Raw genomic sequence first — 230,686 nt, forward strand, 5'->3', positions numbered from 1 at the left:
TGTACCCCTTGGTGTAGTCGAACTTCTCGACCGCACGGATCAGACCGAGGTTGCCCTCCTGGATCAGGTCCAGGAAGAGCATGCCGCGGCCCGTATACCGCTTGGCGAGGGAGACGACCAGTCGGAGGTTGGCCTCCAGCAGGTGGTTCTTCGCCCGGCGGCCGTCCTCGGCGATGATCTCCAGCTCGCGCTTGAGCTTCGGCGCGAGCTTGTCGGAGTTCGCCAGCTTGTCCTCGGCGAACAGACCCGCCTCGATGCGCTTGGCGAGCTCCACCTCCTGCTCGGCGTTGAGGAGCGGCACCTTGCCGATCTGCTTCAGATAGTCCTTGACCGGGTCGGCGGTGGCGCCGGCCGCGGCGACCTGCTGCGCGGGGGCGTCGTCCTCGTCGTCGTCGGACAGGACGAAGCCGGCGTTCTCCGCGCCCTCGGCGGGTTCGGCAGCCTCGACCTTGCCGGGGGGTGCCGGGGTCTCCTCGGTCGTCACCTCGTCGTCGAGCAGCTCGTCGACGTCCTTCTTGGAGGCGGTCTTCTTCGCGGTCGCCTTCTTGGCGGTGGCCTTCTTCGCCACCGTCTTCTTGGCTGCGGTCTTCTTGGCCGCGGCCTTCTTGGCAGGCGCGGGCTCGGGCTCACCGGCCGGGTCCGCCACAGGGGCGGCGGCCGCGGCGGTGGCCTTCTCCACCGTGGCGGTCTTGGCCGCGACGGTCTTGGTGGCGGTGCGCTTTGCCGGACTCTTCGCTGCGACGCTCTTGCGGGTGCGCTTGGGCGCCTCTGCGGCACTGACCATCAGCGTCACACCCTCCTCGTCGAGGATCTGGTTGAGGCTGCGCAGAACATTCTTCCACTGGGTTGGCGGAATCTGGTCAGCCTCGAAGGCCCGACGCACGTCATCGCCGGCGATCTGCCCATCAGCCTTTCCCCGCTCGATGAGCGCCATCACAGACTCGGACTCGGCGATCTCCGGCGGGAGCGTACGGGATGTGCTGGCCGACACGAACAACCTCTCGGAACGATGGAAACGGCTTCCGACCCCGTCCACTCTGGATCGGAGCCGACGACCGCCGGTGGGGATGGACCGACGGCGCGGGGGTCAGCCGGGGAGTTGCACAGCGTCACGCACGCCGTCCGTATCCCCTCCTCGGCTATCACCTCTTAAGTCATCGCGCTTCCCCGAAGAGCGTTACGCCCAATCCGCGTGGCCCGAGTCACACCACATATCGACCTATTCCCAGTCATATGCCATGCAACCCTCCCACGGTCCGGCGCCGGATCCGGGCGACGCCCCGGATCCGGCGATCTTGTGCGCCTTCGACGCGTACGGTGCGCCCCGTCCGGGGAGGAGCGCGGGACACTCGGCCGCTCGATGCCTACGCTCCGTACGCGTCCGGGTACGGGCCCTCAGTGTTCGCGGGGCGCGGGGACCACATGGTCCGCGGGCGTCCCCGAGCCCGGTCCACCGCCCTCCATATGGGCGGCGAGGAGCTGGCGCATCGCGGATTCGGCCGCGGTGGCGTCACCGGAACCGATGGCGTCGACGATCCGCATGTGCTGGCCCACGGAGGTCTCGACCGGGCGCTCGCAGCCGCCGGACGGGCCGCCGGAAACGTGCAGGGCGGCGGTGACGATGCCCGAGAGATGCTCAAGCATCCGGTTGCCGGCGAGCTGCAGCAGCAGGGTGTGGAACTCGGCGTCGGCGCGGGCGAAGGTCAGGGTGTCGCCCTGGGCGGCGGAGTGTCCCATGATCTCGACCATGTCGGCGAGCCGCTGCTGGACGTCCTCGCGGCCGTGGCCCGCGGCGAGCCGGGCGGCGAGCGGCTCGATCGTCCAGCGCAGCTCACACAGCTCACGGCGCTGGTCGTCGCGCTGCGGTCCGTACGCCCGCCACTCGATGATGTCGGGGTCGAGGAGATTCCAGTCGCTGACCGGGCGCACCCGGGTGCCCACATTGGGGCGGGCGCTGACCAGGCCCTTGGCCTCAAGGACGCGCAGCGACTCACGGACGACGGTGCGGGAGACCTCGAAGCGCTGGCCGATCTCCTCGGGGACGAGCGGGCGGTCGGCGCCGAGATCGCCAGAGACGATCATCTGGCCCAGCTGTTGGACGAGTTGGCCGTGCAGGCCGCGGCCGCGGCTGCCCGCCGCCCGGCGGCCGGCCCGGCCCATATCGGCTTCGGAGGCTTCCCATGCCGGTGCGACGCGCTCGGCGCGTTCGGCGCCGGCCGTACTGGCGGCGTTCGCCGCGTTGGCATAGGGGTAGCGGTCAAGCTCGCCCGGACCTGCGAGGCCGGTGTCGCCGGGGCGAGCCGCGGTCATCATGGTGTGCGCAAGGGTACTCACGCATCCTTTGTCGGCGACACCCTGAACACCCTTGAGGTCTTTGGTGAAAAGCACACGAAAGGGTGATCTGCCGCCATCTCGCAATTGACGCTTTATCGGAAAGAAATGTGCCTTCGACGGCGAGTTGCAGACACGGGGCGCAACAACGGTGCCGTAAAACGCGCGCCGTCCGCCGTCAATGTGTCCGCCTGCGGCGCACGGTGAGGGCATAGGCGCAGACCAGGGCGGTCAGCGACAACGTCATTGCGCTGCCTACGGGTTGAGTCGCCAGTCGCATCACGACTGATACACCATGGTCGATTCCGGAAGGCCATCCCACGGGAGTCAGCGACCTCAGTCGCCCCGGGAGGCCGCTCAGGGAACGAGCAGCGGATTCAGCCACCACGCGTTGCACGAAAGGCACCACCACGACCGGGACGGCGAGTACCGCCGCCAATCCCATTGCGGTGGACCGGAATACGCCGGCGGCCAGTACGCCCGCCCATGCGCAGCCGACCAGCAGCCCCGCCCAACCAGCGGTGAGAACAGGCAACTCGGCGATGCCGGTGACCGATTCCGGACCGAACAGGAAGCGGGCAGCCGCGCCGTTCGCGGCGAGTACGCAGGCACCGAGAGCCAGCGCGCACGCGCCGCTGACCAGAAGTTTGGCGACGAGCAGGCCGAGACGACGGGGGACGGTGCCGCGTTCGGGAGCAAGCGCCGGGTAACTGAACTCCTGACCAAAAGCGAGCGCTCCGAGCAGGCCGGCGCCGAGTGCCGCCGGAGGGAAGGGCAGTTGACGGGGCCAGCCGGTCAGCACACGTGACATCGGGGCGTCGCCATGGCGGGCCAGCAGCAGCGCAAGGGCCAGCGAGAAGAGGATGGACGTAACGGTCACGAACAGACCGGTGCGGTCACTGACCGTACGGCGCAGCTCGTAGCGGAGCGGCCATGCCGGGCCGGGGGCGGGCAGACGGGGAATCGTGAGGTGTTCGGCGGACGGTGGCCGCGTGGATCGCGCCGGGCGGGGCGTGGGGGTCGCGGGTTGGACGACCGGGAGGGTGACGGTGTCGGACGTCTCGTCGACGCCGGGGGTGGTGATGTCGTGGTCGGCGGGGGCGGCGACGTCGGTGGAAGGGGTGGCTTCGTTCTCCGGGGACTGTGTTGTGGGGGCGGGATCGAGCGGGATGTCGGCGGCGGGGCGCGGGGACCGGCCGTCGGCACGGTGGAGCGGGGTGACGGGGCCGGTGTCACCGGCCTCGTCCGCGAGCCGGTGCACGAGGATGCCGTGCCGGAAGGCGGTCTCTCCGACAGCGGCGCAGGTGCTCCCGTAGACGGCGATGCGGTTGCCGCTCTCCTGTACGACCTCGATGGCGCGGCCGATGGCGGGGTCCGCGGCGCGCTGGGCGCGCTGGGACTCGTCGATGAGGAGGGAAGCGAGGCGGTCGGCCTGCGGGGAGCGGACGACCACCCGGGGACGCAGCCGGGTGCGGGCGAAGTCGGCTGCGTCCTGGTCGGCGACGAGCCGGCCGTCGTCGACGGTGACCACGCGGTCGGCGATCCGGGCGGCTTCCCTGGCGTCGCGGGAGGTGACGAGGACGGTGCCGCCTTGGGCGGCATAGCCGCGCAGCATGGTGTGCAGCCATGCCGCCTCCCGCGGCGCGACTCCCTCGGACGGTTCGTCGAGCACAAGGGTGTGCGGGTCTCCGAGGAGGGCCGCGGCCAGGCCGAGCCGGCGGTCCATGCCGCGGGAGAGCCCGCCCAGGGACTGGTCGGCCAGTCCGCTGAGGCCGACGAGGTCGAGCATGTCGTCGGCTCGGCCGGCCGGGACGCCGGCTGCGGCGCTGAGCATGCGCAAGTGCCCGCGGGCCGTACGGGCGGGGTGACCGGGGACGTCGCCGAGGACGACACCGAGTTCACGGGCGGGGTTGGGTACGTGGTGCAGCGGGCGGCCGCGGAAGAGGGCGACGCCGCGGCCGGATTCGAGTTGCAGCATCAGGCGCAGGACAGTCGTCTTGCCCGCGGCCTCGTCACCGAGGAGCACGGTGACGAAGCCCGGCCGTGCCTCGAAGCTGAGGTCGTCGACGGCGGGCGGTTGTTCGCCACGGGGTTCGCTGGTCAGTCCGATGGCCTGGATCATCGCGTCCCTCGCGGGGCGTGAGACCGTTGCGAGGCAGCCGGGGGTACGAGAGGGCTCACCCGGCAAAGGTAGCGCGATATGTCCTATTTAACGGGAATTTTCGACTCTTGGCGTGCTGCCGTGTTCCCTGATGCGGCGCACACGTGGCCGGGTGACGGCGCGGGGCATGACGGCGTGACCCGCCGTGGCCCGTCGCGCTCCGGGTCAGACCTCCGGGCGCAGCATCGGCGGGTTGAGCAGCGTCGCTCCGCCGGCCCTGAACAGCTGGGCGGGGCGGCCGCCCTGACGGGTCGTCGTACCACCGGTGGGCACCAGGAACCCGGGGGTGCCGGTCACCTTGCGGTGGAAGTTGCGGGGATCCAGGGCGACGCCCCAGACCGCCTCATACACCCGTCGCAGCTCTCCGACGGTGAATTCCCGCGGGCAGAAGGCCGTGGCGAGCGAGGAGTATTCGATCTTCGAGCGGGCGCGCTCCACTCCGTCGGCGAGGATCCGTGCGTGGTCGAAGGCGAGCGGGGGCGCCAGATCACTGTCGCGGGCGTGTGTGCCCTCCTGGTCCAGGAGGGTCTCCACCGGCGCCCAGCGTGCGCTGTGGGCGTCGCCGCCGGCCCTCGGGGCGGGCAGGTCGGGGGCGAGCACCAGGTGCGCGACGCTCACCACCCGCATACGGGGGTCGCGCTTGGGGTCGCCGTACGTGGCGAGCTGTTCGAGGTGCGCGCCGTACGCGGGTGGCGGGCCGGCCGCCGGGTGGGCGTGCAGTCCGGTCTCCTCGGCGAGCTCCCGGGCGGCCGCGTCCTCAAGATCCTCATCGGGCCGGACGAATCCACCGGGCAGGGCCCAGCGGCCCTGGAACGGCGACTCACCGCGGCGCACGGCCAACGCGCACAGGGCGTGGCGGCGCACGGTGAGCACGACCAGGTCGACAGTGACGGCGAACGGCGGGAAGGCCGACGGGTCGTAGGGAGGCATGCCGTGATCATAGTCGTCCGCCTGACGATAAACAGGCCCCCAAGCCTGTCAGGACCCCAGCTGCAGACCGTCCGCGGCCACCTCCACCATCCCCATGCCGAGCCTGCTGATCCGTACGGCGAACGGCTGCTCGGCGACGCTCAGGCCGGTGAACTGCATCGCGCCGAGCGGGGTGCTGCCGAGGGGACGGACGGCGACCGTCCCGGCGGGGACATCGGGGCGCAGCCCGGCTAGCGCGGTCAGTATCTGTACCGCGCCGGCCGCCGCCACCGCGGCGGGGCGGCAGGCCGCCGGGTGGGGCACCGGGACGCTGTCCACCGTGCGCTGCTCCCCCGCGTACATCTCCGGGAGCCGGTGGCCGAAGCTCTCCGCCGCGCCCACAACGCCTCTGGTCAGGGCTCCGGCCGCCTTCTCGTGGCCTGCTGCCGCCAGGCCCGCGACGGCGATCGCGGTTTCGTGGACGCGGACCGCTCCGCTGCGGTGGCCGAACGGGTTGTAGCCGCTCTCCTTCGCGCCGAGCCCGCGCAGGCCCCAGCCGGAGTCGAGGGCGGGACCGGCCAGCAGCCTGGCCAGCTGGCCGGTCTGTGCCGCGTCCAGCAGGCCCGGTGCGAGGGCGCCGCGGCCGAGCAGGCCGGTGTCGAGCAGATGGGCGGTCGTGGAACCGAGGTGCGGCATTGGGCGGCCGTCGGCGGAGCGGAGGGCGGCGGGGCGGCCGCCTGCGCGATCCTCCAGCCAGAAATCCGTACGGAACCGGACGCGGAGATCCGCGGCCCACTCGCGCAGCTCCGCCGCGCCGGCATATCCGAAGGCGTCGAGGAGGTCGGCGCCCAGGAGTGCGGCGCGATGGGCGTGGGCCTGCGTCTCGCAGCGGTACGGTCCGTCCGGCCCGGGGTCGGGGAGGTAGCCGTGGCCCGCGCCCGGTGAGGCGGCCGCGACGCGCAGCCATCTCAGACAGCGCTCCGCGGCGGGCAGCAGCCGTTCGGTCTCCTGCTCGGGCAGCCCCCAGCGGCGCGCCTCCGCGAGCACCGTGGGGAACAGCAGCGTGGCCTCGACGCCCGTGCAGCTCGGTGGGGCATGCGGTCCCGCGTCCCGGAGGGCGCCGGGAATTCGACCGAAATCCGCCCCTGGCGTGGCTTGTTGGGTACGGGCGAGCGCGCGCAGTGTGCCCGCGGCGAGCCGGGTGCCCACTGGCAGCAGCATCCGGGCGGTCCACAGCGCCTCGGCGGGTGCAAGGCCGCAGCGCCAGGGGAACCCACCGGCGACGTACACGTCCATGGGTGCGGCGGGATCGCGCAGCAGCAGTCCGCGCAGATCGTCAAGGCTGCCCGAAAGGAGAGCGTCGGCCCGGTGGTCGTCGCATTCCAGTTGCGCGGCCGCCCACGGGCGCGGCGGGCCTTCGCCGCGTGTCCGCGGGAGGACGATCCCGGAGCGGGGCCCGGGGATCCGGGGCCCCGCGGGACGCCGGTGGCTTCCCGCGAGGCCGTGGTCGCTCGGGCGATCGCCGGCATCGTGCTCAAGGCGGGTGCGCAGCTCGAGGGTGTGGTGACCGCCCGGCGGCAGGTCCAGCTCCCAGCGCAGCAGACCCGCCGAGGCCAGGGCGTCCTGCGGGGTGGGCGAGGCGGACAGCACCGCGTGCACCCCGGGCCCGGACCAGCGCAGCCCCGATCCATGGACAGCGGCCCGGAGTTCGGGCCCGGCGAGGCCGACGGCGACGGCTCCCAGCTCGGCCAGGTCGGTGCCCAGCAGGATTTCGACCGGGAGCCGGACCGGCCGCGCGGAACTGCTGCGGAAGGTGATCCGCTCGGTGCCGTCGGCGTATCGCAGCCGTTCCATGCGGATCTCCGGATCCGGGCCGCGCTCGCCCGTTCTGCGGATCGCCCCGACGAACCGCGCGCGGTCCGCACCGGTCAACCGCCCCTGGACGACGAGTGGCTCATCGCCCGCGGCGCGCAGTTCGCACCGGGAGAGGATCCGCCGGCCGTCGCGGTAGTAGCCGTCCAGGCCCTGGCCGGTCAGCTGGCCCGAGGCGGGTGAGACGGCGAGGGCCGGCAGGGCCACGCAGATCAGCGCGGAGTGGACGGGCTGCGGTTGGGGGATACGGGGTGGCGGCGGGTGGGGGCTGTGGTGTGGCGCGGGGCGCCGTTCTTCGTGCGACCGGAGGGCCGGGTGAGTGGTGGGGACGATGCCTGGCACGCTCTGCGCTCCCTGGTGGGGTCGGGGCTCCGTACGGCCTGCGCCACAAACCTGAACGGCTCGGCCGGCGCCCAGGTCACGCCGGCCGCACACCGAGGGCACGGTCACCGCCGGCTCCGGTCGCCGTCCCGGCCTGCCCGGCGGGTGCCCCGTCCGTCGGTCGTACGGCCGCCCGGTCCGGTGGCGCCACGGGGCTTGCGGGGTCGGTCGGCGGCACCGGAGCGGGCAGCCCTGGAGCGGGTGCCGGGCTTCGGTGCCTCCTTGACGGCGGCCGACAGCGCGCGGTCCGCGCTCACCGCCTCTTCGCGCTGGCCGCGCAGGCAGCGGCGGATCGGCTCCGGATCGAGGCCCTCATTGATGGCGTGGTGCAGCAGCTGGGCGAAGAGGCAGTCGGGGTCGACAGCCAGGGCGCGGCCGAGGGCGACCCGAGCCGACGGACCGTCTCCGGTGGACCAGCAGACCCATCCGGCGAGGGTGAGCGGTGCCGCCGCGTGTTCGGCATAGCCGCCGGCGCAGCGGCGGGCGAGGGCGCGCCAGAGCCGGAGGGCCGGCGCGGCCTCGGGGCCGTCCATCCACTCCGCCGCCCGGTCGCGGGTGATCCGGTCCTGGAGGCCGAGGATGAGATCGGCGGCCTCGGCGTCGGTGATCAGCGCGTCGTCGCAGGCGTCCCTGGCACGGTTGCTGCCGGAGGGCGTGTCCTTCCGGAACCGGCGGATCATCGCGCCGGCCCGGTCGAGGGTGTCCCGGCGGAGGACCGCGGCGCCGGCCCGCCGGAGCATGCGCGGGACGAGAGCGGCGGCCGCGGCGTCCAGGGCCTTCTCCTGGTCGGCCGCCCGTGGTCCGGTGCGGGGCGTCAGCCGGGCCTCCATCTCCTTGAGCGAGCCGCGCACCTGCATGCCCGCGAACGCGGCGGCCGCGGCCATCACGGACGTGCCGGGCATGGCCAGCGGCGTGCCCTCGGCGGGGCAGCAGCGGAAATCGGGGCAACAGTAGGACCAGTAGCGGCCGTTGGAGAGGCAGAGGGCTTCGATGACGGGGACGTCGAGGGCGCCGCAGGCGGTGCGCAGCCGCTGGGCCAGGGGCCGCAGCCGGTCCTTCACGTCCTGGCCGCTCTCGCCCGCCGCGGGCTCCTGGCACAGGAAGACGAGGATGCCCGCGGGGCGGGTGGAGGGGGCCTCGCCGGCCGACACCAGGCAGTCGGCGAGCTGGTCGGACACATCCGGCCACTGGGTGGTGTCCGTCGGGATGCCGAGCCTGACCCGGCCGCCGAAGCGTCCGCGTTCGCCGTGCAGCGCCACCATCACGATGCTGTCGTCCGGATAGAAGCCCATGAGATACGGCAACGCGTCGGCGAGCTCGGCCGGGCCGCGCAGGGTGACCTGGGCTTCGGGCTCCGGGCTCCGGGCGGTGCCGACGGAATGGGCGAAGGGGTCGGCAGGTGGCGCGTTTCGGGCCGGGCCGGTGGTGTCGGACGCGCCGGAGGATGCGGCGGCATCGGCGGATTGGCTGGACTCGGTGGGCTCAGTGGGCTCAGTGGACTCGATGGATTCGGCGGATTGGCTGGACTCGGTGGATTCGGCGGAGGAGTTGTCGTTGGTGCCGGGCTTGGACGGTTCACTGTGCGGATTCATGGCTCGAAGATCCCGCGACCGGCCGCTCCGCCGCGACCCCTGTGGATAACTCGGAGGTGACGCAGTTATCCACAGGTTCGGGCGGGGGTTCGCGCATTGTCAGTGGCATCGGGTTGCATGGGGGTATGAGCGACGAAGAGCTGCGTGCCTCGGCCGATGCCGTCCTGACCCGACTCGTCGGCGATCCCGGCGGCGGGGCCCGGCTGCGCGAGGACCAGTGGCGGGCGATCGAGGCGCTGGTCGCCGACCGCCGCCGTGCCCTGGTCGTGCAGCGCACGGGCTGGGGAAAGTCCGCGGTCTATTTCGTGGCGACGGCGCTGCTGCGCGAGCGCGGCAGCGGACCGACCGTGATCATCTCCCCGCTGCTCGCGCTGATGCGCAACCAGGTGGAGGCGGCCGCGCGGGCCGGGATCCACGCGCGCACGATCAACTCGTCCAACACCGAGGAATGGGACACCGTTCAGGCCGAGGTGGCGGCCGGCGAGGTGGATGTCCTGCTGGTGAGTCCCGAGCGGCTCAACAACCCCGATTTCCGCGATCAGGTGCTGCCCAAACTCGCGGCGGCCACCGGCCTGCTGGTGGTCGACGAGGCACACTGCATCTCCGACTGGGGCCACGATTTCCGGCCGGATTACCGGCGGCTGCGCACAGTGCTCGCCGACCTCCCGCCCGGTGTCCCGGTGCTCGCCACGACGGCCACGGCCAACGCCCGGGTGACGGCCGATGTCGCCGAGCAGCTGGGGACGGGTGACGCCGCCGAGGCCCTGGTCCTGCGCGGCCCGCTGGACCGGGAGAGCCTGAGCCTGGGCGTGCTGCCGCTCCCGGACGCCGCGCACCGGCTCGCCTGGCTCGCGGACCATCTGCAGGAGCTTCCGGGTTCGGGGATCATCTACACGCTCACCGTCGCCGCCGCCGAGGAGGTCACGGCTTTCCTGCGGCACCGGGGCCACACGGTCTCCTCGTACACCGGCAAGACGGAGAACGCCGACCGCCAGCAGGCCGAGGACGATCTCCTCGCCAACCGCGTGAAGGCGCTCGTGGCGACGTCCGCGCTGGGCATGGGCTTCGACAAGCCCGACCTGGGGTTCGTGGTGCATCTGGGGTCGCCGTCCTCCCCCATCGCCTACTACCAGCAGGTGGGGCGCGCGGGGCGTGGGGTGAAGCACGCCGAGGTGCTGCTGCTGCCGGGCCGCGAGGACGAGGCGATCTGGAAGTACTTCGCGTCGCTGGCCTTCCCGTCCGAGGAGCAGGTGCGCCAGACGCTGGACGTCCTGGCGGCCGCGGGCCGGCCGGTGTCGCTGCCGGCCCTGGAGCCGCGGGTCGAACTGCGCCGGTCCCGCCTGGAGATCATGCTCAAGGTGCTCGATGTGGACGGCGCGGTGCGTCGCGTCAAGGGCGGCTGGACGGCCACCGGCCGCCCGTGGTCGTACGACGCGGAGCGCTATGCGTGGGTGACCCGTCAGCGCGAGGCCGAACAGCAGGCGATGCGGGAGTACGCCGGCACGACGGGCTGCCGGATGGAGTTTCTGCGGCGGCAGTTGGACGACGAAGCGGCCATGCCGTGCGGTCGCTGCGACAACTGCGCGGGGGCCAGGTTCAGCACCGAGGTGTCCGCCGCCTCATTGGACGCCGCGCGCGGCGAGCTGGGGCGCCCCGGTGTGGAGGTGGAGCCGCGGCGGATGTGGCCGACGGGGCTGCCGGCCATCGGCCTCGACCTCAAGGGGCGTATCCCGGCAGGTGAGTTGGCCGCGACGGGCCGTGCGCTGGGCCGGCTGTCCGACATCGGGTGGGGCAACCGGCTTCGCCCGATGCTCGCACCGCAGGCACCGGACGGCCCGGTCCCCGATGAGGTATCGGCCGCGGTGGTCACGGTCCTCGCCGACTGGGCCAAAGGACCCGGTGGTTGGGCCTCTGGAGAAGACGACGCACCGGCCCGCCCAGTGGGCGTCGTCTGCCTCGCGTCGCGTACCCGCCCGCAGTTGATCCGGTCGCTCGCCGAACGGCTCGCGTCGGTCGGCAGGATGCCGTTCCTGGGGACGGTGGCCTCGGTGGACGACGGAGCGGACGGCAGGATTCCGCGCAGCAACAGCGCTCAGCGGCTGCGGGCCCTGCACGGTTCGCTGAGCGTGCCACCGGAGTTGGCGCGGGCCCTGGAGTCGGCCGGCGGCCCGGTGCTCCTGGTGGACGACTACGCCGACACCGGCTGGACGCTGGCCGTGGCCGCCCGGCTGCTGCGCCGGGCGGGAGCCGAGGGGGTGTTTCCGCTGGTCCTCGCCGTACAGGGGTAAGCCGCGGCACGAGAGAGGGAAGAGGGCGTCGGGCATCGGAGGCGGGTGCGGCGGGCAGGAATATTGACGGCGCACCGGGCGATTCCGGGCCGTGGCCACGAATTGCTCGTTGCCGCATGGGTGTGCGACAGGAAGAATTGGCATCGCTTCCCCGTACCGGACCGTTCGCGGTCAGGCAGGGCCATGCCGTGGTGCGCTTTCGCGCCCGGCCGCCGCCCGACGCGTGGACGCGTAGACGAAGGGAGGACCGTGGTCTTCGGCTTCGCCCCGCCATCGCATGTGTCCCCGCCCGCATCCACCGAATCCACCGCCCGGCTGAGCCGGATGCTGGAGCTCTCCGAGTGGGCCTCGGCCGGAATTCCGCTGCTGCGCAACCCCCGTGAGGTGGTCGCCGACCTGCACCACCGTCATCGTCCGGTGCCGTCGACGGCCGTTGTGGCGGTGCTGGATCCGGAGGAGCGGGTGACTGCCAGCGCGTCGTTCACCGAGCCCGCGGTCGCTCCGGATGGCTGGCAGTTCCGCAATGCGCTGCTGGCGCATCTGCGCCGGATCATCCCGCACGACCTGCGGTTGCGCGTCCCGGTCCGGACGGCCGTGCTGCTCTACTGCCGTGAGGGCGAGCCCCGTTGGACGGAGGCGGACGGAGCGTGGATGTGGGGACTGCGCGACGCCTGCACCCTGCACGGGCTGCGCTGCGGGGCGTACATCACGCTGACCGGCGACCGCTGGCAGGTGCTGGGAGAGGGCAGAGGCGGGCGCCGCCCCGGGCCGAAGCCGCCGGCTGCGCCCCGTACGGAGCCGCGTCGTGGGACAGCGCGGACAGAGCCGCCGCGCACGGAAACGCCGCGTAGGCAGGCACCGCGAACAGCATCACCGCGTAGGGAATCGCCGTCCGCGGAATCGCCACGCACGAATTCCCCGCGCACCGGCCCAGCGCGTACCGATTCACCACACAGCAGCCCAGGGCGCACGGATGCGCCACGCCTGGCGGCGCGGCGTCCGGTCGTGCCGGAGCGGGCGGCGATCCCGTCGCCCGCTCCGGCGGAGCGTGTCCCCCCAGGGCGGCCGTCGCCGTCCGAGCCGCCCCGGAACGGCACCCGTGCGGCGCCCCGGCACTCGGGGGGTGGCGTGGCGGCGGCTCAACGGCACACGGCGGCACGCTGATCGGATGGGCAACGCACGCGCCCCGGTCCAACGTCCCGGAACCGCGCCGTCCGCACCCCGCCCACCGGGCGGGGCCACACACTCCGGACGCGCTGACGAGCCCGCCCTGCCTGGCTGGCCGACGGGCAGCGTCGAGCGACAGCAGCCGTAGCCGCGGTGGCCGCTAGGCGTTCGCGCCGAGCACGGCGTTGATCCGCTGTGGGTCGCCGCAGACGATCAGCAGCACTCCGGCACGGGCCATCGCCGAGGGCAGGGCCCGCGCGGTGACCTCGTCCGTACCACCGTTGACGGCGACGACCACGACGGGCCGGCCGCTGGCGCGCTCGGCCGCGGCGTCCGCGTAGAACACGTCGTCCGCGGCGTCGTGTTGGGCCCAGTAGGACGCCTCGCCGAAGGACAGCTCGTGTGCGGCCCACGGGTGGGGGTCGCCGGTGGTCAGCACCAGGATCTCGCTCGGCGCACGCCCGGAGTCCAGCAGCAGATCGACGGTCTCGTCGGCGGCGTCGACGGCGCCCTCGGCGGGTGCCGGGATCAGCTGGAGCTGGGCTCCCGCGGCGGTGCCGGAGTCACCGGCGGTGGGCTGCGGGGAGCCGGTGCGCTGCGCCGACGCAGCGGCGACGGGCCCACGCGGCGGGGCAGCGGGTCCGGGCTTGCCCGGACGGGCACTGGACGCGGGAGCGCCACGCGGAGGCGCGGGGCGGGGTCCGGGACCAGGAACGGGACGGGGGGTCGACGCGGTGCGGCCGGCGGCCGGAGTAGCGCGGGGACCCGGGACACTCTCGTGAATCTGAGGCTCCTCGGGGATGAGAGGCATAAAGGGATGTCTATCAAACGTAGGTGCGGGACGCGTCATCGGGTACCGAATTCACGTCCGCACCGCTCAGAAGTCGAAGCCGAGTTGGCCACCGGCCTCCAGAGCGGCTGCTTCGGGGGTGACGCGCACCTTCTTCAGGTGCCGCCACCGGGGCAGGGTGTCCATGTAGGACCACGACACTCGGTGATGCGGCGTAGGACCGTACTCCTCCAGGGCGATGCGATGGGTCGGCGAGGGATAGCCGGCATTGGTCGCGAATTCGAAGTCGGCGTATTCCAGACCCAGTTCGTTCATCAGCGCGTCACGTCGCACTTTGGCGATCACGGACGCGGCGGCGACCGCGACGCAGGACTGGTCGCCCTTGATGACCGTGCGGACCCGCCACGGCGCGCCCAGGTAGTCGTGCTTGCCGTCGAGGATGACCGCGTCCGGCCGGACCGGCAGCCCCTCCAGGGCGCGCACGGCGGCGAGCCGCAGCGCCGCGGTCATGCCCAGGTCGTCGATCTCCTCCGAGGAGGAGTGCCCCAGGCTGTAGGAGGTGACCCACTCGCCGAGCACCTCGCACAATTCGGTGCGGCGTTTGACTGTCAGCAGCTTGGAATCGGTGAGTCCGGCGGGCGGGCGGCGCAGGCCGGTGACGGCTGCGCAGACACTGACCGGACCGGCCCAGGCTCCGCGCCCGACCTCGTCGACACCTGCGACGATCTTGGCGCCCGTAGTGGCGCGCAGTGATCGCTCGACGGTGTGGGTAGGGGGCTCGTACGGCATGGCGCCATAAGGTTACGCCTTTTCGGTGCGGCCGTCCGCACCGGATCCGCACCGGGCTACGAAATGGCGCCCGCGACCGTGCGGACGGCATCGGCCGACGCGTCTACCGGCGGGTAGGCGGACGCGGGACCGGGCGGTGCGACGGCATGACGGGAGGTGGTGCGCCGTCGGGGCCAACGGGGAGGGAGCGGGGTGAAGTCGGCTTCCGTCGGCCCCCGTTGGGAGCGGGCGGCGCGGTCAGCCGGTGTGCGCCGGTGCCCAGGACGGGAGGGGCTCGGTGCCGTCCAGCCATGCCTGGGGCGGGGCGCCGTCGCTGCTCGACGCGATGATGCCGCCGACGATGGCGCAGGTGGTGTCCACGTCGCCGCCGGCCTGTGCGGTGGTCCAAAACGCGTTCTCGTAGTCGCCGAGATGGCGTGCCGCGGCCCAGAGGGTGAAGGGGACGGTGTCGTGGGCACTGGTGCGCCGGCCGCAGCCGAGGACGGCGGCGACGGTGCCGGAGTCGGCGTAGTCGAGCATGTCCCGGGCCCGGCGCAGCCCGGCCTGCACGGCGCTGCGCGGGATCAGCTCCAGCACGCCGTCGAGCAGCTCGGTGGGGCCGATACGGCGTTCCGGGGCGGCCACCAGGGCGGCCGCGGCGGCGACGGCCATGGCGCCGACGACGGCCTCACGGTGCTGGTGGGTGGTGTAGGCGGAGATCTCCGCCTGGTGTGTGGCCTGCTCGGGGTCGTCGGCGTACCAGGCGCCCAGGGGGGCGATACGCATGGCGGCGCCATTACCCCACGAGCCCTGGCCGTTGAAGAGTCCGGACGCCAGCTCGCGCCAGTCGCCGCCCTCCCGGATCAGCCGGAGCATGCGGTTGACGGCCGGGCCGTAGCCGCGGTCGAAGTCGTGGTGGTCGGCGAAGGAGCGGGCGAGGGCGTCCTGGTCGATCCGGGCGTGGGCGGTGAGCACGGACAGGACGGAACAGGCCATCTCCGTGTCGTCGGTCCACTGCCAGGGGGTCGGCGGCAGCTCGCGGCGCTTGAGTGAGGGGTAGTGGGTGGGGACGAAGAACTGGGATCCGAGGGCATCGCCCACGGAGAGGCCGCGCAGGCTGGCCAGCGCCCGCGCGAAGCGGTCTGCGTCACGGTGGTCGGCGGTCATCGGTGTGCACTCTAACCGGTGATGCCATAAGGCTGGGGTTCACACCAGCGGGCAAATGGCCGATCGAGCGAGTAGCGCCCGTTCGGGCCGAGGAGCAGGCTGCGCCACTCCGCGTTGCCCGGATTGGACAGCGACTCGAATTCCGCCACCGACCAGTGGAACCACCGCATGCAGAACAGCCGCATGGTGAGGCCGTGCGTGACGATCAGGACGTTCGGCGGGTGGTCCGGGTCCTCGAAGCTGCGCCACAGGCTCTCCAGGAAGGCCCCGACCCGGTCGTAGACGTCAGCGCCGGACTCGCCCTGGGCGAAGCGGTAGAAGAAGTGGCCGTAGGCATCGCGGTACGCCTTCTGGAGGCGGACGTCGTCCCGGTCCTGCCAGTTGCCCCAGTCCTGTTCGCGCAGCCGGGGCTCCTCGCGCACCCGGACCCTGGCCAGGTCCAGGCCGAGCGCCTGGAAGGTCTGATGGGTGCGGCGGTAGGGCGATACGTAGGCGGAGATGCGTTCCTCGCCGAATATCGCCCGCAGGGCGCGGCCGGCCTCCTGCGCCTGCCGCAGCCCGGTCGTCGTGAGGCTGAGCGCATGGTCGGGCTCCCGCTCGTACACGGTGTCGTCGACGTTCCCCTCCGACTCTCCGTGCCGGATGAGGACGATGCGTCGGGGCCGGGCCATGCCGCCACCCTAAAACGCGTGCTCTGTGCATGGCGCATGCCGTTACGCTCGCGGCCGTGTCCGCGCTGCATGTCCCCTCATTTCTTCACCCGCCTGCGGTCGGCGCGGCGGGTTCTCGTCGCCGGTGCGGGCGGTGGCTTCGACGCCTATACCGGGCTGCCGCTCGCGCTGTCCCTGACGGACCAGGGCAAGGACGTCCACCTCGCGAATCTCTCCTTCAGTCACCCCCATGGGCTGGATCCGGGGTCTGGATCGCCGAGGACGTCGCCGCGATCACGCACCGCACCGTCGTGCACGATCCCTACGGGGTGGACGCCCATCACGGCGTCCGGCACGCGCATGTGCTGGAGGACATGGCCGCCCCGGAGGCGGACGGCGCGGCCCTCGGCTGCTTCTCGGTTTCGCACCGGAGCCGGGAGGGCGAGCTGTTCCTGGACGCCGTCGCGCACGCGCACGAGGCGACACCGGTCCGGCCCAGCATCGTCAACGGCACGATCGCCGCGGCCGTGCGCGGGGCGCTCGGCAAGGTCCACTCCACGGAGCGGACGCGGGACGGAAAACTGTTCATCAACCCCTGATGTCGGTTTATTTCGCTTTCATCCCGCGCTGACTCGATCCACGCCGGCACGGCCCGGCGCCGGGCCGGGACCCGGGTGGCGCGTACGGCGCTGGCTGCCGCGGTTTTCGTTCAGGTGCCGGTGAGGACCGGGCGGCCGTCGCGTATTTCGCAGGGGCGGCCGCCGAAGCGCCGTCGCAGGCGACGCTGTGCGCCGTAACCGCCGCGAAGTCGGTGAGCTGCGCGATCTGCTCGCGCCACCGGTCGTAGTCCTGCTCCCAGCGCCTGCGGGCGGCGGCCCTGGCGGCGACGAGGGTGCGGTAACCACCGCCGTAGCGCACCACGGCCCTGCGGTCGGCGTCGACCTCGATCATCGCGGTGGCGACGCGCTGCAGGAAGAGTCTGTCGTGGGAGACGGCGAGGACCGTACCGCGTCGGGTGAGCAGCGCGTCTTCCAACCAGTCGAGGGCGGCCGCGTCGAGATGGTTGGTCGGCTCGTCGAGGAGCATGACCTCGGGCGAGGCGGCGATGAGGCAGGCGAGCCCCAGCCGGGCCTGTTCGCCTCCGGAGAGGGTGCCGAGCGGGCGGTCGTGGTCGACCCGGTCCAGCCCCAGGCCGTACAGCGCCTTGTCGACGCGGGCATCGGCTTCATATCCGCCGCGCAGTTCGAAGAGCGTGAGCAGATCGCCGTACTCGTCCAGCTGCTGGGGCGAGGCACGGTCCAGCCCGGCCTCCAGCGTTCTCAGCCGGCGTTCCATGTCTCTGAGATCTGCCAGAGCGGTGTCGATCGCGTCCTGGACCATGTGGTCCGGGGGGAGGTCGGGGGTCTGGCCGAGATAGCCGATGCCGCCGTCGGCGCGTAGTACGACATGGCCTTCGTCGGGCTGCTCGGCGCCCGCGATGATGCGGAGCAGGGTCGACTTCCCGGCGCCGTTCTCCCCCACGATCCCGATGCGGTCACCGGGTCGTATCGACAGTGAGACGCCGTCGAACAGCGGTTGGTCGGCGTAGGACTTGGTGACATCGCGTAGCGAGATCTGGGTGGGCAATCAATCCTCCGGTCCGGCCGCCGGGCAGGCGATCCTTCGATCAAGCAAACGCAACCCTTGTTGCGTTACGATGTGATGATGACACAGTCACCCGCACTAATGCAACAGGAGTTGCAATTGACCGGCAAAGCCGATTCCCCCACGCCCACCCCCGGCAGCCGGCGGCCCGGCGGACGCACCGCCCGCACGAGGGCCGCGGTCCGTGACGCCGTGCTGACCGGGCTCAGCGAGCACGGATATCCCGGCCTGACCGTCGAATACGTCGCCGAGCACTCCGGCGTCCACAAGACGACGCTCTACCGCCGCTGGGGCGACGTCGAGGGCATGGTGGCGGACGCCCTGGATCTGGCGGGCGAAGACAACTGGGTCCCGCCGGACACCGGCTCCCTGGAGGGCGATCTGCGTGCCCTCGCCCGGGAAGTCGTCGCGTCGTTCAGCGATCCGGCGACAGCGGCGTCGGGTTCCGCGATGATCGCGGCCGCCTTCCAGTCGGAGCGGGCCGCCACAGCGCTGCGCGCCTATTACGCCGAGCGGTTCACACGCTGCGAGGCGATCGTGGAACGCGCCGTCCGGCGAGGAGAGTTGCCGACCACTGCAGACGCCGATACAGACGTCCAGGACACCGGTACAGACGCCCCGGACGCCGATGCAGACGCCACAGCGGACGGCTCCCGAGGCGCCGCCATCGACGCCGGAGCGCTCGTCCGGTCGGTATCCGCGCCGCTCTTCTTCCGCCTGTTCATCACTCGGGAGCCGGTCGACGACGCACTCGCCTACCAGGCAGCGGCGGCAGCGCTGGCCGCCGCCCGCGCCGGGGTGTTCACCACCGGTCGCGCAGGCGCGGCAGCCGCCCTCGGGGACGTCTCCTGACGCCGCCCTTCACACCGCCCATGACGGTTCACACCGCCCATGACGGTTCGCACCGTCCGTGACCGTTCGCACCATCCGTGACCGTTCACACCGTCCATGATGGTTCGAGCTGCACCACGTCCCCCGCGATCGCCCGCACATCCGCCGCTATCTGGGCCCGCAGCGCCAGCCGCTCCACCCGTTCCGGCCGGTATTTCCCCCGCTCGGCCGCCGACTGCCACAGGGACAACACCAGGAACTCCTCCCCCGGTGCCCGCCCCAGCATCCCCCGCAGCATGCCCGGTGACCCCGCCATCGCCGGGTTCCACACCTTCTCCTGCATCAGCATGAAGTGATCCACCCGGTCCTGGCGCACCTGGCAGTGCGCCAGCCGCAGCACATCCGCGTCGCCGAAGGCCGGCCGGAAGCCCACCTTCACGTCGAGTTCATGCGCGAACAGCCGCACCCGCTGGTCTTTGTACGTGCCGACCTGGGCGGCTGCCAGCCGGTCGTGCGAGCGCGCCATGAAGGAGTCGTAGAACGCCCGGCTCTCCCAGAACCCCACCAGATGCGCGACTCCCGGACGGGTCCGGCTCCATCCGCCGCACTGTCCCCGAAACCCCGGCTCACCCAGCAGCCCCGCCCATTTCCGCTGCCCCCGCTCAAAACCTCGACGGTCCACAACGGTGAGGCGAATCCACTTGACCAGCACCGCGCCATCGTACGGCCCCGGGCCACCAAGACGTCACGGCGCGTCACACCCCATTTCTCCCCGAACTCCCTTACCCGCAGGGGCCGATGCGCTTACGGGCAGTTCGGCACGGCCTTACGGGCGGACAGCCCGGAGTGACGGGCGGGGCGGGAAGACCCTGCGGACGGGACGGCCTTACGGACGGGACGGTACGGGCCTACGGCCGGGGCGGTACGGCCTTACGGGCGGGGATCGATGGGCGTCAGCACTCCCAGCCGCAGTTCCACCGCTTCCGCCGCCTCCAGACACAGGTCCTCCCGGTAGGCGCGCCCGATCATCTGCACTCCAGAGGGGAGCCCGTCCAGCACCCCGGTGGGCACGGCCACCGACGGCACCCCGACGAAGCTGGTCGCGGTGCACAGCCGCATCGCCGTCTGCACCCGCTGGTGGCCTGCCGCATCGCGTGCCTCCTCCCCGGGCGCGAACGGCGGATCGGTGAACACCGGCCCCAGGACCAGGGGATACTCGTCCAGAAACGCCGCCCAGTCGCGGCGGATGCCCAGTCGTACGCCGGTCAGCCGCAGATACTCCGTCAGCTCCACCGGGGCGCGATTCGCCATCCCCAGCTCGATATAGCGATGCCCGCCCTCCCCCAGCAGCGGCTTGACCCATGGCCAGGTGGTGGCGAATTCCGTGAGCGTCATCCGGCCGTAGACCTCAAGGGCGTCATCCAGCCGCGGTACGTCCGCCACCTCGTGGACCTCGTACCCGGCGTCCCGCAGCGCGTCCGCGGCGCTCTCAACGGCCTCGCGCGCCACGGGATGCACGCCCTGCCCACCGGGGTCGGTGACCATCGCCACCTTGAGGGGACGTACCGGCGGCTCGCCGTAGGGGGGCACCGGCACCGCCCTCGGGTCACGCGGATCGGCCCCGGCCAGCGCCTCGTACGCCAGCCGCAGATCGCCGACCGTACGTGCCAGCGGGCCGTCGACCACCAGCACCTGGGCGGCGAGGGCGGGGTCGTCCGGCCCGATGCGGTGATCCGCGGCGAACCGCCCGTAGGTCGGCTTCAATGCCGCGACGCCGCAGAAGGACGCGGGAATACGCACCGATCCCCCGGAGTCGTTGCCGAGTCCGATGGCCGCCATCCCGGTCGCCACGGCCGCGCCGTCCCCGCCGCTGGTGCCACCGGGGGTGACGGCGCCGCTCCACGGGTTGGCCGTGTCACCGAACAGCTCGCTCCGCGTGTGGACGCCGGCGAGGATCAGGGTCGGCATGTTGGAGTGCCCGATCGGGATGCCGCCGGCGGCGCGCAGCCTCGAAACCGGGGGCGCATCGGTGCGCGCCACACTGTCGCGAAAGCGCTCCGCGCCGTAGGTCGTCGGCACGCCCTCGATGTCGGTGGTCTCCTTGACGGTGAAGGGCACGCCCGCCAGCGGCCCCAGTTCGTCGCCCGCCGCACGACGCAGGTCGACCGCGGCCGCGTCGGCGCGCGCCCGGTCGGTGAGCAGCTGGGTCACCGCATTCACGGCCGGATTGGCCTCGGCGATCCGCTCCAGATGGGCGTCGACCAGCTCGACCGCCGTCACCTCGCCGTCGCGTACCGCCGCTGCCTGCGCGGCGGCGGTCATCCTCCACAGCGCGTTCTGCATGACCCCGTCCTCCAGTGTGTTTCGCGGCTCTCGGTATGCGTTCCGTGCGCTTCGCGCATGCTCTCCGAAAGCCGTTCCGATGCGCCTGCATCGCTTCGCTGAAGCGTAGCATTGCGACCGATACGAACGCATCGAATAAACCGGAGCGCGCGGCATGCCCAAGCAGGTGGACCACGAGAGCCGACGCCGGCAGATCGCCGAGGCCGTATGCCGACTCGCCGACGAGAGCGGCCTGGAGGGCGTCACCCTGCGCGATGTGGCGGCCCGCGCGGAGGTCTCCATGGGGGCCGTGCAGCGCTGTTTCCGCACCAAGGAGGAGATGCTGGTCTTCGCCCTGGGGTACATCGGCGAGCGGGTCTCGGCGCGAGTGACGGCGCGGCTCGTCGCCTCACCGGCCCAGTCGGCCCGTACGGCGTTGGGGCACGCCACGACCGAGATCTCGCTGCTACGGGAAGAGCACCGTGCCGAGGCGCGCGTCTGGCTGGCGTTCCTGGCGCAGGCCGCGGTGAGCCCGTCACTGGCCGAAATCCTGCGGTCCAATTACGCGAGCCTGGAGACGGTGTTCACGCGGCTCGTCACGGAAGCCACCGGATCGGGCGGCAGCACCGGAGCCACCGACGGCGCCGGTTCCCGCGACCCGGAGCGCGAGGCGCGGACTCTGCTCGCCCTCGCCGACGGGCTCACCGCCCACGTCCTCATGGGGCACCTCTCCCCCGAGACGGCGATGGATGTCCTCGACGCGCATCTCAACCGCCTCTGGGGGGGAGTCGACGGCCTGAGCCGGGGCGGTGCGATGTAGCGGCCTCACCCCGCATACCAGCTCGACAGGCCGGACCTTTCCGGACCCCTGTGCGCGCCCCGGACGGCACTCGTCAGACGGCACTCCACAGACACTCAACGGCTCGACGGACACTCGATGGACGGCACTCCGGAGTGGCTCAACGGCCGCCGCCCAACGGGCCGGACATCGGAATCCAGCCACCGCCCCCCGAACCCGCCTGTTCATAACCGCACTTCACCCACCCCGCGAGCTCCCCGGCGTGGCACGATGAACAACCAACGGGGTGTTCTGGGGAGTTGTCCGCCTGTCCCGGTGGCGAGCCGCGCTTCCCCGGGAACTCGGCGGCTGCCTGCAGGCCCTTCGGGAGCGTACGTCCCGCCCTCGGCACCAGGCCGGACCGGGCAGCCGGGCCGAGTGCGACCGTTCCGCGCGCCCCGGTTCGACGCATGCGAAGGAAGGGAAGCCCGGTGAGCACGTTCAGCAAAGGGATCGAGAAGGTCGAGGTAACGCTCAAGTGGGACCCCAGCCCTCTCGGCGCCCCGGACCATGACCTCGACATCATCGCGGCGACATACACGGCGGACGCGCCGCACGGCGATCCGTCCTACCTGGTGCACTTCGACAGCCGGTCGCCCGACGGGACGATCATCCTCAACCGGGACAGCCGGACCGGCCAGGGCTTCGGTCCGGACGAAGTCATGACGCTGGAACTGAACCGGCTGTCCGACACCTACACACGAGTCGTCGTCGGGGTCGCCATCCAGCAGGGCGAGGGCAGGAGGACCTTCGGCGACATAGCGAACACCGGGGTCCACATCCGCGAGGGGTACACCGATCTGACGGAGAACGACTTCGCCGACGTCGCGGACGCCACCGCCGCGACCGTCGCCGAGTTCACCCGGGACGCGTCGGGCGAATGGCGATTCCGGGCGATGCTCCGCGGATTCGACGCCGATCCCAACACGTTCACCGGGCTGATGGGCCGTTGACGGGACGTCGAACGCCCATGGACAGGCCGTTGAAAGGGCGTCGCCGGGCAGCAGAAGGCGGGTGAAGGGCTGCCGGAAGGCAGCTGATCCCGGTCGGCTGCCGGAAGGCAGCTGATCCCGGTCGGCTGCCGGAAGGCAGCTGATCCCGGCCGACTTCCGGAAGTCGGGTGATCCCGGCTGGCCGCCGGCGGACGGCTGATCTCGACCGGATGCCGACGGGCCGATGCCGGGCTGCCGTTGATCGGTGGCGATGGGGAGGCGGCTGAGGGCCGCCTCTCCATCGCGTTGCCGCCCGCCCCCTCGCCCCTGTGGCCGGAACCGCCGCGCTATCCACCCGCCGCCCGCTTGCGGCGTCGATGGGCCGCTACCCGCTCCCGGGAAGCGCAGGCGGTCGAGCAGTAGCGGCGGGCGCTCCCGGGCCCGGTGCCCAGATAGAGGGTGGTGCAGCGAGAGGCGGCGCACTCGCCCCAGGGGACGCGGCCGTATTCGGTGAGGATCTGCGCCAGCGCCAGGGCACTCGACGCGAGGAACCAGTCGGCCCAACCAGCGTCTTCACCCCGGTCGACATGCAGATGCCAGGCGTGACCACCGTGACGGGACAGGTGCGGGCGGGCACCGCATTCCGCCAGCAGCGCGTTGATGGCGTGCGCGGCACGGTCGGTGTCGGCCTCGGTGAGGAGGTGGGCGATGCGGCGGGCCGCAGTCCGCAGGCGGTCCGCGTCGTCCTCCGAGAACGACTGCTCGGTCAGGTCATCCGGGTGCTCCCCGTGGCGCGCGAGCAGCTCGGCCAGTGCGGCCCGCGACGGATCTGCGGACGCCCGGACCGCGTTCGCGAGATCGATCAGGCGCTCGCCGACCACTGGGGCAGCCCGGGAGACGGAGGCATCCTGATGACAGCCTTCGCCATCGGGACGCTCGGCGGCTCCCTGGCCGTGGCCCGGTGGCAGCCCCCGCTCACGGCCCAACGCCTCGCCACCCTCGCCCTGTTCGGCACCGGCCTCGCACTGGCCACCGCCGCGCTGGTCCGCTCGACGCCCTTTGGCGCGGCGCTGTTCGCCGTCGCGGGACTGTGCGAGGGCCCCTTGCTGACCGCGACCCTGCGCATCCGGGCCGATCATGCTCCGCCGCGCGCACGACCCCAGGTCTTCACCCTCGGGGCGGGGCTGAAAATATCGGCCGCGGCCTGCGGAGCCGCCCTCGTCGGGGCGGCCTCCGCACTGCCCCCGCCCCTGTTGCTGCTCGGAATCGCGGCCCTTCAGCTGGCCGCCGGGCTCCTCCACCTGCTCACCCGGACACGCAGGGACCAGGCCCCCCACTCCCCACAAGCGGCGGACGCGGCCCAGGAAACACACGATCCCGCACGTGGCCCGGCGACCCCTTGCCCCCAACGTGATCCCGGTCAACTTGATCAGCGTCAACCCGCCCTGTCGCGCCGGGTCTTACGACGACGGGACGTGACCGTGCCCACGTCACACCCGCCGCAAACCGGCCCCGAAAAACCGTCGTTCCGCTGCAGGACCCGACAGCGCTCACCGGCGATGACGACACCGTGCGGCCGGGCTCATCCCAACTCGCACCACATCGATTCGATTCGCCCCAATCCCTCTCATCGCTCCAACTCGCATCAGCCTGTATCGAAGAACAGACACGCCAAAGCGGGGACCGGCTCTCCACCGGCCCCCGCTTGACCTGGCCTATCAGCCGTCAGCGGCGCTCATCCACGGGTGCGGATCACTTGTTCAGCTGCAACCGCTGGTCGACCCGCAGCCCTCGCACAGGTAGCAGCTGCCGGCCCGCTGCATCTTCGTGCCGCAGGAGAAGCAGAGTGGTGCGTCGGCGTTGATGCCCAGCTGCATCTCGACCAGTTCGGCGCTGGTGTGTGCCTGCTTCGGGGCCGGGACCGCGTGCTCCTCGGTCGTCTCGGCCTCCGAAGCGGACTGCGCCGCCGCCTGGCGCGGCGCGGACTGGGCCAGCCCCTCCACGTCGACCTCTTCCTCGGCCGGCTCGTACGAACCGGTCTCCAGGTGGCGCTGGCGCTCCTCGACGGAGTGGATGCCGAGCGCGGAGCGGGTCTCGAAGGGCAGGAAGTCCAGCGCCAGCCGGCGGAAGATGTAGTCGACGATCGACTGGGCCATCCGCACGTCCGGGTCGTCCGTCATACCGGCCGGCTCGAAGCGCATGTTGGTGAACTTCGAGACGTAGGTCTCCAGCGGCACGCCGTACTGGAGGCCCACCGACACCGCGATGGAGAAGGCGTCCATCATGCCCGCGAGGGTCGAGCCCTGCTTGGACATCTTCAGGAAGACCTCACCCAGGCCGTCGTCCGGGTAGGAGTTGGCGGTCATGTAGCCCTCGGCGCCGCCCACCGTGAAGGAGGTGGTGATGCCGGGACGGCCCTTGGGGAGGCGCTTGCGCACCGGGCGGTACTCGACGACCTTCTCGACCGGCGCCTCGGCCTCGGCATTCGTGTCGGAGGCGTCCTTCTTCTTGGCGGAGAGGGGCTGTCCGACCTTGCAGTTGTCGCGGTAGATCGCCAGCGCCTTCAGGCCGAGCTTCCAGCCCTGGAAGTAGACGTCCTCGATCTCCTCGACGGTCGCCGACTCCGGGACGTTGACCGTCTTGGAGATCGCGCCGGAGAGGAAGGGCTGCGCCGCGGCCATCATGCGGACGTGTCCCATCGGGGAGATGGAGCGCTCGCCCATGGCGCAGTCGAAGACCTCGTAGTGGGCCGGCTTGAGGCCGGGGGCGTCGACGACATTGCCGTGCTCGGCGATGTGGTCGACGATCGCCTCGATCTGCTCGGGCTGGTAGCCGAGCCGCTTGAGCGCCTTGGGGACCGTGTTGTTCACGATCTGCATGGAGCCGCCGCCGACGAGCTTCTTGAACTTGACCAGGGCCAGGTCCGGCTCGACGCCCGTGGTGTCGCAGTCCATCATCAGGCCGATGGTGCCGGTCGGCGCGAGCACCGACGCCTGCGCGTTGCGGAATCCGTTCTTCTCGCCGAGGCGGAGCACGTCCTGCCATGCCTCGGTGGCCGCGGCCCAGACGGGGGTGTCCAGGTCGTCCATGCGCTTGGCGCTGCCGTTGGCGTCGGAGTGCTGCTTCATGACGCGCTTGTGGGCGTCCGCGTTACGGGCGTAACCGTCGTACGGGCCGACGACCGCGGCCAGCTCGGCGGAGCGCTTGTAGGAGGTGCCGGTCATCAGGGAGGTGATGGCACCGGCCAGCGCGCGGCCGCCGTCGGAGTCGTAGGCGTGACCGGTGGCCATCAGCAGGGCGCCGAGGTTGGCGTAGCCGATGCCCAGCTGGCGGTAGGCGCGGGTGGTATCGCCGATCTTCTGGGTGGGGAAGTCGGCGAAGCAGATGGAGATGTCCATCGCGGTGATGACCAGCTCGACGACCTTGGCGAAGCGCTCGGCGTCGAAGGACTGGTTGCCTTGGTCGTCGTCGCGCAGGAACTTGAGCAGGTTGAGCGAGGCGAGGTTGCACGAGGAGTTGTCCAGGTGCATGTACTCGCTGCAGGGGTTGGACGCGGTGATCCGGCCCGACTCCGGCGAGGTGTGCCAGTGGTTGATGGTGTCGTCGTACTGGACGCCCGGGTCGGCACACGCCCACGCCGCCTCCGCCATCTTGCGGAAGAGGCCCTTGGCGTCGACCTCCTCGATGACATCGCCGGTCTGGCGGGCCCGCAGCCCGAACTTCGAGCCGGCCTCGACGGCCTTCATGAACTCGTCGTTCACCCGGACCGAGTTGTTGGCGTTCTGGTACTGGACGGACGTGATGTCGTCGCCGCCCAGGTCCATGTCGAAGCCCGCGTCGCGCAGCGCGCGGATCTTCTCCTCCTCCTTCACCTTGGTGTCGATGAACGCCTCGACATCCGGGTGGTCGACGTCCAGGACGACCATCTTGGCCGCGCGGCGGGTGGCGCCACCCGACTTGATCGTTCCTGCGGAGGCGTCGGCGCCACGCATGAAGGAGACCGGGCCGGAGGCGTTGCCGCCGGAGGAGAGCAGCTCCTTGGAGGAGCGGATACGGGAGAGGTTCAGGCCGGCGCCGGAGCCGCCCTTGAAGATCATCCCCTCTTCCTTGTACCAGTCCAGGATCGACTCCATGGAGTCGTCCACGGAGAGGATGAAGCAGGCGCTGACCTGCTGCGGCTGCGTGGTGCCGACGTTGAACCAGACCGGGGAGTTGAAGCTGAAGATCTGGTGCAGCAGCGCGTACGCCAGCTCGTGCTCGAAGATCTCGGCGTCCGCGGGAGAGGCGAAGTAGCCGTTGTCCTCACCGGCCTTGCGGTACGTCTTGACCACACGGTCGATGAGCTGCTTGAGGCTCGACTCCCGGGCCGGCGAGCCCACCGCGCCGCGGAAGTACTTGCTCGTGACGATGTTGACCGCGTTCACCGACCAGAAGTCGGGGAACTCGACGCCACGCTGCTCGAAATTGACCGAGCCGTCGCGCCAGTTGGTCATGACGACGTCACGAGACGCCCACTCCACCTCGTCGTACGGGTGCACGCCGGGTGTGGTGTGGATGCGCTCGATGCGCAGCCCCTTGCTCGCCTTGCTGCCCTTGGCGCGGGAGCCTCGTGCCGGGCCGCTCGTCGTCTCTGTCATTCCGCCTCCCTGTATACGGGCAAACGCCCATATGTGCGCACGCATTCCGTGGCACGGTGTTTGTCTTTCAGATACCGCGGCGCCCTGCTCTCGCCGCGGCACAGGTCCTGTTCTGGATGCGCGCCGAACTCAGTCGGCGGCGGTGGCGGGCACGGGAACGGGGGCGGCGGGCCCGCCCGCTTCCCCCTCGGTGCCGCAGCCTTGCGCGGGCGCCCCCTGCTCGCGCTGCTCCCGCAGCTCGGCGATGGCCGCCTCGAAGTCGTCGAGCGAATCGAAGGCCCGGTACACGGACGCGAAGCGCAGGTACGCGACGAGGTCGAGTTCCTGCAGCGGGCCCAGTATGGCGAGCCCGACGTCATGGGTGGACAGCTCGGCGCTGCCGGTGGCGCGCACCGCCTCTTCGACCCGCTGGCCGAGCTTGGCGAGGGCGTCCTCGGTGACCGGGCGGCCCTGACACGCCTTGCGCACTCCCGCGATGACCTTGTTGCGGCTGAAGGGCTCGGTGACCCCGCTCCGCTTGATCACCATCAGCGACGCCGTCTCGATGGTCGTGAAACGGCGGGCGCAGTCGGGGCACTGGCGGCGCCGGCGGATCGCCGTCCCGTCGTCGGTCGTACGGCTGTCGACGACCCGGCTGTCGGGGTGCCTGCAGAAGGGGCAGTGCATGGCTCCACCCTCCTCCTCACCCTCGCTATACGGACGTACGTACGCCACCGTTCCCGGCGTACGACAATGACCTCCGGAGGGTCCGCACGGGCCCCTCGGAGCAGCCACAAGCATAGGCGATCCCTGGGGCCTTGAAGGACCCGGCACCACAACTTGTAGGCAGCCGAACGCATCTAAGCACTAGATATGGTGTCGGGCCGCTTACATCCGCCTACCGCGTGTCGCGGCGGAGGCGGGCCGGGAGGTCGCCCAAGAGAGTACGCCCCGCCACCCGGGCGGCGGGGCACAGGGGCCGGGTGACAGAATCGGGCACCCTGCGGTGGGCGGCCGTCACAACCGGTTTCCACCGATGCCGCGGCCGACGACCCGGCCGGTGGTCCAAACGACCTGACCGATACCCCAACGGGAAAACTCGGCGAGAGCGTATCGCGCGCCTCGAATGCGAATTCGCCATACACCCAGCCACTTGATCAGGTCAGCCAATCAGTGAATTTTTCACTCGAACGTGTGTTTGGCGCAACCTTTCGAAAGCAACTACCGTTGGCTAACTAGGGAGAACATTTCGAGAGGGGCCGACGTGACCACCACCGCAGACAGCGCGACCATCACCGCACAAAGCCACTCCCAGAGCCGATTCGAGCATCCTCAAACGGCGCGGAGCACGCCGCTGGACGACGCCACGTTGGACTCCGAAGAGCAGAAGCCCGCACGCTCGCTGCCGGGCCGTCCGCCAGGGATCCGCGCCGACAGCTCGGGGCTCACCGACCGCCAGCGCAGGGTGATCGAAGTGATCCGGGATTCGGTGCAGCGGCGTGGCTACCCGCCGTCGATGCGGGAGATCGGCCAGGCCGTCGGGCTGTCCAGCACCTCGTCCGTCGCCCACCAGCTCATGGCGCTGGAGCGCAAGGGCTTCCTGCGGCGCGATCCGCACCGCCCCCGGGCCTACGAGGTCCGCGGCTCGGATCAGACCAGCAGCGTGACCACCGAAACCGCCGGCAAGCCCGCCGCGTCCTACGTCCCGTTGGTCGGCCGGATCGCCGCCGGTGGCCCGATCCTCGCCGAGGAATCCGTGGAGGACGTCTTCCCGCTCCCCCGCCAGCTCGTCGGCGACGGCGAACTGTTCGTACTGAAGGTCGTCGGTGACTCCATGATCGAGGCCGCGATCTGCGACGGCGACTGGGTCACCGTCCGCCGCCAGCCGGTCGCCGAGAACGGCGACATCGTCGCCGCGATGCTCGACGGCGAGGCCACCGTCAAGCGCTTCAAGCGCGAGGACGGCCATGTGTGGCTGCTGCCGCACAACGCCTCGTACCAGCCGATCCCCGGCGACGAGGCGACCATCCTCGGCAAGGTGGTCGCGGTACTGCGCCGGGTCTGATCCAGCCCTCACGACCGAGCTCCGGAACCACTGCGCCGGTTCCGGGGCTCGCCCCTTTCGCGGCACCTTTTTGCGCCTGAACCGGCGCCGCTTTCGCGGAGGTGGTTGCGGGCGGTGGGAGGTGCTCAATCGATGGTTGCGGTACGAGACGGGGTCGAGGTGATGCGTTATTCCTCTGCCTTCTTTGCTGCCGCGTCGATGGCCGCCAACGAGCGGCGGACCTGGTTGCGGTCGGTGGTGTACCAGAAGTCGGGCATCGTCTTGCGGAGGAAAGAGCCATAGCGGGCGCGTTCGACGCGGGGATCCAGGACCGCCACCACGCCCCGGTCGCCGGTGGCACGGACCAGGCGGCCCGCTCCCTGAGCCATCAGCAGGGCGGCGTGCGTCGCGGCCACCGCCATGAAGCCATTGCCGCCGGCCTCCTCCACGGCCTTCTGGCGGGCGCTCATCAGCGGGTCGTCGGGGCGCGGGAACGGCACCCGGTCCATCACCACCAGCTGGCAGTTCGCGCCCGGAACGTCGACGCCCTGCCAGAGGGAGAGAGTCCCGAAGAGGCAGGTACCGGCGTCCGAGGCGAAGGCCCGGATCAGCTCGCCGAGCGTCTCCTCGCCCTGCAGGAGGATCGGCAGGTCGAGGCGGCCGCGCAGCGCCTCGGCGGCGGCCTGGGCGGCGCGCATGGAGGAGAAGAGACCGAGCGTGCGGCCGCCGGCGGCCTCGATCAGCTCGGCGAGCTCGTCGAGCATGTCCGTACGGGTGCCTTCGCGGCCGGGCTGGGCGAGGTGCTTGGCGACGTAGAGGATGCCCTGCTTCGAGTAGTCGAAAGGGGAGCCGACGTCCAGCCCCTTCCAGGGCGGGCTGTCCTCGTCTTCGGTGCCCTCCGGGGCCAGGCCCAGGGAAGCGCCGACGCCGTTGAAGTCGCCGCCGATCTTGAGGGTGGCGGAGGTCAGGACGACGGAGCGGTCTTCGAAGAGCTTTTCGCGGAGGAGGCCGGAGACCGAGAGAGGCGCGACCCGGAGGGACGCTCCGAAGCGGTCGTGGCGCTCGTACCAGACCACGTCGAACTCGGAACCGTTGGCGATGCGCTCGGCGACGGCATGGACGTTCTCCACCGAGGCGAGGGCCTGCTTGCGGACGGCGTCCTCGTCCTGGACGGACTTGTCGCGGGTCGAGCCGAGGGCGGAGATCACCGTACGGGCCGCGTCGCGCAGCGCCATCAGGCAGTAGCCGAGATCCTCGGGGATCTCTTCGAGGCGGCCCGGGAGCGCCAGCTCCATGAGGCGTTCAAAGGACTCGGCGGCGGTCTGGAGCTGGTCGGCGGCCTTTTCGTCGACGAGCTTGGCGGCCCGGCGGACGGCGCGGTTGACCTGGCCCGGAGTGAGCTCGCCCGTGGCGACGCCGGTGACCCGGGAGACCAGCTCATGGGCCTCGTCGATGATCAGGACCTCGTGCTGCGGGACGACCGGTGCGCCCTCGATGGCGTCGATCGCGAGCAGGGCGTGGTTGGTGACGACGACATCGGCGAGCTTGGCGCGCTCCCTGGCGGCCTCGGCGAAGCACTCCGCGCCGTAGGCACACTTCGAGGCGCCCAGGCACTCCCGGGAGGACACCGAGACCTGCCCCCAGGCGCGGTCGGAGACCCCGGGGGTGAGCGCGTCGCGGTCGCCGGTCTCCGTCTCGTCCGCCCAGTCGCGCAGCCGCAGCAGGTCCTTGCCGAGCTTGCTGGTGGGTGTCGCCTGCTCGAACGGGTCGAAGAGGCCGTCCTCCTCTTCCTGCGGGACGCCTTCGTGCAGGCGGTGCAGGCAGAGGTAATTGGAGCGGCCCTTGAGCATGGCGAACTCGGGGCGGCGGCGCAGCAGCGGGTGCAGCGCGTCGACCGTGCGCGGCAGATCGCGCTCGACGAGCTGGCGCTGCAGCGCGAGCGTGGCCGTGGCGACCACCACTCTCTCGCCGTGGGCCAGCGCGGGCACCAGATAGCCGAGGGACTTTCCGGTGCCGGTGCCGGCCTGCACCAGCAGATGGGACTGGTCGTCCACGGCTTCGGCGACGGCCTCGGCCATCGCCACCTGGCCGGGGCGCTCGGTGCCGCCGACGGCGGTGACGGCGGCATGGAGCAGATCGGGGAGAGAGGGCTTTGTCATAGCGCTGCCAGCCTACGCGGGACCACTGACAGCCGGGCCGGATCACCGAGCGTGCAGGGGATTGGGCACGGTGCCGTGCACCGCCGCGTGCGGGCGGTCGCGGCGGTCCCGGTAGCCGTCGACGTGCAGACGGTTGCGGTTCAGGCACAGCCGCTCGATGTGCGGGGTGAGCAGGTCGAAGGTCTCGTGGCGTTCCTTGAGGCCCGGGAAGCGCTCGTGGTTCCGGAGGATCTCCGCCCGTACGAGTGACCAGAACTCGGCCTCGGGAACGGCGAGTTGGTCCTCGCACAGCGGCGCGAGATAGCGGAAGACGCCGACGAACAGGCCGGAGTGGATGAACTGGGTGAGAAACGCGGGCGGTTCGGTCAGCAGCACCGCCCGGACGTCGTCCGGCATGGAGTCGTGCTCCGGGAGCGGCTGCGAGGTGGTGTTGACGTCGTCGACGAAGTCCTTGACCGCGAGGCGGGTGGGGATGTCGTGCTCGTCGAAGACGACGATGGCGTTCTCGCCGTGCGGGGAGAAGACCGTGCCGTACTGGTAGAGGAAGTGCAGCAGCGGGGGCAGCAGGGCGGCGAAGAGGCGGCGGAGCCAGACCTGGGGGGCGAGTCCGGAGCGGTGCACCAGCTCGGCGGTCAGGGCGCGGCCGCCGGGGTCGGTCTGCAGCAGTGCGGCCAGGGTGCGGGCACGTTCACCGGCGTCGAGATGGCGGGTGACCGGCTCCCGCCAGATGCAGCCGAGAAGTTCCTTGAACTGGTACGGGACGCCCGGAAGCCGGTCGTAGACGGGGTGCTCGACGGTGACGGAGGCGGTCTCGCCGAGCAGGATCACCCGGGTTTCGTCGCGCAGAAAGGTGTCGTCGTCGCGAACGCCGTGCACCCAGCGGGTGACCGCGGGAGCGGCGAGGGTCCGCTCGGTGGGCAGACCGCGCCAGACGAGGGTGTTGAGGATGGACAGCGGCAGTTTGACCGTACGGGCCTCGGGCCGGCTGATGTTGAGGAAGGTACGGATCGACTGCTGCGGGAGTCTGAGGTCGTTGTCAGTGGGCAGCGCGATGATGGATCTGTCGGCGAGCTGCGGCGCGAAGAGCGGGGCGATGGTCTCGTCCCACTGCCAGGGGTGCACGGGGAGGTAGAGGTAGTCGGCGGGGTCGCGGCCCTCGTCGGAGATGGCGCGGTCGAAGGCGGCGCGGGTGGCGGGGGTGAGTTCCTCGCCGTAGAGACGATCGGGGGTGGCCAGGCCGGGGATGCCCCGGTAGTGGGCGAGACAGTGGTGTGCGGCGAGCCAGGGCAGCCGCCGGGGTGTACGGGCTTCCGGGGCCCAGTGCGCCGCGTCGGTGGCGGAGAAGCCGAGCCGGCCCTTGTTCGCGACGAGCCAGGGGTGGCCGGTCTGGTGGCCTTCGAGGTCGGCGTAGTCCAGGTCGGCGAGCTCGGCCGCGCTGACGGCGGCGGCGTCGAGACGGGTGTCGGCGGCGAGGGTGGCGGTCAGCTCGCGGATGAGGTGGCCGGTGGTGTCGCCGGACAGGTCCAGCACGGTGTCGTGGGCGTGCGTGAGGAAGCGCAGGGGGTCGCTGTCGGGGGTGATGGAGTCGGGGTCGACGCGCCAGTGTCCGTAGGCGCCGCGGCGGGCGTGGAAGCGGTAGACGAGGGTGTCGCCGACGGGCAGCCGGTAGCGCGGGGTGCCGTCCGGGGCGGTGCCATCGGGCTCGGGGGTGAGGATTTCCTCGTACGCGAACTCCGCCAGGGTCTTGGCGAACAGTCGGCGCGCGGCGTGCTGCCAGGCGCTGTGCGGGGGCTGGGGCGCTGGAGACAAGGCGGGACTCCTCGAAGCGGGACGGGCGCCCGGCACATGGGGGGACAACCGGGACGGCGGGGCGGATGGGTGGGGTGGCGGAGCGGGCGGAGGCGGAGGGGTGGGGTCGGGGCGGGGGCCAGGGGGGAGGGAACCAGAGGGCCGCTGAGCGCACAACAGCGTCCGGGAACGCCGGTGGGGCCGTCGTCGGACGGTCCCGTGGTCAGAGCAGGTGGCGGTGCGCGCGTTCGCGGATCATCAGGGCCGCGGGTTTGTCCGGCAGCTGGATCTCGTCGGCGTAACGGAATCCCGCGCTCAGGAACGCCGCGACGGACGGGGTGTTCCGCAGATCGGGCTCGGCGATGACGCGGTCGCAGCCGGGACGGTGGTCCAGCACCAGATCGGCGGTGGCACGCAGCAGCGTCGTACCGAGGCCGCGCCCGCGGTCGCCGGCGTCGCCGATCAGGAGGTGCACCCCGGTGTCCTGGGGCCGCGCCCGGTAGCAGCGGGATACCGGGTCCAGATCGGCGCGGTAGATCTCCCAGTAGCCCATGGGGACGCCGGCCAGCACACCGAGGCAGGGCACGCTGCGCCCGTCGCCGTCGAGCTGGGCGCGCAGATGGGCGGCGGTGACGTCGCGCGGCCCCGCCAGCTCCCAGAAGGCCGCGACCTCCGGATCGTTCATCCAGCGGGAGATCAGGGCCAGATCGCGGTCCAGCCGGACGGGGACGAGCGCGAACGGCCCGGCAGGGGTGTCGGCCGGCGCCCAGCCCGCCGGATCGCCGAGCGGCGGGTCGGCGCAGGTGTCGACGGACGCCGCCTCCCGGCCCTCGGTCCGCACCGCGCTTGATTCCCGCGGGAGTTGCCGTTCGAGGGTGTCATCGGAGCGGAAGCCGAGGTCGGAGTCGGTGGGTGGCACGGCGACGCTCTCCTCTCGTGGCCGCATGACGCGTGGCCTCGTGGGCGCGCGGCGGCCGGGTCGGGGCCGGCTGGGGTCGGGGGCGGTGCGGAGGGGCGGCGGTCGGGACGGGAGCAAGCCCGCCCCGGCACGTAGGAGGCTCAGGCGGCCAGGGGGTTGGCCACGGTGACGTAAACGGACTGGGTGTCGACCGGGCCGACGAGTTCGTCGAGGCCGTGCAGCCGGGTCGCGAGATTGGCCTTGCAGCGCAGCGTGCGGGCGGTCAGCAGCTGCTCCGGCAGGTTCGAACGATGGGCTTCGGGGGCCTTGGCGGCGTCGGCGAGGAAGCGCCGGAAGGCGGCGAGGAGGATCTCCTCGCGGACCAGCCGCTGCGCGCCGAAGGCCCCGATGAGACCCAGGACGTTGTTGATGCCGAGGTAGTACGCGAGCCGCTCGTCGGTGACGTCGTCGGCGACGAAGGTGTCGCTGGTGGCGCCGATGCCGGGCAGCCGCCCCGCCAGCTCCGTGCGCCGGGACTCGCGGAAGTAGTAGCCCTGGTTGTCGCGGTAGCGGCCGCCGGCCGGCCAGCCGTCCAGGTCCAGCAGCACGAGGGTGTTCTGCTGATGGGCCTCCAGGGCGACGCCGGCGGTGCCGTCGAGCCACAGGACGGGCCGTACGACCGCTTCGAGGTAGCGCAGGAACCACTCGGTGGCGACGGCACCGACCGCGCGGCCCGTACGGGCGCTGAGCGCGGCGACGACACGGGCGAGCCGGGAGCGCATCCCCGGGTGGCCGGGCCAGGGCCGCGGCGAGGTGAGTCCGGCGATGCAGACGGCGTCGTCGGTGGGGCCGAAGGGGTTGTGGCGGATGACGACGTCGAGTCCCTGGACGGGTGTACCGTCGGCGCCGTCGACGGCGAGATAGGCCGGGTCGCGGACGATGTCGAAGCCCGGTGTCCCCGGAAAGGCCGCCTGCCACTGCTTGGCGAGGCCGGTGCGCAGCAGCCGGTGGACCTCGACGCCCCGCTCCAGTTCCTTACGGAGGTTCTCCCGGCGGGAGTTGGTGATGCGCAGTCCGAGGGAGAGCTTGAGCATGGCCTCGGCGCCGGGCCGGTAGACGGTGCGGACGGAGGAGGTGGGGTGCCAGAGGGGGCCGCGGGGGCCGAGATCGTGCAGCAGGCCGGCGTCCCGGAGCGCGGCGATGTCCGGGCGGTCGGCGAGTTCGCGGGCCTGCCAGGGGTGCAGGGGCAACGGGACGGTGGCGTCGGGGAGTTGGCGGGTCCCGTCGGCGAGGTCGGCGGCGAGTTGCTCGGCGGCCACGGGCTTGCCGCGTTCGGTCCAGGCGGAGTCGGCGGCGAGGGCGGAGCGGTGCACAGCCATCCAGTGGAGCGGGAAGGCGCCGCGCAGTTCGGGGGAATAGACGCGGGTCTCGGCGTCGGTGAGGCCCTCGCGGCTCTTGGGTGTGGGGTGCAGGGGGTGGCCGAGGAGGAGGGACTGTTCGGCTTCGAGGAAGAGGCCGCCCTGGTTGCCGCCGGGGTGGGCGCGCCGGTCGGTGATGAACAGGGTGGTGTTGCGGACGGAGTCGGCGACCCGGCCGACCAGTTCGGCGCCGTCGGCGCCCGGCGCCGGGCGGATCTCGCCCTCCGATGCCCGGTGTTCGTGCGCGGCCTCCCGGCGCAGCAGCGCGGCCAGGGTGACGGCATCCAGGGGGGCGGTGCCGGCCGGGGTCCCCTCCAGGGTGGGGGTGCCGAACCGGTGCCAGCCCGTGGGCGACCAGTAGCGGACGGGGATGTGCAGGGCGGTGGCGCTGGCGTACAGCGGGATACGCAGCCGGCCGCCGGCCGGGCGGTGGGCGCCGCTCTCCCGGACCCAGCAGCGGAGCAGATTCTCGATCCCCGCGGCGTCGGCGGCGGACGCCGGATCCGGGTGGTCCAGGGGGTCGGCGTCGGCCGTGTGGGCGCGGTCGCAGGCGACGGGCACGGCCGGGGACTTGCCTGCCGTGGACGGTTCATGGCGCACGTCCGGGGTGCGCCGTTGCTGGCGCGGTACGGCCGACTCGATCGTCCCCGCGGGGAGCCGTTCGGCGGCCTGGGTCCCGTCGGAGCCGGGGCGTTCGTTCATGGGGTGGTGCCTCGCATGGTCGTGGGGGCGGCGCCCGTCGGCCGGGGGGTGGTGCGGATCGCCGCGGCGATGGCGTCGGCGAGGCGGTCGAGGACCGCGTCCGCCTGTTCGTCGGTGATGGTCAGGGGTGGCAGCAGGCGGACGACGGCGGCGTGCCGGCCGCCGAGTTCGACGATCAGTCCCCGGTCCAGGCAGGCGCGTTGGACGGCGGCGGCGAGGGCGGGGGCAGGGGGGTGCGCGCCGGTGGCGTCGGTGGCGGCCTCCCGGTCGACGAGTTCGAGGCCGAGCATCAGCCCGCGGCCGCGGACGTCGCCGATGCAGTCGTAGGAGGCGGCGAGGCCGCTGAGCCGGGCCAGCATCCGGGCGCCGAGCTCCCCGGCGCGCCGGGCCAGCCCGTTCTCACGGACGTAGGCGAGAGTGGCCCGGCCCGCGGCCATGGCAAGCTGGTTGCCACGGAAGGTGCCGGCGTGGGCGCCGGGCTGCCAGGTGTCCAGCTCCTCCCGGTAGACGATCACCGCGAGCGGCAGGCTGCCGCCGATCGCCTTCGACAGCACCAGCACATCGGGCACGATCCCGCTGTGCTCGACCGCCCAGAAGGTGCCGGTGCGCCCCACGCCGGTCTGCACCTCGTCCACGATCAGCGGGATCCGCCGGCCGGTGGTGATCTCCCGCATCCGGCGCAGCCAGCCGTCCGGCGCGGGGATCACCCCGCCCTCCCCCTGGACCGGTTCGACGATCATTCCTGCCGGCCGCGGCACCCCGCTCTTCTCGTCGTCGAGCAGGTTCTCCGTCCAGCGGGCGGCGAGTTCGGCGCCGCGCCCGCCGCCGGTCCCGAACGGGCAGCGGTAGTCGTACGGGTAGGGCAGCCGGGTCACGCCGTTGTGCCGGGCTCCCCCGGAGGCGGCGAGCGCATCCGCCGTCATGCCGTGGTACGCGCCGGAGAAGGCCAGCAGACCGTCTTGTCCGGTCGCCATGCGGACGAGTGTGAACGCGGCCTCGACGGCGTCCGTGCCGGCCGGTCCGCAGAACTGGATGCGTGCCTTTTCCGCCAACTTGCCGGGCAGTGTGGCGAAGAGCTCGGTGGTGAAGGCGTCCTTGACCGGCGTCGCGAGGTCGAGGATGTGCAGCGGCGCGCCGGAGTCCAGGACGGTACGGATCGCTTCGAGCACCACGGGATGGTTGTGCCCGAGGGCCAGCGTGCCCGCCCCGGAAAGGCAGTCGAGATAGCGCCGGCCGTCGGCGCCCTCGATGGTCAGCCCGCGGGCGCGCACCGGGACGATGGGCAGTGAGCGCGCGTACGTACGGGCGGCGGACTCACGCAGGGACTGCCGCCGCAGGATCCCCTCGTGGGCGGGCGGCGCGGCCGCCGGCACGGTATCGGTCAACGCCACGGCAGTTGTGTCCTCCTGCTGGTGTGCTGCGGATCGCCGGGCCGGCCGCTGCGGTGGCCCGGCTGTCCCCCGTACGTACCAACGACGCGGTGGTCGGAGGATCACGGTCGGCGACGAGATCGGTGCTGATGCCGGAACCGGGGACCCGAGTACCGCCGTCCCCATCGTCACCGGCATAGTGGGGTCCTGCGCTCCGATCTTGAGGTTCATGACAAGAATCGGAACGGCGCAAAACCACCCAAGTCGCACAGACCCAGATCGATTTCACCAGGGGGAGCTCACCCATGCGATCCATACGTCGGCCAGTCCTGGCCGCGGCCGCCCTCACCGCGGTGCTGGCGCTCACCGCCACCGCGTGCGGGCCGGAGAACGGCACACCGGACGACAAGGCCACGGAGGCGGCCGGCACCACGGGCGGGGGTGAGATCCAGATCCCCCAGGAGATCCAGGACAAGCTGAAGGAACACGGCGTCGACCTGGACAAGTGGAAGAACGGCGAGTGGAAGAACTGGGACAAGGACAAGTGGCTGCGCGAGGCCGGGGAGTTCATCAACCCGATCATCAAGGACTTCTGGAATCCGGACAAGATCGACAAGATCAAGCCGCCGAAGGACCCCAGCAAGCCTGAGGACATCTCCCAGGACCAGGGCAAGACCGACCCCGAGCCGGCGGCCGTCCAGGCCCAGCCCGTCAGGACGCCGTACGACTCCACCGCTCCCGGCGTCGGTCTGCTGGCGTTCGTCACCCCCAAGGGCGAGTCCCGCTGTTCCGCCACCGTCGTCAAGGACCCGGCGCACCCCGGCAAGTCCAACCTCGTGTGGACCGCGGCGCACTGTGTGCATGCCGGCAAGGAGGGCGGCTGGTACCGGAACGTGATGTTCGTGCCGAACTTCAACCGGACCGGCCAGCCCGCCGACAAGATGAGGACCACGCCGTTCGAGGACCGCGTCCCGGCGGGCAAGTGGTGGGCGGACGACATGGCCACGTCCGACCAGTGGATCAAGGACGGCGGCGCCGTTCCGGGTGTGCCGATGGCTCCGTACGACTACGCGCTGATGCATGTGAAGCCGGAGTCGGCCAACGGCGGTAAGTCGCTCGAAGAGGTCGCCGGCGGCGCGTACGAGGTCGAGTTCAACGCTCCCGCGATGAAGAAGATCCCGAGCCTGACCGCTCAGGGCTACCCGGCCGAGGCGCCGTTCGACGGCGCCGTGCAGAACCAGTGCACCGACAAGCCGACCCGTCTGACGACGAACGCGAAGATGCCGACCATGTACCGGATCGGCTGCACCATGACCGGTGGTTCCTCCGGTGGCCCCTGGTTCATCAAGGGCCAGGACGGCAAGCCGGTCCTGGTCTCCAACATGTCGATGGGGCCGCGCCCGGCCCGCTGGGCGGCCGGCCCGCACCTGGGTGCCGAGGCCAAGACGATGTTCGACAACATGAGCAAGAAGTGGGCGAACAAGCGGTAATGCCCCCTTTTTGCGGCTAAACCTCCCCACGCATAGGGCGCGGGGGACCCCCCATCGCTCTCGCGGACCTGATTGCTCGCCGTGGGGGTTGCCCGATTGACGGTTGCGGTGGTCGTGACGAAGGCCCGCCCCGGGGACGGCTCCCCGGGGCGGGCCTTCGTCGTACGCCGCTGCCGCGGCCGGCTATGCCGCCGGTACGAAGGGCTGGAACTCGGCGGCCAGCTCTTCGTGCACCAGCGCCTTGAGGACCGTGCCGTCCGCGGTGTGCTCCTCGGAGATGACCTCGCCCTCGGCGTGCGCCCGCGAGACCAGGGCGCCCTGGGTGTAGGGCACCAGCGCCTCGATCTCGACCTCGGGGCGCGGCAGTTCCGCGTCGAGCAGGGCGAGCAGCTCGGTCATGCCCTGACCGGTGCGGGCCGAGACCGCGAGGGTGTGCTTCTCCCGCCGGAGCAGGCGCTGCATCACCAGCGGATCGGCGGCGTCGGCCTTGTTGACCACCACGATCTCGGGCACGTCCGTCGCGCCCACCTCGCGGATCACCTCACGCACCGCGGCCAGCTGCTCCTCCGGCACCGGATGGGAGCCGTCGACCACATGCAGGATGAGATCGGAGTCGCCGACCTCCTCCATCGTGGAGCGGAACGCCTCGACGAGGTGGTGCGGGAGGTGCCGGACGAAGCCGACGGTGTCGGCGAGGGTGTAGAGCCGCCCGCTGGGCGTCTCGGCCCGCCGGACGGTCGGGTCCAGGGTGGCGAACAGGGCGTTCTCCACCAGGACGCCGGCGCCGGTGAGGCGGTTGAGCAGGGAGGACTTGCCGGCGTTGGTGTAGCCGACGATCGCGACCGAGGGGACCTTGTTGCGCCGGCGTTCCTGGCGCTTGATGTCCCGGCCGGTCTTCATCTCCGCGATCTCCCGGCGCATCTTCGCCATCTTCTCGCGAATCCGCCGCCGGTCCGTCTCGATCTTGGTCTCACCGGGGCCACGGGTGGCCATACCGCCGCCCGCGGAACCGGAGCCACCGCCACCCATCTGCCGGGACAGCGACTGACCCCAGCCACGGAGCCTGGGCAGCATGTACTGCATCTGCGCCAGGGAGACCTGCGCCTTGCCCTCCCGGGACTTGGCGTGCTGGGCGAAGATGTCGAGGATCAGGGCGGTCCGGTCGACCACCTTGACCTTGACGACGTCCTCCAGGTGGATCAGCTGGCCCGGGGAGAGCTCACCGTCGCACACCACGGTGTCCGCCCCGGATTCGAGCACGATGTCGCGCAGCTCCAGCGCCTTGCCCGAGCCGATGTACGTGGCCGGGTCCGGCTTGTCGCGACGCTGGATGACGCCGTCGAGGACGACCGCCCCGGCGGTCTCCGCCAGCGCGGCCAGTTCGGCGAGGGAGTTCTCCGCGTCGAGCGCCGTGCCCGTGGTCCATACGCCGACGAGCACCACCCGCTCCAGACGGAGCTGCCGGTACTCGACCTCGGTGACGTCTTCGAGCTCGGTGGACAGGCCCGCCACACGGCGCAGCGCCGCCCGCTCCGTGCGGTCGTACTGGTCGCCGTCACGCTCCCCGTCGATCTCGTGGCTCCAGGCGACGTCCTCTTCCATCAGGGCGTTGGCCCGAAGGCTCTCGGGGAGGCGCTGGCGGTCCTGCGGAAGGGAAGAAGAGGAGGTCATTTGATCCTTTGTGTCGTTGGGAAGCCCCTGGGGCCCGGCGGCCCCGGCGGGACTGTCGATGAGGTGCGGCTTGGATGCTGCGGCCTTCGATGGTGTCAACGTACGGGCCGCGCCGGAGATTCCCGGGTGCCGGCCGGTGTCGACCCGTCGATGGTCGCACGGCGCGTTACCGGGCGTCACGCGGGTTTTCCGGGGTGCGCCCGGGGCGGCGGCGCGGGCGCCGCGGACGGTGGCTGGGACTTCCAGTCCGGGTGTCCCGGCATCGGCGGGGTCTTCGTGCCGTACAGCCAGCCGTGCAGGAAGCCGGACAGATCCCGGCCGGCGGTCTCCGAGGCCAGCGCGATGAACTCGCGGGTGCCGGCGGAACCGTCGCGGTGCCGGGCCACCCAGGCGCGTTCGAGGCGGCCGAAGGCGTCCTTGCCGATCTTCTCCCGGAGGGCGTACAGGATCAGCGCGCTGCCGTCGTAGACGATCGGACGGAAGATGCTGATCTTCTTGCCGGGGTCGGACGGCTTGGGCCGCGCGGGCGGGCCGCCGTCCGCGCGCCAGCGGTCCGAGTACTCGTACGCCCGGCGCAGCCGTGCCTCCATGGAGCCGCGGCTGTCGCCCTTCTCGTTCGTGTAGAGCATCTCGTACCAGGTGGCGTGCGACTCGCTCAGCCAGAGGTCGGACCAGCGGTGCGGGCTGACGCTGTTGCCGAACCACTGATGGGCCATCTCGTGGACCATCACGGCCTCGACGTACCAGGCGGGCAGCCGGCGGGAGGTGAACAGTCCCTTCTCGAAGAGCGACAGGGTCTGCGTCTCCAGCTCGAAGCCGGTCTTGGCGTCCGCGATCAGCACCCCGTACGTCTCGAAGGGGAACCGGCCGAGCCGGCGCTCCAGCCAGGCCATCTGATCCGGCGTCTTGGCGAGCCAGGGCGCGAGGAGGGTGCGGTCGGCGGCGGGTACCACGTCCCGCAGCGGCAGCCCGTGCGGTCCGCGGTGCCGGAGCACGCTGGACTTCCCGATGGACACCTGGGCCAGCTCGGTGGCCATGGGGTGCGCGGTGCGGTACGTCCAGACACGGCGGGTGCCCCGGTCGCGGTGCCCCCGGGACAGGCCGCTGGCGACCGCCGTCAGCTTCCGGGGCGTGGTGATGCGGAAGGTGAAGAGCGCCTTGTCGGAGGGGTGGTCGTTGCAGGGGAAGACGCGGTGCGCGGCGTCGGCCTGGTTGGCCATCGCCAGCCCGTCGACGGTCCGGAGCCAGCCGCCGTCGTTCCTGCCGCGCGGGTCGCTGGTGTGCCGGATGACGATCCGCAGCTCCCGGTCGGGGACGACCGGGATGACCGGGGTGACGACCAGGTCCTCGCCGTGCCGGGCGTGCTCGGCGGGCAGGCCGTCGACCTGGACGGACTGGACGGTGCCGCGGTCGAAGTCGAGGTTGAGGTGGTCGAGTGAGGCGGTGGCGCGGGCGGTGATCTCCGTGACGGCGGTCATCGGACGGTCGTTGCGGCCCGGGTAGTCCAGGGCGATGTCGTAGGACAGGACGTCATAGCCGGGGTTGCCGAGGGTGGGGAAGAGACGGTCGCCGATACCGCGCGGGCCCGGGGAGGCGGGCACGGCAGCGCCGAGCGTGGTGAGGGCCGCGAGCCCCGCCGCGAGGGCCCGCCGGGCGGCCCGGGGCGGGGTCCGGCGGCGTGGGCGGTGGAGCCGGTCTCGGGCGGCGTCGGGTTCACGGGACGGGCGGCGCAAGGGAAGCGACATGGGCTACCGCTATCAGCGCGGCCCCCTCCCCCGTGGGTGGCACGGCACGACGGCACCCGAACGGGCACCGGATCATACGTCCGGCTTACGTCCGCGTCCGGCTACGGGCGCAGCGCGGCGGCCGGTCTGGCCCGGCCCGCCCGCAACACGTCGAAGACGCCCGGCACTTGGCGCATCGCCCGCATCAGGGACGGCAGCCCGCCGGCGTCGGGCAGCTGCAGCGTGTAGGTGTGCCGCACCCGCTGCTCGTGCGGGGGTTCGACGGCGGCGGACACCACGGCGGCGCCCTGGGCGGCGATCGCCTCGGTGAGATCGGCCAGGAGGTGGGGCCGGCTGAACGCCTCGGCGAGGAGGGTCACCCGGCAGCCCTGCCCGGTGCGGCCGGTGCCCCGCCAGCGCACCCCGACCGGCTGCCGGCCGGTCGCCGCCATCCGCGCCACCACGGGGCACAGGGCGCGGTGCACGGTGACCGTGCCGCCCCGTACGGCGAACCCGGTGACGCTGTCCGGCGGCACCGGGGTGCAGCAGCCCGCCAGCCGGACCGCCGCGCCGGGCAGGTCCGCCACGGCGAGGGCGGACGCCGGGGTGGCCTCGGGCGGGTGGTGCGCGGACACGTCGGCGGGCGGCGCGGCCGGTGCCTCCCGGGGCCCGGCGGGCGGGCCGCCGGCCTCCTCCGGCTCCGACAGCCGCCGGGAGATGGCGAGCCGGGCGGCCGGCGTACGGGCGTGGTCGAGCCACTCCGGGGAGGGGCCGGTCGCCGGGTCCGGGGACATCAGCAGATGCAGGCTGTCGCCGTCGTGCAGGACGGTGGAGAGGGTCGCGAGGCGGCCGTTGACGCGGGCGCCGATGCAGCAGTGTGCCGCCTCGCCGTGCCGCGCGTACGCGGCGTCCACACAACTCGCCCCGGCGGGCAGCCCTATGGCGCCGCCCGTGGCCCCCGTGGCCCGGCCGTCCGGCCCGTCCGACGGCTCGTCGGCGCAGAAGACGGTGATCTCCCGGTCCTGCGCGAGATCGTCCCGCAGGGAGGTCCAGAACGTGTCCGGATCGGGGGTCGTCCGCTGCCATTCCAGCAGCCGGGAGAGCCAGCCGGGGCGGGTGGGGTCGGCCCGCTCCCCCTCGGGCGCGTCGCCCCCGTCCACGGGCGCGTAGGGATTGCCCAGCGCGATGACCCCGGCCTCCGCGACCCGGTGCATCTGATGCGTCCGGATCAGTGTCTCGGCGATCTCCCCGGACTCGTCGGTGACCGCGGTGTGCAGCGACTGGTAGAGGTTGAACTTGGGGGACGCGATGAAGTCCTTGAACTGGGAGACGACCGGGGTGAAGCAGGTGTGCAGCTCCCCCAGGACCGCATAGCAGTCGGCGTCCTCCGCGACGAGGACCAGCAGCCGTCCCAGGTCCGCGCCGGTCACCTCGCCGCGCCCCAGCAGGACGCGGTGCACGGACACCAAGTGCCGGGGGACGACGCGGACTTCGGCGCCGATCCGGGCCTCGTCCAGAATCGTGCGCACCCGGTCGGCGAGGGCGGCCAGCGGATCGGGGCGCTGCCGGCCGAGGGCGGCCCGCTCCCGCACGAGGCGGCGGGTGGCGGCGTACTCCTCCGGGTGCAGGATCTCGAAGACCAGGTCCTCCAGCTCGCTCTTCAGCGCCTGGACGCCGAGGCGTTCGGCGAGCGGGATCAGCACGTCCCGGGTCACCTTGGCGATCCGGGCCTGCTTCTCGGGGCGCATCACGCCCAGCGTGCGCATGTTGTGCAGCCGGTCGGCGAGCTTGATGGACATCACCCGGACGTCGTTGCCGGTGGCGACCAGCATCTTGCGGAAGGTCTCCGGCTCGGCGGCCGCGCCGTAGTCGACCTTCTCCAGCTTGGTCACCCCGTCGACGAGATAACAGACCTCCGCGCCGAACTCCGCCCGCACCTGATCGAGTGTCACTTCCGTGTCCTCGACGGTGTCGTGCAGCAGCGAGGCGGTCAACGTAGTGGTCTCCGCGCCCAGTTCGGCGAGGATCAGGGTGACCGCGAGCGGGTGGGTGATGTACGGCTCGCCGCTCTTGCGCATCTGGCCGCGGTGCGAGGACTCCGCCAGGACGTACGCCTTGCTCAGGATGTCCAGGTCGGCGTCGGGGTGGTGGTGGCGGTGCACCTTGGCGACATGTTCCAGGGCGTCCGGGAGGCCGTCGCGGGGGGCCGCGCCGAGCAGCGCGGCGCGCCCGATCCGACGCAGCCCCCGAAGCTCCAGCCGGGGGCGGCCGCGCCTGCGGCCCGCTGCTTCAGGGTTACGAGGGTTCGAGGCCTCTGCGCTCATGGGCACCTCCGGCAGCGTCGACCGGCGGTGGACGCCGTTCAGTCGGACGTCCGAGCCGGTGATTGATGCTATCGAGCCCATCACGCAGCGCTGTCCGCCTCTCGCCCAGCGTGAAACGGATCACCCATTCGAGCGAATCTCACGGCCGGAGCCGTATCCCGCGCGTCCCCACAACGGGGGACACCGTCAGGCGAGCGCCTCCGCCGCCCACGCGGGATCGAAGGTGCCCTCGGCGACGATCACGGCCGGCCCGGTCATCTCCACCGTTCCGTCGGGCTGCTCGGTGATCGACAGGCTGCCGCCGAGCACATCGACGGTGTACGTGACCGGCGTTCCGGTCACGGCCGGGTCCGCGCCGTCCCTGCGGGCGGTGGCGACCGCGACCGCGCAGGCACCAGTACCACAGGACCGGGTCTCGCCGGAGCCGCGCTCGTGCACCCGCATCGCCACATGGCGCGGGCCGCGGTCCACGACGAACTCGATGTTCACGCCGTCCGGATAAACCCCCGCTGGGCTGAACGGCGGCACGGCGCGCAGCTCACCGGCGTGGTCCAGATCCTCGACGAACGCGACGGCGTGCGGATTGCCCATGTTCACGTTGCGGGCGGGCCAGCTGCGTCCGCCGACGGTGACGACGACGCTCTCCTCGGGAAGCTCGGCGCGTCCCATCGAGACCGTGACCTCGCCGGTCTTGGCGAGATGGACCCGTCGTACGCCGGCACGGGTGGCGATGGCGAGATCGCCCGCCTCGACCAGCCCGGCGTGCAGCAGGTAGCGCGCGAAGACGCGGACGCCGTTGCCGCACATCTCGGCGACCGAACCGTCGCCGTTGCGGTAGTCCATGAACCATTCGGTCTCGTCGGCCATCGCGTGTGCCTCGGGGTGCGCGGCGGACCGTACGACCCGCAGCACGCCGTCGCCGCCGAGACCGGCCCGCCGGTCGCAGATCCGGGCGACCGCGGCCGCGGGCAGATCGAGCCGCCCGTCCGGGTCGGGGACGATCACGAAGTCGTTCTCGGTGCCGTGGCCCTTGAGGAAGGCGATGCGCGGAGGGTTGCTCACCCCTGAATCGTACGGGTCCGGTCCGGGAACCCGCGAAGCCGGGGACGCGGCGGACGTCCGGCCTCGGAGCGCGCGGGCGCGCACGTCAGCGCAGCCGGGCCACCCGCCAGATCGCGAGGGCGACCGGCACCACCACCAGCGAGGTGTACATCAGCACCACCCGCCAGCTCGCGCGCCGCCCGGAACCGCGCGCCGGCAGTCCCGGCCAGGTGTACCCGACGCGGCGGGCGGCCATCATGCCCCACCCCGCCGCGCAGCAGCACAACAGCAGCCCGAGCATCGCGATCACCGCGCCCCCGTCGCCGCCGAACTCGAAGGCGAGGGGGAAGGCGAACATCAGCGAACCGACGGCGGCGAGCACGACGATCGGCGCGAGCTGCCACAGGCGCAGCCGACGCGGCGGCCGGAGCTCCCGGAAGGACTCGCCGCCCTCGGCGGGCCGGTCGGGGTCCGCCTCGGGGCCGTCCGAGTCGTCCAGGGCGCGGTCGGTGTCGTCCAGGTCCGCCGGCTCGGCGAGCGGGGCGGAGGACATGGTGTCGGGAGCGTCCGGGGTGTCCGGACCATCCTGGGGCACCGGGGCCGGGGGAGCGGAGTCCGCTGTGTCCCGGTCCGGTTGCTGCGCTCTGTTGCGAGGGCCGGCCTCCATTGCCACGCGCCCTCCCCACTGCAGATTGCACGCCTCGATCGAAGGTCGATGATGACACGCCCTCAGGGCCCCGGATGACGGCCGGAGCGTCCCGATGCCATGACGTGATCAGGCTGTGACCGGTCGTTCGAGCAACGCCAGCGCGAGCCGTGGAAGTTCCGCCCGGCGGTCGGCGGCGCCGCTGAGCCAGTGGACCCGGGGGTCCCGGCGGAACCACGAGTCCTGACGGCGCGCGAAGCGCTTGGTGGCGCGCACCGTCTCGTCACGCGCCTCCTGCTCGGTGCACCCCCCCGCCAGCTGGGCGAGCACCTGCTGGTAGCCGAGCGCCCGGGACGCCGTACGGCCCTCGCGCAGCCCTTCGGCCTCCAGCCGGCGCACCTCGTCGACCAGGCCCGCCTCCCACATCCGGTCGACCCGCCGCGCGATCCGCTCGTCGAGCTCGGGGCGCTCGACGTCCACCCCGATCTGCAGGGTGTCGTAGACCGCTTCGTGGCCGGGGAGGTTCGCGGTGAACGGGCGGCCGGTGATCTCGATGACCTCCAGGGCGCGCACGATGCGCCGGCCGTTGCCGGCCAGGATGGCGCGGCCGGCCTCGGGGTCGGCGGCGGCCAGCCGGGCGTGCAGGGCGCCGCTGCCGTGTTCCGCCAGCTCGGCCTCCAGGCGGGCGCGGACGTCCGGATCGGTGCCGGGGAAGTCGAGGGCGTCGAGGGCGCCGCGTACGTACAGTCCGGAGCCGCCCACCAGGACCGGGGTGCGGCCCTCGGCGAGCAGCCGGTCGATCTCGGCGCGGGCGAGCTTCTGGTACTCGGCGACGCTGGCCGCCCGCGTCACGTCCCAGACGTCGAGCAGCCGGTGCGGGACGCCCTGCCGCTCCTCGGGGGTGAGCTTGGCGGTGCCGATGTCCATGCCGCGGTAGAGCTGCATGGAGTCGGCGTTGATGACCTCGCCGTCCAGGTGCTGGGCGAGGGCGACGCCCAGGTCCGACTTTCCGGCCGCGGTGGGGCCGACGACAGCGATGACCCGCGGAGCGGGAGCGGCGGTGTTCACCCCGTCAGTCTCGCAAACATCACGCCCCCTCTCGAACGAGCGACGTGACGGGCTACAGGTGAGGTCGTTGCCTGTTGCGAGATCCCGTGAGCCGGTGCAGGACCGGCGCCCGTGGGCGGCGCAATGGGACGCTCCGGGCGGCGCGGGATTTCGCCCGGACGAGGAGTGTAGGAGAAGTGATGGGCGTGTTTTCGCGGTTTCGCCGTCGTAAGGACGAGGCGCTGACGGAGGAGGCCTCCGCGGCTGCCGTGACGGCGGAGCCGGAGGCTCCCGAGCCGGGTGCGTCGGCCGGCGCTGCCGAGGACACCGGAGGTACGGCCGAGGACACCGCGGGTACGGCGGCGTCCTCCGAGGGCGCGACGGTCCCGGAGGCGGCGGATACCGGGGCCGATACCGGGAGCGATGAGCCGGACACCGATCAGGACGGTGCGGCGGCCGGGCAGGACGCGCCGTGTGCCGAGGCGGCCGCCGAGGGCCCGGGGATTCCCCGGCAGAAGTCCGGGGGAACGGCGGCGGGCAGCGAGGCGGGGGAGGGCGCCCGGAAGTAGCCCACCGGCCGGACGGCGGACGGCGGCGGCCTCGGGGTGCGGAGCCTCGCGGTCGCCGCCGTACGTCCGTGCCGTACGTCCGGGGCCCGGACCCTCGGCCGCAGGCCCCATGAGCGACGGCCCTCAGGACCAGATCGCCACTCCTAGGACCAGGTCGCCACGAAGTATCCGACCCCGTACGGTGCCTCGTCGCGGAGCAGTTCACCGCGCAGGCCCGCGCCCTGGGCCGCGCCGGCCAGGACCTGCCAGCAGGCGCGCCCGGACGCCTTGAGGTCGGCGGCCAGTTCCTCGTCGAGTGCGGTCAGCGCGGCGATATCGGCGGCTCCCAGAGCGCGGGCCACCTCGGCGTCGAACGCCTCGGCCCGCTCGTCGAAGTACCCCGGCGCCGTCACCGAGCGGCAGGCGCTGCCGTCGCCCATCACCAGGAGCGCCACACGGGGCGCGGAGGCGGCGATCTCCCGGCCCACCGGCAGGCCCCGGTCCCGGGTCAGCGGCTCCCCGACGCCCAGGCCTTCGACGGGGGCGTCGGCCCAGTCCGTACGGGACAGCAGCCAGGCGCCGACGGACAGCGAGGGCGGCAGCTCCCGCTCGGACGGCTCGAACGGGGTGTCCGCGGCGCCCAGGGACACCTCAAGATCCACCCCGAAGCCCCGGAAGGAGCCGGTGGAGCCCTGCGGGTGCGGGCCCCGGCCCGCCTGTTCGGCCGGGCCGAGGACGAGCAGCCGGTCCGGGCGGGCCGCGGCGAGCACGCCGACCGCGTCCAGCGAGGCGGCGCGCAACGCGTCCAGCTCGGGCGCGGCACCGGCGGCGACCTCCGGGACGAGCAGCGGCGGACAGGGGCAGATGGCGGCGGCTACGAGCATGCCACGCAGGGTAACGCCCCAGGTGCGGGGCGGGGCGCGGCGAGCCGGGGTGCCCCCGAAGGCAACGCCCCAGGTCACCCGGGGCCGCCACGGGCCGCCCCGCCGCTCAGTCGCAGCCGCAGCCCGCCGTGGGAGCCGGGCTCGGGGACGGTGCCCCGATGGTGGGCAGGCCCAGCAGCACGCCCCCCGGCTTTTCGGCCGGGGCGGCGTTGCGCTTCTCCCAGGCGTCGCCCGCGCGCGTACGGCGGACGCCACGGTCCGGCCCCTCGGCGAGAAGATGGTGCGGGGCGGCGTAGGTGACCTCGACGGTGACCATGTCTCCGGGGCGCACCGGCTCGGCGGGGGGTGCGAAGTGGACGAGGCGGTTGTCGGGGGCCCGGCCGGACAGCCGGTGCGTGGCGCCGTCCTTGCGGCCCTCGCCCTCGGCGACCATGACCTCCAGGGTGCGGCCGACCTGCTTCTTGTTCTCCGCCCAGGAGATCTCCTCCTGGAGGGCGACCAGCCGCTCATAGCGCTCCTGGACGACGGCCTTGGGGATCTGCCCGTCCATCTCGGCCGCGGGGGTGCCGGGCCGCTTGGAGTACTGGAACGTGAACGCCTGCGCGAAGCGGGATTCCCGTACGACGTGCAGCGTCTGCTCGAAGTCCTCGTCCGTCTCGCCGGGGAAGCCGACGATGATGTCGGTGGAGATCGCGGCGTCCGGCATCGCGGCGCGCACCTTCTCGATGATCCCGAGGTAGCGCTCCTGGCGGTAGGAGCGGCGCATGGCCTTCAGCACCCGGTCCGAACCGGACTGCAGCGGCATGTGCAGCTGGTGCATCACATTCGGCGTCTCGGCCATGGCGGCGATGACGTCGTCGGTGAAGTCGCGGGGGTGCGGGGAGGTGAACCGGACCCGCTCCAGGCCCTCGACCGTGCCGCAGGCCCGCAGCAGCTTGCTGAACGCCTCGCGGTCGCCGATGTCCGAGCCGTACGCGTTCACGTTCTGGCCGAGCAGGGTGATCTCGGTGACGCCCTCGGCGACGAGGGCCTCCACCTCGGCGAGGATGTCGCCGGGCCGGCGGTCCTTCTCCTTGCCGCGCAGCGCCGGGACGATACAGAACGTACAGGTGTTGTTGCAGCCGACCGAGATGGAGACCCAGGCGGCGTAGGCGCTCTCGCGCCGGGTGGGCAGCGTCGAGGGGAACTGCTCCAGCGACTCGGCGATCTCGACCTGTGCCTCCCGCTGGACCCGGGCCCGCTCCAGCAGCACCGGCAGCTTGCCGATGTTGTGCGTCCCGAAGACCACGTCGACCCAGGGGGCCTTCTTGACGATGGTGTCGCGGTCCTTCTGGGCGAGGCAGCCGCCGACGGCGATCTGCATGCCCGGCCGCGCGGCCTTCTTCGGGGCGAGCTGCCCGAGGTTGCCGTAGAGCCGGTTGTCGGCGTTCTCCCGGACCGCGCAGGTGTTGAAGACGACGACGTCGGCGCCGTCGGCGTCCTTGGGCACGGGGACGTAGCCGGCGTCCTCCAGCAGTCCCGACAGCCGCTCGGAGTCGTGGACGTTCATCTGGCACCCGTAGGTGCGCACCTCGTATGTCTTCTGTTCCTGAACGCCCACTGCCTGGCTCCGGTCACTGCTGGTCATACGACAAGGGTAGGCGGTGCCCGGAGGAACTCCCGACGCCGAGGGGAGGGGCGAGGGCCCTCCCCCGCCCCTCCCCTTCCACCCCCGGGCCTGGCAGGATCCCGCCCATGGGCACAGCACTCCCCCACATACGCGGCCGCCGGGCACTCCACGTGGCCTGCGCGACGCTGGCCGGGCTCGGGCTGCTGGTGTGGTGGGTGCTGTCGACGGGGGGCGAGCCCTCGCCCGGCGGGAAGGTGACGCTGGCCACCGGAGTGCCGACCGGGGTGTACGCGCGCTACGGGGAGCTGCTGAAGCAGGATCTGGCGCGCGATATGCCGGATGTGGATCTGCGGCTCACGGGCAGCGAGGGATCCGTCGACAATCTGCGGCGGCTGGTGGACGGGCGTGCGGAGTTCGCGATCGCGACGGCGGACGCGGTGTCGACGTACCGCAGCAGGGGCGAGCGGGGCGCGGACCGGCTGCGGGCGTGTGCGCGGCTGTACGACGACTACATGCAGCTGGTGGTGCCGAAGGATTCCGCGGTGCGCTCGACCAAGGGGCTGCGGCACTTGCGGGTGGGTGTCGGGTCGGACGGTTCCGGCGTACAGCTGATCACCCGGCGGCTGCTGGAGGCGGCGGGGCTCGACTTCGACAAGGACATCGAGCCGGTGCGGGTCGGCATCGACCAGATGCCGAAGCTGCTGGAGCGGGGCGAGCTGGACGCGTTCTTCTGGTCGGGCGGGCTGCCGACGACGGCGGTGCAGCGCTTGGCGGGCAGGTTTCCGGTGCGGCTGGTCCAGCTCGGGGATCTGACCGAGGCGCTGCACCGGCAGGGCGAGCGGACCCACTACTACCGGGCGGCGGTGATGCCGGCCGACGCCTACCCGAAGGCCCAGGACGGGCAGGCGGTGAAGACGATCGCGGTGGCGAATCTGCTGGTGACGACGGACCGGGAGGACGCCGCGCTGACGGAGGGCATCACCCGTACCGTGATCAACAGCCGGGACCGGATCGGGCTTGAGGTGCATGCCGCGCAGAAGGTGGACCTGCGGACGGCGGTGTTCACCGATCCGCTGGATCTGCATCAGGGAGCGCGGCGCTATTACGTGTCGGTCAAGCCCTGAGTCACGCTTCGGCCACGCCCTGAGTCACACGTCGGTCCAGCCCTGAAGGACATGTCCGGACGGAAACGGGACGGGGCCCGCACCGGTGTGGCCGGTGCGGGCCCCGTCGCGGGACGCGTGGTGTGTCAGGCGGGGATGATGTTCTCCGCCTGCGGGCCCTTGGGGCCCTGGGTCACGTCGAACGAGACCTTCTGGCCCTCAAGGAGCTCACGGAAGCCCTGGGCCTGGATGTTCGAGTAGTGGGCGAAGACGTCGGGGCCGCCGCCGTCCTGCTCGATGAAGCCGAAGCCCTTTTCCGAGTTGAACCACTTCACGGTGCCGGAAGCCATAATTTTCTCCTTCTTGGGGCAAACCGGAGACCGCACTGCACGGCCTCCCTGTCGCCGAGATGATCCCGACACCGGAACACGTCCGGTAAAACAAGGAACGCCTGGGGCTACAAGCCTCCAGGCGCCAAATTTCATGGGTACCACAACTGCAACGTGGCCAACCTTAGCACAGCGCCGGGCGGGCAGTGGATCTTCCGGCCCTGCGGGCTTCCTCAGGGCGCGGTGCGCGGCACGGTGACGGTGACCCGGAGGCCGTGCGGCGGGTGCGGTGCGTAGCCGATGGTGGCGCCGCCCGCGGCGAGCAGGGCGCGGGTGATCGACAGGCCGAGGCCGGAGCCGGAGACGTTCTGGTGGCGGCCGCTGCGCCAGAAGCGGTCACCGACCCGGGCGAGCTCGTCGTCGGTCAGGCCGGGGCCCCGGTCGGCGACGATGATCCGGACGCTCTCGCCGTCCGGTACGACGTCCACGGTCACCGGCTCGCCGGACGGGGTGAACTTCAGGGCGTTGTCGACGACGGCGTCCAGCGCGCTGGAGAGGGCGACCGGGTCGGCCCAGCCGGTGACCGCGCTCTGGCCCTCGTACGTCAGGCGGACGCCCTTGCCGTCGGCGAGCGGGCACCAGGAGTCCACGCGTTCCGCGGCGAGCGCCGCGACATCGGTGAGCTGGAGGTCGACGGCGGCGTGTTCGGCGAGCGCGAGGTCGAGAAGATCGTCCAGGACGCGGGCCAGCCGTTTGCCCTCGGTGCGGACCGAGGCGATCTCCTCGTTGCCGTCGGGGAGTTCGAGGGCCAGCAGCTCGATGCGCAGCAGGAGCGCGGCGAGCGGATTGCGCAGCTGGTGGGAGGCGTCGGCGACGAAGGCGCGCTGCTGTTCCAGGACTTCTTCGACGTTGTCCGCCATCTCGTTGAACGAGCGGGCCAGCCGGCGCAGTTCGGGTGGTCCCGCGGTGGCGGCGACCCGGGACTTCAGCCGTCCGGTGGCGATGTCGTGGCTGGCGGCGTCCAGGACCCGGACGGGGCGCAGCACCCAGCCGGTGAGGCGGAACGCCGCGGCGACGGCGACGAGCATGGCCGCGCACTCGCCCGCGGCGATCAGCAGCCAGCTGTGCAGGATGCGGGAGCGCAGCTGTCCGGTGGGCGAGTCGGTGACGACCACGGCGACCACGTCCCCGTCGCGGATCACCGGCGAGGCGACCGGGATGCGGCCGCCGGCGTCCCAGGGCCAGATCTGGTGCGGATCGTGGCTGCGGCGGCCGGCCAGCGCCTCCTTGAACGCCTGCGCGCCCTCGCCCTGACGGGGCACCGGGAGGGACTGCGGGGCCCGCGCCATCGGGGTGTGATCGCGGTAGTAGACGCCGGCACGGATGCCGTAGAGGTCGTGGTAGCGCGCCAGCTCGGCGCTGAGGGTGGCGCGCCGCTCGTCCTCGTCGGGGCTCTCGGTGGCGGTGTCCGAAGCGGGGCCGGCGGTGACGAACTGGGCGAGGGAGGCGAACCGCGCGGCGTCGTCGATCCGGTCGACGACGACCCGCTGCTGTTCCACACCGGCCGTGATGACGCCGAGCGGGATGCCGAGCGCGAGCAGCACACCGGCCATGAGGACGATCAGGAGGGGGAGGAGTCGGGTGCGCACGTGTCCGCGGTGGCCTTCAGGAGGCCGGGGGGCGGGGAGAGTCGGACGGCCCGGGGCCGGGGCAGGCGGGGGTGCCCGGGGCGGGTACGACAAGGCGGTAGCCGACGCCGCGTACCGTCTCTATCAGTGCCGGCATGCGCAGTTTGGCGCGGAGTGAGGCGATATGCACCTCCAGGGTCCGGCCGGTGCCCTCCCAACTCGTCCGCCACACCTCGCTGATGATCTGCTCCCGGCGGAAGACCACACCGGGACGCTGGGCGAGCAGCGCGAGCAGATCGAACTCCTTGCGGGTGAGCGAGACCGCGGCGCCGTCCACCGACACCTGGCGAGTGGGGAGTTCGACGGTGACCGGGCCGAGCCGCAGCGGCTCCTCGGCGCCGCCGTCCTCGGCCGGCTGGTCGGCGGCGGTCGCGCCCCGCCGGCTCACCGCGTGGATACGGGCCAGCAGTTCCCCGGTGTCGTAGGGCTTGACCACATAGTCGTCGGCGCCGAGGTTGAGGCCGTGGATCCGCGAGCGGACGTCGGACCGCGCGGTCACCATGATCACCGGGGTGGTGCAGATCCTGCGGATCCGGCCGCACACCTCGAAGCCGTCCTGGTCGGGCAGGCCCAGGTCGAGCAGCACCACCGCGAACGGTTCGGCCTCGTCGGGCAGCAGCGCCCGCAGGGCCTCTTCGCCGTTGCGTACGTGGACGACGGCCAGGCCGTGCTTGGCCAGCACCGCGGACAGGGCCCCGGCCACGTGATCGTCGTCTTCGACCAGCAGCAGTCTCATCGGCCCCCTCCTCTGGTGTGGCGTTCGGCGTTCGGGGATGTGCGGTGGATGTGCGCGGCCGGACAGGCGCGGCCGGGTGTGCGGTGTCGGGTGTGAGGGTCGGGTGTGCGCGAGCAGGTGTGCGCTTTCAGGCCAAAGGGCATCTACGGCGATGAACGGCACCCACGTCAAGAGGCGGCCACCTCCGCGCCACCATCCGTTACCCAGCCGGTACGCCCGCGCCGCTCCCCACCCCACACCGCCGTGGCGTCCCGTTCACACGGAGTGTCCGATTGCAGCCGGATCGTTATGCTCAATTCTCCCTCAGATGTAATGACGCTGGTCGAAAGCGCTCACTAGGGTCCTCCCAACCGAGGAGGACGGAGCTACACGCCGATGAGCGAAGTATCGGTGACCAAGAACGCCGAGGGTCCCGCGCCCGCCGGGGATCAGCTGGTCGTGCTGGACAACGTGAACAAGCACTTCGGCGCGCTGCACGTGCTCCAGGACATCGACCTGACGATCCGGCGCGGCGAGGTCGTCGTCGTGATCGGGCCCTCGGGGTCCGGCAAGTCGACACTCTGCCGCACGATCAACCGCCTGGAGACCATCGACACCGGCGGCATCACCATCGACGGCAAGCCGTTGCCGCAGGAGGGGCGGGAGTTGGCGCGGCTGCGCGCCGACGTGGGCATGGTCTTCCAGTCCTTCAACCTCTTCGCGCACAAGACGGTGCTGGAGAACGTGATGCTGGGCCAGACCAAGGTCCGCAAAACGGACAAGGCGGCCGCCGAGAAGAAGGCCCGTGCGCTGCTCGACCGGGTCGGTGTCGGCACCCAGGCGGACAAGTACCCCGCGCAGCTGTCCGGCGGGCAGCAGCAGCGAGTGGCAATCGCCCGTGCGCTGGCGATGGACCCGAAGGTGATGCTGTTCGACGAGCCGACCTCCGCGCTCGACCCGGAGATGATCAACGAGGTGCTGGACGTGATGCAGCAACTCGCCCGGGAGGGCATGACGATGGTCGTGGTCACCCATGAGATGGGCTTCGCGCGCTCCGCGGCCAACCGCGTCGTCTTCATGGCGGACGGCCGCATCGTCGAAGAGGCCGAGCCGAACCAGTTCTTCAACAACCCGCGCAGCGACCGCGCGAAGGACTTCCTGTCGAAGATCCTTCACCACTGAATCCTTCACCACTGATCCTTCACTGAGCCCGCGGTCGGGCCACGATGATTGCCAACACCTGTTGAACCAAAGGATGTTCACCATGACGATGCGTAAGACGGCTGCGGCGGGTGCGCTGGTGCTCGCACTGACGATGACGGCGACCGCGTGCGGCGGCGAGTCGGGGACGGCGGGCGACAAGCCGGCCGGCGGGGATGTGTACGACGGCACCTACAAGGTCGCCGAGAACATCAAGATCGACTCGGCGGTGCTGAAGAAGGCGCAGAAGGCCAAGAAGATCAGGATCGGCGTCAAGGCGGACCAGCCGTTCCTGGGCTTCCAGAACGCCACGTCGAAGAAGTACTCCGGTTTCGACATCGAGATCGCCAAGATGATCGCGGCCGACCTCGGCTTCTCGAAGGACCAGATCGATTTCAAGACGATCAACTCCAACAGCCGTGAGACCACGATCTCCAGGGGCGCCATCGACTATTACGTCGGTACGTACACGATCAACGACGAGCGCAAGCAGCAGGTCGGCTTCGCCGGCCCGTACTACACCGCGGGCGCGGACCTCTTGGTGCGCAAGGAGGACAAGTCCATCACCGGCCCGGACAGCCTCAAGGGCAAGAAGGTCTGCTCCATCGTCGGCTCGACTCCCCTCCAGGAGATCAAGAAGCCGAAGTACGGCGCGGAGACCATCGAGGACGGCACGTACTCGGACTGCGTGAAGAAGCTGGTGGACAACCAGGTCGACGCGGTCACCACCGACGACGCGATCCTCAAGGGCTACGCCGCCCAGCGCCCTGAGAAGCTCCGGGTCATCGGCAAGCCGTTCACCAAGGAGCCCTACGGCGTCGGCATGATCAAGGATGACAAGGCCCTGCGCGACGCGATCACCACCGCGCTGGAGAACCACATCAAGAACGGTGACTACAAGAAGGCGTACGCGGAGACGCTCGGCAAGTCCGGCTCGGACTTCGTCGCCCCCGAGACGCCGCTGCCGCGGTACTGAGGCGCCGCGCGCACTCATCTGACCGCGCCGCCCCGTACGCCCGCCGCGGCGGGCGTACGGGGCGCGCTGTCTTCCGCCCCGCCCGGCCCCTGTCCGCTATCCCCGCCGTCGACCTGACCGCTACCGCGGAGACCTCATGAACGTACTCCTCGATTATCTGCCCGAGTTCCGTGACGGGTTCCTCGGAACCCTGGCGATCACCGGCTCCAGCGCGCTGCTCGCCCTGGTCCTCGGCATACTCATAGCCGGTTTCCGGGTCTCTCCGATTCCGCCGCTGCGCGTCTTCGGGACGGCCTGGGTCACCATCCTGCGCAACACCCCGCTGACCCTGCTCTTCCTCGTCGCCGTCTTCGTGGTGCCGCAGATCCTCGTCCCCGGTGCGAGCCCGTTCGTGCTGGCCACGCTGGCACTCGGCTTCTACACCTCGTCGTTCGTGTGCGAGGCGGTGCGGTCCGGCATCAACACCGTGCCGCTGGGCCAGGCGGAGGCCGCGCGCAGCATCGGCATGACGTTCTCCCAGACGCTGCGACTGGTCGTTCTTCCGCAGGCCACGCGCACCGTGCTGCCCCCGATGAGCAGCATCTTCATCGCACTGACGAAGAACTCCGCGATCGCGGGCGCGTTCAGCGTCACCGAGCTGTTCGCCCACTCCAAGCTGCTCAGCGACAGGGGATACGACATCGCGTGGATCTTCCTGTGGATCGCGCTCGCCTACCTCGTCATCACCTTCTCCATCAGCGGTCTCTTCCGTCTGCTGGAACGCCGGATGGGAGTCGCGCGATGAGCGGAAGCCACAGGCGGAACAGCATGACGTGGGTGCCACGCGCGCGCGGGGCGGAACGAAGCGAGGTAAGGGCATGAGTGGGGCAAGCGTTCTCTACGACGTACCGGGGCCGAAGGCGAAGGTACGCAACCGCGTCTACTCGGTCATCGGGTCGCTCGCCGTGCTGGCCGTGCTCGCCTTCGTCGTGATGCGGCTCAACGACAAGGGACAGTTCGACCCCGCGAAGTGGAACATCTTCAACTACGCGGGCGTGCGCACCAGTATCCGCGACGGCATGCTGGTCACCCTCCAGGTCTTCGCGGTCGCCGCGGTGCTGTCCCTGGTGCTGGGCGTGCTGCTCGCCGTGGCACGGCTGTCCGACCACAAGCCCGTCCGCTGGCTGGCGACCGGGTTCATCGAGCTCTTCCGCGCGGTTCCGCTGCTGATCACGGTCTACGCGCTGTGGGTGATCCTGCTCAGCAACCGGGAGGACTTCGGCCTCTCCGGCAACCAGCCGCAGTTCTGGGCGCTGGTCCTCGGACTGACGGTCTACAACGGTTCGGTGCAGGCCGAGGTGCTGCGGGCCGGCATCCTGTCCGTACCGAAGGGGCAGAGCGAAGCCGCATACGCGCTGGGGCTGAGCAAAACGCAGGTCATGATGACGGTGCTGATCCCGCAGGCCGTCCGGGCCATGATGCCGACGATCATCAGCCAGCTCGTGGTGACCCTCAAGGACACGTCCCTCGGCTTCGTCATCACATACGAGGAACTGCTCTACTCGGCCCGCCAGATGAGCACCAACATCATCGTCAACGGCGAGGACGTCTATATCCCGGTCATCATCGTGACCGGCAGCCTCTACGTCGCGCTGTGCATGGCACTGTCCGCCCTCGCCAACTGGATCGAGCGGCGCGGCCGGCAGGCCAAGACCGGTATCGGTGTGGCCGAGGCCGGGGAGCCGGTGGCCGCCACCGACGCGATGGAAGTCGGCGACGCGGTCCCCGACGCGCCGGCCGGCGAAAAGACCGGCAAGGAGAACTGACCGTACGGCGGTCCGACCACACACTGTCCACAGGCGGCGGCGCCCTTGCCGCCGCCTCCGTCACTTGACGCGGGCCGCCGCAATGGGTTGCATACGCTGTGTGATCACGCACCGGGCTCCAACTGCCAGTTCCCGCACCGCCGCTCAGCACTCCCGGGACCGGGGAGCCGTCTCGTGGACCCGGTGATCATCGTGGGGGCCGGCCCGGTCGGCCTGTCCCTCTCGCTCGCGCTCGCCCGCCTCGGTGTGCCCTCCGTGGTCCTCGACGAGAGCGGCGGCCAGGAGGACACCCGGCCCGCCCGCACCGCCGTACTCCGGCAGGACACCGCGGCGTTCGTCGCCCGGCTCGGCTGTGCCGACACCCTGGAGACCGCCGGCACCCGCTGGACCGCCTGGCGCACCGTACGCCGCCGACGCCTGCTGGAGCGCGTCGAATTCGCCCCGCACACCCCCGCCGCCAGCGCGTCCCCCGTTCATCTCCCCCAGCACGCGCTGACCCGTGCCCTGCGCGCCGCGCTGGCCGACGAGGAGCTCGCCGAGATCGTCACCGGCAGCCGACTGACCGAACTGGAGCAGGACGAGCACGGCGTCGGCGCGCACACCCGTGGCCCCAACGAAACGTGGTGGCGCGGGAGTTACCTGGTCGGCTGCGACGGGCCGCGCTCGACCGTGCGCAAGCTGCTGGACATCCGCTTCCCGGGCCGTACGGCTGTCGAGCGGCATGCGGTCGCCGCGCTGCGCACCGAACTCCCCTGGCCCGGCGAGGCCCTGCTGCACCGCTCGCCGCCCCGGCACGGCGGACCCGGTGGCGAGGTCTCCGCCCGCCCGCTGACCGGTGGCGTCTGGCGGCTGGACTGGCTGCTGCCGCCGGGCCGCGATCTGGTCACGCCGGACGCCCTGGTCGCCCGGATCCGCGACTCCCTCGCCGGCTGGACGACGGAGGCGGCGGAGCCGGGGAACGAGAGCGGAGCGGCGTTCGGGCGCGGCCACGGCGGGCAGGTCCCGCCGTACGAACTGCTCGACACCGGCGTGCACACCGTCCACCACCGGCTGGCACGCTCCTGGCGGCAGGGCCGCGCGTTCCTCGCCGGGGACGCCGCGCATCTGCTGGGCGCCCTCGGCACCCAGGGGCTGGACGAGGGACTGCGGGACGCCGAGAACCTCGCCTGGAAGCTGGGCCTGGCCTGGCACCAGGGCGCCTCCGAGGTGCTGCTGGACAGCTACCAGGCGGAGCGCCGGGGCGCGGTCGCGGCCCGGCTGCGCGCCGCGGACCAGGCGCTGCCGCTGCTGCGCGACGGTGGTGCGACCCGCTGGCGGACCGTGCTGCCGGGCGCGGCGCGCGGGCACAGCACGCTGCTGACGGACGGGCATCTGGGCCGCGGCCAGCTGGGCGCACCGCCCGTGTACGCCCGCTCCCCGCTCGCGCCACCCGCCGAGCAGATCGTGGGGGCACCGGTGGGGACGCTTCCCGGAGCACCGGTCACCGACGTGGCGGTCACCACGGCCGACGGTTCCGTGGTCCGGCTGCGGGACCGGCTGGGCCGCGGGCTCCTGGTGGTGCTGGTGGCGCCCGGTACCGGCGTCTGGGACCGGCGGCACTGGCAGTCGGCGGGGCTGATGCCGCAGCTGACCAGCGCGGTCGCCGCGCTGCCGATGCGCTCCGAGGTCCTGGTCACGGAGGCTTATCCGGGCGCGGCAGCGCACACCGTGCTGCTGGTACGGCCGGACGGACACCTGGTCACGGCGCTGCCCGGCGTCCGTCCCGCCGAGCTGTACATGTGCGCGAACGCGGTGCGGGGCGGGGCGGAGGGGGCACGGGGGGCGTCGGGAGCGTTGGGGGCGACGGGAGCGTCGGGGGCCTTGGGGCCGTCGTCGGGGGGTGCGGCTGAATCGTCCGGTGGGGCGGGGGTGTCTGGAACATCCGGCACATCTGGGGCATCCGGCGCGTCTGGGGTGTCCGGGGGCGGTGCGGGTACCGATTCGGCGATTGACCCTGTGGGAAGCTCCATGCTTCACTCCGAGGGTGACTGACAACGGCTCGCGATTCTGGCGGAGGGTCCATCTGGACCTGATCCGCTACGCGGGCTGCACGTGTCATCCGTCCTACTGATCCGCATTCCCTTCCCCCGCGCGGCCCTTTCCGTCCGGCTGGCTTCCTCTTTGCCTTCTCCCGGCAGCCGCGCCCTCAGCGATCACTCAGGACGGTTCCCGTGCCCGACGTACGTACGCCTGCACAGCCGCATGCCGCGGACGCCACCGACGACGACCAGACCGACGACACCACGAGCAACAGCGCCACGAGCAATCGCGCTACGACCAGCAGCGCTCCGACCAGCAGCAGCACGTCCCGCAGCACCAGGAGAAGCAACCCCGCGGCCGGCGACGCCGGAGGAGGCGCCACCGGGCGCGGCGCCGGCCGCGCGGAGAGCGGCCCCAGCGCGTCCGAACTCCTCGACTTCGTGCGCCGCGCCGCCACGGACACCACACTCATCGCCTCTCTGCCGCTCGACCCGGAAGGCCGTACCTGGATCCGGCTCAACGGGCCGGGCGGCAGCGAGGCATGGCTGATCGGCTGGCCCCCCGGTACCGGCACCGGCTGGCACGACCACGGCGGCTCGCGCGGCGCCTTCGCGGCGGCCGTCGGCGCCCTGGCGGAACAGTCGCTCGCCGCCCAACTGCCCACCGAGGGCTGGCGAACGCTGGAACTCGCCGACGGCGTGGACCGGGAGCGCACACTGAGCGGCGGACACGGCAGGGCGTTCGGCCCACACCACGTCCACCAGGTGCTGAACACCTCCAGGGATACCCACGCGATATCCGTACACGCCTACTACCCGCCGCTGCCGCTGATGCGCCGCTACAGCCGCACCGGTCCGGTGCTGCGTCTCGAAGAGGTCGAACGCCCGGAGGAGTGGCTGTGAGCGGAGGAGCGGGCGCGGGGGCTGCGGCGCGTGAACTGAGCGCCGTCGACGCGTTGTTGGAGCGGGCCCGGAGCGAGCTCGTACGAGTGGCACCCCGGGAGGCCGCCGCGATCCAGGAAGCGGGCGGACTTCTGGTGGACATCCGGTACGCGGAACTGCGGGAGCGTGACGGCACGATCCCCGGCGCGCTGATCGTGGAGCGCAACGAACTGGAATGGCGGCTCGACCCGACGAGCGAACACCGCGCCCCGGAGGCGACACATCACGCTCTGCCGGTCGTCGTGATCTGCAACGAGGGCTACGCATCAAGCCTCGCGGCAGTCTCCCTGCGCCAGTTGGGCCTCCCCCACGCCACCGATCTCGCCGGCGGCTTCCAGGCTTGGCGGGCCGCGGGGTTGGAGGTCGTACGGTCGGGCGGAGTGACGGAGACGGGGTGAGAGCGCCGCTTCTGGAGGCTTCCCCTCTGGGGACTTCCCCCCGCCCCCTCACGCATCCGGCAGATGCCGCTCCAACACTTCTGGGTCCTCCCCTTCCTCCTCCAGGGCCTGTCTGACCACCCGTAGGGCAAGGCCCTCCGGGTAGCCCTTGCGGGCCAGCATCCCGGCCAGGCGACGGAGGCGTTTGTCGCGGTCCAGGCCCCTGGTCGCGCGCAGTTTGCGGGCGACCAGTTCGCGGGCGGTGGACTCCTCCTGGTCGGAGTCGAGGCGGCCGACGGCCTCCTCGATCAGGCCGGAGTCCACGCCCTTGGTACGCAGTTCACGGGCGAGGGCCCGACGCGCCAGGCCCCGGCCGTGGTGGCGGGACTCCACCCAGGCTTCGGCGAAGGCCGCGTCATCGATCAGTCCGACGTCCTCGAAACGCGACAGCACCTCCTCCGCGGCCTCCTCGGGGATACCCCGCTCGCACAGGGCGTCCCCGAGTTGCTTGCGTGTCCGCGGACTCCCGGTGAGCAGGCGCAGGCAGATGGCCCGCGCCTGCTCCTCGGGCGTACGCGGCGGTCCCGTCCCGGCCCTCGACGAGGCAGGACCACCGCCGTTCTTACGGCCCCGGCGGCCGCTACGGTTCTCGGCGTCCCCGGCAGCGTTACTCGTCTCGTGCTCGCTGCCGGGCCAGTCCGTTCGCCGTGTCATGGCGGGCTAGCTCTTGGCCGCGGCGGCCTTGGAACCCTTGGCGCCCTTGGCCGCCGGTGCCGCGGTGGCCGGGGCGCTTGCCGCACCCGCGGCGTCCGCGCCGGGCTCCGCCGCGTCCTGCGGCTTCGCGCCGATGCCGAGCTTCTCCTTGATCTTCTTCTCGATCTCGTTGGCGAGATCCGGGTTGTCCTTGAGGAAGTTGCGGGCGTTCTCCTTGCCCTGACCGAGCTGATCGCCTTCGTACGTGTACCAGGCGCCGGACTTGCGGATGAAGCCGTGGTCGACACCCATGTCGATCAGGCCGCCCTCGCGGCTGATGCCATGGCCGTAGAGGATGTCGAACTCGGCCTGCTTGAACGGCGGGGAGACCTTGTTCTTGACGACCTTCACGCGGGTGCGGTTGCCGACCGCTTCCGTGCCGTCCTTGAGGGTCTCGATACGGCGGATGTCGAGGCGCACCGAGGCGTAGAACTTCAGGGCGCGGCCACCGGTCGTGGTCTCCGGCGAGCCGAACATCACGCCGATCTTCTCGCGGAGCTGGTTGATGAAGATCGCGGTGGTCTTGGACTGGTTGAGCGCGCTGGTGATCTTGCGCAGGGCCTGGCTCATCAGCCGGGCCTGGAGGCCGACGTGGGAGTCACCCATCTCGCCCTCGATCTCGGCCCGCGGCACCAGGGCGGCGACGGAGTCGATGACGATGAGGTCGAGCGCGCCGGAACGGACCAGCATGTCCGTGATCTCCAGCGCCTGCTCTCCGTTGTCGGGCTGGGAAAGGATCAGGGCGTCCGTGTCCACGCCGAGCTTCTTGGCGTACTCGGGGTCCAGCGCGTGCTCGGCGTCGATGAACGCGACGGAGCCGCCGGCCTTCTGGGCGTTCGCGACGGCGTGCAGGGTCAGGGTCGTCTTACCGGAGGATTCCGGGCCGTAGACCTCGATGACGCGGCCGCGGGGGAGGCCGCCGACGCCGAGCGCGACGTCGAGAGCGGTGGAGCCGGTGGGGATGACCTCGACGGGTTCTTTCGAGCGCTCTCCCATACGCATCACGGCGCCCTTGCCGAATTGCCGTTCAATCTGTGCGAGCGCGGCGTCGAGCGCCTTCTCGCGGTCGGTGCCTGCCATGGGTTCCACCCGATTTGCTTGAGTCGATCGCTTCACGTCCACGACGCTAACGCCTGCCACTGACAATGCGCCCGGACCCGGCTCCAGCCTGTGGATAACTCCGCTGAAAGCCCCGGAACACAGGCCGGACCCCCAATAAGAATGGATGTTCGATTTTGGTGTCAAGCGTCTCGCCCGGCGCCGTCACGGACGCCGGTGTTCTGTGCCGGTGAGGGCTGAGCACGTTGTCATCGAGGTGAGGGTGGGTGCCGGGTCAGTGCATCAAGGTGAGAACCACCTCGTCGATCTCCTCTCCCCGCGCGTTCGCAAAACCCCGCTCGATGCCGGTCACGACGAATCCGCACTTCTCCAGCACCCGGATGGAGCCGCCGTTGTCCGCAGCCGCGCGGGCGCGCAGCGGACGCTCCGGCACGACGCCGAGCAGCTCTCGCAGTGCGGCGGTGGCCGCTCCGCGGCCCCCGTGCTCCCGCCCGATCCAGTACGTGACCTCGCGCTCCTCGGTCGGACCGAACACGGCAGCGTGCCCGACGATCTCCCCGCCCTCACCGGCGATGGTGCGCACGACGACTGACGGATCTTGACGGATGCGCGCCCAGTGGGCCTCGAAACGGGCGCGGTCCGACGGGTCCTCGGCGGTGAACGCCGCCATCCGCATCCCCTCGGGATCGTTCGCGTGGGCGTAGAAGACGGGCAGATCGCCGTCTCTCACTTCTCGCAGCGTTACGTGCATCAGAGCCTCCCCTGTTCGATTCCCCCGCCGAGGCCGCTGAGCGGCCGGGCTCAGCGGCCGCTCTCGTCGTCCCCCTGACCGGGCCCGCGGCCGGACCCCTGCGTGCGCCCCCGATCGTCGTCCTGCCGCCCCTGATCACCGTCCTGGGCCGCCTCCCCCGCGCCACCCGTCTCCGTCCGCTGGTCGGCCAACGGAGACGACGGCTGTCCGTTGTGCAGGGTGCGCCGGACCTGGGCGAGGACCCTGGCGCCGCCCCGGCGGCCGCGGAGCCTGCCGTGGACCCGTGGGTCGTCGGTGACCTCGTAACGCTTGACGTACGCGCCGAGGAACGCCTGCAGCGTCGCCGTCGCCGGGATCGCGATCAGCGCGCCGACCGCGCCCATCAGGGCGGTGCCCGCGACGACCGAGCCGAAGGCGACGGCCGGGTGGATGTCCACCGTCCTGGCGGTGATCCGCGGCTGCAGGAGGTAGTTCTCGAACTGCTGGTAGACCACGACGAAGCCGAACACCCACAGCGCGTACCAGGGGTTGACGGTGAACGCGATCAGTATGGGCAGCGCGCCCGCCATATATGTGCCGATGGTCGGTATGAACTGCGAGACCAGGCCCACCCAGATGCCCAGGGCCGGGGCGTACGGGACGCCGAGGATCTCCAGCAGGATGTAGTGCGCGATTCCGGAGATCAGCGCCATCAGACCCCGGGAGTAGAGATATCCGCCGGTTTTGGCGACCGCGATCTCCCAGGCACGCAGCACCTCCGCCTGCCGTCGGGGCGGGAGGACGGAGCACAGCGCGCGGCGCAGCCGGGGGCCGTCGGCGGCGAAGTAGAACGAGAACAGCGCCACCGTCAGGAGGTTGAACAGGCTGCCCAGCACCGTGGCGGAGACGGCGAGGACGTTGTTGGCGCTGTCCTGGACGTACTTCTGCAGCCAGTCGGACCTGAGGAGGTTGTTCTGCACCTCGACCCGGGAGAGGTGGGTGTGGAAGGTGTCGTTCATCCAGCTGATGACGGAGTCCAGGTACTGCGGGAACTCCTCGACCATCGTGGCGATCTGGCCGGCGACCATGGACCCGAGGAGTGCGAAGAATCCGGCCGTCACGACGAGGATCCCGAGGAACACCGCGCCGGTGGCCAGCCCGCGCCGGACGCCCCGGGCCGCCATCCAGTCGACGGCCGGTTCGACGGCCAGCGCCAGGAAGAACGCGATGAGGATGTTGAGCAGGAGCGTGATCAGCTGGTGGAAGCCCCAGCTGGCGAGCTGGAAGCAGGCCACCAGGGCGAGCGCGAGCACCATGGCGCGCGGCAGCCAGCGCGGCATCCGTACGTCGGAGCCGTCCTGGGGTCGAGGTTGGTCGTTGCCGTCGATCTCATCAGTCACGCGCACGGGCCAAGTGTCGCGCACCGCACCGACACTCCTGGCCCGGCCCTGCCGATCCGCCTCCGACACCGTCCGGCGGGGCAGGTTCGCCTGCGGCCCCAACGCTGCGCCGGAGCCTCCTCAGCGCTTGTCCTCCGGCACTTCCATGGTCGAACAGACCACCCGCCACACCTCTTTGGCGCTCCACCCCGCGTCCAGCGCCTCATGAACGGTCCGGCCACCGAGGCCGGACATCACATGATCGCGCGCGAAGGAGTCGGCGTACGTCGCACCGAAATGATCCGCCATCCGCTGCCAGAAGGTCGTCAACCGCATACATCCCACTCCATACCCACTCTGACCTGCATGTTTACTGCACTCCTGGCCCCTCACGGCCCCAGGGAGATCTCCGGAGAGGTCTGCCTCCCCATGAACCAAGCATCCCTCGCCAGGCGTCCACCGCGGCGTGACCTTGCGCTCCCCCAGCCGCCCCCGCCGTAAAGCTGACCGAGACCATAGGCATCCGCCTCCGCTCGGCACGCCCTCGCGCTAGTGTGCGCGCGTGAGCCTTTATGTCGTGACAGGATTCGGGCCCGCCGGGGCTGCCACCGCTCGGCTGCTGGTCGAAATGGGCCATTCAGTACGGGTCATCACCAAGTCGGGCCGAAGTCCGGAGCCCGGCATCGAGCACATCGCGTCAGACGCGACGGACAGCGAGCGCCTGACCGAGGCCGCACAGGGCGCGGCCGCGATCTTCAGCTGTGCCGCACCGCCCTACCATCGCTGGGCGAGTGACTGGCCGCCGCTGGCCTCGTCGCTCTGCGCGGCGGCCGAGGCGACCGGGTCCGTCCTGGTCATGCTCGGCAACCTCTACGGCTACGGTCCGGTGGACGGGCCCATGACCGAGGAGCTGCCGCTCGCGGCGACCGGTCCCAAGGGGAGAGTGCGCGCCACCGTCTGGGAGCAGGCGCGGAAACTGCATGAGCAGGGCCGTATCAAGGCGGTCGAGGTACGGGCCTCGGACTTCTTCGGGCCCGGCGTGACCGACGGCGGGCACCTGGCCGCACGAGTCATGCCGCGACTGCTGCGCGGCAAACCGATCTCCACGCTCGGGGATCCGGACGCCCCGCACAGCTGGACGTATCTCCCCGATGTGGCCAGGGCCCTGGTCGAGGTCGCGGGCGAGGAACGGGCCTGGGGACGGGCCTGGCACGTCCCGACGGAGCCCGCGCTGTCCACCCGGGAGATGGTGGCCCGCCTTGCCGCTCAGTCGGGAACGGGGCCGGTCGCGGTGCGCAGGCTGTCGCCGGCCGTGCTGGGCGTCGTGGCGGTCTTCTCCCCGCTGATCCGCGAACTGAAGGAGATCCGCTATCAGTTCGACCGTCCGTTCGTCGTTGATGCGAGCGCTTACGAAGCCGCCTTCGCGGTTCGGGCCACCCCCGTCGACGAGCAGATCAAGGCGACGGTGGACTGGTGGCGTGAGCGACCGGCCACCACCAGGTGACACCTGTGACAGCGAAGGACTCCCCAACGGATACAGCGGATACAGCGGGTGCAACGGATTCGGCGGGAGCGCGGCGGGATGATGTCGCGATCGTGGGGATGGCGTGCCGGTTTCCTGGGGCGCGGAATCTGAACCAGTACTGGCGGCTCCTCACGGCCCCGCAGGCACAGTTCTCCGCCGTCCCGGACTCGCGGTGGCGCACCGCCGCCTTCCTCAGCGACGACTTCCGTGACGCGTCCTCGGCCTATACGGACACCATGGCGCTGCTGCCGGATGTGGGCCACTTCGACGCGGTGCACTACGGCATCCCGCCGCGCCGGGCCAGGTCGATGGATCCTCAGCACCGGCTGCTGATCGACCTCGCCCGCGAGGCGATCCAGGACGCGGGGTGGGAGGCCGAGGGCTTCGACCGCGAGGAGACCTCGGTGATCACATCGCTCACCGAGAGCGGCTACCGCGAGATCAGCACCCTGCGGATCCGGATGCGTCAGCTGGCCGGCGGCGAGTTCGGGACGCGGTCGACCGATGCCCGGTGGCCGGAGACGGTTCGCGCGGTCGACGGGCTGCACGGGACGTCCGTGGCCGGGCTGCTGCTCAACATGGGGCCGAACACGATCAGTTCGGTCTTCGATCTGCACGGCGAGAGCTATGCGCTGGACTCGGCGTGTTCCGGTGGGCTCATGGCCGTGGCCAACGCCGTGTTCGCCCTGCGTGCCGGACGGTGCCGAATCGCCCTCGCCGGTGGTGCCCAACTGGTGCTCACCCCCGACCTGTTGGTGGGACTGTGCCGGATCGGCGCCATCTCGCGCAGCGGCCGGTGTCTGCCGTTCGGCGCGGAGGCCGATGGCTTCGTGCTGGGAGAGGGCGCCGGAGCCCTGGTGTTGCGGCCCCTGGCCGATGCGCTGGCGGCCGGCGACCGGGTCTATGCGGTGATCCGGGGTGTGGGTACGGCCAATGACGGGACCGTGCAGGGCGGTATGCATCCCCAGGCGGCCGGTCAGCTCCGGGCGTTGCGCCGGGCCTATCGCGATGCGGGCCTGGCCCCGGACTCGGTGGGTTATCTGGAGGCGCACGGCACCGGGACCACGGTCGGCGATCCGGTCGAGGTCGATGTCCTGCGCGAACTGCGCGGCGAGCGGGGCGCACCCGCCTTCCTCGGCGCGGTGAAGGCGGTGGTCGGGCACTCGCTCAACGCCGCCGGGACAGCCGGACTCATCAAGACCGTCCTGGCCGTGCACCGGGGCGTGATACCACCGCAGCCGGAGTTCGACCTGGCCGGCCGTTCCGGGCTGGACGCCGCGCGCCTGACCATCCCGACGACGCCGACCCGATGGCCGGGGACCGGACAGCCGCGCCGCGCGGGGGTGAGCGCCTTCGGCTTCGGCGGCACCGGTGTCCATCTGGTGGTGGAGGAGTGCACCACGGCACCGCCCGGCCCGGCACCGGCCGAGGGGCCGCACCTCCTGGTGCTCAGCGCCCGCGACCGGGCCGGGCTGGCCCGTCACGCCCGGGAACTGGCGCACACCATCGCCGACGAACGGCCGCCGCTGGCCGGGGTGGCGGACACCCTGGCCCGCCGGGCTCCCCTCGCGGAACGCCTTGCCCTGGTGGCGGAGGACGCCGCTGACGCCGCCGCCAAGCTGACCACGGCGGCCGAGGCCGTGGCGGCGGGCCGTACCGGAGAGCTCGGGCCGGGGCAGATAGCCGGCACGGTGCCACCCGGTGAGCTGCCGGAGGCCGGCACGGTGCCACCCGGTGAGCTACCGGTGGACGACACGACGCCCTCCGGTGAGCTGACGGAGGCCACCGTGCCGACGCCGGGCTCGCCGTCCGCGGAGGCACGCACGGCCGCGTTGGCCCGGCTCGCGGAGCGCGCGGTCACCGGCTCGGGGATTCGCCCGGTGCGGGAGCGCATACCCCCGTGCACCCTGCCGCCGAGTCCGCTCGCCCCGCGCCACCACTGGGTGGTGGACGAGTCGGCTCGCGGGGACGGTGACACCGCCCACGCCCATGAGGCAGTGGGGGACGACCGGCCCGGACCGGTGGACTCGCCCGGGGCGGTGGACTCGCCCGGGGCGGAACCTGCGACGGCGCCGGCCGGTGTCGCATCCACCGCCCCCGCCATATCCACCGCTTCCGCCGCGTCCGCCGCGTCCGCCGCGTCCACCATCGTGCTCGAAGAGGTCTCGCGGACCGGCGTCTTCCCCCTCTCCGACCTGAGCGAGCGGATGGCGCTGGTGACCGATCTCGGCTTCGACTCCCTGATGGTGCAGGAGCTGGAGGTCAACCTCGGCAAGCGGATACCGGGCTTCCGCGCCGAGGAGATCTTCTCGCCCGGCCTCACCATCGAGCGGCTGATCGCGCTGGTCGATCCGCACCTCACCGAGCCGCCGGCCCCCGGTGAGCCGCTGCCCCGGGAGACCCGGGCAGGGCGGCCGGACCAGGGGGCCGCGACCGCGTGTGTCGATGATTTCCCGGAGGTGCGGCAGTTCGAGGCGCGCTTGCACTCGATCGCCGGCAGCGGCGCGGACTTCCCGTACTTCCGCGTCCACGAGGGCAACATCCGCGATACAACCATGATCGGCGGCCGCGCGTACCTGTCCTTCGGCAGCTACAACTACCTGGGCCTGTCCGGCCATCCGGTGGTCAACGAGGCCGTGCACCGGGCGGTGGAGCGATACGGCACCTCGGTCTCCGCCAGCCGGGCGCTCTCCGGCGAACGGGACCTGACCGTACAGCTGGAGCGGGCGCTCGCCGACTTCCTCGGCGTCGGGGACTGCCTGGCGCTGGTGAGCGGCCACGCCACCAATGTCACCGCCATAGGGCACCTCGTCGGCGCGGAGGACCTCGTGGTGCACGACGCGCTCGCGCACGACAGCATCCTTCAGGGCTGCGCGTTGTCCGGGGCGGCGCGGCGCCCGTTCGCCCACAACGACATCGGTCGGCTGGAACACCTGCTGCGGCTCAACCGGTCCCGGTTCAGACGGGTGCTGATCGCCGTCGAGGGCGCCTACAGCATGGACGGCGACCTCGTCGACCTGCCCGCCGTGATCGAACTGAAGAAGCGCTACGGCGCCCTGCTGATGGTCGATGAGGCGCACAGCATCGGCACCGTGGGCGAACGCGGCCGCGGCGTCGGCGAGTTCTTCGGCGTCGACCGGACCGACGTGGATCTGTGGATGGGCACCCTCTCCAAGTCCTTCGCCAGCTGCGGCGGTTACCTCGGCGGCTCGGCCCGGATGGTGCGGTGGCTGCGGCACACGCTGCCGGGCTTCGTCTACAGCGTCGGCCTGACCCCGGCCAACGCGGCCGCGGCACTGGCCGCCACCGAGCTGATCGACGCGGAACCGCACCGCATGCGCACGCTGCGGCGGAACGCGGAGCTGTTCCTCGGTCTGGCCGCCTCGGCCGGGCTGGCGACGGGCTCCAGTGCCCACACTCCGATCGTGCCGTGTGTCCTCGGTGACTCGGCGAGGACCCTGAGCGTCGCGGACCGACTGTTCGACCGGGGTGTCATCGCGGATCCGATCTTCCACCCCACCGTGGAGGAGGGGCTGGCGAGGCTGCGGTTCTTCGTCACCAGCGACCACCGTGCGGACGACATCCGACGGGCCGTGTCGGTCCTGGCCGAGGAGGTGGCGGCAGCCGGGGGATGAGCAATGGGGGGACGAGTGACTGGCGAACGGGCAACTCATGTAACGCACGTCAGATCAGGGTGCGTTCGATCCGGCTGAGCATGGCGTCCTTCCCGGTTTCCCCGTCTGCCCCGGCTGCCTCGGACGGGGACGCGCCGCGGCGTTCCTCGGCGCTGCCCACCCGTTGGGAGAGCAGATAGGCGATGATCTCCGCTTCCTGTTCCTGAACGTCGTCATAGGTCGCGCGCAGGAGCATGTCACGCACGAGGTCGGGGTCGAGGTTGGGGAAGAGGAGGCGGGCGCTCGCCTCGTCCAGCCAACCCGCCCCGCGATGGCAGCAGATGATGTGGCCCAGCTCGTGCAAGATGATGTGCTCCTGATGCGCGCTGGTCGTGTTGGCGTCGTAGAAGATGAGGTCCTCGTCGCGTGCGGCGACCCACATGCCGCACGGGTGCGACGCGGGCATCTGCATCGGGACCAGCGTGATCGGGCGGTCGCGGATCTCTCCGAGGTAGCGGCAGAGTTCGGCCACATCGGCCACCTTCGGCAGATCGAGTTCCGCGATCCGCCGCGCGCCGGCCTTCCGTAGCCTCTTGAGGTGACTGCGGCGGTCCTGACCGGCCGACGGGCCCTTCCTGGCGCCCCTCACTCCCCCGTGCCCCTCACTCCGCCTCCGAGGCGTCGGTGACGGGCGGAAGACCCTGCATCTGCCGGTACTGGTCCATGATGGCCGTGATGGCCTGGAGATTCTCCCTCTTCATCCCCGCCGCCCGCATCGCCACCGAGCGGACCCCTGCCTGCCGCAGCGCTTCGATGGCGGCGACCTCGCTGAGCACCGACTCGGCGACCTCGTCGTCGAAGAAGTAGGCAACCGACACACCGAAGAAGCGCGCCAGGGCGGCCAGGAGGTCCGGTGAGGGATTGGAGCGCTTGCCCGTCCGCAACTGCGACAGATACACACCCCCGACCCTGAGTTCGGGGTTGGCCCGCTTCAACTCCTCCGCCACCTCGGCATTGGTCCAGTGCCTGCCCTTGGGACGCACCGTCCTGAAGAGGTTGTCCAGACGTACCGCCAGCTTGGGCCGGTCGTCAGTCTCGGACATCGCGAATCTCCCTCCCGTCACCTCCTCGGATTGCCCTTGGCTAACCGTAAGTTTCGCAGATTAGCGGTCAGTTGACAATCGGCCGAGACTCCGCCAACGTGGACCTTGCCGATAGCTGACAGCTAACTTTGCTTACGGGGGTAGCCGAGTTGGCTGCCGGTCCTGTCGGCCCGGCCCTCGGGGGATGGGCCGGTCCAACCGGGCGGGACTCACCGTCCGGCCCGACAGGAAGAACGGGGGAACCACGGGGGAAACGGGGGGCAACCCGCCCGGTCTGACGGGGGCAGACCGGGCGGATGCTCTCAACTCGCCTTGTCGATCCTTCGGTAGGCGGATGCGACCTTGGTGAGCCAGGCGACCTCCGCGGTGAAGTTGTCCGTGTCGCGGTCGTCGAAGTCGCCGGCGTCCTTGTTGTCATCGGGGATGGTGCCGGTGCGCTTGGCGTACAGGGCCTGTCTGATCTGCGCCGCTTCGGCGAACGCCTGCCGGGACTCCTCGCTCGCCCCTGAGTCCGCTCGGCCGGCCCCGTTGGCGGTGCGGTCGATGTAGGGGCGCAAGTCCCGCCACCCGTCCCGTATCTCGATGACCCTCCGGTGGAGGCGGTAGTCGAGGTCGGAGACCGCGGCCCCGGGCGGCTCCAGGGCGATGTCCGGGGAGGACTCGTACAGGTCCCGCCAGAGCGGGTAGAGGGCCCGGTACGACCGGTAACTGCGCGCCCACCCCAGCAGTTTGGCGGCGGAGGCCCCCCAGGAGGAGATGGTCAGGCTGAGCGAGAGGGTGACGATGCCCGCCGCGCTGAAGACGGAGGGGGCGACCGTCCAGACGCCGATGTCGAGCCCGAACGCGGCGGTGAGGATGTTTACCGTCCTGGCCAGGCAGTAGAGGAAGAGGATCACCGCGGCGACGGAGAGCAGCCGCAGGGCCTGTCGCAGCGAGGCCTTACCGGCCATTCGGGCGTAGGGGCCGCACTGGCGGAAGATGGTGACGCACGGGACCGCCTGGGAGACGATGAAGACCAGGAGGTAGGTGAGGACCAGCGGCCGGCCGCTGCCGGTGTTGAAGTCCGTAGCCGGCCGGCCGGGGCCGTCGGCGATGAAGAAGAGCGCGATCAGAAGTGCGTTGAGCGCGATGCCGGTGAGCAGCCAGTAGCGGGTCTTCCGTACCGTCGCCGCGTCGGCGGTCGCCCAGCGCAGCAGGATGATTTGCGCGCTGACACAGAAGGCGACCGCCGATAGGTGCATCACCAGGATGGCGAGGTTGCCGACGCCCAGGAAGCTCCTGCTTCCCATGGCGACGGCACCCATCGTGAAGGTGAGGCACTGGAGCAGCAGAGTGATCACCAGCGTGCGATAGGCGTTCTCCCGCCAGCTGCGCCGTACCTGGCTCAGCCGGTAGACGAGCGCGGCATACGACGAGAGCGCCGCGATGACGAAACAGAGGATTCTGGTGGTGTTCACGGCCTGATTCCCCGCCGGGCCCGCGCACGCGGCGGACGGTCTAGTCGGAGTTCTCGACCTGGTCGGTGTCCCGCCCTGGTCGTCGTTCCCGCTCTGGTCGGTGTTCTCGCCTCAATCGGCCGACTCTCCTCAGTCGGCTGACTCTCCTCAGTCGGCCGACTCGCCCAACGGAACGACGAGTCCGATGCTTTCGGCCGCCACGGCGATGGCGTAGTCGAAGAACGCGGACTCGTCCCGGACACTGTCGTGGGTACGGCTGAAGACCTGGAACACCAGGAGCCCGATCAGATTGCTCCACAGCACGACGCCGCGCTCGATGATGTCCGAGAACGGCGCCTCGGGCACGCCGCCGAAGAGCTCCACGGCCTCCGGCAGGAGCAGCGGCGGGCCGGGCACCGCCCGCCGGGGCGGGGTGAGTTCACCGGCCTCCAGCGCCGAACGCACGATGCCGGCCAGCACGGCGGGGGTGCGCGAGGCGGGCGGGACCGTGTCCTGCGGGGCGTGGTAATCCGGAACGGGCGAGCCGTAGACCAGCGTGAACTCGGCGGGGTTGCCGAAGGACCACTGCCGCAGTGCGCGGGCGGCCGCGAGCAACCGCGCGCCCGCCGACGCACGGGCGTCACTGGCGGCCTGATCGGCCCGCTCCATCGCGGCGCCGGACGCGTTGTAGGCGTCGATGACCAGCGCGGTCAGCAGGTCGTCCCGATGCGGGAAGACGGCTGCCACGTCCGTGACGGCAAAGCCGCCGCCCTCGGCGACGGCGTCCAGGGACAGCCCTCCGGCGCCCAGTTTCACCAGCAGTTGGCGCGCGGTGGCCTTGATGGCCTCCGGCAGCCCGGTGTTGCCATCGGCGGCGTCTGCTCCGGAAACATCCATGGCCAAACCGTACCTGTCGGCCACAACGCCCATCAGTGAAGTCGTCCGAGCACCTCGGTCATGCGCTGTGATCCCGGCCACACCCCTATCGGTTCCGGAACCCGGAGCCAAATCCCGTGTCCTTGTCATCGGTTACGGGGCTGGGTGACGAGGGGCTGGTTACGGAAGGCCGGGGCGACGACCGGTCGACGTCCGTCAACCGCATGCCTCCAGTGTCCCGCCCTGGGAGGGCAGCCGGGCTCCTGCCCGTGCCGACGGAGGAATTCGGCCCTACGGTCGGGCCATGGCCGAAAACGCAAGCTCACGACCGACCCCTCTGGCGCGTGCCGAGCGCTTCGTCTGGCTGACCGCCCGGGTGCTCGAACAGCGGCTCTTCGAGTACCACTTCCTCGGCGGCGGCGCGGATCCGGTCGAGACCGCCCTCGCCGCGTACCGCGATGACGACGACGGCTACGGCCACGCGCTGGAGCCGGACCTGCGCGGCCCGGTCAGCCAGCCGCTGCACACCGCACACGCCCTGAAGGTGCTGGATCGCATCGGGCGGTGCGACGGCCTCCGGGTGGAGCGGATCTGCCGCTATCTGACGCGGGTCTCGACCCCGGAGGGCGCGCTGCCCGCGCTGCACCCGTCACAGCGCGGGTATCCGGCCGCACCGTGGATCCCGGTGGTCGACGATCCGCCGAGCGCGCTTCTGGCCACCGGGCCAGTGGTGGGTGTGCTGCACCGCAACGAGGTGTGGCACGCCTGGCTGTTCCGGGCCACGGACTACTGCTGGGCGGCCGTGGAGTCGCTGGAGGAGACCCATCCGTACGAGGTCGAGGCGGCGGTGGCCTTCCTGGACGGCGCCCCGGACCGCCCTCGGGCGGCCGCCGCGGCACAGCGCCTGGGCAAGCTCGTACGGGAGCAGGGGCTGGTGCTGCTGGACCCGGAGCGGGCGGCGGACGTCCCGGTGGCGCCGGGGTACGCGCCCGGGGAGCACCACTTGGCGTACGACTTCGCGCCCGCGCCCGGCTCGCTGGCCCGCCGCTGGTTCAGCGACGAGGAGCTGGGCCGGGCGCTGGACCACCTCGTGTCGCTCCAGCAGGAGGACGGCGGCTGGCCGGTCAACTGGCGGGTATGGGCACCGGGTACAGCGCTGGAGTCCCGTCCCATGGTGACGCTGAACGCGCTGCTGACCTTGCGGGCGTACGGGCGTCCCATCGGCTGACCCGGTGCGCCCGCGACGCGTGATCCGGTGCGCCGGCCGATTGGCCCCGTGCGCCGCGGGGTGCGATGCGACGCGCCTCGGCGTCGATGCGATGTGGCGCGGAGTGCCGCCCCGTTTGGTGATCGGTTCCGCCGGGCCGACCTCGGGGCGGTCACCCGCCCAGGGCTCGCACTCCGGCGGTCACCACCACCGCGGCGCCGACGACCAGGGGGAACGGTGCCCGCAGGACCAGCGCGACCGCTGCGGCGGCCACACCCGCGGCCTCGGCGTCGAGCGGCAGATGCTGACCGTCGCTGAACGCCTGCTGGGCGGTGAGAGCGGCCAGCAGGGCCACCGGGAGCAGCGCGGCCAGCCGCTTGACGAGCGGGCGCTCCAGGAGGCCGGCGGGGGCCGGCAGGCCGAGGAGTTTGACCAGATAGCAGCCCACGGCGGTGAGGCTGATCGCGATCCAGACGCTCATGCTCGACCCTCCTCGGTGGCGTCGGGTGTCCCCTGGGCGCGTTCCCGACGCCCCTGGACGAGGAGCACGGCGGGTGCGGCCAGCGCCGACAGCAGCACCGGTACGCCCGTCGGGAGCGTCGGCAGCGTAACCATGACCAGCACCACCGCGAGGCCGGCCGCCGCCCGCTCGACGGTGGTTCTGAGCATCGGGGCGAGCAGCGCCAGGAAGACCGCAGGGCTGGCCGCGTCCAGTCCCCAGGCGTTGGTGTCGCCGAGTGCCTCGGCACCCAGGGCGCCGGCCTCCCCGGCGATCTCGGCGATCAGGCCGGCGCCGCCCGCGCACCGCTCCCGCACCGCTCTCCCGCCGCGTTGTCAGTGGCACGGTGCACGATGGGGGACATGGCCAAGTCAGCACTCGACTCGTTCTCTCCCGCGACCCGCGGCTGGTTCGCCGGGGCGTTCAGCGCGCCCACCGCGGCGCAGGAGGGCGCCTGGCAGGCGATCGGCGCGGGGTCCGACGTCCTCGTGGTGGCGCCGACGGGCTCCGGCAAGACCCTCGCCGCGTTCCTGGCGTCGCTGGACGCGCTGGCGAGCGGTCCGGCGCCCGCCGAGCCGAAGAAGCGCTGCCGGGTGCTGTACGTCTCGCCACTGAAGGCCCTCGCCGTCGATGTCGAGCGCAATCTGCGCAGTCCGCTGACGGGCATCCGCCAGGAGTCGGTCCGCCTCGGGCTGCCCGAGCCGGACATCAGGGTGGGCATCCGCTCCGGCGACACCCCGGCCGCCGAGCGCCGCTCGATCGCCAGCCGCCCGCCGGACATCCTCATCACGACCCCCGAGTCGCTGTTCCTGATGCTGACGTCCTCGGCCCGGGAGGCGCTCGCGGGCGTCGAGACGGTCATCCTGGACGAGGTGCACGCCGTCGCCGGTACGAAGCGCGGCGCGCATCTGGCGCTCTCCCTGGAGCGGCTGGACGAGCTGCTCGACCGCCCGGCCCGCCGGATCGGTCTGTCGGCGACGGTGCGCCCGGTGGAGGAGGTCGCCCGCTATCTGTCGCCGCGGCGCCGGGTGGAGATCGTCCAGCCGCCGTCCGGCAAGCGCTTCGACCTGTCGGTGGTCGTGCCGGTGGAGGACATGGGGGAGCTGGGCGGCTCCCCCGTCCAAGAGGGCGATACGGGCGAGAAGCCGTCCATCTGGCCGCAGGTCGAGGAGAAGATCGCCGATCTCGTCCAGGCCCATCGCTCCACGATCGTCTTCGCCAACTCCCGCCGCCTGGCGGAGCGGCTGTGCAACCGCCTCAACGAGATCGCCTACGAGCGCGCCACCGGAGAAGCGCTCCCCGAGCACCACTCCCCCGCGGAGCTGATGGCCGAGGCCGGTGCCGCCAAGGGCGCGCCGCCGGTACTGGCCCGCGCCCACCACGGCTCGGTCTCCAAAGAGCAACGCGCCCAGGTGGAGGAGGACTTGAAGGCGGGCCGGCTGCCGGCCGTGGTCGCCACCTCCAGCCTGGAGCTCGGCATCGACATGGGCGCGGTCGATCTCGTCGTCCAGGTCGAGTCACCGCCGTCGGTCGCCTCCGGGCTGCAGCGGGTGGGTCGGGCCGGGCATCAGGTCGGCGCGGTGTCGACGGGCATCGTCTTCCCCAAGTACCGAGGCGATCTGGTGCAGGCCGCCGTGGTCACCGAGCGGATGCGCTCGGGCGCGATCGAAGCGCTGCGGGTGCCCGCCAACCCGCTGGATGTGCTCGCCCAGCAGCTCGTCGCGATGACCGCGATGGACACCTGGGACGTCGAGGAGCTGCTGGCCGTGGTCCGCCGTGCCGCCCCGTTCGCCGCGCTCCCCGAGTCGGCGTTCACCGCCGTGCTGGACATGCTCGCCGGCCGCTATCCGTCCGACGCCTTCGCCGAGCTGCGCCCCCGCGTCGTATGGGACCGCGTGGCCCAGACGGTGACGGGCCGCCCCGGGGCGCAGCGGCTGGCCGTCACGTCCGGGGGCACGATCCCCGACCGCGGTCTGTTCGGGGTCTTCCTGGCGGGCGACTCCGGGAAGGGCGGCGGGCGACGGGTGGGCGAGCTGGACGAGGAGATGGTCTACGAATCCCGCGTCGGCGATGTCTTCACCCTGGGGACGACGTCCTGGCGCATCGAGGACATCACCCGCGACCGGGTGCTGGTCACCCCCGCCCCCGGGGTTCCGGGCCGGCTGCCCTTCTGGAAGGGCGACCAGCTCGGCCGCCCCCTCGAACTGGGCCGGGCGCTCGGCGCGTTCCTCCGCGAGATCGGCTCCCTCGCCCGCGAGGAGGCCGCCGCCCGGCTGTCGGCCGCCGGCCTCGACGCCTGGGCGAGCGCCAACGTCCTCGGCTATCTCGCCGAGCAGAAGCAGGCGTGCGGCCATGTCCCGGACGACCGCACGATCGTCGTCGAGCGGTTCCGCGACGAGCTCGGCGACTGGCGGGTGGTCGTCCACTCCCCCTTCGGGGCGCAGGTCCACGCCCCCTGGGCGCTCGCCCTCGGCGCCCGTCTCGCCGAGCGCTACGGCATGGACGCCCAGGTGATGCACGCCGACGACGGCATCGTGCTGCGGCTGCCCGACGCCGACCTGATGGGTCTGGATCTCCTCGACGGCGGTGACGCTTTCGGCGCCGGCCCGGGGTCACTGGGCGCCGAGTACGACCCCGAGCAGTCCCCCGTCGGCGCCGCCGATGTCGCCTTCGACCCCGGCGACGTCGACCAGCTCGTCACCGACCAGGTCGGCGGTTCCGCCCTCTTCGCCTCCCGTTTCCGCGAATGCGCCGCCCGCGCCCTGCTGCTGCCGCGGCGCAACCCCGGCAAGCGCACCCCGCTGTGGCAACAGCGCCAGCGCGCCGCCCAACTCCTCCAGGTGGCAAGCGAGTTCGGGTCCTTCCCGATCGTGCTGGAAGCCGTCCGCGAATGCCTCCAGGACGTCTTCGACGTACCGGGTCTGACGGAGCTGATGGGCGATATCGAGGCCCGCCGGGTCCGTCTGGTGGAGGTCACCACCCCCGAGGCGTCCCCGTTCGCCCGCTCCCTGCTGTTCGGCTATGTCGCCCAGTTCCTGTACGAGGGCGACTCCCCGCTCGCCGAGCGCCGGGCCGCCGCCCTCTCGCTGGACTCCCGGCTGCTCGCCGAGCTGCTGGGCCAGGCCGAGCTGCGGGAACTGCTGGACGCCGAGGTGCTGGCCGAGCTGGAGCGCGAGCTCCAGTGGCTGACGGACGACCGCCGCGCCAAGGACGCCGAGGGTGTCGCCGATCTGCTGCGGCTGCTCGGGCCGCTGACCGACGCCGAGCTGGCCGAGCGCGGCGCGGATCCGGCGTGGGTCAGGGAGCTGGCCGCCGCCCGCCGCGCCATCACGGTGCGGATCGCCGGCGCCGCCCACTGGGCCGCCATCGAGGACGCGGGCCGGCTCCGGGACGCCCTGGGGACGGCCCTGCCCGTGGGCGTCCCCGAGTCCTTCACCGAACCGGTCAAGGACCCGCTCGGCGACCTGCTCTCCCGGTTCGCCCGTACCCACGGCCCGTTCACCTCCGAGCAGGCCGCCGCCCGCTTCGGCCTCGGCACGGCCGTCACGGACGGCGCGCTGCACCGCCTCGCCGCCGCCGGCCGTATCGTCCAGGGTGAATTCCACCCCGCCGGGATCGGCCAGGAATGGTGCGACGCCCAGGTGCTGCGCAGGCTGCGCCGCCGTTCGCTCGCCGCGCTGCGTGAGGAGCTGGAGCCGGTGCCGCCCGCCGCGCTCGCCGCCTTCCTCCCGCAGTGGCAGCACGTCGGCGCCCCGCGTCCCGGAGGGCAGCCGTCCGCCGGCGGATCGCCCGGCCTGCGCGGCATCGACGGCCTGGCCCGCGCCATCGAGCAGCTCCAGGGCGCCCCGGTCCCCGCCTCGGCCCTGGAGAAGCTCGTCCTGCCCTCCCGCGTCGCCGACTACACCCCGGCGATGCTGGACGAACTCACCGCCACCGGCGAGGTGTTGTGGGCCGGCGCCGGTGCCCTCCCCGGCAAGGACGGCTGGCTCTCCCTCCATCTCGCCGACTCCGCGCCGCTCCTCCTCCACGCCCCGCTCCCCCTGGAACTCACCGCTCTGCACTCCTCCGTGCTGACCGCCCTCGCCCCCGGATACGGCCTGTTCTTCCGCCAGATCGCCGACCAGGCCCGCGCCACCACCCACCCCGACGCCACCGACCCCCAACTGGCCGACGCCCTCTGGGATCTGGCCTGGTCCGGGCGGCTCACCAACGACACCCTGGCCCCGCTGCGCGCCCTCCTCGGCTCGGGCCGTACGGCCGGCTCGACCGCCCACCGCGCCCGCCGCACGGTGCCCCGGGGGCGCTGGGGGCACCCCCGGACGGAGTTGGGGGGAGGCATGCTCACCGCCGCCGCGGGCCGCAGCGGCCGCCCCACCGCGTCCCGCTCCGGCCCGCCGACGGTCGGCGGCCGCTGGTCCCTGCTACCCGCCCTGGAACCGGAGGCCACCCACCGGGCGCACGCCCTGGCCCGTACGCTCCTGGACCGGCACGGCATCGTCACCCGGGGCGCGGTCGCCGCCGAGGGGGTCGAGGGCGGCTTCTCCGCCGCGTATCGCGTACTGGCCGCGTTCGAGGAGTCCGGGCAGGCCCGCCGCGGCTATGTCGTCGAGGGGCTGGGCGCCGCCCAGTTCGCCATGGACGGTGCGGTCGACCGGCTGCGCGCGATCAGCACGCAGCGGGAGTGCGGGGCCGGCGAAGCTCTGCCGAGCAGGGACCGTTGGGAGTCCGGTTCCAGAAGTCCGCAGCGCGCCGTCGTCCTCGCCGCCGCCGACCCGGCCAACGCCTACGGCGCCGCCCTGCCCTGGCCCGATCCGCCCGAGGGCTCGACACACAAGCCGGGCCGCAAGGCGGGCTCCCTCGTTGTCCTGGTCGACGGCGAGCTGGCGCTCTACATGGAGCGCGGCGGCAAGACCCTGCTGATCTGGCCCCTCCCCGGCGTCCCGGACGGACCACCCGCCGACGCCCGTCTCCAGGCCGCCGTGACGGCACTGACCGACGCGGCCCGCGCGGGCGCCCTCGGCACGATAACCACCGAACGCATCAACGGCAGCGCGGCCCTGACCTCCCCGTACGCTCCGGCCCTCGAATCCGCCGGTTTCCACCCCACACCCCGGGGGATGCGCCTCCGGGGCTGACGGGCGGCGCCGACGGGGCCGGGCATCCCCCTGACGAACACCACTCCAGGGGCCGGGGCAACCGCTGACCGACACCACTCCCGGCATGATGGACCCATGCCCGAAGGTGACACGGTCTGGCGGCTGGCCCAGCGCCTCCACGACGCGCTGGCAGGTCAGCCCCTGACCCGCTGCGACCTGCGCGTCCCCCGGCTCGCGACGGTCGACCTGACCGGCCGCACGGTGCTGGACGTCACCCCCCGCGGCAAGCATCTGCTCACCCGCATCGAAGGCGGTCTCACCCTCCACTCCCATCTCCGGATGGACGGCGCCTGGAAGATCTACGCCCCTGCGGAACGCTGGCGTGGCGGCCCCGCCCACCAGATCCGGGCGATCCTCGGCACCGAGCGGCACACCGCCGTCGGCTACCGCCTCCCCGTCCTCGATCTGCTGCGCACCGCCGACGAGTCCCAGGTCGTCGGCCACCTGGGCCCCGATCTCCTCGGCCCCGACTGGGACGCGGCCGAGGCCCTGCGCCGGCTGCTCGCCGTCCCCGAACGGCCCCTGGGCGAGGCCCTGCTGGACCAGCGCAACCTCGCCGGTGTCGGCAATGTCTACAAGTCCGAGCTGTGCTTCCTGCTGCGCGCCTCGCCCTGGCTCCCGATGGGCCGGCTCCCCGCCCCGGAGCGCGCTCCCGCACTCGCCAAGAGACTCCTCGAAGCCAACAAGCAGCGCCCCGCCCGTACCACCACTCCGTGGGGGTACCGCCCACGCCCGTTTGAGGGCAGTGGAGGAGCGCGCCCCGATCGCCGGCTATGGGTCTACGGGCGCGCGGGACGCCCCTGCGCGCGCTGCGGCGCCGCCATCCGCACCGCCGACCAGGGCTCCACGCCCGACGAACGCGTCACCTACTGGTGCCCCACCTGCCAGACCGACCAGCCTGACCAGACCGACCACCCAGTCCGCACCGACAAGCCCGAACCTCCCAACGAGCCCGACCACCCCGCGCATTGAGAAGCAACCCCCCGACACCGGCCACCGAATTGACGCCCCGACAGCCGGTCTTCACCAGCCCAACGCCGCACCGCGTCCACCCTGAGAACACCAACCCCCTCACAACCTCACCGCCCTCACAGCCCCCCACCCCCGTTCCCACCCCCCGACCGCCATCGCCGCCACCCCCCGGCCAGCCCCGCCCGCCCCTTCTCCAGCCACCCGCCCCGGCCGTTCCTGCCGTTCCCCTGGCCCACCCGCGGAACGCAGTGCACCGGCAGCAGGCTGAGCCCCCAGCCGCCCGCCACCACCGCCCCCTCGATCACCCCCGCCGACTGCGGCCACAGCGCCAGCCGGAGCGCCGCCGCCCACCACAGCCCGCCGACGAGGGTCACGGCTATCCAGCGCCCAGGGCCGGCCCGGGAACGCCCTCCCGGACCCTGCACGCGGCCGCCGGCACCCCGCCCGAGCGGACCGCGGGCCCCCCTGTCGTGCCACGCCATCGCTGCCTCCTCCGGCCGACGCTAGACGGGGCCCGCCGACCGGCGGGAGAGCGCACCGTCGCACTCCCGGAGCGCGCAGGGCAGTGCCACGCGCGCCAGGAGCAAGCGGGTGCGGCGCCGTATCGGGCGCATCCCGTCAGCCGTCGCCGAGGGCTGTCAGTGGGCTTCGGCCTGGAACATCCAGTGGTGCTTCTCCAGGTCGGCGGTCAGGCCGATGAGGATGTCCTGGCTGACCGGGTCGGGGTCCGCGGTGGCACGGATCCGCTCCCGCATCCGCTCGATGATCGCGGTCAGGCCCGTCACCAGCGTGCGTACGGCGTCGCCGTCCTTGATCCAGCCGTCCGGCACCTCCCCGATGCCGCTGGTCTTGGCGACCGTGGCGGTCCGGCCGTCCGGTGTCACGCCGATCGCGGCGCACCGTTCGGCGACGGTGTCCATGTGCTGCCGGGCGGTGTCCACGACCTCGTCCAGCTGGAGGTGTACGGACCGGAAGCGTGGGCCGATGACGTTCCAGTGCACCTGCTTCGCCATGAGGGAGAGATCCACCAGATCGACGAGGGCGCCCTGAAGGGCGTTCCCGACGAGGGTGCGGTCGGTTTCGGAGAGCGTGCTCTTGACCACAGACATCCAGTTACTCCTGTTCAACCCGATGGCCAATATGCCCAATATTTCGGAATATGCATGAATATTCCGAAATGCCCCGATTTGCCCATCGTATAGACCATGGCGTTCCTCTGGGCAGGTCAAGGGGGCCGGTCGAGCGCCGCACCGCGCACACAGCGTGAGGCCCCGGCCGGCAGCAGCCGACCGGGGCCTCACGAACGAACAGGGGTGTCAGGCCGCGACGACATCCACGACGTCTGCCGGGGACTTGATGGTCACACGGTCCTCCGGCACACCGGCCAGGGACGTGACCGACACCGGGTTGAAGTTCGGCCGCACCGGCGTGGGCACCGGCTCGCTCGCGGCCGCGGACTGTGCCAGCTCGGCGAGCGCCAGCTCGTCGCTGACCTCTCGCATGAGCTCTGACATGCGTACGTCCAGCGCGTCACAGATCGATGAGAGCAGCTCGGAGGAAGCCTCCTTCTGCCCCCGCTCCACCTCGGACAAATAGCCGAGCGATACCCGAGCGGAGGAAGAGACCTCGCGCAGGGTTCGGCCTTGGCGCTGACGCTGTCGGCGCAGCACGTCACCCAGCAGGCGACGAAGCAGAATCATCGCTGGCTCCCTCCTCGGACCTCGGATCCGGATCCTTCTCGCCCCACCGTACCGCCTCGGGCCCTACCGGCGCCGGGCGCGAGTTCGTGTTCACTCAGGGCTGCAAACATCCATTCCCCCCGTGTTGTTCCGTATCCTGTGCACGCATTTTTTCTGCAAGTTCGCTCAACAACAGGTTGAGTACGGCCTCGATGCTGTCTTGGCGGATACGGTCACGATCCCCGTCCAGCGTCAGCCGACGCACCTCTCCGGCGCCGTCCGGGCCCTGTACGGCCACAAAAACGGTGCCCACGCGCTGGCCGTCCTGGGGCAGGGGTCCGGCGACGCCCGTGGTGGCGATGCCCCAGTCGGCGCCCAGCACCCTCCGTACGCCAGTGGCCATCTGCCGCGCGACCTCGCCGTCCACGGCCCCGCGCTCGGCCAGCAGCGCACCGTCGACGTTCAGCAGGTCCCGTTTCACATCGGTCGCATAGGCCGTCACCGAGCCGCGGACGACCCGCGAGGCTCCGGGGACGGCGGTCAGCGCGCCCGCCACCAGGCCGCCGGTCAGCGATTCGGCCACCGCCAGGCTCTGTCCACGCCCGGCGAGGAGCTCCAGCACCCTGGCCGCGGCAGAACCCGGCCCGGTCACCGCTCCGCGTCCTGTCCGGCCCGCTCGGCCCGTTCGGCCCGCTCCTTGGCCAGTCCGGCCCGGCGCATCACGACGGCCTGACGGACGTAGTCGAGCCCGGTGGCGACGGTCAGCACCACGGCCACGGCCATCATCCACCAGCGGAAGGTGGCCAGCGGTCCGGTCAACACCAGGACGTACATCCCCACCGCGGTGCCCTGCGCCAATGTCTTGATCTTGCCGCCACGACTGGCCGGAATCACACCGTGTTTGATCACCCAGAAGCGCATCAGCGTGATGCCCAGCTCCCGGAAGAGGATCACGCCGGTCACCCACCACGGCAGATCGCCCAGCACCGAAAGACAGATCAGCGCGGCACCCATGATCGCCTTGTCCGCGATCGGGTCGGCGATCTTGCCGAAGTCCGTGACCAGGTTGTATGTGCGCGCCAGATGCCCGTCGAAGACATCGGTGATCATGGCGATGGCGAACGCGGCCCAGGCGAAGGCGCGCCATACCGGGTCGGTCCCGTCCTCGTACATCAGCAGCACCACGAAGGCGGGGACCAGCAGCAGCCGCAACATCGTCAGGACGTTGGCGATGTTCCACAGCCCGGCCTGCCGGACGGCCGGCGCGGTGCGCGGCCCACCCGCCGCGGAAGCCGGGACTCCGCTCATCTGCCCGCCTCCTCGGTACACGCCGTGCCCACCACCGACAGCACCTCGGCCACGAGATCGACGCCCTCGCTCGCGACCACCTTCGCCTCGACCATACGACCGGGCGCCAGGTCCGGGCCGGTCGACAGCAGCGTGACGCCATCGGTCTCCGGCGCCTGGTGCGCGGCCCGCCCGACGATGCCGTCCTCGTCGTCGATCCGGTCGACCAGCACCCGGACCGTCTCACCGACCCGCTCCTCGGCACGCTGCGCGGTCAGCTCCTCGGCCAGCCGGGACACCCGCGCCAGCCGCTCGGCGACCACGTCGGGGTCGACCTTGTCCTCGTACGAGGCGGCCTCGGTGCCGTCCTCGTCGGAGTAGCCGAAGACGCCGATGGCATCCAGCCGGGCCTCGGAGAGAAAGCGCTCCAGCTCCGCCAGATCGGCCTCGCTCTCACCCGGGAAACCGACGATGAAGTTGGATCGGGCACCGGCCTGGGGCGCCCTCGTCCGGATCTGTTCCAGCAGCTCCAGGAAGCGTCCGGTATCGCCGAACCGTCGCATCGCGCGCAGCACGCCGGGCGCCGAGTGCTGGAAGGACAGATCGAAATACGGCGCGACCTTGTCCGTGCCGGTCAGCACATCGATCAGCCCGGGGCGCATCTCGGCGGGCTGCAGATAGCTGACCCGGATCCGCTCGATGCCGTCGACGGCGGCCAGCTCCGGCAGCAGCGTCTCCAGCAGCCGGATGTCACCGAGGTCCTTGCCGTACGAGGTGTTGTTCTCGGAGACCAGCATGATCTCCTTGACGCCCTGCTCGGCCAGCCAGCGGGTCTCGCCGAGCACATCGGAGGGCCGGCGGGAGATGAAGGAACCGCGGAAGGACGGAATGGCGCAGAACGAGCAGCGCCGGTCGCATCCGGACGCGAGCTTGACCGAGGCGACCGGACTGCTGCCGAGTCTGCGGCGCAGCGGCGCACGCGGCCCGGAGGGGGGCGCGACGCCCTCCGGCAGATCCTCGGGTGCGCCCGCCGGCTCGGCGGCAGCGGTCTGTGCGTGGCCGGGCAGCGCGACATCGGCGCTCTGCCGCTCCGCCGGACTGATCGGCAGCAGCTTGCGGCGGTCGCGCGGGGTGTGCGCGGCGTGGATGCCGCCGCTCAGGATGGTCTGCAGGCGGTCCGAGATGGCGCCGTAGTCGTCGAAGCCGAGCACGCCGTCGGCCTCGGGCAGCGCCTCGGCGAGCTCCTTGCCGTAGCGCTCGGCCATGCAGCCGACGGCCACGACGGCCTGGGTCCTGCCATGATCCTTCAGATCATTGGCTTCGAGCAGGGCGTCGACGGAGTCCTTCTTGGCGGCCTCGACGAACCCGCAGGTGTTGACGACGGCGACATCGGCATCGGTGGCTTCCTCGACGAGCTCCCAGCCGTCCGCTGCCAAGCGGCCTGCGAGCTCCTCCGAGTCCACCTCGTTACGGGCGCAGCCAAGGGTGACAAGGGCGACGGTACGGCGTTCGGGCATGGGGCTCAGCCTACTTCGTCCCGGCACCGCCCATGGCGCGCAGGTCAGTACCGCCTGTCCCGGACGTCCCGGGACGGGCGGCGGACACGGCGGTGCCCGGCCTCAGCCGGCCTGGGGGTCCCCAGGGGTGTAGCTGAGCCGCTCCACGGAACCCTTGTCGCCGACCCGCTTGACCTCCTTGCCGTTGACGTACAGCTGTACGGCCCCGGCGTTGCCCAGGACCAGGTCGATCCGCTTCTTGTCGGTGAAGGTCATGGACTCGCCCTGCTTGAGCAGGCCGTCCTGCAGGAGCTTGCCGTTGGCGTCCTTGGCGGAGATCCAGCTCTGGCCGTCCCGGGCGATCACCTTGATCGTGACCTTGTCCTTGGGCAGCCCGGCGATGGCGCTCTCGGACGGGTCGGCCTTGGGGGGCTTGGTGGTGCGCGCCTTGGTGGGTGTCGGTGCCGGCCGGTCCGCGTTGGCGGTGTCGCCGCCCGCGATCGGTCCGCCGCCGTTCCTGTTGCCGTCGCTGAAGAGCGTGAAGCCGACGAAACCGACGACGGCGACGATCGCGGCGACCATCGCGGCGGTCCAGTTGGGGCGGCGAGGGTCGGAGCGGATCCGCTCCGCCTCGAAAAGCGGCGCCGCGGGGGTGGGCTCGGGCCGTCCGCCGTGCTCGGCGTCGAACTGCGCGATCAGCGGTTCGGGGTTGAGGCCGACGGCGCGGGCGAGGGTTCTGATGTGTCCGCGGGCATAGACGTCGCCCCCGCAGCGCGAGAAGTCGTCCTGCTCGATGGCGTGCGCGATGGGGGTGCGCACCCGGGTCGTCGAACTGACCTCTTCGACGGTCAGTCCTGCGTGGATACGGGCTTGCTGGAGGGCGCGACCGATGGAAGGCCGGTCGTCTTCGGGGGAGTTGCCGATGGACACGGGGGCGCCTTTCGAGCGTGTAGCCACCTGCTGGAGGTTCAGTCTAGGGGTGGAGCGAAAGGGTCAGGCAAGCGGGAGAGCGAGGTTTGTACGCCATCGGAACGCCGCGAACGGTGCCGCTGAGCTCGATGGTGAAGCATGGTTCCGTCGCCTCCCTCAACTTGACGTATCAGCAGGAAGAACGGTTGCTTTCGCTCACCTACGAGTGACCCCGGATTTGTGTGCTACTCGGTAGCTTCCCCGCGGATGACCGAGAGCACTCCGTCCAATTCATCCGGCTTCACGAGGACATCGCGCGCCTTGGACCCCTCGCTGGGTCCGACGATGTTCCGCGACTCCATCAGGTCCATCAGCCGCCCGGCCTTGGCGAACCCCACCCGCAGCTTGCGCTGAAGCATCGACGTGGATCCGAACTGGGTGGAAACCACCAGCTCAGCGGCCTGGCAGAGCAGATCGAGGTCATCGCCGATGTCCTCGTCGATCTCCTTTTTCTGCTTGCTGCCGACGGTGACGTCATCGCGGAATACCGGCGCCATCTGATCCTTGCAGTGCTGGACGACCGCCGCGACCTCGGCCTCGGGCACAAACGCGCCCTGCATACGGACCGGCTTGTTCGCACCCATCGGCATGAACAGCCCGTCGCCCTTGCCGATCAGCTTCTCCGCGCCCGGCTGGTCGAGGATGACCCGGCTGTCGGCGAGCGAGGAGGTGGCGAAGGCCAGCCGGGAGGGCACATTGGCCTTGATCAGGCCGGTGACGACATCGACGGACGGCCGCTGGGTGGCGAGCACCAGATGGATACCGGCCGCCCGCGCGAGCTGGGTGATGCGGACGATGGAGTCCTCCACGTCCCGCGGCGCGACCATCATCAGGTCCGCCAGCTCGTCGACGATGACCAGCAGATACGGGTACGGCGACAGCTCGCGCCCGCTGCCCTCGGGCGGGGTCACCGTGCCGTTGCGCACCGCTTCGTTGAAGTCGTCGATATGCCGGAACCCGTAGGCCGCGAGGTCGTCGTAGCGCAGGTCCATCTCGCGGACCACCCACTGCAGGGCCTCGGCGGCGCGCTTGGGGTTGGTGATGATCGGCGTGATGAGGTGCGGGATGCCTTCGTAGGCGGTCAGTTCGACGCGCTTGGGGTCGACCAGCACCATCCGCACGTCCTCCGGGGTGGCGCGGACCATCACCGAGGTGATCAGGCAGTTGATGCAGGACGACTTGCCGGAGCCGGTGGCCCCGGCGACCAGGACGTGCGGCATCTTCGTCATGTTGGCCATGACGTAGCCGCCCTCGACGTCCTTGCCGAGCGCCACCAGCATCGGGTGTTCGTCGCCCGCGGAGTCGGCCAGCCGCAGCACATCGCCGAGGTTGACCATCTCGCGGTCGGTGTTGGGGATCTCGATGCCGACCGCGGACTTGCCGGGGATCGGGCTGATGATGCGGACGTCCGGACTGGCGACGGCGTAGGCGATGTTCTTGGCCAGCGCGGTGATCTTCTCGACCTTGACGGCCGGGCCGAGCTCGACCTCGTAGCGGGTGACCGTCGGGCCGCGGGTGAAGCCGGTGACCGCCGCGTCGACCTTGAACTCCTGGAACACATTGGTCAGCGAGGCCACTATCGCGTCGTTCGCGGCGCTGCGGGTCTTGCCGGGGCCGCCGCGGGAGAGCAGGTCGAGGGAGGGCAACGCGTAGGTGATGTCGCCGGACAGCTGGAGCTGTTCGGCGCGGGCCGGCAGATCGGACGGTTCCGGCGCGGGCTTGGTGAAGTCCGCCACCGCCGGGGTGTGCTCGGCACCCGACGGCTCCGCCGCGCGGGCCGGCGGCACCGCGCCGCCCTCCGCTCCGCTGTCCTCGCCGTCGGGGTCCCGCCGGTCGCCCGAGATGCCGCTGCTGAGGCCGGCGACGAGCGGGGAGGGCTGGACGCCGTGCAGCACCGCGCCGTCCAGCGCGGCGGCGGCTGCGGCGGCCACGTCCACCGCGTCCATCGACCGGTCCGCGGCGTGCTCCCCGGCGGACCGGGCCGGGCCTCGGCGCTCGGCCAGCGCCTTCTCCTCCAGCGCCTCCGGGTCCGCCGGGGCCGCCCCTGCCGTCCGCCGGGACCTGCGGGCGGGCCGCTCGCGCCAGTCCTCCGCGTACTCCTCCGCCTGCTCCCCGGCGTCCGGCTCGGGCTGCAGCACGCCCAGCTTGGTGCCGAGGAGCCGCAGCCGCTGCGGGATGGCGTTCACCGGCGTCGCGGTCACCACCAGCAGTCCGAAGACGGTCAGCAGCGCCAGCAGCGCCACCGCGAGGGTCTGCCCGACCGTGAAGATCAGCGGCTTGGACGCGGCCCAGCCGAGGTAGCCGCCGGCGTCCTGTATGGCCGCGATGCCCTCGCCCCGGCCCGGCGAACCGCAGGCCATCGCGACCTGCCCGAGGACGCCGAGCACCAGCGCGGACAGCCCGATGACGATCCGGCCGTTGGCCTCCGGCTGCTCGGGATGGCGGATCAGCCGTACCGCGATACCACCCAGCAGAATCGGCACCACCAGGTCGAGCCGGCCGAAGGCACCGGTCACCAGCAGGTCGACGAGGTCGCCGACCGGCCCGCTGAGGCTGGACCAGGTACCGGCCGCGATGATCAGGGCGAGGCCGAGCAGCAGCAGCGCGAGGCCGTCCTTACGGTGTGCCGGGTCGAGGTTCTTCGCGCCGCGGCCCACCCCGCGGAACATCGCCCCGATGGCATGGGCCAGCCCGAGCCAGCAGGCCCGGGCGATGCGGTAGACGCCGCCGGTCGGTGACGGCGCCGGTTTCGGGGCGGCCTTTTTCGCGGGTGCCTTCTTGGCCGGGGCCCGCTTCGCCGCGGCGGTCTTCTTCGCCGGCGGCTTGGCGGACGCCCGCTTTCCGGCCGCGCTTTTTCCGGAGGACGGCTGCTTCGCGGCGGTCTTCTTCGCGGCGCCTCCGGACTGCCCGGCGCGCTGCTTCGAGGGGCCCGCCGTGCTCTGGGTTCCCTTGCCGGACGTACGTGAGGCCATGGTGACGAGATTACAGGCGATGGCAAGCGTGTCACGAGCGCACGGCGCTTCACCCATTCGTGTCGCGCGCCCGCCTGTGAAGAGACGTCAATCAGGCTCCGGCGGACCCCGTTCCCGGCTCCAGCGCATCCAGCGCCCGGCGCAAACCGGTCAGTTTGCGCTCAAGATGCGCGGCGGTGGCGACCGCGGCGGCGTCCGCCGACTCGTCCAACTGCTTGGACAGCGCCTCCGCCTGCTCCTCGACCGCGGCCAGCCGCGCGGACAGCTCGGCGAGCAGCCCCGCGGACTCCTTGGGATCCTCGCCGTTCGGCCGCCCGCCCTCCAGCTGGAGCCGCAGCAGCGAAGCCTGCTCACGGAGTTGGCAGTTCTTCATGTAGAGCTCGACGAACACCGAGACCTTGGCGCGCAGCACCCACGGGTCGAACGGCTTGGAGATGTAGTCGACCGCGCCGGCCGCATAGCCACGGAAGGTGTGGTGCGGGCCGTGGTTGATGGCGGTGAGGAAGATGATCGGGATGTCGCGGGTGCGCTCGCGCCGCTTGATGTGCGCCGCGGTCTCGAATCCGTCCATCCCCGGCATCTGCACATCGAGCAGAATCACCGCGAAATCGTCCGTGAGCAGTGCTTTGAGCGCTTCCTCCCCGGACGATGCCCGCACCAGTGTCTGATCGAGCGCGGAGAGGATCGCCTCCAGCGCCAGCAGATTCTCCGGCCGGTCATCGACCAGGAGGATCTTGGCCTTCTGCACCATGGCCCGTCCTCCTCGCCCCGGCATGGAACCGGACGCCGCCCCAGGGGACGACTCCGTTACGCCGCCCGTCCTTGTGCCGGTCATGGTAGCTGCACCCCGCCTGTCGCCACACCCTGTCACCGCGATGTCACTGTGCACGTACCGGAAACGCAGCGCGAGACGAGAAGGTTCCCCGAAACCCACGCTTCCACACGTCCACGGCAACACTGAGTCAGCACGCGGTGATCGCTTTTCGGCCCCATACTGAACGCCCCGTCACCGTGTACGCATCCAATGCTCCATGACCGACAGCAGATGATCGGTATCCACCGGCTTGGTCACATAGTCGGAGGCCCCGGAATCGATGCTCTTCTCCCGGTCGCCCTTCATCGCCTTCGCGGTCAGCGCGATGATCGGCAGCCCGGCGAACTGCGGCATCCGGCGGATCGCGGCCGTGGTCGCGTACCCGTCCATCTCCGGCATCATGATGTCCATCAGGACCAGGACGATATCGTCGTGCTGCTCCAGCACCTCGATGCCCTCCCGGCCGTTCTCCGCATACAGCACCGACAGCCCGTGCTGCTCCAGGACGCTGGTGAGCGCGAAGACATTGCGGATGTCGTCGTCGACGATCAGCACCTTCTCACCGTGGAAGCCGCCCTCGAAGGCCGGGTCCACCAGGTCCTGGCCGTTGCCGAGCCAGGGCTCCTCGGCGGGCTGCCGGTCGGCCGGCTGCGACGGGGCGGCCGACGGCTGGAGGGCCTGCCGCGGCGGAGCGGGCAGCGACTGGCCGCCGGGCAGCGCGAAGCGGCGTCCGGCGCCCGAAGACCCGCGGCGGCGGGGCCGGTTGAGGCTCCCGGACGCTCCCTGCTCCGCGCCCTGCGCCTCCTCGGTCCCGTCCTGCCGCCCGACCTCGATCTCGCGGGCCTCCGCGTCCATCGCCAGACCGCCCGCCACCAGCTGCGGGTAGCCCTGCGGCGGCAGCCCGCCCGGGTTGTGCGGCAGATACAGCGTGAACGTCGAGCCGCGGCTGGGCTCACTGGCGGCGTGGATCTCCCCGCCGAGCAGCCGGGCGATCTCCCGGCTGATGGACAGGCCCAGACCGGTACCGCCGTACTTGCGGCTGGTCGTGCCGTCCGCCTGCTTGAACGCCTCGAAGATCACCCGCATCTTGCTGGACGCGATGCCGATACCGGTGTCGGTCACCGAGAAGGCGATCATGTCGGCATCCGGGTCACGCAGCGAACCGTGCTCCAGCAGCTGCTCCCGGATCGCCGGCGGCACATCCGCGCCGGCCGGCCGGATGACCAGCTCGACGGCGCCGCTGTCGGTGAACTTCACCGCGTTGGACAGCAGATTGCGCAGCACCTGCAGCAGCCGCTGCTCGTCGGTGTGCAGCGTCGCGGGCAGCTCCGGCGAGACCCGTACGGAGAAGTCCAGGCCCTTCTCCGCGGTCAGCGGCCGGAACGTCGCCTCGACATAGTCGACGAGCTGTACCAGCGCGATCCGGGTCGGGCTGACGTCCATCTTGCCGGCCTCGACCTTCGACAGGTCCAGGATGTCGTTGATCAGCTGGAGCAGGTCGGAACCCGCGCCATGGATCGTCTCGGCGAACTCGACCTGCTTCGGGGAGAGATTCCCCTCGGCGTTGTCGGCCAGCAACTTGGCCAGAATCAGCAGCGAGTTCAGCGGTGTGCGCAGCTCGTGCGACATGTTCGCCAGGAACTCCGACTTGTAGCGCATGGAGACCGCGAGCTGCTCGGCGCGCTCCTCCAGGACCTGCCGCGCCTCTTCGATCTCGGTGTTCTTGACCTCGATGTCGCGGTTCTGGGCGCGCAGTTGCTCGGCCTTCTCCTCCAGCTCGGAGTTGGACAGCTCCAGCGCCCGCTGCCGGCTCTCCAGCTCGGCCGACCGCTCCTTGAGCTGCTCGGTCAGCTCCTGCGACTGCTTGAGCAGCACCTCGGTCTTGGTGTTGACGGAGATGGTGTTGACGCTGGTCGCGATCATCTCGGCGATCTGGCTGAGGAAGTCCTTCTGGATCTGGGTGAACGGCTGGAACGAGGCCAGCTCGATCACGCCGAGCACCTTGTCCTCGAAGAGCAGCGGCAGCACGATCACGTTCGCCGGCGGCGCCTCACCGAGCCCCGAGGCGATCTTGAGATAGCCGGACGGCACGTTCTCCACCAGGATCGTGCGGCCCTCCTCCGCGGCCGTGCCGATCAGCGTCTCGCCCGGCTTGAAGGTCGTCGGCATCCCGCCCATGGAGTAGCCGTACGAGCCCGTCAGCCGCAGCTCGTACGCACCGGCCTCGGCGCCGTCCGCGCCGATCTCCCGGGCTTCGGGCTGGGCCGCGAGGAAGAACGCGCCGTGCTGCGCGGAGACCGCCGGGGACAGCTCGCTCATGATGAGCGTGGCGACGTCCTTGAGGTCGCGGCGGCCCTGCATCAGACCGGAGATCCGGGCCAGATTGCCCTTGAGCCAGTCCTGTTCCTCGTTGGCGAGGGTGGTCTCACGGAGCGTGGAGATCATGGTGTTGACGTTGTCCTGGAGCTCCAGGATCTCGCCGGCCGCGTCCACGTCGATCCGGACGTTGTGGTCGCCGAGGGTGACCGCGGCGGCGACCGCGGCGATGGCGCGCACCTGACGGGTCAGGTTGCCCGCCATCTCGTTCACCGATTCGGTCAGGTCCTTCCAGGTGCCGGCCACGCCCCGCACCTGCGCCTGACCGCCCAGCTGGCCCTCCGTACCGACCTCGCGGGCCACCCTGGTGACCTGCTCGGCGAAGGACGACAGCTGGTCGACCATGGTGTTGATGGTGGTCTTCAGCGCGAGGATCTCGCCCCGCGCGTCGATGTCGATCTTCTTGGTCAGATCGCCCTTGGCGATGGCGGTGGTGACCATGGCGATATTGCGGACCTGGCCGGTGAGGTTGTTGGCCATCGAGTTCACGGACTCGGTGAGGTCCTTCCACGTGCCGGCGACGCCGGGGACGCGGGCCTGGCCGCCCAGGATGCCGTCGGTGCCCACCTCACGGGCCACCCGGGTGACCTCGTCGGCGAACGACGACAGCGTGGTGACCATCGTGTTGACCGTGTCGGCGAGCTGCGCGACCTCGCCGCGCGCCTCGACCGTGACCTTCTTCGTCAGATCGCCGTTGGCCACCGCGGCCGAGACCTGGGAGATGTTGCGCACCTGGATGGTCAGGTTGTTGGCCATCAGGTTGACGTTGTCGCTGAGGTCCTTCCAGATGCCGGTGACGCCCGGAACCCGTGCCTGGCCGCCCAGTTGGCCTTCGGTGCCGACCTCACGGGCGACCCGCGTCACCTGCTCCGCGAACAGCGAGAGCTGGTCGACCATGGTGTTCACGGTCGTGACGAGTTCGAGGATCTCGCCCTTCGCGTCGACGGTGATCTTCTTGGACAGATCACCGCGGGCGACCGCCGTCGTCACCTCGCCGATGTTGCGCACCTGCGACGTCAGGTTGTTCGCCATGAAGTTGACGGACTGGGTGAGGTCCTTCCAGGTACCGCTGACGCCCTGCACCTCGGCCTGGCCGCCCAGGATGCCCTCGGTGCCCACCTCGCGGGCGACCCGGGTGACCTGCTCCGCGAACGAGGAGAGCTGGTCGACCATCGTGTTCAGGGTGTTCTTCAGCTCCAGGATCTCGCCCCGGGCGTCCACATCGATCTTCTGGGACAGATCGCCGCGCGCCACCGCCGTGGCGACCTGCGCGATGTTACGGACCTGAGCCGTCAGGTTGCCGGCCATGCCGTTCACCGAGTCGGTCAGATCGCGCCACACGCCCGCGACGCCCGGCACCTGCGCCTGGCCGCCCAGCCGCCCGTCCGTACCGACCTCCCGGGCGACCCGGGTGACCTGCTCGGCGAAGGCGGAGAGCTGGTCGACCATCGTGTTGATGGTGTTCTTCAGCTCCAGGATCTCGCCGCGCGCGTCCACGTCGATCTTCTGGGACAGATCACCGCGCGCGACCGCCGTCGTCACCTGCGCGATCTGCCGCACCTGCGACGTCAGGTTCCCCGCCATGAAGTTGACGGAGTCGGTCAGTTCCTTCCAGGTGCCGCTGACGCCGTCCACCCGGGCCTGCCCGCCCAGCCGGCCTTCCGTGCCCACGTCCCTGGCCATACGGGTGACCTGGTCCGCGAACGACGACAGCTGATCCACCATGGTGTTCACGGTGTTCTTCAGCTGGAGCATCTCACCGGAGACGTCGACGGTGACCTTCTGCGACAGATCACCGTTGGCGACCGCCGTCGTCACCTGCGCGATATTGCGGACCTGCCCGGTCAGGTTGCGGAACGCGGTGTTCACGGAGTCCGTGAGGTCCTTCCACGTCCCCGCCGCGCCCGGCACCGCCGCCTGGCCGCCCAGTTCACCCTCGACGCCGATCTCCCGCGCCACACGCGTCACTTCGGCACCGAACGACGACAGCTGATCCACCATCGTGTTGACGGTGTTCTTCAACTCCAGCATCTCACCGGCCACATCGACGGTGACCTTCTGCGACAGATCACCGTTGGCAACCGCCGTCGTCACCTGCGCGATGTCCCGCACCTGCCCGGTCAGGTTCCGGAAGGCGTTGTTCACCGAGTCGGTGAGGTCCTTCCACGTCCCGGCCGCGCCCGGCACCTGCGCCTGCCCGCCGAGCTGTCCCTCGGCGCCGACCTCGTTCGCCACCCGTGTCACTTCGTCCGCGAAGGTGCGCAGCGTCTCGGTCATGGTGTTGATCGTGTCGGCGAGCTGCGCGACCTCGCCGCGCGCGCTGACCGTGACCTTCTGCGACAGATCGCCGTTCGCGACGGCGGTCGTGACCTGGGCGATCCCGCGCACCTGCGCGGTGAGGTTGCCGGCCATGAGATTGACCGAATCCGTCAGGTCCTTCCAGACGCCCGCGACGCCGGGGACCTGTGCCTGCCCGCCGAGCTCGCCCTCCGTACCGACCTCACGGGCGACCCGGGTCACCTCGGACGCGAACGAGGAGAGCTGGTCCACCATCGTGTTGACGGTGTTCTTCAGCTCCAGCATCTCGCCCGCGACATGAACCGTCACCTTCCGTGACAGATCACCCTTCGCGACCGCGGTGGTGACGAGAGCGATGTCACGGACCTGCGCGGTGAGCCGGGAGGCCATGGTGTTGACGGATTCCGTGAGGTCCTTCCAGGACCCGGACATCCCGCGCACCCGCGCCTGCCCGCCGAGCTTGCCCTCCGTACCGACCTCACTGGCCACTCTCGTGACCTCGTCGGTGAACGCGGACAGCTGGTCGACCAGGCCGTTGACCGTACGGCCGACCTTCAGGAACTCGCCCCGCAGCGGATGCTCCGACGAGCTGTCCGAACTGCGCGACCGCAGATCCATCCGCTGTTCCAGGTCACCCTCGGACACCGCCGAGAGCACCCGTCCGACCTCGGAGACCGGCCGTACGAGGTCGTCCACCAGGGCGTTCGAGGCGTCGATGGCCGCGGCCCAGGAGCCCTCGGCGGCACCGACCTCCAGCCGCTCCGTGAGCTTTCCCTCACGTCCGACGACCCGGCGCACCCGGGCCAGCTCGCCCGTGAGATGCAGATTACGGTCCGCGACCTCGTTGAAGACCGCGGCGATCTCCGACATGACGCCGTCGCCGGACACCGTCAGCCGTTTGCGGAAGTTCCCGTCCCGCATGGCGACCAGAGCTACCAACAGCCGATTCAGCGCAGCCGTATCCACCTCGGTCGTCCCATTGCTCCGGGATCGTCCGCCTTTCGCGCGCGTACTTGCGCCCCGCGCCGCTGCGCCAGACTCCACCGTGTCCCTCCCGCAGGGTCGACCGTTCTACCCGGGCTTTCTCTTGGTACCTGCCCAGTGTTTCACCCCGCCCCACTGACGCGGCAAGGAGTCGGAACCGTAACCACACCGTCGGCGATCCGTTGACGCGACGGGCCGGGGCCGCCGTCCGCCGCCCTTGCGGCGCGGCGGGAACCCCGACAGGGGGAGCGGTCGGCACGCCTCGGCGGCATCCGCAGCCGGGTGTGGCGTCGGCCACAGTTCCCGGCGGCCGGGCACGTTCCGCACAAGGGACGAGATGGCCGCCGGAAGTACCTCTGGTCCCGGAAAGCACGCCTTCGTTCCCGCAGCTCGGGCCGACCGTCTAGCCTGGCATGCGCATCGATGCCTTGAGAAACGGGCACAGGACCCTGGGGAGCGACGAAAAACCAATGGGGAGTGCTGTGATCACCGCGCGGGCCGCCGCAACATTCGAGCCGGTCGGGCGCTCGGTCGCCACTGCCCGCGCATTCGTCAGGGACACTCTTCAGGGCTGGGGCCACGGTGACATCGTCGACGACGCCGTCGTCCTGACCAGCGAACTGGTCACCAATGCCGTGGTGCACGCGGGCACCGCCGCCGACGTGCTGTGTCTGCGCACGGACAGCGGAGTACGGATCTCGGTCGCCGACCGCTACCCCGAACGTGAGATTCCACTCCAGAATTCCGGCCAGATCTTCGCCCACCCCGACCGCGAGGGCGGCCGCGGCCTCCTCCTGTGCGGTGCCCTGGCCTCCCGATGGGGCGTCGAGTACACGGCCGCCCAAAAACACGTCTGGTTCCAGCTGGACCTCCCCGAGCGCCCGGCCGGCACCCGCGCCGCCGGTCCCGCGCTCCCGGTGGACGCCCTGCCGGTCGCCGACACCCGGGTACGCGTCGCCGTCATCCAGATCGACCGCGGCGGCTGTGTCAGCTTCTGGAACGACGACGCCCGCGACCTCTTCGCCTACGACGCCGAGCAGGTCATCGGCAAACCGCTCACCGACTTCGCCGCCTGGCCGCACACCCCCGGCACCGGCACCGGCATCGCCGAGGCCCTCCAGCTCTCCCGCTGGGAGGGCTCCTACGGGATAAGGGACGCCGACGGCCGGGTCGTCCCCGTCTACGCCTCCCACCTGCGCGTCCGCGACGCCGACGGCGAGGCGTCCACCGTCTGCCTCCTCGTCCGCGACCACGAACGTGCGATCCTGCAGAGCCCGCAGCGTGCCCCCGCCCAGGACACCCTCACGCAGGCCGCACAGCCGGAGGGCCGCCCCGCCGACCCGTTCGAGGTCTTCATCGGCTCGCCGGCCCCCGACGACCTGGACGGCCTGCTCCAGCGCACCGTCGAGCGGGCCCGCGACATGCTCGACGGCGACGCCGCCTACCTCCTGCTCGCCACCGACGACGAGACCGAGCTGGAGGTGCGCGCCTCGACCGGCCTGCCCTCCGCCCGCCAGCGCTTCGCCCGGGTCCCCGTCGAAGCCGGCACCGGCCGCTTCGGCTCCGCCCGGATGCCCGCCGTCCACGAGGACCTCACCGCCGTCCCCGGCGCCGTCCCACTGCTCAGCGGCACCGGCATGCGCGCGGTCGTCACCGTCCCCCTCAAGGTCGAGGGCCGACTGACCGGCTCGCTCGGCGTCGCCGCGGAGAGCCCCGGCCGCTACACCAACGAAGAGGCGCTGCGCCTCCAGTTCGCCGCCGACCGCATCGCGCTCGCCGTCGAACGCGCCCGCCTCACCGAACTCGAAAAGCTGCGCCGCGGCTCCCTCTCCTTCCTCGTCGAGGCGTCCGACCTGCTGGCCGGCACCCTCGACCGGGACCAGACCCTCGCCCTGATGGCGCAGATGACGGTTCCCACCCTCGCCACCTGGTGCGCCGTCTACACCGTCGCCGACCAGGCATCGGAACCGGAGCTCTCCTACGTCCTGCACGAGGACGAGGACCGCATCGACGGCCTCAAGTCCCTCCTGATGAAGGTCGATCCGCCCGAGCCGGTGACCACCCCCGGCGCCCGCGTCTGGACCGCCCCCGCCGACGCCGCCCACGACGCCGCCCTGCGTACCTCACTGCGCAGCCTGGGGCTGGGCCACTCCGCCCGCCCTTCCACGGGCCCCGGCGCCACGCTCGCCACCGCCTCCGCCGTCGGCGGCGAAACCGTCGTCCTGCCCCTCGTCGCGCGCAATCGCGTCATCGGCATGCTCACCCTCGGCAAGCCCGCCGAGGAACACTTCCGCCAGGAGATCCTGGAACTGGCCGAGGACCTCTCCCGCCGGGCCGCCCTCGCCCTGGACAACGCCCGCCTCTATGCCGAGCGCACAGCCATCAGCCAGTCCCTCCAGCGCAGCCTGCTGCCCCCGGAGCGACCCGAGATCCCGGGCGTCGAGGTCGAGGTCATCTACCGCGCGGCCGGCGAGGGCAACGAGGTCGGCGGCGACTTCTACGACCTCTTCCCGATCCGCGACGGCGCGTACGGCTTCGCCATCGGCGATGTCTGCGGTACGGGCCCGGAGGCGGCCGCCGTCACCGGCCTGGCCCGGCACGCCCTGCGCCTGCTCGCCCGTGAGGGCTTCGGCGGCGCCGCCGTCCTGGAGCGCCTCAACGCCGCCATCCTCGACGAAGGCGCCCGCAGCCGCTTCCTGACGCTCCTTTACGGCGAGCTGTGGCCGCAGCGCGACGGCAGCGCCGTCCTCAAGGTCGTCTGCGCCGGCCACCCGCTGCCGCTCCGCCTGCGCCAGGACGGCACGGTCGAGCCGGCCGCCGAACCCCAGCCCCTCCTCGGCGTCATGGACGACCTGGAGCTCTACGAACAGACCGTCACCCTCGCCCCCGGCGACGTCCTGCTCTGTGTCACCGACGGCGTCACGGAACGCCGCGAGGGCACCCGCATGCTCGGCGACGACGGTCTCACCGACGTCCTCACCACGTGCACCGGTCTGACCGCCGGCGCCGTCGCCGCCCGCGTCCTGCGCGCCGTGGAACGCTTCGCCGCCGAACCGGCCTCCGACGACATGGCCATCCTCGCCATGCGCGTCCCCGAGATCCATCCTGGCTGACCCCCTGGAGGGCCCGTTCCGTGGACCGGATCACAGCAGTCCGGACCCGCCCCCGCCCCCATCAGTAACCTTGCACACGGCGCACACCACTCCCGCCGAACATGCACTGGAGTCACCGCCAACGGCCGCCCACGATACGAGCCATGACTCCCACCCACGCCGGCTCGCCCGGTGCCCTGCTGGCCCTCGTCAGCCAAACCGGGCCGGCCGTCACCTTCCTCGACGCCGCCACCCACAAGCGCCTCATCGTCCTGCGACTCCCCCGCAGCCCCATGAACAGCCCGGCACACCGGTCATCGACGCCGCCACCCCTCCGGCCCATCGCCACACTCGACATCGACCGCACCGATATCTCCGGCGCCCACGGCCTCGCCCGTATCCAAGCCGCCGACGCCTGAATTCCCGTCACATCCCCATAACAACAAAGGCCCCCGCCAGATGGCGGGGGCCTTTACTTACCAGAGCCCCAATACGGAATCGAACCGTAGACCTTCTCCTTACCATGGAGACGCTCTGCCGACTGAGCTATTGGGGCGCAGCAACGGAATAGATCCTACCTGAACTTCGCGGCATCTTCGAACCGCCTACCGTCTTAAAAGGCCGGCTGCAGCAATCCCCCCAGCGCATTGCACGCACTCACCATCTTGTGCAGCTGCCGCCGCGACGCTCCCACGTCCAGGGGCAGCGCCAATGTCTCGTCAACGGCCCGTTCCGTCTCCGGCAGAAACACATCCCGCCGCAACTCCGGCATCCGGTACACCGGCGCCTGAACAGGCACCTTGCACGCAACCCCCTTGGCCCGCAAAGCCCGTGCGAACGCGTCCCGGTCCGGCCGCCCGTTCCCCGGCACCCGCACCACGTACTGCTCATACGTGTGCCCCGCCGCCGGCTCCGGAGTACGGACCCCGCGGAGCTTGCCATCGAGGTATGTCGCCACCTCCCGGCGCCGCTCCGCCCCCTCCGGCTCCGCCCCGGGCTCCGGCTGGACCATGACCAACAGCCCGTGCCGCTTGCCGACTTCACGGATCCACCCCGCGTCCGCCCGCCGCCCGAAACGGTGTATCGCGACGACGGCGGCGGTCCTGCTGTTCACGACGTCCGACACGGCGGCCGGGTCGAGGCAGTAACTGTCCGCGTCCACATCGGCGAACACCGGTATGGCGCCCAGCCCCACCACCGCCTCTGTAACCTCCGCGTTGCCGTACGCCGGCACGACAACCTCTTCACCAGCACGCACACCAGCCGACTTGAGCGCTCCCAGAGTCCCCATGACGCGGATCCTGACCACGTGAGGTGAACGTCAAGTTACGCCAGCCACCCGTAAATCAGAACAAAAAAGCTCCGGTTCCTGAACCACAAAGGATTCAGGAACCGGAGCCCAAAAATAGTTCGGCGGCGTCCTACTCTCCCACAGGGTCCCCCCTGCAGTACCATCGGCGCTGAAAGGCTTAGCTTCCGGGTTCGAAATGTAACCGGGCGTTTCCCTAACGCAATAACCACCGAAACACTATGAAAATAACAACTCCAGCCGGCAACGGCGAGTTCATTACTTCAGAACCAACACAGTGGACGCGAGCAACTGAGGACAAGCCCTCGGCCTATTAGTACCAGTCAACTCCACACCTTACGATGCTTCCATATCTGGCCTATCAACCCAGTCATCTACTGGGAGCCTTAACCCATCAAGTGGGTGGGAGCCCTCATCTCGAAGCAGGCTTCCCGCTTAGATGCTTTCAGCGGTTATCCCTCCCGAACGTAGCCAACCAGCCATGCCCTTGGCAGAACAACTGGCACACCAGAGGTTCGTCCGTCCCGGTCCTCTCGTACTAGGGACAGCCCTTCTCAAGACTCCTACGCGCACAGCGGATAGGGACCGAACTGTCTCACGACGTTCTAAACCCAGCTCGCGTACCGCTTTAATGGGCGAACAGCCCAACCCTTGGGACCGACTCCAGCCCCAGGATGCGACGAGCCGACATCGAGGTGCCAAACCATCCCGTCGATATGGACTCTTGGGGAAGATCAGCCTGTTATCCCCGGGGTACCTTTTATCCGTTGAGCGACGGCGCTTCCACAAGCCACCGCCGGATCACTAGTCCCTACTTTCGTACCTGCTCGACCCGTCAGTCTCACAGTCAAGCTCCCTTGTGCACTTACACTCAACACCTGATTACCAACCAGGCTGAGGGAACCTTTGGGCGCCTCCGTTACCCTTTAGGAGGCAACCGCCCCAGTTAAACTACCCACCAGACACTGTCCCTGATCCGGATCACGGACCCAGGTTAGACATCCAGCACGACCAGAGTGGTATTTCAACAATGACTCCCCCTGAACTGGCGTCCAGAGATCACAGTCTCCCACCTATCCTACACAAGCCGAACCGAACACCAATATCAAGCTATAGTAAAGGTCCCGGGGTCTTTCCGTCCTGCTGCGCGAAACGAGCATCTTTACTCGTAATGCAATTTCACCGGGCCTATGGTTGAGACAGTCGAGAAGTCGTTACGCCATTCGTGCAGGTCGGAACTTACCCGACAAGGAATTTCGCTACCTTAGGATGGTTATAGTTACCACCGCCGTTTACTGGCGCTTAAGTTCTCAGCTTCGCCAACCCGAAGATTGACTAACCGGTCCCCTTAACGTTCCAGCACCGGGCAGGCGTCAGTCCGTATACATCGCCTTACGGCTTCGCACGGACCTGTGTTTTTAGTAAACAGTCGCTTCTCGCTGGTCTCTGCGGCCACCCCCAGCTCAGAGCGCAAAACTCATCACCAGAAATGGCCCCCCTTCTCCCGAAGTTACGGGGGCATTTTGCCGAGTTCCTTAACCATAGTTCACCCGAACGCCTCGGTATTCTCTACCTGACCACCTGAGTCGGTTTAGGGTACGGGCCGCCACAAAACTCGCTAGAGGCTTTTCTCGACAGCATAGGATCATCCACTTCACCACAATCGGCTCGGCATCAGGTCTCAGCCATAAATGTGCAGCGGATTTACCTACCACACGACCTACACCCTTACCCCGGGACAACCACCGCCCGGGATGGACTACCTTCCTGCGTCACCCCATCACTCACCTACTACTGGCTCGGTTCACCGGCTCCACCACTCCGCTTCACCCGAAGGATCCACGGCGGCTTCACGGGCTTAGCATCACCAGCCTCAGCGCTGACGCTTCATAGCGGGTACCGGAATATCAACCGGTTATCCATCGACTACGCCTGTCGGCCTCGCCTTAGGTCCCGACTTACCCTGGGCAGATCAGCTTGACCCAGGAACCCTTAGTCAATCGGCGCAAGAGTTTCCCACTCTTGTATCGCTACTCATGCCTGCATTCTCACTCGCGAACCGTCCACAACTCGCTTCCACGGCTGCTTCACCCGGCACACGACGCTCCCCTACCCATCCACACACCCGTTAGGGCTCCTGTATGAATGACACGACTTCGGCGGTGTACTTGAGCCCCGCTACATTGTCGGCGCGGAATCACTTGACCAGTGAGCTATTACGCACTCTTTCAAGGATGGCTGCTTCTAAGCCAACCTCCTGGTTGTCTCTGCGACTCCACATCCTTTCCCACTTAGCACACGCTTAGGGGCCTTAGTCGATGCTCTGGGCTGTTTCCCTCTCGACCATGGAGCTTATCCCCCACAGTCTCACTGCCGCGCTCTCACTTACCGGCATTCGGAGTTTGGCTAAGGTCAGTAACCCGGTAGGGCCCATCGCCTATCCAGTGCTCTACCTCCGGCAAGAAACACACGACGCTGCACCTAAATGCATTTCGGGGAGAACCAGCTATCACGGAGTTTGATTGGCCTTTCACCCCTAACCACAGGTCATCCCCCAGGTTTTCAACCCTGGTGGGTTCGGCCCTCCACACGGTCTTACCCGCGCTTCAGCCTGCCCATGGCTAGATCACTCCGCTTCGGGTCTTGGGCACGCTACTCAACGCCCTCTTAGGACTCGCTTTCGCTACGGCTCCCCCACACGGGTTAACCTCGCAACATACCGCAAACTCGCAGGCTCATTCTTCAAAAGGCACGCAGTCACGACACAAGGAACAAGTCCCTGTGCGACGCTCCCACGGCTTGTAGGCACACGGTTTCAGGTACTATTTCACTCCGCTCCCGCGGTACTTTTCACCATTCCCTCACGGTACTATCCGCTATCGGTCACCAGGGAATATTTAGGCTTAACGGGTGGTCCCGCCAGATTCACACGGGATTTCACGGGCCCCGTGCTACTTGGGTGATTCTCAAACGAGCCGTACAGATTTCAGCTACGGGGGTCTTACCCTCTACGCCGGACCTTTCGCATGTCCTTCGCCTACCCATACGGTTTCTGACTCGCCGACCGGCCGGCAGACCGATCAAGAAAACTCCCACAACCCCACATGCGCAACCCCTGCCGGGTATCACACGCACATGGTTTGGCCTCATCCGGTTTCGCTCGCCACTACTCCCGGAATCACAATTGTTTTCTCTTCCTGCGGGTACTGAGATGTTTCACTTCCCCGCGTTCCCTCCACACTGCCTATGTGTTCAGCAGCGGGTGACAGCCCATGACGACTGCCGGGTTTCCCCATTCGGACACCCCCGGATCACAGCTCGGTTGACAGCTCCCCGGGGCCTATCGCGGCCTCCCACGTCCTTCATCGGTTCCTGGTACCAAGGCATCCACCGTGCGCCCTTAAAAACTTGGCCACAGATGCTCGCGTCCACTGTGCAGTTCTCAAGCAACGACCAGCCACCCACCACCCCGCCACACAAGACGAGTTCACTGAGGCCGGCATCCCGAAGGCCAGACATCAAGTCCGCACCCTCAGACACCCAACAGCGTGCCCGACCCACCTCATCAATCCCCACGTTCCACGCCGAAGCAGTACTAGTGACAACCAACCAAGTGCGCCGAATAGTCAACGTTCCACCCATGAGCAACCACCGCAGAACACTCGCCTGCGTTATGGCCCTGGACAACCTTCCGGCTGCCTAGATGCTCCTTAGAAAGGAGGTGATCCAGCCGCACCTTCCGGTACGGCTACCTTGTTACGACTTCGTCCCAATCGCCAGTCCCACCTTCGACGATTCCCTCCCACAAGGGGTTGGGCCACCGGCTTCGGGTGTTACCGACTTTCGTGACGTGACGGGCGGTGTGTACAAGGCCCGGGAACGTATTCACCGCAGCAATGCTGATCTGCGATTACTAGCAACTCCGACTTCATGGGGTCGAGTTGCAGACCCCAATCCGAACTGAGACCGGCTTTTTGAGATTCGCTCCACCTCACGGCATCGCAGCTCATTGTACCGGCCATTGTAGCACGTGTGCAGCCCAAGACATAAGGGGCATGATGACTTGACGTCGTCCCCACCTTCCTCCGAGTTGACCCCGGCAGTCTCCTGTGAGTCCCCATCACCCCGAAAGGCATGCTGGCAACACAGAACAAGGGTTGCGCTCGTTGCGGGACTTAACCCAACATCTCACGACACGAGCTGACGACAGCCATGCACCACCTGTACACCGACCACAAGGGGGACCCTGTCTCCAGGGTTTTCCGGTGTATGTCAAGCCTTGGTAAGGTTCTTCGCGTTGCGTCGAATTAAGCCACATGCTCCGCTGCTTGTGCGGGCCCCCGTCAATTCCTTTGAGTTTTAGCCTTGCGGCCGTACTCCCCAGGCGGGGAACTTAATGCGTTAGCTGCGGCACGGACGACGTGGAATGTCGCCCACACCTAGTTCCCAACGTTTACGGCGTGGACTACCAGGGTATCTAATCCTGTTCGCTCCCCACGCTTTCGCTCCTCAGCGTCAGTATCGGCCCAGAGATCCGCCTTCGCCACCGGTGTTCCTCCTGATATCTGCGCATTTCACCGCTACACCAGGAATTCCGATCTCCCCTACCGAACTCTAGCCTGCCCGTATCGAATGCAGACCCGGAGTTAAGCCCCGGGCTTTCACATCCGACGCGACAAGCCGCCTACGAGCTCTTTACGCCCAATAATTCCGGACAACGCTTGCGCCCTACGTATTACCGCGGCTGCTGGCACGTAGTTAGCCGGCGCTTCTTCTGCAGGTACCGTCACTTGCGCTTCTTCCCTGCTGAAAGAGGTTTACAACCCGAAGGCCGTCATCCCTCACGCGGCGTCGCTGCATCAGGCTTGCGCCCATTGTGCAATATTCCCCACTGCTGCCTCCCGTAGGAGTCTGGGCCGTGTCTCAGTCCCAGTGTGGCCGGTCGCCCTCTCAGGCCGGCTACCCGTCGTCGCCTTGGTAGGCCATCACCCCACCAACAAGCTGATAGGCCGCGGGCTCATCCTTCACCGCCGGAGCTTTCCACACACAGACCATGCGGCCGTGTGTCATATCCGGTATTAGACCCCGTTTCCAGGGCTTGTCCCAGAGTGAAGGGCAGATTGCCCACGTGTTACTCACCCGTTCGCCACTAATCCACCACCGAAGCGGCTTCATCGTTCGACTTGCATGTGTTAAGCACGCCGCCAGCGTTCGTCCTGAGCCAGGATCAAACTCTCCGTGAATGTGTACCGGATATCCGGTCGAACACTCGCGTTGAGCGGAACCACCAGAGGAATAATCCGGTGGTTCACAGCATCCTCGCTGTGTGTGCCACCCCGACAAAAGCGGAGTGGGCTTTCAAAGGAACCTCATCTCCACAAGAGGAGACGGGGTATCAACATATCTGGCGTTGACTTTTGGCACGCTGTTGAGTTCTCAAGGAACAGACGCTTCCTTTGCGCCTGTTTCACCAGGCCCTCCGGGCGCTTCCCTTCGATCTTGCGTTTCCGACTCTACCAGATCCTCGCGGTCCTGATTTCCGCCGGTGCGATTCCGCCTCTCGGCTTCCTCGCGGTTTCCGACTTTATCAGATCCTTTTCGTTCCACGCTTCTCGGAAGTCGCGGTTCGAATTCGGTTCCGATTTCCCGTCGGAGGGCCGCCTTTCGGCGTGAATCCGACGCTATCAGATTTCCCTGGGTCGGAATTCCGCCGCTTCCGGGAGGGGCCGCCATACGCGCAGGCGTGCGGTGGTTCCCGTTCAGGCGGAGCTGTAAACCTACTGGAGCGGGGCGCCTGGATGCAAATCCAGGCGCCCCGCTCCCCTTGCGGGCCTTCGCAGGAGACGGTCCGTCAGACCTCGACGACCACGGGAAGGATCATCGGGCGGCGGCGGTAGTTGTCCGACACCCACTTGCCGACCGAGCGGCGAACCAGCTGCTGGAGCTGGTGGGGCTCGGTGATGCCGTCCTGGGCCGACTTGGCCAGGGCCTCATCGATCTTGGGGATGACGGCCTGGAAGGCCGCGTCATCGATGCCGGAGCCGCGGGCGTGGATGTTCGGACCGCCGACGGTCTTGCCGGTGCTGCTGTCCACGACCACGAAGACCGAGATGATGCCCTCGTCGCCAAGGATGCGGCGGTCCTTCAGATGGGTCTCGGTGACATCGCCGACCGAGAGGCCGTCGACGTAGACATAGCCCGCCTGGACCTTGCCGGCGATCTTGGCGACGCCGTCGACGAGATCGACCACGACGCCGTCCTCGGCGATGACGATGCGGTCCTTGGGGACGCCGGTCAGTGCGCCGAGCTCGGCGTTTGCGCGCAGGTGGCGCCACTCACCGTGGACCGGCATCAGGTTTCTCGGCTTGCAGATGTTGTAGAAGTACAGCAGTTCGCCGGCCGAGGCGTGGCCCGAGACATGGACCTTGGCGTTGCCCTTGTGGACGACATTGGCGCCCCAGCGGGTCAGTCCGTTGATGACGCGGTAGACGGCGTTCTCGTTGCCGGGGATGAGCGACGAGGCCAGGATCACCGTGTCGCCCTGGACGATACGGATCTGGTGGTCGCGGTTGGCCATCCGGGAGAGGGCCGCCATCGGCTCGCCCTGGGAGCCCGTACAGACCAGCACGACCTCGTCGTCCGGGAGATCGTCGAGCATCTTGACGTCCACGACGAGACCCGCCGGGACCTTGAGGTAGCCCAGCTCGCGGGCGATGCCCATGTTGCGGACCATCGAGCGGCCGACGAAGGCGACCCGACGGCCGTATTCGTGTGCCGCGTCGAGGATCTGCTGGATGCGGTGCACATGGCTGGCGAAGCTGGCGACGATGATGCGCTTCTGGGCGTTGGCGAACACCTGGCGCAGCACGTCGGAGATATCCCGCTCGGGCGGGACGAAGCCCGGGACCTCGGAGTTCGTGGAGTCGGAGAGGAGGAGGTCGATGCCTTCCTCGCCGAGCTTGGCGAAGGCCGGGAGGTCGGTGAGGCGGCGGTCCAGCGGGAGCTGGTCCATCTTGAAGTCGCCGGTGTGCACGACCATGCCCGCGGGGGTGCGGATGGCGACGGCCAGGGCGTCCGGGATGGAGTGGTTGACCGCGACGAACTCGCAGTCGAAGGGGCCGACGCGCTCGGTGTGCCCCTCCTTGACCTCAAGGGTGTAGGGACGGATGCGGTGCTCCTGGAGCTTGGCCTCGATGAGCGCGAGGGTCAGCTTGGAGCCGATGAGGGGGATGTCCGGCTTCTCCCGGAGGAGGTAGGGGACACCGCCGATGTGGTCCTCGTGGCCGTGCGTGAGCACGATGCCGTCGATGTCGTCGAGGCGGTCCCTGATGGACGAGAAGTCCGGCAGGATCAGGTCGATTCCGGGCTGCTCCTCCTCGGGGAAAAGCACTCCGCAGTCGACGATCAGCAGCCGGCCGCCGTACTCGAAGACGGTCATATTGCGGCCGATTTCGCCCAGGCCGCCGAGGGGGGTGACCCGCAGGCCGCCCTTGGGAAGCTTCGGCGGGGCGCCGAGCTCAGGATGCGGATGACTCAAAAGACTCTCCTCACCACGCGCGCCACGCTGCCGTCCAGGCACGTGGCGCGCATGACATTCGTGCACTTGCTATGTGGCGGTTGTTGGTCCGTGTTCAGTTGTGAAGTCTGTGGTCAGAGCTGTACGCCACCGGCCGCGAGGTCTCGGGTGAGCTGTTCGGTCTCCTCGGCGGAGAGCTCCACGAGGGGCAGCCGCAGCGGGCCGGCGGGCAGGCCCTGAAGGGCGAGCGCGGCCTTGGTGGTGATGACGCCCTGGGTGCGGAACATGCCGGTGAAGACGGGCAGCAGCTTCTGGTGGATCTCGGTGGCCTTCGAGACGTCGCCGTTGAGGTGGGCGTCCAGGAGGGCGCGCAGCTCGGGGGTGACGATATGGCCGACGACCGAGACGAAACCGACGGCGCCGACCGAGAGCAGCGGGAGGTTGAGCATGTCGTCGCCGCTGTACCAGGCGAGGTCGGAGCGGGCGATGGCCCAGCTGGCGCGTCCGAGATCACCCTTGGCGTCCTTGTTGGCGACGATCCGCGGGTGCTCGGAGAGCCGGACCATGGTCTCGGTATTGATCGGGACGCCGCTGCGGCCGGGGATGTCGTAGAGCATGACGGGCAGCTCGGTGGTGTCCGCGATGGCCGTGAAGTGCCGCAGGAGGCCTTCCTGCGGCGGCTTGCTGTAGTACGGCGTGACCGCGAGCAGGCCGTGGGCTCCGGCGTCCTGGGCGGCGCGGGCGAGCTCCAAGCTGTGGTGGGTGTCGTTGGTGCCGGCTCCGGCGACCACGAACGCGCGGTCTCCGACCGCGTCGACCACGGCGCGCACGAGCTGGGCTTTCTCCGCATCGCTGGTGGTCGGTGACTCTCCGGTGGTGCCGTTGACGACGATGCCGTCATTGCCGGCGTCTACCAGATGGGTGGCGAGCCGCTGTGCGCCGTCGAGGTCGAGGGCGCCATCCGCCGTGAACGGCGTGACCATGGCGGTCAGCACCCGCCCGAAGGGGGTCTGCGGTGTGGAAGTCGGAGCCATGGGTCCCACGCTACTCGTAGCGCACCGCGGGGTGCGCGTCTGGGGAGCAGGGAGGTGGACTCCGGCACTGCCTGCTCGGGGGTTCAAGCAGTGCCGGGTCCGTCTGTTCAGCGTAGTTGAACTTCATAAAATGCCGCAATCCGGACACTTCGCACGTCTGTGCCAGCGCCCCGGCGCCCGGCCCGGCGCCCGTGAATTACGGCGCGATGCGGCCGTTCGCATTGAATGCGCCGTACGTGAGCGGCATGAGCTTGGCCCAGTGGGCCTCCATCTGCTCCCCGACCATCTCGATCTCGCGCTGCGGGAAGGAGGGGACCTTCGCCAGCTCGTGCTGCGTCCGCAGACCCAGGAAGTGCATCAGGGACCGGGCATTGCAGGTCGCGTACATGGACGAGTACAGGCCGACGGGGAGCACCGCGCGGGCGACCTCGCGGGCGACGCCGGCGGCGAGCATCTCCTGGTACGCGGCGTACGCCTGGCGGTAGGTGTCCTCCATGACGCGGGTGGTGAGCTCGTGCTGCTCCGTGGTGCCCTCGACGAATTCGTACTTCCCGGGGCGGCCCTCCTGGATGAGCTTGCGGGACTCTCCGGGGACGTAGAAGACCGGTTCCAGCCGGCGGTAGCGGCCGGACTCCTCGTTGTACGACCAGCCGACGCGGTGCCGCATGAACTCGCGGAAGACGAAGATCGGCGCGCTGATGAAGAAGGTCATCGAGTTGTGCTCGAAGGGGCTGCCGTGCCGGTCCCGCATGAGGAAGTTGATCAGGCCCTTGGAGCGCTCGGGGTCCTTCTGGAGCTCTTCCAGGGACTGCTCGCCGGCCGTGGAGACGCGGGCCGCCCAGAGCACGTCGCTGTCGGCCGCACTGTGCTTGACCAGCTCGACCGTCACCTCGCTCCGGAAGCTGGCTGCGCTCTCGGCGCTCTCGTCGGGAGTGTGGGACACCGGCGGTTCCTTCCAATCGATCCTCGTGCGCGCCCAGCCTACGGCCCGCCACTGACAGCTCGGGAAAGCAGTTGGAATGCCGCATGACGGGGTGTTAGGTATAAAACGGTCTTCGAGAGCAGGGGATGAGGCTGCGGTTGATGTTTTTCACAGAAGTCCCGGAAAACGGGCACCAAACGGACGCCGCAGTCGTCTATCCCTGTGACAGTGCCCACTTCGAGGTTCCTAGGAGAGCCCGCTCATGTTCCGCCGGCGAGAGCCCGTCCCGTTCGCCTTTGTCGCCGAGGCAGACCGGTTCCGCAGCAATGTCACTCCCCCGCCGCGCCAGCGCGCCTCCCGCGCGCAGCTCGTGGGCCAGTCCCTGATCACCCTGACGGTGGTGGGCGGCCTGGCCGGCGCGCTGCTGTTCGGCGTGCCCGCGCTGCAGCAGGACAGCTCCGGCTCCGGCCGGGTGCATCAGTCCGAGGCCGCGCACCGCTGAGCGGGGCGGCGAGCGGCGCCGAGTGGTTCCGCTCCGCCAGTCCCGATAACCTCACCGGTCACAGCTTCCGTAGCGTGCCCATGAGTGAGGATCAGCCGTGCCCCTGCCCTTTCTGACGGCCGACCGCGACCTCGATTGTGATCACCGTACGGCGGAATCGGCCCCGCTCCCGCATGACGAGCCCGACCACTGGCGCCGTCCCTACCGTCCCGGACCGTGGCGGGTGGGGACGGCGGCGGTGTTTTTACTGCTCGCCTCGTTCGTGCTGCTCAGCGCGGTGATCATTGCGGTGGCGGGTGCGCTGCCCGCGGGCGTGGTCTGTCTGGTGGTGGCAGCGCTGCTGATCACGCTCTCGGTGCGGCTGCTGCGCGTGGGGCTGTGGGTGAGTGCGCGCGGCATGCGGCAGGTGGGGCTGCTGCGTACGACGACGGAGCCGTGGAGCGGCGTCGCGTCGGTCCGTATCGTCCAGCAGCCGGTCCGCTGGCTGGGACTGCCGCGGGCGGTGCAGGGGCAGGCCCTGGTCGTCGAGCGGATGCGGGGCGAGCCGCTGCGCGTCATCGTGACGGACCACAGCAGCGACTTCCTGTCCCGCCCGGAGGCCTTCGACCGGGCGGCGGATGTCCTGGAGGCATGGGCGGCGGAGCATCGGGGGTAGAGGCGGGGGTGCGGCAGGGCGGGGCTGCTGCTGTTTTCGGCTACCCCTGTTTTTCCCACCCGCCCATCCCCCTTCGGGGGGTGGGCGGGTGTGGTGAGTCGGTTCGGCTGCGCGCTCAATAGTGCCTCGGTTCTACGACGCCCCCGGTGGTGCCTCGGCCCCACAGACGCAACCGGCTACTTGCCCCGCAAAGCGATGGCGCGCTGCATCGCCTTGCGGGCGCGCGGGGTGTCCCGGGCGTCGTGGTAGGCGATCGCTAGCCGGAACCAGGTGCGCCAGTCGCCGGGCGCCTCCTCCGTCTCGGCCTGCCGCTTGGCGAAGACCTCGTCGGCCGAATCGCGGTCGATCCGGCCGCCGGAGGTGCGCCGCAGTTCGTCGACCGGCAGCCCCCCCTCGGCCGCCAGCTCACGCGACAGGAGGTCTGCCTTACGGGCGAACTGGGTGGTCTGCCACAGGAACCAGAGGCCGATGAACGGCAGGACCAGGACGGCGATCCCGAAGGCGACGGTCAACGGGGTGCCCTGCTCGATGAGCAGCACGCCACGGCTGCCGACCAGCACGAAGTAGACGACCAGCACCGCCGCGAGGGCGAAGTAAGTGATCTTTGCGCGCACCGTCGGTTCTGCCCGTCAGTCCAGGTCGAGGAAGTTTTCCAGGCCCACCGTCAGGCCCGGAGTGGTCACCACGCGGCGCACGCCGAGCAGGATGCCCGGCATGAAGCTGCTGTGGTGGAGGGAGTCGTGCCGGATGGTGAGGGTCTCGCCCTCGCCGCCGAGCAGCACCTCCTGATGGGCGAGGAGGCCGCGCAGGCGTACGGAGTGGACGGGGACGCCGTCGACATCCGCGCCGCGGGCGCCGTCCAGGGCGGTGGTCGTGGCGTCCGGCTGGGGTGCGCAGCCCGCCTGCTCACGGGCCGCGGCGATCAGCTGGGCGGTACGGGAGGCCGTACCGGAGGGCGCATCCGCCTTGTTGGGGTGATGCAGCTCGATGACCTCGACGGACTCGAAGAAGCGGGCCGCCTGCTGGGCGAACCGCATGGTCAGCACCGCGCCGATGGAGAAGTTCGGGGCGATGAGCACGCCCGCCTCGGGGGAGGCGGCGAGCGAGGTGCGCAGCTGCGCGAGGCGCTCGTCGGTCCAGCCGGTGGTGCCGACCACGGCGTGGATGCCGTGCCGCAGGCAGAAGTCGAGGTTGCCCATCACCGCGCCGGGGTTGGTCAGCTCGACCACGACCTGGGCCTCGGCCTCGACCAGGGTCTCCAGCTTGTCGCCCCGGCCGAGGGCGGCGACCAGTTCCATGTCCTCGGCGGCCTCGACGGCCCGTACGGCCTCGGAGCCGATGCGTCCCCGGGCGCCGAGGACGGCCACGCGCAGCTTGCTCATCGTTTCCAGCTCTCTCTAGGTGATTTACGTGACCGCGTCGTCCAGCCGGGCCGCCTGCCGGTCCTTCAGCGGGCCGATGACGGACAGCGAGGGGCGGGCACCCAGGACGTCGCGGGCCACCTCGCGCACCTCGTCGGGGGTGACCGCCGCTATCCGGGCGAGCATCTCGTCGACCGACATCTGCTCCCCCCAGCACAGCTCGCTCTTGCCGATGCGGTGCATCAGCGCTCCGGTGTCCTCCAGGCCGAGGACGGTGGAGCCGCGGAGCTGGCCGATCGCGCGGCGGATCTCGTCGTCGGTGAGGCCGTCGGACGCCACCTGTTCGAGTTCGTCGCGGCAGATCTTGAGGACGTCGTGCACCTGGCTGGGGCGGCAGCCGGCGTAGACGCCGAACAGGCCGCAGTCGGCGAAGCCCGAGGTGTACGAGTACACGCTGTAGGCCAGACCACGCTTTTCGCGGACCTCCTGGAAGAGGCGGGAGCTCATCCCGCCGCCCAGGGCGGTGTTCAGTACGCCCATCGCCCAGCGGCGGTCGTCCGTCCGGGCGATACCGGGCATCCCGAGGATCACATGGGCCTGCTCGGTTGTGCGGCCGAGGAGTTCGACGCGGCCGGCGGTGCGGATGGCGCGGTTTCCGGAGCGCGGGGCGACCGGGACGGCGTCGCTTCGGTGCAGCGCTCCGGCCTGCTCGAAGGCGCGGCGGACGAGGCGGACGACCTTGGTGTGGTCGATGTTGCCGGCTGCCGTGACGACGAGGTGCGTCGGGTCGTAGTGCTTCTTGTAGAAGCGGCGGACGCGCTTGGCGCTGAGGGCGTTGACGGTGTCGACGGTGCCCAGGACCGGGCGGCCGAGCGGGGTGTCGCCGAGCATGGTGTGCGCGAACAGGTCGTGCACGCAGTCGCCCGGGTCGTCCTCGGTCATGGCGATCTCTTCGAGGATGGCGCCGCGCTCGACGTCGACGTCCTCTTCGAGGATGAGCGAGCCGGTGAGCATGTCGCAGACCACGTCGATGGCGAGCGGCAGATCCGCGTCCAGCACCCGCGCGTAGTAGCAGGTGTATTCCTTCGCGGTGAAGGCGTTCATCTCGCCGCCGACCGCGTCGATGGCGGCGGAGATGTCCAGCGCGCTGCGCCGCCCGGTGCCCTTGAAGAGCAGATGCTCCAGGTAGTGCGTGGCGCCGTTGAGGGACGGGGTCTCGTCGCGGGAGCCGACGTGTGCCCAGATCCCGAAGGTGACCGAGCGTACGGACGGCAGGGTCTCGGTGACGATGCGCAGGCCGCCGGGGAGGGTCGTCCTGCGGACCGTGCCGGCGCCGTTGACGCCCTTGAGAAGCGTTTGGGTACGGGCGACGGCCCGCCCCTCCGAAGAGGGGCGGGCCGTCGCCTGTGAGCTACGGGATGTCACTTGGCGGCGTCGTCCTTCGCCGCGGCGGAGCCGCTGTTGGATGCAGCGTCCTCTTCTTCACCCTCGATGACCGGGATCAGCGAGAGCTTCCCGCGCTGGTCGATCTCGGCGATCTCGACCTGGACCTTGGCGCCCACGGCGAGCACGTCCTCGACGTTCTCCACGCGCTTGCCGCCGGCAAGCTTGCGGATCTGCGAGATGTGCAGCAGACCGTCCTTGCCCGGGAGCAGCGACACGAACGCACCGAAGGTGGTGGTCTTGACGACCGTGCCCAGGTAGCGCTCGCCGACCTCCGGCATGGTCGGGTTGGCGATGCCGTTGATCGTGGCGCGGGCGGCCTCGGCGGCCGGGCCGTCGGCGGCACCGATGTAGATGGTGCCGTCGTCCTCGATCGTGATGTCGGCGCCGGTGTCCTCCTGGATCTGGTTGATCATCTTGCCCTTGGGGCCGATGACCTCACCGATCTTGTCCACCGGGATCTTGACGGTGATGATCCGCGGGGCGTTCGGGGACATCTCGTCCGGGACGTCGATGGCCTCGTTCATGACGTCCAGGATGTGCAGCCGCGCGTCGCGGGCCTGCTTCAGCGCGGCGGCCAGGACCGAGGCGGGGATGCCGTCGAGCTTGGTGTCGAGCTGCAGCGCGGTGACGAACTGCTTGGTGCCGGCGACCTTGAAGTCCATGTCACCGAAGGCGTCCTCCGCACCGAGGATGTCGGTGAGGGCGACATAGTGCGTCTGGCCGTCGATCTCCTGGGAGATCAGGCCCATGGCGATACCGGCGACCGGGGCCTTGAGCGGCACACCGGCGTTCAGCAGCGACATGGTGGAGGCGCAGACCGAGCCCATGGACGTCGAGCCGTTGGAGCCCAGCGCCTCGGAGACCTGACGGATCGCGTACGGGAACTCCTCGCGGGACGGCAGCACCGGCACGATGGCGCGCTCGGCCAGCGCGCCGTGGCCGATCTCGCGGCGCTTGGGCGAGCCCACGCGGCCGGTCTCACCGACGGAGTACGGCGGGAAGTTGTAGTTGTGCATATAGCGCTTGCGGGTCACCGGGGAGAGGGTGTCCAGCTGCTGCTCCATGCGGAGCATGTTCAGGGTGGTGACACCCAGGATCTGGGTCTCGCCACGCTCGAACAGGGCGGAGCCGTGCACCCGCGGGAGCGCCTCGACCTCGGCGGCGAGCGTACGGATGTCCGTGACGCCGCGGCCGTCGATGCGCTTCTTCTCCTTGATGACGCGCTCACGGACCAGGGACTTGGTCAGCGAGCGGTACGCGGCGGAGATCTCCTTCTCGCGGCCCTCGAACTGCGGCAGCAGCTTCTCGGCGGCCAGGCCCTTGACGCGGTCCAGCTCGGCCTCGCGGTCCTGCTTGCCGGCGATGGTCAGCGCCTGGGCGAGCTCGTCCTTGACGGCGGCGGTCAGCGCCTCCAGGACGTCGTCCTGGTAGTCGAGGAAGATCGGGAACTCGCCGACCGGCTTGGCGGCCTTGGCGGCGAGGTCCGACTGGGCCTTGCAGAGCACCTTGATGAAGGGCTTGGCGGCCTCCAGACCGGCGGCGACGACCTCCTCGGTCGGCGCCTCGGTACCGTCCTTGACCAGCTGGACGGTCTTCTCGGTGGCCTCGGCCTCGACCATCATGATCGCGACATCGCCGTCCGGCAGCACCCGGCCGGCCACGACCATGTCGAAGACGGCGTCCTCCAGCTCGGTGTGGGTGGGGAAGGCGACCCACTGGCCCTTGATCAGGGCGACGCGGGTGCCGCCGATCGGGCCGGAGAAGGGCAGACCGGCCAGCTGCGTGGAGCAGGAGGCGGCGTTGATGGCGACCACGTCGTAGAGGTGGTCGGGGTTGAGCGCCATGACCGTCTCGACGATCTGGATCTCGTTGCGCAGGCCCTTCTTGAAGGACGGGCGCAGCGGCCGGTCGATGAGGCGGCAGGTGAGCACCGCGTCCTCGGAGGGACGGCCCTCACGGCGGAAGAAGGAACCGGGGATCTTCCCGGCCGCGTACATCCGCTCCTCGACGTCGACGGTCAGCGGGAAGAAGTCCAGCTGGTCCTTCGGGGTCTTGGACGCGGAGGTGGCCGACAGCACCATGGTGTCGTCGTCCAGGTACGCCACGGCGGAGCCGGCGGCCTGCTTGGCCAGGCGGCCCGTCTCGAAGCGGATGGTACGGGTGCCGAAGGAGCCGTTGTCGATGACGGCCTCGGCGTAGTGGGTCTCGTTCTCCACCAGGAATATCTCCTCGTCTGCGTCCGCTGCCCGTGTGGCGGCGGACCTTCGTCGGTGGAGCGCCGGTGCGGGCCGGTCTTCGATCGAAGCACCCGGAGTGATGACGCCTGCAGTACAGGGATCGTCCGGGGGCCACTACCGAGGACCGGCGGCCAGGAGGCGCTCCTACCGCGTTCACTTTTGCGATATGGCACCAGACTACAAAGCTTCCGTCCACCTCGCGGGGGCGGAGCGATCCGGTGCCTACGGCAAAGGGAGCGGCCCCCGGTGGGAACCGCTCCCTTTACGGCTTCTTACTTGGCGCCCGCCGCGCCGCGGCGGATGCCCAGGCGCTCGACCAGCGTACGGAAGCGCGTGATGTCCTTCTTCGCCAGGTACTGCAGCAGGCGGCGGCGCTGGCCGACCAGCAGCAGCAGACCACGGCGGGAGTGGTGGTCGTGCTTGTGGGTCTTGAGGTGCTCGGTCAGGTCCGAGATGCGGCGGGACAGCAGCGCGACCTGGACCTCGGGGGAGCCGGTGTCACCCTCCTTGGTGGCGAATTCGGACATGATCTGCTTCTTCGTGACGGCGTCGAGCGACACGCGGTACTCCTCGGTGATTCGGGCCGGTGAGCGTCCCTGGACGGTCTTCACAGGGAGTCTTCGATTACTCGGCCGGGCCGTCACACAGCGTACCAGCTGGCCACGGCCCCCCGACCGGGTGGTCGGGGGGCCGTGGGAGGAGGGGCGGGCGGCGCTAGCTGGTGAGGCCGCGCACCTTCGCGTAGACGTCGAGGACCGCCAGGCACAGCGGCACCAGGGACAGCAGGACCAGGCCGTCGAAGATATCGAAGATCCGGCCCCAGAAGGGGGTGACGCCCTTGCGCGGGACGACCAGGCCGACGCCCACCAGGAGGGCGGCGCCCGCCGCGATGCTGCCGGAGAACCAGACGGTGCGGATGTTCAGCGGACCGGCGTCGGCGTACCGCTCCAGCTCGACGAAGATGTCCGTCGGCGGGTTCAGGGCGATGCCCAGGATCAGCAGGACGATGGTGAGGATGCCCGCGATGGTCAGGCAGGCGACCTGCGCGGTGTAGTCGAAGAGCCGGGCGCGGAGCATGATCGTGATGCCCGCGGCCAGCGCCAGCACCTGGGCCCAGACGTTGTCGGAGAAGCCGAGGACCACACCGGCCGAGCCGACGACCAGGGCGGCACAGCCGCCGACGAGGCCGAGCAGCAGCTCGTGGCCGCGCTTGGCCTGGTTGCCGATCTTGACGAAGTCGACCGACTCGGTCTCGCCGCGCTCGCCGTCGTAGCCCTGGGCGATCTGGTCGGGCGACCTGTAGCCGATGGGCAGCCGGGCGAAGCGTGCGGAGAGTCCGGGCAGCCAGGCGACCAGCGCGATGGCGACGACGGCGGTGACGGCGGCGACCTCGCTGGGCGAGGCTTCGGTGAGGATCGCACCGAAGACCGCGAGGGTGCCGACGGCGGACAGGAACGCGGCGGCGACGAAGGGGGCGTCACCGCGCGGCAGCAGGACCACCAGCAGGACGGAGGCGATCAGTACCGTCACGGTGCCGACGAGGAGGTGCAGCCGGCCCGGTCCCTCGCCCGCGTCGACCGGGAAGATGCCGGAGCCGGCGATCAGCAGATGCGGCAGCGAGGCGAGGCCGAGGGCGATGGACGACGGGTGGTCGTCGTAGACCCGGGCCCGGACACCGGCCAGTGCGACCAGCACGACGCCGACGACGCCCGCGATGATGCCGGGCAGCCGGTGCATATCGCGGTCGAGCGGGTTCGAGAACCACAGCGCGAACGCCATCATGGCGAGCAGCAGCACACCGGCGGTGAGGCCGACGAAGTGCATCAGGTCGTCGCTCCAGCGGCTGCGGTTGCGCTTGACCGCGGAGGCGACGGCGTCCGAGACATCGTCGAAGACCGGGAGGGGCAGCGACTCGGCGAACGGCTTCAGAAGAAGGAGGTCGCCGTCGAGGATCTGCTGCTGCGCCAGCGACTGTCCGCCGTCGAGTACGGTGCCGTCCCGGCGTACGAGGTGGTAGCCGGTCGGGGCGCCCTCCGCCTGGGACTGCCCGGAGAGCCGCAGGATCTCCGGATAAATGTCGACCAGTGCGACGTCCTCCGGCAGAGCCACATCGATCCGTGCGTCCGGCGCGGCGACTGTGACCCGGCAAAAGCCGGTGCCTGTGGTCGTGCTCACCTGGCGGTTCCCCCTATCCGTTGGGCGTTTTGTCGCGGCGCGTGCCCTATATATAGGCCCGTCTGAACAGGGCTTCGGCAGGCTCGCGGGGCGTCAGCGTACCGTCCGATCAGGGGCCTGCCCCACCCACCCCACGGCTTGACGCGTAACAGTAGGATCAACGCCTGCGTCGGGCCAAGGACTTGTGCCCGGGGGACCGTCAGACCAACGGGGGCGGTCCGAGACTGCGAGATGCATGAAGGACTGATGCCTCGGTGAGCGTTGTCATCGTCAAGCGCCCGCCCCGCGCGCTGCCACCTGAAGTCCCCTCCGAGGAGGTGACACTTGAGGCGCCCCCGGAGCTGCCCCGTGAGGGCGACGGCGACAACTTCCTCATGAGCCTCATGCCCATGATGGGCATGGCGGGTTCGGCGGGTTTCCTGTTCATGGGGGACCGGCCGTTCATGAAGATCATGGGCGGCGTCATGGTGGTCTCCACCCTGGCGATGGCGATCGTGCAGATCGTCAAGGCCCGTCAGGGACCTTCCGGACAAATGCTTCAGGAGCGGCAGGACTACCTCAAGTACCTTGCGCAGAAGCGGAAAGAGGTACGCCGCACCGCCCGCAAGCAGCGGGACGCCCAGCTCTTCACCCACCCCGACCCGACCCAGCTGTGGTCCATCGTGGCCGAGGGCAAGCGGGTGTGGGAGCGCCGGGCGACCGACCCGGACTTCGCGCAGGTGCGGCTGGGGCTGGGGCCGCAGCAGCTGGCCACCCCGCTGAAGGCTCCGGAGACCGCTCCGGTCGACGAGCTGGAGCCGCTCACCGCGCACGCGATGAAGGAATTCCTCGACAAACACGGCCAGTTGGACGAGCTTCCGCTGGCGGTCTCGCTGCGCGCCTTCTACCACCTGACGGTCTCCGGTGACCCGGACACGGTGTACGGCGCCTCGCGCGCCATCGTCTCCCAGCTGTGCACGCTGCACTCCCCCGAGGACATGGTGGTGGCGGTCGTCGCCTCGCCCGGTGCGCAAGCGGACTGGGAGTGGATGAAGTGGCTGCCGCAGGTCCAGGACAAGACGACGGACGGCGCGGGCAGCCGACGGCTGGTCGTCGGCGACCTCGGTGAGGTCGAGGAACTGCTGGCGGACGAGCTGGAGGGCCGCGGACGGTTCAATCCCCAGGGCCCCCCGGTGGTCGACACCCCGCATCTGGTGATCGTGCTGGACGCCGGCGAGGTGCCGGTGGACTCGGTCATCGCCGGTGCGGAGGGCCTGCAGGGCGTCACCATCCTGGAGATCGTGCCGGGCGACCTCGACGAGATCCGCGGTGGTCTGGCCGTGCAGGTGTGGCCGGGCAAGCTGGTGCTGGAGTCGGCGAGCGGCGCGGTCTACAACGGCGTCTGCGACACCCTCTCGGTCGAGGAGGCGGAGGCGCTGGCGCGTCAGCTGGCCCCGCTGCGGGCCGGTTCGGGCGCGGACGGCGAGGAGCCGCTGCTGTCCAACCTGGACTTCACCGACCTGCTCAACATCGGTGACGCCGGTTCGGTCGATGTGTCGCGTACGTGGCGGCCGCGGACCCTGGCCGAGCGGCTGCGGGTGCCGATCGGTGTCGACCGGGACGGCCAGCCGGTCATGCTGGACATCAAGGAAGCGTCGCAGCAGGGCATGGGCCCGCACGGGCTGTGTGTCGGTGCGACCGGTTCCGGCAAGTCCGAGGTGCTGCGCACTCTGGTGCTGGCCCTCGCGGTCACGCACTCCTCCGAGACGCTCAACTTCATCCTCGCGGACTTCAAGGGTGGCGCCACCTTCACCGGTATGTCGGAGATGCCGCACGTCGCGGCGGTCATCACCAACCTCGGTGAGGACGTCACGCTGATCGACCGGATGCGCGACTCGATCACCGGTGAGCTCCAGCGCCGTCAGGAGCTGCTGCGCTCGGCGGGCAACTACGCCAACATCACCGACTACGAGAAGGCGCGTGCCGCGGGTGCCCCGCTGGACCCGCTGCCGTCGCTGGTGATGATCATCGACGAGTTCTCCGAGCTGCTCGCCGCCAAGCCGGACTTCATCGAGATGTTCATCCAGATCGGCCGTATCGGCCGGTCGATGGGTGTGCACATGCTGCTCGCCTCGCAGCGTCTGGAAGAGGGCAAGCTGCGCGGTCTGGACACCTTCCTCTCCTACCGGCTGGGTCTGCGGACCTTCTCCGCGGCCGAGTCGCGGACCGCGATCGGTGTGCCGGACGCCTATCACCTGCCGAACGTCCCGGGTTCCGGCATCCTGAAGTACGACACCGAGACGATGGTCCAGTTCAAGGCCGCGTATGTCGGTGGTACATACCGCGGCCCGGGTGGCGGCGGCCGTGGCGGCGTCGGTGGCCGGTCGACGCGGATGCCGGTGCCGTTCACCGCGGCCCCGGTCATCGAGCAGATCATCGAGGAGCCCGTCGCCGTCGAGGCGGACGAGCCGGAGGTCGACGACGCGCTGGCCGACACCGTCCTGGACGTCATCGTCCAGCGGATGGTGGGCCAGGGCCCACCGGCGCACCAGGTGTGGCTGCCCCCGCTGGACGAGGCGCCGACGGTCAACCAGCTCCTGCCGGCGCTCGCGGTCACTCCCGAACGGGGTGTGCACGCGCCGGAGTACACCGCGCTCGGCAAGCTCGTGGTGCCGGTCGCGCTGGTGGACAAGCCGTTCGAGCAGCGGCGTGACGTCATGTACCTGGACTTCTCCGCCGGCGCCGGTCACGGTCTGGTCGTGGGTGGTCCGCAGTCCGGTAAGTCCACGCTGATCCGGTCCGCCATGGCCTCGTTCGCGCTCACCCACACACCGAGCGAAGTGCAGTTCTACTGCCTCGACTTCGGTGGCGGCGGCATGCTGACCATGGAGGGGCTGCCGCACGTCGGCGGTGTCGCCTCGCGGCTGGACGCCGAGAAGGTGCGCCGTACGGTCTCCGAGGTCGTCGGCATCCTCAACGAGCGCGAGGAGTTCTTCCGCGCCAACAACATCGACTCGATCGCGACCTACCGCCAGCGGCGGGCCGCGGGCGCCTTCCCCGACCAGAAGTGGGGCGACGTCTTCCTGGTCATCGATGGCTGGGGCACGTTCAAGACCGACTACGAGCAGCTCGACCCGGTGATCCTGGACATCGCCGGCCGGGGTCTCGGTTTCGGTGTCCACCTGGTCCTCGCCGCCTCGCGCTACACCGAGGTGCGGCCCGCCCTGCGCGACCAGCTCCTCAACCGCGTCGAGCTGCGCCTGGGTGACGCCATGGAGTCGGAGTTCGACCGCAAGCGCGCGGAGAACGTCCCGATGGGCAAGCCCGGTCGTGGTCTGTCTCCCGAGAAGCTGGACTTCCTGTCGGCGCTGCCGCGGCTGGACGGGATGTCCGACCCGGAGACGGTCAGCGACGGCATCGCGAACCTGGTCCAGACGGTCAGCGAGAACTGGCCGGGCGAGCCCGCCCCCGCGGTGCGGATGCTGCCGACGATGCTGCAGGTCAACGAGCTGCCCAAGGGCAGCGACCACCCGGAGCGCGGCGTCGCGATCGGTGTCGACGAGACCACGCTGTCGCCGGCGTTCATCGACTTCGAGACCGACCCGCTGCTGGTCGTCTACGGCGAGAGCGAATCGGGCAAGTCGGCGATGCTGCGCCTGCTCGCCAAGCAGATCGCGGAGCGGTACCCCGCGGAGAAGGCGCTCATGGTCGTCTCCGACTACCGGCGTGCGCACCTCGGGGAGATCCCGGAGAGCCACCTCTACAAGTACTGCGCCGCGGGCCCGCAGCTGCAGGAGGTCATCAGCGGTCTGGCCGGTTCGCTGGGCCGCCGGATGCCCGGACCGGACGTCACGCCGGAGCAGCTGCGCAACCGCAGCTGGTACGACCTGCCGGACGCGTTCGTGATCGTGGACGACTACGACCTGGTGGCGACCAGCAGCGGCAACCCGCTGCAGCCGCTGCTGGAGTATCTGCCGTTCGCCCGTGACCTGGGTCTGCGCCTGATCATCGCGCGCAGCTCCTCGGGTGCCGGACGGTCCTCGTTCGAGCCCGTCATGCAGCGCACCAAGGAGCTCGGTGCGCAGGGTCTGATCTTCTCGGCCGACCCGGCCGAGGGCCCGCTGATGGGCAACATCAAGGGCCAGAGCCTGACGCCTGGACGGGCGACGTTCATCACGCGCAAGCGCGGTGCGCAGCTGGTCCAGACGGGCTGGCTGCCGCCGAAGGGCTGATCGGTCGCGCGGAGAACAGCGGTGGGGCGTCCCTCTTGGGAGGGGCGCCCCACCGCCGTTGTGTGGGGGTGGGGCCGTTATGTGGGGGGTGTGGCCGCTGACTTCTCTTCAGCCGAAGGCGCCGCGCTGGTTGGCGCTGGGCTTGGCGGCGTCGGAGCCGGGTTTGGCGTCGGGATTGGTGTCGGGATTGGTGTCGGGTTCGGCGTCGTCGCCCGTGGCGTTGTTGCCCGTGCGGGCGGTGGGACCGGTGCTCGCCTGACCGCCGGCGGACGGGGCCGGGGAGGCGGAACTCTTCCCGTCCTGCTTGCCCTTCGGATCCGGAGCGGCGGTGGCCTCTGGGACCGGCGGGCTGGTCCGCCTGCCCTTGGCGATGCCCTCGCCGCCGCGCGGCGTGGCGTCCCCCTCCCCGGGCGGCCCGAACGGGTCGGGCCCGTGCGCCGCCCCGGAGGTGGCCCACTTCTGGACGACGGGCGGCCGGTTGCCCTGGCCTCCGCCACCGCCGCGCTTGCCGAACGCGCCGCCCAGGCCGGCGGCGAGCTGGCCCATCGCCATGAAGCCGTACATCGCATCCCGGCCGCCGGACGACTGCGAGGCGGAGTTGTCCGGGGACGGCGCGGGCCGGTCGGCGCCGTTCCCGTTCCCGTTGCTGTTGTCGTCGGTGTGCTGCGCGGAGGCGGCGGCGGTCTCCAGATCCGCGGCGGCCAGTTCGAAGGCCGGCAGCGACTCGTCGACGGACCGCTTGAGACGGTGCCAGTCCGCCGCGAACGCCTCGCCCGCCGGCCCCTGCCAGTTGGCCGCCGCGGCCCTGCCGACCTGCCGGTCCAGATCCCGTACGAGTCCGTCGAGGTGCCTGCCCATGTCCCGCCAGCCGGCCGCCGCCTCGTGCAGGGCCTCGGGGTTGCGTCGCTCGGTCACTGCACGCTCCGCATCATCTCGGCCAGCTCGTCGTCGGCCGCCTGTGTGTTCGCGGCCGTCTCCTTGATGCCGCAGCCGACCTCGGCGAGCCGCCGCTGCAGCCGGCTCAGAGCGCGCTCGGCCTGTTCGTACAGCTCCCGGAAGTGCCGGGCCGCCTCGTCGCTGCCGAATCCGTCCCGCAGCGCCTCGGCGTCCGCCCGCCGTCTGAATGCACTCAGCTGCCGGTCCAGATCTTCCGCGGATATCTCGAAGGACGCACCGAGCCGGTGCAGCTCCTCGGTACTGATCCGGACCTCATCGGACATCTTTTCTCCCCGAATTGAAATGACAGCGACCTGCCGGTCATCCCAACAGGTCTAGCACACCGGCATTGTTACCGAAGCCGCTCGCGGAGCGGCCGGACAACGGGGGCGGGACGGGGGCGGGAAGGAATACGGATCAATATCCAGCAATGCCGACAACCCCGCCTTGACGTGCCGTTCGCACCCGTCATTACACTCAGGACGCCGGTGCAGCACACGCGGTTGCTGTGCCACCACATTCATAGGGGGCAACATGAGCAATGAGCGGCAGATCCAGGACGAGGACCTGATGGACGTCGCCGCGGATCCGGAGCAGGCGCACCGGCTCCGGAAGGCGTTGAAGACGCTGGCGGACAACCCCCATGTGGGCGGCAAGCTCCAGGAGATGGCCCGGGAGGTGCTCTCCGGACGGATCGGCATGAAGGACGCCATCGACACCCCGGCCTACATGGACGCAATCGGCGACCGGATGGGCGAGATCCGGCGGGCCGCGGAGAACCAGACGCAGGCGGAGCGGGAAGCCTCCCGCGAGCAGTTCGCCGCCTGGCAGAAGAAGCAGGAGGAGCAGGAGGACAAGGAGCGCGCCGAGCGCGACGGCCCCTCCCTCAACATCGTCACCGGACCGAAGCGCGGCGGCCGGGGCGGCAGCCACCGGGCCTGAGTGCCCGTCAGATTGCGTACGCCGCTCCGCGCAAGGGAGCGGCGTCCTGTCCGCATTCCCGTCGGCGTCACGTCGGCATCACGTCGGCATCACGTCGACATCACATCGACGTCATCGGTTCACTCGGCGTAATACGCCCAGCCGATTTCACACAGCCCACCGGGAAGCAATCCATAGGGAACCCAGGGACCCCAGGGAAGGAAAACGGATCACTTGCCGGAGCATTCCCAAAGATCTGCTCCCTTTTCGCACACGGTGATCCCGTTTTCTTCACCCGCGTCCTCTGGAACCCCACTCCCTCTGGAGTCGCACGGACCTCACCACCCGGGATGCGCCGGCCCATGACCGCCGGCCCATGACCGCCCGCTCGCTCCCGTCCGGAACCCCGGCCTCCGTGTTCCGGTTCCGGTACAGCCGGGGCCCGGCGGTCCCGCAAGCGCGTCCCGGATCATAGGATCGACCAGGTAGACGCAGAATCCACGACTGTGGAGGGCGGATTTCATGGGGGACGAGGAAGTCATGAGCGCCTCAGGCGGAGGAAACGCCACAGACACCGCTGACACCGCCGACACCGCACGGGCCGGTTACGCACCGCATCCCCATATCGGCGGCCGCACGGCCGTGCTTCGCGCGCTCGCGGCCTGGCGCATGCGGTGGCCCGGTGCGCCCCGTGTCATCGTGCTCACCGGAAGTCCGGGCAGCGGGCGTTCACGTCTGATCACCGGGTTCCTGATGCTGTGCGACCCCGAGTACCGCAAGCGGCTGCCGCTGGACCACCTGGACCCGGCGACGGTGCCGCCGGAGCTCCCGGCACCCGCCGTACCGAACCCCGAAGGTCTCACCTCCGCCCAGCTGCTGTGGACCCTCGCGGACCATTTCGAGCTGTCGGCCACCCGCGCCGAGGACATCTTCACCGAACTCGGCGCCCGTGAGGAGCCGGTGACGATCGTCGTCCCGGACGTCGACCTGGCCGGTCCGGTACGGGCCGTGGACGAGCCCGCGCGCCTCGTCCAGGACGTCCTCGAACCGCTCGCCACCACCGGAACGGTCCATCTGCTCGCCGACGTACCCCGCGACCTGGCCACCGACCTGGCCGGCTCGCTGCCCCGGGGCCAGGTCCAGATCATCGATCTCGACGAGCCCGAATGGGCCGACCCCGAGGGGCTGGCGCTGCACGCCGAGACCGCGCTCCTCGCGGCCACCGAATCGCCCGACCGCCCGTACACCACCGACCCCGACGCACGCCGCGCGCTTGCCGAGGCGATCGCCCGGCGCGCCGACGGCAACCGGCTGACCGTCCAACTCGCCGTTCAGTCGCTGCTCATGCAGCCCGAGGGCTTCGACCCGTCGGACGCGTCCCAGCTGCCGTCCGATGTCGGTGAGGCGCTGGACCTGCACGCCCGCCGCCTGGGCGCCGATCCGCGGACCCTGCGGCTGATGCTGGCGCCGCTGGCGTTCGCCGAGGGCCGGGGGCTGCCCGTCCATCTGCTGGGGACGCTGGCCGGCGCCATCGCCGGGCGGGACATGAGCCAGGACATCGCGGACGGCATGATGCTCGCGGCACCGTTCGTCCAGCCGGTCGAGGTGGCGGACGACGAGCCGGACGGCGTAGCGGACGACGAGCTGGACGCAGACGGGGACGGCGACGGTTCCGGTGCCACGGAATCCGGGGAATCCGGGGAATCCACGGGCACCGGCGGCCGTACGCTGCTGCGTCTGCTCCACCGTGGCATCGCCGACGCGATCCGCGCCGGTCTGCCGGACGTCCGCGACGCCCAGACCAAGATCGCCATGGCGCTGCTGGAGGCGGTACCCGAACAGGACTGGTCCAAGGCCGATCCGTACATCCGCGACCATCTGGCCGCGCACACCCTGGAAGCCGGCCTGCTCCCCCAACTCCTCACCGACCCCGGCCTGTTCGCACACGCCGACCCGGTGTCGCTGCGGGCCGCCGTCGAGGCCGTACCGCTGGAGCAGCTGGGCGCCGCGGCCCGTACGTATCTGCGCGTCGCTCCCCTGCTCACCCGCACCCAGGCACCGGCCGGGATGCGGGCCGCGTTGCTGGAGACCGCCTTCGTGGAGGACGGGCTGGCGCCCTGGGCGGAGGCGCTGCACCGGCTCGGCTTCGCGCTGCCGTGGCGCACGCTGTGGAGCCTGCCGGTCACGGGGGCGAGCGCGGTGACGGTCGGGTCCGTGGCTGAGCAGGACGGGGCTGAAGCGGGGCAGGGCACAGTCTCCGGCACGCCCGCCGACGGCGCAGCTGCCGACGGCCAGGCCACGGTCTCCGGCACCCCCAGCACGACCGCCCCCCGCCCGGTGGCCGCCATCCTCGTCCCCGAGGGCACCCCTGGCTCCCGTCCGCTGCCACGTGCGACGGACGAGGTTACTGAGGGCACGGCGGATACAACGGGTACGGCGGGTACGGCGGGGCCTGAAGGTGGTGCCACCGGTGCCGCCGGTGCCGCCGCCGAGGGCAGCGGCTCGGCCTTCCTCCTCCACGATCTGCTGCGCCCCGGATACCTCGACGCCGACCCGGCGCAGGTGCTGCGCCCCTCGGAGGACGAGCGGGCGGCGGCGCCGTTCGCGATCAGCCGGGGCGCCGACTATCTGCGCGTCTGGGCCCGCGCGAGTCAGGAGGTGGTGGCCGCCCTGGTCTCCGACACCCCGTTCACCGGCGCCGATCTCTCGCCGGACGGTGTCCTCGTCATCGCCACCGAGCGCGGTGTGACCGCCCGGCAGATCACCGCCGCTGTCCCCCTGGCGGCCACCCCCACCGTGCCGGCCCAGGCCGCCGGCGCCCATGACGCTGACGCTTCCCACGGCCTCGAAGGAGACCACTCGTGATCACCCAGGCGCAGGCACACGCCACCGCCGCCCGCTGGCTCAACCCCGAAGGGCATCAGGGCCCGCCGCGTGAGGTGGCCATGCAGGAGTTCGACCTCGGCTGGGTGGTGTGGGCCGTACCGCCGCCCCCGGAGGTCGACCCGGAGACCGGGCAGCGGCGCCCGCCCGCGGAGATCGGCACCGCGTGCGGTGTCGTCGACCGCGCCACCGGCGAGCTGACGGTCTGGCCGTCCGTGCCGGTCGACGAGGTCGTACGGATGTACCAGCAGAAGCACGGCGCGGGGGCGGATGGGGGTACGTCCCATGCCCTTGAGGCTATGGGGGAGGCCCCGGCTCAGGCGGCCGCCGCCGACCAGCCGCCGGTCACCGGCCCCGGCAACACCGCCGTCGCCACGTACAACGACCCGGCCACCGGTGAGGAGACCAGCCTCGTCCGTGTCTCGGCCCCCGGAATGCCGCCCGTCGAGTTCCAGTTGCACGAGGAGCTGCTGCGCCTCGGCGTACGCGGCGAGGACGTCCGGGCGGTGCACACCGACCTCCGCCCCGCCCTGCTCCCCGGCGGCTACCCGGGCGACTTCATCTTCCGTGGCTTCCCCAACGCCACCTTCTCCTGCACCGAGGGCTACGGCATGCGGCCCGAGGAACGCGCGGAGGGCATCGCCGGGCTGCTGCGGCACGTCGAGATGATGCACCAGTTGGCGGGCCGGCCGGCGCCGCCGCGGCCACACCGGGTGCCGGTGCCCCAGAACGCCGAGCCGGCGCCGCCGATGCGCGATGTGGCCCTCGGCAAGCACCTCACCGAGGTCCTCGGTCCCCAGGGCGTGATCCGCCCGGACGCCGACGACCTCGCCGCCACCCGGCTCCCGGAGGCCGCGAAGAAGACCCTCACCTGGGCCGGGCTGCCCGCCCAGGTCCCGTACTTCTTCACCGCGGACCAGGTCGACAGCCCCCCGCCCGGCGGTCTGTTCACCGATGTCGCCACCCACCTGCGGCAGACCGGGACCGAGACCCGGGAGCAGACGCTGGAGACCCTCGCCGGCTACGTCCGCCTCGGCACGGACGGCCTCTACACCCTCGCCGTCCAGTGCACCGCCCCGGAGGCGAACCAGAGCCTGGTCGGCACCGTCTGGGCCGTCCAGCCGTCGTCGGGCGGCGGCCGCTTCGTCAACCGCACCCTCGCCGCGTATCTGCGCTCGCTGGCCCTGCTGGCGACCACGCGGCAGCAGATGCGGGGCATGGACCCGTACGCGGCGGGCGCGGCGGTGGCCGCCTTCCAGGAGCAGATCGCGGCGATCGATTCCTGGGCGCTGGACGACGAGGGCAACTGGTGGTCGCTGATCATCGAGCAGATGTGGCACGGGTTGTTCTGAGGACGGGCCGTTCTGAGGCGGGGCCCGGGGGGGGCGGGTGCCTACGTGCGGGCGCGGACGTGCGTCTGCGTGAGCACCCGCCCCACCCCGGTGCCCTCTCAGGGCAACAGCAACCAGTCCGCCGCCAGCGCCGCGGCCAAGCCGACGCCCAGCAGCCAAGAGCCCAGCCGGGTGCGCCCGTTCCGGCTGAGTTCGATCACAATGCCACAGAGTACGAGCGCGGCTCCGTAGACCCCGACCACCAGCACCGACGTACGCGACGCCAGGCGCACCACCAGCACCAACGCCATCGCGGCCATCAGGACCGAGGCCAGGACGATGCGTATTCGCCGCGCCTGACGGGGTGTCAGCCCGACGCGGCTCTCGGAGAGGGACTCTTCGGCTTCGGGTGCGTCCATGGCAGAAATGCTACGTGACCTGCGATCGCCCACGTGCCCGGCTCCCGGGCACGCCCGGCCCTCCTAGCCCTCCTGCCGCATCCGCTCGGTGAACATCTTCGACAGCTTGAGGAGAGTGGGGTCGACGGCGTCCTGCAGACGGCTCCCGTCGTACTTCACCGTGCCGATGAAGTTGGCCTCGCGAATCACCAGCTCCTGGTGGTCCTTGTACGCCGGATCGACGTCCGCGAACGCCACGCTCCCGGATCCGAACGTCTCAGCCTTCAAGGTCCGGTACTTGGTCGGGCTGCTCTGGGCGTAGGATTCCCACTTCCTGAAGGCCTTCTTGGCCACGTAGTCGCTGCGGTACACGACCACGTTGAAGCGAGCCGACTTGCTCTTGTCGCTGCTCCCGTACGCGGCATCACCGACAGCCACAGCCCCCTTGCACCAGCCCGAGGGCTTATCCGGGGCCACGCTGCACTTCTTAGGGGCTTTGGCGCGACTGGACGGCTCATCGGTCACGGTCCTGAGCTCGGTCGGCATGCTCTCGCGCGGCGGCAGGATGTCCTCGGCCGCCTGGGCGCCTCCCAGCTTCGAACCCGACCCGCACCCCGCCAGAGCAAAGGACATGGCAAGCGCCACAACTCCGACCCGCTGCGCCTTCTGGCCCACCCCAAACCGCACGGCAAACTCCTCACATCTCGAACACCGGGCTCACTTGTATCAGGAGAGGGTGACGCCACCGCGGCCGCCCATGGTTCCGACAGCCCCTGACCCCCTCACCAAACCTTCACGCGCACCTGCTGCCTCCACGCGCACCTGACCTCGTCAATTCACCGCAATTTCAACCCCGTTGAAGAGAACACGAACCCCACCGAGCCACCACATCCCCGCCTTGACACCCCCACGCTCAGATCACCTAATGTGAACTCATTAGTCTCGACTGAGATCAGTCGAGACATGCGGCGTCGAAGTCACGGGCCAAGCCACCGGCGAAATCACGGGCGCCGACTCGACGAGCAGCATCCGGGCACCGGCGAATACGGGGGCAACAGTGGCAGGCAAGGCGTTTGACGTCGATCCGGACGTGCTGAGGACGCAGGGCGACGCGTTCGTCCACATCGGCGGCGATTTCTCCAATGCGGCGAAGAAGCTGAGACAAGGCGCCAACAAGGACGTCGCGGAAGTGGCCTTCGAGGGATGCGACTTCGGTGACATCTTCCTGACGATCTACGAGCCCATCGCGAACGGCATGTTCGACTCGATGGACTCCCTCGGCGAACGCCTCGAAGGCATCGGCGACAAACTCACCACCATGGCGAAGCACTACGCCGAGTCGGACGAGCAGGGCATCCACGCCATCAGCGCCGTCGGCCGCCCCGCCATCTGAGGCACCACGCGCCACTGAGGCAGCCACCCCCGGCCCGCCGCGATAGACCGCCGCCCTCTCGCCTCACCCCGCTCCATTTCCGCCTCACACTCCACCGCCATCCCACTCAGTACTACTCGGCTATCACCGCACGGGGGACGATCACTGTGTCAATCCAGCTGCCAGAAGGGGTCGACTGGGTCCTCGACCTCCTCGGATTCAACTGGCCGAATGTCGACGAGGACAAGCTCTTCGAATGCGCCCAGATCTGGCGCGACTTCGCCGAAGCGGTGAATCAGGCGAATTCCGACGGCTCGACCGCGGCCAACCAGGTCTTCTCCGCCAACTCGGGCGAGGCGGTCGAGGGCTTCTCCAAGGAGTGGGGCGCGTACAACGGCAGCGCGGGCGGTGGCGACAACTACTTCCGCGACGCGGCCATGGCAGCCGAGGTGATCGCGTTCGCCTTCGACGCGGCCGCGCTCGCCGTCATCGCGGGCAAGATCGCGGTCATCGTCCAGCTCGTGATCACCGCCGCCGAACTCATCGCGGCTCAGGCGGCCGCACCGTTCACCCTGGGCCTGTCCGAACTCGGCGCGGCCGGCGCCACCCAGGCGTCCCGCGTGATCATCCGCCAGATCCTCGACAAGCTCAAGCGTGAGGTCATGGAGGCGGCCACCAAGGCGATGGAACACGCCACGATGGACGCCATCAAGAAGATGACGAAGGAACTGGCCCAGAAGGCGGTGTCCAAAGAAGCCCGCAAGCTGGTCACGGACTACGCCAAGCAGCAGGTCAAGGAAACGGTCAAGGACACCGTCAAGGAAACGGTAGTCGACGCGGCCAAGGAAAAGGCCGTAGAAGCAGGCACCGAGATGGCTCAGAACGTCGCCGAGCAAGGCGTCGAGAACCACTTCGGCGCTCGCGACGGCATCGACTGGGGCGAAACCGCCGACATCGGCAAGGAAAAGGCCGGCGAATACGTCGACGGCGTCAAGGAAGGCGCCGCCGGCCTCGCCGACCCCAACACCTACATCGACCACGCCAAGGAAGACCTCACCAACCGCGGCCTGGACGCCGCACAACGCCACGTCGACAACCGCACCGGCGGCGCCGCCACCAACAACCCGGAGGCCACGGACGCGGCCCGTTCGGCCGTTACGGACGAGGTCCGCTCGGTCTTCGGCTGACAGCTGCCGCCAACCGTGATGCCCTCGGGTTCCATGAATGATGCAATTCCATGGAACCCGAGGGCATCACGCTGCCCGCAGCATGTTCACCGCCCAGTCCGTACGCGAGCCCTCCCCTGCCAGTCGGCACCTTCGCCCCGGCACCGACGGGCGTTGGGGATGACTCATTGCGCGCTTGAAGAATCGTTCCCCCCGATGGAAACGTATGATCATCTGACACGGATTCGACGGGGGATGTGTCTTACGTGGGTGTTGTGCTGCCGGGATGGGCGGACGAACTGCTCGACCTGATCGGTGTGTCGTGGCCGAACGTGGACGAGGACGATTACCGTGAAATGGCCAACGCCATGCGGGAGTTCGCCGACGACATCGACGAAGGCGCGAACGAGGCCCACACCGCGATCCAGAGTCTGGTGGGTTCGGCGGGCGGCTCCCTGGCCGTCGAGGCGATGAACGCCCACTGGGGCAAGATCAACGGCACGCACCTCAAGGGGCTTGCCGACTGCGGCCGCATGGCGGCCACCGCGATGGACGGCGTCGCGGTCCTCATCGAGGGCGCCAAGATCGGCGCGCTGGTCCAGCTCGGTATCCTCGCCGCCGAGGTCATCGCCGCCCAGGCCGCAGCCCCCTTCACCCTCGGCCTGTCCGAACTCGGCGCGCTGGGCGCGACCCAGGCCACCCGAATGATCCTCAAGCGCCTGTTCAAGGAGGTCTGCCAGCAGGTCGCCGAACAGGTCATCAGCATCGCCCTCACACCGGTGGAGGAGGCGTTGGGTGCGATGGTGGGCGACCTCGTCGTCCAGCTCGGCGCCAACGCCCTCGGTGTCAAGGACGGCGTGGACCTGGGCCAGACCGCCAAGGCCGGCAAGGACGGCTTCAACCAGGGCGTACAGGACGCCAAGGACTCCGCCAAGTCAGCCGCTGAGAACCCGATGGAGCTCCTCAGCGCCGGTGGCCGCCGGGGAGGCGGGGGCGGTCTCGGCGGATCCGGAGGCGGCAGCGGTTCCGGCGGAGGCGGCGGGGCCGGTGGCGGTAGCGGGTTCAGCTTCGACAACGACGAGCACGACCGCGTCGTCACCAGCCTCGAAAGCGCGGGCGGCACCTTCCGCAACAAGGCCGGCGGCAAGATCGGCCGCGCCAAGAGCCACCACGGCCGCACCCGCGGCAAGGACCCCATCGCTGATGCCGCCAACACCATGCTCGACAAGGTCATCGAAGGCATCGAGGACGGCGTCAAGAAAACCGCCAAACACCTCGACGACAACATGACCCGCGGCATCAAGCAGATGGCCAAGAACCACCACGACAACGACAAGGGCCTGGCGGACCATTTCAAGGGTCTTGGCAAGGACGGGAAGAAGGATCCCAAGGGCCCCACCTCGACCACCCCCGGAGGCAGCGATCAGCATGGCAAGGGTGGCCCCAACTCGCCTTCGAAGGGACCTGGTCACAACGCTGCCGGTACCAAGCCAGACCTGTTGAACAAGGTCCTGAGCGACCCGCGTCGCCACGGCATCCCCATCAACATGCGGAAGTGCAAGAACGACCCGGTGGACGTAGCTACGGGGCAGATGGTCCTCCCGCAGACAGACCTCAGTCTTCCGGGAACCCTGCCACTGGTGCTCAAACGAACACATCTGTCGGACTACACGTTCGGGATGTGGTTCGGTCGCTCCTGGGCTTCGACTCTGGACGAGCGGATTGAGGTCGACGTCCGCAACAAGGCCGTATGGGCCCGCGAAGATGGCTCGCTGCTCATCTACGACCAGTTGCCGACCCAACAACAGCCAGAAGTGCTGCCGATCGAGGGTCCTCGGATTCCGCTGCGCTGTGACAGTCCCCTCGGCGCTCAGGAAATGGAGTTGGCAGTCACCGAGCCTCAATCGGGCCTGACCCGCTACTTCTCGAGGCCGTCCGGTGAAGGTTGGCAGTTGTGGCTCACCTCGATCGAGGACCGCAACGGCAATCAGATCGACTTTCACCGAAATGCGTCCGGCAGGCCCCTTTCGGTTACGCACAGCGGTGGCTACGACATCACCATCAGCAGCGACCAGCATCTCGGTCGCATCTGTGAGCTTTCGCTGCGTACCCAGGAAACAGACCAGGGCGCAGTGCGCGTGAGGGCGTACTCCTACGACGCGGTAGGCAACCTCGCGGGGGTGACCAATTCCTCCGGACAGGCTCTGACGTTCGCCTATGACGGCGAGGCACGCATTCTCTCGTGGACTGACCGAAACGATTCCACATTCCGCTACGTATATGACAGTTCAGGCCGCACGGTTCAAACCATCGGGCCCGGCGGCTACCTGTCGTCGGCGTTCGCCTACGACTCGGAGCGCCGGGTTACTCGCTACACCGACTCCACCGGCGCGATCACCACGTACCATCTGGACCAGCGGCTTCAGACAATTGCCGAGACCGACCCCCTGGGGCACACGACTCGCTTCGCGTATGACGCCCGGGGTCGGCTCCTTGAGCAGACCGACGCGCTGGGCAACACCACCCGCTTCGAACGCGACGACCACGGTAACCTCACCGGCCTGATCGCCGTCGACGGGGTCCGCACCACCGCGGAGTTCAACGACTTCAATCTGCCCGTTTTCATCACCGAACGAGGCGGCCTCCAAAGGCGCTTCGACTATGACACCAGGGGTAACCAGACCGCCATCACAGGCCCCGACGGCATCCTCACCCGGTATGAGTTCGGCGAGTACGGCCACGTGACCGCCGTCCGAAATGCGGCTGGAGCGGTGACCCGCATCCGGAACAACGCCGCCGGACTGCCTGTGGAGATCACGGCGCCCGACGGTGCCCGCACCACCTTCGCTCGCGATTCCTTCGGCCGCGTAACCACCGCCACCGACGCCCTGGGCGAAACGGTCTGCCAGGGCTGGACCATCGAGGGAAAGCCCGCCTGGCGCGAACTGCCCGACGGCACGCGGGAGGAGTGGACCTGGGACGGCGAAGGCAACCTGCTCAGCCACACCGACCGCGCTGGTCACACCAGCACGCACAGTGCCACTCACTTCGACCGGCGTGCCGCTACTCGCAGCAGTGACGGCGGCGAATACCACTTCACCCACGACACTGAACTGCGCCTCACCACAGTCACCAACGCGCGGGGCCTTGAGTGGCATTACCACTACGACGCGGCCGGCCGCCTGATATCCGAGACGGATTTCGACGGGCGCACCCTGACCTACGAACACGATGCTCTGGGACACCTGACCCGTCGCACGAACGCCGCCGGCCAAAGCCTGACGTACGAGCGTGATGTCCTGGGTCGCGTTGTGCGCCTACAGCACGACGACGGGGCCACCTCTACTTTCGCCTACGACGCCACCGGCCGCGCCGTCCACATCGCCAATCCCCATGCCCGCATCGACCTGGAACGTGACCGCGTAGGACGCGTCGTCACCGAGAGCGTCAACGGCTGCAGCCTGACCCGCACCTACGACGCCCTGGGGCGGCGCACCCACCGCCGCACTCCCTCGGGGGCCATCAGCTCACTCACCTACGACGAACGCGGGCTGACCGCATACACGACAGGCGAGCACACGTTCCATTTCGAACATGATGCTTTGGGCCGCGAAACCACCCGAAGCCTCGGCGACACCCTCACTCTGCACAACGACTGGGACCCTGTCGGCCGCCTCCTTCACCAGACCTGCTCTAGCCCACAAGACACTCTGCTGGACCGCTCCTTCTCCTACCACGCCGACGGCACACCACACACGATCGACGACATCCGCACCGGCCGGAGCACCCACACCGTCGACGAAGCGGGGCGCATCACCGCCGTCACCGCACACAACTGGAGCGAGCGCTACGCCTACAGCACTGACGGCGACCAGACCCACACCTCACTACCCGCAAGGGCACCCGGCCAAGACGCCGCTGGTGAGCGCCACTATGCCGGGAGCCGTATCGCACAGGCCGGACGGACTCGCTACGAGTACGACGCGCAAGGCCGCCTCATCGAGCGCCGCACCACCACACTCAGCGGCAAGACGCTCAAATGGGCCTTCACGTGGGACGCCGAAGACCGTCTCACCCACGTTCATGCCCCGGGCGACACTCACTGGCGCTACCTTTACGACGCCCTCGGCCGCCGCATCGCCAAGGAGCGCCTGACCCCTCAAGGGCATGTCGCGGAGGCCACCTCGTACTGCTGGGACGGGGGCCAACTGGCTGAACAGCAGAGCAGTGGCGTCACCTTGGTATGGGACTACAAAGGTCTGCAGCCCCTGGCACAACGCGAGTCCAAAGCCAACATCGCTCAAGAGGAGATCGACCGCCGGTTCTTTGCCATCGTCACGGATCTCTCTGGAGCCCCCAGCGAACTTGTCGGTCCCGATGGAACAATCGCCTGGCGCGGCCGCAGCACGGCCTGGGGCGCGACCCAGTCACACCGCGACGCCACCGCCTATACGCCTCTGCGCTATCCCGGGCAGTACTTCGACCCGGAAACCGGCCTGCACTACAACGTCAACCGCTACTACGACCCCGACGTAGGCCGCTACACCTCACCGGACCCATTGGGCCTGGCCCCCGCCGTCAACCACTACGCCTACGTCCCCAACCCCTTTACCTTGGTGGATCCGCTCGGACTCGCTGGCTGCGAGGATGACCCCACCTGGGGCGGACGAGTTGTTTTTGTCCGGGACGAGCACGGTCGGCCGTACGAGATGCACGCCACGATCACCCGCGACATGCTCGATGAAGGGACCCCCGCCAACAACAACCTGCGGCCGCCCGGCTTCGTTCACGGGACAGTCCACAACCAGGCCCGCGGACACCTGCTGGCCCGAATGCTCGGAGGATCCGGGGATACACTCGATAACCTGGCCACCATCACGCAGAACCCCACGAACAGCCCGCACATGCGTGACGATGAGCAGGATATCTACGACGCTGTGGCCCCGGATGACGGCGAGATCGTCCAGTACAGCGTCTACCTTGAGTACACCGACGACAACAAGCACTCCGTACCCAAGTGGATTCAGATGGAAGCCGACGGCAACAAGGGATTCAAGCTCGAAGCAAACCTTAAGAACCCTGACCACGCCGCACAACAGGACCGACGCCGCCGAGGAATCGAGTGACCGCCTTCGACGCTCTGACCCGACTCTGCCCCCCACCTGCCAGCTCGCCGCGCCCAGTCGACTGGGCAACCGTCGAAATCCGACTCGGCATGCGACTTCCCACCGACTACAAGGAACTCGCCAGTACATACGGACCGGGACGCTTCGCTGACTACCTCCAGATCTATCACCCCCACGGCAACACTGAATACGTCGACCTCGTCGGCCCTATGCCGGCCAAGATCCGATCCCAGCTGCAGAAGGACTACCACCAGGGAACGCACCCCGTTCCGTATGACCCCCGACAGCTGTTCACCATGGGGGTGACCGACAACGGCGAATACCTCTTCTGGGTCACCGAGCCACTGGACGCCCCTGACTCCTGGCGGGTTGCAGTCAACGAAGCCCGTGGACCCCAATGGTTCATCTACGACGGAACTATCACCGAGTTCCTCGTTTCCGTGTTGACCGGTGACACCGCCGTGCCTCAGTTCCCCCGTGGGATCCTCGAGCACGTGCCGAGCTTCGCACCTTCAGATCCCAGCGTCCGGACTCCATCCCCAGCTCCCGCAGGCATCACGGCCAACACCAGCGACATCCGGGAATGGGCCCGTGCCAACGGCTACGAAGTCCCGCTCCGCGGCCGCATCCCCGCAGCAGTTCTCGACGCGTGGGAACAGGCCAACCGAGAAGGTAAGTCGTAGAGCCCTCTGCAGACGAACATCGCCTCCACCCAACCCATCGCGGTGGCACCCAGCCGACGCCGTCGTGCGGGTAGCTGCGTAGCTGGAGCCGGGGCCTGGCCGTCGCGGCTGAGGAGGTCGACGTGGCGTGCGTCTCCGCGGCGTGCTGATGATGTCGGTGGAGCGTGAACGCACCGATGCGTAGGCTCTCGGCGTGTTGAGGGGCTCGGGCTGTCGGCGTCCTCGGCGTACTAGCCGAGGACGCCCTGAGCCGGATCCGCCAGCGCGTTCGTCGCCCCTCACATTGTCACGCCGTGGTCGATTGGGCGGTGTCTGGCCGATAGTGGTGAGGGCAGGCAGCGGGCGACAGATGGACGAGGAGATCGGCATCCGGACCGCGATCGTGTGTGGGCGCCGCTCACCACGATCGTCGTCCTCGACCGGAAGAATGAATGACTCGCACGACACCGGAGCGGCCGGTCGCCCCCTTGGGCCTCTTTCCGGAACTCAGCGGCTATCGCCGCACTGGGACGCGTCTGCATCCGCGAAAAGGCAACCCGGAGCTCCACGAGAGCTCGGTGGCAGGGCCGTTTCTGTGGCCGGCCGACGAGCCGTGGCCGATGTGCCAAGCCGTCCATGAAAAAGGCCGCGGACACCGACTGGCCCACGTACGGCTCAGACGCCGGATCCTCGACGACGCATGGCGCAGAGACCCGCAACGCGGACCATCCGATGAGGAACGCGAAATCCTTGCGGGCCTCCAGCCTGGTCTGCACGCTCCCGATCTGCGCGACACCGACCCGATCCCGATGCTCGCCGCAGCCCAGCTGTACAGCCGTGACATTCCGGACCTGACCGGCCCCGAAGGATACGACCTGCTTCAAATCCTGTGGTGCCCCTTTGAAGTCCACGGCCCTGCCCGAACAATGGACGTAATGGTGAATTGGCGGCGCTCGCGGGACGTCACCGATGTCCTCACCGACACCCCGGAGCCTGCCGTCGTGGGCCGGGCGGAATGTGTGCCCAGCCCCTGTGTCCTCCACCCGGAACAGATCACCGAGCACGAGTACGTCGGCCTGCTGAGCGACGCATTGCAGGAGAGGATCGAGGCATGGGAAGAGGAACTCCTGGAAGTCGCTGAAGAGAATGAAGAGGAGTACGCCCCAGGTGAGGAATACGAACTCACCTATCAGCACGACCTGTCCATCCCGCCGGGCTGGAAGGTCGGTGGCTTCGCCTCCTGGCACCTCACCGACCCCGCGCGGGTCGACTGTTCCTCCTGTGACACCCTTATGCGACCACTACTGACCATAGCCGACCGTGAGTGGGACCTCGGCTCACTGAGCTGGGTACCGATCGAAGACCGGCAGGTCATAAGAACCATGGGAGCCAGCGCGCCGACAGACGTGTACCTCGGGCATGGGCTCATGCGCATCTTCACCTGCCCAACGGACCCGACCCACCCACACCGGCTCAGCTTCCAGTGATCCTCCCCAAGCGCTGCCGAGCGGCAGCGCTCACGCCGATCCGTCCCTCTGATGGATTCCGCATCGGTAGCGCCGCCGTCATGAACACACACCGGGCATCCGCCCGAGCCGTGGCCGGGATGGGTGCCCAGCCGCAGGGCGTACTGGACACGCTCGCGTTGTGCCACGGACTGGGCAGAGCTACCTTCGTCGTCTCTACCAGGAGGTCTCGGGCCGGATGCTCCGGGCCGTGACGTTGAACTGCGCGCCGACGCCTCCGACGCAGCCGATCAGCTCGTACGGCATGACCACCGTCACGGCACTGGCCCGACCGGGGAGGTCGCGCGGCCAGTTGGGAATGGCGGCGGCCAGGCGACGCCCCAGGCGGTTAGCACAAGGCCGCGTCTGGGGCTCAGGGAGCACCTCGGAGCATGGGCACCGAACAACGGCGCCGGGCGCGAGCGCGGACGCATTTCGTCGCGATTTCCTCCACGCCTACGCACACAACGGATAGTCCTGAACGCTCGTGACTCACCACAGCGCCCAGCAGGGGATTGACCCCGAATCCTGGACCCGGGTCGTGCGGCTGGTGCCAGCGTGGTTGATGTTGTTCCACGTGCCGTCTCGAAGGCGATCGGCAACCGGGCGGAAAACCAATCCAACCGCGGCCTGGACGCCGCAACCACGCAACGTCGACAACCGCACCGGCGGCACCGCCACCAACAACCCGGAGGCCACGAGAGCGGTCCGCTCAACGGTCACGGACCACGTCCGCTCTGTCTTCGGCTGAGCCAGTGAGACGAAGGAACCGGGGCGATGAATGAGTCCTTCGCCCCCACCCGACAGGCCGCCTGCCTGCGCGACTTCTTCCACCGGCTCACGCCAACCTGTTCCACCTCATCTGAAGAGCTCCCCGACCCCTCAGCGTTCTGGCCTGCGCGTCGCCGCGGCGTACTCCGCCCAGACAGTCTTGCCCGGACCGCCCGGCCTCGGTACGACACCCCATCGGGCCGCGAGGCATCCGACAATCAGCAGCCCGAGACCGTTTTCCGCGAGCACGCCGCACGGATCCGCCACCCCGCCCCCGCCGGCCGAGGTGGCCGGGGCGACCGACGGCAGCCCCTCGCCACGCGTATCGGACACCTCGACACGAAAACGGAACGTGCCCGCCGCCGCTGAAACCGTCAGGCGTAGCGCGAAATCCCGCCCGGGGACATGGCCATGCCGCACGGCGTTGGCAGCGAGCTCACCGGCCATGGCGGTAACGGACTCATTGATTTCGCTGTCGTACGAGTACCCCCACTCGTCAAGACGGTGCGACACCAGCCGACGGGCCAGCCGGGCGCCGCGCGGTGTGGACGTAAAACGCATCGCGAACTCACCGATACCGGGCTGGTTTTCGCTAAGCAGGGAAAATGCGCCAGAAGTGCGCGCTGTGCTGTTCATGGAGCAACCCTCCCGTCGCCGGCATACATTTGACGAGGAGTGATGCGCTGACCACGGTGCGTTGTACGTACGAGGGAAGCGCGGGTACGCAACGGGTGGCACTACCCCGGAAGGCGGCGGGCATGGCGGACATGAACGACGACGGCCAGCAGGCGGAGTACGAGCCCGGATCGGGAATCCTGCAGGTGTTTGGGCGCCAGCTCAAGCGGCTGCGGGAATGGGCGGGGATGGAACGCCCCGAATTCGGTGCGAAGACGGGCTACTCCCCCGCGACCATCGCCTCATTCGAACAGGGGCGGCGCATCCCGCCGCCCAAGTTCATCGACAGAGCGGACGAGGTGCTGGGGGCGCACGGCGTCCTCACGGAGATGAAGGAGGAGGTGGCGAGGGCGCAGTATCCGGCCTTCTTTCGGGATGCGGCGCGATTGGAGGGGACGGCGGTCGGGCTGCATGTGTACGCGACGAAGGCGGTGCCGGGCCTCTTGCAGACGGAGGAGTACGCACGAGCGGTGTTCACCATGTGGCGGCCCCTGCTGGACGAAGAGACCGTCGCACAGCGAATTGCGGCACGGCTGGAGCGCCAGGACGTCTTCGCCCGGCGGCCGATGCCCACGATCAGCTTTGTCATCGAAGAGTCGGTCCTGCGCCGTCCCTTGGGTGGATGGGCAGTCATGCGGGGCCAGGTGGAACAGATCTTGCTGCACGGACAGCGCCGCAATGTCGAGATCCAGGTGATGCCGACCGAGCGGGAGGAGCACGCAGGGCTGGACGGCCCGTTCACCTTGATCGAAACACGCGACGGGCGGAGGATCGCCTACGTGGAGGGGTACAAGGACAGCCGCCTGCACACGGAACGGAAATCGGTCCGCGAGATCGAGGAACAGTACGGGATCCTCAGAGCGCAAGCGCTCACACCGCGCGAATCGCTGACCTTTGTCGAGAAGTTGCTGGGAGAAGCATGAACATAGAGGAGACAGTGCGGGCCATGCCCGAGTTGGCCTGGTTCAAGAGCAGTTACAGCACTGGGTCGGGCGGCGAATGCGTCGAGGTCGCAACTGGCGCCGCCTCTGTGCACGTCCGCGACTCGAAGGACATCACACGGCCCGCACTGACTGTGCCGCCCACTGCCTGGACTGCCTTCATCGGCTTCGCCATAGCGCAGGCCCCCTGAGGGGCACGGTGGTGCTCTGCTCCTCCGAGGCACGAGGGGCAGAGCACCACCCAGGCGGGCCCAGCCCGGCAGCTTTCCGAACTCTCTTTTCTTTCAAATGCTTTGGGGCCCGCAGCCCGAAGGCCGCGCACCCCAATACTTTTCCTACGCTTCCGCTTGCCCTACATCACAGCCTTACTGGCCGAGCGGCTGGGTCGGCGGCGCCGGCGGGAAGCCCGGAGCCCCGGGCTGCTGCTGATACGGGCCAGGCTGCTGCGCGTACGGACCGGGCTGCTGCGGGGACCCGGGGCCACCAGGACCGCCGTAGCCGCCGGGGGGCGGGCCATTACGGCCGTTCTTCTTCCGGGCCACGACGATGACGATGGCGATGATCGCGACGACGACGAGAACACCAGCCGCGATGCCCACAATGGCACCGGTACCGAGTCCGCTGTCTTCCTTCTCGCTTGCCTGATCGCCACCCGATGCGCCGGGAGCGGTTGCTCCACCGGTCGGGTCCGTCTTAGGAGTCTTCAGCGGGCCGTTCTTGGAACCAGCCGGAATTTCCTGCGTCAGCGCACTGTACGGCCGGATGACGCCATAACCATAATCTGGGGCGGGCAGCTTGAGGTCTTCCTTGCCCTTGGGAAGCGCAGCCGTCTTGACGAGGCGATTGGCGATCTGACCGGCGGTGAGGTCAGGGAACTTCGAACGCAAGAGCGCTGCGGCAGCTGAAACATAGGCCGTGGAATCAGAGGTGCCGCTCCCCCGCTGATAAGGATAGTCCGACCGCTCTGCAGAAGCAGACGTGATCCCTACCCCGGGAGCCGAAAGCATCATCTGACTACCTGAGTTCGACTTCGACCAGATTTCTCCAGTCTTGTCCACAGCCCCCACGGCAACGACCCCGGGGAATGAAGCCAAGGGACCTAGCTCGGTCTTCCCGTCGTTCCCTGATCCCGCTACAACCAGGACATCCTTCTGCCTCGCGTAGGTCAACGCTTCTTTATCGGCATCGGAGAGGGACGTAGGTTCAATCGACATATTGATGACTGATGCACCCTGATCGACTGCATACCGGATCCAATCATCAAGGTCGGAACTTCCGTCTCCGTATCCGAATTCTGGCCTCCCAACGGGAAGGATCTTTGCATCCGGCGCTAGGCCCATCACGCCGTCGGAATTGCCTGCACCATGCCCATGCCCGGCGATGAGGGACGCCATGCCAGTTCCGTGATCATTTTTGCTCTCCTGATCACCTCGCCCACCATCGATAAAACTCTTCCCCGGAAGCACATTCCCTTTCAGGTCCGGGTGATCGCCGTAGATGGGATCGTCGATCACCGCGACCGTGACGCCCTTGCCCGTCGATTCCTTCCATACGCTCTCAGCATCAAACGCCTTCAGCGGCCACTGAGCGTCCCTGATCTCGTCTGCCAAAGCGGTCGGGGCGGCGCCAGGCATTCCCCCTCCTATACAGACTTGGGTCCACAGCCTCTGGAGGCTGTGGACCCAAGTCACTTCTGTCGATTGACTATCGCGAGCCGTGCGCCAACCTCGATCATCGCGCCTCTCGCGACAGCCACAGTCAGAAACCTGACTGCATCACGCGCTCAAATCTGCCGAAACACGGGCCCTTCGCCAAGCCTCACTGACCCGGCGGCTGAGTGGGCGGCGCCGGCGGGAAGCCCGGAGCTCCGGGCTGCTGCTGATATGGGCCAGGCTGCTGCGCGTACGGACCAGGCTGCTGCGGGAAACCGGAACCACCAGGACCGCCGTAGCCGCCGGGTCCGCCGGGGGGCGGGCCGTTACGGCCGTTCTTCTTCCGGGCCACGACGATGACGATGGCGATGATCGCGACAACGACGAGAACTCCGGCTGCAATGCCCACAATGGCACCGGCACCGAGTCCGCTGTCTTCCTTCTCGCTTGCCTGATCGCCACCCGATGCACCGGGAGCGGTTGCTCCACCGGTCGGGTCCGTCTTAGGAGTCTTCAGCGGGCCGTTCTTGGAACCAGCCGGAATTTCCTGCGTCAGCGCACTGTACGGCCGAATGAAACCGTACCCATAGTGCGGGTCGGGCAGCTGGAGGTCTTCCTTGCCCTTGGGGAGAGCAGCCGTCTTGACGAGACGATTGGCGATCTGACCGGCGGTGAGGTCAGGGAACTTCGAACGCAGAAGTGCTGCGGCAGCTGAAACATAGGCCGTGGCGTCTGAAGTACCATCGGCACGCCGATAGGGGTAGTCCGACCTCTCTGCAGAAGCAGACGTGATCTGTACGCCAGGAGCCGAAAGCATCAACTGGCTACCCGCGTTGGACTTCGACCAGATTTCTCCAGTCTTGTCCACAGCTCCTACGGCGACAACCCCGGGAAAGGAAGCCAAGTCACCCAACTTGGACTCTCCGTCGTTCCCTGCACCCGCTACAACCAGGACGTCCTTCTGACGCGCATAGGTCAGTGCACTCTTATCGGAATCGTTGAGAACCCGGCCTTCAATTGACATGTTAATGACTGACGCGTCGTGATCGACTGCATACCTAACCCAGTCAGCGATTTCGGAGTCGCCCACGTCGTCTCCGAGTGCTGGGATTCCAATGGGCAGAATCTTCGCGTCTGGCGCGAGGCCCATGATCCCATCGGAATTACCCGCACCATGTCCATGCCCTGCGATGATTGAAGCCATCGCAGTCCCGTGATCATTTGAGCTTCCATGATCAGCGGTTCCGCCATCGGTAAAATTGTGCCCTGGCAGCACATTACCCTTCAGGTCTGGGTGACTTCCGTAAACGGGATCATCAATGACGGCGACTGTTACGCCCTTGCCCGTCGATTCCTTCCATACGCTCTCAGCATCAAACGCCTTCAGCGGCCATTGAGCGTCCCTGATCTCGTCTGCCAAAGCGGTCGGGGCGGCGCCGAAGAGCAGTGCTCCCGCCACCACCGCGCCGCCCACTGCACGCAGCGTTCGCGTGAAGCTCATGCCGTACACCTCTCCCTAACAAGGTGGGGCCCGCAACCCGAAGACTGCGGGCCCCGCTTCGATTCCGCCGATCACTTGATCTTGGCTGGCAGGTCCCTACTCGATGACCTTGGGCGCCACATTACGCTCCTTGGTCCAGGTCTCCTCATCTTCGACCAAGTAGTCAGGACGCTGCCCATTCTGAGCCTTGTCCTTGCCTCCGTTAGCCCCCGGGGCACCGGCCATCCCCATCGGACGGCGACCGCCTGTCGCACCCTTCTGTGTGCCGCCACGGCTGCGGTGCAGGCCGGATCCTCCCTGGCCGACGGCTCCGGACTTGCCGCCCTTGCCGCCGGCGACGCCGCCCTTCTGCCGGGCCAGGGCACCCTTGCCGCCAGCGCCCTTGGCTCCAGCGCCCTTGCCTGCACCGGCAGCACCACCCGCCATGCCCGGCATACCGGCACGGCCACCCCGTGCACCCGCTCCAGCACCGGCACCGCCGCGGCCGGCAGCACCACCGATCATGCCTGGCATGCCGCCACCACTGATGCCCGAGCTTGAGCCTCCACCGGGACCAGACCCCAGACTTCCGGCGCCTGTTCCGCCACCGGGACCGCCGCCGATTCCGCCACCGCCGGTACCGCCGCCAGGCCCAAGGCCGCCTGAAAAGCCGTCAAGTCCCGTACCGACATGAGGCGCGGGGCTCTTGGGGACGCTGCCGATCCCGCCGCCAATTCCGTCCGGACGCGGCGGTTCCATTGGCTGCGGAGTCGTGTATCCGCCGCCCTTCATGCCCGGGATCTTCGGTGCCGCACCGCCCTTCGGGCCGCCCGGGGTCGGGCCGAATGCCCCAATGCCTCCAATGGCCCCACCGCCATCAGTGTCTTCTGGCTGCTGGATCCGGCCGCCGTCATCGACGCGCCCCTCAACCCCCTTCAATGCCTTCGCGCCGGCCCGATACGTCGTCGCCAGCTGCTCCATGTAGTGAGCAGCCAACAGCGAAGCCTGCTTGTCAGGATCGATGTTGCTTGCGTTCTTGGCAGCGGCATCCCCGATGGTCATGTTCGGGTTCTTGAGGTCAGCCTTCAGCTGTGAGTCATCGCGCCCGCCAGTGAAGAAGCCCACGACACCACCGATCAGTGTGCCGCCCGGTCCGCCACCGGCGACGGTTCCGACTGCTGCGCCCTTGGCAACAGACTTCCCCGAATCAAGGACCTTGTCGCCCAGTTCGTCCAACCAGTCAGGCTCTTCGATTTCGTCGACGGCTTTCTTGGCTGCCGAGAGGTTTTCGCTGATCTGCTGCAGGACGTGGCCGGTGACGTGCGGGTACGCCGCAAGGTTCCCGAAGTCCTTGCTGATCCCTTGTGCCGCCTTAGCGAACTGCTCAGCAGACGGACCGTGCCAGGTTTTCAGGACCTTCATCACTGCATCATCGAAGCGCTTCTTGATGCCACTGTTCCAGTCCTCGCCGACGAGCGAGACGCGGACCTTCTTCCAGCCCCCGGCAACGTTGCCTACTTCGCCAGGGTTGGCCCCTACCAGCATCGCCTTTAGGTCGCCGAGCTCCTTTTCAGTGAACTGCGGGCGACTCTTGAGGATCGCGGGACCTTGTTCTTGGGCTTCACCCGACCCCTTGGCCGGCGTCGTACTTGTCTTCGGCACATGAACTTGGCCCGGCTTGAAATCAGTTTCCTTCGACGCCATCTGCTGTCCCCCACTCCATCATCGAACATGTCCCATCTGTCACCTGCGAATCCGCCGGGTGATGTCACGTCATTTCATGGTGTTTTCTGCTTCAGCGTCCTGGTACGCGTCCCTGACCTTGGCCGACTTCTTCCCGAACGTATCAACGAGGCCTTCGACCCTTTTCATCAACCTGTTGATGTCAGCCTTCACCTTCGCGTGAGCGCCATAGAGCTCGCTTACCTCGCTGAATCCGTCTCCCAGGGACCCCTGCGGCAGATAGGTGCTGCTCTCAGCCGTACTCGTCTCGTCGCCCATCTGCTTGAGGACCTCGTTGAGCTCCTTGACGACCTGGTCCAAGGCATCCAGGTCTACGCCGTACTCGGCCATGATTAAGCCTCCCCGTTAGTGCTGAAACCACTCTTACGTCGCCAGTCGCGGATCGCGATGGCGGAACCAACTACCAAGCCCACAGCGAGAATCCCCCCGCCAAGGATGTAGATGGAAATGCGGGCGCGTCGCTCCTCGGGGGTTTCGCCGATGGGGACGACGGCCGGCTGGATGTTGATGGCATCGGCTGCGTTGGTGCCCTTGTTCGGCTGTGGCGGGCCGGTGGGGCGGGTGTCGTCGTTGAGGGCCGCCACCGGGTCGATGACGCCCCAGCCGATGTAGTCGTCATGGTCCCGGTGGACACGGTCCGCAGTCTGCTCAAGGTGCCAGATGATTTCTTGCGGCGTCCATTTCTCGGCCCTGTGCTTCGCCTTGAGGAGGGCCGCGGCTCCCGCGGCGTATGGAGCGGCGAAGCTTGTGCCCTGGTCAACACAGTTGCCGCCGTCAGGGACCGTGGAAACCATGTCGACGCCCGGTGCGGCGATACTGACGAAATCCCCGGACTGGGAGAATGGCGCGCGCTCGTTGTTGCGGTCGGAGGCTGCTACGGCCAGGACGTTGTCAAAGTCCTTGGAGTAGGCGGCGGGATACATCTCCTTCTTCCCGCCGTCGGCGCCACCATTGCCGGCCGAAGCCACAATCAGGACGCCTGCTGCCTGGGCCCTGTTCACCGCATCCTTGAGCTGGGGCAGAAGACGCTGGTTGGCGCCGGTGCCCTGGGAAACGTTGATGATGTCGACCTTTTTGCCGACCGCATAGTTGATGGCCTTGGCGAGGCTTTCGGCGGTGCCGGGCTTCTCCTCGGAAGTCTGCTGGATCGGGATGACCGTCGCCTCGGGCGCGATGCCGTAGAAACCGGAGCCGGCCCTGGGCCGGGCGGCGATGATGCCCGCGACCTTGGTGCCGTGGCCCACCCTGTCCACGGTCTCCTTCTCCTTGCCCTTGACGAGGCTGACACCACCGGGGCCTATTGCCTTCTCAAGTTGCTTGTTGCCCTTGTCGATGCCGGTGTCGATGACGGCGACCCGGACGCCCTTTCCCTTGCCGCTTGCCCACAGCTGCTCGGTCAGGAGGCGCTGCAGAGACCAGGGGGTCTCTTTGATGTCATCCGTGCCGAACTTGCATTCGCCACTGTTGAGCGGCACGTTCTCGTCCGCGATCGCCGGCGCTCCGGCGGCCCAGGACATGCCGACGGCGCACGCCGCCGCAACCAGTGCGCCCGCCGCTCGTCGGCGATGCCCGGCTCGGTGACCAATGGCGCGAGATCCCACGGGTTGTCTGCTCTCCATGTGTGGCGGATGGGACGGGAACGAGGGGTGAGGGAAGGGTGAAGAAAGGAGATTGAGGAAGGGAATGAGAAGAAGGAACAGGAGGGAGGAAATGGGCGGGAGGAATGGGAGGGAGGGGTGGGACGGAAGCGTGTGCGGGCTATGGGGTATTGGGGTGGGATCCGCGGAGTGCAGGCGGACGGCAGAAGGGCGAGCGCACTGTTGCAGCGCGCCCGCCCTCATTGACCACTGTGCGAGCCGATTCCGGGCTGCTCAGTCGTGTGCCATCCGTACCTGCGTCGACGCGAGGTCAGCCGCCCCAGATACCGGCGTTCTTGGACTCGGTGGCCTGGTAGTTCTGAGCGGCCTGGTCGAGCGCCTTGGCGATGGCCTCAAGCGTCGAGTGCAGAGAAGCGGCGCGCTGGTCCCACTCGCGCTGGCGGGCCTGGTAGCCCTCCTGCGCGGAGCCTTCCCAGCTCGCGGCGATCTTCTTGACGCCGGCTTCGAGGTCGTCGAGCTGCTGACGGATGTTGTTGGCCGTGCCGCGCACGTCCTGGCTTGCCTGCTGGATCGTCGCAAAATTGACGAGGATCTGGCCACCCATGGTGTCTCCTCCGGGAGTTGATAAGGCCTGGTCGATTCACATGCCGCAGCGGGCCGGCGGGACTGGCCGACGGGCCCGGGCTGCGGCGGCTGGGCCGTTGCGCCGCGAAAGGCGGCGCCGCCCCATCATCCGAACGGCGAAGCCGAAGCCTGGACGTGCGAGATCGACTGAGCCTGCTCCTCTTCGGAGGCCGCGTAGTTCTTCGTGGTCGCGTCGATCGCTTCCTTGATCTCGCCCAGAAGCTGGTTGAGACGGTTCGCGTCCTCGTTCACCTGCGACTGCAGCTGGTTGTACGAGGAGGCCGCAGCACCCTTCCACCCGGACGTGATGGTGTCGACGACCGTGTTCAGGCGCTGGATCTCGCCCTGGATCGACTGGTTGACCGAGGCGATCTTGCCGCTGAACGCGACCATCTCCTCCTCGGTGGTTGTGTACTGCTGACCAGCCATAAGTCAACGTCCCCCATGAGGCTCGTACGTCGTACCGTGCTGTGCCGGTTAGGGCCCTCGCGCGGTTGGCATCTGTTGCTGATGCCTTAGGCCACTTTAACCACTCCGCACGCTTGTCCCCAACAGGGATGCTGGTCTTGTGACGGGATCACAACAATGCCAACTACCCGTCAGGTAAACGTTGTTCAGCGGAATCGGGCAGATGCGACGCTATCGGTCAGGAATACCAGGCTGTAACGGGGCGAAGATCACAGCCCTGATGAAGATCACGGCCTCCGGCAGTCACCGGGCAGGTCACTGGGACTGCGGCTTCTTGGCGTCGTACACGTTCAAGGACGGACCCTTCGAGAGCAGTTCGGACCAGGTGGCCGGGATCAGCGGCGGATGTCCGCCCTTGTAGCCGAGGTGCAGCCGCGCCTGGTCACGCTCCTGCTTGTCGTTGCCGGCCTTGTCCTTGCTGTCGTTGCCCACCGGAACGTTGTAGCGCAGTCCGGTGTCGGTGACGAGGTACAGGCGGCCGTCCTTCTCGGAGCCCTTCACCTCCTGGTACAGCAGGCCGCTACCGGGGGTGACATAGGAAGTGGAGCCAGAGGCGATCTTGGCCGGGTAGTCCTTGCCGATCCAGGTCTGCATCTTGGGCACACCGTTCGGGTAGCCGAGGAACTTGGCACCCGGGTACTTCAGGTTGCTGCCCGTGTAGACACTGCAGGACACACCGCTGTCGGTGGGGCTGGTCAGGCCGCCGGTCTGCGAGCCCTGCCTGAAGTTGTTCGCCGCGGTGACGACCTCTTGCGGCCAGGGCATGTCGAAGTCCGTGGCTCCGACCTTGTCCAGGTACTTGCGGGGCTTGCCCTGGTCGTCCAGTTGAGGGTCGATGTCCGTGCTGGGCAGCGGCTTCGCTTCCAGGTCGTCGTCGGTGTGGCCGAGGTCCGTCGCGTTCTGCCCCTTGAGCAGGAGCTTGGCGACGAAGTTCGTCACCTGCTGGACGCCCTCAGGAGTCACGACATACTTCTCGCCCGACGCGCTGTTCTCGACCACCATGCCGACCTTGTTGTACTCGGCCGGGACGCCGTTGTCGTTGCGCTGCTGCCCCGTCGCCGCCCCGAAGGTCGGCATGGAGAGCGGGACCGGGCTCTTGATGACCGTGTTCATCCAGTCCTGGGTGACGTCCTGCGCCTCGGCCGCGCCGAAGATCAGTTGGCGCAGCTCACGGTTGTCCTGGATGCCCTTCGGGCGGATGGTCCCGACGGGTTTCTCGCTGAACTGGAACGCGACGCCGTTCTGGTCGACCAACCAGTACTGGCCGTCGGGGTCCCGGACGTAGAGCGCCTGACGCACGGCGAGCTTGCCCGAGCCCTCGACGAGCTTCTTCTCCTTGCCGCCCAGGACGAACACCGCCTGCTGGGGCTTGCTGTTGGTGCCGCTGCCGGGGCGGTTGCACACCGCCCAGATCTTTGGCTTGTCGGCTTCCTCCGCGCTGGGCAGCCGGTCGGGGGCGTACGGAATACCGACGGCCGGTCCGTGCGTGAGCTTCCCGTCCAGCTCGGATTCCTTGACGTTGACGACGGTGTACTTCGGGTCGAGAAGGAGTTTGGCCGATGCGAGGTTCAGTACGGGATGGAGCAGTTTCTGCTTTTTGCCGTTGGCATCCTTGCTGGGCAGAACGACATAGCGGGTAGTGGAATCAGCGCCGACGATGACGTGTTTGTACGGCTCGTCCCACCCTTGCGGAGCAACCGGCTTCAGAATTCCGCACGCACCGAATCCGACGAGGATCAGCAGGGCAATGATAATGCTGGGCATCACCGCCTTGAGGGGCCTGGGCGCGCTCTCGATCGAGCCGTTCGGCAGCGGCTTCAGAAATGCCGCATTCGTTCGCTTTCGCGCGAATGAATACGCATTCAGCTCGTCCCGACGTGATGCCATTGATGCTTTCTCTCCCCGCTTGTCGGATCCACATCGACCGCCCCCGGCACTCACGCCGTAGCGCCCTCTACTATGCCGTGTGTCGATCGACCCGTACGGTACGGGTGCCACCTTCCAACGCACCAGTCTCAGCGGCGGCCGATACGCCTAGAGGCCACACCACCAGTAGAGGAGCAGGCCGGGGGATGTCCAGCGCCACCAGGGCTCGACGCCGCAACGGGCGGCAACAGCAGCAACAGCCTTCCGCCGCACGGCAATCCGGGGACCAGAACGGTTCCGGCGGCAGAGGCGACGGCGGCCGGCGCGCGGCGGCCGGTCCGGTGGCGCCTCGGTTGCGCCAGCAGGCCGGGAACATCGGCGGCGTCCGCGTACAGCAGCTGGCCATCATCGAACTCGCCGCGGCGCTGGTGCTGGTGGGCTGGTCGGTCCACCCGGCCGCGCTGACCGCGGCCGTCGTGGTGGCCGCGCTCCTCGTCATGTTCGCGCTCGGCCGGCGACGTAAGGTCCCGCTCCCGGAGTGGATCACCACCGTGCAGGCCATGAAGCGGCGCGGCAAGAACAGCGGTGCCGCGCTGGCCGCGACGCAGGGGGCCGACCCCGCGTTCGCCCCGGTCGTGGAGTGCGAACCGGCGCTGCGGACGTACGAGTACACGGATATAGAGCAGCGTCCCATCGGCTTCGTCGGCGACGGTACGTTCCTGACCGCCATCGTGCAGGTGGACGCCCGCGATGAGCCGCTGCGGCCGCAGCGCGGCACCCACATGCTGCCGCTCGATGTGCTGCACACCGCGCTCGACGTCGAGGACATCCACCTCGAATCGGTGCAGTTCGTGCAGTACACCCAGCCCGCGCCGGCGCCGCATCTGCCCGAACAGGCCGTCGCGGCCCGCTCGTACGCGCCGCTGCAGGCGCAGTCCCAGACGCCGGCCCTGCAGCTGACGTGGATCGCGCTGAAGCTCGACCCGGAGCTGTGCGCGGAGGCGATCGAGGCGCGCGGTGGCGGGATGGACGGTGCCCAGCGTGCCCTGCTGCGCGCCGCCGACCAGCTGGTCAGCCGGCTCACCTCGCACGGCGTACGGGCCAAGGTGCTCGCCGAGCGCGAGGTCGTGGCCGCAATCGGTACCGCGGTGTGCGTCAGCCCGCGGGCCGCGAACGGCGCGATGGGCCGGGCCGCACGCCGCACCCAGGAGACGACCCGGGCCTGGCGCTGCGACGACCGCTGGCACACCACGTACTGGATCGGCCGGTGGCCCCAACTGGGTCCGGGCGGCGCGCCGTTGGCGGCCGTCACCCAGCTGCTGACCAGCACCCGGGCGATGGCCAGCACCTTCTCGCTGACCGCCACGCACGGCGGCGGCCGCACCCCGGCCATCTCCGGCTACGTCCGTCTGTCGACTCGCAGCGAGAACGAACTGTCCGCCGCGCAGCACGAGTTGGAGCGGCGTTCGAGCTCGGTGAAGGTCGGGCTCGTACGGCTCGACCGCGAGCAGCTGCCCGGCCTCCTGGCCACGCTTCCCCTCGGAGGTACCCGCTGATGGCCACTCCCACCTATCAGCCCCGTGTCAACGTCAGCAGCGACGGCTGGCGCAATCCCCCCGTCGGCGGTGACGGCCGTCGGCTGTCGCACCAACCGCGGCTGGACGAGGAGGAGTCGGGTCCGACCGGTCCGAAGCCGAGGCCCGGTTTCGGTCTGCGCGGTCCCCGGCGCAGCCCGCATGTGCTGCCCGCGGAGTCGCTCGGCGCGCTGACCCTGCCGGTCGGCGACGACGGTGTGGTCATCGGCATCGACCCGCAGAACCAGCCCGCCGTGCTGAGCGTGCTGCGGCCCGCTCCGCTGGAGATCGTGCTGGTCGGCAGCATGTGGATGGCGCAGGTGCTGGCGCTGCGTACGGTCGCCGCCGGTGCCCGGGTCGCGGTGGAGACCGCGCGGCCGCCGGCCTGGGGCCAGATGGCGCAGGCCGCGGGCGGCGGGCAGCAGTGTGTGTCCGTCCACGAGGTGCGCCAGATCGCGCCGCAGGGACCGTCGGTTTCCAGCCCCGTGCTCGTCGTACGGGACATGGGCGCGCGGCCGCCGCGCAACCAGCTCGCGCCGAGCCCCTGGCAGTCGGTGCTGACCGTGCTGCCGTTCCTCGGGCCGCGCTCGCCGCAGATGATCAGCCGCGCCGATCTGGTCGGTCTGCAGCGGCTCTCGCCCGAAGAGGCCGAGGTTGTGACGCGAATCATGCGGCTTCCCGAGCAGGTCGGCGCGGTGCTGCCGACGCTCAGCGACAACGCCATGCTGTGGTGCTCGCGGGACGGCCATCAGTTCGTGATGACGCAGCCCACGGAGGCGGAGACCAATCTGCTCGGCGGCCCGCGCCGTATGGACTGACCAGTATTCCCCGGCCGGTTGCCGAGGCGGGGCGCTCCGCGCCGTGCCGGGACGATCGGCCCCGGGCACGACCTACGGGCGCATCCACGGGTGCGCCCGTAGGTGTGCCGACGGGGCTGGAAGACGACATGACACCGACTGCCGTTACGGGCCGACTCTTGATTAGGCTGTGTTGAGAGCCGCAGGACCACATCATGACGGCCGTCGATACGGGGATGGAGAACGTTAGTGTTGGCACAACCCCGGGTGGTGTGTTCCGACTTCCGCTACATCCGATCGATCCGCCTGTATCCGGTCCTGCCGTTCAGGTGCGTTGCAGTACACCAGGAGGCACAGTGAACGAGCAGGAGGCTTTCCGTCCGGACGGGAACGATCCTGACGACGACCAGTCCGAGTTCGACCTGACCGGTGAATTCAAGATCGATTTTGCCGCGCCGGCCTGGTACGCGAGCAACGACACCAGTGGAGGCGGCACGGCCGCCGCGGCCTCCGCTGCGGCTCCTCCTGCCACCGCACCCGCCACTCCGCCCGTAGCGCCGCCCGCCGGCCAGCCGCCTCAGGGCCCGCCGCAGGGCGCCCCGGTGCCCGGAGTTCCGCCGCAGGGCGGACCCGGCCAGGCGGCTCCCCCGCCGGACGCCGGCCCGCCCGGATTCCCGATGCTGCGCCCCAACGACACGGGCGACGCACCGGCCGCGCCCGCCCCGGACGCGCCGGTGGCCGCCGAGGCGCCGAACGCCGCACCGGCCGCGGACGCCGCGTCCGGTTCCGGCAATGTGCGCGCGGGCACCGGTGACGATCCCTCGGCCGGACTCTGGGACGACGAGGACGACGACGTCACGGCGCCGAGTGCCGCGGAGCCGAGTACGGAAGCCGCCGTGGCCGAAGCCGAGGCACCGGAAGCACCTGAGGCGCCGGCGCCGCAGCCGGATGCCGCACCTTCCAACGCCCCCGTGGAGGGCGGCGCTCCGGCCCCTGAGGCGCCCGCGCCCGAGGCCGCGGCCCCGATTCCCGCCCAGTCCGCGGCGCCCGCTCAGGGGCAGCCGCAGGCACCGCAGGCCATGCCTCAGCAGGGTGTCCCGCAGCAGGGGATGCCCCAGCAAGGGGCGCCGCAGGGAGTCCCCCAGCAGGGCATGCCGCAGCAGGGAGTTCCTTGGGGTGCCGCGGACGGCCGGCAGCAGGGCGCGCTGCCGCCGCTGCCGCCGGAGTTCCAGCCCGCGGACCCGCGCGCCGCTCAGGCCCAGGCCGGGCAACCGCCGCAGCAGCAGCCCCAGCAGGCACCCCCGCAGCAGCCGCAGGCCGGTTACCCGCAGGGCCAGCCCCAGCAGGCGCCGCAGCAGGGCTACCCGCAACAGCACCAGGGCGCGCCCGCGCAGCAGCAACAGCAACCTGCCTACGGCTACCCGCAGCCCGCGTACGGCTATCCCCAGCAGGGCCAGCCCCAGCAGGCGCCCCAGCAGCAGCCGCAGAACCCCAACGCCCCCACGCAGCAGCCCGCTTACGGCTATCCGCAGACGGCTGCCCAGGGGTACCCGCAGCAGGGGCAGCAGCCCCCGCAGGCCGACTACGCGCAGCAGCAGGCCCAGGCCCAACAGGCAGCCCAAGCACAGCAGGCCGCACAAGCGCAACAAGCTCAGGCCGCGCAGGCCCAGCAGGCAGCCCAAGCGCAGCAGGCCCAGGCCGCCCAGGCCCAGCAGGCGCAACAGGCCGCCCAGCAGCAGCCGCAGGCCCCGCACCAGCCGTTCCCCGGCCAGCAGCCCGGCGACCCCAACGCGGCGAACTACGCGTCCTACTCGCAGCCGGGTCAGCAGCAGCCGCAGCAGCGGGCCACCCCCGGCGCGCCGCTCGGCTACAGCGCCGCCGTCGAGCTGACCTCCGACCGACTGCTGCGCAATCAGCCCAAGAGGCGCAAGCCGGGCGCCAACGCACAGCCGTCCAAGTTCAAGCTGGGCGCGAAGAAGGAGCTGGAGGAGCGGCAGCGCAAGCTGGAGCTGATCCGTACGCCGGTGATGTCCTGCTACCGCATCGCCGTCATCAGCCTCAAGGGCGGCGTCGGCAAGACCACGACCACGACCGCGCTGGGCGCCACCCTGGCCTCCGAGCGACAGGACAAGATCCTGGCGATCGACGCCAACCCGGACGCCGGCACGCTCGGCCGACGGGTGCGCCGCGAGACCGGTGCGACCATCCGTGACCTGGTGCAGGCGATCCCGCATCTGCACAGCTACATGGACATCCGCCGGTTCACCTCACAGGCCCCCTCGGGTCTGGAGATCCTCGCCAACGACGTCGACCCGGCCGTCTCGACGACCTTCAACGACGCCGACTACCGGCAGGCGATCGACGTCCTCGGCAAGCAGTACCCGGTCATCCTCACCGACTCGGGCACCGGTCTGCTCTACAGCGCGATGCGCGGAGTGCTCGACCTCGCCGACCAGTTGATCATCATCTCCACCCCGTCCGTGGACGGTGCGAGCAGCGCCAGCACCACCCTGGACTGGCTGTCCGCGCACGGCTACGCCGACCTGGTGCAGCGCGGGATCACGGTCATCTCCGGTGTCCGCGAGACCGGCAAGATGATCAAGATCGACGACATCGTGTCGCACTTCGAGACCCGCTGTCGCGGTGTGGTCGTCGTCCCGTTCGACGAGCACCTCGCCGCCGGTGCCGAGGTCGACCTCGACATGATGCGGCCCAGGACCCGCGAGGCGTACTTCAACCTCTCCGCCCTGGTGGCCGAGGACTTCGCGCGGCAGCAGCAGGCACAGGGGATGTACCCGCAGCAGCAGATGGGCGGCGACCCGTACGCCCAGCAGCAGATGGGCGGCGACCCCTACGGCCAGCAGCAGTACCCGCAGCAGGGGCAGCCGCCTCAGGGCCAGCCGCCGCAGCAGGGGCAGCCGCCGGCCGGTTATCCGCCGCAGCAAGGCGGCTGGACCCAGCCGCCCGCCCAACCGCCGGCCGGCTGGCAGCAGCAACAGCCCGCTCCGGACGCGCCGTTGCCGGAGCAAGGCGGCTGGACGCAGCAGCCGCCTCCGCGGTAGGGACGGCCAACGGGGAAGGGCCCGGCACTCAGGTGCCGGGCCCTTCCCCGTATCGCGACGTGCTCCGGACGGGTGAACCGTGAGCCCCCGGGAACCGGGAGGCCCGGGAGCCGGGAGGCTCAGGAACCGCGGGCGGCCGAGGGCCGGGAAGCCCGCGCTCCCGGCACCCGCGTCGGCGCGTCACATCGCCGCGGCGATCAGCTCGCGCGCCTGCTTCACATCGATCGCCATCCGCTCCAGCAGGGCGTCGAGCGTGGCGAACTTCTCCTGGCCCCGGATGTAGGCGAGAAAGTCGACGGCGACATGCAGGCCGTACAGATCGAGGCCGACGCGGTCGATCGCGTATGCCTCGACCGTGCGGATCTTGCCGTCGAACTGCGGGTTGGTGCCGACGGAGACGGCCGCCGGCATCGCCTCGCCCTCGACGTTCAGCAGGCCCGCGTACACGCCGTCGGCCGGGATCGCGGTATGCGGCAGGGTCTCCACATTGGCCGTCGGGAAGCCCAGTTCGCGGCCGCGCCGCGCACCCCGTACGACGATGCCCTCGACGCGGTGCGGCCGGCCCAGGACCTCCATCGCGCCGGCCACATCGCCCTCCGCGACCAGGCGGCGGGTGAGCGTGGACGAGAACGGCTCGCCGCCGCCCGCCTCCCCGCGCTCGAAGAGGTCGACGACCTCGACGGTGTAGTCATAGGTGACACCGAGCTCGGCGAGGGTCTCGACGGTGCCGGCGGCCCGGTGCCCGAAACGGAAGTTGGGGCCCTCGACGACGACTTGCGCATGCAGCTTGTCGACCAGCACCTTGACCACGAAATCGGCCGGTGCCAGCTTCGAGAACTCCTTGGTGAACGGGAGGATCAGCACGGCGTCCACCCCCAGCTCGGCCATCAGTTCCGCGCGGCGGTGGTGCGGCGCGAGCAGCGGCGGGTGGCTGCCGGGCCGCACCACCTCGCTCGGGTGCGGGTCGAAGGTGACGACCACGGCGGGAATTCCCAGCTCACGGGCGCGCTCGACTGCCTTGCCGATGATCAATTGGTGACCGCGGTGCACACCGTCGTACGAGCCGATGGTGACGACGCTGCGTCCCCAGCCCTCGGGGATGTCCTCCAAGCCACGCCAGCGCTGCACTGTGCCCGCTCCTTGCCCGAACTCTAGTCCGTCCACTGCGCCAATTCGGCATGACGCAGGTCTAAGACTGCCATGCCGGGGCCGGGGCCACGCGCGAAGGGTGGCCTGGCCGCTGTTGCCTGGGGCACCCCCGCTCCCGGGACGCCGACCGGCGGCACGACAGATGACATGGACAGCGCGGCGACGAGGCATCCTGGTAGGTCGGCCCGGTCATCCCGCGAGCGAGGCGCGGGCCGTGGGCCCCACCACGGCAGCCCACTCCCCCGGCTCCGTCGCGACCCATTGCCGCACCCGCCGAGCGAAGCCGGGCACCTTCCGCCCCAGCTCCACCAGCCTCCGGTCGAAGCAGGCCGCGCCCTCGGGCGTACGGGCCAGCAGCACCCCGGTGCGGTGTACCAACTCCCGGGTACGGTCCTCCGGCCGCCGCTCCGCGCCCTCCGCCGCCGCCCGCAGCACCGCTTCCAGCACCCGGGTGTCCGCTCCGACCGATCCGTTTCCGCCATTCCGCCGGCCGTAGGCGGGGCCGGGTGCCTCGTACGGCTCGCCGGTCAGCAGCACGTCCAGGAGCTCGTGGCGCAGTGCGGCCGAGTCACCGGACCCCGCCGCGGCCAGCACGGAAGCGAGCGCGCACCGGACCGGAGCGGACCGGAGCGTCAGCAGCTCCACCACAAGCGGGCGGAGCGCGGCGCGCGCACCGGGGCCCCGTTCGAGACGGCGCTCCACGAAGTCCGCGAGATGCCGCGTGGCGTGGTCCGGGTACCGCTCGGCGTACTCGTGGACGAGGCCGGCGACGCGGTGGGTGAGCGTCAGGGGTAGGGGCGCGGAACCGCCGGTCTCGACGAGGGTCCGCAATATCGCGGCCGCCGCCGAGGAGCCGGCGCCGCCGAACAGCCGGGTCCGGAACGCGTCGAGCACCTGCTCGGGGTGGGTGGCCAGGGCGTCCGCGAAGGTCCCGGGCGGCAGCCGTGGATCGCCCGCCACGAAGCGGGCCAGTGCCCGGTCCAGTATCCGGGAGCGGGTGGTCCGGTCGCCCACCAGGAGGGCGAGCGCGGGGGTGTGGTGGGCGCCGTCCCCGGTCCGGGAGAGCAGGGTGAGGGCGCCGAAGCGCAGGAGCGCACGGTCGGCGTCCGTGGTGGCGTACGGGGCGACGCGCAGACCGTAGGACGCGGCGGCCAGCCGGCGCTCCGGGCGCTCGTCGTGGGCCCAGCGGTCCACGGCTCGGCACACCGCGGACGGCTCGTCCTCGGCGAGCGCGTCCAGCAGTTCGTCCGCCTTGGGGTGGGCGGCGACGACGAGCGCCTCGGTCAGGTCGTCGAGTGCGCGCCGGCGGTGGGTGTGGAGGAGGGCCTGGGCGGCGGAGGCCACGGTGATCTCCCGGAGAGGGGGGCTGACGTGGGCGGGGTGCGCATCAGGGGCGGACGGAGTGTCGGCGGCCGGGATGACGCGTTGCAGACGGCGGGTGTCGTCGAACCAGGTGCACAGCAGTGGCTGAATCCGTACGGGATCGGCAACCAATAGCTCCGCGGCGGTGTCGAGAAAGCGCGGGGGCTGAGCGGAGCGGGAGGTCGCCGCACCGGACGTGGTGGGGGTGTGATGCACATGCGTTCCGTCGGAGGGGGCGGCTTCTGCAGGGGGTTTCGTCCCGCGGGCGTCGGCCGTGTGGACGCGTACGCGCGGCGGCCGCGCGAAGGGGCGGGCGGCGCGGCCGGATCGCGGCGCCGAGGGGTCTGGGCCAGGGCTCGCGGTGTCGCCGTGGCCGTGGGCGGATGGCTCGGCGGCCGCCGTTCCCGTATCGGTCCGTACGCCCGGCGCCGTGGGCGGTGGCCCGTCCGCCGGGAGGAGGAGGCGCAGCAGCTCCATCCGGTCCCCGTCGGCCAGTGCGAGACGCCGCCAGAAGCCGGGCCCGAAGGCGTCCATCCCGGTGCGCGCGAAGCCGCCCGCCTGGGCGGAGCGGTGCGTGATCCGGTCGGCGAGCAGGCGCAGCACGCCGTTGTACGGGGTCGCGTCGGGGACCCGCAGCAGCGTCTCGCCGAGAAGGTGGGAGGCCCACCACCGGGAGTCGGCGTCGCGGCGCGCGGACGCGGGCCCGGCGGCGGATGCGGTCGCGGGCGGCACCAGCTCCGCCAGGCGGCGGGCCAGTTGTACCGTCCCCTCGCGTCGGGCGAGGAGCAGCAGCGCCTGGAGGACCGGTCCGATGCGGTAACCGGGGACGGGATGGCAGCGTACGGAGGGACCAAAACCGGCCAACCGCTCACCGCCGAGCGAGGGCAGCCGACCGGAGGGCTCACCCGAAGGCGAAGCCGGGCCGCCGGTGACCGGGCCCGCCCCCGAAGGCGCCTCCGTCTCCTCCGCCGCCCTCGTCTCCCCCTCCCCCGCCTCGTGCCGTCCTCGATGCACCAGCATCCGCAGCGCCGCGTCGAGATCGAGATGGGCGCCCTGCAGCCATTCCGCGAATTCCTCGTGCGCAAAGCGGTATCCCGGGCCCGCCGGGACCAGCAACCCCTCCGCCAGCACCGCGGCGGCCCAGCCCGGCCCCGGCGGAAACACCTCCTCGAACGCCTCGCGGTCCAGCCCGCCCTGCCCCCGGCCCAGGCACCGACGGGCCGCCTCGTGCACCTGCCCGGCCACCTGCGCGGCCATCCGGCGCAGGGCCGTGCCGCGCGGCGCGGGCCGGTAGCCGGCCGCGATCCGTACGGCGATCCGCAGGCAGGCCAGGTCGAGGTAGGCGTCGAAGATCTCATGCCGGGCGGGCGGCCCGGCGGGGTCCGGCTCCCCCTCCGACGGGCGACCGTCCGGCCGCTGCGCACCCCCCTTCGGCAGCGCCGCCCGGACCTCCGCGAGCAGACGCAGCGCCAGCGGATGGCAGGCATCCGCCGCGGCCTGCTGCCCCACGCCTTCGGCTGTGCTCAAGCGGGCCGGCCCCCAACCCGCCGGCAGACCGTAGCGCCCACGGGCGCGCGCCGCCTGCTCCTCCGGGAGATCGCCAAGTCGTACGCAGGCGGGAAGCTCCCAGGCCGGAGGGACACGGGGCGACGACGTCACAGGCTCATGACGGGGGCGGTACAGCAGACCGGGCGGGAAGAGCGCACCGGCCCGCTCCCAGTACTCGGGGCGGCAGGCGATGATCAGCCGCGCACCGGACGAGCGCAGCCAGGCGGCCGTCGCATCGGTCCAGTCGGGCAGTTGCTGTGCCAGGGCCGGCGGCATCTCCTCGGGACCGTCCAGGAGCAGCAGCAGCGGACGCCCGGCCGCGGCCGTGAGCCGGGCCACGACGTCGGGTGTGGTGTCCGCCGGGTCGCCGGCTGCCGGCCCGGACGCGGCGACGATCCGGCCGGCGGAGCACAGCGCGCGCTCCACCGCCGCACGGACGCCCTCGTCGCCGCCCCGGAGATCCGCGCCACGCAGCCAGATGACCGGGGCCGGCGTCGTCCCCTCGATGCGGCGAGCGGCGAGACGGGCCAGTTCCGTACTCCGCCCGGTCCCCGGATCCCCCACCAGCGCCAGCACCAGCGCCCCGTCGCCGTCACCCCCGAGGCCCCCCTGCTCCCCAGACTCCCCCTCCACCCCGAACCGCGAGAACTCCCGTACCACCTCCGGCCGTTCGACCGGCTCCCACCATCGCCCCGGCCGCCCGGCCGACCCCATGGAGGCCGTGGTGAGCCGAAGCACTCCCGCCGCATTCAGCTCGCTCCCGTACGCCGGGACGGTCGCCGCATTGCGCTCCAGCAACCCGGCCAACGCACCCCCGGGAGCCGCGTCGGCCACCGCCCGCAGCGGAATCGCGAAACCGCCCGCCCGCCGCCCGCCGAGGGTCTCTCCCGCCTGACCACCGCCGGAAGTCTGCGGTATCAGCGCCGTACCGAGCACCCCGATCACCGCGCCGGTCCGCGCGTCCAGCACCGGCCCGCCCGCCGCGGGACCGCCCAGCCGCAGCGCCTTCCTGCCACGAATGCAGAGCGCCAACTCCATTGCCTCACCGAGGAGATGGAAGAGATCCGTCGCCGTGTACGTCACCTCGGAGCCGGTGCCGACGACGGTCCCGTCCAGCCAGCGGCCCGCCCAGAGCCGTACGGCGGTACCCGGCTCGGGGCGGCCCGCACCGACCGGCAGCGGCGTGAGCTCGGGGAGACCGAAACCGTCGGTCCGTACGAGGGCGAGATCGGTCTCCGGCAGGGGGGTGACGGCGTCGGCGTCCACCAGGCAGGCCCGCTCGGCGCCGCGCCGCGGGGGGACGCCCTCGCCCATGCCCTCGCCCGTCCCGGCGTCCCGCATCGGGTGCAGCACCACCCGCGCCAGCCCGTCGACCGCCTCATGGCTGGTAATGACCGTGCCGTGGTGATCCGCCAGAAACCCCGTGCCGCGCGGCCTGCCCGCCAGATCACGGATGCGCACCAACGCCCCCTCCGCATCGGCATCCAGCAACGCCATGGCCGAATTCCTCCCCGCCGGTCCCCTTGCTCCGACGGGCCGTGTTTCTCCCCGCCGGTCCCCTCACTCCGACAGGCCGATTTTCTTCCCGCCGGTCCCCTCACTCCGACGGTAGGCAGCCGGTGATCTTCGCAACAGGTGGCTTGGGGGAAAGCGCCCCGTCCGCGCCTTGGTTTCACTCCGTGCGCCTCCCCGCAGGAGTGAATTCCCGGGCCGACTTGGTTCCGACCGTCTTCGGCTGACCCGTCGTGGAGACTTGTCGCCGTTGCGCCCGCCCGCTGCGCCTTGGCCAGTTTTCGGCTATCCCACCGTTGCACCCGCGGTGGACTGTTGCCGCTGCGCGGGGCTGTTCGGCAGCGGTGCCGGCCCTCCGGACTCCGTCCTGCGGACCGGCACCTCCCGAGGGAGGTGGGAATAGACGGTGGGGGTGCACGTAGCCGGTCATGTGCGCCCTGTGGTCACGATCACAGACATATGACAGACCACATGTGCCCCCACCGGCCCCTCTCCACCCACCGTCGGGAGGACGGGGGGACCTCCCATGCCCTTCAGGCTATGGGGGAAGGCCGCAGGACGGAGTCCGGAGGCCCGTCACCGCACCCGAAAACCCCACGCCCGCCGCAGGCGAACCCCTCACGGCGCGACAGCCGACAACGTGGGGCCCAGGCCCGCCGCAGGCATCCCCAAGGCCGGACGGCCGACAAGGCCAGCAACCAAGTCGGCCCACGCCGAGCCCAGCGCTACGCCGAGCGCAGCGGAAACTCAGCCGAAAACAGCAAGACTCCTCGCCCTCCCGGCGCGATTCTCCACCAGCGCCACAAACGTCCCGTCCGGCCCGAAGGCCGCCACGGGCCCGTCCCCACCGAAGCGCGGCATCGGAATCCGCGCGCCGTTGAGCAACAGGCGCGCGGCCGGCTCGGTGACGTCCCAGCGGGTGAAGGCCGCAGCGGCGGCCTCACCGAGCGGCATGACCGGCAGCCCGGCGCCCTCGGCGTCATCCACCGCATGCTGAATCCGCTCCAGCGTGCGTGCCTGGTCCAGCTTGTACGGGCCCACCCGTGTGCGCCGCAGCGCGGTCAGATGGCCGCCGACGCCGAGCCCGGCGCCCAGGTCGCGGGCCAGCGCGCGGATGTACGTACCGGACGAGCAGACGACGGAGACCAGCAGATCGGTGACCGGGGTGCCGTCCTCCGCCTCGGTCTCGTGCGCGGAGTGCACCGCGAACGAGGAGACGGTGACCGGCCGGGCCGGGATCTCCACGTCCTCACCGTCCCGGACCCGCGAGTACGACCGCTTGCCGTCGATCTTGATGGCGCTGACCTTCGACGGGATCTGCATGATCTCGCCGGTCAGCGCGGCGATCCCGGCGTCGATGTCCTCGCGGGCCAGGGCGTGCGCCGCCTTCGACGCGGTGATCTCGCCCTCCGCGTCATCGGTGACCGTCGTCTGCCCGAGCCGGATCGTGCCGACGTACTCCTTCTCCGTCAGCGCGAGATGGCCGAGCAGCTTGGTGGCCCGCTCGATGCCCAGGACGAGCACGCCCGTGGCCATCGGGTCGAGCGTGCCGGCATGCCCGACCCGGCGGGTGCGGGCCATGCCCCGCATCTTCGCCACGACGTCGTGCGAAGTGAAGCCGGCCGGCTTGTCGACGATGACAAGGCCTCCCGGCTTGTTGCTCTGCCGCTTCATTCCGCCGCTGCGCCCTCGTCGTCCTCGTCGTCACCGGGCTTGCGGTACGGGTCGGCGTCGCCGGCGTACTGGGCGCCCGAGGACACCTCGCGCACCTTGGCGTCCGAGGCCCGCGCCTTGTCGAGCAGGTCCTCGATCGTCTTGGCGTTCTCCGGCAGGGCGTCCGCCACGAAAGTCAGGGTGGGCGTGAACTTCGTTCCCGCCGCGGCCCCGACCGCGGAGCGCAGGACGCCCTTGGCGCTTTCCAGCCCGGCGGCCGCGCTGGCACGGTCCTCGTCGTCGCCGTAGACCGTGTAGAAGACCGTCGCCTCCCGCAGGTCGCCGGTGACCCGGGTGTCCGTGATGGTCACATGCGTACCGAGTCGCGGGTCCTTGATTCCGCGCTGCAGCTTCTGGGCGACCACCTCCCGGATGAGGTCCGCCAGCTTCTTCGCCCGCGCATTGTCGGCCACTGGTCCGTCTCCTTCTTGTCTTTCACAATTGTGCTTCCACCGGCGATGACCTGCCCGGTCGTCATGACCAGTCGTCTTCGCCGTGCAGCCGCCGCCGAACCGACAGCAGCTCCACTTCGGGCCGTGCGGCGACCAGGCGCTCGCAGCGGTCCATGACTTCGGTGACATGCCCCGGGTCCCCGGACACCACCGCCAGGCCGATGGTGGTCCTGCGGTACAGATCCTGGTCCCCGACCTCCGCGACGCTCACCGCGTACTTGCGGTGCAGCTCGGCGACGATCGGGCGGACGACGGAGCGCTTCTCCTTCAGCGACCGGACGTCGCCGAGAAGCAGGTCGAAGGACAGCGTCCCTAGATACATGCAGTGGGGGCACCTCCCGGGCCCCTCTGGGGCCTGGGGGAGGGTCAAGCCACCCGCGGGGCCTTGGGGTTCCTCCCAGCGGTAGCTGGAAGCGTCTGAGTTATTCGAACCGTACACGGAACGACCGGGGCCGATCGACGGAAATTCCTCCGCCGACCGGCCCCTGACCGTGTACGTGATCAGCCGCGCGGCTTCTCGCGCATCTCGTACGTCGCGATGACGTCGTCGACCTTGATGTCGTTGAAGTTTCCGAGGTTGATACCACCCTCGAAGCCTTCGCGGATCTCGGTGACGTCGTCCTTGAAGCGGCGCAGACCATCGATGTTGAGGCTCTCCGCGACGACCTTGCCGTCGCGGACCAGGCGGGCCTTGGTGTTCCGCCTGACCTCGCCGGAGCGGATGATGACACCCGCGATGTTGCCCAGCTTGGACGACTTGAAGACCTCGCGGATCTCCGCCGTACCGAGCTCGACCTCCTCGTACTCCGGCTTGAGCATGCCCTTGAGGGCCGCCTCGATCTCCTCGATCGCCTGGTAGATGACCGAGTAGTAGCGGACGTCGACGCCCTCGCGCTCGGCCATCTGCGTGGCACGGCCTTCGGCGCGCACGTTGAAGCCGATGACGATCGCGTCGGAGCCGGACGCCAGGTTGATGTCGGACTCCGTTACCGCACCGACGCCGCGGTGCAGCACCCGGATGTCGACCTCTTCGCCGACGTCGAGCTGGAGCAGCGAGGACTCCAGGGCCTCGACGGAACCAGAAGCGTCGCCCTTGATGATGAGGTTGAGCTGCTGGACCTCGCCGGCCTTGAGGACCTTGTCCAGGTCCTCCAGCGACACCCGGCGGGTGCGCTTGGCGAAGGCCGCGTTGCGCTCGCGCGCCGCGCGCTTCTCGGCGATCTGGCGGGCCGTACGGTCCTCATCGACCACCAGGAAGTTGTCGCCGGCGCCCGGGACGTTGGTCAGACCCAGGACCAGGACGGGGGTCGACGGACCCGCTTCCTCGACGTTGTTGCCCTTGTCGTCGAGCATCGCCCGGACCCGGCCGTACGCGTCGCCGACGACCATCGTCTCGCCGACGCGCAGCGTGCCGCGCTGGACCAGGACGGTCGCCACGGCGCCACGGCCGCGGTCGAGGTGGGCCTCGATCGCGATGCCCTGCGCGTCCTGCTCCGCGTTGGCGCGCAGGTCGAGCGCGGCGTCCGCGGTGAGCACGACGGCCTCCAGCAGGCTGTCGATGTTGACACCGTTCTTGGCGGAGATGTCGACGAACATCGTGTCGCCGCCGTACTCCTCGGCCACCAGACCGAACTCGGTGAGCTGGCCGCGCACCTTGGTCGGGTCGGCGCCCTCGACGTCGATCTTGTTGACCGCGACCACGATCGGCACCTCGGCCGCCTTGGCGTGGTTCAGCGCCTCGATCGTCTGCGGCATGACACCGTCGTTGGCCGCCACCACGAGGATCGCGATGTCGGTCGACTTGGCACCACGGGCACGCATGGCGGTGAACGCCTCGTGACCCGGGGTGTCGATGAAGGTGAGGCGACGCTCTTCGTCGTTGACCTCGGTCGCGACCTGGTACGCACCGATGTGCTGCGTGATGCCGCCGGCCTCGCCCGCGATGACGTTCGTCTTGCGGATCGCGTCCAGCAGGCGGGTCTTACCGTGGTCGACGTGACCCATGACGGTCACCACCGGCGGACGCGCGACGAGCATCTCCTCGCCGCCCTCGTTCTCACCGAAGTCGATGTCGAAGGACTCCAGAAGCTCGCGGTCCTCCTCCTCCGGGCTGACGATCTCGACGACGTAGTTCATCTCATCGCCGAGGAGCTGCAGCGTCTCGTCGGAGACCGACTGGGTCGCGGTGACCATCTCCCCCAGGTTCAGCATGACCTGGACGAGCGACGCCGGGTTGGCGTTGATCTTCTCCGCGAAGTCCGTCAGCGAGGCACCGCGCGAGAGCCGGACCTTCTGGCCGTTGCCGCGCGGCAGCAGGACGCCGCCGACCGACGGGGCCTGCATGGCCTCGTACTCCTGGCGCCTCTGGCGCTTCGACTTGCGGCCACGACGCGCCGGACCGCCGGGACGGCCGAACGCACCCTGCGTGCCACCGCGGCCACCGGGGCCGCCGGGACGACCGCCGAAGCCGGGACGGCCGCCGAAGCCGCCGCCACCGGGACCGCCGCCACCGGGACGACCGGCGAAACCGCCGCCGCCACCGGGACGACCGCCGCCGCCACCGGGACGACCGGCGAAACCGCCGCCGCCACCGGGACGACCGCCGCCGCCACCGGGACGACCGGCACCGCCGGGACCGCGGCCGCCGCCACCACCACCGGGGCCGGGACGCGGGCCGGCAGCGGGACGCTGCGGCATCATGCCCGGGTTCGGACGGTTACCGCCGCCGGGACGCGGGCCGGCACCGCCGGGAGCCGCACCCTGCGGACGGGGCATACCACCGGGGGTCGGACGGGCGCCGCCCTGGCCCTGCGGCCGGGGCTGACCGCCCTGGCCACCGGAGCGCGGCGCGCCACCGGGGCCGCCCTGGCCGCCGGGACGCGGGGCGCCACCGGGACGGGGGGCCTGCGGACGGGCCATGCCCGTGGAGCCACTGGACGTGAAGGGGTTGTTGCCCGGACGGGGGCCCGGACGGGCACCGCCGGTACGGCCGCCCTGACGGTCGCCGCCGGAACGCGGAGCGCCGCCACGGCCCTGACCGCCCTGCGCGGGCGACGGACGGCCCGGACGCGGGCCGGGGGTGGCACCGGGACGGGGACCCGACGGAGCGGCCGGCGGAGCCTGGAACTCGGGCTGCGCGGGCGCGGCCGGAGCGGGCTTGGGTGCCGCCGCCTTCGGGGACGGCGTGGGGCGCGGACCCGGCGTCGGGGCGGGAGTGATCTTGGGGGTTTCGGGGGCCGCCGGGGCGGGAGCCGCGGGGCCCGGCTTGGGGGCGCCCGGCTTCGGGGCGGCCGGACGCGCCGCCTTCGCCGGCGACGGGGCCGACGGGGACGGCTTGGCGGGGGCCGACTTGCGCGGCGCCGCGGGCTTGCCAGAGGCTGCGCGGCCACTGCCGCCGCCTGCCTGGAAAGCGTCGGTCAACTTGCGAACAACCGGCGCCTCGATCGTCGAGGACGCCGAACGGACGAATTCACCAAGTTCTTGGAGCTTGGCCATGACGACCTTGCTCTCAACGCCGAACTCCTTGGCGAGTTCGTATACCCGGACCTTAGCCACTTCGCTCCTTCTAGGTCCGGGTGTCCACCGGACCGTCGCTACTTCATGGGCGTACTCATCGCGTACTCATCGAGTGCTCATCGCAATCTCGACCTACTTCCGACTCGCGAGGTACCTGACCGCACGGTTTTCCGTGCGCTGTGCGTTTCTTGCTGTGCTTGGCCATGGCGCCATCAATCAGCGCCCCGCTCGATGAACCGACGCAATGCCGTCGTGTCGAACGGTCCCCGGCCCCGGAAGGCTCGGGAGAACGCCCGGCGGCGGACCGCCAGATCGAGGCAGACCAGTGTCGGGTGCACATAGGCACCCCGGCCGGGCAGCGTACCCCGAGGATCATGGGCACACTCACCCTCGATCACCACGATGCGCAGCAAATCGCCCTTGGCCGCTCGCTCCCGGCATCCCAGACAGGTGCGCTCAGGGCATGCGCGGGCATGCGTCCGGCCAGACACTGCTTAAGTCTACCTCCCCGTGCGGGCTCACCCTTGATGGGGTAATGCCCGAACAGCTGCTCAGAATTCCCGGCGGACGTCCTCGGCGCCACCTTTTTTCCGGTGCGCCGAGGACGTCCGCCGCAGAGTTCAGTCCTGTGGTGCCTGGTGCTCGGTGTCCGGGCGGATGTCGATCCGCCAGCCCGTGAGACGGGCGGCGAGCCGGGCGTTCTGTCCCTCTTTGCCGATGGCCAGTGACAGCTGGTAGTCGGGGACGGTGACCCGGGCGGAACGGGCCGCCAGGTCCATGATCTCGACCTTGCTGACCCGGGCCGGCGACAGCGCGTTCGCCACCAGCTCGGCCGGGTCGTCCGACCAGTCCACGATGTCGATCTTCTCACCGTTCAGCTCGGCCATGACGGCGCGCACCCGGCCGCCCATCGGGCCGATGCAGGCCCCCTTGGCGTTCAGCCCGGAGCGGGTGGAGCGCACCGCGATCTTGGTGCGGTGGCCGGCCTCCCGTGCGATGGCGGCGATCTCCACCGAGCCGTCCGCGATCTCCGGGACCTCCATGGCGAAGAGCTTCTTCACCAGATTGGGGTGCGTACGCGACAGCGTCACGGACGGCCCGCGCACACCCTTGACCACTCGGACGACGTATGACCGCAGCCGCGTCCCGTGCGCGTAGTCCTCGCCGGGGACCTGCTCCTGCACCGGCAGGATGGCCTCCAGCCTGCCGATGTCGACCAGGATGTTCTTGGGGTCCTTGCCCTGCTGCACGACACCGGTGACGACATCGCCCTCACGTCCGGCGTACTCGCCGAAGGTGACCTCCTCCTCGGCGTCCCGCAGCCGCTGCAGGATGACCTGCTTGGCGGTGGTCGCCGCGATCCGCCCGAAACCGGAGGGGGTGTCGTCGAACTCGCGGGGCTCGGCGCCCTCCGGCACGTCCTGCGGATCTTCCTTCGCCCACACCGTCACATGCCCGGTGCCGCGGTCCAGCTCCACCCGCGCGTGCCGACGGCTGCCGTCGGTGCGGTGGTATGCGATGAGGAGGGCCGACTCGATCGCCTCGACCAGCAGGTCGAACGAGATCTCCTTCTCTCGCACCAGTCCCCGCAGGGCACTCATGTCGATGTCCACGGCTACGCCTCCTCCTTGTTCTCGTCGGTTCTGGTCTTGTCGATCTTCTCGTCCTGCCGCGTGTCGCGCTTGTCGGACTTGCGGTTGAACTCCAGCTCGACCCGCGCCTTGGCGATCTCGTCGAAGGCGATGCGGCGGGAGGTCGGCTTGCGCCCCTTGACGCCCGGGACTTCAAGGTCCAGGGCGGTGTCGTCGACGGCGACGATGCGGGCGACCAGCTCGCCGGCGCCCGCCTCCACGGTCAGTTGGGCCTTGATGAGGCGTCCGGTGGCGCGGCGGTAGTGCCGCGGCTCGGTCAGCGGCCGGTCGGCGCCGGGTGAGGACACCTCAAGGGTGTACGGGGCGCCGCCCATCACATCGGTGTCGTCCAGCGCCTGGGATGCCTCGCGGCTCAGCTCGGCGCACTCGTCCAGCTGGACGCCGTCATCGGAGTCGACCACGATCCTCAGCACCCGCCGCTTGCCCGCCGGTGTCACCTCGATCTCTTCCAGATCCAGGTCTCGCGCGGCGACGAGCGGTTCAAGCAGTCCGCGCAGCCTCTCGCTCTGGGTGGTGCTCATCCGGGTGACTCCTCGGCCGCGTGTGCTGTTGTGGGTGGGTCGCGTGTCGGGTCAAAGCCTATCGGTTCCGGCGGGGTACTGACGATTCCGCGGGCGGTCACGGATACTCTCGCCTGCGGTGATCACAACGGAAGACCCCTGGAAGTGGAACGTGCCGAACGTGGCGCTCATGCGCAGAAGAACCCTGCTGGCCGGCACCGCCCTCGGGGGCGCGGCCCTGCTGGCGGGCTGCTCCGAGGAGCCCGGCCCCGAGCAGGACGAACACTCCTCCGCCGCCAACCGGCTCCGCGAGCGGTCCGCCGCCGACAGCGTGGCGCTGCTGGCGCGCTATGACGCGACGCTGGACGCGCACCCGGACCTGGAGGCCCGACTGGGGCCGCTGCGCGCCGAAGTCGCCCGGCACGCCGACGCGTTCACCGACGACAGGGCCGGCAAAGCCACCCCTTCCCCCGGCACCACGCCCTCCGGCCGGCCCGTCCGCCACTCCGGCGCGCCCACATCCGGGCCCTCAGCGGCCACAGGCGAGTCGACGCCCGAGAACGAGCCGGTGCCCGAGGACGAGAAGGCGGCACGCACCGCGCTCGCCGACACGGAACGGAAGCTGGCCGACGCGCGCACCAAGGCGCTGACCTCCGCGCCGCCGGAGCTGGCCCGGCTGCTCGCCTCGGTGGCGGCGGCGGGCGCGACACATGCGTACCTCCTGACGGAGGCCGGGGCGTGAGGCAGGGCGGGGCGGTGGGAGCAGGCGACCCCCGGCAGGGGTGCCCGGCCGCCAGGACATGACCAGGGAAGGAGCACGCCCCCGATGACGGGCACCACTCGCGACAAGGACAGCGCGCAGGACGAGCTGACCGCCGTACAGGCAGCGCTGGCCGCCGAACATGCCGCCGTGTACGGCTACGGCGTCGTCGGCGGGCGGATCGCCGATGCCCGGCGCAAGGAGGCACAGGCGGCCTACGACGCGCATCGCGCGCGCCGGGACGCGCTGCACCGCACCGTGCGTGATCTGGGCGGTAGGCCCGAGGCCGCGGCGGCCGCCTACGAACTGCCCTTCCCCGTACCGGACACCGCTGCCGCCGCCCGGCTCGCCGCCGAGCTGGAGGAACGGCTGGCCGCCGTCTACGCGGACCTCGTACGGGCCGGCGGAAAGGAGCGGCGCAGGGAGGCGGCGGCCGCGCTGCGTGAGGCGGCGGTGCGGTCGGTGCGCTGGCGCGGCAGCGGCGTAGCCTTCCCTGGGCTCCCGGAGCGGGCCACGGCCCCCGACGCCCCGTCGGGCTCCGCGAGCGCCCCCTCCGACGCGCTCTGAACGACCGGCCGCACGCGGCCACCGCCCCCACGAAAGGGACAGCTCACGCATGGCAACGGCCCCCATCGAACCGCCGCAACGGTTGCTGAACTCGTTGCCCGGCGATCCGGAAGGCCCCGTACGGGACTGGCTGGAGGCACTGCCGACACTGGTTCAACAGCGGCTGGAGGGCTGGGAGTTGACGCTGGAAAGGGTGCACGCCCCCGGTGGCCGCAGCAGTCTCGTCGCGCTCGTACGGCAGCAGGGCGGGACGCCCGCGGCACTGAAGATCCCGGTGCCGGGGCGCGCTTCCGCACTGGAGGGCGCGGCGCTGACCGTGTGGGACGGCTGGGGCGCGGTGCGGCTGCTGCGGTCCGACGAGGCAAGCGGTGCGCTCCTCCTGGAGCGGCTGCAGAGCGGGGTGTCGCTGCGGTCGCTGCCGGAGGCCAAGGCGCTGCTGGAAGCGGCGGGCACGGTGCGCCGCCTATGGGTGCCACCGGGCGAGGAGCACCCCTTCGAGACGCTGACCGACCACACGGAGCAGGCAGTGACGGCGCTGCGGACCGCGGACTCCCTGCCGCGCGCGGCCGCACCGCTGATCGAGGAGGCGCTGGAGCTGCGCCGGACGCTGCCGGCCGAATCCCAGGAACGATTCCTGCTGCACGGCGCGTTCCGGCAGGGCAAGGTGCTGGCCGGTGAGCGGGCACCATGGCTGGCGATCGGGCCGGCGCCGGTGGTCGGCGAGCGGGCGTACGACCTGGCAAGCCTGGTGCTGGACCGCTTCGAAGACCTTGCGGCCGGCTCAGGCGCGGCCGCCGCGACCCGCCGCAGGGTGGCCAAACTGGCCGACTCCTTGGACGTCGACCGGGACCGGCTGCGCAACTGGGCACTGTACCGAGCGGTGCGCGCAGGGGTACGGGAGTCGGCGGGGGGAGATCGGCGGCGGGGGGAGCTGTTGTTGGAGTTCGCGACCTGGCTGTAGCTGCGCTGTGCCTGAGCCCCACGTCTTTGGGTGTCCCGCTCCCGAGGGAGTTGGGGAAACCGGTGGGAGTGCACGTAGTCGGTCATGTGCACCTCGTGGTCGCGACCACAGGCACCCGACGGACCACATGGGGCCCCCACCGGCCCCTTTCCCCCCACCGTCCGGAGGCCCGTCACCGCACCCGAAAAACCCACGCCCGCCGCAGGCGCAAGCTCACGCGCCGAGGCGAGCCACGGCCTCCTCGACGCTCAGCTCCTCGCGCTCCCCCGTACGCCGATCCTTCACCTCGACAACCCCCTCGCCCGCGCGCCGCCCCGCGACCACGATGGTCGGCACGCCCAGCAGTTCGGCGTCGGTGAACTTCACGCCCGGCGAGACTCCGGCACGGTCGTCGACCAGCACCCGCAGGCCCGCGGCGCCGAGCCGCTCCCCCACTTCCAGGGCGAGTTCGGTCTGCTTGGCCTTGCCGGCGGCGACGACGTGCACATCGGCCGGGGCGACCTCGCGCGGCCAGCACAGCCCCTTCTCGTCGTGGGTCTGCTCGGCGAGCGCGGCCACCGCGCGGGAGACGCCGATGCCGTACGAGCCCATGGTGACGCGGGCGGGCTTGCCGTTCTGGCCGAGCACGTCCAGCTCGAAGGCGTCCGCGTACTTGCGGCCGAGCTGGAAGATGTGGCCGATCTCGATGGCGCGGTCGATCCGCAGGCCGGTGCCGCACTTCGGGCAGGGGTCGCCGGGCTCGACGACGACCACGTCGAGGTACTCGTCGACCTCGAAGTCGCGGCCGGTGACGACGTTACGGGCGTGCTTGCCCTCCTTGTTGGCACCGGTGATCCAGGAGGTGCCGGGGGCGACCCGGGGGTCGGCGATGTACGTGAACGCCTTCCCTGCCAGGCCCTGCGGGCCGACATAGCCGCGGACCAGCTCCGGCCGGTCGACGAAGTCCTCGGCGGTGACCAGCTCGACGGTGGCCGGGGCCAGATGCTCGCCCAGCTTGCCCATGTCGATTTCGCGGTCACCGGGCACGCCCACCGCGACGATCTCGCCCGCGGCGCCGGCCGCTGATGTCCCGGTTACCTTGACCAGGAGGTTCTTCAGGGTGGCGGAGGCCGGGACGTCCAGGTACTCGGCGAGCGTCTCGATGGTCGGGGTGTCGGGGGTGTCCAGCTCCTCGACCGGGCCGACGGCGCTGCCGTCCACCGGCGCCACCGTGGCCGTGACGGCCTCGGTGTTCGCCGCGTAGTCGCACGAGGGGCAGTCCACGAAGGTGTCCTCGCCGGCCGCGGCGGGGGCCAGGAACTCCTCCGACGCCGAGCCGCCCATCGCGCCGGACACGGCGGACACGATGCGGAAGTCCAGCCCCAGCCGCTGGAAGATCTTCTGGTACGCCCCGCGGTGCAGGGCGTAGGACTGCTCCAGGCCCTCGTCCGTGGTGTCGAAGCTGTACGAGTCCTTCATGTGGAACTCGCGGCCGCGCAGCACGCCGGAGCGGGGGCGGGCCTCGTCGCGGTACTTGGTCTGGATCTGGTAGAGGATCACCGGCAGGTCCTTGTAGGACGTGCACTGGTCCTTGACCGTGAGGGTGAAGATCTCCTCGTGGGTGGGGCCGAGGAGGTAGTCGGCGCCCTTGCGGTCCTTGAGACGGAAGAGGAGGTCGCCGTACTCCTCCCAGCGGCCGCTGGTTTCGTAGGGCTCCTTGGGCAGCAGGGCCGGCAGCAGGACTTCCTGCGCGCCGATGGCGTCCATCTCTTCGCGGACGACGCGGGAGACGTTCTCCAGGACCTTCATGCCCAGCGGCAGCCAGGTCCAGATGCCGGCGGAGGAACGGCGGACGTACCCGGCGCGGACGAGCAGCTTGTGGCTTGCGGTCTCGGCGTCGGCCGGGTCGTCGCGCAGTGTCTTGATCATCAAGCGGGACATGCGCTGGACCTGTGCGGCGTTGGCCATGGGAGTTTCTCCTGCGTAAGAAAGGTGACTCCCAGGAGGTTAGCCGCAGGGGTGTTGCGCAAGGAAATGCGTTCTGCCGGACTCCGCCCCCGGGGCTGCCGCGTCTCCCGGCGCCGGCCGGATCCGGGACCCTTCACTTCCGCTTCAGCGGCAGCTGCGCCCCCATCACCGCGTAGGGCGTGGGCGCACTGGGAAACCGGACGCGGCGGGCGATGTCGACATAGCCGAGAGAGCGGTACAGGCTGCGGGCCGGGCTGTCGGTGTCGATGGCGGAGAGGATGCTGCGCGGTTCGTCGGCCTCGTCGGTGATGCGGGTGATCAGGGTCCGGCCGATTCCGCGGTTCTGGTAGGCGGGGTGGACATGCAGTTCGGTGATGACGAAGGAGTCGTCGAGCCAGTGGTCGAGGCCCGCACTGCGCAGATAGGGCTCGACGACGGTGGACCACCAGTGGGCGCGGTCGTTGGGCATGCCGTAGACGAAGCCGACGAGCCGGCCGGCGGGGGTGGTCGCGCCCAGTGCACGGGCACCGCGGCAGTCGAGGTGGCGCAGGATGATGTGCCGGCGGACGGCGATCTCGTCGTCGGTCAGGCCGAAGGCGAGTGCCTGGACGGCGAGCGCGTCGTCCACGCGGGCAGCGAGATCAAGGGGGCCGACCGCGACGTCATCCATGGTCGGGAGCGTACAAGGCGGCGGGCCCGAGCGGGCCGGAACAGCGCGCCAGGGGGCTCAGAACAGCACGCTCATGAACGCGCCGACCTCCTTGAAGCCGACCCGGCGGTAGGAGGCGCGGGCGGCGGTGTTGAAGTCGTTGACGTAGAGGCTGACGACCGGGGCGACATCGCTGAGGGCGTAGCGCAGTACGGCGGCCATACCGGTCTCGGACAGGCCCTTGCCGCGGTAGGCGGGGTCGACCCAGACGCCTTGGATCTGGCAGGCCCGCGGGGTGGCGGCACCGATCTCGGCCTTGAAGACGACCTTGCCGTCCTCGATGCGGGCGAAGGACCGGCCGGAGCCGACGAGTTCGGCGACCCGGGCCTGGTAGAGGAGTCCGCCGTCGCCGGCCATCGGGGAGATGCCGACCTCCTCGGTGAACATGGCCACACACGCCGGCATGATCAGGTCCATCTCGTTCTTGCGGATGCGGCGTACGTACGGGTCGGGCGCGATCTCGGTGGACGGGGAGCTGGTGACCATCAGGGGCTGGTGGGCGCGGACCTCGCGGGCCGGGCCCCAGTGGGGCTCCAGCAGCGACCACAGTGCGGCGGTGGGGCCCGCCGGGCCGACGATGGAGGAGCAGCGGCGGCCCTGCCGGCGGGCGCGCTCGGCGAAGCCGCGGACGGCCTCGGGGGTGGCGCAGACGGGGACGAGGTTGGCACCGGCGTAGCAGAGGGATTCCAGCCGGCCGCCGACGTACCAGCCCCACATCTCGCCGCCGAGCCGCCAGGGGTCGAGCCCGGCGACCTGGACGCGGGCGGCGACGAAGGCGTTGGCGACCGGTTCGCGGTCCAGAACCGCGAGGGCGTCGTCGAGCTCCCCGGGCTCAAGGACCTTGATGGCAGTGGTCGTCAGCACGTCTCGGAATGCCTCACCGTTACGGGCCTGGGAGGCCAGGCGGGAGCAGGTCTTGGCACTTTACCTCCACCCGCGCGGGGGCACCCGGGGCGCTGCGGGGCGGCTCCGCGGCGGGGTACGCGCGAGGCGGCGAGGTACCCGCGAGCCTCGCGGGCCCGGGGAGGCGTGCCCGGCGGAAATGCGGTGCGCCCGACGGGAATACCGCGTCGGGCGCGTCACGTTGCGGCCCCGCAAGGGGCCCTCGCGACCCTGAGGTGTTGGTTTCGGCTGCCCCCTAAGGGTCAGCCCGCCAAGGGTCAGCCCGCGGCCGTGACGACCGGCTCGCCGGACCCGACGCCGTCCTTCTCCATCTGCTCGGCGATCTTCAGGGCCTCTTCGATGAGCGTCTCGACGATCTTCGACTCGGGGACGGTCTTGATGACCTCGCCCTTGACGAAGATCTGGCCCTTGCCGTTGCCGGAGGCGACACCGAGGTCGGCCTCGCGGGCCTCGCCGGGGCCGTTGACGACACAGCCCATGACGGCGACGCGCAGCGGCACCTCCATGCCCTCGAGCCCGGCCGTGACCTGGTCGGCGAGCTTGTAGACATCGACCTGGGCCCGGCCGCAGGACGGGCAGGAGACGATCTCCAGACGGCGCGGCCTGAGGTTGAGGGACTCCAGGATCTGCAGCCCGACCTTGACCTCTTCGGCGGGCGGCGCGGACAGCGAGACCCGGATGGTGTCGCCGATGCCCTCGCTGAGCAGCGCGCCGAAGGCGACCGCGGACTTGATGGTGCCCTGGAAGGCCGGCCCGGCCTCGGTGACGCCGAGGTGGAGGGGGTAGTCGCACTGGGCGGCGAGCTGGCGGTAGGCGTTGACCATCACGACCGGGTCGTTGTGCTTGACCGAGATCTTGATGTCGCGGAAGCCGTGCTCCTCGAAGAGGGACGCCTCCCACAGCGCGGACTCGACCAGCGCCTCGGGGGTGGCCTTCCCGTACTTCTGCAGCAGGCGCTTGTCCAGGGAGCCTGCGTTGACGCCGATACGGATGGGGGTGCCGGCGTCGGAGGCCGCCTTGGCGATCTCCTTGACCTTGTCGTCGAACTGCTTGATGTTGCCGGGATTGACGCGGACCGCGGCGCAGCCGGCGTCGATGGCGGCGAAGACGTACTTCGGCTGGAAGTGGATGTCCGCGATCACCGGGATCTGGGACTTCCGGGCGATGACGGGCAGCGCGTCGGCGTCGTCCTGGGTCGGGCAGGCGACCCGGACGATCTGGCAGCCGGACGCGGTCAGCTCGGCGATCTGCTGCAGCGTGGCGCCGATGTCGGACGTGCGGGTGGTCGTCATGGACTGCACCGAGACCGGTGCGTCCCCGCCCACGGCGACCGGACCGACGTGGATCTTGCGGCTGACCCGGCGGTCGGCGAGCTTGGTCGGTACGTCCGGCATTCCCAGTGAAATGGCAGTCATCTGGCGAGCAACCCCAAGGTGTGGATCAAGGTCCCGGCTTCGGCGGGCTCCGGTCTCCGAGATTACGGCACGGAGATTGCCGCGGGCACATCACTCCCGGGCGGCCCCACGAACGGGGGCGACCGGGCACCCGTGTGCGTGCGCGGGTGCCCGGCCGGAACCTGTCGCGCTAGGTCAGCTTCACCGGGTTCACCACGTCGGCGACCAGCACCAGCAGGGTGAAGCAGATGAAGATCCCGGCGACGACGTAGGCGACCGGCATCAGCCTGGCGACGTCGAAGGGGCCGGGGTCGGGGCGCCGGACGATCTTGGCGAAGGCGCGTCGGATCGACTCCCACACGGCGCCGGCGATATGCCCGCCGTCCAGCGGCAGCAGCGGCAGCATGTTGAACAGGAACAGCGAGAGGTTGAAGCCGGCGACCAGGAAGAGCATGGTCGCGACCCGCTGCTCCGGCGGGATGTCCAGGGAGAAGACCTCGCCGCCGACCCGGGCCGCGCCGACCACGCCCATCGGGGAGTCCTGTTTGCGTTCGCCGCCGTTGAAGGCCGCGTCCCACAGGTCGGGGATCTTGGCGGGCAGGCTGACCAGGGCTTCGGCTCCCTGCTGGACCATGTTGCCCATGCGGTCCACGGACTGGCCGAAGGTCTGCGGGACGACGCCGCTGGCCGGGGTGAAACCGAGGAATCCGGCGGTGACGTACTCGCCGGCGACATAGCCGCCGTGGCCGTCGGTCTTGGCGACCTTGTTCTCGATGAGGTCGGCGTGCAGGGTCGTGCGCTCGCCGTGCCGTTCGACGACCAGCGTCGCGGGGCCCGTGGTGTCGCGGATCTGCTGCTGCAGGGCGCCCCAGTCCGGGACGGCGTTCCCGTTGAACGAGACGATCTTGTCGCCGGCGCGCAGGCCGGCGGCCTTGGCCGGGGAGTCCTTGGCGCCGGCCGGGCAGGTGTCGGTCCTGGCGGCGGCCGAGATGACACAGTCCGAGACGGAGCCGACCTGGGTCGTCTGGGTGTTGATGCCGAAGCCCATCAGCACGCTCATGAAGATCACGACCGCGAGGATCAGGTTCATGAACGGTCCGGCGAACATGACGATGACGCGTTTCCACGGCTTGCGCGTGTAGAACAGCCGCTTCTCGTCGCCGGGCTGCAGCTCTTCGAAGGCCGCCGAGCGGGCGTCCTCGATCATGCCGCGGAACGGCGAGCTGGAGCGGGCCTGCAGCTGCCCGTCGTTGCCGGGCGGGAACATGCCGATCATGCGGATGTAGCCGCCGAGCGGGATGGCCTTGACGCCGTACTCGGTGTCGCCCTTCTTACGGGAGAAGAGCGTCGGCCCGAAGCCCACCATGTACTGCGGCACCCGGATGCCGAACATCTTGGCCGTGGAGAGATGGCCGAGTTCGTGCCAGGCGATGGAGAACAGCAGGCCGACGACGAAGACGACTATGCCGAGGATCGTCATCCAGGTCGTCATGCGCGCACCTCCGACGGTGTACGTGCCGCACGGGCGGCCAGTTCGCGGGCGCGGGCGCGCGCCCAGGTTTCCGCCTCCAGGACGTCCGCGACGGTCAGGGAGGTTCCCTGTGCGGGCGTGCCGTGCTCGGCGACCACTGCGGCGACCGTATCCACAATTCCGGTGAACGGCAGCCCGCCCTGGAGGAACGCGGCGACACATTCCTCGTTCGCCGCGTTGAAGACGGCCGGGGCGGTGCCGCCCAGATCGCCGACGTGGCAGGCCAGCGGGACGGACGGGAAGGCCGTTTCGTCCAGCGGGAGGAACTCCCAGGTGTGTGCCTGGGTCCAGTCGACTCCGGGCGCGGCGTCCGGGACCCGCTCGGGCCAGCCGATGCCCAGCGCGATGGGCATCCGCATGTCGGGCGGGCTGGCCTGGGCGAGGGTCGAGCCGTCGGTGAACTCCACCATCGAGTGGATGTAGGACTGCGGATGGACGACGACCTCGATGCGGTCGAACGGGACGTCGTACAGCAGATGCGCCTCGATGACCTCCAGGCCCTTGTTGACCAGGGTCGCGGAGTTGATCGTGATGACCGGCCCCATCGCCCAGGTGGGGTGCGCCAGGGCCTGTTCGGGGGTGACGTCGGCCAGTTCGCGCTTCGTACGGCCGCGGAACGGGCCGCCGGAGGCGGTGACGACGAGCTTGCGGACCTCTTCGCGGGTACCGCCGGTCAGCGCCTGGAAGAGCGCGGAGTGCTCGGAGTCGACGGGGACGATCTGGCCCGGTGCGGCGGCGGCCTTGACCAGTGGACCGCCGACGATCAGCGATTCCTTGTTGGCGAGGGCGAGCACCCGGCCGGCCTTGAGGGCGGCGAGGGTGGGGGCGAGGCCGATGGAACCGGTGATGCCGTTGAGGACGGTGTGGCAGGGACAGGCGGCAAGTTCGGTGGCCGCGTCGGGGCCCGCCAGGATGTCGGGCAGCGGCTCTTCGGTTCCGTAGCGCGCGGTCAGCGCCTCACGCAGGGCGGGCGCCGCGTCCTCGCGTGCCACCGCGACGGTGTCGACCCGCAGCTGGTGCGCCTGCTCCGCGAGCAGTTCCACCCGGCCGCCGGCCGCCGAGAGCGCGGTCACGCGGAAGCGGTCGGGGTTGCGCAGCACGATGTCGATCGCCTGGGTGCCGATCGAGCCGGTCGAGCCGAGGACCACAAGGGAGCGGGGGCCGCCCGGAGGGGCGGGTGGCGGCTCGAAGCGCAGGTGCGGGTGGGCGAGGGAGTCCGTCATGTGGTCCATTGTGGCCGGTCGGCGGGGTGCGCCGGGCACCGCGTCCGGGAGGCGGTGGAGCGGGGGTGGGGGAACACATCCCTCAAGGGTCATCCCTTAGGGGGTGAAAGGCCCCCTTGAGCGCCACAACGTGGCCCGCGGTGGGCGGTATTCCCGTGGGCTGGGGCGGAATTCCCGTGACGGCGGTGGGCGGTGTCGCCCTGACGGGCGGTGGGTGGTGTTCCCGTGGCGGGCGGTGGGCGGTACTCCCGTGGCGGCGCCCCGACGAGGCGCCGCCACGCAGGCTCGCTCAGCGGATCGGGCGGTGCAGGTCAGCGGATCGGCCGGTGCACGTTGGACTTTCTGCTCGGGCCCGGGGTGGCGTCGGCGATCCAGGGACCGTCGCCGCTGGGGTCGACGACGCCCTCCTCCAACCATGTGTAACTGCCGTCGAGGACCCCGGTCACCACCTTCCGGTCGAGGGTGTCGGTGTTGGTCCACAGCCGCGCGAACAGTTCGTCGACGCGGATCCGCGACTGGCGGCAGAAGGCGTCGGCGAGCTGGTGCGCCTCACGGCCGTGCTCGCCGGTCGTCCGCAGATGTTCGGCCCGTACGCAGGCCGCGCTCATCGCGAAGAGTTCGCCGCCGATGTCGACGATGCGGCCGAGGAAGCCCTGTTTGGTCTCCATCCGGCCCTGCCACCGGGACATCGCGTAGAAGGTGGACCGGGCGAGCTTGCGGGAGGCCCGTTCGACATAGCGCAGATGCCCGGCCAGTTCGCCGAACTCCTTGTACGTGCGCGGGAGTTGCCCCGGCCCCGCGATGAGCTTGGGCAGCCAGCGGGCGTAGAAACCGCCGGCCTTGGCCGCCGCCCGGCCCTTGTCGGACAGGCTCTTGTCCGGATCGATGAGGTCACCGGCGACGGACAGATGGGCGTCCACCGCCTCCCGGGCGATCAGCAGATGCATGATCTCCGTCGAGCCCTCGAAGATCCGGTTGATCCGCAGATCGCGCAGCAGCTGCTCGGCGGGCACGGCGCGTTCGCCGCGGGCGGCGAGCGAGGCGGCGGTCTCGAAGCCGCGGCCGCCACGGATCTGCACCAGTTCGTCCGCCATCAGACAGCCCACCTCGGAGCCGAAGAGCTTGGCCAGGGCCGCCTCGATGCGAATGTCGTTGCGGCTCTCGTCGGCCATCTGGGAGGAGAGGTCGACGACGGCTTCGAGGGCGAAGGTGGTCGCGGCGATGAAGGAGATCTTGGCGCCGATGGCCTCGTGCCGGGCGATCGGCTTGCCCCACTGCTCACGGGCGGCGGACCACTCACGGGCGATCTTCAGGCACCACTTGCCCGCGCCGACGCACATCGCGGGCAGCGAGAGCCGGCCGGTGTTGAGCGTCGTCAGGGCGATCTTCAGACCCGCGCCCTCGGGGCCGATACGGTGCGCGGCGGGGACCCGTACCTGGTGGAAGCGGGTCACCCCGTTCTCCAGACCGCGCAGGCCCATGAAGGCGTTGCGGTTCTCGACGGTGATGCCGGGCGAGTCCGCCTCGACGACGAAGGCGGTGATGCCGCCCTTGTGGCCCTCGGAGGCGGGCACCCGTGCCATCACCACCAGCAGATCGGCGACGACTCCGTTGGTGGTCCACAGCTTCACACCGTCCAGGACATAGCTCTCGCCGTTCTTGTCCGGTACGGCGGTGGTCGCCAGCCGGGCCGGGTCGGAGCCGACGTCCGGCTCGGTCAGCAGGAACGCGGAGATGTCCGTACGGGCGCAGCGGGGCAGGAAGGTGTCCTTCTGCTCCTGGGTGCCGAAGAGCTTCAGCGGCTGCGGTACGCCGATCGACTGATGTGCCGACAGCAGCGCGCCGATGGCGGGGCTGGCGGAACCGATCAGCGAGAGCGCCCTGTTGTAGTAGACCTGGGTCAGGCCGAGGCCGCCGTACTTCGGGTCGATCTTCATGCCCAACGCGCCGAGCTCCTTGAGCCCGTTGATCGTCTCGTCCGGGATCTGGCCCTCGCACTCGATCCGGGCGCCGTCGATCCGGGTCTCACAGAACTCTCGCAGGGTGGCCAGGAACTTCTCCCCGCGCCGTACGTCGTCCGCCGCGGGAGTGGGATGCGGATGGATGAGGTCGAGCCTGAAGCGCCCCAGGAACAGTTCCTTGGCGAAGCTGGGCTTACGCCAGTCCTGCTCACGGGCCGCCTCGGCGACCTGCCGTGCCTCGCGCTCGGAAACCTTTCGGATGGACGGAGCGGACATCAGGAGCTCACCTCACCGCGAATCGGGAGTGCTGTACCGGCAGGCCGGTCGGCTACCGGTCAGTTGCTACTTGTGAGGGTCCTCGATCCGGGCGGGTTGCACCAGTGGTGGCGCCGGGACGGTCCGGGCGAGGTGCGGATACCCGCCATGGGTGGTAAGCGGCGCGGGAAGCGCTGGATATCGGCCAGAACGGGGGCGCGGCGCGCTCCGGGCCAGATGCCGGAGCGCGCCGCGGCCGGGGCCGGCGCCGGGGGGTGCGTCGGCCGGGGCCTGGAGGGGCGGTACGGCCCAAGGGATGGCCGTCGCTGTCCACCGGTCCAGGCCGGTCGGGTGATGCCTGGGCCGCAGCCTTCCACAGGTTCCTGCATTTCCGACGGGTTGCTGTCATTCCTGCAGGTTCTTGCAGGTTGTTGCAGCTTCCTTCAGGTCCTTGCGGCCGCGTCCAGGTCGCGGGCGGGTGGTGCAGGCGGGTCCGCCGACGGGTGGTACCGCCCCTACCGCCTTGGCCCCCTTACCGCCGGGTTCCTACAGGTCGAGGCCGGTGAGGACCATGACCCGCTCGTAGGTGTAGTCGTCCATCGCGAAGCGCACCCCCTCGCGGCCGACGCCGGACTGCTTGGCGCCGCCGTACGGCATCTGGTCCGCGCGGTAGGACGGCACATCGCCGATGATCACGCCGCCGACCTCCAGCGCGCGGTGCGCCCGGAACCCGATCTGCAGATCGTGCGTGAACACCCCTGCCTGGAGGCCGTACTTCGAGTCGTTGACGGCGGCGAACGCCTCCGCCTCGCCGTCAACCTTCTGGACGGAGAGCACCGGGCCGAAGACCTCTTCGACGGCGATCGTCGTGTCGGCGGGCACATCGGCGAGCACGGTCGGCGCGTACGAGGCGCCGTCCCGCTTGCCCCCCGCGAGCAGCTTCGCGCCGTGCTCCACGGCCTCGTCCACCCAGGTCTCGACGCGCTTGGCGGCGTCCTCGCTCACCAGCGGGCCGACCTCGGTGGCGTCGTCCGACGGGTCACCGGTGACCTGCGCACCGACCGCTGCGACGATCTTCGGCACCAGCCGGTCGTAGACGGACGCGTCCGCGATCACCCGCTGCACCGAGATGCAGGACTGGCCGCCCTGGTAGTTGGAGAAGGTGGCGATGCGCTGCGCCGCCCAGTCCAGGTCCGCCTCGGAGGAGAAGTCCGGCAGCACGACGGCCGCGCCGTTGCCGCCGAGTTCCAGGGTGCAGTGCTTGCGCGGCACCGAGTCGAGGATGGCGTAGCCGACCTTCTCGGAGCCGGTGAAGGAGACGACCGGCAGCCGCTCGTCCTGGACGAGGGCGGGCATCCGGTCGTTGGGCACCGGGAGGATCGACCAGGAGCCGGCCGGCAGGTCGGTCTCGGCCAGCAGCTCACCGATCAGCAGTCCGGAGAGCGGGGTGGCCGGCGCCGGCTTGAGGATGATCGGGGCGCCGGCCGCGATGGCCGGGGCGATCTTGTGGGCGCAGAGGTTCAGCGGGAAGTTGAACGGGGCGATGCCCAGAACGGTGCCGCGCGGGAAGCGGCGGGTCAGCGCGAGCCGGCCGGCGCCGCCCGCGTCGGTGTCCAGCCGCTGTGCCTCGCCGCCGTTGAAGCGGCGGGCCTCCTCGGCCGCGAAGCGGAACACGGACACCGCGCGGCCGACCTCACCGCGCGCCCACTTCATGGGCTTGCCGTTCTCCGCGGAGATCAGCCCGGCGATCTCCTCCGTACGCTCCACCAGTCGGCGCTGTACGTGGTCCAGGGCGGCGGCCCGCACATGGGCCGGGGTCGCGGCGAACTCGGCCTGGACGGCGACGGAGGCCGCGACGGCCTCCTCGACCTGGGCCTCGGTGGGGACGCTCACCGTGCCGACGAGACGTCCGTCCCAGGGGGAGGTGACATCGAAGGTGGCCTCGCCGGTGGCCTTGCGGCCGGCGAGCCAAAAGGCGGTGGGGGCTGCAGCAGTGTTCGGCACAGTGGATCCCGGCCCTTCCAAGGTGGTGGGTGGTGCGCATGGCTCTGGGAGCGGCTGCGTTTTGCTGTCCCCACCGTAGGGGCGCGAGGGTCCCGTGGCGTTTGTCCGAAGCGGAGCAATCCGTCCGCGTGTCTCTCCGTGGTGGAGGGGAGCGATTCTCTCCGCGGTGGAGGGGCCGATGGGCTGCCGACGCGCCTGCGGCGCTCCCCCGGCACTCCTGCCTCGTCCCGGCCTTGCCCCTCTCTCACTCCTGCGCCTCCCCTGCGACTCCTTCCAGGCTTTGAGCAGAGTACGGGCGGGAGCGCGCACAGCCCCTCCCGTGCGGCCTCCGCACGGCCCCTCCCCCGCGACCTCTCGCCGCCTCACTCCTGCGTCGGGGCCGAGGTGGCCTTCAGGGCCAGCCACAGCTCCATGCGGACGTCCGCGTCGTCCAGGGAGCGGCCCAGGATCTCCTCCACCCGCCGCATCCGGTAGCGCAGGGTGTGGCGGTGTACGCCCAGGTCGGCGGCGGCCGCGTCCCATTGGCCGTGCCGGTTCAGCCAGGCGCGGAGCGAGGCGACCAGATCGCCGCGGCCGGTGGCGTCGTGCTCGCGCAGCGCGCGCAGCAGCCCGTCCGCGAAGGCGCGGACCGCATCGTCGGCGAGCAGCGGCAGCACGGATCCGGCCGCCACCTCCTCGTGCTCGACCAGCGCGCGGCCGCGGCGGCGGGCGACGGACAGCGCCTGTCCCGCCTGGCCGTAGGCGGTCGCGGCGGCCATCGCGGTGGCCGGCGCGGACAGTCCGACGGCCAGCCCCTCGCCCCGCCCCGCCTCGGCGCGCTCGGACCGGCCGCGCGCCCGCGAAGACGCCTCAAGGCGGGCCTCGGCCTCGGCCTCGGCGGCGTACGCGGCACAGGCCGCCGCGGCCGCGCCGCCGTCCGCGAGCAGCGCGATCAGCCGGCCCCCGTCCGGCACGGTGAGCACCGCCTCGCCGGTCCGCGCGGCGGCGGACTCCATCGCGTCGGCGAGCGCGTCCAGGACGGCGGCCCCGGACGAGGGGGGCGCGGTCGGGGCCCCGGACGACGGGACCGACGTGGACGGCACGGACGACGTGGACTCCGTGGGCGCCGTGCGCCCCTCGGACGCCTTGGATGATGTGGTCGAGGCGTTCTCCGCGGCCACGTGCTCGGCCACCGCCACCCGGAACGGGGCCTCCAGCAGCCCGCCGTAGAGCCGCCCCGCCACCGCCCGCGCATGCTCCGGCTCGCCCGCCAGCAGCATCTTCAGCACCGCCGCGCCGAGCCGCTGCTCGGCCTCCTGGAGCACCCGGGAGCGTTCGGTGGTGAGGGTGAGGAGCGCGACGGCGGAGTGCACGGCGTACCGCTCGGCGGTGCCGAGCGGCGCGCCGGTCCCGACCGCGAGCACCCCGCGCGCCCGGCGCCCCGTACCCAGCGACTGGAGCTCGACCCGGTCGTCACCGTCGGCATCGCTGACGACGGAGCTGGCGGGGGCGGGTCGCTCGCGCAGCCGCGCCACGTCATCGGACAGCCGGGCCGCACGCCGGGCCGCCCAGTCGGGGGCGGCGGCCACCACCGCGCCCGACGCGTCGTAGAGGGCGGCCCACCCGTCCAGATGCGCGGCGAGCCGGGCCAGCAGCTCGGCCGGGCCCTCGGCGCCGAGCGCCGCCCGGGTCAGTTCCCGCTGTGCCTCGAATCCGGCGGTCACCGCGCGGTACTGGTCGGCGGCGACGGCGGCCGAGACGGCCTTGCTGATGGCGATGAAGGGGGTCCTGCGGGGGACCCCGAGCAGCGGCAGATCCGCCTCCCGCGCCGCCTCGACCAGCGCCGACGGCACCTCTTCGTAATTCACCCCGACGGCGAACCCCAGCCCCACGACCCCGGCCTCCGCGACCCGCCGCACATATCGGCGGGTCGCCTCCGGGTCCTCCGCGTCCAGCTTGAGGGCGGTGATGAGCAGCAGCTCACCGCCCTCCATGTAGGGCACCGGGTCGATCAGCTCACTGGCGTGTGCCCAGCGCACCGGGACGTCCAGCCGGTCCCCGCCCGCGAGCACGATGAGCTTGAGCGCGGTGTGGTTGACGAGGGAAGCGAGGGTGTGCGGCATGGGACCTTCGGTTGCGGCGTCGGTGCGGCCCTGGCACGGCGGACGCCGCGGGCCTTTCTGCCGTCCCGTATGAACGGCCGCTTCCGATTCTGCCTCAGCGGAGGATTTCGGGGGCACCGTCCACCGAACCAGCTCCCGGGTCCCCATGCCCGACCGGGTCTTCGAACAGGCCCAGAAGCCCCGGCAGGAGCTCACCGAATCCGGGCAGCATCGATCCGCTGGAGCAGTGGACCTGGTGATCGCGGCCACGGCCGAGCGTGGGGGCCTGATCGTGCTCCACGACGACCGCGGCTGTGAAGCCGTCTCCCGCATCACCGGCTTGCAGGTCAAGCGTGTCGTGGAGCCGACTGCCGACTGCCCCCTCACCCCCGCAAATCCACCAACACCGGCGGCGCATGCCCCCCCTGCACCGAGGTCACCGACAGCACGGCGTGCCCGGCGGGGAGCTGGTTCGCCAGGTCGGAGGCGGACCAGCGTTCGCGTTCGACGGTGCGGACGGTGACGGCCTTGGCGGTGGCCGCCTTGCCCGTGACCAGGTGGCGGAAGACATGGAAGGCCTTCATCACGGCCCCCTCCGCGATGATTTGACGGTCCGTCACATCACGTGTCTCCACCCACTCCTTGCCCCACACCTCGGCGAACCGCGCCCCGTCCCACGTCGTCACGCCCGCGAACGCCATCCGGCAGCCGACCGCGCCGAGCAGCGCGCCGCGCAACGCGTCGGGCACGTCATCCAGCGCGCGCAGCGTCAGCACCGCACCGGCGTTGGCCGAGCGCAGCCGCTGCAGTCCGCGGAGCGCCTCGGCGGTGATGGTGTGCGCGGCCTCGTCGAGCACCAGGCAGGCGAACAGGGAGCGGTCGGAGCGGGCCACGGCACACTCGGTGAACTGGGCGAGGACGAGGCGGGCGAGGATGCGAGAAGCCTCGGTGTGGCCGCGCTCCGGCAGGTCGACACGGACCCGCAAGGGGTGGTCGAGCGCGCGGAGGGAGACCTGCCGGGTGCGTCCCGTCGGGTCGAAGAAGTCGGCGAAGGCGGGCCGGTCGAGCAGTGCGATGCGGTCGGCCAGCAGCACGCCCACATCGCCGGGGCGCTCCGACTGCCGTGCGCGGGCGTCCAGTTCGCGCAGCAGTGTGTGTTCGCGGGCGTCCTCCAGAACGGTGCGGAGCGCGGCGACCGGCTCGGTCGCGCCGTCCAGCAGTTCGCGTAGTTCCGGGACGGAGGGGAAGCGGTCGTGGGCCGCCCGGAAGGGGCCCAGCAGTTGGGCCAGCGCGGTCGCGGCGCGTCGGCTGTCGCCGCCGGGGAGCTGCCCGGCGAGATCGCCGACCAGCGCCTCGGCGAGGATGCCGGCCGCCTCGTCCGGGTCGGTGGTGCCGCCGTACAGGTCGAGATCGCACTCCGGGTCCGGGCGGCCGATCTTGACCACGACATCGAAGGCGTCGTCCGGTCCGAGGTCGCCGCCGGCCGGGCCGACGGCGACCACCGCGCACTGCCCGGCCAGCGCCTGGAGGCACATCGACTCCACGACCGGCTTCACCAGCCGCGTCGTCTTGCCGCTCCCGGAGGGCCCGACGGCCAGCAGCGAGGTGCCCAACACGCCCGGCTCCAGCGCGCATCCGGCGCCGCGGTGCTGATACGGATTGCGCGGGTGGTCGGCGGCGGTGCCGATGCGGACCTGGTGTGCGAGCAGGTCGTGGTCGGCGGTCCGGTGGGCCAGATCGCGCCGCCCCGAGGGGTGCGCACAGGCCGCCGCGCCATGCTTCAGCACGGTGTCGGTGAAGGCGGCGACGGTGTTCTTGCCGGAGCGTACGGAGCGCCAGGCGCGCTCGATCCTGGCCACGTCCACATCGTTCATCCGGCCCGCGCGGGCCTCCTCGGTGAGCTTGTCGGCGGCGTCCGGGGCGCCGTGGGCGCGGAGTTCGGGCCATTGGGCCGGGTCGGCGGCGGGCGGGGGCGCAGCGGCGGGCGTGCGGTCGCGGACGCGCCGGACGAGGGGAAGCACCAGGCGGCGGGCGAGTTCGGGCCAGCGGCCGAGGCGGCCGAAGAGGACGGCCAGGAGGGCGATGAAGAGCCCGTAGTAGAGATAGGTGGCCCAGACGAAGGCCATCTGGTCGCCGCCGGCCGCCCGCCAGGAGTCGGGGGTGAGCAGCAGCAGCGGCCACATCCAGTAGCCGCCGAGGTAGCCGTTCCACAGCAGCGACCACAGCAGCCAGCCGCACAGGAACGAGATCACCGCCCCGCTGATCAGCTGCCGCGCCGGCACCCGTTCCGGCTCCTCGGCGGGCCGGGGCCGGTGCCCGTACGTCCAGATGCCGGGCGCGGCGTCCGGGCGCGGGGTGCGCAGCCAGCCGAGCAGCGGCGGCTCCGGCGGGGCGGGGGGCACGGCGGGCGGGGCGGGCGGCGGTGGGGGCGGTGCCGCCTGGTGTGGCACGGTCGGTTCGGGTCGGTGCGCTCCGCCGGGCGGCCGGGAAGCGGTGTGCGGTGCGTCGTGCGTGCCCTCGGTGTCCATCCTGTGCCCCTGTTCCCCCTTGATCAGCCGTACTCAGCCTTCATCAGCCGTACTCAGCGGTGGTCGACCGTACTCAGGCCCGGTCAGCCGTGGTCGGCCACGATCAGCCGTGATCAGCGATGGCGTGTGTGCCGCGGGTTCAATCTACTGGCCGCACACCATGGCCATGTCCGCTGCGGGCCACCGCTATGTCCGGCGCGGACAACGCAACACGCGCACTTCTCCCGAACGGAACATGCCAGACCCGGTGCGCCGCCCCTAGCCTGCGAGAACAACACTTCCGTACGTCCGTGTTCCACCCCCAGGAGACTGCTATGACCGAACTGTCCGGAGGCCCCTCCCTCCCCCAGGAGCGTCGCGTCGCCACCGAGATCCCCGGCCCCAAGTCGCAGGAGCTGTGGGCCCGTAAGCAGGCCACGGTGGCCAACGGCGTCGGGGCCGTACTGCCCGTCTTCGCCAAGCGCGCGGGCGGCGGAATCCTCGAGGACGTGGACGGCAACGCGTTCATCGACTTCGGCTCCGGGATCGCGGTCACCTCGGTCGGCAACAGCGCCGAGGCCGTGGTGCGCCGGGCCACCGCGCAGCTCAACGACTTCACCCACACCTGTGCGATGGTCACGCCGTACGAGCCGTACGTGGCGGTCTGCGAGGCGCTGGCCGAACTGACGCCCGGTGACCACGCCAAGAAGTCCGCGCTCTTCAACTCCGGTGCGGAGGCCGTGGAGAACGCCGTCAAGGCGGCCCGCGCGTACACCAAGCGTCAGGCGGTCGTCGTCTTCGACCACGGCTACCACGGCCGGACGAACCTGACGATGGCGCTCACGGCGAAGAACATGCCGTACAAGCACGGCTTCGGTCCGTTCGCGCCGGAGGTCTACCGGGTGCCGGTGGCCTACCCCTACCGCTGGCTGACCGGCCCGGAGAACTGCGCGAAGGAGGCCGCGCACCAGGCGATCGAGCAGATCACCAAGCAGGTCGGCGCGGACAATGTCGCGGCGATCGTCATCGAGCCGGTGCTCGGCGAGGGCGGCTTCATCGAGCCGGCCAAGGGCTTCCTGCCCGCCATCGCCAACTTCGCCAAGGAGAACGGCATCGTCTTCGTCGCGGACGAGATCCAGTCCGGCTTCTGCCGTACGGGGCAGTGGTTCGCGTGTGAGGACGAGGGGGTCGTGCCGGACCTGATCACGACCGCGAAGGGCATCGCGGGTGGTCTGCCGCTGGCGGCCGTCACCGGCCGTGCGGAGATCATGGACGCGGCGCACGCGGGCGGCCTGGGCGGCACTTATGGCGGTAACCCCGTGGCCTGCGCCGCGGCGCTCGGCTCGATCGAGACCATGCGGGAGCAGAACCTGAACGCCAGGGCGCGGCGGATCGGCGAGATCATGAAGCCGCGTCTGGAGGCGATGGCGGAGAAGTACGACATCATCGGCGAGGTCCGCGGCCGGGGCGCGATGATCGCGATCGAGCTGGTGCAGTCCGGCTCCAAGGAGCCCAACCCGGCGGCCACCGGGGCGCTCGCCAAGGCCTGCCACCAGGAGGGCCTGCTGGTGCTGACGACCGGTACGTACGGGAACGTGCTGCGCTTCCTGCCGCCGCTGGTCATCGGCGAGGATCTGCTCAACGAGGGCCTGGACATCATCGAGGCGGCGTTCACCACGCTCTGAGCGGTGCGACGCTCGCAGCAGTACGACGCTCCCGGCGGGCCCGGGGCGGGGACACCTGCCCTGCCCCGGGCCGCGCGCCCCTTTCCGCACCGTTCGCGCCCCCTTTCTGTCCGGATTTGGCCCCCCAAACAGGGCCTGTCATCGCGCATCCGGCGGCATGGAGTGAAGAAGATGTGCGGGGCCGATGGCGGCCGGGTGATCCGCCTGTCGGCCGTGCCGCCCGTGCCGTACGGTTTCTGCAGATGAGAGAAACACCCCGCCCGCAGGGGACTGCGGGCGATGCCCGGTCGGCGCTTCCCCGGCTCCGGCCAGGCCGTGCCCTCGCGCACAACACCGGAACCCCTCGGGGCTCCGGGAATCCTCACCGATCGGATGTCCGCCCGCCCCATACCCCCCGGGGCGCGCGGGACACCGGTCACCGCGGCCGCCTCGGAACCTCCCCCCCTGTTCCGAGGCGGCCGACCCCTTTTCCCATGGTGTCCCCGGTTTTCGCCGTCGGGCTGCTGAGCGTGCTGCTCTTCGCCGCGCTCACCTGGCAGGTGGCGAGCCATGGCCCGCTGCGCGCCCTCGACGAGCGTGCCGGCCGCGCCCTCGCGGCCGGGGCCATCCCCTCCGGGGCCGCCGAGTTCTTCGCCGATCTCGGCAATACGGTCGTCGCGCTGCCGGTGCCGCTGGCGGTCGTCGCCTGGACCGGGTGGCACGGGTGGCGGCGGAGACGGGGAGGGGAAGGGAAAGAGGAGGGTGAAGGGGGGTGGGGGGTCAAGAGCCCTGAGTCCGCGGTGCGTTGGTGGCTGCCGCCGCTGGCTGCCGCGCTTGCCCTGGCCGCGGTGCCCGCGCTGGTCGTCCCGTTCAAGGTGTGGCTCGCCCGGCCGGGCCCGCCGCAGATGGCGGACGGCGGCCCGCACGACGGCTTCTATCCGTCCGGCCACGGCGCCACGGCGGCCGTCGCATACGGCGTGGCCGCTCTGCTCCTGACGCGCGGTCAGTGGAGGCGCGGTCAGCGGCGTACCGGCCGCCCGGCCGCCGGGGCCCTGATCCCGGGCGCGCTCGCGGCCGCCGTCGCCGTCCTCAACATCGGCGTCGGCATCGGCCTGGTGCGCCAGGGCTATCACTGGCCGCTGGACGTCCTCGGCAGCTGGTGCCTGGCCGGGGTGGTCCTGTCGGTGTGGTGCGCGGTGTGTGCCCGGTGGGCGGGCGCGCCGCCTCAGGGCACGGATGCGTCGCGCGCCCGGCTCTGACCTCTCGGTCAGGGCCCATGTCGGTCCTCCCGGCCAGGCCGAACGGTGACGTCGAACAGCCGGGGCGAAGCGTCAGCTGTCGAAGCCCAGCCCGATCTTGTCCATGGCCTTCAGCCACAGATTGCGCCGCCCGCCGTGCCTGTCCGCGCGGGTCATCGACCACTGGGTGAGCCCGATACCGGCCCAGCGCAGCGGTTCGGGCGGGAACGGCAGCGGTTTGGTGCGCACCATCTCCAGTGCGGTGCGTTCGGTGCGCTCACCGCCGAGCAGGTCGAGCATCACCTCGGCTCCGAAGCGGGTGGCGCCCACGCCGAGGCCCGTATAGCCGGCGGCGTAGGCGACCCGGCCGGCGTGTGCGGTGCCGAAGAACGCGGCGAAGCGGGCACAGGTGTCGATCGCGCCGCCCCAGCTGTGGCTGAAACGCAGGCCCTCCAGCTGGGGGAAGCAGCGGAAGAAGTGCCGGGCGAGCTTCTCGTACGTGGCCGGGTGCTGGTCGTATTCGGCGCGGACGCCGCCGCCGTAGCGGTAGACGATGTCATAGCCGCCCCACAGGATGCGGTTGTCGGCGGTGATACGGAAGTAGTGGAAGTGGTTGTTGCTGTCGGACAGTCCCTGACGGTTGCGCCAGCCGATGGCGGCGAGCTGGTCGTCGGAGAGCGGCTCGGTCATCAGGGCGTGGTCGTAGACCGGGACGATGTACGGGCGGATCCGACGCACCAGGGACGGGAAGGCGTTGGTGCCGAGCGCGACACGGCGGGCGAAGACCCGGCCGTAGGGGGTGCGGACGGCCATGCCCAGGCCTTCGGAGGCGAGGGCGGTGGCCCGGGTGCGTTCGTAGACGCGGACGCCGAGGTCGAGGCAGGCCCGCTTCAGGCCCCAGGCGAGGCGGGCCGGGTTGAGCATGGCGACGCCGTCGCGGTCCCAGAGTCCGGCCAGGAAGGTCGGTGAGTCGACCTCGGCGCGGAGTTCGTCCCGGTCGAGGAAGCGGTGGCGGTCAAGGCCCAGCCGGGCGGCGTCCTCGGCGGTCTCCTTGAGCTCGGCGACCTGGTGGGGCTCGGTGGCGATATCGATCTCGCCGGTGCGCTCGAAGGCGCAGTCGATGCCGTAGCGGGCGACGGCGTCCTCGATGGCGTCGAGGTTGCGCATGCCGAGCCGTTCGAGGATGGCGAGTTCGTGCGGCCAGCGGGCCAGGCCGTTGCCGAGGCCGTGGGTGAGGGAGGCGGCGCAGAAGCCGCCGTTGCGCCCGGAGGCGGCCCAGCCGATCTCGGCGCCCTCGACCAGGACCACATCGCACTGCGGGTCGCGTTCCTTGGCGATCAGGGCGGTCCACAGTCCCGAGTAGCCGCCGCCGACGACGAGCAGATCGCAGGTCTCGTCGCCGACGAGGGCGGGCAGGGCGGCGGGGCGGTCCGGGTCCTCAAGCCAGAAGGGTGTGGGGGCGGTGTCCGAGAGTGCCCGGATGGGGGATGCACCGGACGGATACGGCATGGCAGCTCGTGCCATGGTTCTCAGCTCCTCTAGCTCCTTTTACGGCGGCGGCCGGCCAGTTGACCGACGATGACGCACACCACGGCGACCAGGAACATCGCCGTGCCGATGACGTTGATCTGAACGGGTGTGCCCCGCTGTGCCGATCCCCAGACGAACATGGGGAAGGTCACGGTGGAGCCGGCGTTGAAGTTGGTGATGATGAAGTCGTCGAAGGAGAGCGCGAAGGAGAGCAGCGCGCCGGCCGCGATGCCGGGGGCGGCGATCGGCAGCGTGACCCGCAGGAAGGTCTGCGCCGGGGAGGCGTAGAGGTCCTGGGCGGCCTGTTCCAGGCGCGGGTCCATGCTCATCACGCGTGCCTTGACGGCGGTGACGACGAAGCTCAGGCAGAACATGATGTGGGCGATGAGGATCGTCCAGAAACCGAACCGGATACCCATGTTGAGGAACAGGGTGGCCAGCGAGGCGGCCATGACGACCTCGGGCATGGCCATCGGCAGGAAGATCAGGGCGTTGACGCCGGAGCGCGCGCGGAAGCGGTAACGGGCCAGCGCGAAGGCGATCATCGTGCCGAGGGCGGTCGCGCCGAGGGTGGCCCAGAGGGCTATCTGCAGGCTCAGGCCGAGCGAGCCGCACAGATCGGCGACGCCGCAGGGGTCGGTCCAGGCGTCCGTGGAGAAGCGCTGCCACTGGTAGTTGAAGCGGCCGTTGGGCTTGTTGAAGGAGAAGACCAGGACGACCAGGTTGGGCAGGATCAGATAGGCCAGCGTGCACAGGCCCGCGAGGGTGACGAGGTTGCGGCGTAGCCAGAGCAGGGCCTTGTTGGTGGTGCGCGGCGGCCTCTTCGTGGGGGGCGCCGTGGCCGCCGTGGTCTCGGTGTCCGCCATCAGACCAGCTCCTCCGTCCCGGACTTGCGAATGTAGATCGTGACCATCGCGAGGATGGCCGCCATGAGGATGAACGAGAGGGCGGCGGCGGTCGGATAGTCCAGGACCCGCAGGAACTGGGACTGGATGACGTTGCCGATCATCTTCTGGTCGGTGGAGCCCAGCAGTTCGGCGTTGATGTAGTCGCCGGCGGCGGGGATGAAGGTGAGCAGGGTGCCCGCGACGACGCCCGGCATGGACAGCGGGAAGGTGACCCGGCGGAAGGTGGTGGCCGGGCGGGCGTAGAGGTCGCCGGCGGCCTCGTGCAGCCGGGGGTCGATGCGCTCCAGGGAGCTGTAGAGCGGCAGGATCATGAACGGCAGGAAGTTGTAGGTCAGTCCGCAGACCACCGCGAGCGGGGTGGCCAGCACCCGTTGTCCCTCGGTCATGCCCAGCCAGCTGGTGACGTCCAGGACGTGCAGCGAGTTGAGGACACCGACGACCGGTCCGCCGTCCGCCAGGATCGTCTTCCAGGCCAGGGTGCGGATCAGGAAACTGGTGAAGAACGGGGCGATGACGAGGATCATCACGAGATTGCGCCAGCGGCCGGCCTTGAAGGCGATGAGGTAGGCCAGCGGGTAGCCGAGCAGCAGGCAGAGCGCGGTGGCGATGGCGGCGTACAGCACCGACCGGAGGAACTGCGGCCAGTATTCGGCGATCGCGTCCAGGTAGGTCGCGAAGTGCCAGGTGACCGTGAAGCCGTCTTCGAGGGAGCCGGTCTGGAGGGACGTCGACGCCTGGTAGACGAGCGGGGCGGCGAAGAAGACGACCAGCCAGAGGATGCCGGGGAGCAGCAGCCAGTAGGGGACGAGCCGCTTGCGGGCGGGGGTCTTGCGGGCCTGGAGCGGCTCGGCTCCGGCCGGTCCGGAGGGTGGCGCGGGCGCCTCCGTGGTGGTCATGCGGCCTCCTCGTCGAGGTCCGCCCCGGCCGAGATGTCCTGCGCCGCGTCCAGCCCGAAGGTGTGCGCCGGGTTCCAGTGCACGACGACCTCGGCTCCGGGTACCAGGCGTCCGTCCCGCTCGATGTTCTGCTCGTAGACGGCGAGTTCGCCCAGGCCGGGGGTCTCGATGAGGTACTGGGTGGAGACGCCGATGAAGCTCGCGTCCTTGATGCGGCCGGGCAGCCGGTTGCGTCCTTCGGTGATCGCCCCGGCGTCGTCGGTGTGTGCCAGGGAGACCTTCTCGGGCCGTATGCCGGCCAGCACCGTGTCCCCGGTGCGGGCCGGGGCGCTGCAGCGGCCGGCCGGCAGCCGGAGTTTGGCGTCGCCGGCCGTGAGGAGCAGGTGCTCGCCGCTCGCCTCGACGACCTCGGCCTCGATGAGGTTGGAGGTGCCCAGGAAGTTGGCGACGAAGGTGGTGGCGGGGTTCTCGTAGAGGTCGGCGGGCGCGCCGAGTTGCTCGACCCGTCCGCCGTTCATCACCGCGACCGTGTCGGCCATGGTCATGGCCTCCTCCTGGTCGTGGGTGACGTGTACGAAGGTGATGCCGACCTCGGTCTGGATGCGCTTGAGCTCCAGCTGCATCTGGCGGCGCAGCTTGAGGTCGAGGGCGCCCAGGGGCTCGTCGAGCAGCAGCACCTGGGGGTGGTTGATCAGGGCGCGGGCGACCGCGACGCGCTGCTGCTGGCCGCCGGAGAGCTGCTGCGGCTTGCGGCGCGCCATCGGGCCGAGCTGTACCAGGTCGAGCATCTCCTCGACCTGCTTCTTGACGGACTTGATGCCGCGGCGGCGCAGCCCGAAGGCGACGTTCTCGAAGATGTCGAGGTGCGGGAAGAGCGCGTAGTTCTGGAAGACGGTGTTGACCTGGCGCTTGTACGGCGGCAGGGCGGTGACGTCGCGGCCGGAGAGTTCGACGGTCCCGGTGGTGGGGTCCTCCAGCCCGGCGATCATCCGCAGGGTGGTGGTCTTGCCGCAGCCGGAGGCGCCCAGCAGTGCGAAGAAGGAGCCTGCGGGGACGGTGAGATCGAGCGGGTGGACGGCGGTGAAGGACCCGTAGGTCTTGCTGATCCCGTGGAGGCGGACGTCGCCGCCGCTGCTTTGGGGGGTCGTGGTGTCGGTCATGTGGGTCGTCCCGTGTGTCGGAGGGCGGACGCGCTCGTACGGGCCTGGCGGGGGGAGGGGGGTCCAGGCGTGATGGGGGTACCCCCTGCTCGAACGAAGTTGAGAGCTTGGGGGAGGTTCAGGCGCCGGTGAGGTCGGCGAACTTCTGCGCGAACGCCTTGCTCTCCTCGGCGGTCAGGGCGCGGAAGGAGTGGGATTTCCCGGCCATCTCCTGGTCCGGCAGGATCAGCGGGTTGTCGGCCGCCTTCTTGTCGATCTTGGCGAGTTCCTCGCGTACGCCCTCCACGGGGCAGACGTAGTTGATGTACGCCGCGATCCTCGCCGCCACCTTGGGCTCGTAGAAGTAGTCGATGAGCCGTTCGGCGTTCTGCTTGTGGCGTGCCTTGTTCGGCACCATGAGGTTGTCGGTGGACGTCATGTAGCCGGCCTTGGGGATGGCGAAGTCGATGTCCGGGTTGTCGTTCTTCAGCTGGACGACGTCGCCCGCCCAGGCCACGCAGGCGGCGAGGTCGCCCTTGTGCAGGTCGGTGGTGTAGTCGTTGCCGGTGAAGCGGCGGATCTGCTTCGAGTCGACGCCCTTCTGGATCCGGGCGATGGCCGCGTCGAAGTCGTCCGCGGTGACGTCCTCGGGCTTCTTGCCCATGTCCAGGAGGGTCAGTCCGACGCTGTCGCGCATCTCGGAGAGGAAGCCGACCCGGCCCTTGAGCTCGGGGTCCTCCAGCAGCTGGCTGACCGAGTCGACCGTGCGGCCGCCGGTGGCCTTCTTGTTGTACGCGATGATCGCCGGGATGCCCTGCCAGGGGTAGGAGTGCGCGCGGCCCGGGTCCCAGGCGGGGCTGCGGAACTGGGGCGAGAGATTGGCGTAGGCGTGCGGCAGTTGGGCCGGGTCCAGCTTCTCGATCCAGCCGAGCGAGATCATCCGTGCGCACATCCAGTCGGTGAGCACGATCAGGTCCCGGCCGGTGTCCTGGCCCGCCGCGAGCTGGGCCTGGATCTTGCCGAAGAACTCGTCGTTGTCGTTGATGTCCTCGGTGTACTTGACGGCGATGCCGGTGCGCTCGGTGAAGTTCTCCAGCGTCGGCCGGTGCTTGCCGTCGTCGCTGACGTCCATGTACTCGGTCCAGTTGGAGAAGTTGAGGCGCTTCTCCTTCTTGGAGTGGTCCGTGGAGCTGCCCGCGTCGGTACGGCCGGCGGGCGGGATACCGCAGGCGGACAGGGCGCCGAGACCGGCCGTCGCGGCCGCCGCGACACCCGTGGCGCGCAGCAGGGTGCGCCTGGTCATGGCCAGTCGGCCATGCGTCAGGCTGCTGCGCATCGCGGCGAGTTCGGCCTGGGACAGGGGTTCGGGCTGCTCGTGGTGCTCCATGCGCGGTGCCCTTTCAGGGGTGAGCCCGGCGCTCGGCCGGTGGTGACGATGCCGCGCGGCGCTGGCCGCAGGGGGCGGGGCGTGGGGCGTGGTGGGGCGGGGGCACGCCGCGATCGGGACGCCGGGGGTGGTGCCCGTGTCGGTGGACGTCCTTACGGGCGGTCCCCGAAGACCGTGCGGTGCCAGTCCTTCCCGGCGACCGCGGTGTTGTCGTACATGACGTGCTTGACCTGCGTGTACTCCTCGAAGGAGTAGGCCGACATGTCCTTGCCGAAGCCGGACGCCTTGGCACCGCCGTGCGGCATCTCGCTGATGATCGGGATGTGGTCGTTGACCCAGACGCAGCCGGCCTTGATCTCGCGGGTGGCGCGGCCGGTGCGGTAGACGTCCCGGCTCCAGACGGAGGCGGCCAGCCCGTAGGGGGTGTCATTGGCGAGCGCGAGGCCTTCGTCGTCGCTGTCGAAGGGCAGCACCACCAGCACCGGGCCGAAGATCTCGGACTGCACGACCTCGCTGTCCTGGGCAGCGCCGGTGATGAGGGTGGGCCGGTAGTACGCGCCCTCGGCCGGCCCGCCCTGGGGCGCGTCGCCTCCGGTGACGACGGTGGCGTAGGCGCGGGCCCGGTCCACGAAACCCGCCACCCGGTCGCGCTGGGTGTGCGAGATCAGCGGGCCGAGGTCGGTGGACGGGTCGAAGGGATCGCCGAGCCGGACAGTCGCCATCAGGTCGGCGACGCCGCTGACGAACGCGTCGTAGAGCGGGCGCTGCACGTAGGCGCGGGTGGCGGCGGTGCAGTCCTGGCCGGTGTTGATCAGCGCGCCCGCCACCGCGCCGTGCACCGCGGCCTCCAGGTCCGCGTCGTCGAAGACCACGAACGGGGCCTTGCCGCCCAGCTCCAGGTGCAGCCGTTTGACGGTGCCGGTGGCGATCTCGGCAACCCGCCGGCCGACGCCGGTCGAGCCGGTGAAGGAGGTCATGGCGACGGCGGGGTGGCCGACGAGGTGTTCGCCGGCGTCCCGGCCCGCCCCGGAGACGATGTTGATCACGCCGTCGGGCAGCCCCGCGCGCTGCGCGGCCTGGGCGAACAGCAGCGAGGTCAGCGGGGTGATCTCGGCGGGCTTGAGGACGATGGTGTTGCCCGCGGCGACGGCCGGGAGGATCTTCCAGGCGGCCATCTGGAGCGGATAGTTCCAAGGCGCGATGGAGCCGACGACGCCGAGCGGCTCGCGGCGGATGACGGAGGTGTGGTCGGCGCTGTATTCACCGGACGCCCTGCCCTCCAGGTGGCGGGCGGCGCCGGCGAAGAAGGCGGCGTTGTCGACCGAACCCGGCACATCGAACCCGGTGCTGAGCTTGATCGGCTTTCCGCAGTTCAGGGACTCCGCGAAGGCGAGGTCGGCGGCGTCCTCGGCGAGCGCGGCGGCGAAGCGGTGCAGCGCGTCGGAACGCTCGCCGGGTGTCGCACCGGCCCACTCCGGGAAGGCCCGGCCGGCGGCCTCGACGGCCGCGTCCACGTCCGCGGGGCCGGCGAGTTCGTAGGAGTACACCGTCTCACCGGTCGCCGGGTCCACGACCGCCTGCGTACGGCCCGACGTGCCGCCGCGGAGGCCGCCCGCGATGAAGTGCGCGCCCTCGGCGAATCGCTCGGTGACATCGAATCGCTGGAACCCTTGATGCATCGTGCTCTCCTCCGCCGGGGCGCCGGGCTGCTGGACGGCAGTGCCTGGCGTAGCTATTTCCGGATTCGAAGGCCGATCCTGACAGAGGCGCCGTGCCTCAACAAGCGATTCCGTTGTTGCCTTTTGATTACGCAACGAAAACTGCCGTTTCAGCGGACGGGCCCCCGACATGTTGTCAGTGCCCGCTGACAGAATCCCGGCATGGTGCACGACAACACGGGGATCAGGTCCGGGAGCCGGGCGGGGAAGCCTCATGGGGACTGGCACGGGGGCTGAGATGGGGCCGGGACGGAGGCCGGCATGAGGGCCGATACGGGGGCCGAGGTGGGGACCGGCAGTGGGGCCGATGCGGGGAGCGCCGACGGGCTTGCCGCGCACGGGCCGCGCTCCGTCGAGGAGCTGCGCGCGGCGGTCGCCGCCGGGCAGCGGGTGAAGTACGTCTTCTTCTGGGGCCATGCCCCGCGGCGCGACGGCAGCCTCGGACCGAGCTGTTTCAGCCAGTGGTGGCCCTCCCCCTTCACCGTCGACGGGATCGAGTACGCCACGGCCGAGCACTGGATGATGGCCGGCAAGGCCCGGCTGTTCGGTGACGCGGAGGCGGAGCGGCGCGCGATAGCCGCGCCCCACCCCGAGCAGGCCAAGAGCGTCGGGCGTACGGTGCGCGGCTTCGACGACGCGATATGGCAGCCGCGCCGCTTCGACCTGGTGGTGGAGGGCAGCGTGCACAAGTTCGGCCAGGATCCCGCACTGCGGGAGTTCCTGCTGGGCACGAACTCCCGGGTCCTGGTGGAGTCCAGCCCGCTGGACCGCATCTGGGGCATCGGACTGGCCGCCGACGACGAGCGTGCCGAGGACCCGGCACGCTGGCGGGGGCTGAACCTGCTGAGCTTCGCGCTGATGGAGGCCCGCCAGCGGCTGGCCGCGGACATGCCCTGGGCGAGGGCCGCGGAGCCCGGCGGGGCGGCGCCACACGTACCGGAGTCATAGGTCCCGGGGCATCGGCCCCGCACCGCGCCGCCGCCCCGGCCCCGCATACCATGACCAGGCCGTTCCGCACGCCGCCGCATGCCCCTCGACCAGGAGGACCGTTGTCCGATCTCGATGCCTTCATCACGGGCCTGCCCAAGGCGGAGCTGCATGTCCACCACGTCGGATCGGCCTCGCCGCGGATCGTGTCCGAGCTGGCCGCCCGCCACCCGGACTCCGCCGTCCCCACCGATCCCGAAGCGCTCGTCGACTACTTCACCTTCCGCGACTTCGGGCACTTCGTGGAGGTCTATCTCTCCGTCGTGGACCTGATCCGCGACTCCGAGGACGTCCGCCTGCTGACGTACGAGGTCGCCCGGGACATGGCCCGCCAGAACATCCGGTACGCCGAGCTGACGGTCACCCCCTTCAGCTCGACCAGCCGGGGCATCCCCGACGCCGCGTTCGTCGAGGCCATCGAGGACGCCCGCAAGTCCGCGGAGGCCGAGCTGGGCGTGGTCCTGCGCTGGTGCTTCGACATTCCCGGCGAGGCCGGTCTGGAGGCCGCGGAGGAGACCGCCCGGATCGCCTGCGATCTGCGGCCCGAGGGTCTGGTCTCGTTCGGGCTCGGCGGCCCCGAAATCGGCGTCCCGCGCCCGCAGTTCAAGCCGTACTTCGACCGCGCCGTCGCGGTCGGCCTCCACTCCGTGCCGCACGCCGGTGAGACGACGGGCCCCGGCACCGTCTGGGACGCCCTCACCGCGCTCCGCGCCGAGCGCATCGGCCACGGCACCAGCGCCTCCCAGGACCCCGAGCTGCTGGCCCACCTCGCCGAGCACCGCACCCCGTTGGAGGTCTGCCCCACCTCCAACATCGCCACCCGGGCCGTGCGCACCCTCGAAGAGCACCCGATGAAGGACATGGTCGACGCGGGCGTGCTGGTGACCATCAACAGCGACGACCCACCGATGTTCGGTACCGACCTCAACACCGAATACGGCATCGCCGCCCGGCTGTTGGGGCTGGACGCGGCCGGAGTGGCCGCCCTCGCCAAGAACGCCGTCGCAGCCTCCTTCCTGGACGCGCCCGCCAAGGCCCGGCTGGCGGCCGAGATCGACACGTACGCGGCGGAGTGGCGCGGCTAGCCGGGCTACGGGGCTGTCGCCGTCCACGAACCCCACCGCGTCGTCCACGAACTCCACCGCACGACGACGTCGAGACGGTCCGCTATCCGCGGACGGAAAGGTGTTCGGCGAAGAACGTGTGCACATATTTCCGCACCCGGGGCACCGACGCTTCCGGGGCGATCGGGCCGACCAGCTTGTTGCGGTCGTGGGCGGTCATCAGGCCGGCGGCCTGCAACTGCGGTGCCATGACCGCATAGTCGGTGAACACCCAGTGCGCGGCGTGGCGGAGCTGCCGTCGGTGGGTGTGGCCTCGCGGGTGGGCCAGCATGGCCGACCAGGAGCGTTCCAGCCCCTTCGGGTCGGGGAAGCCGTCGGTACCCATCAGGAGCAGCGGCCGGTCCACGCCGTGACGCGCGACGGGGAACAGCTGCCCTTCCCGGCCGGGTGCCTCCGGCGGGTGGTCCAGACAGCCCTCCAGATCGACCGCCGCGCCGATGCGCCGGTCCTCGTACAGCGCCTCGGACACGGCGGTGCCACCGGCCGAGTGGCCATAGGCTCCCACCCGCCGCAGATCCAGCGCCCGCCCCAGGTCTTCCGGCACCCCGCCTCCCTCCGCGTCGGGGTTGTGCCCGGCCGCCAGCAGGGCCAACTGGTCCAGTACGAAGCGGATATCCGCGATCCGGGTGTCGATCGCGGTGCGGAAGATCTTCGGATCGGTCCGGGGATCGCCTCTGAACACGGTGTGGCGGACCTTTTCCCGGTACTGCGTCTGGTGGGGGAACTCGACCTCGCTGGCGTCGCCGGGGTGATCGATGGTGACCACCACGTGGCCATGGCTCGCCAGTTCCTCGGCGAGCCCGGTGCCCAGGGTACGCGGGTCGCCGCCTCCCGGGCTGTGGAGCAGCACCGGCCGCGGTACGGTCTGCGCGGGCGCGTCCGTGTGCGAATGGGACATGGTGGCCGCCCAGTTCACCCCGGACTTCGGCAACCCCGGGTGGAGGAGAGGGTCGATGACCTTGAACGACTGCGCGGCCTCCTCGGTCATCTGCGGTGCGACCGGGTAGCCGTGGACGGCACGGGCCGGATAGCACGCCGTGACCATCACCTCCCGGACGGGGAGCGGCTCCCACGGGTCACGCCTGGAGCGATCGACCAGGTACAGCGTGGTGACCCCGGTCCGGTGCGGGCCGGTCGGCGCCGGGAGCCGCACGGTGATGTCGTCCCCGGCCCGTGCCCCCGCCTGTCCCGCCTGTTGCTCCTGTCCCGTCGATCCACCCCGTCCCGTCGATCCGCCCTGTCCCGTCGGCCCCCGTCCCCGCGCCTGTGCCTCTGCGGCGCTTCCGCCACCGCCCGCGAGCAGCAGCCCGGCGACCAGAGCGGCCGACTTGGTGACGGCCCGTCGGCCCACTCCGGCCGTTCCCGCCTGCCCACCTTCGCTGTCCTGCTTGCGCGGCATGGCTCCCCCTTGTGTCGTGCCCCCTTGCGTCAGGGCCCGTTGTGTCATGGCCGGCTGCGTCGTGACCTGTTCCGTCACGGCCTCTTGTGTCATGACCCGAATGCTGACGCCCGGTGGGAAGCGCACGCGATCATTTAGTCCCTGCCCGAAACGATGGCGCGGCGCCGCCAGGGAGCGTAATGATCCGGATCCACTTCACGGCCGCCGACTTCGCCCGGGTGCGGTTCGCGCCCCGGCCGGCCCCGTTGCAAGAGCTGAACGTGGCCCTCATGAAGATGTGCGTCCGCGATGACGCGCTGCTCTTCGGCCGCTGGAGAAACCGGTTGCTGCACTCCTTGCCGAACGCCGTCCTGCCGCTGCGGGATCTGGTCCCCGCGGCGGAAGCCCCCGGCTTTCTCGATGTGTTCGGCGACAGCCTGAAGGAGGGCCTGGACACCGTCCGAGGCTCGCGTCCGGCCCTGGTCCGCTCCGAGATCGAGCGGGTCTACGCCACGCATGCGGCCCCCGCACCGCCATGGGTCCGCGATCTGCACCGGGGCGACGCCGCTGCCTGGCAGCTCGTCCGCCGCGCACAGCGTGCCGCCTTCGATACGGTGCTGCGCCCCGTGTGGCCCGTGGTGCAGGACCTGCACCAGGCGGAGTTCACCCGCCATGCCCTGGCCGTGGCCGAGCACGGCATCGGCGCCGCGCTCGCCGAACTCGCCGCACTCGCACCGGGCAGCCAACTGCGCGGCGACATATGGGAGTTCGCGGCACCCGGTGAGCGGGACATCAGGCTGCGGGGTCGTGGCCTGCTGCTCGTGCCCACCTTCCACTGGACCGGTCATCCCCTCGTCGCCGACCTGCCCGCTCGCCCTCTGGCCGTGACGTACCCGGCCGGCCCGGGCCTGCCGCTCCAGCCGGCCGCGCCGGGCAGCACGGATGACGCGCTGGCCGGGGTGCTCGGACGAACCCGCGTCGACATCCTGCTGCTGCTCGCGGACGAGCACACCACCAGCGAACTCGCCCGGCGGCTGCACGTGAGCAACGCCACCGTCTCCGCCCACACCACGGCGCTGCGCGGGGCCGGCCTGATCACCACGGTCCGCGCGGGACGGGCGGTTCTGCACCGGCGCACCGCCCTGGGGAGCCTGCTGGTGCGGCGAGGCAGCGGGGCGAGGGGGGTGCGCGGCGCAGAGGGCGGAGCGCGGGAGGCCGACTGATCACCCCTGTCCGCTGCCCTGCCGCCAAGGGTGTCCGATGCGGCAGAGGCGCGCCCAGTGCCATCGGACAGGCCCTACCAGGGGTTCTCCCCCACCCACCCCCTAAGGGTGCTCGCCCCACCCCGCATCCCGCCCCTACAACCCCACGATCCCGTTCCACTCCTTCGCGAAGCCGGTCCGCTCCTCGGACGTGATGTCACGGGCGATCGCCAGCCGCTTGCGCATCGTGTCGTCGGGGAAGACCAGCAGGTCCTCGGCCAGTGCGGCCCGTTCCTTGTCCCTGGCGGATGCGAGGATGTCCCGTGCGGCGGGGACGGGGCACACATAGTTGACCCAGGCCGCCAGGTCGGCGGCGACCTCCGGCCGGTAGTAGTAGTCGATCAGCCGCTCCGCGTTGCGCTTGTGGTCCGCGAGGTCGGGGATCATCAGGCTCTCCGCCCACAGCTCGGCGCCTTCCTCCGGCACCACGAACTCGATGTCGGGGTTGTCCGCCCGGAGTTGCCTCACATCACCGGAGTACGCCTGCGCGGCGAGGACGTCCCCGGAGTCCAGGTCCTTGATGTAGTCGTTGCCGGTGAACCGCCGGATGTGGCCCTTGCGGACGAGCCCGCGGATCCGGTCGGTCATCCGGTGGAAGTCGTCGGCGGTCCAGCGGGTGATGTCGACACCGTCGCCCTGCATGAGCATCGCGAACGCCTCGTCGAGCCCGGAGAGCAGGGTGACCCGCCCGCGCAGATCGTCCTGCCACAGGTCGGCGGTCCGGTGGATCTCCCGGCCCAGCTTTCTGCGGTTGTACGCGATGCCGGTGATCCCGGACTGCCAGGGGACGGAGTGGGCGCGGCCGGGGTCGAAGTGCGGGGAGAGCAGCAGCGGATCGAGGTTTGCGGCGACCTGGGGCTGGGCCGCCCGGTCCATCTTCTGGACCCAGCCCAGCCGGACGAACCGGGCGCACATCCAGTCGCTGATGACGATCAGATCGCGGCCGGTGGGCTGGTGGTTCATCAGCGCCGGAGCGATCTTCCCGAAGAACTCGTCGTTGTCGTTGATCTCTTCCGTGTAGGTGACGGATATCCCGGTGCGCCGCCGGAACGCGTCCAGGGTGGGTCGGCGCCGTTTGTCGTGGTCGTCGACGTCGATATAGAGCGGCCAGTTGGCGAACACGAGCCGCCGGTCCCGCGCCGAGCGGTCCGGGCCGCCGCGGTCCGCGGCCTCGACGTACGCCGGCGGCACCCCGCATCCGGCCGCGGCGGCCAGCGCCCCGGCCGTGCCGATGGTGCCGATGCCCCTGAGCAGCGAACGCCGCGAAAGATCAGCCATGGGCGGCACTCTCACGCGCCGCGGGCGGAGGCGGCAAGAGACAGAACGTCAGCTGCCGGGCCTCCGCCCGCGACGGTGTGTCGAGCGGCCTGCGCACCCTCGACGGCGTGGAGCCGCCGGCTCGGCTAGTCCAGCGAGGTCATCACATGCTTGATACGGGTGTAGTCGTCGAAGCCGTAGGCCGAAAGGTCCTTGCCGTAGCCGGACTTCTTGAATCCGCCGTGCGGCATCTCGGCGACCAGCGGGATGTGGGTGTTGATCCAGACGCAGCCGAAGTCGAGGCTCTTGGACATCCGCATGGCGCGGGCGTGGTCCTTCGTCCACACCGAGGACGCCAGGGCGTACTCGACGCCGTTGGCCCACGCCACCGCCTGCTTCTCGTCGGTGAAGGACTGGACGGTGATGACCGGGCCGAAGACCTCGCGCTGGATGATCTCGTCGTCCTGCTTGAGGCCCGAGACGACGGTCGGGGCGAAGAAGTAGCCCTTCTCACCGATCTGTTCGCCGCCCGCCTCGATCTTGGCGTGCGCGGGCAGTCGCTCGATGAAGCCCTTGACCTGCTGGAGCTGGTTGGCGTTGTTCAGCGGGCCGTACAGCACGTCCTCGGCGTCGACGGCACCGGTCTTGGTCTCCGAGGCGGCCTTGGCCAGCGCGGCGACGAAGTCGTCGTGGATGGATTCGTGGACGAGCACCCGGGTGGCGGCCGTACAGTCCTGGCCGGCGTTGAAGTAGCCGGCGACGGTGATGTCCTCGACGGCCTTGGCGATGTCGGTGTCCTCGAAGACGACGACCGGCGCCTTGCCGCCGAGCTCCAGGTGGACCCGCTTGAGGTCCCTGGACGCGGACTCGGCGACCTGCATACCGGCACGGACCGAGCCGGTGATCGAGGCCATCGCCGGGACCGGGTGCTCGACCATCAGCCGGCCGGTCTCGCGGTCGCCGCAGACGACGTTGAACACGCCGCGGGGGTGGCCCAGTTCGTCCAGCACGCTGCCGATGATGTCGGCGATCAGCACCGTGGAGGCGGGGGTGGTGTCGGACGGCTTGATGACGACGGTGTTGCCCGCGGCCAGCGCCGGCGCGAACTTCCACACCGCCATCATCATCGGGTAGTTCCAGGGCGCGACCTGCGCGCAGACGCCGACCGGCTCACGCCGGACGATGGACGTGAAGCCGTCCATGTACTCGCCGGCCGAGCGGCCCTCCAGCATCCGGGCGGCACCCGCGAAGAAGCGGATCTGGTCCACCATCGGCGGGATTTCCTCGTCGCGTACGAGCGCGATGGGCTTGCCGCAGTTCTCGGACTCGGCGGCGATCAGCTCCTCGGCCCGCTCCTCGAAGCGGTCGGCGATCTTGAGCAGGACCTTCTGGCGCTCGGCCGGGATCAGGTCACGCCATGCGGGGAAGGCGGCCTCGGCGGCAGCCATCGCCGCGTCGATGTCGGCGGCGCCCGAGAGAGGCGCGGTGGCGTACGCCTCACCCGTCGACGGGTTGACCACCTCCGTGGTCCGCCCGTCGGCGGCGTCCCGGAACTCCCCGTCGATGTAGTTGCGCAGACGACGCAGTGCGGTGGTCACTGTGCGCCCCCTTCAGTCAGATGTCCGGTGGTTGAGACACCCACCCTAGCCATGAAGCCGACGTTTTCAACACACCCACCAGCCATGAACAACGGAATCAGTGAAATTCTGATCTCCAAACGACTGATTTCATTGATTTGAGGTTGCCATACTGCCGAGGCTCGTGCACAGTGAGGGACGTGGCGCCTCCTCGAAACAGTCATGACAGAACCGGCACTCCGTCGATCGACTCCGTCTCCCTGGCGATCATCGAGCAGCTCCAGGAGGACGGACGCCGTCCGTACGCCGCGATCGGCAAGGCCGTGGGCCTGTCCGAGGCGGCGGTACGCCAACGCGTACAGAAACTGCTCGACCAAGGCGTGATGCAGATCGTCGCGGTCACCGACCCCCTCACGGTCGGTTTCCGGCGACAGGCAATGGTCGGCATCAACGTCGAGGGCGACCTCGATCCCGTGGCCGACGCCCTGACGACCATGGAAGAGGTCGAGTACGTCGTCATGACGGCGGGCTCCTTCGATCTCATCATCGAGATCGTCTGCGAGGACGACGATCACCTCCTGGAAATGATCAACAAGCGGATCCGCACCCTGCCCGGCGTCCGCTCCACCGAGAGCTTCGTTTACCTCAAGCTCCGGAAGCAGACCTACACCTGGGGAACGAGATAGACATGAGCGCCGACGCCGCCTCTCGAACCAACACACACAAGACGGCATACGACCACCTGTGGATGCACTTCACCCGCATGTCGTCGTACGAGAACGCCCCCGTGCCCACCATCGTGCGCGGCGAGGGCACCAACATCTACGACGACAAGGGCAAGCGCTACATCGACGGCCTCGCCGGCCTCTTCGTGGTCAACGCCGGCCACGGCCGGGTCGAGCTCGCCGAGACCGCCTACAGGCAGGCCCAGGAGCTCGCCTTCTTCCCGGTGTGGTCCTACGCCCACCCCAAGGCCGTGGAGCTCGCCGAGCGGCTGGCCCACCACGCCCCGGGTGATCTGAACAAGGTCTTCTTCACCACCGGCGGCGGCGAGGCCGTCGAGACCGCCTGGAAGCTCGCCAAGCAGTACTTCAAGCTCACCGGCAAGCCCACCAAGTACAAGGTGATATCGCGTGCGGTGGCCTACCACGGCACACCGCAGGGCGCCCTGTCCATCACCGGTCTGCCCGGCCTCAAGGCCCCCTTCGAGCCGCTGGTCCCCGGCGCGCACAAGGTGCCGAACACCAACATCTACCGTGCGCCGATCTTCGGTGACGACCCCGAGGCGTTCGGCCGCTGGGCCGCCGACCAGATCGAACAGCAGATCCTCTTCGAGGGCCCGGACACCGTCGCCGCCGTCTTCCTGGAGCCGGTGCAGAACGCCGGTGGCTGCTTCCCGCCGCCCCCCGGCTACTTCCAGCGGGTCCGCGAGATCTGCGACCAGTACGACGTCCTGCTCGTCTCCGACGAGGTCATCTGCGCCTTCGGCCGCCTCGGCACGATGTTCGCCTGCGACAAGTTCGGCTACGTCCCGGACATGATCACCTGTGCCAAGGGCATGACCTCGGGCTACTCCCCGATCGGTGCCTGCGTCATCTCCGACCGCCTGGCCGAGCCGTTCTACAAGGGCGAGAACACCTTCCTGCACGGCTACACCTTCGGTGGCCACCCGGTCTCCGCGGCCGTCGGCATCGCCAACCTCGACATCTTCGAGCGTGAGGGCCTCAACCAGCACGTCCTCGACAACGAGGGCAACTTCTTCAAGACCCTGCGGAAGCTGCACGACCTCCCGATCGTCGGCGACGTCCGCGGCAACGGCTTCTTCTACGGCATCGAGCTCGTGAAGGACAAGGTCACCAAGGAGTCCTTCACCGACGAGGAGACCGAGCGGGTCCTCTACGGCTTCCTCTCCAAGGCGCTGTACGACAACGGTCTCTACTGCCGCGCCGACGACCGCGGCGACCCGGTGATCCAGCTCGCCCCGCCGCTGATCGCCGACCAGCCGGTCTTCGACGAGATCGAGCAGATCCTGCGCGGCGTCCTCACCGAGGCATGGACCAAGCTCTGACCCTCGCCCCACCTCCTCCTTCGGCAGGGCACAACTACATAGCCAGCGGCCCAGATTTCACTCACTTCAATCCATACGAGTGAATCTGGGCCGATGTGCGTGCCCACCGGTGAACACGGGGGGCAACCACTTCTTACCGTGCTAGTGACCGATACCCTGCATGGTCGTTCACCCGGCCAGGGGAACGAGTCGACGCGAACGAGCAAGAGGTGCGCAGATGGTGGCCCCGCCTGACAACGACGTTCTCTGGGCTCGCGGCCTGCACCACACGTACGGCTGCACCACCGCCCTCACCGGCGTCTCCCTCGGCGTCCGCGAGGGCGAGATCCTCGCCGTCACCGGCCCACGCGGCAGCGGCAAGACCACCCTCCTCACATGCCTGTCCGGTCAACTCACCCCGACCGAGGGCGAGGTCTGGTTCAACAGCTCACCCGTCCACACCCTCTCCTCTCCCAGCCGCGAACGGCTGCGTCTGGACCGGTTCGGCTGGATCGACACCGAACCGCGGCTCGTCCCCGAGCTCACCGCCTGGGAGAACACCGCTCTCCCGCTCCTGCTGCGCGGCACCGGCCAACGCCTCGCCAAACACACCGCGATGGAATGGCTGGACCGCCTCGACGTCGGCATGTGCGCCCGACGCCGCCCCGCCCAGCTCGACCAGTCGCAGCGCCAGCGCATCGCCGTGGCCCGCGCGCTCGCCGCCGACCCCGAGGTCCTCTTCGCGGACGAACCGACCGCCCCGCTGCACCTCGCCGACGGCACACACGTCCTGCGCACCCTCACCACCGCGGCCCGCTCGCACCAGATCACCGTGGTCCTGGCGACCCACGACCCCGAGATCGCCACGCTCGCCGACCGGACCATCACCCTCGTCGACGGCCGTCGGTCGGGCGCCGCCCCGACCACCGACGACTCCCCCGACGCGGAAAGCAGGGCAGCGTGCTCGCTCTCCGTCTAGCCCGCGGTGCTCACCCCCTTGTCCTGCTGCGCCGGCTCGGCGTCACCGCCGCGGCAGCCGGCACCGGCTTCCTCCTGCTGTCCACGCTCGGCCACGCCGCCGGCCACCCGGAGTTGACCGGCGATTCCCTGATGCGCCTGCTGTGGTGCGCCGCCCCGCTCGCCGCCACCGCACAGTTCGCCGTCTCGGTGGCCCGTACGGACCCCGCGGCCCGCCTCCAGCGGGGCATGAACTCGGCCGGCCTGGGCCCGGTCCGGCTCACCCTGCTCGCCGCGGTGTCCACCGCGCTGTCCTGCGTCCTCGGCGTCCTCCTCGCCCTGATCGTGTTCCTCCGGCTGCGCGGCGACCTCGGCGGCGCCCCCTCCGGCCTCATCGACGGCGACCTCCTCGGCGCCGGCCACCCTCTGCCGTTCGTAGGGGCTCTCATCCTCCTGTCGATCGTGCCGGTCACCGCCGCCGCGGCAACCGCCGTGGCTCTGCGCCCCCGCGACGAGGCCCCCTCCCCCGAGACCGAGGCCCGTCCCAGGACCGCCCCTCCGCTGGGCCTCCCGTGGGGAATGGCGCTGACGGCGGCGGGCCTGGCGACCGAGGCATACGCCAGCCCCGGCTCCCCCGACGGGCTGCTGCCGCTGCCCGGCCGGCTGATCGCCAGCCCCCCGGGCGTGGTGGTCGGCTGGGCGCTCTCCGCCTCCGGCCTCGTCCTCGCCGGCCCGGGGTTGGTGTATCTGTGCGGCTGGCTCCTGTGCGCGGGGCGGCCCGGCGCGCTGCGCCTGCTGTCCGGCCGCGTGCTCCAGGAGGAGTCACGCCGTATCGGCCGCCCGCTCGGCGTCCTGTGCGCGGTGGCCTCCGGCACCTACGCCGCGGTGAATATGTACGAAGCCGCTCCCTCCCCTCCCTTCGGGCCTCTGACCGCCATCGGAGCTGCGGTCGTCCTCGCGTGTGCCGGTGCCAGCGCGCTCACCGCGGCGGTGGAGTCCCGCGCAGCCCGCGCCCACACCACGGCCGCCCTGCGCCGGCTCGGTGCCTCCGCCTCCGTCCTCTATCGCGCCGCGGCCCTGCGCGGCGCGGTTCTTCTGGTCGTGTTGGGGCCCTTGACCTGGGCCATCGCGGGAATGGCGGCTGTTCCGTTGGTGCAGTGAGCGGGGTGGGCCTGGTGGGGCCGTGTCACGGGGGATCGGACAGAGGGCGTGGGGACGGGGCGGGACGTGAGAGCAGCGGCCGGGGCGACGACCGCTCGGCGGGCGAGGGCGGTGACCTCCACCTCTGTTCGCCAGTCCGGCTGGGCCAGTGACTTATCGGCCTGAACCAGAGCTCCGTGAGCCGGCCGGCCTCCCGGCTGGAAGCGTCCGGCCTCACCCGCCGTGACCTGTGCCCCAAGGACCGCCGCGGCGTCTGCAGCGTGATCACCGACGAGGGGCGTGATGTGCCGGACAAGGCGCGCCCGACCCACGACCGCGCACTCCACGCCGCGCTCGACGCGGCGGCCGCGGACGGACACCTCGGCCCTCTGGTGGAGTCACTGCGCGCCTAACATGACGTGCGTGCAGCCGAATTCAGAGACCCCAGCGTCCCGCCGTGCCCGCAGCCACGACTACGAGATCGAGTCCCTTGAGGAGTTCGACCGGGTCGCCGCCTCGGGCGGTCTCGCCGGATACCGCGTGCAGTCGCTCGATCTGACGGCCCGTACGTTCACACTGCTCGGCACGGACACCGCCGACTCCGTGTTCCTCGGCTGCGAGATGGAGCCCGACGCCGCCGCGAAGGTGCGTGCCGGCGGCGCCCTGGTCTTTCCGCCCATACCCGACCTGCCGTTCGATCCGTACCGCGGCGGCCTGCACGGACCCGACGAACTCTTCGAGGGGCTGGTCGACTCCGGCTACGAAGCCACACCGGACGGCCGCACGTACCGCTGGTATCAGGAGACCAGAACGGACGGCGACATCTTCACCTCGATGCTGCGAAGCATCCACGATGATGCCCTCTCGGACGCCCTGGACGAACATGTCGCCGGTGCTCAGGTGGTGGGCATCATGGGCGGGCACGCGCTGGAACGGGGCTCCGCGGCCTACGCGGGCGCGGCCCGGCTCGGCCGTCGGCTCACCCGCGACGGCCTGACCGTCGCCACCGGTGGCGGACCGGGCGCGATGGAGGCCGCGAACCTCGGGGCGTACGCCGCTCCGTTCGACGACGTCATGCTCGACTCGGCGCTGGAACTCCTCGCCAAGGCCCCGCACTTCACTCCCTCGATCACGGACTGGGCGCGGGCCGCCTTCGACGTCCGCCGGAGCTGGCCGGGCGCCGGTGCCTCGATCGGCATCCCCACCTGGTTCTACGGTCATGAGCCACCGAACGCCTTCGCGTCCCATATCGCGAAGTTCTTCGTCAACGCGGTGCGCGAGGACGGCCTGCTGGCGCGCTCGAATGCCGGTGTGGTGTTCCTGCCGGGTGCCGCCGGGACCGTACAAGAGATCTTCGACACCGCGACGCCGAACTACTACCGGTCACGGGGCGAGCCGGCCCCCATGGTGCTGGTGAACCGGGAGCACTGGACCGAGAAGCTGCCTGCCTGGCCGCTCCTCCGGGCTCTCGCCGCGGACCGCCCCATGGCGCCCCGGATCGCCTTGGTGGACTCGGTGGAGGACGTCCCGGAGGTGCTGGCCGGCCTCGCGGCCGGGGCGGAGTCCTGACGGATCCGGCCGCGGCCGGGTGCTCCGCCGCCGCTCCGTCACCGAGCTCCTCGGGCGTCCGGATTATCTGCCCGCCTGCCCGAGGCAACTTCCGTCCCGAAATGTGCGTCTGCCAGGCCAGGTAATGCCCAGGTCATGCAGACAGTGCGCGAACGGAGCTCGTGGTGATCATCGGCCTTCTGACGGCTGTGGCGGCGTCGGCCTGCTACGGGACGGGTTCGGTCCTGCAGGCGGTGGGTTCACGCAAGTCGGCCCGCCGGGAGGCTGCCGCGGCTTCCGGGACGGGGGTCACCCAGCACGGCGGCCCCAGCCTGGCCTCCACCGCCAAGGCTGCCGTGACCTGGGAGTTCATGGTTGGCACGGTGCTGGACTTCATAGGGTTCGGGCTCGGCGCGCTGGCCGCGAGGCTGCTGCCGCTGTTCCTTTCCCAGACTGTGATCAGCGCCAACCTCGTGATCACGGCCGTGCTGAGCATCAAGCTCCTCGGCATCCGGCTCACCCGGCCGGAGTGGGCCTCCATCGCCGTGGTCTGTTCGGCGTTGGTGCTGCTGGCCACGGCCGCGGGACCGGAAGGCGGCGGCGATGCGTCGGCCACCACCCACTGGTGGCTGCTGGCCGCCTCCATCGCCCTCATCGGCGGCGGCACACTGATCGTGCGCCTGCTCGGCGGACGGGCCGCGATCCTCGCCGGGCTGCTCTCCGGCTTGGGCTTCGGCGCACTCGGCGTAGGCGTACGCGTGCTCAACGGTGTCGATCCGTTCAACCTGCCTGTCCTCCTCTCCGACCCCGCCCTCTACGCGATCCTCGTCGCCGGCATCGGCGGAATGTACCTCCACACCGTCGCCCTGCAGATCGGTTCTGTGAACGGGGCCACGGCGGCTCTCGTGGTGGGCGAGACCGTGGTCCCGGGCATTCTCGGGGTGCTGTGGCTGGGTGACTCCTCCCGTCCGGGATTCGCTTGGGTCGCCATTCTCGGCTTCGTGGTGGCAGTGGCCGGGGCCGTCGCGGTTGCTTGGTACGGCGAGCCGGATCCACACCCGGGCTCGGCGACCGGGGACGACGCGGCGTCGCAGGGCACGTCCCGGCCGACGGACGGCGCACCGTCGGCCGGTGGTCCGGTCTCGGCCGACGGCCCGACGGTGGCTTTGCCGACCGGCCACGGGCCCTCCGACCAGCCCGCTCACCCGCTGGCCGGCAACCGCGCCAGCTCCTGACAGGAAGGGTCCCAGCCCCACTCCGCCCGGCCCCAGGCCCGCCCCTTCTCCCCCATCGTTCGCGCGCCTACCGGGTCGGTGAGCATGGCGGTGAGCCGGTACGCGGGCTGCGCCCGTCGACCACATGGCCCGTCTACGACGGCGGGATCGGGAACGTAGGGCTGCGGTGGACAGCAGCAGGTGGGCCGAGCGCTCGACGACCGTGACCACGAGGTCCTCGTCCGGATCGCCCAGGGGCTGTCCGATGCGGAGATCGCCGCCCGGCTGTCGACCACCGATCACACCGTCAAGACGCATATCAACCGGCTCTTCACGAAGATGGGGCTCCGTGACCGGGCCCAGGCGGTGATCCTCGCCTACGAGCCGGGCCTCGTCGTCCCGCAAGGCAAGCGACCGAACTCCCTCCCCCGCGCATAGGAGCGAACGACGTCCCATCAGGAGCGTTGCACGGCACAGCAGTCACATTCCGCGCCCTTATTCCGGCGTGGTGTCCAACACCACGACGTCCTCCGCGGCGAAGTGGATGCCCACCTTCTGTCCGGTCTCCGGAGCGTCCGGCAGCGCGCAGGAGGCCTCCATCTGCGGTCCGACGGTCGGCCGGAGCAGCAGTGCGACATGGGAACCGCGGAACGTCCGGGCCGTGACCGTGCAGGGCAGGCCCTCCGGGGCAGGCGTCAGCCGGACCCCGGCCGGTCGGACGAGCAGGCGGCACGGCCCGTCCGGAGTGCCTTCGGGGACCGGCACCTTGCCCCAAGGAGTGACCGCGGCGTCGCCCTGCACCGTCGCCTCCACCACATTGTCGAAGCCCAGGAACCGGGCGACGAATTCGGTGGCCGGCCGCTGCCACACCTCCAATGGGGTGCCCGTCTGCGCGATCCGGCCGTCCTGCATCACCACGACCCGGTCTGCGAGCGCGAACGCCTCGCCCTGATCGTGCGTGACGGCCAGTACGGTCATGCCCAACTCACGGAAGAGCCGCCGCAGTTCGACAACGAGGCGTTCGCGCAGCCCCCGGTCGAGCTGACCGAGCGGCTCGTCCAGCATCAGCAGCCGGGGGCGCGGGGCGAGCGCACGGGCCAGCGCGACCCGTTGCTGCTCCCCACCGGACAGCGAGGCCACAGCGCGCCGCTGCGCACCCGGCAGCCCGACGAGTTCCAGCAGTTCGGCGACCGTTCGGTCCTGGTCGGCGCGCGAGCTGCCGCGCATCCGCAGCCCGAAGGCGACGTTGCCCGCGACATCACGCTGCGGGAAAAGCTGATGGTCCTGGAACATCAGCCCGATGCCGCGCCGGTGAGTCGGCACCTTCGACTGATCCTGTCCCTCCAGCAACACCCGCCCCGCAACGGCCCGTTGGAGCCCCGCCACCACCCGCAGCAATGTGGACTTACCGCTGCCGCTCGGCCCCAGGACACACACGATTTCGTGCGCGGCGACATCCAGATCCACCGCGTCGAGCGCGGGGCGCCCACCGGACGCGTCGAAGCGGACGGTCACCCCGCCCAGTCGCAGCAGTTCCCGCGCCGTGGTCTCGGCCTGTGCCGTGGTCTCGGCCTGTGCCGTCATCTAGAACTCCCCGTGATGGTCGGTGCGAATGCGCTCCAGGGCCAGCAGGGCACCGGCGCAGACCACCATCAAAATGACCGAAAGCGCCATCGCCTGCCCGTAGTTGAGCTCGCCGGCTCGCCCCAGGAGCCGCGCCACGGCCACCGGCAGCGTGGGATGGTCCGGCCGTGCGATGAAGACCGTCGCGCCGAACTCACCGAGCGACACGGCGAAGGCGAAGCCGGCCGCGATCAGCACGGCCCGCCGCACGATCGGCAGATCCACCTCGCGCCACACCCGCCACGGCGAGGCGCCCAGCACCGCGGCCGCCTCGCGCAGCCGCCCGTCCACCGCACGAAGGACGGGCAGCATCGTCCGGACCACGAACGGCACACCCACCAGCGCCTGGGCGAGGGGCACCAGCCACCACGAGGAGCGCAGGTCCAGCGGTGGTGTGTCGAGGGTGATCAGAAAGCCGAAGCCGACGGTCACCGCGGAGACCCCGAGGGGCAGCATCAGCAGCGCGTCGAAGCCACGGACGAGCCGGCCGGCCATGGGGGTCCCCCCGGCCGGGCGCGTTCGCAGGGTGAGGGCGGCCGCCGCCAACCCGCCCACGACCAGCGCGATCACCGTCGCCGCCGCCCCGTAGGCGAGAGAGTTCCACAAAGCATCGAGCGGTGCGACGGTGAAAGTGCTGTCGGCGGAGGCAACGGACCGCAACGTGTCGTAGAACGTCAGCCCGTAGCCGTCCGGCCCGGCGAACGACCGCTCCACAAGCACAATCAGCGGCACAACGAGCAGAATGGCGATGACGGTGAGCGTTCCCCACAGCAGCGCCCACTGGCCGCGACCGCGCGGGCGGCGCGCGGTCTGCGAAGCGTCCACGAGGCGGAGAGCGGATTCCCGTCGACGCACCGTCCATGCGTGCAGCGCCAGCAGTGTCAGCACCGCAGCGAATTGGATCATCGTGAGCACGGCGGCCGTCGGCAGATCCAGGAAGTCCGCGGTCTGCCGGTAGATCTCCACCTCCAGCGTCGAGAAGGTGGGCCCGCCCAGAATCTGCACCGTCCCGAAGGAGGTGAAAGTGAAGAGAAAGACCATCAGAGCGGCGGCCGCGACGGCCGGCCCGAGCGCGGGCAGCGTCACCCGCCGCCACGCCGCGAACCGTCCGGCGCCCAGCACTCGCGCCGCCTCTTCCTGACGCGGGTCGAGCTGCCCCCACAGGCCGCCGACGGTCCGTACGACCACCGCGTAGTTGAAGAAGACGTGTGCCAGCAGAATCGCCCACACCGAGGTGTCCAGGCGTACGCCCCAGAGGTCGTCGAGCAGCCCGCCGCGCCCGACCAGCGCCAGAAAGGCCGAACCGACAACGACGGTGGGCAGCACGAACGGCACCGTCACCACCGCCCGCAGCAGCTGTTTGCCGGGGAAGTCGAAGCGCGCGAAGACATACGCTCCGGGCAGCGCGATCAGCAGGGTCAGCGCGGTCGAGGCGGCTGCCTGCCAGACGGTGAACCACAGCACATGCAGCACGTCCGGATCGCTCATCACCTCACCGATCCGGCCGAGCCGCCACTGTCCGCCGTCCTTCAGCCCCCGGCCGACGATCGCGACGACCGGATAGGCGAAGAACAGCGCGAAGAAGGCGAGCGGCAGGGCCATCAGGCCGAGCCGCACCGCCGTTCCTCGTGTGGGCCTCCCGCCCGGAGCACGGGCTACTTCAGAACGAGCGAGGACCACTGCTTGATCCACTGTTCACGGTTCTTGGTGATCGTCTCCGGGGCCACGGTCGCCGGCTTCTCGATCGTCACGCCGTACTTGGTGAACAGCTCCGGCAGCTTGGCGTCCTCGCGCGCCGGGTTGACGAACATCCGCAGCGGCGCGTCCTCCTGGAACTTCTTGGACAGCAGGAAGTCCAGCAGCGCCTTGCCGCCCTTCTCGTTCTTCGCGCCCTTCAGCAGACCGCCGAACTCGATCTGCCGGAAGCAGGTGCCGGTGGCGACGCCGGTCGGTGCCTCCTTGGGCTCCGGCTTCTTGCCGAGGACCTCGGCGGGCGGGCTGGAGGCGTAGGAGACCACCAGCGGCTTGTCGCCCTTGCCCTTACCGCCGGCGGAGCCCGAGAACCGCTCGTAGTACGCCTGCTCCCAGTCGTCGACGACCTCGACGCCGTTGGCCTTGAGCTTCTTCCAATAGCCCTGCCAGCCGGATTCGCCATATGTGGCGATGGTGCCCAGCTGGAAACCGAGACCCGGAGAGGAGGTCGCGGAATTCTCCGTGACGAGCAGGCCCTTGTACGCGGGCTTGATCAGATCGTCGAAGGTCTTCGGCGGCGCGATCTTGCGCTTGGCGAAGTAGGCGCGGTCGTAGTTGACACAGATGTCGCCGTAGTCGAGCGGTGTGACGCGGTGTTCGTCCTTGTCGAGCTGCAGCGCGGCCGGGACGCGGTCCAGGCCCTTGGCCTCGTACGGGCTGAAGATGCCCTCCTTCAGACCGCGCGAGAGCAGGGTGTTGTCGATGCCGAAGAACACATCACCCTGCGGGTTGCTCTTCGACAGGATCGCCTGGTTGACGGCCTTGCCCGCGTCCCCGCCCCTGAGCACCTTCACCTTGTAGCCGCTCTCCTTCTCGAAGGCGGCCAGCACCGACTTGGAGGCGCCGAAGGAATCGTGACTGACGAGCGTGACGGTCTTGGCGTCCTCGCTCCCGCTGCCGCCCGAGCCGCCGCACGCGGCGAGCGCGGTCATACCGACCGCGGCGGCGAGCCCTGTCGCGGTGATCCTTATGGTGGTGCTCACTGATTTCCTCCTGGCTGGCCAGGAAGAGACGCGGCCCCGCCCGGCAAGGCCGCTCCCGACGTCGTGCGACGTACGCGAACGGCCCTGGGCAGGGCGCAACAGCATGAGTGATGACCGAACTTCCTACCCGGAATGACCCGGGCGAGGTTCAAGGGTCTGCGGACGCCGTGTGTCTACGACGCCTCCGCACTCTCAGCGCTGTGGCGCTCCCCTGTCGGAATGTGCATTTGTTCGATCACACAGTACCAGCGAGCGGTCAGCGCTCCGAGGCCGCCAGCTGCCCGCAGGCCCCGTCGATCTCCTGGCCACGCGTGTCCCGGACGGTCACCGGCACGCCGTGCGCCTCGATGGCCCGCACGAACGCCCGCTCGTCCTCCGGCCGCGAAGCGGTCCACTTCGAACCGGGCGTCGGGTTCAGCGGGATCAGATTCACATGGACGCGCTTGCCCTTCAGCAGCCGTCCCAGCAGGTCACCGCGCCACGCCTGGTCGTTGATGTCGCGGATCAGGGCGTACTCGACAGAGATCCGGCGGCCGGACTTCTCGGCGTACTCCCACGCCGCGTCCAGCACCTCGCGCACCTTCCAGCGGGTGTTGACGGGGACGAGGGTGTCGCGCAGCTCGTCATCGGGCGCGTGCAGCGACACGGCGAGCCGGCACTTGAAGCCCTCGTCCGCGAACCGCAGCATTGCCGGGACCAGGCCGACCGTGGAGACGGTGATACCGCGCTGGGACAGCCCCAGCCCGTCCGGCTCCGGATCGGTCAGCCGACGGATGGCGCCGACCACCCGCTTGTAGTTGGCGAGCGGCTCGCCCATCCCCATGAAGACGATGTTGGACAGCCGCGCGGGCCCGCCAGGGACCTCGCCGTCCCGCAGCGCGCGCACCCCGTCGACGATCTGGTGCACGATCTCGGCGGTCGAGAGGTTACGGTCCAGTCCCGCCTGGCCCGTGGCACAGAACGGGCAGTTCATCCCGCAGCCGGCCTGCGAGGAGATACACATGGTGACCCGGTCCGGGTAGCGCATCAGCACGGACTCGACGAGCGTGCCGTCGTGCAGCTTCCACAGCGTCTTACGGGTGGTGTCGTTGTCGCACGAGATGTGCCGCACCACCGTCATCAGGTCCGGCAGCAGCTCCGCCGCCAGCTTGTCGCGCGCCGCGGCCGGGATGTCGGTCCACTGCGCCGGATCGTGCGCGTAACGGGCGAAGTAGTGCTGCGACAGCTGCTTGGCGCGGAACGGCTTCTCGCCGATCGCGGCCACCGCTTCGCGGCGCTCGGCGGGGCTGAGATCGGCGAGGTGCCGAGGGGGCTGCTTGGCGCCGCGGGGGGTGACGAACGTCAGCACACCAGGCTCGGGCGGTGCCATGGGCGGAACTCCTCATTGCGACGGGGGCGGATGATCTCCGCTGTCGCGGAGCCGAGGGCAGGACGATGCCGAACCCGGAGATTTCACAGGGCCATCCCCGCTGCCGCGGGGCCGGAAAAGGGCCCGCTGCCGACGGCAGCGGGCCCTTCCAGAGTACCTGGGGCGATTCAGCCTGCCCCCACGAAGATCACGAACAGCAGCCAGACCACCGGAGCCGTGGGCAGCAGCGAATCGAGACGGTCCATGATCCCGCCATGGCCCGGGAGCAAGGTCCCCATGTCCTTGATGCCGAGATCGCGTTTGATCATGGATTCGCCCAGGTCACCCAGGGTGGCACTGACCGCGACCGCGAGGCCGAGCAGCAGCCCCTGCCACCAGGCGCCCCCTGTGATCAGGAACTCCATGCACAGCGCACCGGCGGCCATCGCGAACAGCACCGCCCCGACGAGCCCTTCGCGGGTCTTGCCGGGGCTGATACGTGGCGCGAGCTTGTGCCGTCCGAACCGCCAGCCGACCGCGTACGCGCCGGTGTCGCTGACGACCGTCAGCAGCAGGAATGTCACCACCCGCTGCGGCCCGTCGTCCTCGGCCGCGAGCATCAGCGCCACGAACGTCGCGAGGAACGGCACGTAGAACGCCGCGAACACACCCGCGGTGACATCCCGCAGATAGTTCTCGGGCGCCTCCGTCATCCGCCAGACGAGCACGGCAAGCGTGGTGAGCGCCATCACCACCCACGCGCCCTCCGCACCGCGTACATAGCCGGCGACGACCATGGCGGTGCCGCCGACCGCGAGCGGCACCAGCGGCACCCGGATGTCCTTGCGCTCGGCCAGCCGCGAGGTCAGCTCCCACAGGCCCACGACGACGGCGATCGCTATCACGCCGATGAAGACCGGCTTGTAGACGAAGAGTGAGGCGAGGATGACCGCGCCGAGGCCGATGCCGACCCCTATGGCGGCGCGCAGATTGCGTCCCGCGCTCTTCCTCTTCGGCTTGTCCGAGTCCGGCGAGCTGTCGTGCCCGGGAGAACCGGGGAAAGCAGTGGGCATGGGCTCCTGCGGCTTTTCGTCGCGGAACAGGGGGCTGCTCAGTCGAGCAGCCCCCCGGTCGTCCCGGTGGTCCCGGGTGTCGTCCTGGTGTCCGCCGGCGTCGGGCACCAGGGACATGGGCCGAGTCTGCGCCGCGTCACCTCCGGCGTGCAGGGGCCCCGCCGCGGCGGGGGGCGCCGCCCGGAGCGAGGGGGCCGTTCCCCTGTCGGTTGGCCCCCATGGACCGGCGCCGGGCAAGGGTCCCCAGGATGACTCGTTCATCAGACTTCGAGGAGCTCGGATTCCTTGTGCTTGAGGAGCTCGTCCACCTGCGCGACGTACTTCGCGGTGGTGTCGTCGAGCTCCTTCTCGGCGCGGCGCACCTCGTCCTCGCCGGTCTCCTTGTCCTTGACGAGCTTGTCCAGGGACTCCTTGGCCTTACGGCGGACGCTGCGGATCGAGATCTTGGCGTCCTCGGCCTTGCTCTTGGCGACCTTGATGAACTCCTTGCGGCGCTCCTCGGTCAGCTCCGGGAAGGTCACCCGGATGATGTGGCCGTCGTTGCTCGGGTTGACACCGAGGTCGGAGTCGCGGATCGCCTGCTCGATGTTGCGCAGGGCGCTCTTGTCGAACGGGGTCACCACGGCCATCCGCGGTTCGGGAACCGAGAACGATGCCAGCTGGTTGATCGGCGTCATGGCGCCGTAGTAGTCCGCCACGATCTTGTTGAACATCGCCGGGTGCGCACGCCCGGTGCGGATCGCGGCGAAGTCCTCCTTGGCGACCACGACGGCCTTCTCCATCTTCTCCTCGGCTTCGAGGAGGATCTCTTCGATCACCACTTGCTCCTGGTCTGTTCGGTAAGAAGCAGAGCCTCGCCCCTGCCGCGCGTCTTCTCCTGCACGGTGTCCGACCGGCAGGCGGTTGTCCATCCCCGTACCGAGGTCTTCCCCCGGCCGGGAGTTGCCGCCCGTACAGGCCGATGCCCGTACGGAATCACGGCAGTTGGGGCCGTCAGGCCCGGGTGCCCTGATCGCTGACGAGCGTGCCGATCTTCTCACCCTTCACCGCACGCGCGATGTTGCCCTCGGCCAGCAGCTCGAAGACAAGGATCGGGAGCTTGTTGTCGCGGCACAGGGTGACGGCGGTGGCATCGGCGACCTTGAGGTCGCGGGTGATGACCTCGCCGTACTCCAGGGCGTCGAACTTGACCGCGTCCGGGTTCTTCTTGGGGTCGGAGTCATAGACCCCGTCCACGCCGTTCTTGCCCATCAGCATCGCCTCGGCGTCGATCTCCAGGGCGCGCTGGGCGGCGGTGGTGTCGGTGGAGAAGTACGGCATGCCCATGCCGGCGCCGAAGATGACGACCCGGCCCTTCTCCAGGTGGCGCACCGCACGCAGCGGAATGTACGGCTCCGCGACCTGGCCCATGGTGATGGCCGTCTGGACGCGGGAGTCGATGCCCTCCTTCTCCAGGAAGTCCTGGAGGGCCAGGCAGTTCATGACCGTGCCGAGCATGCCCATGTAGTCGGACCGGGCCCGGTCCATACCGCGCTGCTGGAGTTCGGCACCGCGGAAGAAGTTGCCGCCGCCGATCACGATGGCGATCTGGTAACCGTCGCGCACCACGGCACCGATCTCGCGTGCCATGGCGTGCACGACATCAGGGTCGACGCCCAGCCCGCCGCCACCGGCGAACGCCTCGCCGGACAGCTTCAGCAGGAAGCGCCGCCTGTCACTCTTGTCGGCTTTGTCTGTGTCCGCGCCGTCGGCACCGTGATTCATTGAGCTCTCCTCGTGCACATACGAAGAAGGCCACTGCCGTGGGTCCGATCCAGATCCCTCTGCGGCAATGGCCTCCTCGTCACATCTGCGGCCGGCCGGTGAGCGGCCGACTGCGTACGACCCTAGCGGGGTCGTAGGTCATTCGCTGCCTTCGCGGCAGGGTCAGATGCCGACCTTGATGCGCGAGAAGCGCTTCAGGGTGACACCGGCCTCCTGCAGGACCTTCTCGACGGACTTCTTGTTGTCGAGCGCGTACGGCTGGCCGAGCAGCGTCGCGTCCTTGAAGAAGCCGTTGAGGCGACCCTCGACGATCTTCGGCAGGGCGGCCTCGGGCTTGCCCTCGGCACGCGTGGTCTCCTCGGCGACACGGCGCTCCGCCTCGACGACCTCCGCCGGGACGTCCTCGCGGGAGAGGTACTTCGGCGCGAAGGCGGCGATGTGCTGCGCGACGCCCTTGGCGACCTCGGCGTTCTCCTTGTCGAACTCGACGAGGACACCGATCTGCGGCGGCAGGTCGGGCATGGTGCGGTGCATGTACGCCGTCACGTAGCCGTCGGAGAACTGCGCGAAGCGGTCCAGGACGATCTTCTCGCCCAGGTTGGCGTTGGCCTCGTCGACGAACGCCTGGACGGTCTTGCCGACCTCGATCTCGGAGGCGAGCAGAGCCTCGATACCGACCGGGGAGGTCTTCGCGACGTGCGCGGCGATGTCCTTGGCGACGGCCTGGAACTTGTCGCCCTTGGCGACGAAGTCCGTCTCGCACTTCAGCTCGACGATGACACCGGAGGTGTTGTCGTCGGCGATCAGGGAGACCACGGCGCCGTTCTCGGCGGAGCGGCCCTCGCGCTTGGCGACGCCCTTCTGGCCCTTGATTCGCAGCGCCTCGACGGCCTTCTCGACGTTGCCCTCGGCCTCGTCCAGGGCCTTCTTGCAGTCCATCATGCCGGCGCCGGTGAGCTCGCGGAGCTTCTTGACGTCAGCGGCGGTGTAATTCGCCATGGTCTGTGAATCTCTTCTCGAAATCTCGAAGTCGAAAGATCTACGGGTGGACGGCGGGGGCCGCGCTTGTGGCGCCTGCCCCCGCCGTCATCAACCGGTCCTGAGGGGTCAGGCCTGCTCGGCGTCCGCGGCCGGCTTCTCCTCGGCCTCGGCGGCCTTCTCCTCGGCCTTGGGGGCCTCGGCGTCGGCCTTGGGGGCCTCGGCGTCGGCCTTCTTCTCGCCCTCGAGCAGGTCGCGCTCCCACTCGGCGAGCGGCTCGCCGGCCTTCTCGCCCGGCTTCTGGTCACCGGTGGCGGCGCCGGAGCGGGCGATGAGGCCCTCGGCGACGGCGTCGGCGATCACGCGGGTGAGCAGGGTGACGGAGCGGATCGCGTCGTCGTTGCCCGGGATCTTGTAGTCGACCTCGTCCGGGTCGCAGTTGGTGTCGAGGATCGCGACGACCGGGATGTTGAGCTTGCGCGCCTCACCGACGGCGATGTGCTCCTTCTTGGTGTCCACGATCCAGACGGCGCTGGGCACCTTCTGCATCTCGCGGATACCGCCCAGGGTCTTCTCCAGCTTGGCCTTCTCGCGGGAGAGGACGAGGAGCTCCTTCTTGGTGAGGCCGGAGGCGGCCACATCCTCGAAGTCGATCTGCTCAAGCTCCTTCAGGCGCTGCAGACGCTTGTAGACGGTCGAGAAGTTGGTCAGCATGCCGCCGAGCCAGCGCTGGTTCACGTAGGGCATGCCCACGCGGGTCGCCTGCTCGGCAATGGCCTCCTGGGCCTGCTTCTTCGTGCCGACGAACATGACCGAACCGCCGTGGGCGACGGTCTCCTTGACGAACTCGTAGGCGCGGTCGATGTACGACAGCGACTGGAGCAGGTCGATGATGTAGATGCCGTTGCGCTCGGTGAAGATGAAGCGCTTCATCTTCGGGTTCCAGCGGCGGGTCTGGTGCCCGAAGTGGACGCCGCTTTCCAGCAGCTCCCGCATCGTGACGACGGCCATGGCCGTACTCCTTGTTGTTTCTCGGTTTCACCCTGGCCGGCCGGCCACGGTGCCTGACGCCCCGACGCGCCTGCCGAGGAGGGAACCTTGCGGGACCTTCCGAGGACCGAGGAGCGCGGCCATCGTGCTGCCCGAAGGGGACTGGTGCACTGATGGCGGGGCGTGCGAAGTCGACCCGGTGACCCGGATCGCCACAAGAAGTGTACGGGACGGCCGACGCACCGGGCGACATGCGCGTTTCCGAGCCCCGCGCGAGTGACACCGTTGTCCACAACCGGCCGGTTATCCACAGCTTCGGACCAAGATCCCCACGCGGCTCCGCGTTACGCCACCGTCGGGACATGCGACGAAACACACGACGAGATTCCGGGTCGGTTCCGATCTCACACGGCGGGGGTGCCGGGCAGCGGTGGCGGGGGTGGACGTGGAGTGGATGGCGCGGCCGGCTTCGGTCGACCGTGGCGTCCGAACCCACCGTCGTGGCGTCCGGGCCCACCGTCCCAGCCGGTTTATACGGCTCGCCTGGGCCTGCTGACGCTCCTGGTGCTCCTGACCTGCTTTGTTTCCCGGGGCCGGTCGGCCGCCGGCGCCCCGGCGCGGCGCGACCACGGGGCATGCCACCTCCCCCGCCACCCCTGCGGCCCCCGTCAGCGCGAGGGAAGCCGGGCAGCTACGGGCCGAGCTGCTTCTTTCCGGCGCGTGATGTGCGTGCCTCCGTGGCTGTGGCAGTGGCGGCGGTGCTCTCCGTGCCGATGCTGGGGCTGGGTACCGCCCACGCGAGCGGGGTCACTACGTCGGCGGGCTTCGCCGGGGAGCGTGGGCTGGTGAGCAGGGCGGAACACCGGGGGACACGCGGGGCGGCACCTGTGCCAGGGCATAGCGCGGCCGGGCTCGAGCAGGCACCGTCGCCGGCCGCGGTGCCAGACCGGGCCTGGCCCGTGGACGGACCGGCGGGCTTGCGGCCCACGGTGTTACGGGGCTGGAAGCCCCCTCCCTCGCCCTGGGCGGCGGGCCACCGCGGCGTGGATCTGGCCGCCAAGGCCGGCGCGACCGTGCGGGCGGCCGCACCGGGACGGGTGGCCTTCGCCGGGACGGTCGCCGGCCGGGGAGTCCTCACGATCGAACTGTCCCGTTCGGGCCGACCCCCTTTACGCACCACCTACGAACCGGTGCGCGCCACGACCCGTATAGGGGAACGCGTCGCCGCGGGCCAGCCGGTCGCCGTACTGCAACACGGTCCGTTCCACTGCCGGGCACCATGCCTCCACTGGGGCCTGCTGCGCGGGAAGTCCTACCTGGACCCGCTGACACTGCTGCCCCCGCCCATGCTCCGCGGCGGCCCGTCGCGCCTGCTCCCGGTCATCGGCGTCCCCGTGCCGGGTCCCACGGGCGGTACCGGCCACGGCCCGCCGAGCCCGGCAGCCGACGAGGCAGCGGCAGCGCCGACCGGAGACGCGCTGGCGGGAGCGGTCGCGCTGGCCGCCACGGCACTCTGGGCGCAGGGCCGGCTGTCCCCGACCGGGCATGACAGGCGCGAGGGCCGCACACGGAACCGATGGTCTCGACGTCTCCGCCGGTCCGATCGAGGTGACGGATGAGCGTGGGGAGATGACGGAGGCGGAGTCGAGCGGGAGGAGGCTGGTGGCCCGGGGATGACGCAAGGCCGGGTAAGGGGCCCATGCGACCGCGCACGGGCTGCGGGCTGCGGGCTGCGGGCTGCGGGCTGCGGGCTGCGGGCTGCGGGCTGCGGGCTGCGGGCTGCGGGCTGCGGGCTGCGGGCTGCGGGCCAACGAGCGTCGAGGGGGTGGAGGGGTGGGGCGGGGGGGGCGGAGGGCGCCCCCGGGGGTCAGCCTCGGACCCCCCGTAGGGCCATCGCCACCGCCGCCTCCGTGATCTGCTCAGGGTTCTCCGCCGCCCCGAGTTCGATGCGGCGCACCGCGGCGTCCACGACGCCCTGCAGGAGCATGGCGGCGAGTCGGGGCTGTTCGTGGCCCAGCGAGGCAAGAGCCTCGACGATCATGGCGATCAGTCCGCCGTGCGCGGCGCGGATCTTCTCGCGTGCTCCGGCGTCCAGCTCACCGGCCGAGATGGCGACGACAGCACGGTGGCGGCGGTCACCGACCAGGGCCAGTTGCTGTCGTACGTACGCCTCGACCTTCTCCTCGGCCGTATCAACACGCTGCATCGCCGCCTCGACCTCCGCGGCCCACACCGGGAAGTCGACGGCGCACAGCTCTTCGACAACGGCCGCGCGGGAGCGGAAGTACTCGTAGACGGAGGAGCGCGCGAGCCCCGTGCGCTCGGCGAGGGCGGGGAAGGTCAACGCCTCCGTTCCGCCTTCGGACAGCAGGGAGCGGGCGGCGTCCAGAAGGGCGCCGCGCTGCATCGTCCGGTGCTCGGCCACGGAGGCCGCTCGAATCCTTGGCACACCACCACTCTACGGATGGCGTGCCCGCCTCGGCACTCCGCATGGCGACACGTATGAGGCTCAGCGTCCGACGTCGGCCAGTTTCGCCCTGAGCTGTAGCACGGACTTGGTGTGGATCTGGCTGACCCGGCTTTCCGTGACGCCGAGGACATTGCCGATCTCGGCGAGCGTGAGGCCCTCGTAGTAGTAGAGCGTGACGACGGTCTTCTCGCGCTCGGGGAGGGTGTTGATGGCGCGCGCGAGCAGCCGTCGCAGTTCACGGTCCTCGGCGATCTCGACAGGGTTCTCGGCGGCCGTGTCCTCCAGGGTGTCCATCAGGCTCAGCCGTTCACCGCCCTCGCCGCTGACGTGGAGGAGCTCTTCCAGCGCGACGACGTTCGCCAGCGACAGCTGACTGAACACACTGTGGAGTTCCTCCAGCGCGATGCCCATCTCGTCGGCGACCTCCGCTTCGGAGGGGGTGCGGCGCAGCTGCGCTTCGAGCGTCGCGTAGGCCCGCTCGACGGCGCGGGCTTTCTGCCGCACCGATCGCGGGATCCAGTCCAGCGCACGCAGCTCGTCGATCATGGCGCCGCGGATGCGGGTGATGGCGTAGGTCTCGAACTTGATGGAGCGTTCGGGCTCGAACTTCTCGATGGCGTCGATCAGTCCGAAGACCCCGGAGGAGACGAAGTCGGCCTGTTCGACGTTGGGCGGCAGTCCCACGCTGACCCGGCCGGCGACGTACTTGACCAGCGGCGAGTAGTGCAGGATCAGCTGCTCGCGCAACCGCCCGTCGCCCGATGCCTTGTAGGAGCGCCACAGCTCGTTGAGCGAGGTGGGCGCGGCGGGGCGCACGCTGGCGCGCGCGGCGGGAGGTACTGCCGCGCGGTCAGACCCGGAGGTGTGCTGGGGCATTCGTCGCCTTGAGCCGTTCTGCCGAGACGCTGGTCGGTGGAAGTGTGCGGGTGAATTGTCTGTGAGCGTAGCGTGACTGCCATGTCGCGGTGTGCGAGGAAGCGAGGTTGGGGGGTACGCAGATACGTTCCGCTGCCCGCACCTCGGGGTTACTTCGTATGGTGTGGCGACACGCGCACGGCGTGCCGGGCACGGAGCCCCATGGGACAGTGCGGCCGGCCGGGGTGACGCAGACGCCTTTCCGCGCGTCCGCTGCACCATTTCACGGCCTCTCTACGGGTCGGCCCGGCACGCCGAAGCAAGGCAAACCTGGATTCTGCGGTCATTCCCCTCACCCTTTCACCCGTTCGCCCCAGGTCAAGTACCGCCTCGCCGGGAAGCGTCGGTGGACTCGGTGCGTCGCGCCAACTCCCAGCGGTCACCGCACTTTTGCACGAATCCGAGGGATCGCAACTCAAGGAGCTTGCCCTGCGCGAGGTCGCGGGGCGTGCCCGACTCACGCGCCAGGTGGGCGGTGTCCGTACCACCGCGCGCGGGCAGAGCCTCCAGGACGCGGGCCGCGATGGGATCCAGGAGATCGCGGCTCAGGGTCGGTCCGCGCCGTTCGGGGGCGAGGTCGCCGATACTGCCGACGAGTTCGACGACCTCATCGGCGTTGGTGACCACCGTGGCCTCACCGCGCAGGAGTTGGTGCACCCCGGCGGAGAGTCCGCTGGTGACGGGGCCCGGCACGCCCATCGTGAAGCGTCCGAGAGCCAGCGCTCGGCGGGCGGTGACCAGCGAACCGCTGCGGAGTTCGGCCTCCACGACCACGGTGCCGCGGGTCAGTGCGGCGATGACGCGGTTGCGCTGGATGAAGCGGCTGCGGGTGGGGTGGTCGCCGGGTGGTAACTCGGCCACTAACAGGCCTTGTTCGGCGATGCGTCCGATCAACTCGGTGTGGCCGCGCGGGTAGGCGAAGTCGACGCCGGAGGCGAGTACGGCGATGGTCGCGCCGTCCGCGGCCAGCGCGCCACGGTGGGCGGCGCCATCGACTCCGTAGGCGGCGCCGGATGCGACCGTCCAGCCGCGGTCGGCGAGGGCGGCGCCGAGGGTGGCGGCGAGGTGGGCGCCGTAGTCGGTGCAGGCCCGTGCGCCGACTACGGCGACCGATCGCAGCGCCCAGAGCCGAAGACTCGCCGGGCCGCGCGCCCACAGGCCGATGGGGCGGCCGTCGCCGAGATCGTCCAGTTGCCGCGGCCATTCCTCATCGCCGGGACAGATGAACCGGCCGCCGAGCGCGGCGACGGCAGCGAGGTCCGCGCGGGGGTCGCCGGCTCGCGCGGCACGCAGCCGCAGGCCCTCGACTTTGGTCGCTGACGCGCCTTTGGGCGGGGGTGCGTCCCCGGACAGTGCGCGCCACAGGGCTTCCGGGCCCGTTTCGCGCAACCAGCGGCCGGCGGTTTCGTCGCCTGGTTCGAGGATGCGGGTGAGGGCTGCGCGCGCCGTACGCTGTGGTTCGTCGGCGGCTGGCTGTGCTGGTCCATTCGTATCAGCCGTACGTGTCGCGCAGTGCGACGCGTCGTCCGTCGTACGCGTCACACGCCGCTGCTCGGGTGTCAGGGAATTGGCCGCGCTGCTTCGGTTGTGCGCGCCGTTGTCCGCCCCGCCGTTGGCGAAGCCCCATGGATCTGTCCTGTTCATCGCTTCTCCCTGCTTGTGGTGTGGCCGTGTGGTTGTGGCCGGTGTCTTCCGGTCCGAGGGGGTCGGGCGCGTTGGGGGCCGGAGCCCGTGGGGCTGGTGTGGGGCATGTGCAGCGCCAGGACGGGGCTCCTCGCCTCGGTTCGGCCAACTCCTGGGCCCCTCCCCCTCCCCCGCCCACCCACCTCCTCCGCCTCCAGACCTCTTCGCGTCCCCGACCGCCGCTCCGCCGCATAGGCACGGCGAGCCCCTTGGCACACGCACCGCCGCCCCGCCGCGTTACGCACCGCCAGCCCTTGGCAGCACACCCCCCCCCGCGTCACACAGTGCGAGCCTTCGGCAGCGCGTACGCAGGGCGCCCCTTGGCCGAACGCGGGGAACTAGTTCTTCGCCGCGCGCAGGGTCCTCCCGTCCCGGCAACGCAAGGCGAGCCGCTCTCCCACCCGTGGGTGACCTGTCCACCGCACGGCAGCCGTCCGCCGTCGGGTCCGGGCCGGACTGGAGCCCGGCGTCGCGAACTTCAGCCTGGTCGGCCTGCTGGACAATGCCTGGTGGAATCCAAGGGCCGGGTACGCGCGTGGTGGCGTATTCGGGCGCCGCCGAATGGCCGCAGAAGAGACTCACCCCGCGCGAGGCAGACCCCTGACCGCACAGCAGCGTGAGGTCCTTCACCGCCCTCGCAGGCCGGGAAGACCACCGCCGTTCTCCAGGCCAGGACCGCCCCGCAACGCGATCTCCCTCCCAACCGGCCCCGCATCAGGACGGGCCGGCCATCCGTTCTCCTGTCTTCCTCCCGAGCCACCCGGCCTATCCCCCTCCCACCGCCGTCGCCGTGCCGCGCCGTACGCCGGTGCGTAGTTCCAGTGCCCAGTTGACGTCTTCGGTTGTGGGGCGGTCGTGGGCGGCGAGGTCGGCCGCTGTCCAGGCGACACGAAGGACGCGGTCCAGGCCCCGGGCCGTCAGCAGGCCGCATTCCAGGTCGCGTTCGGCCTGGGCCAGTG

The 230,686-nt window shown here is 70.3% G+C and carries 171 protein-coding genes, 1 tRNA gene, 3 rRNA genes and 5 pseudogenes (2 of these 180 cut by a window edge); 58 read left to right on the plus strand and 122 right to left on the minus strand.

Annotated features, from left to right (window positions below; all coding sequences use genetic code 11):
- The 6 genes from K9S39_RS13215 to K9S39_RS13240 all read right to left on the minus strand — a co-directional run.
- A protein-coding gene (locus K9S39_RS13215; protein WP_283112311.1) for an RNA polymerase sigma factor crosses the window boundary here: on the minus strand, positions 1-991 show its 5' portion. 563 nt of this gene lie to the left of the window's left edge; the window shows 991 of its 1,554 coding nt (coding positions 1-991); the start codon lies at positions 989-991; its stop codon lies off the left edge, out of view.
- Positions 992-1,395: 404 nt separating this feature from the next.
- Positions 1,396-2,388 (minus strand): FadR/GntR family transcriptional regulator, encoded by a 993-nt coding sequence (locus tag K9S39_RS13220; RefSeq protein ID WP_283112312.1) that lies wholly within the window; start codon positions 2,386-2,388, stop codon positions 1,396-1,398.
- 121 nt (positions 2,389-2,509) lie between these two features.
- The gene (locus K9S39_RS13225) at positions 2,510-4,453 is read right to left on the minus strand and encodes an ABC transporter ATP-binding protein (RefSeq protein WP_248863540.1); all 1,944 of its coding nucleotides are present in this window, start codon (positions 4,451-4,453) and stop codon (positions 2,510-2,512) included.
- A 204-nt stretch (positions 4,454-4,657) separates the two neighbouring features.
- Positions 4,658-5,422, minus strand: a complete 765-nt coding sequence (locus tag K9S39_RS13230) for an NUDIX hydrolase (RefSeq protein ID WP_248863541.1) — start codon at positions 5,420-5,422, stop codon at positions 4,658-4,660.
- Positions 5,423-5,470: 48 nt separating this feature from the next.
- The gene (locus K9S39_RS13235) at positions 5,471-7,480 is read right to left on the minus strand and encodes a glycogen debranching N-terminal domain-containing protein (RefSeq protein WP_248868720.1); all 2,010 of its coding nucleotides are present in this window, start codon (positions 7,478-7,480) and stop codon (positions 5,471-5,473) included.
- Between the two features lie 239 nt (positions 7,481-7,719).
- On the minus strand, positions 7,720-9,246 hold the full coding sequence (locus K9S39_RS13240) for a DUF4192 domain-containing protein (protein ID WP_248863542.1): 1,527 nt from the start codon (positions 9,244-9,246) through the stop codon (positions 7,720-7,722).
- Between the two features lie 125 nt (positions 9,247-9,371).
- On the opposite strand from K9S39_RS13240, the gene K9S39_RS13245 reads away from it, so the two are divergent.
- Together K9S39_RS13245 and K9S39_RS13250 are read left to right on the plus strand one after the other, a co-directional pair.
- Entirely contained in the window at positions 9,372-11,534 is a 2,163-nt protein-coding gene (locus K9S39_RS13245) for a RecQ family ATP-dependent DNA helicase (RefSeq protein WP_248863543.1), read from the plus strand.
- A 249-nt stretch (positions 11,535-11,783) separates the two neighbouring features.
- Positions 11,784-12,377, plus strand: a pseudogene (locus tag K9S39_RS13250) (hypothetical protein); the annotation flags it as partial.
- Between the two features lie 484 nt (positions 12,378-12,861).
- On the opposite strand, the gene K9S39_RS13255 reads toward K9S39_RS13250, so the two are convergent.
- From K9S39_RS13255 to K9S39_RS13270, 4 genes are all read right to left on the minus strand, one after another.
- Positions 12,862-13,512, minus strand: a complete 651-nt coding sequence (locus K9S39_RS13255) for a hypothetical protein (RefSeq protein WP_248863544.1) — start codon at positions 13,510-13,512, stop codon at positions 12,862-12,864.
- Positions 13,513-13,578: 66 nt separating this feature from the next.
- On the minus strand, positions 13,579-14,280 hold the full coding sequence (locus tag K9S39_RS13260) for a ribonuclease HII (protein WP_248863545.1): 702 nt from the start codon (positions 14,278-14,280) through the stop codon (positions 13,579-13,581).
- A 237-nt stretch (positions 14,281-14,517) separates the two neighbouring features.
- Positions 14,518-15,426 (minus strand): ADP-ribosylglycohydrolase family protein, encoded by a 909-nt coding sequence (locus tag K9S39_RS13265; RefSeq protein WP_248863546.1) that lies wholly within the window; start codon positions 15,424-15,426, stop codon positions 14,518-14,520.
- Positions 15,427-15,437: 11 nt separating this feature from the next.
- Positions 15,438-16,097 carry a histidine phosphatase family protein gene (locus tag K9S39_RS13270; protein ID WP_248863547.1) on the minus strand — a complete coding sequence of 220 codons (660 nt, stop codon included), beginning with the start codon at positions 16,095-16,097 and terminating at the stop codon, positions 15,438-15,440.
- 69 nt (positions 16,098-16,166) lie between these two features.
- Here K9S39_RS13270 and K9S39_RS13275 point away from each other — a divergent pair.
- A pseudogene (locus tag K9S39_RS13275) lies at positions 16,167-16,672 on the plus strand (DUF1152 domain-containing protein); the annotation flags it as partial.
- 10 nt (positions 16,673-16,682) lie between these two features.
- On the opposite strand, the gene K9S39_RS13280 reads toward K9S39_RS13275, so the two are convergent.
- Positions 16,683-17,702 (minus strand): ATP-binding cassette domain-containing protein, encoded by a 1,020-nt coding sequence (locus K9S39_RS13280; RefSeq protein ID WP_406707921.1) that lies wholly within the window; start codon positions 17,700-17,702, stop codon positions 16,683-16,685.
- Between the two features lie 99 nt (positions 17,703-17,801).
- On the opposite strand from K9S39_RS13280, the gene K9S39_RS13285 reads away from it, so the two are divergent.
- Positions 17,802-18,572 carry a TetR/AcrR family transcriptional regulator gene (locus K9S39_RS13285; protein WP_248868721.1) on the plus strand — a complete coding sequence of 257 codons (771 nt, stop codon included), beginning with the start codon at positions 17,802-17,804 and terminating at the stop codon, positions 18,570-18,572.
- 85 nt (positions 18,573-18,657) lie between these two features.
- Here K9S39_RS13285 and K9S39_RS13290 read toward each other — a convergent pair whose 3' ends face one another.
- Both K9S39_RS13290 and K9S39_RS13295 read right to left on the minus strand, forming a co-directional pair.
- A complete protein-coding gene (locus K9S39_RS13290) occupies positions 18,658-19,263 on the minus strand; it encodes a YdbC family protein (protein WP_248863548.1) in 606 nt (201 codons plus the stop codon).
- Between the two features lie 218 nt (positions 19,264-19,481).
- Positions 19,482-20,894 (minus strand): amidase, encoded by a 1,413-nt coding sequence (locus K9S39_RS13295; RefSeq protein ID WP_248863549.1) that lies wholly within the window; start codon positions 20,892-20,894, stop codon positions 19,482-19,484.
- A gap of 154 nt (positions 20,895-21,048) precedes the next feature.
- Between K9S39_RS13295 and K9S39_RS13300 the strand changes: the two genes are divergently transcribed.
- Together K9S39_RS13300 and K9S39_RS13305 are read left to right on the plus strand one after the other, a co-directional pair.
- The gene (locus K9S39_RS13300; RefSeq protein WP_248863550.1) at positions 21,049-21,693 is read left to right on the plus strand and encodes a TetR/AcrR family transcriptional regulator; all 645 of its coding nucleotides are present in this window, start codon (positions 21,049-21,051) and stop codon (positions 21,691-21,693) included.
- A 449-nt stretch (positions 21,694-22,142) separates the two neighbouring features.
- On the plus strand, positions 22,143-22,664 hold the full coding sequence (locus K9S39_RS13305) for a TerD family protein (RefSeq protein ID WP_248863551.1): 522 nt from the start codon (positions 22,143-22,145) through the stop codon (positions 22,662-22,664).
- 326 nt (positions 22,665-22,990) lie between these two features.
- Here K9S39_RS13305 and K9S39_RS13310 read toward each other — a convergent pair whose 3' ends face one another.
- Positions 22,991-23,509 carry a CGNR zinc finger domain-containing protein gene (locus K9S39_RS13310; protein ID WP_319949636.1) on the minus strand — a complete coding sequence of 173 codons (519 nt, stop codon included), beginning with the start codon at positions 23,507-23,509 and terminating at the stop codon, positions 22,991-22,993.
- Positions 23,510-23,554: 45 nt separating this feature from the next.
- Between K9S39_RS13310 and K9S39_RS13315 the strand changes: the two genes are divergently transcribed.
- The gene (locus K9S39_RS13315) at positions 23,555-24,352 is read left to right on the plus strand and encodes an MFS transporter (protein WP_248863553.1); all 798 of its coding nucleotides are present in this window, start codon (positions 23,555-23,557) and stop codon (positions 24,350-24,352) included.
- Between the two features lie 51 nt (positions 24,353-24,403).
- On the opposite strand, the gene K9S39_RS13320 is transcribed toward K9S39_RS13315, so the two are convergent.
- Complete coding sequence (locus K9S39_RS13320; RefSeq protein ID WP_248863554.1) at positions 24,404-27,280, minus strand: vitamin B12-dependent ribonucleotide reductase; 2,877 nt, start codon at positions 27,278-27,280, stop codon at positions 24,404-24,406.
- 129 nt (positions 27,281-27,409) lie between these two features.
- Positions 27,410-27,946 carry a transcriptional regulator NrdR gene (nrdR, locus tag K9S39_RS13325; RefSeq protein ID WP_248863555.1) on the minus strand — a complete coding sequence of 179 codons (537 nt, stop codon included), beginning with the start codon at positions 27,944-27,946 and terminating at the stop codon, positions 27,410-27,412.
- 577 nt (positions 27,947-28,523) lie between these two features.
- Here nrdR and lexA point away from each other — a divergent pair.
- Entirely contained in the window at positions 28,524-29,324 is an 801-nt protein-coding gene (lexA, locus tag K9S39_RS13330; RefSeq protein WP_248863556.1) for a transcriptional repressor LexA, read from the plus strand.
- A 167-nt stretch (positions 29,325-29,491) separates the two neighbouring features.
- Here the strand turns inward: lexA and K9S39_RS13335 are convergent, their stop codons facing one another.
- From K9S39_RS13335 to K9S39_RS13355, 5 genes are all read right to left on the minus strand, one after another.
- Positions 29,492-31,462: an ATP-dependent DNA helicase gene (locus tag K9S39_RS13335; protein WP_248863557.1), complete on the minus strand. Its 1,971-nt coding sequence runs from the start codon at positions 31,460-31,462 to the stop codon at positions 29,492-29,494.
- Between the two features lie 42 nt (positions 31,463-31,504).
- Positions 31,505-33,271, minus strand: a complete 1,767-nt coding sequence (locus tag K9S39_RS13340) for an IucA/IucC family protein (RefSeq protein WP_248863558.1) — start codon at positions 33,269-33,271, stop codon at positions 31,505-31,507.
- A 202-nt stretch (positions 33,272-33,473) separates the two neighbouring features.
- The gene (locus K9S39_RS13345; protein ID WP_406707922.1) at positions 33,474-34,169 is read right to left on the minus strand and encodes a GNAT family N-acetyltransferase; all 696 of its coding nucleotides are present in this window, start codon (positions 34,167-34,169) and stop codon (positions 33,474-33,476) included.
- A gap of 140 nt (positions 34,170-34,309) precedes the next feature.
- On the minus strand, positions 34,310-36,268 hold the full coding sequence (locus tag K9S39_RS13350) for an IucA/IucC family protein (RefSeq protein ID WP_248863560.1): 1,959 nt from the start codon (positions 36,266-36,268) through the stop codon (positions 34,310-34,312).
- Positions 36,265-37,659, minus strand: a complete 1,395-nt coding sequence (locus K9S39_RS13355; protein WP_248863561.1) for a diaminobutyrate--2-oxoglutarate transaminase family protein — start codon at positions 37,657-37,659, stop codon at positions 36,265-36,267. Before K9S39_RS13355 ends, K9S39_RS13350 begins: the two co-directional genes overlap by 4 nt.
- 284 nt (positions 37,660-37,943) lie before the next feature.
- Here K9S39_RS13355 and K9S39_RS13360 point away from each other — a divergent pair, with 284 nt between their 5' ends.
- A complete protein-coding gene (locus tag K9S39_RS13360) occupies positions 37,944-39,128 on the plus strand; it encodes a trypsin-like serine peptidase (RefSeq protein ID WP_248863562.1) in 1,185 nt (394 codons plus the stop codon).
- A gap of 183 nt (positions 39,129-39,311) precedes the next feature.
- Here the strand turns inward: K9S39_RS13360 and hflX are convergent, their stop codons facing one another.
- The 6 genes from hflX to miaA all read right to left on the minus strand — a co-directional run bounded on the left by hflX (position 39,312) and on the right by miaA (position 47,602).
- The gene (gene hflX / locus K9S39_RS13365) at positions 39,312-40,799 is read right to left on the minus strand and encodes a GTPase HflX (protein ID WP_248863563.1); all 1,488 of its coding nucleotides are present in this window, start codon (positions 40,797-40,799) and stop codon (positions 39,312-39,314) included.
- Positions 40,800-40,975: 176 nt separating this feature from the next.
- Positions 40,976-42,544 carry a M1 family metallopeptidase gene (locus K9S39_RS13370; RefSeq protein WP_248863564.1) on the minus strand — a complete coding sequence of 523 codons (1,569 nt, stop codon included), beginning with the start codon at positions 42,542-42,544 and terminating at the stop codon, positions 40,976-40,978.
- A 101-nt stretch (positions 42,545-42,645) separates the two neighbouring features.
- Positions 42,646-44,847: a RelA/SpoT family protein gene (locus K9S39_RS13375; RefSeq protein ID WP_248863565.1), complete on the minus strand. Its 2,202-nt coding sequence runs from the start codon at positions 44,845-44,847 to the stop codon at positions 42,646-42,648.
- A 186-nt stretch (positions 44,848-45,033) separates the two neighbouring features.
- A complete protein-coding gene (dapF, locus tag K9S39_RS13380) occupies positions 45,034-45,909 on the minus strand; it encodes a diaminopimelate epimerase (RefSeq protein ID WP_248863566.1) in 876 nt (291 codons plus the stop codon).
- Positions 45,910-45,994: 85 nt separating this feature from the next.
- Positions 45,995-46,555: a hypothetical protein gene (locus K9S39_RS13385; RefSeq protein ID WP_248868723.1), complete on the minus strand. Its 561-nt coding sequence runs from the start codon at positions 46,553-46,555 to the stop codon at positions 45,995-45,997.
- A 108-nt stretch (positions 46,556-46,663) separates the two neighbouring features.
- Entirely contained in the window at positions 46,664-47,602 is a 939-nt protein-coding gene (gene miaA, locus K9S39_RS13390) for a tRNA (adenosine(37)-N6)-dimethylallyltransferase MiaA (protein WP_248863567.1), read from the minus strand.
- Between the two features lie 185 nt (positions 47,603-47,787).
- Here miaA and K9S39_RS13395 point away from each other — a divergent pair, with 185 nt between their 5' ends.
- Positions 47,788-48,150 (plus strand): hypothetical protein, encoded by a 363-nt coding sequence (locus K9S39_RS13395; RefSeq protein ID WP_406707923.1) that lies wholly within the window; start codon positions 47,788-47,790, stop codon positions 48,148-48,150.
- A 143-nt stretch (positions 48,151-48,293) separates the two neighbouring features.
- On the opposite strand, the gene K9S39_RS13400 is transcribed toward K9S39_RS13395, so the two are convergent.
- Positions 48,294-49,013 carry a class III extradiol dioxygenase subunit B-like domain-containing protein gene (locus K9S39_RS13400; RefSeq protein ID WP_248863569.1) on the minus strand — a complete coding sequence of 240 codons (720 nt, stop codon included), beginning with the start codon at positions 49,011-49,013 and terminating at the stop codon, positions 48,294-48,296.
- Between the two features lie 106 nt (positions 49,014-49,119).
- Entirely contained in the window at positions 49,120-50,640 is a 1,521-nt protein-coding gene (gene miaB / locus K9S39_RS13405; RefSeq protein ID WP_248863570.1) for a tRNA (N6-isopentenyl adenosine(37)-C2)-methylthiotransferase MiaB, read from the minus strand.
- Positions 50,641-50,747: 107 nt separating this feature from the next.
- Between miaB and K9S39_RS13410 the strand changes: the two genes are divergently transcribed.
- Positions 50,748-51,746 (plus strand): TAXI family TRAP transporter solute-binding subunit, encoded by a 999-nt coding sequence (locus tag K9S39_RS13410; protein WP_248863571.1) that lies wholly within the window; start codon positions 50,748-50,750, stop codon positions 51,744-51,746.
- Between the two features lie 125 nt (positions 51,747-51,871).
- Here K9S39_RS13410 and K9S39_RS13415 read toward each other — a convergent pair whose 3' ends face one another.
- The 3 genes from K9S39_RS13415 to K9S39_RS13425 all read right to left on the minus strand — a co-directional run bounded on the left by K9S39_RS13415 (position 51,872) and on the right by K9S39_RS13425 (position 54,478).
- Positions 51,872-52,075 carry a cold-shock protein gene (locus K9S39_RS13415; RefSeq protein WP_030288153.1) on the minus strand — a complete coding sequence of 68 codons (204 nt, stop codon included), beginning with the start codon at positions 52,073-52,075 and terminating at the stop codon, positions 51,872-51,874.
- A gap of 212 nt (positions 52,076-52,287) precedes the next feature.
- Positions 52,288-53,703: a sensor histidine kinase gene (locus tag K9S39_RS13420; protein WP_248863572.1), complete on the minus strand. Its 1,416-nt coding sequence runs from the start codon at positions 53,701-53,703 to the stop codon at positions 52,288-52,290.
- Positions 53,704-53,719: 16 nt separating this feature from the next.
- Complete coding sequence (locus K9S39_RS13425) at positions 53,720-54,478, minus strand: response regulator transcription factor (RefSeq protein ID WP_248863573.1); 759 nt, start codon at positions 54,476-54,478, stop codon at positions 53,720-53,722.
- Between the two features lie 375 nt (positions 54,479-54,853).
- Between K9S39_RS13425 and K9S39_RS13430 the strand changes: the two genes are divergently transcribed.
- From K9S39_RS13430 to K9S39_RS13460, 7 genes are all read left to right on the plus strand, one after another.
- Complete coding sequence (locus K9S39_RS13430; RefSeq protein WP_283112313.1) at positions 54,854-55,639, plus strand: amino acid ABC transporter ATP-binding protein; 786 nt, start codon at positions 54,854-54,856, stop codon at positions 55,637-55,639.
- 82 nt (positions 55,640-55,721) lie between these two features.
- A complete protein-coding gene (locus tag K9S39_RS13435; RefSeq protein ID WP_248863574.1) occupies positions 55,722-56,633 on the plus strand; it encodes a glutamate ABC transporter substrate-binding protein in 912 nt (303 codons plus the stop codon).
- Between the two features lie 136 nt (positions 56,634-56,769).
- Positions 56,770-57,417, plus strand: a complete 648-nt coding sequence (locus K9S39_RS13440) for an amino acid ABC transporter permease (protein WP_248863575.1) — start codon at positions 56,770-56,772, stop codon at positions 57,415-57,417.
- Positions 57,418-57,490: 73 nt separating this feature from the next.
- Entirely contained in the window at positions 57,491-58,438 is a 948-nt protein-coding gene (locus tag K9S39_RS13445) for an amino acid ABC transporter permease (RefSeq protein WP_248863576.1), read from the plus strand.
- A gap of 174 nt (positions 58,439-58,612) precedes the next feature.
- On the plus strand, positions 58,613-60,469 hold the full coding sequence (locus K9S39_RS13450) for an FAD-dependent monooxygenase (RefSeq protein ID WP_248863577.1): 1,857 nt from the start codon (positions 58,613-58,615) through the stop codon (positions 60,467-60,469).
- Between the two features lie 179 nt (positions 60,470-60,648).
- Complete coding sequence (locus tag K9S39_RS13455) at positions 60,649-61,359, plus strand: cupin domain-containing protein (protein WP_248863578.1); 711 nt, start codon at positions 60,649-60,651, stop codon at positions 61,357-61,359.
- Between the two features lie 35 nt (positions 61,360-61,394).
- Positions 61,395-61,796, plus strand: coding sequence for a rhodanese-like domain-containing protein (locus K9S39_RS13460; RefSeq protein WP_248868727.1), 402 nt, complete (start codon positions 61,395-61,397; stop codon positions 61,794-61,796).
- Positions 61,797-61,844: 48 nt separating this feature from the next.
- Here the strand turns inward: K9S39_RS13460 and recX are convergent, their stop codons facing one another.
- The 5 genes from recX to K9S39_RS13485 all read right to left on the minus strand — a co-directional run bounded on the left by recX (position 61,845) and on the right by K9S39_RS13485 (position 66,032).
- Positions 61,845-62,489 (minus strand): recombination regulator RecX, encoded by a 645-nt coding sequence (gene recX, locus K9S39_RS13465; protein ID WP_248863579.1) that lies wholly within the window; start codon positions 62,487-62,489, stop codon positions 61,845-61,847.
- A gap of 6 nt (positions 62,490-62,495) precedes the next feature.
- Positions 62,496-63,608, minus strand: coding sequence for a recombinase RecA (recA, locus tag K9S39_RS13470; protein WP_248863580.1), 1,113 nt, complete (start codon positions 63,606-63,608; stop codon positions 62,496-62,498).
- Between the two features lie 253 nt (positions 63,609-63,861).
- Positions 63,862-64,338 (minus strand): GNAT family N-acetyltransferase, encoded by a 477-nt coding sequence (locus tag K9S39_RS13475; protein ID WP_248863581.1) that lies wholly within the window; start codon positions 64,336-64,338, stop codon positions 63,862-63,864.
- 50 nt (positions 64,339-64,388) lie between these two features.
- The gene (locus K9S39_RS13480) at positions 64,389-65,657 is read right to left on the minus strand and encodes an AI-2E family transporter (protein ID WP_248868729.1); all 1,269 of its coding nucleotides are present in this window, start codon (positions 65,655-65,657) and stop codon (positions 64,389-64,391) included.
- 180 nt (positions 65,658-65,837) lie between these two features.
- Positions 65,838-66,032: a DUF3046 domain-containing protein gene (locus tag K9S39_RS13485; RefSeq protein WP_248863582.1), complete on the minus strand. Its 195-nt coding sequence runs from the start codon at positions 66,030-66,032 to the stop codon at positions 65,838-65,840.
- A 226-nt stretch (positions 66,033-66,258) separates the two neighbouring features.
- On the opposite strand from K9S39_RS13485, the gene K9S39_RS13490 reads away from it, so the two are divergent.
- Positions 66,259-67,200 carry an NAD-dependent epimerase/dehydratase family protein gene (locus tag K9S39_RS13490; protein ID WP_248863583.1) on the plus strand — a complete coding sequence of 314 codons (942 nt, stop codon included), beginning with the start codon at positions 66,259-66,261 and terminating at the stop codon, positions 67,198-67,200.
- Positions 67,197-70,856, plus strand: a complete 3,660-nt coding sequence (locus K9S39_RS13495; RefSeq protein ID WP_406707924.1) for an aminotransferase class I/II-fold pyridoxal phosphate-dependent enzyme — start codon at positions 67,197-67,199, stop codon at positions 70,854-70,856. Before K9S39_RS13490 ends, K9S39_RS13495 begins: the two co-directional genes overlap by 4 nt.
- A 49-nt stretch (positions 70,857-70,905) precedes the next feature.
- Here K9S39_RS13495 and K9S39_RS13500 read toward each other — a convergent pair whose 3' ends face one another.
- The 4 genes from K9S39_RS13500 to K9S39_RS13515 form a co-directional block, all read right to left on the minus strand.
- Positions 70,906-71,484 (minus strand): toxin, encoded by a 579-nt coding sequence (locus K9S39_RS13500; protein WP_248863585.1) that lies wholly within the window; start codon positions 71,482-71,484, stop codon positions 70,906-70,908.
- A 13-nt stretch (positions 71,485-71,497) separates the two neighbouring features.
- Positions 71,498-71,938, minus strand: a complete 441-nt coding sequence (locus K9S39_RS13505) for a helix-turn-helix domain-containing protein (RefSeq protein ID WP_248863586.1) — start codon at positions 71,936-71,938, stop codon at positions 71,498-71,500.
- Positions 71,939-72,240: 302 nt separating this feature from the next.
- Positions 72,241-73,395: an MAB_1171c family putative transporter gene (locus K9S39_RS13510; protein WP_248863587.1), complete on the minus strand. Its 1,155-nt coding sequence runs from the start codon at positions 73,393-73,395 to the stop codon at positions 72,241-72,243.
- Between the two features lie 147 nt (positions 73,396-73,542).
- Positions 73,543-74,271, minus strand: coding sequence for a TetR-like C-terminal domain-containing protein (locus tag K9S39_RS13515; RefSeq protein ID WP_248863588.1), 729 nt, complete (start codon positions 74,269-74,271; stop codon positions 73,543-73,545).
- 283 nt (positions 74,272-74,554) lie between these two features.
- Here K9S39_RS13515 and K9S39_RS13520 point away from each other — a divergent pair, with 283 nt between their 5' ends.
- Positions 74,555-75,478: a hypothetical protein gene (locus tag K9S39_RS13520; RefSeq protein ID WP_248863589.1), complete on the plus strand. Its 924-nt coding sequence runs from the start codon at positions 74,555-74,557 to the stop codon at positions 75,476-75,478.
- A 151-nt stretch (positions 75,479-75,629) separates the two neighbouring features.
- Here the strand turns inward: K9S39_RS13520 and K9S39_RS13525 are convergent, their stop codons facing one another.
- Both K9S39_RS13525 and K9S39_RS13530 read right to left on the minus strand, forming a co-directional pair.
- Positions 75,630-75,938, minus strand: a complete 309-nt coding sequence (locus K9S39_RS13525) for an AzlD domain-containing protein (RefSeq protein ID WP_248863590.1) — start codon at positions 75,936-75,938, stop codon at positions 75,630-75,632.
- Positions 75,935-76,216, minus strand: a pseudogene (locus tag K9S39_RS13530) (AzlC family ABC transporter permease); the annotation flags it as partial. The gene K9S39_RS13525 and the pseudogene K9S39_RS13530, both read right to left, overlap by 4 nt.
- A gap of 102 nt (positions 76,217-76,318) precedes the next feature.
- Between K9S39_RS13530 and K9S39_RS13535 the strand changes: the two are divergent.
- Both K9S39_RS13535 and K9S39_RS13540 read left to right on the plus strand, forming a co-directional pair.
- Positions 76,319-81,091 carry a DEAD/DEAH box helicase gene (locus K9S39_RS13535; RefSeq protein WP_248863591.1) on the plus strand — a complete coding sequence of 1,591 codons (4,773 nt, stop codon included), beginning with the start codon at positions 76,319-76,321 and terminating at the stop codon, positions 81,089-81,091.
- Positions 81,092-81,187: 96 nt separating this feature from the next.
- A complete protein-coding gene (locus K9S39_RS13540; protein ID WP_248863592.1) occupies positions 81,188-82,084 on the plus strand; it encodes an Fpg/Nei family DNA glycosylase in 897 nt (298 codons plus the stop codon).
- A gap of 116 nt (positions 82,085-82,200) precedes the next feature.
- Here K9S39_RS13540 and K9S39_RS13545 read toward each other — a convergent pair whose 3' ends face one another.
- From K9S39_RS13545 to K9S39_RS13590, 10 genes are all read right to left on the minus strand, one after another.
- Entirely contained in the window at positions 82,201-82,464 is a 264-nt protein-coding gene (locus K9S39_RS13545) for a hypothetical protein (protein ID WP_248868731.1), read from the minus strand.
- Positions 82,465-82,722: 258 nt separating this feature from the next.
- Complete coding sequence (locus tag K9S39_RS13550) at positions 82,723-83,193, minus strand: Dps family protein (RefSeq protein ID WP_248863593.1); 471 nt, start codon at positions 83,191-83,193, stop codon at positions 82,723-82,725.
- 207 nt (positions 83,194-83,400) lie between these two features.
- Positions 83,401-83,784, minus strand: a complete 384-nt coding sequence (locus tag K9S39_RS13555; RefSeq protein ID WP_248863594.1) for a helix-turn-helix domain-containing protein — start codon at positions 83,782-83,784, stop codon at positions 83,401-83,403.
- Between the two features lie 94 nt (positions 83,785-83,878).
- Positions 83,879-84,415, minus strand: a complete 537-nt coding sequence (locus K9S39_RS13560) for a CinA family protein (RefSeq protein WP_248863595.1) — start codon at positions 84,413-84,415, stop codon at positions 83,879-83,881.
- Positions 84,412-85,071 carry a CDP-diacylglycerol--glycerol-3-phosphate 3-phosphatidyltransferase gene (pgsA, locus tag K9S39_RS13565; RefSeq protein ID WP_248863596.1) on the minus strand — a complete coding sequence of 220 codons (660 nt, stop codon included), beginning with the start codon at positions 85,069-85,071 and terminating at the stop codon, positions 84,412-84,414. The genes K9S39_RS13560 and pgsA overlap by 4 nt, the downstream gene beginning before the upstream one ends.
- Positions 85,068-86,567, minus strand: coding sequence for a 30S ribosomal protein S12 methylthiotransferase RimO (gene rimO / locus K9S39_RS13570; protein WP_248863597.1), 1,500 nt, complete (start codon positions 86,565-86,567; stop codon positions 85,068-85,070). The genes pgsA and rimO overlap by 4 nt, the downstream gene beginning before the upstream one ends.
- Before the next feature lie 102 nt (positions 86,568-86,669).
- Positions 86,670-87,476 carry a helix-turn-helix domain-containing protein gene (locus K9S39_RS13575; protein ID WP_248863598.1) on the minus strand — a complete coding sequence of 269 codons (807 nt, stop codon included), beginning with the start codon at positions 87,474-87,476 and terminating at the stop codon, positions 86,670-86,672.
- Between the two features lie 224 nt (positions 87,477-87,700).
- Entirely contained in the window at positions 87,701-90,487 is a 2,787-nt protein-coding gene (locus tag K9S39_RS13580; protein WP_248863599.1) for a DNA translocase FtsK, read from the minus strand.
- A gap of 91 nt (positions 90,488-90,578) precedes the next feature.
- Positions 90,579-91,238, minus strand: a complete 660-nt coding sequence (locus tag K9S39_RS13585; RefSeq protein WP_248863600.1) for a response regulator — start codon at positions 91,236-91,238, stop codon at positions 90,579-90,581.
- A 255-nt stretch (positions 91,239-91,493) separates the two neighbouring features.
- Complete coding sequence (locus tag K9S39_RS13590; protein WP_248863601.1) at positions 91,494-97,019, minus strand: HAMP domain-containing protein; 5,526 nt, start codon at positions 97,017-97,019, stop codon at positions 91,494-91,496.
- A 422-nt stretch (positions 97,020-97,441) separates the two neighbouring features.
- On the opposite strand from K9S39_RS13590, the gene K9S39_RS13595 reads away from it, so the two are divergent.
- Together K9S39_RS13595 and K9S39_RS13600 are read left to right on the plus strand one after the other, a co-directional pair.
- Positions 97,442-100,072 carry a SpoIIE family protein phosphatase gene (locus K9S39_RS13595; RefSeq protein WP_248868733.1) on the plus strand — a complete coding sequence of 877 codons (2,631 nt, stop codon included), beginning with the start codon at positions 97,442-97,444 and terminating at the stop codon, positions 100,070-100,072.
- A 143-nt stretch (positions 100,073-100,215) separates the two neighbouring features.
- A complete protein-coding gene (locus tag K9S39_RS13600; protein WP_248863602.1) occupies positions 100,216-100,470 on the plus strand; it encodes a hypothetical protein in 255 nt (84 codons plus the stop codon).
- Between the two features lie 64 nt (positions 100,471-100,534).
- Here K9S39_RS13600 and K9S39_RS13605 read toward each other — a convergent pair.
- The 8 genes from K9S39_RS13605 to thyX form a co-directional block, all read right to left on the minus strand.
- Positions 100,535-100,607: transfer RNA gene (locus tag K9S39_RS13605), tRNA-Thr, on the minus strand.
- 57 nt (positions 100,608-100,664) lie between these two features.
- Complete coding sequence (locus K9S39_RS13610; protein WP_248863603.1) at positions 100,665-101,342, minus strand: DegT/DnrJ/EryC1/StrS family aminotransferase; 678 nt, start codon at positions 101,340-101,342, stop codon at positions 100,665-100,667.
- Positions 101,343-101,459: 117 nt separating this feature from the next.
- Positions 101,460-101,576 (minus strand): 5S ribosomal RNA (gene rrf / locus K9S39_RS13615).
- A gap of 77 nt (positions 101,577-101,653) precedes the next feature.
- Positions 101,654-104,774, minus strand: a 23S ribosomal RNA gene (locus K9S39_RS13620).
- Positions 104,775-105,074: 300 nt separating this feature from the next.
- A 16S ribosomal RNA gene (locus K9S39_RS13625) occupies positions 105,075-106,603 on the minus strand.
- The 16S, 23S and 5S rRNA genes sit together here, the layout of an rRNA operon.
- A 608-nt stretch (positions 106,604-107,211) precedes the next feature.
- Complete coding sequence (locus K9S39_RS13630) at positions 107,212-108,897, minus strand: ribonuclease J (RefSeq protein WP_248863604.1); 1,686 nt, start codon at positions 108,895-108,897, stop codon at positions 107,212-107,214.
- A gap of 113 nt (positions 108,898-109,010) precedes the next feature.
- Positions 109,011-109,910, minus strand: a complete 900-nt coding sequence (dapA, locus tag K9S39_RS13635; RefSeq protein ID WP_248863605.1) for a 4-hydroxy-tetrahydrodipicolinate synthase — start codon at positions 109,908-109,910, stop codon at positions 109,011-109,013.
- Between the two features lie 196 nt (positions 109,911-110,106).
- Positions 110,107-110,853 carry an FAD-dependent thymidylate synthase gene (gene thyX, locus K9S39_RS13640; RefSeq protein ID WP_248863606.1) on the minus strand — a complete coding sequence of 249 codons (747 nt, stop codon included), beginning with the start codon at positions 110,851-110,853 and terminating at the stop codon, positions 110,107-110,109.
- A gap of 241 nt (positions 110,854-111,094) precedes the next feature.
- Between thyX and K9S39_RS13645 the strand changes: the two genes are divergently transcribed.
- Both K9S39_RS13645 and K9S39_RS13650 read left to right on the plus strand, forming a co-directional pair.
- Positions 111,095-111,334, plus strand: a complete 240-nt coding sequence (locus K9S39_RS13645; RefSeq protein ID WP_248863607.1) for a hypothetical protein — start codon at positions 111,095-111,097, stop codon at positions 111,332-111,334.
- A 97-nt stretch (positions 111,335-111,431) separates the two neighbouring features.
- Complete coding sequence (locus tag K9S39_RS13650; RefSeq protein WP_248863608.1) at positions 111,432-111,989, plus strand: phage holin family protein; 558 nt, start codon at positions 111,432-111,434, stop codon at positions 111,987-111,989.
- 176 nt (positions 111,990-112,165) lie between these two features.
- Here K9S39_RS13650 and K9S39_RS13655 read toward each other — a convergent pair whose 3' ends face one another.
- The 6 genes from K9S39_RS13655 to eccD all read right to left on the minus strand — a co-directional run bounded on the left by K9S39_RS13655 (position 112,166) and on the right by eccD (position 119,208).
- On the minus strand, positions 112,166-112,603 hold the full coding sequence (locus K9S39_RS13655; RefSeq protein WP_248863609.1) for a tetratricopeptide repeat protein: 438 nt from the start codon (positions 112,601-112,603) through the stop codon (positions 112,166-112,168).
- 15 nt (positions 112,604-112,618) lie between these two features.
- Entirely contained in the window at positions 112,619-113,371 is a 753-nt protein-coding gene (gene dapB / locus K9S39_RS13660) for a 4-hydroxy-tetrahydrodipicolinate reductase (protein WP_248863610.1), read from the minus strand.
- 24 nt (positions 113,372-113,395) lie between these two features.
- The gene (locus K9S39_RS13665; protein ID WP_248863611.1) at positions 113,396-114,775 is read right to left on the minus strand and encodes a M16 family metallopeptidase; all 1,380 of its coding nucleotides are present in this window, start codon (positions 114,773-114,775) and stop codon (positions 113,396-113,398) included.
- Entirely contained in the window at positions 114,772-117,012 is a 2,241-nt protein-coding gene (locus tag K9S39_RS13670) for a polyribonucleotide nucleotidyltransferase (protein ID WP_248863612.1), read from the minus strand. Before K9S39_RS13670 ends, K9S39_RS13665 begins: the two co-directional genes overlap by 4 nt.
- Positions 117,013-117,305: 293 nt before the next feature.
- Complete coding sequence (gene rpsO / locus K9S39_RS13675) at positions 117,306-117,593, minus strand: 30S ribosomal protein S15 (RefSeq protein ID WP_248863613.1); 288 nt, start codon at positions 117,591-117,593, stop codon at positions 117,306-117,308.
- A 154-nt stretch (positions 117,594-117,747) separates the two neighbouring features.
- The gene (eccD, locus tag K9S39_RS13680) at positions 117,748-119,208 is read right to left on the minus strand and encodes a type VII secretion integral membrane protein EccD (RefSeq protein ID WP_248863614.1); all 1,461 of its coding nucleotides are present in this window, start codon (positions 119,206-119,208) and stop codon (positions 117,748-117,750) included.
- A gap of 254 nt (positions 119,209-119,462) precedes the next feature.
- Between eccD and eccCa the strand changes: the two genes are divergently transcribed.
- Positions 119,463-123,419, plus strand: a complete 3,957-nt coding sequence (gene eccCa / locus K9S39_RS13685) for a type VII secretion protein EccCa (RefSeq protein ID WP_248863615.1) — start codon at positions 119,463-119,465, stop codon at positions 123,417-123,419.
- A gap of 108 nt (positions 123,420-123,527) precedes the next feature.
- Here eccCa and K9S39_RS13690 read toward each other — a convergent pair whose 3' ends face one another.
- Together K9S39_RS13690 and K9S39_RS13695 are read right to left on the minus strand one after the other, a co-directional pair.
- Positions 123,528-124,334, minus strand: a complete 807-nt coding sequence (locus tag K9S39_RS13690) for a WXG100 family type VII secretion target (RefSeq protein WP_248863616.1) — start codon at positions 124,332-124,334, stop codon at positions 123,528-123,530.
- Complete coding sequence (locus K9S39_RS13695; RefSeq protein WP_248863617.1) at positions 124,331-124,639, minus strand: WXG100 family type VII secretion target; 309 nt, start codon at positions 124,637-124,639, stop codon at positions 124,331-124,333. Before K9S39_RS13695 ends, K9S39_RS13690 begins: the two co-directional genes overlap by 4 nt.
- 250 nt (positions 124,640-124,889) lie before the next feature.
- Here K9S39_RS13695 and K9S39_RS13700 point away from each other — a divergent pair, with 250 nt between their 5' ends.
- The 3 genes from K9S39_RS13700 (at position 124,890) to K9S39_RS13710 (ending at position 129,511) form a co-directional block, all read left to right on the plus strand.
- On the plus strand, positions 124,890-125,297 hold the full coding sequence (locus tag K9S39_RS13700) for a hypothetical protein (protein ID WP_248863618.1): 408 nt from the start codon (positions 124,890-124,892) through the stop codon (positions 125,295-125,297).
- Between the two features lie 501 nt (positions 125,298-125,798).
- The gene (locus K9S39_RS13705) at positions 125,799-128,141 is read left to right on the plus strand and encodes an ATP-binding protein (RefSeq protein ID WP_248863619.1); all 2,343 of its coding nucleotides are present in this window, start codon (positions 125,799-125,801) and stop codon (positions 128,139-128,141) included.
- The gene (locus K9S39_RS13710) at positions 128,138-129,511 is read left to right on the plus strand and encodes an SUKH-4 family immunity protein (RefSeq protein ID WP_248863620.1); all 1,374 of its coding nucleotides are present in this window, start codon (positions 128,138-128,140) and stop codon (positions 129,509-129,511) included. The genes K9S39_RS13705 and K9S39_RS13710 overlap by 4 nt, the downstream gene beginning before the upstream one ends.
- Before the next feature lie 98 nt (positions 129,512-129,609).
- On the opposite strand, the gene K9S39_RS13715 is transcribed toward K9S39_RS13710, so the two are convergent.
- Together K9S39_RS13715 and K9S39_RS13720 are read right to left on the minus strand one after the other, a co-directional pair.
- Positions 129,610-129,909, minus strand: coding sequence for a hypothetical protein (locus K9S39_RS13715; RefSeq protein WP_248863621.1), 300 nt, complete (start codon positions 129,907-129,909; stop codon positions 129,610-129,612).
- Between the two features lie 63 nt (positions 129,910-129,972).
- Positions 129,973-130,575, minus strand: a complete 603-nt coding sequence (locus K9S39_RS13720; protein WP_248863622.1) for a hypothetical protein — start codon at positions 130,573-130,575, stop codon at positions 129,973-129,975.
- A 370-nt stretch (positions 130,576-130,945) separates the two neighbouring features.
- On the opposite strand from K9S39_RS13720, the gene K9S39_RS13725 reads away from it, so the two are divergent.
- The 5 genes from K9S39_RS13725 to K9S39_RS13745 all read left to right on the plus strand — a co-directional run bounded on the left by K9S39_RS13725 (position 130,946) and on the right by K9S39_RS13745 (position 139,701).
- Complete coding sequence (locus K9S39_RS13725) at positions 130,946-131,281, plus strand: hypothetical protein (RefSeq protein WP_248863623.1); 336 nt, start codon at positions 130,946-130,948, stop codon at positions 131,279-131,281.
- Between the two features lie 146 nt (positions 131,282-131,427).
- Positions 131,428-132,447 carry a WXG100-like domain-containing protein gene (locus tag K9S39_RS13730; RefSeq protein ID WP_248863624.1) on the plus strand — a complete coding sequence of 340 codons (1,020 nt, stop codon included), beginning with the start codon at positions 131,428-131,430 and terminating at the stop codon, positions 132,445-132,447.
- A 245-nt stretch (positions 132,448-132,692) separates the two neighbouring features.
- Positions 132,693-137,552 (plus strand): RHS repeat-associated core domain-containing protein, encoded by a 4,860-nt coding sequence (locus K9S39_RS13735; RefSeq protein WP_248863625.1) that lies wholly within the window; start codon positions 132,693-132,695, stop codon positions 137,550-137,552.
- Between the two features lie 89 nt (positions 137,553-137,641).
- The gene (locus tag K9S39_RS13740; protein WP_248863626.1) at positions 137,642-138,235 is read left to right on the plus strand and encodes an Lsr2 family DNA-binding protein; all 594 of its coding nucleotides are present in this window, start codon (positions 137,642-137,644) and stop codon (positions 138,233-138,235) included.
- A 431-nt stretch (positions 138,236-138,666) separates the two neighbouring features.
- Positions 138,667-139,701: a hypothetical protein gene (locus K9S39_RS13745; protein WP_248863627.1), complete on the plus strand. Its 1,035-nt coding sequence runs from the start codon at positions 138,667-138,669 to the stop codon at positions 139,699-139,701.
- Between the two features lie 900 nt (positions 139,702-140,601).
- On the opposite strand, the gene K9S39_RS13750 is transcribed toward K9S39_RS13745, so the two are convergent.
- Complete coding sequence (locus K9S39_RS13750; RefSeq protein ID WP_248863628.1) at positions 140,602-141,126, minus strand: ATP-binding protein; 525 nt, start codon at positions 141,124-141,126, stop codon at positions 140,602-140,604.
- Between the two features lie 131 nt (positions 141,127-141,257).
- Here K9S39_RS13750 and K9S39_RS13755 point away from each other — a divergent pair, with 131 nt between their 5' ends.
- A complete protein-coding gene (locus K9S39_RS13755; protein ID WP_248868735.1) occupies positions 141,258-142,088 on the plus strand; it encodes a helix-turn-helix domain-containing protein in 831 nt (276 codons plus the stop codon).
- Positions 142,085-142,297 carry a DUF397 domain-containing protein gene (locus K9S39_RS13760; protein WP_248863629.1) on the plus strand — a complete coding sequence of 71 codons (213 nt, stop codon included), beginning with the start codon at positions 142,085-142,087 and terminating at the stop codon, positions 142,295-142,297. The genes K9S39_RS13755 and K9S39_RS13760 overlap by 4 nt, the downstream gene beginning before the upstream one ends.
- 174 nt (positions 142,298-142,471) lie before the next feature.
- Here the strand turns inward: K9S39_RS13760 and K9S39_RS13765 are convergent, their stop codons facing one another.
- The 8 genes from K9S39_RS13765 to K9S39_RS13800 form a co-directional block, all read right to left on the minus strand.
- A complete protein-coding gene (locus K9S39_RS13765; RefSeq protein ID WP_248863630.1) occupies positions 142,472-143,740 on the minus strand; it encodes a S8 family serine peptidase in 1,269 nt (422 codons plus the stop codon).
- A 184-nt stretch (positions 143,741-143,924) separates the two neighbouring features.
- Positions 143,925-145,259, minus strand: coding sequence for a S8 family serine peptidase (locus tag K9S39_RS13770; protein WP_248863631.1), 1,335 nt, complete (start codon positions 145,257-145,259; stop codon positions 143,925-143,927).
- Positions 145,260-145,355: 96 nt separating this feature from the next.
- The gene (locus tag K9S39_RS13775) at positions 145,356-146,942 is read right to left on the minus strand and encodes a hypothetical protein (RefSeq protein ID WP_248863632.1); all 1,587 of its coding nucleotides are present in this window, start codon (positions 146,940-146,942) and stop codon (positions 145,356-145,358) included.
- Between the two features lie 69 nt (positions 146,943-147,011).
- Positions 147,012-147,311 (minus strand): hypothetical protein, encoded by a 300-nt coding sequence (locus K9S39_RS13780; protein ID WP_248863633.1) that lies wholly within the window; start codon positions 147,309-147,311, stop codon positions 147,012-147,014.
- A gap of 2 nt (positions 147,312-147,313) precedes the next feature.
- Positions 147,314-148,498: a type VII secretion-associated serine protease mycosin gene (gene mycP / locus K9S39_RS13785; protein ID WP_248863634.1), complete on the minus strand. Its 1,185-nt coding sequence runs from the start codon at positions 148,496-148,498 to the stop codon at positions 147,314-147,316.
- Positions 148,499-148,889: 391 nt separating this feature from the next.
- A complete protein-coding gene (locus K9S39_RS13790) occupies positions 148,890-149,183 on the minus strand; it encodes a WXG100 family type VII secretion target (protein WP_248863635.1) in 294 nt (97 codons plus the stop codon).
- 125 nt (positions 149,184-149,308) lie between these two features.
- On the minus strand, positions 149,309-149,632 hold the full coding sequence (locus K9S39_RS13795; protein WP_248863636.1) for a WXG100 family type VII secretion target: 324 nt from the start codon (positions 149,630-149,632) through the stop codon (positions 149,309-149,311).
- 294 nt (positions 149,633-149,926) lie between these two features.
- Complete coding sequence (locus K9S39_RS13800) at positions 149,927-151,558, minus strand: type VII secretion protein EccB (RefSeq protein WP_248863637.1); 1,632 nt, start codon at positions 151,556-151,558, stop codon at positions 149,927-149,929.
- 185 nt (positions 151,559-151,743) lie between these two features.
- Here K9S39_RS13800 and eccE point away from each other — a divergent pair, with 185 nt between their 5' ends.
- The 3 genes from eccE to K9S39_RS13815 all read left to right on the plus strand — a co-directional run bounded on the left by eccE (position 151,744) and on the right by K9S39_RS13815 (position 156,970).
- Positions 151,744-153,093, plus strand: coding sequence for a type VII secretion protein EccE (gene eccE, locus K9S39_RS13805; protein WP_406707929.1), 1,350 nt, complete (start codon positions 151,744-151,746; stop codon positions 153,091-153,093).
- Positions 153,093-153,929: a hypothetical protein gene (locus K9S39_RS13810; protein ID WP_248863638.1), complete on the plus strand. Its 837-nt coding sequence runs from the start codon at positions 153,093-153,095 to the stop codon at positions 153,927-153,929. Before eccE ends, K9S39_RS13810 begins: the two co-directional genes overlap by 1 nt.
- Positions 153,930-154,264: 335 nt before the next feature.
- Positions 154,265-156,970 (plus strand): SCO5717 family growth-regulating ATPase, encoded by a 2,706-nt coding sequence (locus K9S39_RS13815; protein WP_248863639.1) that lies wholly within the window; start codon positions 154,265-154,267, stop codon positions 156,968-156,970.
- A gap of 180 nt (positions 156,971-157,150) precedes the next feature.
- Here K9S39_RS13815 and K9S39_RS13820 read toward each other — a convergent pair whose 3' ends face one another.
- The 9 genes from K9S39_RS13820 to rimP all read right to left on the minus strand — a co-directional run bounded on the left by K9S39_RS13820 (position 157,151) and on the right by rimP (position 170,395).
- Positions 157,151-158,098 carry a bifunctional riboflavin kinase/FAD synthetase gene (locus K9S39_RS13820; protein WP_248863640.1) on the minus strand — a complete coding sequence of 316 codons (948 nt, stop codon included), beginning with the start codon at positions 158,096-158,098 and terminating at the stop codon, positions 157,151-157,153.
- A 210-nt stretch (positions 158,099-158,308) separates the two neighbouring features.
- A complete protein-coding gene (locus tag K9S39_RS13825; RefSeq protein ID WP_248863641.1) occupies positions 158,309-162,526 on the minus strand; it encodes a hypothetical protein in 4,218 nt (1,405 codons plus the stop codon).
- A 762-nt stretch (positions 162,527-163,288) separates the two neighbouring features.
- Positions 163,289-164,215, minus strand: coding sequence for a tRNA pseudouridine(55) synthase TruB (gene truB / locus K9S39_RS13830; protein ID WP_248863642.1), 927 nt, complete (start codon positions 164,213-164,215; stop codon positions 163,289-163,291).
- A complete protein-coding gene (gene rbfA, locus K9S39_RS13835; protein WP_248863643.1) occupies positions 164,212-164,667 on the minus strand; it encodes a 30S ribosome-binding factor RbfA in 456 nt (151 codons plus the stop codon). The genes truB and rbfA overlap by 4 nt, the downstream gene beginning before the upstream one ends.
- Positions 164,668-164,728: 61 nt before the next feature.
- On the minus strand, positions 164,729-165,028 hold the full coding sequence (locus K9S39_RS13840) for a DUF503 domain-containing protein (RefSeq protein WP_248863644.1): 300 nt from the start codon (positions 165,026-165,028) through the stop codon (positions 164,729-164,731).
- A gap of 179 nt (positions 165,029-165,207) precedes the next feature.
- The gene (gene infB, locus K9S39_RS13845) at positions 165,208-168,261 is read right to left on the minus strand and encodes a translation initiation factor IF-2 (protein ID WP_248863645.1); all 3,054 of its coding nucleotides are present in this window, start codon (positions 168,259-168,261) and stop codon (positions 165,208-165,210) included.
- A gap of 173 nt (positions 168,262-168,434) precedes the next feature.
- Complete coding sequence (locus tag K9S39_RS13850; protein ID WP_248863646.1) at positions 168,435-168,713, minus strand: YlxR family protein; 279 nt, start codon at positions 168,711-168,713, stop codon at positions 168,435-168,437.
- A gap of 129 nt (positions 168,714-168,842) precedes the next feature.
- On the minus strand, positions 168,843-169,835 hold the full coding sequence (gene nusA / locus K9S39_RS13855; RefSeq protein WP_248863647.1) for a transcription termination factor NusA: 993 nt from the start codon (positions 169,833-169,835) through the stop codon (positions 168,843-168,845).
- Positions 169,836-169,837: 2 nt separating this feature from the next.
- Complete coding sequence (gene rimP, locus K9S39_RS13860; RefSeq protein ID WP_248863648.1) at positions 169,838-170,395, minus strand: ribosome maturation factor RimP; 558 nt, start codon at positions 170,393-170,395, stop codon at positions 169,838-169,840.
- Positions 170,396-170,564: 169 nt separating this feature from the next.
- Here rimP and K9S39_RS13865 point away from each other — a divergent pair, with 169 nt between their 5' ends.
- The 3 genes from K9S39_RS13865 (at position 170,565) to K9S39_RS13875 (ending at position 172,662) form a co-directional block, all read left to right on the plus strand.
- Positions 170,565-171,116, plus strand: a complete 552-nt coding sequence (locus tag K9S39_RS13865; RefSeq protein WP_248868738.1) for a hypothetical protein — start codon at positions 170,565-170,567, stop codon at positions 171,114-171,116.
- An 84-nt stretch (positions 171,117-171,200) separates the two neighbouring features.
- Positions 171,201-171,701 (plus strand): ferritin-like domain-containing protein, encoded by a 501-nt coding sequence (locus tag K9S39_RS13870; RefSeq protein WP_248863649.1) that lies wholly within the window; start codon positions 171,201-171,203, stop codon positions 171,699-171,701.
- Between the two features lie 49 nt (positions 171,702-171,750).
- Positions 171,751-172,662 carry an aminoglycoside phosphotransferase family protein gene (locus K9S39_RS13875; RefSeq protein WP_248863650.1) on the plus strand — a complete coding sequence of 304 codons (912 nt, stop codon included), beginning with the start codon at positions 171,751-171,753 and terminating at the stop codon, positions 172,660-172,662.
- Positions 172,663-172,875: 213 nt separating this feature from the next.
- Here the strand turns inward: K9S39_RS13875 and K9S39_RS13880 are convergent, their stop codons facing one another.
- The 11 genes from K9S39_RS13880 to K9S39_RS13930 form a co-directional block, all read right to left on the minus strand.
- On the minus strand, positions 172,876-174,609 hold the full coding sequence (locus K9S39_RS13880; protein ID WP_248863651.1) for a proline--tRNA ligase: 1,734 nt from the start codon (positions 174,607-174,609) through the stop codon (positions 172,876-172,878).
- A 133-nt stretch (positions 174,610-174,742) separates the two neighbouring features.
- On the minus strand, positions 174,743-175,279 hold the full coding sequence (locus tag K9S39_RS13885; RefSeq protein WP_248863652.1) for a GNAT family N-acetyltransferase: 537 nt from the start codon (positions 175,277-175,279) through the stop codon (positions 174,743-174,745).
- A 57-nt stretch (positions 175,280-175,336) separates the two neighbouring features.
- Positions 175,337-176,182, minus strand: a complete 846-nt coding sequence (locus tag K9S39_RS13890) for a GNAT family N-acetyltransferase (RefSeq protein WP_248863653.1) — start codon at positions 176,180-176,182, stop codon at positions 175,337-175,339.
- A 296-nt stretch (positions 176,183-176,478) separates the two neighbouring features.
- Positions 176,479-177,636 carry a flavodoxin-dependent (E)-4-hydroxy-3-methylbut-2-enyl-diphosphate synthase gene (gene ispG, locus K9S39_RS13895; protein ID WP_248863654.1) on the minus strand — a complete coding sequence of 386 codons (1,158 nt, stop codon included), beginning with the start codon at positions 177,634-177,636 and terminating at the stop codon, positions 176,479-176,481.
- A gap of 169 nt (positions 177,637-177,805) precedes the next feature.
- Positions 177,806-179,107, minus strand: coding sequence for a M50 family metallopeptidase (locus K9S39_RS13900; protein WP_248863655.1), 1,302 nt, complete (start codon positions 179,105-179,107; stop codon positions 177,806-177,808).
- Positions 179,104-180,369, minus strand: a complete 1,266-nt coding sequence (gene dxr, locus K9S39_RS13905) for a 1-deoxy-D-xylulose-5-phosphate reductoisomerase (RefSeq protein ID WP_248863656.1) — start codon at positions 180,367-180,369, stop codon at positions 179,104-179,106. The genes K9S39_RS13900 and dxr overlap by 4 nt, the downstream gene beginning before the upstream one ends.
- 311 nt (positions 180,370-180,680) lie before the next feature.
- On the minus strand, positions 180,681-182,606 hold the full coding sequence (locus K9S39_RS13910) for an acyl-CoA dehydrogenase family protein (RefSeq protein WP_248863657.1): 1,926 nt from the start codon (positions 182,604-182,606) through the stop codon (positions 180,681-180,683).
- A 525-nt stretch (positions 182,607-183,131) separates the two neighbouring features.
- The gene (locus K9S39_RS13915) at positions 183,132-184,589 is read right to left on the minus strand and encodes an aldehyde dehydrogenase family protein (protein ID WP_248863658.1); all 1,458 of its coding nucleotides are present in this window, start codon (positions 184,587-184,589) and stop codon (positions 183,132-183,134) included.
- 362 nt (positions 184,590-184,951) lie between these two features.
- The gene (locus K9S39_RS13920) at positions 184,952-186,691 is read right to left on the minus strand and encodes a PucR family transcriptional regulator (RefSeq protein ID WP_248863659.1); all 1,740 of its coding nucleotides are present in this window, start codon (positions 186,689-186,691) and stop codon (positions 184,952-184,954) included.
- 94 nt (positions 186,692-186,785) lie between these two features.
- Positions 186,786-186,971 carry a hypothetical protein gene (locus K9S39_RS13925; RefSeq protein ID WP_248863660.1) on the minus strand — a complete coding sequence of 62 codons (186 nt, stop codon included), beginning with the start codon at positions 186,969-186,971 and terminating at the stop codon, positions 186,786-186,788.
- Positions 186,972-187,053: 82 nt separating this feature from the next.
- Complete coding sequence (locus K9S39_RS13930; protein WP_248863661.1) at positions 187,054-189,198, minus strand: ATP-binding protein; 2,145 nt, start codon at positions 189,196-189,198, stop codon at positions 187,054-187,056.
- A gap of 314 nt (positions 189,199-189,512) precedes the next feature.
- Here K9S39_RS13930 and gabT point away from each other — a divergent pair, with 314 nt between their 5' ends.
- On the plus strand, positions 189,513-190,862 hold the full coding sequence (gene gabT / locus K9S39_RS13935) for a 4-aminobutyrate--2-oxoglutarate transaminase (protein ID WP_248863662.1): 1,350 nt from the start codon (positions 189,513-189,515) through the stop codon (positions 190,860-190,862).
- A 473-nt stretch (positions 190,863-191,335) separates the two neighbouring features.
- The gene (locus K9S39_RS13940; RefSeq protein WP_319949555.1) at positions 191,336-192,100 is read left to right on the plus strand and encodes a phosphatase PAP2 family protein; all 765 of its coding nucleotides are present in this window, start codon (positions 191,336-191,338) and stop codon (positions 192,098-192,100) included.
- A gap of 72 nt (positions 192,101-192,172) precedes the next feature.
- Here the strand turns inward: K9S39_RS13940 and K9S39_RS13945 are convergent, their stop codons facing one another.
- The 6 genes from K9S39_RS13945 to K9S39_RS13970 form a co-directional block, all read right to left on the minus strand.
- Positions 192,173-193,603 carry an NAD(P)/FAD-dependent oxidoreductase gene (locus K9S39_RS13945; RefSeq protein ID WP_248863664.1) on the minus strand — a complete coding sequence of 477 codons (1,431 nt, stop codon included), beginning with the start codon at positions 193,601-193,603 and terminating at the stop codon, positions 192,173-192,175.
- A 14-nt stretch (positions 193,604-193,617) separates the two neighbouring features.
- Entirely contained in the window at positions 193,618-194,475 is an 858-nt protein-coding gene (locus tag K9S39_RS13950) for an ABC transporter permease (protein WP_248863665.1), read from the minus strand.
- Positions 194,475-195,413, minus strand: a complete 939-nt coding sequence (locus K9S39_RS13955; RefSeq protein ID WP_248863666.1) for an ABC transporter permease — start codon at positions 195,411-195,413, stop codon at positions 194,475-194,477. Before K9S39_RS13955 ends, K9S39_RS13950 begins: the two co-directional genes overlap by 1 nt.
- A complete protein-coding gene (locus K9S39_RS13960; protein ID WP_248863667.1) occupies positions 195,410-196,573 on the minus strand; it encodes an ABC transporter ATP-binding protein in 1,164 nt (387 codons plus the stop codon). The genes K9S39_RS13955 and K9S39_RS13960 overlap by 4 nt, the downstream gene beginning before the upstream one ends.
- Positions 196,574-196,691: 118 nt before the next feature.
- On the minus strand, positions 196,692-197,939 hold the full coding sequence (locus K9S39_RS13965; RefSeq protein WP_248863668.1) for a polyamine ABC transporter substrate-binding protein: 1,248 nt from the start codon (positions 197,937-197,939) through the stop codon (positions 196,692-196,694).
- 152 nt (positions 197,940-198,091) lie between these two features.
- Entirely contained in the window at positions 198,092-199,618 is a 1,527-nt protein-coding gene (locus tag K9S39_RS13970) for a gamma-aminobutyraldehyde dehydrogenase (protein ID WP_248863669.1), read from the minus strand.
- 300 nt (positions 199,619-199,918) lie between these two features.
- Here K9S39_RS13970 and K9S39_RS13975 point away from each other — a divergent pair, with 300 nt between their 5' ends.
- Entirely contained in the window at positions 199,919-200,605 is a 687-nt protein-coding gene (locus K9S39_RS13975) for an NADAR family protein (protein ID WP_248863670.1), read from the plus strand.
- Positions 200,606-200,655: 50 nt separating this feature from the next.
- Positions 200,656-201,729, plus strand: a complete 1,074-nt coding sequence (locus tag K9S39_RS13980) for an adenosine deaminase (RefSeq protein WP_248863671.1) — start codon at positions 200,656-200,658, stop codon at positions 201,727-201,729.
- Between the two features lie 82 nt (positions 201,730-201,811).
- Here K9S39_RS13980 and K9S39_RS13985 read toward each other — a convergent pair whose 3' ends face one another.
- Positions 201,812-203,167, minus strand: coding sequence for an alpha/beta hydrolase family protein (locus tag K9S39_RS13985; RefSeq protein ID WP_248863672.1), 1,356 nt, complete (start codon positions 203,165-203,167; stop codon positions 201,812-201,814).
- 179 nt (positions 203,168-203,346) lie between these two features.
- Between K9S39_RS13985 and K9S39_RS13990 the strand changes: the two genes are divergently transcribed.
- Positions 203,347-204,369 carry an ArsR/SmtB family transcription factor gene (locus K9S39_RS13990; protein ID WP_248863673.1) on the plus strand — a complete coding sequence of 341 codons (1,023 nt, stop codon included), beginning with the start codon at positions 203,347-203,349 and terminating at the stop codon, positions 204,367-204,369.
- 135 nt (positions 204,370-204,504) lie between these two features.
- Here K9S39_RS13990 and K9S39_RS13995 read toward each other — a convergent pair whose 3' ends face one another.
- Entirely contained in the window at positions 204,505-205,686 is a 1,182-nt protein-coding gene (locus K9S39_RS13995) for a polyamine ABC transporter substrate-binding protein (RefSeq protein ID WP_248863674.1), read from the minus strand.
- Positions 205,687-205,811: 125 nt separating this feature from the next.
- Positions 205,812-207,263, minus strand: coding sequence for a gamma-aminobutyraldehyde dehydrogenase (locus K9S39_RS14000; protein ID WP_248863675.1), 1,452 nt, complete (start codon positions 207,261-207,263; stop codon positions 205,812-205,814).
- 170 nt (positions 207,264-207,433) lie between these two features.
- On the opposite strand from K9S39_RS14000, the gene K9S39_RS14005 reads away from it, so the two are divergent.
- From K9S39_RS14005 to K9S39_RS14040, 8 genes and pseudogenes are all read left to right on the plus strand, one after another.
- Positions 207,434-207,928, plus strand: a complete 495-nt coding sequence (locus tag K9S39_RS14005) for an Lrp/AsnC family transcriptional regulator (RefSeq protein ID WP_406707930.1) — start codon at positions 207,434-207,436, stop codon at positions 207,926-207,928.
- A 2-nt stretch (positions 207,929-207,930) separates the two neighbouring features.
- Positions 207,931-209,310 (plus strand): aspartate aminotransferase family protein, encoded by a 1,380-nt coding sequence (locus K9S39_RS14010; protein WP_248863676.1) that lies wholly within the window; start codon positions 207,931-207,933, stop codon positions 209,308-209,310.
- 217 nt (positions 209,311-209,527) lie between these two features.
- Positions 209,528-210,268 carry an ABC transporter ATP-binding protein gene (locus K9S39_RS14015; protein ID WP_248863677.1) on the plus strand — a complete coding sequence of 247 codons (741 nt, stop codon included), beginning with the start codon at positions 209,528-209,530 and terminating at the stop codon, positions 210,266-210,268.
- Complete coding sequence (locus K9S39_RS14020; RefSeq protein ID WP_248863678.1) at positions 210,250-211,407, plus strand: hypothetical protein; 1,158 nt, start codon at positions 210,250-210,252, stop codon at positions 211,405-211,407. The genes K9S39_RS14015 and K9S39_RS14020 overlap by 19 nt, the downstream gene beginning before the upstream one ends.
- A 176-nt stretch (positions 211,408-211,583) precedes the next feature.
- Positions 211,584-211,799 carry a helix-turn-helix domain-containing protein gene (locus K9S39_RS14025; protein WP_248863679.1) on the plus strand — a complete coding sequence of 72 codons (216 nt, stop codon included), beginning with the start codon at positions 211,584-211,586 and terminating at the stop codon, positions 211,797-211,799.
- 1 nt (position 211,800) lies between these two features.
- Positions 211,801-212,955 carry an LOG family protein gene (locus K9S39_RS14030; RefSeq protein WP_248863680.1) on the plus strand — a complete coding sequence of 385 codons (1,155 nt, stop codon included), beginning with the start codon at positions 211,801-211,803 and terminating at the stop codon, positions 212,953-212,955.
- Between the two features lie 164 nt (positions 212,956-213,119).
- Positions 213,120-214,169: a DMT family protein gene (locus K9S39_RS14035; RefSeq protein WP_248863681.1), complete on the plus strand. Its 1,050-nt coding sequence runs from the start codon at positions 213,120-213,122 to the stop codon at positions 214,167-214,169.
- 192 nt (positions 214,170-214,361) lie between these two features.
- Positions 214,362-214,586: pseudogene (locus K9S39_RS14040) on the plus strand (response regulator transcription factor); the annotation flags it as partial.
- A gap of 57 nt (positions 214,587-214,643) precedes the next feature.
- Here K9S39_RS14040 and K9S39_RS14045 read toward each other — a convergent pair.
- From K9S39_RS14045 to rpsB, 9 genes are all read right to left on the minus strand, one after another.
- Entirely contained in the window at positions 214,644-215,732 is a 1,089-nt protein-coding gene (locus tag K9S39_RS14045) for an ABC transporter ATP-binding protein (protein ID WP_248863682.1), read from the minus strand.
- Entirely contained in the window at positions 215,733-217,388 is a 1,656-nt protein-coding gene (locus K9S39_RS14050) for an ABC transporter permease (RefSeq protein WP_248863683.1), read from the minus strand.
- A 38-nt stretch (positions 217,389-217,426) separates the two neighbouring features.
- Positions 217,427-218,506: a thiamine ABC transporter substrate-binding protein gene (locus K9S39_RS14055; RefSeq protein WP_406707931.1), complete on the minus strand. Its 1,080-nt coding sequence runs from the start codon at positions 218,504-218,506 to the stop codon at positions 217,427-217,429.
- 256 nt (positions 218,507-218,762) lie between these two features.
- Positions 218,763-219,875, minus strand: a complete 1,113-nt coding sequence (rlmN, locus tag K9S39_RS14060) for a 23S rRNA (adenine(2503)-C(2))-methyltransferase RlmN (protein WP_248863684.1) — start codon at positions 219,873-219,875, stop codon at positions 218,763-218,765.
- A gap of 167 nt (positions 219,876-220,042) precedes the next feature.
- A complete protein-coding gene (locus K9S39_RS14065) occupies positions 220,043-221,188 on the minus strand; it encodes a phosphatidate cytidylyltransferase (protein ID WP_248863685.1) in 1,146 nt (381 codons plus the stop codon).
- Positions 221,188-221,745: a ribosome recycling factor gene (gene frr, locus K9S39_RS14070; protein ID WP_248863686.1), complete on the minus strand. Its 558-nt coding sequence runs from the start codon at positions 221,743-221,745 to the stop codon at positions 221,188-221,190. The genes K9S39_RS14065 and frr overlap by 1 nt, the downstream gene beginning before the upstream one ends.
- 175 nt (positions 221,746-221,920) lie before the next feature.
- Positions 221,921-222,691 (minus strand): UMP kinase, encoded by a 771-nt coding sequence (gene pyrH, locus K9S39_RS14075; RefSeq protein ID WP_248863687.1) that lies wholly within the window; start codon positions 222,689-222,691, stop codon positions 221,921-221,923.
- 162 nt (positions 222,692-222,853) lie between these two features.
- A complete protein-coding gene (tsf, locus tag K9S39_RS14080; protein WP_248863688.1) occupies positions 222,854-223,690 on the minus strand; it encodes a translation elongation factor Ts in 837 nt (278 codons plus the stop codon).
- A gap of 108 nt (positions 223,691-223,798) precedes the next feature.
- On the minus strand, positions 223,799-224,680 hold the full coding sequence (gene rpsB / locus K9S39_RS14085; protein WP_248863689.1) for a 30S ribosomal protein S2: 882 nt from the start codon (positions 224,678-224,680) through the stop codon (positions 223,799-223,801).
- A 956-nt stretch (positions 224,681-225,636) separates the two neighbouring features.
- On the opposite strand from rpsB, the gene K9S39_RS14090 reads away from it, so the two are divergent.
- Positions 225,637-226,278 carry a M23 family metallopeptidase gene (locus tag K9S39_RS14090; RefSeq protein ID WP_248863690.1) on the plus strand — a complete coding sequence of 214 codons (642 nt, stop codon included), beginning with the start codon at positions 225,637-225,639 and terminating at the stop codon, positions 226,276-226,278.
- A gap of 248 nt (positions 226,279-226,526) precedes the next feature.
- On the opposite strand, the gene K9S39_RS14095 is transcribed toward K9S39_RS14090, so the two are convergent.
- The 4 genes and pseudogenes from K9S39_RS14095 to K9S39_RS14110 form a co-directional block, all read right to left on the minus strand.
- Positions 226,527-227,084: a TetR/AcrR family transcriptional regulator gene (locus K9S39_RS14095; RefSeq protein WP_248863691.1), complete on the minus strand. Its 558-nt coding sequence runs from the start codon at positions 227,082-227,084 to the stop codon at positions 226,527-226,529.
- An 84-nt stretch (positions 227,085-227,168) separates the two neighbouring features.
- A complete protein-coding gene (gene whiG / locus K9S39_RS14100; protein ID WP_248863692.1) occupies positions 227,169-228,005 on the minus strand; it encodes an RNA polymerase sigma factor WhiG in 837 nt (278 codons plus the stop codon).
- Between the two features lie 357 nt (positions 228,006-228,362).
- Complete coding sequence (dprA, locus tag K9S39_RS14105; protein ID WP_248863693.1) at positions 228,363-229,688, minus strand: DNA-processing protein DprA; 1,326 nt, start codon at positions 229,686-229,688, stop codon at positions 228,363-228,365.
- An 804-nt stretch (positions 229,689-230,492) separates the two neighbouring features.
- Positions 230,493-230,686: pseudogene (locus tag K9S39_RS14110) on the minus strand (ATP-binding protein) (its annotated part continues 700 nt past the right edge of the window); the annotation flags it as partial.

Source organism: Streptomyces halobius, assembly GCF_023277745.1.
Taxonomy (GTDB): Bacteria; Actinomycetota; Actinomycetes; order Streptomycetales; family Streptomycetaceae; genus Streptomyces; species Streptomyces halobius.

Coding starts and splice junctions, on each gene's coding strand:
- K9S39_RS13870 (WP_248863649.1), top strand. CDS start 171,201: ATGACGGGCACCACTCGCGACAAGGACAGCGCGCAGGACGAGCTGACC.
- K9S39_RS13940 (WP_319949555.1), top strand. CDS start 191,336: ATGGTGTCCCCGGTTTTCGCCGTCGGGCTGCTGAGCGTGCTGCTCTTC.
- eccE (WP_406707929.1), top strand. CDS start 151,744: ATGTCCAGCGCCACCAGGGCTCGACGCCGCAACGGGCGGCAACAGCAG.
- K9S39_RS13265 (WP_248863546.1), bottom strand. CDS start 15,426: ATGACCGCCGACCACCGTGACGCAGACCGCTTCGCGCGGGCGCTGGCC.
- K9S39_RS13535 (WP_248863591.1), top strand. CDS start 76,319: ATGGCCAAGTCAGCACTCGACTCGTTCTCTCCCGCGACCCGCGGCTGG.
- hflX (WP_248863563.1), bottom strand. CDS start 40,799: ATGACCTCCTCTTCTTCCCTTCCGCAGGACCGCCAGCGCCTCCCCGAG.
- K9S39_RS14045 (WP_248863682.1), bottom strand. CDS start 215,732: ATGACGGCACAGGCCGAGACCACGGCACAGGCCGAGACCACGGCGCGG.
- K9S39_RS13350 (WP_248863560.1), bottom strand. CDS start 36,268: ATGAACGAACGCCCCGGCTCCGACGGGACCCAGGCCGCCGAACGGCTC.
- K9S39_RS13970 (WP_248863669.1), bottom strand. CDS start 199,618: ATGCATCAAGGGTTCCAGCGATTCGATGTCACCGAGCGATTCGCCGAG.
- truB (WP_248863642.1), bottom strand. CDS start 164,215: ATGAAGCGGCAGAGCAACAAGCCGGGAGGCCTTGTCATCGTCGACAAG.
- K9S39_RS13755 (WP_248868735.1), top strand. CDS start 141,258: ATGAACGACGACGGCCAGCAGGCGGAGTACGAGCCCGGATCGGGAATC.
- K9S39_RS13400 (WP_248863569.1), bottom strand. CDS start 49,013: ATGCTCGTAGCCGCCGCCATCTGCCCCTGTCCGCCGCTGCTCGTCCCG.
- tsf (WP_248863688.1), bottom strand. CDS start 223,690: ATGGCGAATTACACCGCCGCTGACGTCAAGAAGCTCCGCGAGCTCACC.
- pgsA (WP_248863596.1), bottom strand. CDS start 85,071: ATGAGCGGAGTCCCGGCTTCCGCGGCGGGTGGGCCGCGCACCGCGCCG.
- K9S39_RS13775 (WP_248863632.1), bottom strand. CDS start 146,942: ATGGCGTCGAAGGAAACTGATTTCAAGCCGGGCCAAGTTCATGTGCCG.
- K9S39_RS13705 (WP_248863619.1), top strand. CDS start 125,799: ATGGGGGACGAGGAAGTCATGAGCGCCTCAGGCGGAGGAAACGCCACA.
- K9S39_RS13415 (WP_030288153.1), bottom strand. CDS start 52,075: ATGGCTTCCGGCACCGTGAAGTGGTTCAACTCGGAAAAGGGCTTCGGC.
- K9S39_RS13975 (WP_248863670.1), top strand. CDS start 199,919: ATGAGGGCCGATACGGGGGCCGAGGTGGGGACCGGCAGTGGGGCCGAT.
- rpsB (WP_248863689.1), bottom strand. CDS start 224,680: ATGGCCGTCGTCACGATGCGGGAGCTGCTGGAAAGCGGCGTCCACTTC.
- K9S39_RS13370 (WP_248863564.1), bottom strand. CDS start 42,544: ATGTCGCTTCCCTTGCGCCGCCCGTCCCGTGAACCCGACGCCGCCCGA.
- K9S39_RS13910 (WP_248863657.1), bottom strand. CDS start 182,606: ATGTCCGCTCCGTCCATCCGAAAGGTTTCCGAGCGCGAGGCACGGCAG.
- mycP (WP_248863634.1), bottom strand. CDS start 148,498: ATGTCCTGGGCCGCCGGAGCGCCGGCGATCGCGGACGAGAACGTGCCG.
- K9S39_RS13900 (WP_248863655.1), bottom strand. CDS start 179,107: ATGACGACCTGGATGACGATCCTCGGCATAGTCGTCTTCGTCGTCGGC.
- K9S39_RS13360 (WP_248863562.1), top strand. CDS start 37,944: ATGCGATCCATACGTCGGCCAGTCCTGGCCGCGGCCGCCCTCACCGCG.
- K9S39_RS13255 (WP_248863544.1), bottom strand. CDS start 13,512: ATGCCTCTCATCCCCGAGGAGCCTCAGATTCACGAGAGTGTCCCGGGT.
- K9S39_RS13760 (WP_248863629.1), top strand. CDS start 142,085: ATGAACATAGAGGAGACAGTGCGGGCCATGCCCGAGTTGGCCTGGTTC.
- miaB (WP_248863570.1), bottom strand. CDS start 50,640: ATGACCAGCAGTGACCGGAGCCAGGCAGTGGGCGTTCAGGAACAGAAG.
- K9S39_RS13375 (WP_248863565.1), bottom strand. CDS start 44,847: ATGAGCGCAGAGGCCTCGAACCCTCGTAACCCTGAAGCAGCGGGCCGC.
- K9S39_RS14010 (WP_248863676.1), top strand. CDS start 207,931: ATGAGCGCCGACGCCGCCTCTCGAACCAACACACACAAGACGGCATAC.
- nrdR (WP_248863555.1), bottom strand. CDS start 27,946: ATGCACTGCCCCTTCTGCAGGCACCCCGACAGCCGGGTCGTCGACAGC.
- K9S39_RS13825 (WP_248863641.1), bottom strand. CDS start 162,526: ATGGCGTTGCTGGATGCCGATGCGGAGGGGGCGTTGGTGCGCATCCGT.
- K9S39_RS14030 (WP_248863680.1), top strand. CDS start 211,801: ATGACGTGCGTGCAGCCGAATTCAGAGACCCCAGCGTCCCGCCGTGCC.
- K9S39_RS13410 (WP_248863571.1), top strand. CDS start 50,748: ATGGGCACAGCACTCCCCCACATACGCGGCCGCCGGGCACTCCACGTG.
- K9S39_RS13435 (WP_248863574.1), top strand. CDS start 55,722: ATGACGATGCGTAAGACGGCTGCGGCGGGTGCGCTGGTGCTCGCACTG.
- K9S39_RS13765 (WP_248863630.1), bottom strand. CDS start 143,740: ATGCCTGGCGCCGCCCCGACCGCTTTGGCAGACGAGATCAGGGACGCT.
- K9S39_RS13320 (WP_248863554.1), bottom strand. CDS start 27,280: ATGACAGAGACGACGAGCGGCCCGGCACGAGGCTCCCGCGCCAAGGGC.
- K9S39_RS13865 (WP_248868738.1), top strand. CDS start 170,565: ATGCGCAGAAGAACCCTGCTGGCCGGCACCGCCCTCGGGGGCGCGGCC.
- K9S39_RS13585 (WP_248863600.1), bottom strand. CDS start 91,238: ATGGTGCAGAAGGCCAAGATCCTCCTGGTCGATGACCGGCCGGAGAAT.
- K9S39_RS13780 (WP_248863633.1), bottom strand. CDS start 147,311: ATGGCCGAGTACGGCGTAGACCTGGATGCCTTGGACCAGGTCGTCAAG.
- K9S39_RS13945 (WP_248863664.1), bottom strand. CDS start 193,603: ATGGCACGAGCTGCCATGCCGTATCCGTCCGGTGCATCCCCCATCCGG.
- K9S39_RS13505 (WP_248863586.1), bottom strand. CDS start 71,938: ATGTCCGAGACTGACGACCGGCCCAAGCTGGCGGTACGTCTGGACAAC.
- K9S39_RS13880 (WP_248863651.1), bottom strand. CDS start 174,609: ATGGCCAACGCCGCACAGGTCCAGCGCATGTCCCGCTTGATGATCAAG.
- rimP (WP_248863648.1), bottom strand. CDS start 170,395: ATGAGCACCACCCAGAGCGAGAGGCTGCGCGGACTGCTTGAACCGCTC.
- K9S39_RS13795 (WP_248863636.1), bottom strand. CDS start 149,632: ATGGCTGGTCAGCAGTACACAACCACCGAGGAGGAGATGGTCGCGTTC.
- rlmN (WP_248863684.1), bottom strand. CDS start 219,875: ATGGCACCGCCCGAGCCTGGTGTGCTGACGTTCGTCACCCCCCGCGGC.
- K9S39_RS13610 (WP_248863603.1), bottom strand. CDS start 101,342: ATGGGGACTCTGGGAGCGCTCAAGTCGGCTGGTGTGCGTGCTGGTGAA.
- K9S39_RS13485 (WP_248863582.1), bottom strand. CDS start 66,032: ATGCGGTTGACGACCTTCTGGCAGCGGATGGCGGATCATTTCGGTGCG.
- K9S39_RS13550 (WP_248863593.1), bottom strand. CDS start 83,193: ATGTCTGTGGTCAAGAGCACGCTCTCCGAAACCGACCGCACCCTCGTC.
- K9S39_RS13520 (WP_248863589.1), top strand. CDS start 74,555: ATGGCCGAAAACGCAAGCTCACGACCGACCCCTCTGGCGCGTGCCGAG.
- K9S39_RS13480 (WP_248868729.1), bottom strand. CDS start 65,657: ATGCCGCGCTGGCTGCCGCGCGCCATGGTGCTCGCGCTCGCCCTGGTG.
- K9S39_RS13745 (WP_248863627.1), top strand. CDS start 138,667: ATGACTCGCACGACACCGGAGCGGCCGGTCGCCCCCTTGGGCCTCTTT.
- dprA (WP_248863693.1), bottom strand. CDS start 229,688: ATGAACAGGACAGATCCATGGGGCTTCGCCAACGGCGGGGCGGACAAC.
- K9S39_RS13950 (WP_248863665.1), bottom strand. CDS start 194,475: ATGGCGGACACCGAGACCACGGCGGCCACGGCGCCCCCCACGAAGAGG.
- K9S39_RS13600 (WP_248863602.1), top strand. CDS start 100,216: ATGACTCCCACCCACGCCGGCTCGCCCGGTGCCCTGCTGGCCCTCGTC.
- K9S39_RS13240 (WP_248863542.1), bottom strand. CDS start 9,246: ATGAATCCGCACAGTGAACCGTCCAAGCCCGGCACCAACGACAACTCC.
- recX (WP_248863579.1), bottom strand. CDS start 62,489: ATGACACGGCGAACGGACTGGCCCGGCAGCGAGCACGAGACGAGTAAC.
- K9S39_RS13930 (WP_248863661.1), bottom strand. CDS start 189,198: ATGGACACCGAGGGCACGCACGACGCACCGCACACCGCTTCCCGGCCG.
- K9S39_RS13525 (WP_248863590.1), bottom strand. CDS start 75,938: ATGAGCGTCTGGATCGCGATCAGCCTCACCGCCGTGGGCTGCTATCTG.
- K9S39_RS13985 (WP_248863672.1), bottom strand. CDS start 203,167: ATGCCGCGCAAGCAGGACAGCGAAGGTGGGCAGGCGGGAACGGCCGGA.
- K9S39_RS13875 (WP_248863650.1), top strand. CDS start 171,751: ATGGCAACGGCCCCCATCGAACCGCCGCAACGGTTGCTGAACTCGTTG.
- K9S39_RS13300 (WP_248863550.1), top strand. CDS start 21,049: ATGCCCAAGCAGGTGGACCACGAGAGCCGACGCCGGCAGATCGCCGAG.
- K9S39_RS13715 (WP_248863621.1), bottom strand. CDS start 129,909: ATGGACGCACCCGAAGCCGAAGAGTCCCTCTCCGAGAGCCGCGTCGGG.
- K9S39_RS13965 (WP_248863668.1), bottom strand. CDS start 197,939: ATGGAGCACCACGAGCAGCCCGAACCCCTGTCCCAGGCCGAACTCGCC.
- pyrH (WP_248863687.1), bottom strand. CDS start 222,691: ATGAATCACGGTGCCGACGGCGCGGACACAGACAAAGCCGACAAGAGT.
- K9S39_RS13430 (WP_283112313.1), top strand. CDS start 54,854: ATGAGCGAAGTATCGGTGACCAAGAACGCCGAGGGTCCCGCGCCCGCC.
- K9S39_RS13580 (WP_248863599.1), bottom strand. CDS start 90,487: ATGGCCTCACGTACGTCCGGCAAGGGAACCCAGAGCACGGCGGGCCCC.
- K9S39_RS14015 (WP_248863677.1), top strand. CDS start 209,528: ATGGTGGCCCCGCCTGACAACGACGTTCTCTGGGCTCGCGGCCTGCAC.
- whiG (WP_248863692.1), bottom strand. CDS start 228,005: ATGCCCCAGCACACCTCCGGGTCTGACCGCGCGGCAGTACCTCCCGCC.
- rimO (WP_248863597.1), bottom strand. CDS start 86,567: ATGCCCGAACGCCGTACCGTCGCCCTTGTCACCCTTGGCTGCGCCCGT.
- K9S39_RS13315 (WP_248863553.1), top strand. CDS start 23,555: ATGACAGCCTTCGCCATCGGGACGCTCGGCGGCTCCCTGGCCGTGGCC.
- K9S39_RS13990 (WP_248863673.1), top strand. CDS start 203,347: ATGATCCGGATCCACTTCACGGCCGCCGACTTCGCCCGGGTGCGGTTC.
- K9S39_RS13810 (WP_248863638.1), top strand. CDS start 153,093: ATGGCCACTCCCACCTATCAGCCCCGTGTCAACGTCAGCAGCGACGGC.
- K9S39_RS13695 (WP_248863617.1), bottom strand. CDS start 124,639: ATGTCCGATGAGGTCCGGATCAGTACCGAGGAGCTGCACCGGCTCGGT.
- K9S39_RS13270 (WP_248863547.1), bottom strand. CDS start 16,097: ATGGCCCGGCCCCGACGCATCGTCCTCATCCGGCACGGAGAGTCGGAG.
- K9S39_RS13740 (WP_248863626.1), top strand. CDS start 137,642: ATGCGACTTCCCACCGACTACAAGGAACTCGCCAGTACATACGGACCG.
- K9S39_RS13840 (WP_248863644.1), bottom strand. CDS start 165,028: ATGTATCTAGGGACGCTGTCCTTCGACCTGCTTCTCGGCGACGTCCGG.
- K9S39_RS13285 (WP_248868721.1), top strand. CDS start 17,802: ATGCAACAGGAGTTGCAATTGACCGGCAAAGCCGATTCCCCCACGCCC.
- K9S39_RS14065 (WP_248863685.1), bottom strand. CDS start 221,188: ATGAACGAGTCATCCTGGGGACCCTTGCCCGGCGCCGGTCCATGGGGG.
- K9S39_RS13790 (WP_248863635.1), bottom strand. CDS start 149,183: ATGGGTGGCCAGATCCTCGTCAATTTTGCGACGATCCAGCAGGCAAGC.
- K9S39_RS13800 (WP_248863637.1), bottom strand. CDS start 151,558: ATGGCATCACGTCGGGACGAGCTGAATGCGTATTCATTCGCGCGAAAG.
- K9S39_RS13245 (WP_248863543.1), top strand. CDS start 9,372: ATGAGCGACGAAGAGCTGCGTGCCTCGGCCGATGCCGTCCTGACCCGA.
- K9S39_RS13540 (WP_248863592.1), top strand. CDS start 81,188: ATGCCCGAAGGTGACACGGTCTGGCGGCTGGCCCAGCGCCTCCACGAC.
- K9S39_RS13445 (WP_248863576.1), top strand. CDS start 57,491: ATGAGTGGGGCAAGCGTTCTCTACGACGTACCGGGGCCGAAGGCGAAG.
- recA (WP_248863580.1), bottom strand. CDS start 63,608: ATGGCAGGCACCGACCGCGAGAAGGCGCTCGACGCCGCGCTCGCACAG.
- K9S39_RS13885 (WP_248863652.1), bottom strand. CDS start 175,279: ATGGATGACGTCGCGGTCGGCCCCCTTGATCTCGCTGCCCGCGTGGAC.
- dapB (WP_248863610.1), bottom strand. CDS start 113,371: ATGAGCAAGCTGCGCGTGGCCGTCCTCGGCGCCCGGGGACGCATCGGC.
- dapA (WP_248863605.1), bottom strand. CDS start 109,910: ATGGCTCCGACTTCCACACCGCAGACCCCCTTCGGGCGGGTGCTGACC.
- K9S39_RS13770 (WP_248863631.1), bottom strand. CDS start 145,259: ATGAGCTTCACGCGAACGCTGCGTGCAGTGGGCGGCGCGGTGGTGGCG.
- K9S39_RS13335 (WP_248863557.1), bottom strand. CDS start 31,462: ATGACAAAGCCCTCTCTCCCCGATCTGCTCCATGCCGCCGTCACCGCC.
- dxr (WP_248863656.1), bottom strand. CDS start 180,369: ATGACGGACTCCCTCGCCCACCCGCACCTGCGCTTCGAGCCGCCACCC.
- K9S39_RS13230 (WP_248863541.1), bottom strand. CDS start 5,422: ATGCCTCCCTACGACCCGTCGGCCTTCCCGCCGTTCGCCGTCACTGTC.
- K9S39_RS13475 (WP_248863581.1), bottom strand. CDS start 64,338: ATGCACGTAACGCTGCGAGAAGTGAGAGACGGCGATCTGCCCGTCTTC.
- K9S39_RS13700 (WP_248863618.1), top strand. CDS start 124,890: ATGAGCAATGAGCGGCAGATCCAGGACGAGGACCTGATGGACGTCGCC.
- K9S39_RS13995 (WP_248863674.1), bottom strand. CDS start 205,686: ATGGCTGATCTTTCGCGGCGTTCGCTGCTCAGGGGCATCGGCACCATC.
- K9S39_RS13980 (WP_248863671.1), top strand. CDS start 200,656: ATGACCAGGCCGTTCCGCACGCCGCCGCATGCCCCTCGACCAGGAGGA.
- K9S39_RS13225 (WP_248863540.1), bottom strand. CDS start 4,453: ATGATCCAGGCCATCGGACTGACCAGCGAACCCCGTGGCGAACAACCG.
- K9S39_RS13295 (WP_248863549.1), bottom strand. CDS start 20,894: ATGCAGAACGCGCTGTGGAGGATGACCGCCGCCGCGCAGGCAGCGGCG.
- K9S39_RS13425 (WP_248863573.1), bottom strand. CDS start 54,478: ATGAGACTGCTGCTGGTCGAAGACGACGATCACGTGGCCGGGGCCCTG.
- K9S39_RS13515 (WP_248863588.1), bottom strand. CDS start 74,271: ATGGATGTTTCCGGAGCAGACGCCGCCGATGGCAACACCGGGCTGCCG.
- K9S39_RS13750 (WP_248863628.1), bottom strand. CDS start 141,126: ATGAACAGCACAGCGCGCACTTCTGGCGCATTTTCCCTGCTTAGCGAA.
- gabT (WP_248863662.1), top strand. CDS start 189,513: ATGACCGAACTGTCCGGAGGCCCCTCCCTCCCCCAGGAGCGTCGCGTC.
- K9S39_RS13440 (WP_248863575.1), top strand. CDS start 56,770: ATGAACGTACTCCTCGATTATCTGCCCGAGTTCCGTGACGGGTTCCTC.
- K9S39_RS13260 (WP_248863545.1), bottom strand. CDS start 14,280: ATGCCGTACGAGCCCCCTACCCACACCGTCGAGCGATCACTGCGCGCC.
- K9S39_RS13920 (WP_248863659.1), bottom strand. CDS start 186,691: ATGCCGCACACCCTCGCTTCCCTCGTCAACCACACCGCGCTCAAGCTC.
- K9S39_RS13955 (WP_248863666.1), bottom strand. CDS start 195,413: ATGACCACCACGGAGGCGCCCGCGCCACCCTCCGGACCGGCCGGAGCC.
- K9S39_RS13645 (WP_248863607.1), top strand. CDS start 111,095: ATGTTCCGCCGGCGAGAGCCCGTCCCGTTCGCCTTTGTCGCCGAGGCA.
- K9S39_RS13385 (WP_248868723.1), bottom strand. CDS start 46,555: ATGGAGGCCGGCCCTCGCAACAGAGCGCAGCAACCGGACCGGGACACA.
- ispG (WP_248863654.1), bottom strand. CDS start 177,636: ATGACTGCCATTTCACTGGGAATGCCGGACGTACCGACCAAGCTCGCC.
- K9S39_RS13555 (WP_248863594.1), bottom strand. CDS start 83,784: ATGATTCTGCTTCGTCGCCTGCTGGGTGACGTGCTGCGCCGACAGCGT.
- K9S39_RS13960 (WP_248863667.1), bottom strand. CDS start 196,573: ATGACCGACACCACGACCCCCCAAAGCAGCGGCGGCGACGTCCGCCTC.